The following is a 226,760-nucleotide window of genomic DNA, read 5'->3' as shown; positions in this document are numbered from 1 at the left end:
AGCGGACGGGCCAGCGGCAGCCGGGCCGTCCGCATCCGGCGGTTCAACGGGCCCTGGGCCAGGTTGGCGTGGAACTTCCGCAGCGCTTCGGGAGCCGGCCGGCCCTCCACCCTCCAGAGCAGCTGCACCGGGGGGTCGATCCTCAGCTGTTGCATCAGTACATCGCCTCCGGTGAAGCGCTGCGATCCGGCCATGGTCATGTCGTCGTCCCCGTCTCCGGCGCGAGCCCGACCAGCGGGGCCAGGGTGCGCCCGGCCAGTGCGATGGCGTCCGGATCGTGCGCGTTCACGAGCATGTTGGCCATCAGTCCGTCGATGCCGTGGCACAGCACCCGCTCCTGGAGCTGCTCGGTGACCTCGGCCGGGGTGCCGACGAAGAACCGGTCGCTCGCCGCGGCCCGCTCGGAGTCCGTCAGGGTCGCCACGTCCACGCCCGACCTGGCCAGCGCCTCCTCCAGCAGCTTGCGGGCCCGCTCGCCGTCCTCGTCGATGATCAGCGGCGTGGCGAAGCTGGTCTCCAGCGTCGCCGGATCCCGGCCGGCCTCGGCGCACCGCGCACGCAGCGCGGCCATTTTCCGCGGCAGCTCGGACGTGGTGCAGATGATGTTGAGGTGGTCGGCGTGCCGGGCGGCGAAGGCGAACGTCTTCTTCTCGCCCCCGCCTCCGATCAGCAGCGGCAGGTCCTCCCGGACCCGGGGCTCGTTGATGGCACCCTCGGCGCGGAACCAGCGCCCGTCGACTCGCGGCCGCGCCCCGCGCAGCATCGGGACGACGACGCTGAGCGCCTCCTCGAACCGGCCGAAACGCTCGGCGACGGTACCGAACTCGTAGCCGTACTCGCGGTGTTCCTGCTCATGCCAGCCGGCGCCGACGCCGAGCACGGCGCGCCCCTGGCTGATCACATCGAGCGTGGTGACCATCTTGGCCAGCAGGGCGGGATTGCGGTAGCCGATGCCGGTCACCATGGTCGACAGCTGCACACGGCTGGTGGCCGCCGCCAGCGCCCCGAGCAGGGTGTACGCCTCCAGCATCGGGCCGTCGGGCGGTCCGATCAGGGGCGGCTGGTAGAAGTGGTCCATCGTCGTGACCAGGTCGAACCCGGCGTCCTCCGCGGCCCGGACCTGGGCGAGAAGTGCGGGGAAGAGGCCGGTGACCGTCTCTGTGTGGTGGAAGTACGGGATGTGATAGCCGAGACGTATGCTCACGTGCTGCTCTCCTACCAGGTGACGGGAAGTTCGACGGGGCCGAAGAACTGGCCGAAGTACTTGTAGGGCAGGGCACCGGGTTCCACGGCGAGCCGCAGGTCCGGGACGCGGTGGAAGAGGCGGTCGAGGATCACCTGGAGCTCGGTGCGCACGATGTTCTGGCCGAGGCACTGGTGCGCCCCGTAGCCGAACGCGACATGCCGGGTGCCGGAGGCGCGCCCGATGTCGAAGCGGTCGGGGTCGGGGAAGGCGTCGGCGTCGCGGTTCGCGGGCAGGGTGGGAATGATGACCCCGTCGCCCGCCCGGATGCTGACGCCGCCGACCTCCACGTCCTCCAGGGCCAGCCTGAGCGGCCCGGTGTCGGTGATCGACAGGAAGCGCAGGAGTTCCTCGACCACGGCCGGGGTGCGGGCCGGGTCGGCGGTGAGCTCCTTCAGCTGCTCCGGCTCGGTCAGCAGGGTGAGCACCGACAGCGAGATCATCGCGGCACTGGAGGCATGTCCGGCGATCTGAAGGAGCTGCACCAGGCTGGCGAGTTCGAAACGGTCGGCGGTTCCGCCGTGCTCCCGGCGGGACCGCTCGATCTGACGGCTGAGGAAGTCGTCGCCCGGATCCTCCTCCTTGGCCGCGATGACGCCGTCGAGGTGGGCGTGCAGGGCCTCGGCGGCGGCCCGCTGCTCGGCCTCCGTCCGGGCCTCGCGCAGCATCTTCTCGGTGTTGCGCTCGATGGCGTCGAGGTCATGCGCCGGAACACCCAGGAACGCCTCGAGCACGAGTGTGGGAACGGGGCCCGCGAGGTGCGCGACGAGGTCGACCGGCTGGTCCGGCTGCTCCAGCATCCGGTCGATCGCCGTGTCGACGATGCGCTGGATCCGCGGCTTCATGGCGTTGATCTTGCGTACGGAGAACTCGCCGAGGACCGCGCGTCGGGCCCGGGAGTGCTCGGGTCCGTCCATGTTCACGAGGAACGGCGAGAAATAGGTCAGCGCCTTGAGTCCGCCCGGAGAAAGTTCGGGAAATCCGGGCCGAAGTTTCTCGGAGCTGAAACGGGCATCGGAAAGAACTGCCCGGGCGTCCTCGTTCTTGGTGATGAGCCAGGCGCGGCGCCCGTCGGACATGCGAACCTGGTGCACCCGGCCGCCCGCCTCGTCCAGTTTCCGATACGTCTCCGGAACGCTGAACGGGCAGGTGCGGAGTATGGGAAATTCCGGGGCAGTGTCAGCTGCGATCTCATTCATGTCGATTCCCTTGGTTATGCCGAGGGGGATGGCATGAACGGTAGCGCGGCGAATTTTCTCTCGGGGTCAGACCAGGGTCAGCTCTTTGTTAAATTCTGAACCCGGAAACTGCAGGGAATCGAGGACAGAAAAACCGGTCCCGGGATTGCGGTTCGGAGGCCGGGAAGCGGCGGTCAGTCCGTGACGAACGTCGCCAGCCCGGAGATCAGCATGTCCAGGCCCAGCTCGAACCTGCCGTCGCTGTCGGTGTCCAGCATGACGTCCACGTTGCCGACGATGGACGGGAACCGGTCCGCGGGCAGGGAGGCGAAGTAGTCGCGGACGGGATCGATCCAGTCGTCCAGGTCCTTGTTCGCGAGGCGCCAGCCCTCGTATACGTCGGCCGTCGTGTACAGGGTGAGCCGGTGCAGGGCCCAAGCCGCGATCTTGGGAGGGACGCCCACGTTCAGCAGTACCGACAGCAGCCGCTCGGTGATGGCCACACCGATGGCGGTGGGCGGAAAGGCCGCGAAGTTGTAGAGGGCGATGTCGCCGTGGGCGGACAGCACGCGCTGCATCTTCGTGTAGTGCGCCTTCAGGTCCGCGTCCCACTGCCCGGTGACCTGTGGGACGCCGACCTCCTTCATCACCCGCTCCAGCACCAGGAGCAGCAGCTCCTCACGGTTGCGCACGTGCGCGTAAAGGCTGGAGGCGACCACGCCCAGGTCGCCGGCGATCCGGCGCATGGTGACCGCGGCACTGCCCTCGGTGTCGACGACCGCGAGCGCGGCGTCGACGATCCGCTCCGCCGTGAGGGGAGCGCGCTGGGGGGCCTCGGTTTTCCGGCGCACCTCCCATGGCGGGAGGGGCACCTCGGCGGAGTTCGACTTCTGACGCATCACGGAGACCTTACCGGTGAGGAGGCGCCCAGGGGCGCGGGGTCGGATCGGGGCTGGTTCAGATTTGGGTTGACGCCGAACGCCATTCTATCGTAGAACAGTGTTCGTTTACAGGCTGGTGTTCGGCCAAAGGAAACGTCGTTCCTGCACCGTACGTCGTTCGCCACGCATCCCCGGCGCTGCCGGCGGCACTGTCAGCTGTCCCAACCCCAGGAGGTCAGCATGTCCACCACCGAAATGCCGCAGGCCGTGGCCTTGTCGGAAGACCATTCGTTCTCTGCCGGGCGGGCATGGGCGGCCGTCGGCATCATCCTCGTCGGCGAGGTCATGGACCTGCTCGACTCCCTGGTCACGACCATCGCCGGACCGACGATCACGCGTGACATGGGCGGCTCGCAGGAGTTCATCCAGTGGCTCGCGGCCGGATACACCATCGCCATGGCTGCCGGACTGCTCATCGGCGGGCGGCTCGGTGACAAGTACGGGCGCAAGAACCTCTTCCTGACCGGTCTGGCCGGCTTCACCGTGACCTCACTGGTCTCGGCGCTGGCGACCAACCCGGAAACCCTGATCACCGCCCGTGTCCTGCAGGGTCTGCTGGGCGCGCTGATGGTGCCGCAGGCCCTCGGCATCATCCGGAGCCTCTTCCCGCCGGACAAGGTCGGCATGGCCTTCGGTGTGACCGGGCCCGTGATGGCGTTGTCCGGTGTGGCCGGGCCGATCGCGGCGGGCTGGCTGGTCGACGCGGACTACTTCGGCTGGGGCTGGCGGATGATTTTCGCCGTCAACGTCCCCGTGGGTGTTCTCGCCCTGGTGGCCGGGCTCGTCCTGTTGCCCAGGTCGCAGCGGCAGCGGGAACTCAAGATCGACCTGGTCGGGGCGCTGATCGCCGCGGCCGGGATGGCCGCCGTGATCTTCCCGCTCGTGCAGGGACGTGAGCTGGGGTGGCCCTGGTGGGTGTTCGTGCTGCTGGCCGCGGGCATCGGCACCCTCGCCGGATTCGTCCGCCACCAGTACCACCGGGCGGGCAAGGGCCTGCCGACGCTCGTCCTTCCCTCGCTGTTCGGGAAGAAGGCCTTCGTCTCCGGGCTGTTCATCGGCATCCTCTTCTTCAGCGTGATGATGGGCGGCGCGCTGCTGTTCGGCCTCTTCTTCCAGCTCGGCCTAGGGATGAGCCCGCTCAAGGCGGGCCTCGCCACGATCGCGCAGGCGGCGGGCATGCTGCTCGGGTTCGGGTTCTCCCAGGCGCTCGGGATGGCGCGACGGACCATGTTCATCGGATTCGCCGCCACCGCCGTCGGGCTGCTGGCCGCGCTGGGCACGATCGTCGTGCAGGACGATCCGGTGAACGCCTGGTGGCTCTCGCCGGCGCTCGCGGTGATCGGCATCGGTTCCGGGCTCGCCATCGCGCCGTTCTTCGACATCGCGCTCTCGGGCGTCGACGAGGCGGAGACCGGCTCCGCCTCGGGCACCCTGACCTCCGCCCAGCAGGTGGGCAACGCGCTCGGAGCCTCCGTACTCGGCACGGTCTTCTTCTCCGTCCTGAACGGGCGGCGCGAAGAGGGGGCGCCGGCCTTCACCGCGGCGACCTCGGCGGCGCTCCTCGTGGCCCTCGCACTCGTCGCCGGCGCCGCGCTGTGCACCCGGTGGCTGCCCGAGCGGGCGGTGCGGCCCGCGGAGGGGTGACGGCGTCGTCCTCCACCGCGAGCGCGTCGGCGCTTGCTCGTTACGGTGCGGTAGGGGATGCGTTACATCGCGCCACATCGAATGAATTCGGCCACGGCGCAGGCTTCTCTGTGGTATTCGATACGCCATGATCGACGGTCTTCCGGCCCGGATGCCTGCGTGTTAGCGTGACGGGCGGCATTCCTGGCGGATGCTTTTGCACCATCTGGAAGAAAGCTCATACCAGGACCCCGGAGTACCTGCCTGGTTCGCCGCGGTCGGCAATGAAGCCGCCGTGAGTCCCGACCGGCAAATCCCGATCGACTTCTACGAGAAGAGATCAGGATGTCTCCTGTCGCACATCCATGAGCATGGGGGTAGATGGATGGAACAGCGTACTGAGATATCGGAAAGTCACATACTCACGCTTGCTGCCGGCGGGGTCGATCAGCAGCGGTACCGCGGAGGCGTCGGCGTGCTGCCGACGCGGCCTCTCCCGGTCTCGTTCCCGGCGTTCGACACGTGGCAGGTGCTCCTCGTCGAGAGCGAGCAGCGGCAGCAAGAACTGCTCGGCCAGGCACTGGGCCGGCATGTGCACCAGGTGACCAGCGTCGACACCGGTGCCAAGGCGCTCGAGGTCTACGACCAGGCGGACGTCGTGCTGCTGGATCCCGACCTCCCCGACATCGACGGGCTGGAGGTGTGCCGGGCGATCCGGGCCGCCTGCGACATCCCGATCATCGTGATCACGGACCGCTCGTCCGAGCTGGACTGTGTGCTGGCCCTGCAGGCCGGGGCCGACGACTACGTGGTCCAGCCGTACGGATTCCGGGAACTGATGGCCCGGATAGACGCGGTGATGAGACGGGCGACACCGCGCCGGCAGGGCGAGCACGTCATCGAGCACGGCCCGTTGCGCATCGACACGCTCACCCGCGAAGTGCGGCTGGACAACCGGATGATCCCGATGAGCCGCAAGGAATTCGACCTGCTCCACCTGCTCGCGGTCAATCCCAACAGCGTCGTCTCGCGCGAGCACATCATGCGCCAGGTCTGGGAGAACTCCTGGTCCCGCCGTACGATCGACACGCACGTCAGCAGTATCCGCCACAAACTCGGTGGAAAGTCCTGGATTCTCACCGTGCGGGGCGTCGGCTTCCGCATCGGGCGGGGCATTCCCATGACGTCGTAAAGAGACAGGAAAAAGAAAGAAAAAAATCGCACCGGCCGCCGCCGCAGCCCACTCAGCTGCGGCGGCGGCCTTTTTCATGCCCTGGGCTGCGCGTCTGACCTTTCCCTGACACAAAGCTGAGTTGGGCGTGCGGAAACCTGACTGTTCCCTCCACCGGAAATGTAGAAGTTATGAAGTGGATTGAGTTGAGAGTGCGATGAGTTCTGGTGAATAGTTCACCGTGTAATCCGGTGCGTCGGACAGAACGGGAGGCAGGACATGTTCACTGTGGTGAGCGTGGGCAGACTGGACGGGGATTACAGCAAGGAGATAGCCGAGATCTTCGCCGACTTCGATGCGGTCACCGCACCCTGTATATCCGGGCTCAAGCGTCGGCAGCTGTACACCTACTACGACGTCTTCATCCATATCCAGGACTTCACCGGAGAGAACGCCGGCGCGGCGGCCGAGGAAGCGGTCAAGGAAATTCGGGTGGCCGAACTCCGCGAGCGGCTGGCACCCATGGTCACGGCCTATACCCCGACCATTGCCGACGACCGTGCCGTCGCCTTCTACCACTGGGAGGGCGAACCGCCGGTCGACAAGGAAACCGGCCTCCACAGCACGGTGATCGTGAACCGGGTCGCCGACGACGTCATCCCCGAGGTGGCCCGGCTCTTCGGCGAACTGGACGCCACCGACTTCCCGTACCGGATGGGCACCCGGCGCCGGCAGCTGTTCTCGTACCAGGGCGTGTACTTCCACATCCAGGACTTCCCGAGCGACGACGGCACGGCCGTGATCGACCAGGCGTGGAAGGAGGCCGACCCGCGCTTCGTGAAGGTCTGCGCGGACCTGGACCCGCTGGTGAGGAAGTACGCCCCGGAGCGCTGGCGCTCCACGGCCGACCAGATCGCCAACCGCTTCTACCACTGGGAGGCGGCGCAGTGACCGCGCGACGAGTCGTCATCACCGGCGTCGAGGTCATCGCGCCCGGCGGGGTCGGCGCCCGGAAGTTCTGGGAGCTGCTGACCGAGGGACGCACCGCGACCCGGGGCATCACCTTCTTCGACCCCTCACCGTTCCGCTCCCGAGTGGCCGCCGAGGTCGACTTCGACCCGTACGCGCACGGCCTGACCCCGCAGGAGGTCCGGCGGATGGACCGGGCCGCCCAGTTTGCGGTGGTCGCCGCGCGCGGCGCCGTCGCCGACAGCGGCCTGGCCCTCGAGGCGCTCGACCCCTACCGGACCGGCGTCACTGTCGGTACCGCTGTCGGCTCCACCATGAGCCTCGACGAGGACTACCGGATCGTCAGCGACGACGGCCGCCTCGACCTGGTCGACCACACCTACGCCGACCCGCACTTCTACAACTACTTCGTGCCGAGCTCCTTCGCGGCCGAGGTCGCCCGCGCCGTCGGCGCGCAGGGACCGAGCAGCGTCGTGTCGGCGGGCTGCACCTCCGGGCTCGACTCGGTCGGCTACGCCGCCGAGCTGATCCGCGAAGGCACGGCCGACGTCATGGTCGCCGGTGCCACCGATGCGCCGATCTCGCCGATCACCCTCGCCTGCTTCGACGCCATCAAGGCCACCACGCCACGCAACGACGAGCCGGAGCACGCCTCCCGGCCCTTCGACGGCACCCGCAACGGGTTCGTGCTGGGCGAGGGCGCCGCGGTGTTCGTCCTCGAGGAACTCGAGAGCGCGCAGCGCCGGGGCGCCCGTGTCTACGCGGAGATCGCGGGATACGCCACCCGAAGCAACGCGTACCACATGACGGGCCTGCGCGCCGACGGCGGTGAGATGGCCGAGGCGATCACCGTCGCCCTCGACGAGGCCCGGATGAACCCCACGGACATCGACTACATCAACGCGCACGGCTCGGGGACCAAGCAGAACGACCGCCACGAGACCGCCGCGTTCAAGCGCAGCCTGGGCGACCACGCCTACCGCACACCGGTGAGCTCCATCAAGTCCATGGTGGGGCACTCGCTGGGCGCGATCGGATCCATCGAGATCGCCGCGTCGATCCTCGCGATCCGGAACAACGTCGTACCGCCCACGGCGAACCTGCACACCCCTGATCCGGAGTGCGACCTGGACTACGTGCCGCTCACCGCCCGCGATCAGCTCATCGACGCCGTCCTCACGGTCGGCAGCGGCTTCGGCGGGTTCCAGAGCGCCATGGTGCTGGCCCAGCCTGAAAGGAGTGCGGCGTGACGGCCTCAGTGGTGGTGACCGGACTGGGCGTGGCGGCGCCCAACGGACTCGGCGGCCAGGACTTCTGGAACGCCACCCTCGCCGGCAAGAGCGGCATCGGCCCGCTCACCCATTTCGACGCCTCCGGGTACCCGGCGCGGCTCGCCGGTGAGATCAGCGACTTCGCGGCGGAGGGGCAGCTGCCCAGCCGGCTGATGCCCCAGACCGACCGGGTCACCCGGCTCTCCCTCGTCACGGCGGACTGGGCGCTCGCCGACGCCGGCGTGCGGCCGGCCGAACTGCCCGAATTCAGCATGGGGGTGAGCACCGCGAGTTCGGCGGGCGGGTTCGCGTTCAGCCAGCACGAGCTGAAGAACCTCTGGAGCAGAGGCAGCCAGTACGTCAGCGCGTACCAGTCGTTCGCCTGGTTCTACGCGGTCAACACCGGCCAGATCTCCATCCGCAACGGCATGAAGGGCCCCAGCGGTGTGGTCGTCACGGACCAGGCCGGTGGGCTGGACGCGGTGGCCCAGGCGCGGCGCCAGATCCGCAAGGGCACCTCCCTCGTCGTCGCCGGCGCCGTGGACGCGCTGCTGTGCTCCTGGGGGTGGGTGGGACTGCACACCAGCGGCCGCCTCAGCACGGCCGAGGAGCCGACCCACGCCTACCTGCCCTTCGACGACCGGGCCGCCGGCCATGTGGCCGGTGAGGGCGGCGCCCTGCTCATCATGGAGTCGGGTGACTCGGCGAAGGCCCGCGGCGCCAGGGTGTACGGCGAGATCGCCGGGTACGCCGCCACCTTCGACGGACGCGAACCCGGCCTGCGCAAGGCCGTGGAGCTCGCCCTCGCGGATGCGGCCGTGACCGCCGCCGACGTGGACGTGGTGTTCGCCGACGCGGCGGCCGAGCCGGAGCTCGACCGCGTCGAGGCCGAGGCGATCGTCGAGGTCTTCGGGCCGCACGGCGTACCGGTCACCGCGCCGAAGACGATGACGGGACGGCTGTACGCCGGGGGCGCGGCGCTCGATCTCGCCACGGCCTTCCTCGCCCTGGGCGAGGACACCATCCCGCCGACCGTCCACACCGAGCCGGCCGAACGCCACGGCCTCGACCTGGTCGTCTCCCAGCCCCGCGCCGCCCGCCTGCGCACCGCGCTCGTCCTGGCCCGGGGCCACGGCGGCTTCAACTCGGCCATGGTCGTACGCCGCTGAGCGCGCCGCCTCAAGTCCCCCCACCCCGGATCCAGCCGTATCAGGAACAAGCAGGAACAAGAAGGAAGGCTCCCCATGTCCCACACCTTCACGCTCGACGACCTCAAGCGGATCCTCCTCGAAGGCTCCGGCGCCCCCGACGGCACCGGCCTCGAAGGCGACATCCTCGACGTCGACTTCGCGGACATCGGCTACGACTCGCTCGCCCTGCTGGAGACCGCCAGCCGCGTCGAGCGCGAATACGGCATCGAGCTGGACGAGACCGTCGTGGGGGAGGCGAGCACACCCCGCGCCCTGCTCGACGCCGTCTGCGCCCACCTGCCCGCTCAGGCCGCCTGACCACGCCACCGCACAGCGCCTCCGCGCCGCACCGCGGCTCGACACCACAGTGAACATCGCAGCGAACACCGCAGGGAAAGAGGGGAAATGACAGAGCACAAGAGCCGGGTCGTCCTGGTGACGGGTGCCACCAGCGGCATCGGTCTGGCCGTCACCCGGCTGCTGGCCGGGCAGGGGCACCGGGTGTTCATCGGGTCCCGCACCGAGGACAAGGTCGTCACGACCGTCAAGCAGCTCCAGGAGGAGCAGCTCGACGTGGACGGCGTCGTCCTGGACGTGCGGTCCCTCGACTCGATCCGCGCATTCGTCCAGACGGCCGTCGAGCGCTTCGGCACGATCGACGTGCTCGTCAACAACGCGGGGATCCCCGGCGGCGGAGTCACCGCCGACATCTCCGACGAGCTGTGGGACGACATCATCGACACCAACCTCAACAGTGTGTTCCGCCTGACCCGCGAGGTGCTGACCACCGGTGGGCTGCGGCACAAGGACTGGGGACGCATCATCAACATCGCCTCCACGGCCGGCAAGCAGGGCGTCGTCCTGGGCGCCCCGTACTCCGCCTCCAAGCACGGCGTCGTCGGTTTCACCAAGGCGCTGGGCAACGAACTGGCTCCCACCGGCATCACGGTCAATGCCGTCTGCCCGGGCTATGTCGAGACTCCGATGGCCGAGCACGTACGGCGGAACTACTCGCGTCTGTCCGGTGCCTCGGAGGCGGCGATCCTGGAGAAGTTCCAGGCCAAGATCCCGCTGGGCCGCTACTCCACCGCCGCGGAGGTGGCGGGCCTGGTCGGCTACCTGACGACCGACACGGCGGCGTCCATCACCGCCCAGGCCCTGAACGTCTGCGGCGGCCTCGGCAACTTCTGACCACCCACCGAGCGCGAAGGAGTCCACCATGCCGTCGGAACTGCGCGAGTCCCGTCACGAGATCAAGATCTCGGCCCCGGCCCAAGACGTCTACCGCATGCTCGCGCATGCCGAGGACTGGCCCCGGCTCTTCCCCCCGAACATCTACGTCGACCACGTGGAGCGCGGCGAACGCGAGGAGCGCATCCGCATCTGGGCGACGGCCGGCGGCACCGTCAAGAACTGGACGTCCCGCCGGACCCTCGACCCGGAGAACCTCCGCATCCGGTTCCGGCAGGAGGTCAGCACCCCTCCGGTGACCGCGATGGGCGGCACGTGGCACATCCAGGAACTGCCCTCCGGCGACGCTCTGGTGCGCCTCGACCACGACTACCAGGCGGTCGACGACGAGAGCCTCGCCTGGCTCGACGACGTCGTCGACCGCAACTCCCGCTCCGAGCTGGAGTCGCTGAAGGCGACAGCCGAGTCCGGCGGCACTGCCGACGCGCTGACCTGCTCCTTCGAGGACACGGTCACGATCAGGGGCGCCGCCCGGGACGTGTACGCCTTCATCGACCGGGCGGACCTGTGGACCGATCGCCTGCCGCACGTCCTCGCGGTGCGGCTGGAGGAGCCTGCGCCGGGACTGCAGACGCTGGAGATGGACACCTTGTCCAAGGACGGCACCTCGCACACCACGAAGTCGTACCGCGTGTGCCTGCCGCACCACCGGATCGCCTACAAGCAGGTCACCCTGCCGGCCCTGATCACGCTGCACACCGGCCGCTGGACCATCACGCCGACCGAGGACGGCGTGACGGCCTCCTCGCAGCACACGTTCACGGTCGGCACCGAGAACATCGCGAAGATCCTGGGCGCGGACGCGACCGTGCAGGACGCGATCGACTACGTCCGCACGGCGCTCAGCACCAACAGCATGGCGACCCTCGGCCTTGCCAAGGCGTTCGCCGAGGAGCGCGCCGGGGGCGACCGTCCATGACGGTGGCGCAGCCGGCCGCCACGGCGGGAGCGCGCGGGATCACCCTCGACGCGGACGGCGTCACCCTGTCCGCGTTGCTCGCCCTCCCGTCGCAGGCTCCGTGCAGGGCGATGGTCGTCGCCCTGCACGGAGCCGGGATGAGCTCCTCGTATTTCCACGGACCGTCCCACCCCGACACGTCGTTCCTCGACCTCGCCACGAGCCTCGGGTTCGCGGCGGTCGCCGTGGACCGCCCGGGCTACGGCCTGTCGGCCCGGCAGCTGCCCCAGGGGCAGGGGATCGAGGAACAGGCCGCGACACTCGGCGCGGCCCTGCGCTCGCTGACGGCGCGGTTCGACACGGGCAGCGGCATCTTCCTCCTCGCCCACTCCTTCGGCGGCAAACCGGCGCTGCGGATCGCCGCGGACGGCACGGTTCCGGACCTGCTCGGCCTCGACATCTCCGGCTGCGGCGGCGAGTACGCGGTGCCGTTCGGCGCCGGGGACACGCACGCGCGACGGAGCTGGCGGCTCAACTGGGGGCCGCTACGGCTGTATCCCCCGGGGACGTTCCGGGCCAGCGGCACCGTCGTGGCCTCGGTTCCGCCGCGCGAGCTCGCGGACGCCGTCCGCTGGACGGAGGAGTTCGCCGGGTTCGCCGAGCGGATCCGGGTGCCGGTCCGGTTCACCTTCGCCGAGCACGAGGCCTGGTGGCAGCACGACCGGCAGGCGGTCGCCCGGCTGCGGTCACGGCTGAGCTCGGCGCCCCGCGTGGTGATGGACCATCAGCCCGACGCCGGCCACAACATCAGCCTCGGCTGGACGGCCCGCGCCTACCACCTCAGAGCCCTCGGCTTCATGGAGGAGTGCCTGCGGTGGCGGGAGCCGGAACGGAACGCGCGCTGATGTCCCCCTGCAGCGCTCGGCACCGCCGGTGGGTTCCCGGACCGCCGGGCCTCCGACCGCACGAACGATCCGACCAGACCCCCGCTGAGAAAGCAGGACCGGACATGAATCTGGACATCGTCGGCGTGTGGCACCTGGACGCCTTCCATGACGTGGACGAGGCCGGGCGGCCCGTGGGAGAGGGCCCGCTGGGGCCGTCCCCGTCCGGCCTGCTGATCTACACGCCCGACGGCCACGTCTCGGTGAGCATGATGCCCACTGCACCGGCTTCGGCACACGGCCCTTCGTACATGGGATACGCGGGTGAGTGGAGGGCGCAGGACGGGAAGGTCGTGCACCACATCCGGATCTCGTCGCGCCCCGACTGGATCGGCATCGAGCAGTCACGGGACGCCGAACTCGACGGGAACGTCCTCACCGTCCGCGCCACCCGGGAAGTGGACGCGCGCCCGCAGCGGCGGGTCCTCGTGTGGCGCAGGGCCGAGCGGTCCGGGGGTGCCCGATGAGCGCCCGGGTGGACACGATCGCAGGGATGGCCGAGGACGCCGACCACCCGCTGCTGGTGGCCCTGAGCATCTTCGCTCCCGGAGCGGTGCCCGACGCGGCCGCCGGCCCGCAGGACGAGTCGGCCGAGGTCCGGAGCGCCGCTACGGTGGCCGCGCACCTCGGGCGGCTGGGCCTGGAGGGCGCATGACCCCGGTCGCCGCCCCGCCACCGCGCGTACTGCTCCTCGCGCGGGATCTGCGCTCCCCCGGCACCGAGGAGCTCGCGCGCACGGTGTTCGAGGTGCTGCCGCCGGACGAACGCGAGCGCGTCCTGCGAAAGCGGCTGGCCGCGGACCGGACCCGCTCGCTGATCGGGCGGTGGCTGGCCCGCAGGGCGGCCGCGGGGATCGTCGGCGCGCCGTGGACGACCCTGTGCACCGCGCAGCGCCCGGGCGGCCAGCCGTACGTGGTGGGCAGACCGCAGCTGTCGCTGAGCATCGCGCACAGCGGCCGGTACGCGCTGGCGGCCGTGGCCCTGGGGGCGCGGGTCGGAGTCGACACGGAGCAGGTGGCACGCGTGACCAGGCTGCCCGACGAAGCCTTCCTCGGTCCTGGCGAACGGGTGGCCCTGCATGCCGTGCCGCAGGACGAAGAACGCCGGGCGGCCCTGTGGGTGCTGAAGGAGGCGGCGGCCAAACTGACCGGTCAAGGCCTGCGTGCGGGCTTGCGGAGCATCGGGTTCGCGTGCCCGGGTGCCCGGTTCCCGCTCCTCGCGCGCACCTCCTACGCCGCGGCGGAGTTCAGAGCCTTCCGGCTCCCGGGCGGGTACGTGGGCGCGGTGGGCGTGTCCGCGGGCGAACCGCCGCGGGAACCGGTGTTCGTGCCCCCCGTTCGTGACACAGCTCCGGAGACGGAAAGGACACCGCTTTCATGAATGATCTCGTGCAGCAGAACGGCATCGGCAGGGCCGACGGCCACCTCGCCGCACCCGAGCGGACGCCCCGTGGCGACGAGGGCCGGGACGACTACGACGAGGAGGCGGAGCAGCACATCTGGCGCAGTGTCAACTGACCGTGCGGCGCCCCCCGGGCCCGCCGAAGCACCGGAGGCAGGGGGGCCGGCGGGACGTCCCGCTCGTCCGCCGGCCGTACGGTCGTGAAGGCCCGGGCCGCGGCTGGTCGCCTCACCACCTGCGACACTGGTTCGCCGCGACCGCGCTCACGGATGTGGCGCTGACCTGGCACCGTGCTGACTGAGGCGGGATGATTTAGCCTTTCGCAGGTAGGAGGGGTTCCTAGTATGTGCGGACGGTATGCGGCGAGTCGCAGGCCAGAGGATCTCGCAGGAATCTTCGAGATCGAGAAGTGGGAGCCCGAGGAGACCCTCGAGCCGGACTACAACGTGGCGCCCACCAAAGAGGTCTACGCCGTCCTGGACCGCCCCCTGAAAGACGCGGACGACCCGCGGCCGGTTCGGCAGCTGCGCACGCTCAAGTGGGGACTCGTCCCTTCTTGGTCGAAGACCCCCGAGGGCGGCGCCCGGATGATCAACGCCCGCGCGGAGACCGTCCACGAGAAGCCGTCCTACCGCCGGGCCTTCACCTCCCGGCGCTGCATCCTGCCCGCCGACGGCTACTACGAGTGGGTCACCGGCACCCAGGAGCGCGAGCTGGAGGTCGAGGGCAAGAAGAAGCGCCCCCGCAAGCAGCCGTACTTCGTGACCCCGGCCGACGGGTCGGTCTTCGCCATGGCAGGGCTGTACGAGTTCTGGCGGGACAAGACGCTGCCGGACGACCACCCGCAGGCCTGGTGGGTGACGTGCTCGGTCATCACCACGGAGGCCGAGCAGAGCCCGCTCGCGGTGTCCCCGGCCGACGGGCCCCGGGCGCTGGCCGAGATCCACCCCCGGATGCCGCTGATGCTGACGCCCGACCGCTGGGACGCCTGGCTGGACCCGTCCCGCACGGACGCCGACGGCCTGCGCGAGCTGCTCGCCCCGCCGCCCGCCGGACTGATGCGCGCCTACCCGGTCACGACGGCCGTCAGCAACGTACGCAACAACGGGCCGGAGCTGCTGAAGGAGCTGGAAGGGCCCGAAGAGGGCACACTCTTCTGATGTGACGAACGTGACGAAGGCGGCCGGCGCGACGACCGAGACCGTCGAGACCGACGCCGGAACCGCCCGTATCACCTGGCACCCGGCCAGGAAGGCCCGGCTGGTCCTCGCCGTCAGCCACGGCGCGGGCGGCGGTATCGAGGCCCGTGACCTGAAGGCCCTGGCCGAGGTCCTGCCGGCACACGGTGTGACCGTGGCCCGGGTGGAGCAGCCCTGGCGGGTGGCCGGGAAGAAGCTGGCGCCCGCGCCCAAGACCCTGGACGCCGGATGGCGCGGCATCTGGCCCGCGCTGGCGACGCCCGGACTGCCGGTCGTCGCCGGCGGGCGCAGTGCCGGGGCCCGGGTCGCCTGCCGCACCGCCACCGAGCTGGGCGCCCACGCCGTGCTCGCCCTCAGCTTCCCGCTCCACCCGCCGGGCAAGCCGGAGAAGTCCCGCGCCGACGAGCTGCTGGGCTCCGGGGTGCCCACCCTGGTGGTACAGGGCGGCAACGACCCGTTCGGGAAGCCGGAGGAGTTCCCCGAGGGTGCGTACGAACTCGTGGAGGTCCCGTACGGGGATCACGGCTTCGCCGTGCCCAAGCGTGCGGACATCTCGCAGGACGAGGCCGTGGCGGTCATCACGGACACGGTCGTGGAGTGGACCGGGTCACTCGGGTAAAGCTTCGGGAATGCCGGGGCGCCGGTCACTGTTGTGCGGGACGTACGTGCTGGAGACCAGCGCCGACGTCGTAGGAGAGGGAGTCCGCCGCATGGGTTCGACCGTATGCCCGACCCGCAGCAGCCGCGCCGACCTGGACTGGACGGTGCTGCACGCGGCCAAGACCGCCCCTGTTCGGGCGGCGGGCGGACCGGATCGTCGTCTATCCTCCGATTCGGGTGAGACCGGTCTCGGTCTCACGAGAACACTCGAGGAGGTGGGTCCGGTCACTGGGACCGACGCAGGGACCGAAAACGGCCAGGCGGAGCAGCCCGAGGGCCAGGGCGGCACGGGCGCGGAGACGGCCGCGGAGCGCAGTGCGCGCTTCGAGCGGGACGCGCTCGAGTTCCTCGACCAGATGTACTCGGCCGCGCTGCGCATGACGCGCAACCCGGCCGACGCCGAGGACCTGGTGCAGGAGACGTACGCCAAGGCGTACGCGTCCTTCCACCAGTTCCGCGAGGGCACCAACCTCAAGGCATGGCTGTACCGGATCCTCACCAACACCTTCATCAACTCGTACCGCAAGAAGCAGCGCGAACCTCAGCGCTCCGCGGCCGAGGAGATCGAGGACTGGCAGCTCGCCCGCGCCGAGTCGCACATGTCGACGGGCTTGCGCTCCGCGGAGTCGCAGGCGCTCGACCACCTGCCCGACTCGGACGTGAAGGAGGCGCTCCAGGCCATCCCCGAGGAGTTCCGCATCGCCGTGTATCTCGCGGACGTCGAGGGGTTTGCCTACAAGGAGATCGCCGACATCATGGGCACACCCATCGGTACGGTGATGTCCCGGCTGCACCGGGGCCGCCGTCAGCTGCGCGGCATGCTGGAGGACTACGCCCGTGACCGCGGGATGGTCCCGGCCGGTGCCGGAGAGTCGAACGAAGCGAAAGGCTCGGGGTCATGAGCTGCGGAGAGCCGCACGAGACGGATTGCAGCGAAATCCTCGATCATCTCTACGAGTTCCTCGACCGTGAGATGCCGGACTCGGACTGCGTGAAGTTCGAGCACCACTTCGAGGAGTGCTCGCCCTGCCTCGAGAAGTACGGGCTCGAGCAGGCCGTGAAGAAGCTCGTCAAACGCTGCTGCGGGCATGACGACGTGCCGGGCGACCTGCGGGACAAGGTCATGGGGCGGATCGAGCTGATCCGCTCCGGCCAGGCCGTCCCCGAGCAGGACGTCACGGCCTCGCCCGCCACGCCCCAGGAGTCCTGACACTCCTGCGCTTTTCAACTACCCCACCTCTGAGCCGGGTAGTCCCCTCGAACACGTCACTCGAACGTGCTAATCCGCGGGATACCGATCCGCGGACCCCCTGCCGCCGTCCTAGGCTCCGGGCCTGACGGACATGGCCGGGGGAGGGGCTCATGGAAGCGGTACCGGCACGGGCACGTGTCTACATCGCCTGTGTCGCCATGGCCGCGCTGCTCTGCCTGCTGCCGCTGCCGGGCGTCCGCACGCCCTGGTGGGCGGTCGGGCTGCTCGCCGCGCTGTACGCGGGCTGCGAGCGCGTCGCCCGGTCCCGGTTCGTGGGGATCTCCCATCCGGCCGGGACCTTCTACCCCGTGCTGCTCGCCGGTGCCTTCCTGTTGCCGGCGCCCGCCGCGGCGCTGGTGGCCGTGCCCGGTGCGCTGCTCTCACAGGTCGGGCAGCGGCCCGTGGCGCTGCGGCGGATCTGGCGGGCCGCCCAGCTCGTCCTCGGGGTGGGGGCCGCGGCCAGGACGCACTCGATGCTCGGCGGACGGGACGCGGTCGCCGCGGGCGACGTCCCGTACGCCCTCGGTCCCGCCGGGGCGGCCGTGCTGATGTTCTGCCTGGTCCTCGCGCTGCTCGACGGCGGGATTCTGGCCGTGGCGGAGCGGGTGCCGGTGCGGCGGGCCTGGCGGGGACTGGTGGCGCGCTCCCTCGCGCCGATCGCCGTGCACGGCCTCGCCGGGCTGATGATGGCCGTCCTCTGGCACAGCCCCTACGGACCTGTCGCCGCGCTGCTGGTGCTGCTGCCCATGTGCGTCTCCTGGTGGGCCTTCGCGCAGTACCACCGGGAACGCGCCGCCCATCAGGCGACCATCCGGGCGCTGGTCCAGGCCGTCGACATCAAGGACGGGTACACCCGCGGGCACAGCGAGCGCGTCGGGCAGGCCTCCATGATGATCGCCCGCGAGCTGGGCATGGACGACGAGCGCGTCGAGGTGCTCCGCTTCGCCGGGATCCTGCACGACGTGGGCAAGCTCGGCGTGCCCACCCGGCTGCTCAGGAAGGACGGGCCGCTGACACCCGAGGAGCGGCGGGTGATCGAGCTGCACCCCGAGTACGGGCACGAGATGGTGCGCGGCATCGGCTTCCTCGGCGAGGCCCGCGCCGCCGTGCTGCACCACCACGAGCGGCTGGACGGCAGCGGCTACCCCTACGGCCTGGTGGGCCGTCAGATCCCCGAGTCCGCACGGGTGGTGGCGGTCGCCGACGCCTTCGACGCCATGACCTCCACCCGCAGCTACAGCAGGGCCCGGCCCGTCGCCGTGGCCCTGGCGGAGCTGGAGCGGTGCGCGGGCAGCCAGTTCGACCCGGTGATGGTCGCGGCCCTCGTCGAAGCCGTCGGGCGGACGGGATGGCACCCCGCGGTGACCGCCGACGACGAGGAGACCCGCCCGTCCCGTGTCCCCCCGCCCGGCGCGCCCCTCTCCAGCCGGCCGGGAGCACACCGATGAGCGCCTACCGGCCGCCACCGCTCCTCACCCTCGTCCACGCCTGCGCCGCCCTCCTCGCCGCCGGATCCCTCGCCGTCACCCTCCACCACGGGCTCGAGGAACGCCGGGTCGCCCTCGCCTTCGGCGTCCTCGTCACCGTCGGCGAGCTCACCCGGCGCAACGGCGCCCACGTCCGGGAGCCGGCACCGCTCGGAGCCGCCGCGGCCCTGTCCTACGCGCTGCTCGGAGAGGCCGGCGGGCAGCCCACGCACCACGGCCTCGCCCAGGTCGTCGCCGTCGTGCTGGCCGCGTCGCTGCTCGGCAGCGTGCCGCACGTCGCACGCGGGCAGGGGCCCACCCTCGACCACCTGGCGCGCCGCGTGCTCACCGTCGGGTTCGTCGCCGTGTGCTTCCAGCCCCCGTACAGCCGGGGGATGTTCGACGACTGGGGCGGTCCCGCCTACGCGCTGCTGCTGCTCGCGCTGCTCTCCCTGACCGCGCTGTGCGACGCGGTGCTCGCCGCCGCGCTGGCCCACTGCCGCACCGGCTGGCCCTTCGGGCCGGTGCTGCGGGACGAGCTGCGGGGCGTGTGCGGCATCGGGTCCGCCGTCATCGCCACCGGGGCGGTGATGGCGCTGGCGGTCGCCGTCGTGGGGCTGTGGGCGCTGCCCGTCTTCTCCGTGCCGCTGCTGCTCGCCCAGATGTCGTTCCGGCGGTACGCCGCCGTCCGGGCGACCTACCGGCAGACCATCGCCTCCCTCGCCCGGGCCACCGAGGTCGCCGGCTACACCCCGGCCGGGCACGCCCGGCGCGTCGCCGGGCTCAGTCTGGCGGTGGGGCGGGACCTGGGGCTGACCGAGCCCGAGCTGGCCGTGCTGGAGTACGCCGCGCTCATGCACGACATCGGCCAGTTGAGCCTCGTCGACCCGGTGCCGGCGGGCGCCACCGCCGCGCTGCCGGCCGCGGAGCAGCGGCGGATCGCGCTGCTCGGCGGGGCCGTCGTACGGCACACCGGCGTCGACGAGGCGGTGGCCGTGGTCGTGGAGCGGCAGGCCGACCCCTACGCCGAGCAGCCACTCGCCGCCCGAATCGTCCGGGCCGTGAATGCGTACGAGGAGAAGTCCCGGGAAGGAGGGCCCGGCGGGCCGCTGACGGCGCTGGAGGAACTCCGGCTCGCCACCTCCGGGACGTACGCCCCGGAGGTGGTGGAATCACTGGCCCGCGTACTGGCAAGGAGCAGTCTGACCCTGACCGTGGCTGGGTAACCCATGGGTAATGAGCGCCCTCGAGGCCGTACGTGGTTGGATGCGAAGGAGAAGGTGTCCGGGGGCTCGAAACACAGCTACGGCCAGCCCACCGCACGGAACTGGCAGGCGGGAATCGTGAGGATCTTCGGCAAGGGACGGCACCGGCCCTCCGCCTCCTGGCGGCAGGCCACAGACCGGGCGTTCACCCTCATCGGCGACGGCCGGTACGAGGACGCGGGCGCACTGTTGACACGTGCCGCCGATCTGGAGCCCTGGCTTTCCGAGTCCTGGTTCAACCTCGCGCTGCTGCACAAGTTCCGGCACGACTGGGAGCAGGCGCGGGCGGCCGGACTGAGGGCCGTGGCGCTGCTGGACCGGGACACCGGCGCGCCCGACTGGTGGAACGTCGGCATCGCCGCCACCGCGCTGCAGGACTGGCCGCTGGCCCGGCGTGCCTGGCAGGCCTACGGGCTGCGGGTGCCTGGGGCGGCCAACGACGCCGGTGAGCCCGTCGGCATGGACCTCGGCAGCGCGGCCGTACGGCTGTCCCCGGAGGGGGAGGCCGAGGTCGTGTGGGGACGGCGGCTGGATCCCGCGCGGATCGAGGTGCTGTCCATTCCGCTGCCGTCCTCGGGGCGGCGCTGGGGCGAGGTCGTGCTGCACGACGGTGTGCCGCACGGGGAGCGGACCACGGCCGCCGGGCACACCTACCCGGTGTTCGACGAGATCGAGCTGTGGGCGCCCTCGCCCGTGCCGACGTGGGTGGTGCTGCTGGAGGCGGCGACGGAGACGGACCGGGACGCGCTGGAGCAGCTCGCCGCGGACGCCGGGTTCGCCGCGGAGGACTGGTCTTCCTCGGTGCGGTTGCTGTGCCGGATGTGTTCCGAGTCCCGTATGCCGTCGGACGAGGGTGACGGAGAGCACCTCGACCCGCATGATCACAGTGAGCCGGGGCATCCCGGGCCGCTGGGCCATCGGACCGACGGGCAGCTGTGGGTGCCGGAGCGGGAGTGCGGGTTGGCTGCGCCGGCTTCGCTGGTCCGGGGGTTGCTGGACGGGTGGGTTGCCGACAGTCCGGATTCTCGGGATTGGCGGGATTTGGAAGAGGTGTGCTAGGTCGCCTGACCGGTGCGGCGCCGTGGGGGCTGATCGCGCAGTTCCCGGCGCCCCCAAGATAAGAAGGCGCGTCCGACACCGGCGTAATCTGTATCAGCATCTCGGCCCGGTCAGTTTCAGGAAGGCGTACGCGACGTCATGGCTCAGCAGGACACCGATCAGCAGCACACGGGCGTGCTCCCCGTCGACGACGAGGGGTACGTGATCGACACGCAGGGCTGCGAGGAGCGCGAGGCGGCCTGGCGGGAGCGGGGGACCTCGCGGCCGATCACGGTGGTCGGGAACCCGGTGCTGCACAAGGAGTGCAAGGACGTCACCGACTTCGGCGACGAGTTCCAGCAGCTCGTCGCGGACATGTTCGCCAGCCAGCGCACGGCCGAGGGCGTGGGTCTCGCCGCCAACCAGATCGGCGTCGACGCGAAGGTCTTCGTCTACGACTGCCCGGACGACGAGGGTGTCCGGCACACCGGCGTGGTCTGCAACCCCAAGCTCGTCGAACTGCCCGCCGACAAGCGCCGCCTGGACGACAGCAACGAGGGCTGCCTGTCGGTGCCCACCGCGTACGCGCCGCTGGCCCGGCCCGACTACGCCGAGGTGACCGGGCAGGACGAGAAGGGCAACCCGATCCGGGTGCGCGGCACCGGATACTTCGCACGGTGTTTGCAGCACGAGACGGACCACCTGTACGGCTACCTGTACATCGACCGGCTCTCCAAGCGGGAACGCAAGGACGCGCTGCGGCAGATGGCCGAGAACGAGCCCCGCTACCCCGTGGTGGCCAACGACTGAGACATCAGCCTCACCAGGCGTACGGCGTCTGTTCGGGTTTCCCACCCTGAACAGGCGCCGTTCGTCTGTGCCGTTCGCCTGTCCGTCGCACGTTCGATCGCTTCTGCTCTCCTCGTGATCCGTCGGCAGTCATACAACGGAGGTTCCCGGCACTGTGGGGTAGTGAATGAAGCAAATACGTTCCCAGAACGGTCAGTTGTAGTGCTGAATGGGATGAGCGGGGTATGCAACGGCGCACGCCCGGCACGAAGGGAGGGGCGCCCGCGCCAACTGGCGGCTGAGAGGGGTTAGTTCGTGCATGCTTTGTCACACGGCACCACACCGGCACCGGCCACGATCGCAGTTCCACCGTCGCTGTCTCTCCCGGTGATCGAGGCGGCGTTTCCCCGGCAACTCCACCCGTATTGGCCGAAGTGCCAGGAGAAGACCCGGGCATGGCTGCTCGAAAAGCGGCTCATGCCCGCGGACAAGGTGGAGGAATATGCCGACGGCCTTTGCTACACCGACCTCATGGCCGGGTACTACATCGGCGCCCCCGACGAGGTCATGCAGGCGATCGCCGACTACAGCGCATGGTTCTTCGTCTGGGACGACCGTCACGACCGCGACATCGTGCACGGTCGTCCTGCCGCCTGGCGGCTGCTGCGGACCCGGCTGCACTCGGCCCTCGACTCACCCGGGGAGCACCTGCACCACGAGGACCCACTGGTCGCCGGTTTCGCGGACAGTGTGTTGCGGCTGTACGGGTTCCTGCCCCAGACGTGGAACCTCCGGTTCGCCCGGCACTTCCACGCGGTGATCGACGCGTACGACCAGGAATTCCACAATCGCACCCAGGGAATCGTGCCGACGGTCGAGGAATATCTCCGGTTACGCCGGCTCACCTTCGCGCACTGGATATGGACGGACCTGCTGGAGCCGACCGCCGGCTGCGAACTGCCCGACGCTGTGCGGAAACACCCGGCATATCGGAGGGCGGCGCTGCTGAGCCAGGAATTCGCCGCCTGGTACAACGATCTGTGCTCGCTACCGAAAGAGATTGCGGGCGACGAGGTGCACAATCTCGGAATCAGTCTCATCACCCATGAGGGGCTGACTCTGGAGCAGGCGGTCGCGGACGTAAGAGGCCGTGTCGAGATATGCGTCACCGATTTCATCGACGTCGAGCAGGAAGCCTTACGGTTCGCCGACGAACTTGCCGACGGCTCCGTGCGGGGGAAGGAACTGAGCGCCGCCGTGCGGGCCTGTCTGAGCAATATGCGGAACTGGTTCAGTTCCGTCTACTGGTTCCACCATGAGTCCGGCCGGTACATGGTCGACAGCTGGGACGACCGGTCCACGCCCCCGTACGTCAACAACGAAGCGGCAGGTGAGAAATGACCGTCGAGTCTGTGAAGCCCGAAACCCCGCCCGCCGTGGAGCTGCGGGAGCCGCCCCGGGCAGGCGGTGGCGTCCCCCTCCTCGGGCACGGCTGGAGGCTGGCGCGCGACCCGCTGGCGTTCATGTCCCGGCTGCGCGACCACGGCGACGTCGTGCGACTGAAGCTCGGGCCGAAGACGGTGTACGCCGTCACCACCCCGGCCCTGACCGGCGCCCTGGCGCTGAGCAACGACTTCATCATCGCCGGGCCGCTGTGGGAGTCCCTGGAGGGCCTGCTCGGCAAGGAGGGCGTGGCCACGGCGAACGGGCCGCGGCACCGGCGCCAGCGGCGCACCATCCAGCCCGCCTTCCGGCTCGACGCCATCCCCGCCTACGGCCCGATCATGGAGGAGGAGGCCCACGCGCTCACGGAGCGCTGGAAGCCCGGCGAGACGATCGACTGCACCTCCGAGTCCTTCCGGGTAGCCGTGCGCATCGCGGCCCGCTGCCTGCTGCGCGGCGACTACATGGACGAGCGGGCGGAGCGGCTGTGCGTCGCCCTCGCCACCGTCTTCCGCGGGATGTACCGGCGGATGGTGGTCCCGCTCGGGCCGCTCTACAACCTGCCGCTCCCGGCCAACCGCGAATTCAACCGGGCATTGGCCGATTTGCATCTCCTGGTCGACGAGATCGTCGCCGAGCGCCGGGCATCCGGTCAAAAGCCGGACGATTTGCTGACGGCATTGCTGGAGGCGAAGGACGAGAATGGCGACCCGATCGGGGAACAGGAGATCCACGATCAGGTCGTCGCGATCCTCACCCCCGGCAGCGAAACCATCGCCTCCACGATCATGTGGCTGTTGCATATGCTCGCGGAGCATCCAGAACACGCCGACCGGGTGCGTGACGAAGTGCATGCCGTCACCGGTGGGAGGCCGGTGGCATTCGCAGACGTCCGAGGACTCAGGCACACCAACAATGTCGTCGTCGAGTCCATGCGTTTGAGCCCGGCCGTCTGGATTCTGACGCGTCGGGCGGTGCGGGACACGGAACTCGGTGGATACCGTATTCCGTCCGGGGCGGACATCATCTACAGCCCGTACGCGATCCAGCGCGACCCGAAGTCGTACGAGCGGAACCTGGAGTTCGACCCCGACCGCTGGCTTCCGGACCGGGTCAAGGACGTCCCGAAGCACGCCATGAGCCCCTTCAGCGTGGGCAACCGCAAGTGCCCGAGCGACCACTTCTCCATGGCCCAGCTGACGCTGATCACGGCGGCGCTGGCGACCAGGTTCCGCTTCGAGCAGGTGGCGGGGTCGAGGGACGACACGCGGGTGGGGATCACGCTCCGGCCGCACGACCTGCGGGTGCGGCCGGTGGCGAGGTGAGAGATTGGCTTCAGGCCGCCTCCGGGCCTTTGAACGTCCGCCGGTAGGCGTTCGGGGTGGTCCCGACCACCCGGACGAAGTGGTGGCGCAGTGTGGCCGCGTTGCCGAACCCCGTTCGGCCGGCGATCGCGTCCATGGTCTCGTCCGTCGCCTCCAGCAGCCGCTGGGCCAGCAGCACGCGCTGGCGCAGGATCCAGCGGTAGGGAGTCGTGCCCGTCTCCTGCTGGAAGCGGCGGGCGAAGGTGCGCGGGGACATGTGGGCGCGGTCGGCCAGCTGCTCGACGGTGACTTCCTCGTCCAGGTGCCGCTCCATCCACGCCAGCACCTCGCCGATCGTGTCCCCCTCCGAATGCGGCAGCGGGCGCTCGATGTACTGGGCCTGGCCGCCGTCGCGGTGCGGCGGCACCACCATCCGCCGGGCGATCTTGTTGGCGACCTCGGTGCCCTGCTCCTTGCGCACCAGGTGAAGGCAGGCGTCGATCCCCGCGGCCGTGCCGGCGGAAGTGATCACAGGGTCCTCGTCGACGTAGAGCACGTCCGGCTCCACGACCGCCCGCGGGTACTGCCGGGCGAGGTCCCGCGCGTGCTTCCAGTGCACGGCGCAGCGGCGGTCGTCCAGGAGCCCGGCAGCGCCCAGCACGAAGGCGCCGGAGCAGACGCTGAGCACCCGGGCGCCGCGGTCGACCCCGCGCCGCAGGGCCTCCAGCAGCTCCGGCGGGAACTCGCGGGACGCGTAGCTCTGCCCGGCCGGTACGGCGATCAGGTCGGCCCTCTCCAGCCGCTCCAGACCGTGCTCGACGTGCAGTGAGAAGCCCGCGTTCATGCGCAGGGACGGGCCCTCGGCCGAGGCGACGGCGAAATCGTAGACCGGCAGGCCGTCGTCGCTGCGGTCGGTGCCGAAGACCTCGCACACCACACCGAGTTCGAAAGGATTCACGCCGTCGAGCAGGACGACGGCCACGTTCTGGAGCATGTCTCCAGTGTGCCTCGCCCGTGGCAGTAATTCGAGGGTCTACGGCAGTACTGCCACTGACGGTAAGGAGTCATCAGCGCGACAGTGGTGTCCATGAACACGAACCAGATCGAAGCACTCATCGGAATGACCGCCACCCTCGGGATCCTGGTCCTCCTGGTCCTCCCGTCCGTGATCGGCCTGGTGCGCGAGAGGCGCATCGACCGCCAGATCAGGGAGGCCCAGGAGGCCCGCGCGAGCGAACCGGCTCAGAAGTCCTCGTCCAGGTCGACGGTGCCCTCCACCGCCACCTGGTACGCGGAGGGCCGCCGCTCGAAGAAGTTGGTCAGCTCCTGAACCCCTTGGAGCTCCATGAAGGAGAAGGGGTTCTCGGAGCCGTGGACCGGAGCGAAGCCGAGGCGGGTGAGCCGCTGGTCGGCCACGCACTCCAGGTACTGCCGCATCGACTCGGTGTTCATGCCCGGCAGGCCGTCCCCGCACAGGTCGCGCGCGAACTGCAGCTCGGCCTCGACGGCCTCCCGGAGCATGTCCGTCACCTCCTGCTGGAGCTGGTCGTCGAAGAGCTCCGGCTCCTCCTTGCGGACGGTGTCGACCACGTCGAAGGCGAAGGACATGTGCATCGTCTCGTCGCGGAACACCCAGTTGGTGCCGGTGGCCAGGCCGTGCAGCAGGCCCCGGCTGCGGAACCAGTAGACGTACGCGAAGGCGCCGTAGAAGAACAGGCCCTCGATGCACGCGGCGAAGCAGATCAGGTTGAGCAGGAACCGGCGGCGGTCGGCCTGCGTCTCCAGCCGGTCGAGGTTGTCCACCGAGTCCATCCACTTGAAGCAGAACGAGGCCTTCTCGCGGATGGACGGGATGTTCTCCACGGCCGCGAAGGCCGCCGCGCGGTCCTCCGGGTCGGGCAGATAGGTGTCGAGCAGCGTCAGATAGAACTGGACGTGCACGGCCTCCTCGAAGAGCTGACGGCTCAGATACAGCCGCGCCTCGGGAGAGTTGATGTGCTTGTACAGCGTCAGCACCAGGTTGTTGGCGACGATCGAGTCGCCCGTGGCGAAGAAGGCGACGAGCCGGCCGATCAGGTGCTGCTCCGCCGGTGACAGCTTGGCGAGGTCGGCGACGTCCGAGTGGAGGTCGACCTCCTCCACGGTCCAGGTGTTCTTGATGGCGTCCCGGTACCGCTCGTAGAAGTCCGGGTAGCGCATGGGGCGCAGGGTGAGCTCGAAGCCGGGGTCGAGAAGGTTCTGGGTGCTCATTACTGGCAGGCCTCGCAGGACTCGGGGTTTTCCAGGGAGCAGGCGACCGCGTCGGGATCCGGGGTGGCCTGCACGGGGACGGTGGCCCGGGCGGCGCGGGCGATGCGGGTCGCCGGGCGCGAGCGCAGGTAGTAGGTCGTCTTCAGCCCGGACTTCCAGGCGTAGGCGTACATCGAGGAGAGCTTGCCGATGGTCGGCGTCTCCAGGAACAGGTTCAGGGACTGGGACTGGTCCAGGTACGGGGTCCTGGCCGCCGCCATGTCGATCAGGCCGCGCTGCGGGATCTCCCACGCCGTGCGGTACAGGGCGCGGACGTCCTCGGGGATCCAGGCGAAGTCCTGCACCGAGCCGTTGGCCTCGCGCAGGGCCTCCCGGCTGCGGGCGTCCCACACGCCGAGCCGCTTCAGCTCGTCCACCAGGTAGGAGTTGACCTGGAGGAACTCGCCCGACAGCGTCTCGCGCTTGAACAGGTTGGACACCTGCGGCTCGATGCACTCGTACACGCCCGCGATGGAGGCGATGGTGGCCGTGGGGGCGATGGCGAGGAGCAGCGAGTTGCGCATGCCGGTGGTGGCGATGCGCTCGCGCAGGGCCGCCCAGCGCTCCGGCCAGGCCGGCTCCACGCCGTAGTGGTCGGGGTGCAGCACGCCCCTGGCCGTCCGGGTCTTCTCCCAGGCCGGCAGCGGTCCGTTGCGCTCGGCGAGGTCGGCGGAGGCCTCGTACGCGGCGAGCATGATCCGCTCGGCGATGCGGGTGGAGAGGGCCTTGGCCTCGGGCGAGTCGAAGGGCAGGCGCAGCTGGAAGAAGACGTCCTGGAGGCCCATGGCGCCGAGGCCGACCGGGCGCCAGCGGGCGTTGGAGCGGCCCGCCTGCTCGGTCGGGTAGAAGTTGATGTCCACGACCCGGTCGAGGAACGTCACGGCCGTACGGACGGTTTCGTCCAGTCGCTCCCAGTCGAGGTCCCCGGTCGATGTGTCGACAAAGGAACCCAGGTTGACCGAGCCCAGGTTGCAGACCGCCGTCTCCCCGTCGCTGGTGACCTCCAGGATCTCCGTGCAGAGGTTGGAGGAGTGGACGACGTGACCGGGCTCGGCCGTCTGGTTGGCGGTGCGGTTGGCGGCGTCCTTGAAGGTCATCCAGCCGTTGCCGGTCTGCGCGAGGGTGCGCATCATGCGGCCGTACAGCTCGCGGGCGGGCAGGGTCTTCTTCGCGAGGCCCTTCGCCTCGGCCGCCCGGTACGCGGTGTCGAACTCCTCGCCCCACAGGTCGACGAGTTCGGGCACGTCCGCGGGGGAGAACAGCGACCACTGCGCGTCGGCGTTCACCCGCCGCATGAACTCGTCCGGCACCCAGTGCGCCAGGTTCAGGTTGTGCGTACGCCGGGCGTCCTCGCCGGTGTTGTCGCGCAGCTCCAGGAACTCCTCGATGTCGGAGTGCCAGGTCTCCAGGTAGACCGCGGCGGCGCCCTTGCGGCGGCCGCCCTGGTTCACGGCCGCGACCGAGGCGTCGAGGGTCTTCAGGAACGGGACGATGCCGTTGGAGTGGCCGTTGGTGCCGCGGATCAGGGAACCGCGGGCGCGGATGCGGGAGTACGCGAGTCCGATGCCACCGGCGTGCTTCGACAGCCGGGCCACCTGGTGGTAGCGGTCGTAGATGGAGTCCAGCTCGTCCTTGGGGGAGTCGAGGAGGTAGCAGGACGACATCTGCGGATGCCGGGTGCCCGAGTTGAAGAGGGTGGGGGAGGAGGGGAGGTAGTCGAGGCGGCTCATGAGCCCGTAGAGCGCGGCGACTTCGTCGACGGAGCGGCGGGTGTCGTCCTCGGCGAGACCGGCGGCGACGCGCAGCATGAAGTGCTGGGGCGTCTCGACGACCTTGCGGGTGATCGGGTGCCGGAGCAGGTAGCGGCTGTGCAGTGTGCGCAGGCCGAAGTAGCCGAAGCGGTCGTCGGCGCCGGGGTCGATCAGGGCGTCGAGCCGGGCGGCGTGGAGCCGCACGAACTCGGCGGTGCGGTCGGCGATGAGGCCCTCCCGGTGGCCGACCGCGACGGACTCGGTGAAGGACGTGACGCCCTGTGAGGCGGCCTCTTCGCGGATGGAGATGGTCAGCAGCCGGGCGGCCAGCCGGGAGTAGGCGGGGTCCTCGGAGATCAGACCGGCCGCGGCCTCCGTCGCCAGCTCCCGCAACTCCGCTGTGATCACCGTCTCGGTCCCCTGCGCGGACCGGCCGCGCAGTGCGGCGGCGGCGACCCGGCCGGCCTCGGTGTCGGGGAGGTCGGCGGTCAGCTCGGTCAGGGTCCGCAGCAACGCGGCACCGGGAGCGTCAGGCTCTTCTTCGGCGGCTGAGACCGGTTCGGCTGGCGCGATGGTCACGTGGGGCTCTCCCTCGCTCGGCACGGGGCCTCGTCGAGGGCAGGGGGCAGCACACGAGCGCACGCGGCGTCGCGTCCACCGGCCCATTCCACGAGGCCCGGACGTCAGGCACACCGGCCGGGTGGCCGGGTGCGCTGTCGGCAGGTCCTCGGACTGACGCCCATGCGTATATATGGGCATGGGTACACCGTTGCGGGACAGTTCCGGATTCGCACCGGATTCCCCTGCGGCGACAGCGAGCATGAGCATACATCTTGTGCCGGGTTCCGGTGACACCCCCAGATGTTGTGTCGCACGCGACAGCGGGCCACCGTGAGGGACTCTCACGGTGGCCCGCTGCGGGTTGTCTGTGGTTGATCGCGCAGTTCCCCGCGCCTCTGAAGTCAGTGAGCGGAACCGGCAGTGGCAGGGGGGAGTTCGACCTGGACTCCCGGGTCGCCCGCGTCCGCCGTGTAGTCCTCCGGCTTGGTCTCGTCGATGCCGTCGGGGGCCTTCAGGGCCCTCAGGACGAAGGTCAGGACCACCGTCACCACCACGTTCAGGACGAACGCCGTGAGGCCGATGTAGCCGATCTCCCCGATGCCCGGGATCTCCTTCGCGGAGCCGCCGAAGTGCTTCTGGGTCGGGGAGGCGACGCCGTACGCGGCGACCGTGCCGTAGATCATGCCGACCGCCCAGCCCGCGAGCAGGGCCCAGCGGTGGAACCAGCGGGTGAACAGGCCGCCGACCAGGGCCGGGAACGTCTGGAGGATCCAGATGCCGCCCAGGAGCTGGAAGTTGATGGCGACCGTCTTGTCCATGGTGAGGACGAAGGCCAGGGCGCCCACCTTCACCAGCAGGGAGACCAGCTTGGAGACCTTGGTCTCCTGCGCCGGTGTGGCGTCCGGCTTGATGAAGTCCTTGTAGATGTTGCGGGTGAAGAGGTTCGCGGCCGCGATGGACATGATGGCCGCGGGCACCAGCGCGCCGATGCCGATCGCCGCGAACGCCACACCCGCGAACCAGTCCGGGAACATCGTCTCGAACAGCTGCGGGATCGCCAGCTGCCCGTTCTGCACCTTGATGCCGGCCGCGATCGCCATGAACCCGAGCAGCGCGAGCAGCCCCAGCATCAGGGAGTACAGCGGCAGGATCGTGGTGTTGCGGCGGATCACCTCACGGCTCTTCGAGGACAGCGTCGCGGTGATCGAGTGCGGGTACATGAAGAGGGCCAGGGCGGAGCCCAGCGCCAGGGTGGCGTACGTCCACTGGCCGGCCTCGGCCGGAACCAGCGCACCGCGCGGCGCGCCCGTGGCCGGGTTGGTCTGGCTGTACGCCTCGCCGGCCTTGGCGAAGATGTCGTCGAAGCCGCCCAGCTTGATCGGGATGTAGATGATCGCCACCGCGATGACGATGTAGATCAGCGTGTCCTTCACGAACGCGATGAGGGCGGGGGCCCGCAGACCCGACGAGTACGTGTACGCCGCCAGCACGCCGAACGCGATCAGCAGCGGCAGGTCCTTGATGAACCAGTTGGTGTTCTCGCCGCCGCCGACGCCCATCACGTCCAGCACGGCCTGGATGCCGACCAGTTGGAGCGCGATGTACGGCATCGTCGCCAGGATGCCGGTCACCGCCACCGCGAGCGACAGGCCCTTCGAGCCGAAGCGGCCGCGCACGAAGTCGGACGTCGTGACGTACCCGTGCTTGTGGGACACCGACCACAGGCGGGGGAGGAAGGTGAAGATCAGCGGGTACACCAGGATCGTGTACGGCACGGCGAAGAAGCCGGCCGCCCCCGCCGCGTAGATGGCCGCCGGGACGGCGACGAAGGTGTACGCCGTGTACAGGTCGCCGCCGAGCAGGAACCAGGTGACCCAGGTGCCGAACGAGCGGCCGCCCAGGCCCCATTCGTCGAGGCTGTGCTCGTTCTCGGCCTTGCGCCAGCGCGCGGCGAGGAAGCCCATGACCGTCACGGCCAGGAAGAAGAAGATGAAAACGGCGAGTGCGACGCCGTTCACGCCGTCCTTCACTGCGACGCACCGCCCTTCGCGGCCGAGCGGGCGCGCTGGTCACGCTGCCACAGCTTGTAGGCGATCATCGTCAGGACGGTGGAGATGAGCACCCACGCCATCTGGTACCAGTAGAAGAACGGGATCCCGATGAAGGCCGGGTCGGCCTTGGCGTACGAGCCGACCCACAGCATGGCCACGAACGGCGCTATGAGGCAGACCGCGATGACGACGCGCATGGGCGTCACCACCGGCTCTCTGCTGACTTCCGGGGCTTGCGACATCAGGCGGCTCCGTCCCCTTGGTGATCACCTGTGTAATGCGCAGGCAATCTAGGTCAGGGTGAGCCGCGTGCGGAAGCCCTCGTCCGTAATGCGGTACCCCAAATCGCGTCCTACTCCTGCGGGCGCTTGAGCCGGGCCACGAACTTGTACCGGTCCCCCCGGTACACCGACCGCACCCACTCCACCGGCTGGCCGTCCCGGTCCAGCGAGTGCCGGGAGAGCATCAGCATCGGCAGGCCGACGTCCGTGCCGAGCAGGCCGGCCTCGCGCGGGGTGGCCAATGACGTCTCGATGGTCTCCTCGGCCTCCGCGAGATGGACGTCGTAGACCTCGGCGAGCGCGGTGTACAGGGACGTGTACTTCACCAGCGAGCGGCGCAGGGCGGGGAAGCGCTTCGCGCTCAGGTGGGTGGTCTCGATGGCCATCGGCTCGCCGTTGGCCATGCGCAGCCGCTCGATGCGCAGCACGCGTCCGCCGGGTGTGATGTCGAGCAGCCCGGCGAGGCGGTCGTCGGCGGTGATGTAGCCGATGTCCAGCAGCTGCGAGGTGGGTTCGAGGCCCTGGGCGCGCATGTCCTCGGTGTACGAGGTCAGTTGCAGCGCCTGGGAGACCTTCGGCTTGGCGACGAACGTGCCCTTGCCCTGGATGCGCTCCAGCCGGCCCTCGACGACCAGCTCCTGCAGCGCTTGGCGCACGGTCGTGCGCGAGGTGTCGAACTCCGCCGCCAGTGTGCGCTCGGGCGGCACGGGCGTGCCGGGAGCCTGGGTCTCGGTCATGTCGAGCAGGTGCTTCTTCAGGCGGTAGTACTTGGGCACACGCGCGGTACGGACGGGCACCCCGTTCTCGTTCTCCGCACTGCTGACGTCGGTGCTCATGCTTCGCCTTCCCGGCTCGGTCTGCCGACACGATCCCACTTGTATACCGTCGGCGTCTCTTTTGGTCTAGTCCACCCATTGCTGTGGTCTACCCGCAGTATGCCGTGCCCACCCGGGTTTCGCTGGCTTCTTACTTAAAGGTTCCTGCATATGTAGGTCGCATAACGGCTGGTCAGGGCTGTATCGGGGCCCTTGACAGGCATTCTGGTCTGGTCCAAGCTCCCCGTACTGGTCTACACCATTGGTCCAGGCCCGGCCCCACGTTCACTGCGAGGAGCCAGGGGGGTTGTGGGATCCCTGAGGAGGGTGGCGTGAAGCGCAAGCTGACAGCCGCGATCGGTATCGCGGGCATGATGGTCTCCATCGCGGCGTGCGGCGGCGAGGGTAACGGGGGTTCCGACAAGGGCGCGGACGCCAAGGAACTGACCGTCTGGCTCACCGTCGACGCCCAGAACAACTGGCCGGAGCTGGTGAAGGCCGCCGACGCCGCGGTGAAGAAGAAGCACCCCGGCGTCAAGATCAACCACGAGTACTACGGCTGGCCCGACAAGAACGCCAAGCTCGACGCCGTCCTCGCCACGGACAAGGTCCCCGACGTGGTCGAGATGGGCAACACCGAGATGCTCGGCTACATGGTCAAGGGCGCCTTCGCCCCCGTCGACCAGGGTGCGTTCGACAACTCGGACGCCTGGCTGGACGGTCTCAAGGCCTCGGTGACCTACGAGGGCAAGACCTACGGCGTCCCCTACTACGCCGGCGGCCGGGTCGCCAACTGGCGCAAGGACGTGGCGGCCTCCGTCGGGGTGAAGTCGACGCCGAAGACGTACAAGGAGCTCACCGACGCCCTGGACAAGATCCAGAAGAAGCAGGGCGACACGTTCAACGCCTGGTACCAGCCCACCCGCGACTGGTACGCGGCCATGTCCTTCGTCTACGACGCCGGCGGCGCCATCGCCACCGAGTCGGGCGGCCGCTGGAAGGCCTCCCTCTCCTCGCCCGAGTCCCTCAAGGGCCTGAAGGAGTTCAAGAACGTCGTCGACTCCTACATGCACGGCGACAAGACCAAGGACGAGTCCGACCGCTACATCGTCTACGGTCAGGGCAAGTCCGCCATGATCTTCGCGGCCGCCTGGGAGGGCGCGACCGCCGAGGACCCGAAGAACGACAAGACCGGCAAGCTCAAGGGCAATCTCGAGAACTTCGTGATGCCCGGCCCGTCCGGCAAGAACATGCCCGTCTTCCTGGGCGGCTCCGACCTCGCCGTGCCGGTGAAGTCCGACGCGCAGGCCCTGGCAGCCGAGTGGATCAACGCGTTCACCGGCTCCTCCGGGCAGAAGGGCCTGATGGCCAAGGGCAACCTGCCCAACAACAAGACCGACCTCGCGACGCTCAAGAACGACCCGAAGACGGCGGTCCCCGCCACCGCGGCCGAGTCCAACTGGTTCGTCCCGATGGCCCCCGGCTGGGGCCAGGTCGAGAAGGCCCAGATCCTGCAGACCATGCTGCAGAGCATCGGCACCGGCAAGAAGTCCGTCGAGGCCGCCGCCAAGGACGCGGACGCCGCGATCGACAAGGTCATCAACACCAAGTGACCTTCGGGCGGAGCCCCACCGGGTGGGGCCCCGCCGTCGTCAAGACCTGAGGGACCGCCGAGGAGCGCGCGATGAGTGCCGCAGACACCCACATTCCTGCCAAGGTGCCGCCACCGCGGCAGGCACCCCCGCCGCCCCCCGAGAACCGGCGGCCCCGAGGGCGGCGCACATCGGGCGGGGCCGCGGTCCCCTGGCTGCTGCTCGCGCCCTGCCTGCTGATCCTCGCCCTGGTCATGGGCTATCCGCTGGCCCGGCTGGTCACCCTGTCCTTCCAGAAGTTCGGGCAGTCCCAGTTGTGGGGCTTCCAGCCGGCCGAGACGGTCGGGTTCGACAACTTCGCCAAGGTGCTGGGCGACGGCGAGTTCTGGGCCGTCGTGCTGCGCACGATCGTCTTCGCGGCCGGCGCCGTCGTCTTCACGATGGTGATCGGCATGGCGCTCGCCCTGCTGCTCCAGAGGGTGTCCGGCTGGCTGAAGATGCTCATCAACATCGTGCTGGTGGCCAGCTGGGGCATGCCGGTGATCGTCGCGACCACCGTCTTCAAGTGGCTCTTCGACTCCGACTACGGCGTCTTCAACGCGCTGCTCAGCAAGCTGCCCGGCGTCGAGATGATCGGCCACAACTGGTTCGCCAGCGGGCCCGAGGGCCTCGCCGTGATCATGCTGCTGGTCATCTGGGGAGCCGTGCCGTTCGTGGTCATCACGCTCAGCGCCGGTCTCACCCAGGTCCCGAAGGAACTGGAGGAGGCCGCCCGTCTGGACGGCGCCGGCTCCTGGGGCGTCTTCCGCTACGTCACCCTGCCCGTCCTCAAGCCGATCATCGTGATGCTCACGACCCTGTCGGTCATCTGGGACATGGGCGTCTTCCCCCAGGTGTTCGTCATGCGGGGCGGCCACCCCGAGCCGGAGTTCCAGGTCCTCAACACCTACTCCTACGACCGGGCGTTCGTGGTCAACGACTACGCCCAGGGCTCGGCCATCGCACTGATCACCGTCCTGCTGCTGCTCGGCGTGGTCGCCGTCTACATGCGGCAGATGCTGAAGATCGGAGAGGTCGAATGAGCACGCTCGCCGGAGCCGGCCGCCGCAAGTCGCGGCTGGGCTGGAACCTCCTCGGCCTCCTGGTCTTCGTCACCGCCGGATTCCCGCTCTACTGGATGCTCAACACGGCGTTCAAGCCCGCCGAGGACGCCATCGACCCGGACCCGAGCCTGCTGCCGACCGGCCTCACGCTCGACAACTTCACCCGGGCGCTGGACATCGCCGACTTCTGGGGTCCGGTCGGCCGCAGCATGGTGGTGTCGCTGGCCGTGGTCGTCGTGGGCATGGCCGTGGGGCTGCTGGCCGCGCTCGCCATCTCCCGGTTCGCCTTCCGCGGCCGCAAGATCGTGATCGTGGGCATCCTCGCGGTCCAGATGGTCCCCCTGGTCGCCATGATCATCCCGGTGTTCCTGCTCCTCAACGACCTGGGCCAGTACGACCGGCTCACCGGCCTCATCATCACGTACCTGACCTTCGTCCTCCCGTTCACGGTATGGACGCTGCGGGGCTTCATCGTCAACATTCCGAGGGAACTGGAGGAGGCGGCCATGGTCGACGGCTGCTCCCGCACCGGCGCCTTCCTCCGGGTCGTCTTCCCGCTCCTGGCCCCCGGCATGGTCGCCACCTCGGTCTACGGTTTCATCCAGGCCTGGAACGAGTACCTCTACGCCCTGATGCTGCTCAGTCAGAAGAACCAGACCGCGACCGTCTGGCTCGGCAACTTCACCACCAAACACGGCACCGAATACGCCCCGATGATGGCCGGCGCCACGATGATGGCCGCGCCGATCGTCGCCCTCTTCCTCCTCGTCCAGCGCAAGATGGCCGCGGGCCTGACCGCGGGCGCCGTGAAGGGATGACCTCACCCGATGACGACACTCGCCAGCGGCACCGACACACTCACCCGCGACGCCCTGACGGTCCTCCAGCCCGGCTTCACCGGCACCACCGCCCCCGACTGGCTGCTGCGCCGGCTCGGTGAGGGGCTCGCCTCCGTCGGACTGTTCGGCCGCAACATCGCCTCACCCGGCCAACTGGCCGCCCTCACCGCCCAGCTGCGGGCCGAGCGCGACGACGTCCTCGTCGCCATCGACGAGGAGGGCGGTGACGTGACCCGGCTGGAGGTGCGCAGCGGCTCCTCCTTCCCGGGCAACCACGCGCTCGGCGCGGTCGACGACGTGGAGCTGACCCACCAGGTCGCCCACGAACTGGGCCGCCGCCTCGCCGCCTGCGGCGTCAACCTCAACTGGGCCCCCTCCGCCGACGTCAACTCCGACCCGCGCAACCCGGTCATCGGCGTCCGCTCCTTCGGCGCCGACACCGAACTGGCCGCCCGGCACACCGCCGCCTATGTGACGGGCCTCCAGTCCGCCGGGGTCGCCGCCTGTACCAAGCACTTCCCGGGCCACGGCGACACGGCCGTCGACTCCCACCACGCCCTGCCGCGCATCGACGTCTCCGCCGACGTGCTGGCCGAGCGTGAACTGGCCCCGTTCCGCGCCGCCATCGCCGCCGGCACCCGGGCCGTCATGAGCGCCCACATCCTGGTCCCGGCCCTCGACCCCGACCGCCCGGCCACCCTTTCCCGCCGCATCCTCACCGGCCTGCTCCGCGGCGAGCTCGGCTACGACGGCCTCATCGTCACCGACGGCATGGAGATGCGCGCCATCGCGGGCACCTACGGCATCGAACGCGGCAGCGTCCACGCCGTCGCCGCCGGTGCCGACGCGATCTGCGTGGGCGGAGGCCTGGCCGACGACGCGACCGTACTGCGCCTGCGGGACGCCCTCGTCGGGGCCGTGCGCTCGGGCGAACTCCCGGAGGAACGCCTGGCCGAAGCCGCCGACCGGGTACGCGCACTGGCCCGCTGGGCGGGCACGGCAGGCCGCCCGGCCGAGGACGCCCATGGCACCGAGATCGGCCTGCACGCCGCCCGCCGCGCCCTCACCGTGACCGCCGCGCCGGGCCTCGGCAGCCCCGACACCTTCGAACCCCTCACCGAACCGCCCTACGTCGCCGCCCTCACCCCGGTCGCCAACATCGCGGTCGGCGACGAGACCCCGTGGGGCATCGCGGCGGAACTCGTCCACCTTTTGCCGGGCACGGTGACAGGCAGCTTCTCCGCCGGGGACGGCCCGGAGAACGAGGCCGGGAAGAGCGCCGGACGGGCGGCCCTTCAGGCGGCCGGCCCGCGCCGCATCGTCGCCGTCGTCCGTGACGAACACCGCCACCCCTGGATGGCCTCGGCCCTCGACACCCTGCTGGCGGCCCGCCCCGACACCGTCGTCGTCGAGATGGGCGTCCCCCAGGCCGCCCCGCGCGGCGCCCTGCACATCGCCACCCACGGCGCGGCCCGCGTCTGCGGCCGGGCGGCGGCCGAGGTGATCGCCGGGATCCCGGGGACGTGAGAGCGCGTGGGTGAACCGGTCGGTCCGGCGCGCTCCGGGCAGGCCCGGCCGAGGACGCCCTCGCCCCGGCGATGAGTTCCGGCCGGGTGACGAGTCTCCTCCGGTGACCGCCGCCGCGGCGCCGCAGGACGTCGCCCGGTACGAGACTCCACGGAGGACACCATGACCACCACGCCGGACGAACCGACCACCGCACTGCCCGGCCGCCCGCCCGTCGTGGACCTCGCCACCTGGCAGACCGCCCGTGACGAGCTGCTGGTCCGCGAGAAGGCCCACACCCGCGAGGGGGACGCCATCGCCGCGGCCCGCCGCCGGCTGCCGATGGTGGAGTTCGACGGGAAGGTCGAGGTCGTCGGACCCGACGGGCCGATCCCCTTCCTGGACCTGTTCCAGGGCCGCGACGAGCTCGTGGTCTACCAGCACATGTGGTACGACGGCGCACCGCACCAGGGGCAGTGCGAGGGCTGCACCACCACGGCCTGGCACCTGAAGGACGCCGTCTACCTCAACGCCCGCGGCGTCTCGTTCGCCGTGCTCACCACGGGCCGCTGGGACGAGGTGGCCTCCTACGTCGAGTTCATGGGCTACACCCAGCCCTGGTACTCGGTGCGCGACGTGGCCGCGCCGGTCGGCGGCGACATGGGCTACCTCACCTGCTTCCTGCGCGACGGCGACCGCGTGTTCCTCACCTACCGCACGACGGGCCGCGGCAACGAGCGGGTCAACGGCTCCTTGGGCCTCCTCGACATGACGCCCTACGGCCGCGGCGAGCGTGGGAGGACAACCCCGAGGGCCGGCCCGAGGGGCGCGGCCGGTGCTGGTCCTGGCGCTCGGACGCGGACGGGAACGCCACCTGGGGCCCGACCAGCCGTCCCGTACCGCAGTGGACCCGCCCCGGCGCGACCCCCGTGGAGACCCTCGGCCGACACGGCCACCACCACTGACGTGAGCGAGCAGGTACACAACAGGGTGGACCGTGGCCGTGACGGCGGTGCTGCTGGTGCCCTGGACGGTCGCGACCGGCGTGATCAACGGCGCCACCCGAGGTCTGCTGGAACTGCGCGAACGCGTGCTGGACGAGCGCCAGTCGGCGGAACGCGGCCGCGTCCTGGCCCGGGCCACCGCGTGACGACCCTGCTCCTGGCCGCTGCGGCGGGCACCCTGCTGAGCACGGGCGGGGCCGCCGGTGACGCCCCGAGGGCCTACGCCGCTCCCCTGCTCATCGCCGTCCTCGTCCACTGGGTGATGCCCCTGTGGGTGGCCGGCTGGCGCGCCCAGGACGAACGGCCGACGACGATGTCCTGGCGGCGGAGGCCCTCGGCCGCCAAGTCCTGTCGTCCCGATCAGGCCGCAGGGAGGCGACGGCGCCGTCCGGCTCCGCTGGGAGACCCTGGGGGGTGTCCGCTAGATTCCCTGCCACTCCGGCTTGTTGGCGTAGGTGTGCCGGAAGTAGTCCGCCAGCTTCAGCTTCGACGCGGCGGCTTCGTCGACGACGACGGTCGCATGCGGGTGGAGCTGGAGCGCGGAGGCGGGGCACACCGCGGCGACCGGCCCCTCCACCGTCGCCGCGACGGCGTCCGCCTTGCCCTCGCCGGTGGCCAGCAGCACCAGGTGCCGGGCCTCCAGGATGGTGCCGATGCCTTGCGTGATCACGTGGTGCGGCACCTGGTCGATGTCGCCGTCGAAGAAGCGCGCGTTGTCGATCCGGGTCTGCTCGGTCAGCGTCTTGATCCGCGTCCGCGACGCCAGCGAGGAGCACGGCTCGTTGAACCCTATGTGCCCGTCGGTCCCGATCCCGAGCAGCTGAAGGTCCACACCCCCGGCGTCCGACAGGGCCTTGTCGTACGCCTCGCACGCCGCCTGCACGTCCTTCGCCGTCCCGTCCGGGCCCGTGAACTGGTCCATCCCGATGCCCAGCGACTCCAGCACCTCACGCCGCAGCACCGAGCGGTACGACTCCGGGTGCTCGGCGGGCAGCCCCACGTACTCGTCGAGCTGCGCGATCCGCGCCCGCCCGACGTCCACGGCACCGGAGCGCGCCTTCGCCGCCAGCGCCTCGTACACGGGCAACGGGGTCGAACCGGTGGCGACGCCGAGCAGGGCACCGGGCTTGCGCCGGAGCAGCTGGGCCATGGCCTCGGCGATGAGCTCGCCACCCGCCTTGGCGTCCGGAACGATGACAACTTCCACGCTGGGCCTGCCGATCTGAGAGGAGTGCTCAACTGGGACTGGACCGTGAGGGGTCGTGTGGTTTAGACCAATCTAACAGAGCGGGTCTGTCCCTCCCAGGGTGAAAACCGCCGCTCCCGCACGGGCAACGCCGCCGTGCCGACCAGGTCACCGGGGAGTGAACAGTGCCGCTCCGCCCGGTGCGAGGACGTGCACCGAGCCCCCCGGGCAGGCGCTGCCCGGCCCGGGGGAGTGGAATGGGATCTGCAGCCGCCCCGCCCCCGGAAGGAACCCGCCATGACCGCCGCCACTGCGGCCCCCTTCAGCGACCTCCCGGGCCGGACCATGGCCCGGGAGATGGCGGAACAGCCCGCCGTCCTGCGCCGGATCCTGTCCGAGGGCGCCACCGCCATCCAGGACGTGGCCCGCCAGATCGCCGCCCGCGCGCCCCGCTTCGTCCTGCTGACCGCCCGCGGCACCTCCGACAACGCCGCCCTGTACGCCAAGTACCTCCTGGAGATCCGGCTCGGCCTGCCCTGCGGTCTCACCTCGATGTCCACCACCACGGCCTACGGTGCCCGGCCCGATCTCACCGACGTCCTCGTCGTCACCGTCAGCCAGTCCGGCGGCTCCCCGGACCTGGTGGCCTCGACCCGGGCCGCCCGCGAGGCCGGCGCGATCACGCTGGCCGTCACCAACAACCCGGGCTCACCGCTCGCCGACGTCTCCGAGTACCACATCGACATCACGGCCGGGCCGGAGAAGGCCCTGCCCGCGACCAAGACCTACACCGCCTCCCTCCTCGCGCTCTACCTCTTCGCCGAGGGCCTGCGCGGCGGCGACGGCGCACCGGCGCGGGTGCTGCCGGACCTCGCCGAGCAACTGCTCGCCCGGCAGGACGAGGTGCGCACCCTCGCCGCCCGCTACCGTTTCGCGGAGCGCATGGTGATCACCTCACGCGGCTACGGCTATCCCACGGCCAAGGAGGCCGCCCTCAAGCTGATGGAGACCAGCTACATCCCCGCCCTCTCCTACTCCGGTGCGGACCTGCTGCACGGTCCGCTCGCCATGGTCGACAACGTCTCCCCGGTCATCGCCGTGGTCACCGACGGCAAGGGCGGCGAAGCGCTCCAGCCCGTCCTTGACCGGCTGCGCGGCCGCGGCGCCGACCTCGTCGTCATCGGCCCCAGGCACCAGGTCGAGCAGGCGTCGGCCGGCTTCGTCCTGCCGACGGACGGCGTGGCCGAGGAGGTCCAGCCCGTGCTGGAGATCATCCCCCTCCAGCTCCTGGCCTACGAGGTCACCATCGCCCGGGGCCAGGACCCGGACGCTCCCCGGGCCTTGGCGAAGGTGACGGAGACTCGCTGAGGGCGGGGAGTACTCGAAACGCCCCGCTCCACGGCGGCTACGTGAGCGAACCCCCCGTCACATCCACCCAGCTCCCCGTCACCCAGCGCCCCCCGTCCGACACCAGGAACGCCACCACGTCGGCGACCTCGGCGGGCTCGCCCACTCCGCCCAGTGCCGATATCGCCGCGGCCTTCGCCCAGCCGTCGGGACTGCCGCGCAGCAGTTCCGCCGTGTTGTCCGTGTCGATGATCCCCGGGGCCACCGAGTTCACCGTGATGCCCCGGTGCCCCAGCACCTTGGACAGGTCCCGTGAGAAGACGTCCAGCGCGCCCTTCGTCATCGCGTACGCCATGTTGTCCGGCATCACCGCCGTCCGGGCCAGCCCCGACGAGATGTTGACGACCCGGCCGCCGTCCCGCAGGCGCGTCATGCCGTGCTTGAGGATGAAGAACGGTGCCTTCACGTTCACCGCGAAGACCTCGTCGTACTCCCGCTCCTCCAGCTGCGCGATCGGCCGCGTGTTGCCGATCGCCGCGTTGTTCACCAGGATGTCCAGCCCGTCCGCATGCCGGTCGAACTCCTCCCACAGTGCCTCGGCGTCCCCCGGTACCCCCAGTTCCACGCCCACCGCGAACGCCGAGCCCCCCGCCCTCTCGATCGCCGCGACCGTCTCCTTCGCCGCCGTCTCGTTCCTGCCGTAGTGCACCGCGACCCGCGCGCCGTCACGCCCCAGCCGCTCGGCGATTCCTCGTCCGATGCCCCTGCTCGCCCCCGTGACGAGTGCCGTCCTGCCCCTGAGCACGCCCATGACGGCGCCCCCTTCTCATTTCTCTAGCGGTCGATACAGAAATGACCGTACAGTAGCCCGCCGACATTTCTCTAGTGCCCGCTATAAAATGCATCCCATGGTGAACGACGACGGAACCGCGAAGGGCCCGCAGGGTCCTGACGCCGCGAGCCCGAGGGCCGCTGGGGGCGGCAAGGCCAAGGCCAGACCCCGCGGCCGCCCCCGCTCCTTCGATCGCGAGACGGCGCTGGAGAAGGCCCTCCTGGCCTTCTGGGAGCACGGTTACGAAGCCACGTCCGTCTCCGACCTCACCCGCGTCATGGACATCGGCGCCCCCAGCCTCTACGCGGCCTTCGGCGACAAGCGGTCCCTGTTCGAAGAGGTCGTCCGCGTGTACGGCACGAGGCACGGATCCTTCACCGACCGTGCCCTCGCCGAGGAACCCACCGCACGGGCCGCCGTCGAGCGCATCCTGCGCGAGGCCGCCGTCGCCTACACCGAACCCGGCCACCCGCACGGCTGCCTCGTCGTCCACGCCGCCGCGAACTGCTCGAACCCCGAGGTGGAGCAGTCCCTGCGGGACCGCCGCAACGCCAACATCGCCGCGTTCGAGAGCCGTATACGGGCCGACGTCTCCGCCGGCGTGCTGCCACCGGCCACCGACGCCGCCGCCCTGGCCCGTCACACCGGAGCGATGATCCAGGGCATGTCACAACAGGCCCGCGACGGGGCGAGCCGGGAGGAACTGGAGGCCGTCGCGGAAATTGCCCTGTCCATCTGGCCCCGCACAGGAACCCACACGGGTTAGGCTGCCTGCTGGGCGCCCGTGCGTCCGACGCGTCGCGGAAATGACAACAACGAACAGCCTCCAACGCATGGACACCCGCAAGTGGTCTAGTCCACAATGCGTGACGAGAGCGCGTGTGCAACGCGCATCAGCCTCCGTTTTCCCCGCACAGGAAGACGGACCGAGGAACCGAGGCTCTCTGCCCTGACTGCCCCGGCTCCTCAACCTTCGGCCGACCGGGACCGCACACCCCACGGCCGATGCTGCTCCGGGCTGCGGTGCCGGGAGGGTTGAGGGTCCCTCTCAGGCGCCGCGGCCCGCGGGTGTTTCAGGGCCGTACGAACCCCCGGGTACGCTCGCACACGTGCCCTCCATGAACGAACTCGTACGCCAGCACACCGCCCTCGACGACACCGATCTCGAGTGGCTGCACCTGCTGGTCTCGGAGTGGCAGCTGCTCTCCGACCTCTCCTTCGCCGACCTGGTCCTGTGGGTTCCCACCAGCGACGGCACGCGGTACGTCTCGGTCGCCCAGATGCGGCCCAACACCGGCCCGACCTCGTACCAGGACGACATGGTGGGCCACCTCGTCCCGCGCGGCCGCCGCCCGATGCTGGACGCCGCCCTCGACGAGGGCCGCATCGTGCGCGAGGGCGACCCCGAGTGGCGCGAGGAGGTTCCCGTCCGGGTCGAGTCGATCCCCGTACGGCGGGAGGGGCGCGTCCTCGGTGTCATCGCGCGCAACACCAACCTCCTCACCGTGCGCACCCCGAGCCGCCTCGAACTCACCTACCTGCAGAGCGCCTCCGACCTCGCGCAGATGATCGCGGCCGGTTCCTTCCCGTTCGCGAACCAGCAGCTCGACATGGACGCCTCGCCCCGCGTGGGCGACGGCCTGATCCGGCTCGACGCCGACGCCATCGTCCAGTACGCCTCCCCGAACGCCCTGTCCGCCTACCACCGGCTCGGCCTCGCCTCCGACCTCGTCGGCCAGCACCTGGGCAGGACCACCGCCGAACTCGCCCCGACCCGTGGCCCGGTGGACGAGGCACTCGCCAAGGTCGCCAGTGGCTGGGCGCCGCGCGAGTTCGAGATCGAGGCCAGCGACGGGGTCATCCAGTTCCGCGCGATCCCGCTCAAGCCGAAGGGCACCCGCATCGGCTCCCTCGTCCTGCTGCGGGACGTCACAGAACTGCGTCGCCGTGAACGCGAGTTGATCACCAAGGACGCGACGATCCGCGAGATCCACCACCGCGTCAAGAACAACCTCCAGACGGTGGCGGCGCTGCTCCGCCTCCAGGCCCGGCGCATCGAGTCCGACCGCGGGCGCGAGGCCCTCGAAGAGGCGGTGCGGCGCGTCGGATCGATTGCGATCGTGCACGAGACGCTCTCCCAGAACCTCGACGAGCGGGTGGAGTTCGACGACATCGCCGACCGCGTGCTGGCCATGGTCGCGGAGATCTCCCCGGGCAAGGTCGCCGGCCGGCGCACCGGCCGCTTCGGCATTCTGGACGCCGAGGTCGCGACGCCGCTGTCGATGGTGCTGACCGAGGTGCTGCAGAACGCGCTGGAGCACGGCTTCCGTGAGGGCGACACCGGCACGGTGGAGGTCTCGGCGGTCCGCGGCGGCACGACCAAGGAGGCCCGGCTGCTGGTCACGGTCCAGGACGACGGGGTCGGCCTGCCGGACGGGTTCGATCCGCACACCTCCGGCAATCTCGGTCTCCAGATCGTGCGGACCCTGGTGGAGGGCGAGTTGGGCGGCACCTTCGACATGGTCCCGGCCCCGGAACGCGGCACCCGCGTGATCCTGGACATCCCGGTGCGGTCGCAGAAGTAAAGATCCGGAGCCGCGGACAAGGGGCCGCGAAAAGCAATGAGCCCCGGGCCACCAAGTGGCCCGGGGCTAAAGCTCGTTGCTGCTTAACTAAGCGCATCGGGGGAACTGCGCGCTGCGGCTCGGGGGCGGGAGATGCGTGCTCGCTGCACGCGCCGCCAAGCTCAGGCTGTCAGCAGGGGTGGGTTGTCAGGCGGAGGCCTGACGGGCCCGGTTGCGGGCGGCGCGGCGCTTCATGGCGCGGCGCTCGTCCTCGCTGAGACCACCCCAGACGCCGGAGTCCTGACCGGACTCGAGCGCCCACTGCAGACACTGCTCGATCACCGGGCAGCGACGGCAGACGGCCTTGGCTTCCTCGATCTGCAGCAGCGCAGGACCGGTGTTGCCGATGGGGAAGAAGAGCTCGGGGTCTTCCTCGCGGCAAACGGCGTTGTGACGCCAGTCCATGGCTGCTACCTCTCCTTGGTATTACGTGCAGGGCTTGCTTGTGAATGTGAACGCTTTCACGAATCCCTCAACAAGTGAAGGGCCGACTGCCAGGTTCCCCGGCGAAGGTCCTGTGGATTGAAGAGGGGTTCTGGTGATCAGTGGAGGCCGGTGTTGCGGGCCGTCTCGATCGCCACGTAGAGACTCGCAAACCTCAGCGGCGGATACAACCCCTTCTGGAAAGTTTTTTTTGATTCTTCGGTGTCGACTAGGTCACAGCCGTACTTCCATGGGGTGGATCCTGGCCTAAACGTTCGAGTGAAAGGACTTTAGCCAGTTCTGCTCACACAATCACACGCAGTGCACGGCGTACGCCTGTGAACGTCACGCTTGTTCGCAACCCCAGGTGGTCACCGTCCATCTGGAGGGGGAGCGGGACCTTCGAATGCAAGGTGAACTCTGTCAAGTCATGCAGAGAGGTGGCGTGCTTGCCGTGGGGTCCACGCTCGGGGGACGAAGCGAGCAACTGGGTGCCATACCGGGCAACCGCCGCGGTGGACAGACGGCTGAGACCGAAGAGATCGAGGCCGGTATCGAACGAGGCTTTAGGTGCCGCATAGATCGGGCGATTGCCCAGAAACGTCCACGGGGAGGTGTTCGAGACTATGGACAGCACCAGATCGATGACGGGGTCCTCGCCGGCCCGCTCCAGCGTGATCGTCCCGTTGCGGCGGTTCGGCTCGCCGAGAAGCTGACGCACGACCTGGCGCACGTAAAGAGCGTGTGTGGATTTCCGGCCGCGTTCGCGGTGCTGCTCCACACGGCCCACCACACCGGCGTCGAATCCGAGACCCGCGTTGAAGGTGAACCAGCGGGACGGCACCGCCTCGTCCTCCGTCCCCGGTGTGCCCGAGGTCAGGCCCAGGCCGACGGTTCGTTCGCTGCCGTCGCGCAGGGCGTCCAACAGGGCGCCGGTGGCCTCCACGGCGTCGTTGGGCAGGCCCAGGGCACGGGCGAAGACGTTGGTGGAGCCGCCCGGGACGACGGCGAGGCGGGGCAGATGCCCCGGGGCGGGGCCGGCGTGCAGAAGGCCGTTGACCACTTCGTTGACCGTGCCGTCGCCGCCGAGGGCCACCACCAGGTCGATGTCGTCGCTGTCGGCCGCGTGCCGGCCCAGGTCGCGCGCATGGCCGCGGTACTCGGTGGTGACAGCTTCCAGCTTCATCTCGCTGGCGAGCGCATGGATCAGTACGTCGCGTGTGCGCGCACTTGTGGTGGTTGCCGCCGGATTGACCACGAGGAGTGCACGCATGACTGGCAGCGTACCTACTGGGTGGTACCGGGCCCATACCGAGGTAGGGATCAGGTAAGAGAGCGGGGGTGAACCGCGCCACGGGGGGCGTGTGCGACGGGGGCTACTCTTCAGGGGTGAGCAGTGAGCAGCCCCCCACCACCGAGGAAACCACCGGCCCCCGCCCCCGGCGTCTGACGTACGCCGCGCTGCTGGCCGCACTGGAGGGGCTCGCGCTGGTCGTCGGCGGCGTCTGGATCCTCGTCCTCGGGCTCACGGGCCATCCGGACGACCGGCAGCAGGCCGTGACCGGAGGCATCACGCTGGTCGTGCTCGCGCTGCTGCCGTTGCTCGCGGCCCGCGGACTGCTCGCGCTGCGCAGCTGGAGCCGAGGCCCGGCCGTCATCACCCAGCTCATGGCGCTGCCGGTGGCCTACAACCTGCTGCAGGCCGACAGCATGGCCATTCCGGCCGGGATCGCCCTCGCGGTCGTGGCGGTCGCCTCGCTCGTGCTGCTGGTGAACCCCGAGACGACCCGGGCCCTCGGGATCCGCGGGCCCGGCAACCCGGGCAACCTGGAGAAGTAGCCGTCACTCCTCGACGAGGAGCTTCTCCCGCAGCTGCGCCAGGGTGCGCGCCAGCAGCCGGGAGACGTGCATCTGCGAGATGCCGACCTCCTGCGCGATCTGCGACTGGGTCATGTTGCCGAAGAACCGCAGCAGCAGGATCCGCTTCTCGCGCGGCGGGAGATCCTCCAGCAGGGGCTTGAGGGACTCCCGGTACTCCACGCCCTCCAGCGCCTCGTCCTCCGCGCCGAGGGTGTCCGCGACCGCCGGGGACTCGTCGTCCGTGTCCGGGACGTCCAGGGACAGCGTGGAGTACGCGTTGGCGGACTCCAGGCCCTCCAGGACCTCCTCCTCCGAGATCGCCAGCTTCTCGGCGAGCTCATGGACCGTGGGAGAACGGCCGTGCAGCTGCGAGAGCTCGGCCGTGGCCGTGGTCAGCGCCAGGCGCAGCTCCTGCAGCCGGCGCGGGACGCGCACCGCCCAGCCCTTGTCGCGGAAGTGCCGCTTGATCTCACCGACGACCGTCGGGGTCGCGTACGTCGAGAACTCCACGCCGCGGTCCGGGTCGAAACGGTCCACCGACTTGATCAGGCCGATCGTGGCGACCTGGGTGAGGTCGTCCAGTGGCTCGCCGCGATTGCGGAAGCGGCGCGCGAGATGCTCCACGAGCGGCAGATGCATCCGGACCAGCTGGTTGCGCAGCTCCGCGTACTCGGGGCTGCCGCTGCTCAGGGTGCGCAGTTTGAGGAACATCTCGCGCGCCCCGCTGCGGTCCGGAGAGCCGTGCTGCGCACCCTGTGCGTGGTGCGCGCGCGGCGCCTGCTCCTCGGAGTGTCGCTCGTGCTCGCTCATCGTCCCGCCCGTCGCCCTTCCCCGAGCCCTCGCCTCCTCCGCCACTCTCGACTCCGCGGGAGTGGGGGGACCCCCCTGGGCCGGGGATGCGGAGCTCCCCCCGCCCGGAGGCGCGCTCCGCGCGGCACCGTCCCGGTCCAGCCGCCCGCCGCCCGGGAGGACGGCACCCGCGGAGTCGTCCTCGGGATGCGGGCGGGCCTGCTCGGGGATGCCGTCGATGCCGTCCGCCATGCGCCGGGCACCGCTCGGGCCGCTCGTGCCCGTGCTCGTGCCTTCGGCCGGCAGCTCTCGTGTGCCGCGCTCTTCGTCCCGCACCGGCCCGTCCTCGCTCCTCACGCCGGCCCGGGTCCCGCGCCGCGCTGTTTGTAGAGGCTGATCGAAACGGTTTTGTCCTTGTCCACGGCAGAGGAGACCTTGCCCGCGAGAGCGGACAGGACGGTCCAGGCGAAGGTGTCCCGCGAGGGGGCATGACCATCCGTGGTCGGTGCCGAGACGGTGACCTCGAGTGAGTCGTCGACGAGGCGGAAGACACAACTGAGCACCGAGCCGGGCACGGCCTGCTGAAGCAGGATCGCGCAGGCCTCGTCCACCGCGATGCGCAGGTCCTCGATCTCGTCGAGGGTGAAGTCCAAACGGGCCGCGAGACCGGCCGTGGCCGTACGCAGCACCGACAGGTAGGCACCCGCGGCCGGCAGCCGGACTTCCACGAAGTCCTGCGTCGCGGGCTCGCCTGCGATCTGGGACACCCTCACCTCCATGGTGGTACAAGCGTTTCAGGGCCGAGGGTCGCCCCCCGGGAAACGCGATTCGTGGTTCAGCGGTGACGCTATCGCGCTCTCGACGGTCCTGTCCCCGGGACCCCAACCCCTTGTCGTCACTCACAGTAAACCTGTGGATACGCTCCGTGTCTAGGGGTTGGGCGGGCCCAAATGGGAAGAGCGCGCGCCGGGTTGACGTACCCAGACGTCAGACGGTCGAACCGTCCGGCGCCGGGGACCCGTCGCGTCACACCAGGACATGGTCGACGAAGCACCAACGCCAGGTCTCCCCGGGCTCGTGCGTCCGCATCACGGGGTGACCGGACTCCTTATGATGCTCCGCCGCATGCCGCCCGGGCGAGGAGTCGCAGCAACCGACGTGACCGCAGCTGAGGCACAGCCGGAGTTGCACCGGATCCATGCCCTCTGCCAGGCACTCCGGACACGTCTCGCTGAGCGGGCCGGGCTCGGGGTGCGGCAGCGCGTCGGCGTGCGTGCACTGTTTCATGATTGCCAGGTTACGACGGTCGGGCGGAAGACCGCGTCGAAAAATGAGGGTGGGCGAGAACGATGGACGTGATGCCACTGCTGCTGCTCGTGGCGGGCAGTGCGGCGATCGCCGCGGCAGCGCGGCGCACCCCGGTGCCGGCGCCGCTGCTGCTGGTGGCCGTGGGACTGGCGGTCAGCTACGTCCCCGGGGTGCCCGAGTACACGCTCGACCCGCACATCGTCCTGCCGCTCATCCTGCCCCCGCTGCTGCACACGGCCGCCACCGACAGCTCCTACCTCGACCTGCGGGCGCAGCTGCGGCCGGTCGCGATGCTGTCCGTCGGGTACGTGCTGTTCGCGACCTTCGCCGTCGGCTGGGCCCTCTACGTGATCGTGCCGGACATGCCGCTGACCGCGGCCCTGGTCTTCGGGGCGGTGGTGGCGCCCCCGGACGCGGTCGCGGCGACGGCGGTGGCCCGCCGGGTGGGGCTGCCGTCGCGGATCACCACGATCCTCCAGGGCGAGTCGCTGCTGAACGACGCCACCGCGATCACCGCCTACCGGGTGGCCCTGGCCGCCGCCGTCGGCGAGGGTGCGACCTGGGCCGGGGGCATCGGCGAGTTCCTGCTCGCGGCGGTCGGCGGCGTGGTGATGGGCCTGGTGCTGATGGCGCCGATCCACTGGCTGCGCACGCACGTGAAGGAGGCACTGCCGCAGAACACGCTCTCCCTGCTGACCCCCTTCGTCGCGTACGCCGTCGCCGAGCAGGTGCACGCCTCCGGTGTCCTCGCGGTCGTGGTCGTCGCGCTCTACCTGGGGCACCGCGCGTGGGAGGTCGATTTCGCCACGCGTCTGCAGGAGGAGGCGGTCTGGAAGATGGTCGCCTTCGTCCTGGAGTCGGCGGTGTTCGCGCTGATCGGCCTGCAACTCCCGGTGGTCCTGAGGGGCCTCGGGGAGTACGAGGGGGTCGAAGCGGCCTGGTACGCGGTCGCCGTCTTCCTGGTCGTCGTCGCGGCCCGGTTCGTCTGGGTGTACCCGGCCACCTTCCTGCCGCGGCTGCTGTCGGCCCGGGTGCGGGAACGGGAACAGAACCCGACGTGGAAGGGGCCGTTCGTCATCGCGTGGGCCGGGATGCGGGGCGTGGTGTCGCTGGCCATCGCCTTCTCGATCCCGCTCACCCTGCACGACGGCGAGGAGCCCTTCCCGCAGCGCAACCTCATCCTCTTCCTGACCTTCACGACGGTCATCGGGACCCTGGTCGTGCAGGGCCTGACCCTGCCCCCGCTGATCCGGCTGCTGAAGTTCCCCGGACGGGACGCGCAGACCGAGACACTCGCCGAGGCCAACGCCCAGGCGCAGGCCTCCCGGGCCGCCGAACGGCGCCTGGACGAACTTCTCGCCGACGAGCGCAACACCCTGCCCGCCCCGCTCGCCGACCGGTTGCGCATCGTCCTGGAACGCCGCCGCAACGCCGTCTGGGAGCGGCTCGGGCAGGCCAACCCGATCACCGGGGAGTCCGTCGACGACACGTACAGGCGGCTGTCGAGGGAGATGATCAGCGCCGAGCGCGAGGTGTTCGTCAAGCTACGGGACGGCCGCTACATCGACGACGAGATGCTGCGGACCCTGCTGCGCAGGCTGGACCTGGAGGAGGCGGCGGCCTTCCGGGAGGCGGCGTGACGGCGGAGCGGCGCCTCAGGGGAAGGGACGGCCGGTGACCACGGCCGCCACCGCCGTCCCGCGCGGGAAGGCGCCTTCAGCGGCCAGGGCGACGAGTCCGTACAGGAGCTTGGCGACATACAGACGTTCGACGGGCAGGCCGTGCCGGTCCTCGAAGTCCGCCGCGAAGACGTCGAGCTCGGCGGGCACGCGCGCGTAGCCACCGAAATGGAAACGGTCGTCCAGGCTCCAGGTGCCGCGCCGGGCGCCGAAGGCCTCACGCTGCAGGGCTTCCGTCCCGGCGGACAGGAACCCGCCCTTGAGGACCGGCACGCCCAGGGCCCGCTGGCCGGGAGCGAGGCCGGCGGCCAGCCCCGCGAGCGTGCCGCCGGTGCCGCAGGCCACGGCGACGACCTCGGCCCGGCCGCGCAGCTCGGCGCCGAGGGCACGGCAGCCGCGTACGGCCTCGGCGTTGCTGCCGCCCTCGGGGACGACGTACGCCTCCTCGGCGTCCGCCGCGCGCAGGATGCCGGCCGAGGTCCCTGGCTCGGACTTGCGGCGGTAGGTCGCCCTGTCGACGAAGTGCAGCCGCATGCCGTCGGCCGCACAGCGGGCCAGAGAGGGGTTGAGGGGCCGGCCGGCCAGTTCGTCGCCGCGTACGACACCGACCGTCGCAATGCCGAGAAGGCGGCCGGCCGCGGCCGTGGCGCGCAAGTGGTTGGACCAGGCGCCACCGAAGGTGACGACGGTACGGCCGGCCGCCGCGGTCAGGTTCGGCGCGAGCTTGCGCCACTTGTTGCCGATCAGCTCCGGGTGGATCAGGTCGTCCCGCTTCAGCAGCAGCCGCACGCCCCGGCGCTCGAACCGGCCGTCCACGACCTCCTGCACCGGCGAGGGCAGCCTGGGGCGCAGCGCGGCGAGTCCGGGGCTGTCGGGGCTGGTCACCGGGCCATTGTCACCCGGGAGTGGGGGAGGCGGGGGCGCGGGGCTGACGCCGTTCTCCGCGGCAGGGCACCCCGGCGGCGGAGCACCCGGTCCGAGGCCCGGACACGGGCGCCTTCGAACGCCGAACGGGCCTCCCCTGCCCAGCAGGGCAAAGATCCATTCCCGCTCTTTCGGGTAATAGCACCGCGACGTTGAGTGGGGAAGGCTTGCCCGTGCACATCGATGCCCGAGGCATATGGGCGTCGGTCACAACCGGGAGGGCAGTTCTCTATGTCGGTAGGCGAAGAGGTCCGCACGGAGCAGACCAAGCCGCAGCAGAGTCTCGGCACGGCGGCCGCGCGGAACCTGGCCACCACGACCAAGTCCGTGCCACAGATGCAGGAGATCAGCTCCCGCTGGCTGCTGCGGATGCTGCCGTGGGTCGACATCCAGGGTGGCACGTACCGGGTGAACCGGCGGCTGACGTTCGCCGTGGGCGACGGCAGGCTGACGTTCGTGAAGACCGGCGAACGTGTCGAGATCATCCCCGCTGAGCTGGGCGAACTGCCGGCGCTGCGGTCGTACGAGGACGAGGAGGTGCTCTTCGAGATCGCCCGCCGCTGCGAGCAGCGGGAGATTCCGGCGGGAGAGGTGATCGTCTCGTTCGGCAGCCCGTCCGACGAGGTGTACCTCCTGGCGCACGGCAGGGTGGAGAAGGTCGGCACGGGCCCGTACGGGGACGACGAGTCCCTCGGAGTCCTCGCCGACGGCGCCTACTTCGGCGACGACGCGCTGATGAACGAGGACGCGATCTGGGAGTACTCGGCCCGCGCGCTCACCGCGTGCACCGTGCTCGTGCTGCCCCGCCAGGAGTTCGAGCAGATCGCGGAGCGCTCCGACACGCTGCGCGAGCACCTCCGGCAGCGCCGCTCGATCCCCTCGCAGCGCTCCAACAAGTACGGCGAGAAGGAGATCGACCTCTCCTCCGGCCACTCCGGCGAGCCGGACATCCCGCACACCTTCGTCGACTACGAGGCCCGGCCGCGTGAGTACGAACTGAGCGTCGCCCAGACCGTGCTGCGCATTCACACCCGCGTGGCCGACCTCTACAACCAGCCCATGAACCAGACCGAGCAGCAGATCCGGCTGACGGTCGAAGCCCTGAAGGAGCGCCAGGAGCACGAGCTCATCAACAACCGCGACTTCGGGCTCCTGCACAACTGCGAGTACGACCAGCGCATCCAGCCTCACGACGGCGTGCCCGGCCCGGACGACATGGACGAGCTGCTCAGCAGGCGCCGCGGCACCAAGATGCTCCTCGCGCACCCGCGCGCCATCGCCGCGTTCGGCCGCGAGCTCAACCAGCGCGGGCTGGTTCCCGAGACCATCGACATGGCCGGCAACCGCATCCCCACCTGGCGGGGCGTGCCGATCTTCCCGTGCAACAAGATCCCGGTATCGGACGCCCGTACGACGTCCATCATCGCCCTGCGTACCGGCGAGGCCGACCAGGGTGTCATCGGCCTGCGCGCCTCGGGCATCCCGGACGAGATCGAGCCGAGCCTGTCGGTGCGTTTCATGGGCATCAACGAACAGGCCATCATCAAGTACCTGGTCACGGCCTACTACTCGGCTGCGGTCCTGGTACCGGACGCGCTCGGCGTCCTGGAGAACGTCGAGATCGGCCGCTGGCGGTGACGCTCCCGGTACGCCGGCCGTGTCCCCGCCCGCCGGGGCGGGTACATCCTCGGGGTACGAGCCCAGCGGCAGCGGAAGCGCCACCGTCCGCTCATCCTCCGAGGCGGTCCCATGGGTGAGTCCCTCACGGAGTCCAGGTCGGAGCCGACGCTGTCCGCACCGGGTGGACAGCGCGGCGCCCAACCCCGGCTGTCGGCCGGGGCTCCGGAGAGGCGGGGGGCCATCGGGACAGCGTGCGACGGCGGGCCGGGACCGGCCGAAGGGCACGAGGCGGTCCTGCTGCTGGAGCGGGCCCGGGCGGAGGTCGACCCGGCGCTGCGGGCCGCGCTCGGCTCGCTGCCCGGGCCGATGCGCCGGATCGCGCTCTACCACTTCGGCTGGGAGCAGGCCGACGGCACCCCCGCGGACAGCGGCTCGGGCAAAGCGATCCGGCCCGCGCTGGTCCTCGCGGCGGCGGCCGCCCTCGGGGGGCCCGAGGCGCGGGCGGGGGCGGTCCGGGCGGCCGCGGCGGTGGAGCTGGTCCACAACTTCACACTGCTGCACGACGATGTGATGGACCGGGACACCACCCGCCGTCACCGGCCCACCGTGTGGACCGTGTTCGGCGACGCCGATGCCATCCTCGCCGGGGACACCTTGCAGGCGCTGGCCCTGCGGCTGCTCGCACAGGACCCGCATCCGGCGGCCCCGGGCGCCGCCGCCCGGCTCGCGGACTGCGTCGTCGAACTGTGCGCGGGGCAGCACGCGGACACGGCCATGGAGCGGTGCGCTCCCGAAGAGGTCACGCTCGACGAAGTGCTCGCCATGGCGGAGGCGAAGACGGGCGCCCTGCTCGGAAGCGCCTGTGCGATCGGCGGGCTCTATGCGGGCGCCTCGGACGCGGAGGTGGCAGCGCTGGACGCGTTCGGCCGGGAGGCCGGGCTCGCCTTCCAGCTCATCGACGACGTCATCGGCATATGGGGCGACCCGACTCGCACCGGCAAGCCCGTCGGTGCCGACCTGGCCGCCCGCAAGAAGTCCCTGCCGGTGGTCGCGGCCTTCGCCTCCGGCACGCCGGCGGCGGCCGAACTCGCCGAACTGTACGCACGACCCAGCGAGAAGGAGGACCTGGACCGCATCGCCCTGACCGTGGAGCGTGCCGGAGGCCGAGACTGGGCACAGGGCCAGGCAGCCGACCGGATGGCCCGGGCGATGCAGCAGCTGGCCCGCGCGGTGCCGGACCCGGAGGCGGCGGGCGGTCTGCTGGCACTCGCCGAGTTCGTGACCCGGCGCACCAGTTGACGACCGGCAGCGCTCGTCGGCCGACAGCAGTGGAGGACCGCGGTGGTTGTCAGTCGCCGGTGTTGCGGGGCGCCGGTGCTGTCGGCCGGCAGTTGGTCGGCCGGCGGCAGTCGATGACCTGCGCGACGACCTTCGGGCGACCGAAGGGCAGGACCCCGGAGCGCCAGGGGCCGTGCGGCTCCTGACCCCGCACGGCCACCGGCCTCCGGTCGGCGGGTCCCGCACTGCCCCACGGTGTGCGGGGCCCGCCACCCTTCCCGTATCGATCGACTTTGGGCATACGTTCGACTGAATCCCGCCAAGATCCTGCCCATATCCCCCCGCGAGGGCAGCCGCCCCTACGATCAACGCCCGTCGGGACGAGCGAAGGGGCGGGGCATGGGTGTGGCCATCCGGACGGCGGGCAAAGGGGACAGGGAGCTGATCGTCCGGCTTCTGGACGACGCGTTCCAGGACGACCCCGTGAGCGGCTGGGTCTTCCCCGACGCGGTGGATCGCCGCGCCAAGCACCCCGGGCTCATGGCCGCTTTCACCGACATCGTGCTCGCGGCCGGCCGTGTCGACGTCACCGAGGACGGCTCGGCCTGCGCGCTGTGGCTGTCCATGCCCGCCGGTGACGGCCATGACGGCCATGACGACCACGACGGCGACGCCGAGGACGAAGGCCCGGCCCAGGTGCGGGAGGCCGTCGACCCGGACAACGAACGCATCGAGATGATCGGCCGGCTGACGGCCGCCGTCCATCCCACCGGGCGCGCCCACGAGTACCTGTGGATGATCGGCGTGGCCCCCGGCCGCCAGGGCGAGGGCCTGGGCACCGCGCTCATCGAGGGGGTCCTCGACCGCTGCGACCGCGAAGGCGTGGCCGCGTACCTGGAGGCCAGCAACGCGCGCAGCCGCAAGCTGTACGAGCGCCTCGGCTTCGAGCCCGTCGGCCCGGGCCTCGACCTCCCGGACGGCCCCACGATGTGGCCCATGTGGCGCGAGCCCAGGGTGCACCGGCCCGCCCAGGCCCTGTCGCGGGAGGGCGCGCCCGCCGCGTGATGCCCGGCACGGCCTCTCACTGCCGCTCCTTCGGGTGACGACGCCACCTTCACACCAGGCCGCAGGCCGCCTACGTCCCGTCCCGCCGGTCCTCCTCCGGCAGCACCGCCGCCACGATCCGCTCCACCAGCCCGTCCGGCACGTCCACCCCGGGCAGGACGCCCTCCAGCACGCCCGGAAGGGTCAGATGCTCCAGGAGCAGCCCGAGCATGGCCAGATACAGCACGGCGACGGACTCGTCGCCCCCGGGCAGCCCGGCCGCGCGGTGGAACTCCATGGCCTCCTCCAGGTCCGCGCGCACCGACTCGGTGTAGGAGGCGAGCAGTTCGGGGCGCCGGGTGGCCTCCAGACGTAGCTCCATCAGGGCCAGATAGCCCGTGCGGTCGTGGGTCGCGCGGGCCATGAGGTCGTGCATGAAGGCCGTGACCAGCGAGCGGTCCTTCGGTCGCGTCATCAGCTCGGCGACCACCTCGGGGTCGGGGGCGAGCCGTGCGTGCAGCCGGGTGTCGATCTGGCGCAGCAGGTCGGCGCGTCCGGTGAAGTAGTTGGAGGCGGTGCCCACGGGCACGCCGGCCTCCGCGTCCACCGCGCGGAACGTCAGCCCGCGCGCCCCCTCGCGCGCGAGAACCTCGACACCTGCGTCGACGAGCGCGGCCCGGCGCCCGGGATTGCTGACCATGCGGAGTCCCTTCTCCCACTTTCGATGACTCGCGGTTATCCCCTTGCAACCACTACATCAGGAGTACTACAACTGAAGTCGTTACAGCGGCAGCCTACGAAATGAGACCGGCTTGCGAAAGCTCACGTACTTCATCGCCTGCTCCATCGACGGCTTCATCGGCGACCCGGAGGGCGACGCGACGTCGATGTTCCCCTTCGTCGACGAGGAGTTCTTCGCCTTCCTGAAGGCGGAGTATCCGGAGACCGTGCCCTCCCAGGGCCGCCGGGCCCGGGGCATCGACGACCTGCCGAACAAGCGGTTCGACACGATCATCCAGGGCCGTGGCAGCTACGACCTCGCCCTGAAGGGCGACGACCCCAGCCCGTACGCCCACCTGCGCGAATACGTCGCCTCCAGCACCATGAAGGAGTCACCCGACCCCAACGTCGAGATCATCGCGGACGACCTGGTCGGAAAGGTCCGCGAACTGAAGGCGGAGGAGGGCGAGTTCGGCATCTACCTGTGCGGTGGCTCGCGGATCGCGGGGGAACTGCTCGACGAGATCGACGAGCTCGTCATCAAGACCTACCCGCTCGTGTACGGCTCGGGCATGCCGATGTTCGGCTCCGGCTTCGCGATCTCGGAGTTCACGCTGGAGTCGGTGCGGACGTTCGGCAACGGCGTACTGGTGCGCACGTACGGCAGGAAGCGCTGAGCTTCCGACCGGCCTACCCTGAGGACATGGGCAGCGAACGACACGTCTGTCCGGCCTGCGGACAGCCAGTGGAAACAGTCGTCCGGCGCCACAAGACGCTGGGCACATGGGTCCCGCTCTGGGTGGCGGGCCCGTGCCGCAACCCCGCATGCGGGGCCGACGACACGGAGGGCGCCGGCAGCGGCACCACCGGCGACGGCACCCGGTCGGCGAAAGGCCCCCGGCCCGCCGGGAACGCCCGGGACGCCGACCGAGCCAGGCCCGCCGAGGGCACCACTCCGCCTGCCACGACCCCGCCATCGGCCCCGGGAGACACGACCCCGGGAGAAACCGTCGCGAAGAACTCCTGAGTCCGTGTCGAGATGCGCGGCCCGGCTCCGACGTCCCTTGTGAAGAGCCGCCCGGCGAGGTGGTGAGAGCAGAAGGAGCGGACTGATGAAGTACCTGGTCATGGTGCAGGGCACACAGGCGGACTACGAAGCCATGCGCGGCAAGGCGTCGGCGAACTCCCCGGCTTGGAGCGAGGAGGAGCTGCGGACCATGTTCGCCTACATGGGGGCCATCAACGACGACCTGGCCGAGACGGGCGAGTTCGTCGACGGGCAGGGCCTGGCCGAGCCGGCGCAGACCCGGCACGTCACCCTCGGCGACGACGGCAAGGCCGTGATCACCGACGGCCCGTACAGCGAGACCAAGGAGCTGCTGGCCGGCTACTGGGTCCTGGAGTGCGAGAGTCTGGAGCGGGTCACGGAGATCGCCGACCGTGTCGCCCGGTGCCCGCAGCCGGCCGGCGCCCCCGAATACCCCGTCGTGATCCGCCCGATCATGGACGGTTCCGGGGACATCTGACGCACCGGACGGCAGCGACGGACACGCCGGTGAGGAACACACCCGGGATCGAGGACCTGCTGCGCCGCGACGCGCCGCAGGTCCTCGGCGCGCTGGTCAGGCGGTACGGGCACTTCGACGCCGCCGAGGACGCCGTACAGGAGGCGCTGCTCGCGGCGGCCGGGCAGTGGCCCTCGGCGGGCGTGCCCGGCAACCCGCGTGGCTGGCTGATCAGGGTCGCCTCGCGGCGGCTCACCGACGCTCTGCGCAGCGACGAGGCCCGGCGGCAGCGCGAGGAGCGGGCGGCGGCGCTCACGCCCCGCGACGCCTTCACCGCGCCGCCGCCCGGGGAGCGGGCGCCCCGCGAGGACGACACCCTCTCGCTGCTGTTCCTGTGCTGCCATCCGGACCTGACACCGCCCGCGCAGATCGCGCTCACGCTGCGAGCCGTCGGGGGTCTCACCACGGCGGAGATCGCCCGGGCGTATCTCGTCCCGGAGGCGACCATGGCGCAGCGTGTCAGCCGGGCCAAGCAGAAGGTGCGCGGCGTGCGCTTCGGCCACCCGGACCACTGGGAGCAGCGGCTGCCGTCCGTGCTGCACACCCTCTACCTGATCTTCAACGAGGGCTACACGGCCACCTCCGGCGCCGCGCTCCAGCGCCGCGACCTGGCCGGCGAGGCCGTGCGACTGACCCGCACGGTCCACCGGCTGCTGCCCGACAACTGCGAGGCGGCCGGCCTCCTCGCACTGATGCTGCTCACCGACGCCCGGCGTGAGGCGCGCAGCGGACCGTACGGCGACCTCGTCCCCCTCGACGAACAGGACCGGGACCGCTGGGACAGGGCCGCGATCGAGGAGGGCGTCGCGCTGGTCACCCGGGCCCTGTCCCGGGGCCGGCCCGGGCCGTACCAACTGCGGGCCGCGATCGCCGCCGTCCATGACGAGGCGCCCACCCCCGAGGCGACCGACTGGGCCGAGATCCTGGGCCTGTACGACGTCCTGGTCGGCATGGTCCCCGGCCCTGTCGAACGCCTCAACCGCGCGGTCGCCGTCGCCATGGTCCACGGCCCGCACGCAGGTCTGACCGAACTGGACGCCCTCACCGACGAGTTGAGAGGTCACCGCCTGGACGCCGTACGCGGTCACCTCCTGGAGCGCGCGGGCGAAGCCGAAGCCGCCCGGGCCGCCTACGAGTCGGCGGCCGCCCAGACCCTCAGCCTGCCCGAGCAGCGCTATCTCCGGGCCCGGTCGGCGCGGTTGAGCGACTAGCGTGTGCGGCATGGGCGGACCGGGGGAGCGGCGCGGCGGGATGTGGCGCCGGGTGGTGATCGCGTGGGCACTGGTCGTGGCCGTCGCGGGCGGGCTGACACTGTGGATGCAGGACTCGACGGAACCTCGGGGGCCGTACGTCTGGCAGAACACGAAGCCCGGCGAGACGCCTGACCTGCCGCCCTGCCCGACACCGGACAGGGCCGGAGTGCCCGCGTGCGCGTACGCCGAAGCGCCTTAAGCGCACGATCCGCGGACCCCGCCTGTGACCGGATCCCGGGTCGTCAGGCAGTACGTGCCGCCCGCCGGGTCGCGCATCACGGTCCAGCCGGAGAAGCCGGCCACGAAGACGGCCCCGAGTTCCTCGTGCCGCGCCCGGGTCGCCGCGACGTCCGCGCAGGCGAGGTCCAGGTGGGCGGAGGCCGGGCGTTCCTCGTCGAGGCGTTGCAGGAGCAGACGGACCGGCAGACCGGGCGGCGGCTTGACCACGTGGAACTCGGGGAGGGCGCCCGGCCGTGACTCCCAGTCGGCGAGCAGCGCGCTCCAGAAGGCGACTTCTGTGTCGTAGGCCGAGGGCGGGACGTCCACGCACACCTGGTCGAGCCGGCTGCCCCGCACCACGCCCGGACGCGACGACTGCCCGCGCCACGGATCCGCGCAGAACAGCTGCCCGCCGGGCGAACGCAGCACGACGAGTGACCCGAGGTCGGCCACCACGCCCGCGCCGAGCCGGACCGCCGCGGCGGCGAACCCCGGTACGTCGTCCACGCAGAAGTCGATGTGCGCGCCCCCGGAAGCCGGCCCGACCGCCTGTACCTTCACGCACGCGTCCGCGCCGTCGGGCAGCAGGGTGGCGAACTCGTCGTGATCTCCGCGCAGTTCGGACAGCCGGGTGTCCGTGACCGCCGTCCAGAAGTCGCAGGCGGCACCGAAGGCCTCACGCGGGCGGTCGATGAAGGCGTACGTCCAGCTGATCGTCATGGGCGCGATCGTAGAGGGGGATGCGCCACCGCCACCCGCGTGAACCTTGACGAGCCTTTGCCGCACCGTTCCCCCTCCATTGGCCTGCGCTTGTTTGCATTCAGGAATGGACCACATCACGTTCCTCGTGGCGGTCGTCATCGTCACCGCACTCGCCTTCGACTTCACCAACGGTTTCCACGACACGGCGAACGCGATGGCCACGTCCATCGCCACCGGCGCTCTCGCTCCCCGTACGGCGGTCCTGATCAGCGGTGTCCTCAACGTCGTCGGTGCCTTTCTGTCCACGGAGGTCGCCAAGACCATCTCGGGCGGCATCGTGGACGACACCCTCGTCTCCCCGGGCATGATCTTCGCGGGGCTCGTCGGCGCGATCCTCTGGAATCTGCTGACCTGGCTCGTCGGGCTGCCCTCGAGCTCGTCGCACGCCCTGTTCGGCGGGCTGATCGGGGCAGTGTGGGTCGGGGCGGGCAGCCAGGGCGTCAACTTCGACAAGGTCGTCGAGAAGGTGCTGGTGCCGGCGGTGGCCTCGCCGATCGTGGCCGGTCTCGCCGCGCTGCTCGCCACGTACCTCGCCTACCGGCTCACCGACCGCGCCCGCAAGGACTCCGTCACCAAGGGCTTCCGGATCGGCCAGATCGCCTCCGCCTCGCTGGTCTCCCTCGCCCACGGCACCAACGACGCGCAGAAGACCATGGGCGTCATCACCCTCACCCTGATCTCGGCCGGAGCGCTCGGCCACGACGCCGGCCCGCCCTTGTGGGTCGTCGCGTCCGCGGGCCTCGCGATCGGCCTCGGCACCTACCTCGGCGGCTGGCGGATCATCCGCACCATGGGCAAGGGGCTCACCGAGATCCAGTCACCCCAGGGCTTCGCGGCCGAGACGGCCTCCACGACCGTCATCCTGACCTCCGCCCACCTCGGCTTCGCCCTGTCCACCACCCAGGTGGCCTCGGGCAGCATCCTCGGCGCGGGTCTCGGCCGCAGGCTCGCGGAGGTCCGCTGGGGCGTCGCGGGCCGGATGGCGGTCGCCTGGCTGGTCACCCTGCCCGCCGCCGCACTGGTCGGTGGGCTGGCCGCAGCAGTCGTGCAGAGCGGCGGGGACGTCGGCACGGCGGTCGTCGCGCTCGTCGGCGTGGCCCTCGCCGCGGGCATCGTGGTCATGTCGCGCCGCAATCCGGTGCACGCGCACAACGTCAACGACGCGCACGAGGTCAGCATCAGCACCGAGCCGCCGGCCAAGGTCGGCGCGGCCGCCTGAGCGACAGGGAGTCGGACATGCATCCGGACTGGACCGCACTCGGCCGGGTCGCCGCGGTGAGCGTGGGTGTCACCGTCGCCGTGGTCGTCGTCTTCGCCCTCGGCGTCCTCGGCCTCGCCCGGCTGGAGGGCATCCGCGAAGAAGAGGGCGCCACGTCCGCCCTCGGCCTCACCCAGGCCACCCTGTGCTTCCTCGCCTGCGCGGCCGTGGTGGCGTACGGGATCCACCTGATCGTCCCGAGCTAGGGCGCCCACGGCGAAGGGGCCCGACCGGTTCTCGGTCGGGCCCCTTCGCCGTACGAAGGCGATCAGGCCTTCTTGGTCTCCCAGAAGATCTTGTCGATCTGGGCGATGTAGTCCAGCGCCTTCTGGCCGGTGGCCGGGTCGGTCGAGCCCTTGGCGGCCGAGAGGGCCTTCAGGGTGTCGTTGACCAGCTGGTGCAGCTCCGGGTACTTCTCGAAGTGCGGGGGCTTGAAGTAGTCGCTCCAGAGCACCGAGACGTGGTGCTTGGCGAGCTCGGCGCGCTGCTCCTTGATGAAGGTGGCGCGCGCCTGGAAGTGCGGGTCGTCGTTGGCGGCCATCTTCTCCTGCACGGCCTTCACCGACTCCGCCTCGATGCGGGCCTGGGCGGGGTCGTACACACCGCAGGGAAGGTCGCAGTGTGCACTGACCTTGACCTTGGGGGCAAACAGGCGGGAAAGCATGGAGCATTCCTTCCTCGTGATCGTCTTCTCACAGGGGACATTACTCCGTGAGGGACGGCTTTTGGCGGGTGCCCCCATGGGCTTAGGACAAAAGTCCGGGGTGAGACTGAGACTGGTGGACGAAGAACCGGGGAGGTGCCGGGTGATGCCGGAGCTGTCGCAGGAGTCCGAGCGGGGGAGGCCGGCCCCGCCCTTCGGGGTGGCCGAGGTGACCGGGCCGTCCATGGTGCCCACGCTGTATCACGGGGACCGGCTCCTGGTGCATTACGGGGCCCGGGTCAGGCCCGGGGACGTCGTCGTGCTGCGGCACCCCTTCCAGCAGGACCTGCTGGTCGTCAAGCGGGTCGCCCAGCGGCGCGAGAGCGGCTGGTGGGTGCTCGGGGACAACGCGTACGCCGGCGGCGACAGCACGGACTACGGCGTGGTGCCCGACGAGCTGGTGCTGGGGCGGGTCAGGTTCCGCTACCGGCCCCGCAGGCCGGACCGGCGCTCGCCCTGGGCGCTGCTGGGCTGGGCGCTGTCGGCGGCCAGGCCCGTCCTCTCGGGCAAGCCGGGCCGGGCGGCCTCCAGGCGTTTGCGGGCGCGGTAGGCCGCCACGTTGGCGCGGGTCGCGCAGCGGTCGGAGCAGTAGCGCCGGGAGCGGTTGGTGGAGGTGTCGAGGTAGGCGTTGCGGCAGGGCGCGGCCTCGCACAGGCCGAGGCGGTCCACGCCGTACTCGGTCAGGTGGAACGCCAGGCCCATCGCCGCGATCGCCGCGTAGCCCGCGGTGGCGTTCGACGGGTGGTCCGCCAGGTGCATGTGCCACAGGGGGCGGCCGTCGTCGTCGCGGAAGTCGTGCCCGGAGATCTGCGGGCTCACCGGGAACTCCAGCAGCAGCGAGTTCAGCAGGTGGACGGCGAGCCTCTCGTCGCCCGAGTCGGCCGCCTCGAAGACCGCCCGCAGCCGGGCCCGGACCGAGCGGAAGCGGGTGACGTCCGCGTCGGTGGCGCGTCGGGCCGCCGACTGGCTGGGCCCGAACAGATCGCGGACGGCCTCGACCGACGTCAGGGCGTCCTTGCCCCGGGCCGGTTCCTCGGTGTTGACGAGGCGCACGGCGTAGTCCGAGTAATAGGCCAGTTCCACTTGTAGTCCTTACGGAGGGGCTTTAGGGTCGTGAGCGCGCACTGGTAACAGCTGATGGTGCTTCCAGGGTATTACGATGGAGGGGCTCGATGACGGACGCCGACATGACCACGGCCACCACTGACTGGCACGCCTGGCAGGAGAGCTGGGACCGGCAGCAGGAGTGGTACCTGCCCGACCGCGAGGAGCGGTTCCGGGTCATGCTCGACATGGTCGAGGCCCTCGTGGGAAGCGCGCCGCGCGTCCTCGACCTCGCCTGCGGCACGGGCAGCATCACCGCCCGGCTGCTCGCCCGCTTCCCGGACGCCACCAGCACCGGAGTCGACCTCGACCCTGCGCTCCTCGCCATCGCCGAGGGCACCTTCGCGGGCGACGAGCGGGTCGCTCTCGTCACCGCCGACCTCAAGGACCCCGACTGGCCGGCGAAGCTGCCGTACGACTCGTACGACGCCGTCCTGACCGCGACGGCCCTGCACTGGCTGCACCGGGAACCCCTCGCGGACCTCTACGGCCGGGTCGCGGGACTCGTCCGCGCCGACGGTGTCTTCATGAACGCGGACCACATGATCGACGAGTCGACGCCCCGGATCAACGCGGCGGAGCGGGCGCAGCGGCACGCCCGTATGGATCAGGCCAAGCGGGACGGCGTCCTCGACTGGGCCGAGTGGTGGCAGCTCGCCGCGAAGGACCCGGTCCTCGCGGAGCCCACGGCCCGGCGCTACGAGATCTACGGCGAACACGCGGACGGCGACATGCCGTCGGCGGCGTGGCACGCGCGCGTGCTGCGCGAGAAGGGGTTCGGCGAGGCCAGGCCGGTGTGGTGCTCGCCCTCGGACACCCTGCTGCTGGCCGTGAAGTAGCACAGGAGAAGGGGGCGGTACGGCGACCCCCGTACCGCCCCCTCCCCGTGCGCAGTATCAGAGCACCTTGGACAGGAACGACTTCGTCCGCTCGTGCTGCGGGTTCGTCAGCACCTCGCGCGGGTGGCCGGATTCGACCACCACACCGCCGTCCATGAAGACCAGGCTGTCGCCCACCTCGCGGGCGAAGCCCATCTCGTGGGTGACGACGATCATCGTCATGCCGGACTCGGCCAGGTCGCGCATGACGTCCAGGACGTCGCCGACCAGCTCCGGGTCGAGCGCCGAGGTCGGCTCGTCGAACAGCATCAGCTTCGGGTCCATGGCCAGGGCCCGGGCGATGGCGACGCGCTGCTGCTGGCCGCCGGAGAGCTGCGAGGGGTAGTTGCCCGCCTTGTCGGCCAGGCCCACCCGGTCCAGGAGCTCCTGGGCGCGCGTGCGGGCCTGGCTCCGGCTCACGCCCTTGACCTGGACCGGCGCCTCCATGACGTTCTCCACGGCCGTCATGTGCGGGAACAGGTTGAAGCGCTGGAAGACCATGCCGATGTCCCGGCGCTTGACCGCGACCTCGCTGTCCTTCAGCTCGTAGAGCTTGTCGCCCTTCTGGCGGTAGCCGACCAGCTCACCGTCCACGTACAGGCGGCCGGCGTTGATCTTCTCCAGGTGGTTGATGCACCGGAGGAAGGTCGACTTGCCGGAGCCGGAGGGGCCGATGAGGCAGAACACCTCGCCGGACTTCACCTCCAGGTCGATGCCCTTGAGGACCTCTACGGGACCGAAGGACTTGTGGACGCCCTCGGCCTTGACCATGGCGGTCATGCCTTGCCTCCCGTCGGCTTGGAGCGGCTGGACAGGGAGAGCACGTTCGCCCTGATCTTCTGGAACGGGGTGGCCGGCAGGGACCGGCTCGAACCACGCGCGTAGTACCGCTCCAGGTAGTACTGGCCGACGCTGAAGACCGAGGTCAGCAGCAGGTACCAGGCAGCCGCGAGGAACAGCATCTCGGCGGGGGCGCCGGAGGTCTGGCCGATGTCCTGGGCCGCGCGGAGCAGCTCGGGGTACTGGACGACCGAGACCAGCGAGGTCGTCTTCAGCATGTTGATGACCTCGTTGCCCGTCGGCGGCACGATCACGCGCATCGCCTGCGGGATGACGATCCGGCGCAGCGTCTTGGCGTGGCTCATGCCCAGCGCGTGCGACGCCTCGGTCTGGCCCTCGTCGACCGAGAGCAGACCGGCCCGGCAGATCTCCGCCATGTAGGCGGCCTCGTTCAGGCCGAGGCCCAGCAGCGCCGTCAGGAACGGGGTCATGAAGTCCGACCACTCGTCCTTGTAGAACGGCCCGAGGTTGATGTACTCGAAGACCAGGCCCAGGTTGAACCACACGATCAGCTGCACCAGGACCGGGGTGCCGCGGAAGAACCAGATGTAGAACCACGCGATCGACGAGGTCACCGGGTTCTTCGACAGGCGCATCACGGCGAGCAGGACGCCGCCGATGATGCCGATCGCCATGGACAGGACGGTCAGCAGGAGCGTCTTGCCGACGCCGTCCAGGATGCGGTCGTCGAAGAAGTAGTCCGGGATCGCGTCCCAGTTGATCTTGCCCTGGGAGAACGCGTAGACGACCCCGACCAGCAGGGCGATGGCGACGACGGCGGACACGTACCGCCCGTAGTGCCGGACCGGGATGGCCTTGATGGCCTCCGGTCCGGCCGGGGGCGTGTCGGCCGGCGTCTTGTCGATGTCAACAGTCACGGGTGTTGCCTTTCAGTGCCGCTAGGGCGCGGTCACTTGCCGCCGTTGATGGTGGCTTCCTGCACGGAGCCGTCCGTGACGCCCCACTTCTTCATGATCTTCTCGTACTCGCCGTTCTTGATGACGGCGTCGAGGGCGGCCTTCAGGGCGTCCCGCAGCTGCGTCTGGTTCTTGGCGACCGCGATGCCGTACGGGGCGGCCTCGACCTGCTCGCCGACCAGCTGGAAGTCCTTGCCGCCACCGGAGGTCTTCACCGCGTACGCGGCGACCGGGAAGTCGGACGAGCCGGCGTCGGCGCCGCCCGCGCGCAGACGGGTCTGGGCCTGCTGGTCGTTGTCGAAGGGCTCGATGGCGATCTTCTTGCCGGCCGGGCACTTCTTCGACTCCGCCTTGGCGAGGTCCTCGGAGACCGTGCCGCGCTGCAGCACGATCTTCTTCCCGCACAGGTCGGACCAGGTCTTGATGCCCTGGTCGTCGCCCTTCTTGGTGTAGATCGAGACACCGGCGGTGAAGTAGTCCACGAAGTCGACGCCCTCGCCGACCTTCTTGCCCGTGTCGGAGTCGATGCCCTCCTGGCGGTCCTTGGTGTCGGTCATCGCGGACATGGCGATGTCGTACCGCTTGGAGCGCAGACCCGTGATCAGCGTGTCGAAGGTGCCGTTCTCGAACTGGAAATCGACCCCGAGCTGCTTGCCCATGGCGGCGGCGAGGTCCGGGTCGATGCCGACCACCTTGCCCGAGCTGTCCTTGAACTCGACCGGGGCGTAGGCGATGTCGGAACCGACCTTGATGACACCCTTGTCGCGGATGGCCTGAGGCAGCTTGTCGGCGAGCGGGGCCGAGGCCGCCGTGTCGCTGGAGCCGGTGTCCTTGGTCTGGTCACCGCAGCCGGTGAGCATCAGCGCGCCTGCGACCGCGATCGCACCGACCGCTGCTAGCCGGGAGTGCGCGGCGGTCGTACGACGGGTGGAGCTTGCGGTCATGGTGGGTTCCTCCGGCGGATGGGTGGAGTTGCCGATGGGGCGGGCCGCTGCCGATGGGGTTCGGCAGCGCCGTGGCACGCCGAAGGTTTCGGCAGTGCCGTGGGTCGACGAGAGCACACCTCTTCGAGTGTCGCGACCTCGTGTGATTACGGCATCTTGCCATTCGGACTGCGCCATTCTGGGGGCCAGCCATGTCAAAATCGGATAACGGGCGACCCCCGAACCGCACCACTCCGGTACATCACGGCCGGACCTTCTATGGGAATCAACCCTTCCGGCCGGAAGATCTTCGGTAAATCCCGGGATTTCGACACGGGGCCGAGGGCTTCGCCGACGGTTGAGTGGTTGTCGCTGGTTTGTCCAGGTCTTGTCCCGATTTTGGACGAAGAGTCAGGGCCGCGTCATGTGACCTTCGCGTTATGGACTCGTCGTCGATGCCGTCCGTCCGGTAAGAAGGGTCTTTACACCCCTCATCCGGGGCTCAGGGCGCGTGTGCGGCGCGCCCGTCGCGTACGCGCCCGTACGTATCACGTACACAGCACGACATGGGCCTACGCGGTGCCCGCCCACGCCTCACCAGGAGTGGCCACCCTCAAAACCAATGAAGATTTAAGGGGTAAAACCAAGTGGCAGCGGAGATTGTCAATCCTCGCAGCGAGAGCAAGACCGGCGATACGGATCACGAGGGCGGTGCGGAGCCCCTCGACTCCTTCGACCCGGCGTTCGCGTTGCACCGCGGCGGCAAGATGGCTGTGCAGGCCACCGTGCCGGTCCGTGACAAGGACGACCTGTCCCTGGCGTACACGCCCGGCGTCGCGAAGGTGTGCAGCGCGATCGCGGAGCAGCCGGAGCTCGTGCACGACTACACGTGGAAGTCGTCGGTCGTGGCCGTCGTGACCGACGGTACGGCCGTGCTGGGGCTCGGTGACATCGGGCCCGAGGCCTCCCTCCCGGTGATGGAGGGCAAGGCGATCCTGTTCAAGCAGTTCGGTGGCGTGGACGCCGTTCCGATCGCCCTGAACTGCACGGACGTCGACGAGATCGTCGAGACCGTGGTGCGGCTCGCGCCGTCGTTCGGCGGTGTCAATCTGGAGGACATCTCGGCACCGAGGTGCTTCGAGGTCGAGCGGAAGCTCCAGGAGCGGCTGGACATCCCGGTCTTCCACGACGACCAGCACGGGACGGCCGTGGTGACGCTGGCCGCCCTGCGCAACGCCGCGCGGCTGAGCGGGCGGGCGCTGGGGGAGCTGCGGGCCGTCATCTCCGGCGCCGGCGCTGCCGGTGTCGCCATCGCGAAGATGCTGGTCGAGGCCGGCATCGGGGATGTCGCGGTGGCCGACCGCAAGGGTGTCGTGTCGGCGGACCGGGACGACCTCACGCCGGTGAAGCAGGAGCTGGCCGGGTTCACGAACAAGGCCGGGATCACCGGGTCGCTGGAGGCGGCGCTGGACGGGGCCGATGTCTTCATCGGCGTGTCCGGTGGGACCGTTCCCGAGTCGGCGGTGGCGACGATGGCCGAGGGCGCGTTCGTCTTCGCCATGGCGAACCCGAACCCCGAGGTGCACCCCGAGGTCGCGCACAAGTACGCGGCGGTCGTCGCGACCGGGCGGTCGGACTTCCCGAACCAGATCAACAACGTGCTGGCGTTTCCGGGGATCTTCGCGGGGGCGCTCCAGGTGCGGGCCTCCCGGATCACCGAGGGGATGAAGCTGGCTGCCGCGGAGGCGCTGGCCGCTGTGGTCGGGGACGACCTGGCCGCCGACTACGTCATCCCGTCGCCGTTCGACGAGCGGGTCGCTCCTGCGGTCACGGCCGCGGTGGCGGCGGCGGCTCGGGCCGAGGGTGTGGCCCGGCGCTGACGTCGACGCCGCGCCGGCGTTTGTGCGATGTGGCTCCGTCCGGGATCGGGCGGGGCCACTTCTTTGCTTTCGGGTGGGGCTGTTCGAGTGGTGTGGTGGGTGCGGATGGCTGCGCCTGGCGGTGGGTGGTGGGTCGGGGCCGCGCCGGGGGGAGGGTCCGTCCTCGGAGCGGCGCGGGGGTCTCACGCCGACTCCGTTGACGCGCCGACCGCTGCGGGCGGACACCCCCCGACACGTCCCCTTCTCGCCCTGCGGGCGCGGGCCGCTCGTTCGGCGGCACCGACCCCTGGACGTTGGCAAGAGGGTGTGTCTCACAGACGTCGGTGGTTCCACTCGGCAGGTGGTGGAACCTATCGTCAAGGTCATGTTCGCTGTCTACGCCGCCCGAATCGACCGCGACCAGCCGCTGTCCGGCCTGGAGTTGGGAGAGCGTCCGGCTCCCGAGGCCCGTCCCGGCTGGAGTACCGTCACGGTCAAGGCCGCTTCCCTCAACCACCACGACCTCTGGTCCCTGCGTGGCGTAGGCCTCGCAGAGGACAAGCTGCCGATGATCCTCGGCTGTGACGCCGCCGGCATCGACGAGGACGGCAACGAGGTCGTCCTGCACTCCGTGATCGGACAGAGCGGGCACGGGGTCGGCCCCGAAGAACCCCGTTCCATCCTCACCGAGCGCTACCAGGGCACCTTCGCCGAGCAGGTCGCCGTGCCGACCTGGAACGTCCTGCCCAAGCCCAAGGAGCTCTCCTTCGAGGAGGCCGCCTGTCTGCCCACGGCGTGGCTGACCGCGTACCGGATGCTGTTCACCAACGCGGGTGTCCGCCCCGGCGACTCCGTGCTGGTGCAGGGCGCCGGCGGTGGTGTCGCCACGGCCGCCATCGTGCTGGGCAAGGCCGCCGGGCTCCGGGTCTTCGCCACCAGCCGGGACGAGGCCAAGCGCAAGCGGGCCGTGGAGCTCGGGGCCGTGGAGGCGCTGGAGTCCGGGGCGCGGCTGCCGCAGCGGGTCGACGCCGTGATCGAGACCGTCGGGGCCGCCACCTGGTCGCATTCCGTGAAGTCGCTGAAGCCCGGCGGCACGCTGGTCATCTCCGGCGCCACCAGCGGCGACCGGCCCTCGCACGCCGAGCTGACCCGGATCTTCTTCCTCGAGCTCAAGGTCGTCGGGTCCACGATGGGCACCAAGGACGAACTGGAGGACCTCCTCGCGTTCTGTGCCGCCACCGGTGTGCGGCCCGTCATCGACGAGGTCATGCCCATGGACCGCGCGCGGGAGGGCTTCGAGCGGCTGGCTTCGGGTGAACAGTTCGGGAAGGTCGTGCTGACGAATCCCTGAGCATTGCTGAGGGTGCGTTGACGGTCGGTCCGGGGCGGGCCGGCCGTTTTCGTATGTCAACTGTGGTTGACGCGAGCGCGGCGTCAACGTAGGTTGACATCATGACCGAAGCAACCGATCTGGCCGAGCGCGCCGGTGACCGTGATCCACGGGTCGGCCTGCGGGCCGTTGCCGCGCTGCGCCGGCTGCTGGAGCAGTTGGAAGCCGTGCAGGTGCGCAATGCGCGGATCCAGGGCTGGTCGTGGCAGGAGATCGCCACCGAACTCGGTGTGAGCAGGCAGGCCGTGCACAAGAAGTACGGGAGGCATTGATGTTCGAGCGGTTCACGAAGGACGCCCGGGACGTGGTGAAGAGCGCTTACGAGTATGTCGAGGGGGGTGGTGGGGGAGGGCAGTGTGTGGAGCCGGAGCATCTGCTGCTGGCACTGCTCGACCGTCGGGGCAGCCGTGGCTCCTTCGCGCTCGCGGCACTCGGGCTCGGTGAGCGGCGGGAGTCCGTGCGGGAGGCGCTGAGTGAGGCGCGGCGGCGGGCCGGGCTGACGCAGGCCGAGACCGATGCGCTCGCCGGGCTGGGGATCGATGTGGAGGAGATCGTCGCCCGGGTGGAGGAAGTGCACGGGGCCGGCGCCATGGCCGGCGACCGGAAGGACAAGCGGCGGTGGTCGGGGCGCACCTCCTTCGGCCGGGGGGCCAAGGACGTGCTGGAGCGCTCCCTGCGGGTCGCTCTCGCCCAGCGGGACCGGCACATCGGGGACGAGCACATCCTGCTGGCCCTGACCGTGCGCCCCGGTGTGCCGGCCGAGGTCCTCGCCGACCACGGGGTGACGTACGAGTCCCTGGTGCGGGTGCTGTACGGGAGTGGCGGCGAGGCCAAGGCCGGCTGAAGGGCCGCACCCCGGGCGGCTACTTCCTCTGCGTGCGCAGGAGGGCTCCTATGTGGGCCGCCGCCGTCGACAGGTGGCGGCGGGCGTCCCGCAGCTGGTCGGGGGTGACGCCGTGGTCGCGGGCCGCGTCACGGATGTCGTCCCGGAAGCGGTCGAGCAGGCGGTCCAGATCGCGGGCCGGGTCGCCGGTGGAGTCCGCGGCGTTCTCGTGGGCCCAGGCCGGTTCGTAGGCGGCCGGGAAGTCCTCCGGGGGCTGTGCGTGGGCCGGCTCCGCGGCCGGCTTGCCGGTGCCGGTCCAGTCGAAACCGAGGTCCTTGCCGAAGTCCTTGCCGTAGTCCTTTCCGAACTCGCCGACCTCCTTGACCAGTTCGCTCAAACCCTCGCGCAGGCCCGTCGGCCAGTCACCGCGGGCGAAGTGGTCCTGCACCTGCTCCTGGACGCGGCGGGTGATGCGCTGCACCTGCTCCTGGGCCTGGGCCCGGGCCTGCTCCTGCGCCTCCTTCGCCTGGCGGCGGGCGCGCTGGGCGTCCTCTCGGGCACGGCGGCTCTCGTCCTTGGCGCGCCGGGCCTGCTCCTTCCACTCCTGCCGGGCGCGGCGCATCTCCTCCTTGGCGATGCGCCAGGTCTCCGTGTCGCCGTACTGCGAGAAGTCACCGTAGGGGGTGCCCGCCGGTCCGTCGGTCCTGGTGCCGGTGTCCCGGCGGGCCTCGGTCGCCGCCGCACGCATCTCGCGGCGCAGGTCGCCGGCGGCTCCGCGTACGTCGGCCTGAATCTCCGCGGCCAGTTCCGCGACCGACTCCCGAATCTCCAGCTCCAGGTCGGCCAGTTCGCCGCTGCGGTCGGCCAGTTCGGCGCGGCCCGCGTCCGTGATCGAGTAGACCTTGCGGCCGCCCTCGGTGGTGTGGGTGACCAGGCCCTCGGTCTCCAGCTTGGCCAGGCGCGGATAGACCGTGCCCGCCGACGGGGCGTACAGCCCCTGGAAGCGCTCCTCCAGGAGGCGGATCACCTCGTAGCCGTGGCGCGGGGCCTCGTCGAGCAGCTTCAGCAGGTAGAGGCGGAGGCGGCCGTGGGCGAAGACGGGGGGCATGTCAGAGCACCTTCTTGTCGGTCGTGCCGTCGGCCGGGACGGTGGTGGGGGCATCGCCCGGGCCGGAGACGGAATTGTCTCCCGAGCCGCCCTGGGGGCCCCTCGCCGGGGCTGCCGCCGAGCCGCTGTCGCCGGGCCGGGTGTCCCACGGCTCGTCGCAGTCGTCCTCACGGGCCGGCCTGCGCAGCAGGGCGATCGACCCGGAGACGGTGGTGGCCCGGAGCTTGCCGGTGCCCGCGCCGAGCCGGCCCGTGATCTTGTGGGCGCCCCACTGCCCGTGCACCCGCAGGCCGTCGAAGGCGTTGGAGACGGAGCCGCTCGCCGTGTTCGCCTCGACATCCGCGTCCGCCGGATACGGCAGCCGGATCGCGATCTCGCCCGAGACGCTGGTCAGCCGCACGTCCGTCGGGCCGTCCGGGTCGAGGTCGACGATCATCGAGCCGCTCACCGAATCGGCCCGCACGGAGGGGCCGGAGCCCGCGACCACCGTGAGATCGCCGGAGACGGAGTTGAACCGCAGGTCGCCGGTCACGTCCTGGGCCTCCAGGCTGCCGGAGACCGTGCCGGCGCGGACCGGTCCTGACAGGCCCACGAGCGTCGTGTCGCCGGTGACGCCCTTGACCACCGACGGGCCCTGGATCCCGGAGATCACGGCGGCCGCGCCCACCACACCCACCTCCACACGGGTGCCCGCCGGGACGGCCAGGGAGACCACCGCGCTGCGGCGCCAGCCCTTGCGGTCGAGCCACTTGAGGAAGCCCTTCCAGGGCAGGTCCTCGTAGGCCACCGTGAGGACGCCGTCCTGCTGGGTCACCACCAGGGGCGGCCCCTCGATCTCGGAGATCTCCAGGCGGGCGGAACCTTCGTCCGAGCCCACCACGTTCACCGTTCCGTTGACGAGACGCACGTGCAGAGCGCTCACGGGCTCGTCGAAGGTGAGCTTCCTCGGTTCCGTGACGGACCACTCGGACATGGTGCAGACCTCCCCGACTCGACGCGTCATAACGCGTCGTCTCACATTCACGATATATCTCGGTCAGGGAAAGTCAAGACACCCGTTCCGGGGACGGCCGGGCGGACAAAAGTGCTCAGAGTGCGACGTTTCGCCCTAGCGTGTGACCATGTCGACGCCAGCTGCCCGTACCGGTCCCGCACCTGGGGCGCTGCTGTTGTGCCGGGCGGCGCCCGGGTCCGTCGCCCCCGTCGCCCATCTGCTGCGCGAACCGATGCAGCTCACGCGCGCGGGCGACGCGTGGAGCGTCCTCGTCCCCGAGGGCCGGCCCTGGCGGGACGGCGCCGAACCCGTCGACCGCGTGGTCACCGGCTGGGCCACGGCCCTCGCCGTCGGCGCGCCCTGGCCCGTCCTCGCCCTGTGGTGGGACACCGACCACGCGGGATTCACGCTCGCGTCCGGCTTCCGCCGACCGGTCGGCTTCGTCTGGCTCGCGAGCGGCGTCCCGGTGGGGGAGGACGAGGCGATGCGCACCTTCGCCGCACGCATGGGCCTCGACCCCGTCCTGGACGTCCAGGCCCTCGACCAGCTGACCAGATCCGGCTCCGCGGCCGACGCCCGCACCCGGCTGCGCGGCCTGCTCGCGGTCCTCACGCGCGCGGGCGTCCTGCTGCCCGCCGAACTCGCCCCCGGCGAACCCGCCGACCGTCTCCGGGAGGCAGCCGCCCGGCAGCCCGACACCGTGCCCGTCGAGTGGCCGGGCTGGCGCGAGGCGGTAGGGGAGCGCGACGCCGTCGACCACAGCCGCCTCGGCCCCTGGATGCCCTGGACCGGCGGCCCCAGGGCCGGCGCCCTGGCCCTCGCCCAGATGGCGGCGGGCATCCCGCTCATCGCCCGGGGCCTGCGACGGCGCAGCGGCGGCTGGGCCACGGCAGGTGCGCTGCTCCTCGCGCACGGCGCACTGGGCCTGGCGTACGCCCTCACACACCCACGCGACTGACGACCCGACGGCGACGCGACGCGTCTGCTACTCGTCGTCCTCGTCGTCCAGCCGCGCCAGCCACGTCGCCAGCCGCTCCACCGGAACCTCGAAGTCGGGATTGAGATCGACGAACGTCCGCAGCTGCTCGGCGAGCCACTCGAAGGTGACTTCCTCCTCGCCGCGCCGCTTCTCCAGTTCCTCGATGCCACGGTCCGTGAAGTACATGCCCCCAAGGATATGGGCGCGCAAACGGCCGGGCCGCACCCCCGAAGCGGGGATGCGGCCCGGTCACAAGGACGCGCGAGGGCGATTACGCCTCGAACACCTCACGCACCAGCTGCTCCTGCTCGGCCTGGTGCCGCTTCGCGGAACCCACCGCCGGGGACGAGCCGTGCGGGCGCGAGATGCGCCGCAGCCGCTCGCCGTGCGGGACGTCCGCGCCGACCGCCAGGTCCAGGTGGTCGATCAGGTTGAGCGCGATGAACGGCCAGGCACCCTGGTTCGCCGGCTCCTCCTGGGCCCACAGGTACTTCTCGGCGTTCGGGTACTTCTTGATCTCCGCCTGGAGCTCGGCACCCGGCAGCGGGTACAGGCGCTCGATGCGGATGATCGCCGTGTCCGTCACACCGCGCTTCTGACGCTCGGCCTCGAGGTCGTAGTAGACCTTGCCCGCGCAGAAGACGACCTTCCTGACCGCGGCCGCATCCACCGACGCGTCGCCGATGACCGGCTGGAACTGGCCCGTCGTGAACTCCTCCGCCTTGGCCGCCGCCGCCTTCAGGCGCAGCATCGACTTCGGCGTGAAGACCACCAGCGGCTTGTGGTGCGGGTTGTGCACCTGCCACCGCAGGAGGTGGAAGTAGTTCGACGGGGACGTCGGCATCGCGACCGTCATGTTGTTCTGCGCGCACATCTGGAGGAAGCGCTCCGGGCGGGCGGACGAGTGGTCCGGGCCCTGGCCCTCGTAACCGTGCGGCAGGAGCAGGACGACGCCGGAGGTCTGGGCCCACTTCTGCTCGGCCGACGAGATGAACTCGTCCACGACCGTCTGCGCGCCGTTGACGAAGTCGCCGAACTGCGCCTCCCACATCACGAGCGCCTCGGGACGGGCCAGCGAGTAGCCGTACTCGAAGCCCATCGCCGCGTACTCGGAGAGGAGGGAGTTGTAGACGTTGAGCCGCGCCTGGTCCTCGGAGAGGTACTGCAGCGGCGTGTACTCCTCGCCCGTGCTGCGGTCGATGATCACCGCGTGGCGCTGGCCGAACGTACCGCGCTGCGAGTCCTGGCCCGCCAGGCGGACCGGGACGCCCTCCAGCAGGAGGGAGCCGATCGCGAGGGTCTCGCCCATACCCCAGTCGATGGTGCCGTCCTCGACCATCGCCGCCCTGCGCTGCAGCTGCGGCAGCAGACGCGGGTGGACGGTGATGTGGTCGGGGATGTTGACCTGCGACTCGGCGATCCGCTTGACGACCTCCGTGGTCACCGCGGTGTTCACGGCGACCGGGAACTCGGCCTGCGGGTCGGACGTCTCCACGATGTTCGGCTGCGAGGTGGCCTCGCGGACCTCCGTGAAGACCTTCTCCAGCTGGCCCTGGTAGTCCTGCAGCGCCTGCTCGGCCTCTTCCAGGGTGATGTCGCCGCGACCGATGAGGGACTCGGTGTAGAGCTTGCGCACCGAGCGCTTCTTGTCGATCAGGTCGTACATCAGCGGCTGGGTGAAGGCCGGGTTGTCCGACTCGTTGTGACCGCGGCGGCGGTAGCAGATGAGGTCGATCACCACGTCCTTGTTGAACGCCTGGCGGAACTCGAAGGCGAGCCGCGCGACGCGGACCACGGCCTCCGGGTCGTCGCCGTTCACGTGGAAGATCGGGGCCTCGATCATGCGGGCCACGTCCGTGGCGTACATGGAGGAACGCGAGGACTCGGGGGCCGCCGTGAAGCCGACCTGGTTGTTGATGACGATGTGGACCGTGCCGCCGGTGCGGTAGCCGCGCAGCTGCGACATGTTCAGGGTCTCGGCCACCACGCCCTGGCCCGCGAAGGCCGCGTCGCCGTGGATCGCCACCGGCAGCACCGTGAAGTCCGTGCCGCCCTTGTTGATGATGTCCTGCTTGGCGCGCGAGACGCCTTCCAGGACGGGGTCGACGGCTTCGAGGTGCGACGGGTTCGCGACCAGGGAGACCTTGATCTGCTCGCCGTCGAGACCGGTGAAGGTGCCCTCGGCGCCCAGGTGGTACTTCACGTCACCGGAGCCGTGCATCGACTTCGGGTCGAGGTTGCCCTCGAACTCGCGGAAGATCTGGGCGTACGACTTGCCGACGATGTTGGCGAGGACGTTCAGCCGGCCGCGGTGGGCCATACCGATGACGACCTCGTCCAGGCGGGACTCGGCGGCCGAGTCCAGCACGGCGTCGAGCAGCGGGATGACGGACTCGCCGCCCTCCAGGGAGAAGCGCTTCTGGCCGACGTACTTCGTCTGCAGGAAGGTCTCGAAGGCCTCGGCCGCGTTCAGCCGGCGCAGGATGCGCAGCTGCTCCTCACGCTCCGGCTTGGAGTGCGGGCGCTCCACGCGGTCCTGGATCCACTTGCGCTGCTTCGGGTCCTGGATGTGCATGAACTCGATGCCGGTGGTGCGGCAGTACGAGTCGCGCAGGACACCGAGGATGTCGCGCAGCTTCATCATCGACTTGCCGGAGAAGCCGCCGACGGCGAACTCGCGCTCCAGGTCCCACAGGGTGAGCCCGTGCTCGGTGATGTCCAGGTCGGGGTGCTTGCGCTGCTGGTACTCCAGCGGGTCGGTGTCGGCCATGACGTGGCCGCGGACCCGGTAGGAGTGGATCAGCTCGAAGACGCGGGCGGCCTTCGTGACGTCGTCGTCGTGGGACGCGTCGATGTCCTTGAGCCAGCGGACCGGCTCGTAGGGGATGCGCAGCGCCTCGAAGACGTCGTCGTAGAAGCCGTTCTCACCGAGGAGGAGGTTCGCGACGATCCGCAGGAACTCGCCGGAGGCGGCGCCCTGGATCACCCGGTGGTCGTAGGTCGACGTGAGCGTCATGACCTTCGAGATGCCGAGCTTGTTCAGGGTGTCCTGGGACGTGCCCTGGAACTCCGCCGGGTAGTCCATGGAGCCGACACCCATGATCACCGACTGGCCGGGCATCAGGCGCGGCACGGAGTGGACGGTGCCGAGGCCGCCGGGGTTGGTCAGGGAGACCGTGACACCGGTGAAGTCGTCCATGCCCAGCTTGCCGTCGCGGGCGCGGCGGACGATGTCCTCGTAGGCCTGCCAGAACTCGAAGAAGTTCAGCGTCTCGGCCTTCTTGATGCCCGCGACCACGAGCTGGCGGTCGCCGTTGGGCTTGACCAGGTCGATGGCGAGGCCGAAGTTGACGTGCTCCGGCTTGACCAAGGTCGGCTTGCCGTCCTTCTCCGCGAAGGAGTAGTTCATCGACGGCATGGCCTTGATGGCCTGCACCATCGCGTAGCCGATCAGGTGCGTGAAGGAGATCTTCCCGCCCCGGGCGCGCTTCAGGTGGTTGTTGATGACGATGCGGTTGTCGAAGAGCAGCTTCACCGGGACCGCGCGCACGGACGTGGCCGTGGGCACCTCCAGGGAGGCGTTCATGTTCTTCGCGACCGCGGCGGCCGGACCGCGCAGCACGACCTGCTCGGGGCCCGAGGGAGCCTCAGCCGCGGGCTCGGCCTTCTTCGCGGCGGCGGGCTTGGCGGCCGGCTTCGCGGCCGGGGCGGCCTGCGCCGGGGCGGGGGCCTGCGCCGGAGCGGGGGCCTGCGCCGGAGCGGGAGCCTGGGCCTGCGCGGCTGGCTTCGCCTGGGCCGGAGCCGGGGCGGCGGCGGGCTTCTCGGCCGCCGGGGCGGGGGCCTGGGCGTCAGCGGCCGGAGCGGCCGCCGGAGCGGTGGTCCCCGCGGCCCCCGCGGCCGCGGTACCCGCCGGAGCCGAGGCGGCAGCCGCCCCTGGCTTGTAGTCGGCGAAGAAGTCCCACCAGGCTCGGTCTACCGAATTCGGGTCCTGGAGGTACTGCTGATAGATCTCGTCGACGAGCCACTCGTTGGCACCGAACGACGCGGCAGGGTTCTTCCCCGCTTGGTCGGTGTCGGTCGAGATGCTCGAGTTACTGGGGGACTGTGGCGACACGGCGGCAACCGCCCTCTTCCGCTTCACAAGATGATGGACAGCGGGAATCAAGGCTACGCCCCCTGGACGGGGAAGGTCAGGCCGGGCCCGTTCAACGTCGTGCAAGTCACATCTGAAAGCGTGTTTCGGGGCTTGAAATGGCGGGAAACAAGCGTGGTTCCGCTTCACGAGGGAAGGGCGAGGCCGGGCCCCGGGCGCCGATGGCGCGGGCCTGTGCCTGATCACACGTGTCCGTCAGCGCGGACGCCCGTGGATCTTGTGGCTCCGCTTCGAACTTTACGTCAACTTGGCACAGATGACAGTCCCGGAAGAGTGACAAGAATCCGGCAACCTCGCTCGGATTCGGCCACTCCGATCCGGCCCCCGTGCAGGTCCACCGCCCAGCGGGCGATCGCCAGGCCGAGCCCCGTGCCGCCGTCGCTGCCGGGCCCCTGCGGCCGCTTGGCGCTGCCGCGGTTGAACCGCTCGAAGACGCGGTGCCACTCGGACTTCGGAATGCCGGGGCCCTCGTCCAGGACCTCCAGCTCCAGCGACTCCGGCAGGGCGCCGCGCCGCGCCTTGACCGTCACCCGGCCGTGCGGCGGGCTGTGCTTGACCGCGTTGTCGATGAGGTTCGCGACGACCTGGTGGATGCGCTCCGGGTCCGCGTGCGCCGTCAACTCCGGCGGGTGGACGTCGAGGTGCAGATGGACGTCCGTACGGGTGTGGCTGCCCGAGCCGGTGGCGATGCCCGCGCGCACGGAGGCGACCATGTTGGCCTCCTTCAGCACGCCGGACAGATACGGCCACACCTCGAACCGCCGCTGTTTCAGCGGGACGACGCCGTTGTCCAGGCGGGACAGGTCCAGCAGCGTCTCCACCAGCCGGCCGAGCCGCTCGGTCTGCTTCAGCGCCGTGCGCATCGTCTCCGGGTCGGCCTGTGTGACGCCGTCGACGATGTTCTCCAGCACCGCGCGCAGCCCCGCGATGGGGGTGCGCAGCTCGTGCGAGACATTCGCCACGAGTTCCTTGCGCTGGCTGTCCTGTGCCTCCAGCTCGTCGGCCATGGCGTTGATCGTCACGGCCAGGTCGCCCAGCTCGTCACGGCGGTTCTCCCGCGTCCGGCGGGTGTAGTCGCCCTGCGAGATGGAACGGGCCACCGCGGTCATCTCGTCCAGCGGTGCGGTGAGCGAATGGGCCACGAACTGCGTAATGAGCAGTGTGGCGATCATCGAGAAGACCGTGATGAAGCGCAGCTCCGTCTTCGTGTGCACCGCGATCACCGACAGACCTGTGGTGATCAGCACGGAGATGACGACCAGTGCGCCCAGCTTGGTCTTGATCGAGAACGGGCTCACCCCGCCCCAGGGTTCCGGCTCCCCGGGGTTTCTGCGTGCGGCCGGCCCGCCGCTCATGGCGTCGGGGTCTCCAGGGCGTAGCCCACGCCGTGGACGGTACGGATCCGCTCGGCGCCGATCTTCCGGCGCAGCGCCTTGATGTGGCTGTCGACCGTGCGGGTGCCGGAGGCGTCCGCCCAGTCCCAGACCTCGGCGAGCAGCTGCTCACGGGAGAGCACCGCACGCGGGGTGTTCGCCAGGCAGACCAGCAGGTCGAACTCGGTGGGCGTGAGGTGGACGTCCTCGCTGCGCACCCGGACCCGGCGCTGCGCGTGGTCGATCTCCAGCTCACCGAGGCGCAGGATGCCGGAGCGGGGGGTGGCCGCCGCGATGGCGGCCCGCTCCACCCGGCGCAGCAGTACGTGCACGCGCGCCGCCAGCTCCCGCATGGAGAAGGGCTTGGTCATGTAGTCGTCGGCGCCGACGCCGAGTCCGACGAGCATGTCGGTCTCGTCGTCGCGCGCGGTGAGCATCAGCACCGGTACCGGGCGGGCGGCCTGCACGCGCCGGCAGACCTCCAGGCCGTCGAAGCCGGGCAGCATGATGTCGAGGATCAGCAGGTCGGGCTGCCATGCCTCGGCGGTGTCGACCGCGGCGGGACCGTCACCCGCAGTTTGCACGAGGAATCCCTCGGCCCGCAGGCGGGTCGCGATGGCGTCCACGATCGTCGCGTCGTCCTCGACCACCAGGACCCGGCGCTGTGCGCCCGGAGTAGCCGTCGCTGAACCGTTGTGGGAGGTCTGTGTCTGCTCCATCGCCCGCCCCTGGGGTGTGCTTTCCGGAATCAGTGGGGTGATTCCTTCTGACTGGCTATGCCTGCGCATGGTTGCGATTGACGCTTGAATGATCGGCGTCAGGGGAGCAGCGTACGGGGAGTCAGTACGCCTTTGCTATCCAGGGCTGATGGCGAGGTGCACGACGTCCGGAACGCCCCGGGCAACCGGGATCTCTTCGGTACGCACCTGTTGGAACCCGGCATTCCGCAAGGTTTCTTCGAATTCCGGAGACGGCTGGGCGGACCAGACGGCCAGAACCCCGCCGGGTCTCAACACCCTTGCGCAGCTTGCCAGTCCGGCCTCTCGGTAGAGATTTCCGTTGCCCTCCGTGACAGTCCAGCCGGGTCCGTTGTCGATGTCGAGGCACAGGGCGTCGTACGTGTCGGATGTCTCATTGACGTGTGCGACCAGATCGGCCTCGACGATTTTCGTGCGGGGGTCCGCCAGGGCCCGGGCGGAGAGCGCGGAGAGCGGGCCGTCCCGATGCCATTCGACGATCGCGTGCTCGCGCTCCACCACCGTGATCCCTCCCCAGCGCGGGTCCGCCGCGGCGTGCGCCAGGGAGAAGCCGACGCCGAGTCCGCCGATCAGGACGTCGGGGCGGTCCCGGCCGGCCAGGGCGTCCAGTGCCGCGTCGACCAGCCGCCGCTCCGAGCGGCCGTCGGAGGTGTCCATCAGGAAACAGCCGTTGGCGATGATCTCCAGCCGGTCACCGTGCCGTCGCAGCACCACCTCACCGTGCGGGCCCTCGCGACGGTCCAGCACATCGGGAATGTCGTACGGGGTAGGCATGGGGGCATCCTCGCAGGGGAGGGGGGTGTGGCGCCTCGCATTTCGCCGTGCCCCGCGGGGGACGCGGGGTGAGGCTTTCGGGTTGCTGTGAATCGGCACTCGCGTGGCGCGGGTCACAGACAGCGGAGTGTCCGGGGCGAAGGCTGGGACATGACGGAAAGGAGCGCCCGTTGACGCAACGCACCGCGCCGCCCCGGGAGACGGCCGAACCGTCGCCGCAAGGCGCGCCCGGCGGCGACGGTTCGGGGCTGCTGGACGGCGTGCCGCGGCAGCGGGGCCCGCGCGAGGCGGTCGGCACGCGCGTACCGGAGCCCGCTCTTGCGGCAGGGTCCCGGCTGTGCACACCGCGCCCCTGGCGGCTGCTGCCCACCCCCACGGGAACGCCGTTCACCTTCGGCTACGCGATCGTCCTCTGCGTCACCTCGCTGATCACCGCGTACGCGGACCCGGCCCTGGTGCACGCCCTGCTTCAGGGCTCCAGTACGGATGTGACGCACCTGGTGCGCATGCCGGAGCTGGTGCTGATCGGCAGTGCGCTGTGGGTCGCGGGCGGGGTGACCTCACCCTTCGCCATCGCCTTCGTGCTGGTGCTGACCGCGTTGGAACGACGCCTCGGGGGCCTGCGCACGGCCGGTGTCTTCCTGCTCGGGCACGTGCTGGCCACCCTCGCGACCGAGGTGCCGGTCGGCCTCGCGGTCCTGGCCGGGCACCTCCCGGACAGCTCCCTGCACCGCCTCGACTACGGCGTCAGCTTCGGTGTCGCCGCAGGCATCGGCGCCCTGGCCGGCCTCCTGCCGCTGTGGCTGCGCCTGCCGCTGCTCGCCGGCTTCGGCTGGATGCTGCTCCAGGACCTGCTCGCCTTCACCGACCCGATGACGAACTGGGGGCACCTCATCGCCCTGGGCATCGGGATCGCGACCTGGCCGGTGGTCCGGCGGTGGTACGCGACGCGCCTCGGCACGGGCGGGGGCTGAGCGCGAGGCCCTTCAGGTTCGGGCGGAGGCCGGCGGGCCGTGCTTGGCGCTGGTCAGCGGGGCCACCACCTCCCAGCCCAATGCCTCGTAGAGACCTCGCCCGGCGGGTGTCCCGGCCAGGACGCCGGTCCGTGCCCCCTGCCGGACGGCGACGTGCTGCAACGTCCGCATGACGAGACTGCCCAGACCCCTGCGGCGGTGCTCGGCGGCCGTCTCGACCTGGTCGACGACGGCGGTCTCGCCCGTCGGCGCGATCTGGCCGCGCGCCGCCAGGGACCCGTCCGGCGCGGCCACCATCACACGGGTCACTCCTGCGCGCGACCACTCGCGCAGCCGGTAGCCGTCGGGGGCGGCGGGAGCGCCGTCCGCCGCCAGCGGGATCGTCATCAAATAGCCGGGCTCCGGGTCGATCCACCAGGTGTCGTCCAGCCAGCCGGAGACCACCGAGGGGTCCCGGAACGCCTTCAGCCACACGCCGTCCCCGGTCACCGCCCCGGCCACCTTGCGGACGGTCGTCTCGTCGAGGCCCTCGCCCGTCGCGCCGAACACGTGCCGCGTGACATGCCCGTACATCCCCATGTCGATCGTCCAGCCCCACGGCTCGGGCAGCGGCGGAGCGGCCCCGCGCGACACGACCCAGCCGTTCACCCATGCCTGCACGGTTCCGTCCAATGCCATCCCCTGTAATGAGCGTGAGGCCTGATCATCTATTACGCACAGGACCTTACGCGCCCTCCCGCTCCCGATGTCACGGGTGATCGCTGACAGCGAACAGCGGGTAGGGAACATCCGGCCCCGCTCGAGCATTGAGTCGGCATAGCTCAACTTGACTGCCGAAGGGGAGATCATGGCTTCGACGTCCACACCGCTCACCCTGCCCGTGCTGCCGCTCGACGGCGAGGTCGTGCTGCCCGGCATGGTGGTCCCGCTGGACCTGAGCGATTCCGAGGTCCGTGCCGCTGTGGAGGCTGCTCAGGCCGCTGCCCGGTCAACGCCCGGAAAGCCCCGGGTACTCCTGGTGCCACGCATCGACGGGACCTACGCGAACACCGGTGTGCTCGGCACCGTCGAGCAGGTCGGCCGGCTGGCCGACGGCGACCCGGGCGCGCTGATCCGCGGCCGGGGGCGGGTGAGGATCGGTGCGGGGACGACCGGACCCGGCGCCGCCCTGTGGGTCGAGGGCACCAGCGTCGGCGAGACCGTGCCGGAGCCGTTGCCCGGGCAGGTTGCCGAACTGGTCAAGGAGTACAAGGCCCTCGCCACCGCCTGGCTGCGCAAGCGCGGTGCCTGGCAGGTCGTCGACCGGGTCCAGGCCATCGACGACGTCTCGGCGCTCGCCGACAACTCCGGCTACTCGCCGTTCCTGACCACCGACCAGAAGGTCGAGCTGCTGGAGACCGCCGACCCGGTGGCCCGGCTCAAGCTCGCCACCCAGCAGCTGCGCGACCACCTCGCCGAGCAGGACGTGGCCGAGTCCATCGCCAAGGACGTCCAGGAGGGCGTCGACAAGCAGCAGCGCGAGTTCCTGCTGCGGCGTCAGCTGGAAGCCGTCCGCAAGGAGTTGCGCGAGCTCAACGGCGAGCAGGAGGGCGAGGAGTCCGACGACTACCGCACCCGCGTGGAGGCCGCCGACCTGCCCGAGAAGGTCCGCGAGGCCGCGCTCAAGGAGGTCGACAAGCTGGAGCGGTCCTCCGACCAGTCGCCCGAGGGTTCCTGGATCCGCACCTGGCTCGACACGGTCCTGGAGATGCCGTGGAACGAGCGCACCGAGGACGCCTACGACATCCGGGGCGCCAAGGCGGTCCTGGACGCCGAGCACTCCGGGCTGGAGGACGTGAAGGAACGCATCACCGAGTACCTGGCGGTGCGCAAGCGCCGTGACGACCGGGGTCTCGGCGTGGTCGGCGGGCGGCGCGGCGGTGCCGTGCTCGCGCTCGTCGGGCCGCCCGGCGTCGGCAAGACCAGCCTCGGCGAGTCCGTCGCCCACGCGATGGGCCGGAAGTTCGTCCGCGTCGCCCTCGGCGGCGTCCGCGACGAGGCCGAGATCCGCGGACACCGGCGTACGTACGTCGGCGCGCTGCCGGGCCGGGTCGTCCGGGCCGTCAAGGAGGCCGGGTCGATGAACCCGGTCGTGCTCCTCGACGAGATCGACAAGGTCGGCTCGGACTTCCGGGGCGACCCGGCCGCCGCCCTGCTGGAGGTGCTCGACCCGGCACAGAACCACACCTTCCGGGACCACTACCTGGAGGTCGAGCTGGACCTGTCGGACGTCGTTTTCCTGGCCACCGCCAACGTCCTGGAGGCGATCCCGGAAGCCCTGGCCGACCGGATGGAGATCGTCCGCCTGGACGGCTACACCGAGGACGAGAAGGTCGTCATCGCCCGTGACCACCTGCTCCCGCGCCAGCTGGAGCGGGCCGGCCTCGACAAGGACGAGGTGACCATCGACGAGGGGGCGCTGCGCAAGCTCGCCGGCGAGTACACCCGCGAGGCCGGCGTGCGCACCCTGGAGCGGTCCGTCGCGCGCCTGCTGCGCAAGATCGCCGCCCAGCACGAACTGGGCGAGCGCGAGCTGCCGTTCACCGTCCGCGACGAGGACCTGCGCGACCTGATCGGCCGGCCGCACCACGTGCCCGAGTCCGCCCAGGACCCGGCCGAGCGGCGGACGTCCGTGCCGGGCGTGGCCACCGGGCTCGCGGTGACCGGAGCGGGCGGTGACGTGCTGTTCGTCGAGGCGTCGCTGGCCGACCCGGAGACGGGCGCGGCCGGGCTGACCCTGACCGGACAGCTGGGTGACGTGATGAAGGAGTCCGCGCAGATCGCGCTGAGCTTCCTGCGTTCCCACGGCGCCGAACTCGAACTGCCGGTGGCCGATCTGAAGGACCGGGGCGTGCACATCCACTTCCCGGCGGGCGCGGTCCCCAAGGACGGCCCGAGCGCGGGCATCACGATGACGACGGCCCTGGCGTCCCTGCTGTCCGGCCGGCTGGTCCGCACGGACGTGGCGATGACCGGTGAGGTCTCGCTGACCGGGCGGGTCCTGCCGATCGGCGGCGTGAAGCAGAAGCTGCTCGCGGCGCACCGGGCCGGTGTCACCACGGTGATCATCCCCAAGCGCAACGAGCCCGACCTGGACGACGTCCCGGCGGAGGTGCTGGACAAGCTCGACGTCCACGCCGTCACCGATGTCCGCCAGGTCCTGGAACTGGCGCTCGCGCCCGCGACCAGCGGGGCGGCGCCGGAGGTCCCGGTCGCGGCGTGACGGACGCGATCGGACCGGTGAAGGCCCGGGTTCTCGTGAGGGAGCCCGGGCCTTCGCCGTGTGGTGGCGACCCGGCCCTTCACCATGGGGCGGCCCCGTGGACACGGACGCCCTGACCTGCGGAATACTTGCCGAACTGCGGTGATGGCGGCAGGTGGCGGAAAATTCCAGTACCGGATTCTCACGACCGGGCGACGACCGAGGCAGGGACTGACGTGCGCGACGGCGGCAACGACGACGGACACCGCGACGCCGGTGTGGCCGGAAGCGGTGTGGATCAGCCCGCCTTCCTGGCGCTGGAGCGCGAGCTGACCGTGCTGCTGCGGCGCGCCCGGGCCAGCCAGGGCGAGATGGCCCGTGAGGTCCACCCCGACCTCGAGTCGTCCGCGTACGGCCTGCTCGTCCGGCTGGACGAGTGCGGACAGCAGCGGGCGACCGAGCTCGCCGCCTACATCGGGGTCGGCAAGGCGACGATGTCCCGCCAGCTGCGGGCCCTGGAGGAACTCGGGCTGGTCGCGCGCGAGCCCGACCCCGCCGACGGACGGGCCTGGCTGGTCGCCCTCACCCAGGAGGGCCACGGCCGCGTCCGCCGGGTCCGGGAGGCCCGCCGCGCCCGCTACGCCGGCCGCCTGGCCGACTGGGACTCCCGCGAGGTCACGGAACTGGCCCGGCTGCTGAACCAGCTCAACCGCGGCATGGAGAAGTAGGGCCGGACCCCCTCAGAACTCGACGAACACCACCGTCGCGTCGTCGTGCCTCTTGCTCCTGCCCAGGAACGTCGCGGCGGCGTCCGACCGCTCCAGTGCCCGGACGCGGTCCACCAGTGCCTGTGGGCCCTCCTTGCGGACGAGGTGGAAGCAGTCCGTCCAGTCGCCCTCCTCGAACCGCTCCACCCAGCGCGTGGCACCGTCCGTCAGCGCGGCCAGGGCGCACACCTCTCCGCGGGGCAGGGTGCCGGTCACCGCTCGCCGGGCCACCGAGGGATCCGCGGCGGCCGTGAAGAAGCCGCCCTCCAGGTTGCGGAGCGTGGAGTCCACCAGCGCGTCCGTCGCCAGCGCCGAGCGGGGGAGCAGGGACAGCCGGTCGTCGAGGACGGGGGTCACCACGCCGTCCGGGGACTCCAGGAGAAGAGCCGAGTCCGACAGGACCAGATACTCCACCGTGGCCGGATTCCAGCGGGTCGCGACCACCGTGGCCTGAGGTGTCCGGGGGTGAGAAAGGTCACAGGTTGCGGCGTGTGCGTCGGAGGTACGCGCGATGGCGCGGGACAAGGCGTCGACGAGGGGAACATCCGGGAGTGAAACGGTCAGTTCGGTCAGTGCGCCGCCGAGGCGTGCGGTGAACCAGGGGACGGAATGCAGACAGCCCGTCCCTGCCTTCGGTGGGGTGACCCCGTCGAGGACGACGACCGAACCGCCCTGCCCCGAGGCCGGTAGTCCGACACTGGCGAAGTCCTCGTTGGGGCGGTCGGCGTCTCCCGGCTCCGAGGCGAGTTCAGTTCGCATCCAGCAAGTCTGCACGAGCCCTTCACAAGGGCCGCAAAGGGTCGGCCATGGGTGCCGGACCGGCGCAGCCACGCAGGTCAGGTGCCAGGTTTGGGGTGGAATGATTTGTTCCGGGAAGGCGTGGTGGCGAATACTGCCACCGGCCGTTCCCGTCGTCCAACCGGCGTGCCGCACAAGGCCCCTGCACAGGCCTGCGGAACTTGCCCCTCAACTCCCGTCCGGGGTTCACTCCTTCGGGTGGCGGGTCAGGTGATGCGCGTGCGCCGCCCACCGGCGCTGGGAGGGTCGGGAAGTGTACCGGGAGTACGCGTCAGTTGACGGAGCGTCACCCGGGCCCAAGGGTTCACGAGTCAGGAATGCGAGCACCGGTGCAGAAGACGCGGCCTCGTCGCACAGGCAAGCAGACGGCCCCAGTTCAGGGCGCTGAGCCGACGCCCCCCACCGGCAAGGGCCGCCCCACGCACGTACGCAACCGGCTGATCGTGGCCGTGGCCGTGGTCGCCGCGGCCATCGCCGGTGCCGGCGCCCCGTCCGTCCTCGCCGCCTCCGGGGAACTCCACGACTCCCAGAAGCTGGTGACGCTCGCGGAGCAGACCCAGGACGCGCTCGCCCTCGCGCACTCACTCGCCGACGAGCGGGACGACGTCACCTCCTACATCGCGGCCGGGCGACCCAAGTCCAAGGCCCCCTCCGAGCAGCGCAGCGCCCGGGTGGACCGGCAGGTCGAGGAGCTGCGGTCCGACACCGACACGCCCGCCTCGCTCCGTTCCGACCTCGACGGCATAGCGGCCGTGCGCCGGGCGGCGCTCACCGGCAAGAGCAGCGCCCTCGAAGCGCACCAGGCGTACTCCACCACCATCACCGAACTCCACCGGCTCGCCGAGCAGCTGGCGCAGCAGACGCCGCCGCGCGCGGGTGCCGGCGGTTACGCGCTGGCCGAGCTGGACTCCGCCGTCCAGCAGGCCGCCGCGGCCCGCGGCCTGCTGCTCGCCGCGCTCAGCGTGCCGCGCAGCACCGAGACGGTCATCGACCCCGTCACCGGCCTGCCGACCGAGACCAGCACCTCCTCGGACGCCGAGACCCGGCAGCGCGACGCCCTGAGCGCCGCCGCCCAGCAGGCCCGGTTGCGCTCCGACGCGGCCCTGGCCGACTTCCGCGGCACCGCGCCCAAGCCGGCCCGCGCCTCCTTCGACTCCACGGTCACCGGAACCGAGGTCAACTCCGCCGACAAGTACCTCGCCACGCTGACCGACCAGCCGACGCTCTCCCGCAGCGATCTCGCCACCGGGACCAAGAGGCTGGACGCGGCCCTGTCCGCGCGCGTCGACCTGATGCGGGGCGTGGAGTCGGCCCTCTACGACCGGCGCACCAAGGACCTCGAGGCGCTGCGCGACGACGACGTCACCGCGCTGGAGATCCGCATCGCCGTCCTCGGCGCCCTCATGCTGCTCGCCGTCGGCGTCGCCACGGGCATGGCCCGCAGCCTCACCCGCCCGCTCGCGGTCCTGCGGCTGGGGTCGAAGCGCCTCGCCGAGGCCGACGACCCGGCGGCCGAGGAGCCGGTGAAGTTCACCGGCCGCAACGACGAGTTCGCCCAGGTCGTCCGCTCCGTCAACGCCCTGCACGCGCACGCGGCCGCCCTCACCGAGCGGATCACCACGCTGGAGTCCGACCGCAAGCACCTCGTCGGGCAGCGCCAGAAGATGGCCGACGCCCGCGAGGAACTGCGCGGCGAACTCGCCGAGTCCGCCGCCCAGCTGGAGCGGTTGCGCTCGGCCATCGGCGGGACGTTCGTCAACCTCGCCCTGCGCACCCTCGGTCTGGTCGAGCGGCAACTGGCCGTCATCGAGAACCTGGAGGAGCGCGAACAGGACCCGGACCGGCTCGCCACGCTGTTCAAGCTCGACCACTTCGCGACGGTCATGCGCCGGCACAGCGAGAACCTGCTGGTCCTCGCCGGTACCGAGCATGTTCAGCACGCCGCCGGGCCCGTTTCGCTGGTGGACGTCGTCCGTGCCGCGGTGAGCGAGATCGAGCGGTACGAGCGGGTCCGGATCGCCGCGCTGCCGCCCCACGCGCACATCGCCGGGTTCGCCGCCGACGACCTCTCTCACCTGCTGGCCGAACTCATGGAGAACGCCACCTCGTTCTCCCCGCCCGACCTGCCCGTCGAGATCTCCGGCTGGCTGCTGGAGAACGGCGAGGTCATGCTCTCCGTCCAGGACGAGGGCATCGGGATGGCCGAGGAGCGGCTGGACCGCCTCAACTCCCGCCTCGCCGACTTCGACCCCGAGGCGCCCTACGACCAGGAGGGCGACGACGGTCTGGGCCTCGGCCTGTACGTCGTGGCCCGGCTCGCCCACCGTCACGGCGTGCGCGTCCAGCTGCGCGAGCAGAAGCAGGGCGGTGTGGCGGCGGTCGTCGTCCTGCCCCGCACGCTCCTCGCCGCCGCCCCGCCCGTGACCGTCCCGGCCTCCGGCCCCCTGGCCGGTACGACCCCCTCGTTCTCCTTCCCGGGCGCCGACGCCGAGGCCAACTCCAACGTCCTGCCCGGCCGCATGGCCGGTGACGACCCGCTGGTGGCCCTGGCGGAGCAGGCGGTACGGCAGGACGAAGCAGAGGAGAGCACCGCCGCCAAACAGCACCCGGAACCGGCCGGGGGGCCGGAACCGGTGGTGGAGCCGGAACCGGCCATGGAGCCGGAACCGGCCATGGAGCCGGAACCGGCCGAGGCGACAACCCCGCCCGCACCCACCGAACCGGCGGCACCCTTCGACCCGGCCGAGACCGCCGCACCCGTGGAGTCCCCCGCGGAAACCACGATGGAGCTGCTGATCCCGGCGCAGCAGGGGGCGCCGGACCCGACCGGGCGCGAAACCGCGGCCGCCGGTGGCGAGACCGGCTCCCAGCGGCCGCTCGCACCCGAGGACGCACCCCGCACGGGCGATGCGGACGGGGACGAGAGCACGGAGCACGAGCGCGCGTCCGACGAGGAGGAGGACCGCGTCACCGACAAGGGCCTCCCCAAGCGCACCCCGAAGATCACCGCACCGACCACCGCCCCGCGCCAGCGCAGCGGCTCCGTCGACGCCGAAGCCCTGCGCCGCCGCCTCGGCGGATTCCGCCAGGGGGCGCAGGCCGGCTACCGCGACGTGGAGGCGGAGATCGCCGAGGGGACGGCCTCGCACCAGCGGCCGGCCACCGGCGCAGCACGACCAGCTGAATCCGAAGAAGCCACGGGGGGCACAGTCGAGGAGGCAAGCAGTTGACCGCTCCCAGTACCTTCGGACTGATCGGACTGAGCAGTGAGGCCCGCAACCTGCACTGGCTGCTGACCAACCTGGTCGAGGAGGTACCCGGCATCCTCTCGGTCGCGGTCGTCTCGTCCGACGGACTGCTCCTGCTCTCCTCCGACGACACCCGCAACAAGGAGGCGAGGGAGGCCCTGCAAGCCGGCGGGACCCGGCGCACCGGCCCGCGCGGCTCCGCCGCCGACCTGGCCACCATCGTCTCCGGCATCGGCAGCCTCACCGTCGGCGCCGCCAGGCTGATGGACTTCGGCGGGGTCCGGCACACGATGGTCGCCATGGACGAGGGCAGCCTGTTCGTGATGTCGATCAGCGACGGCTCGCTGCTCGGCGTCCACGGCTCCGCGGACTGCGACATGAGCGTGGTGGCGTACCACATGGCCCTGTTCGTAGGCCGGGCCGGCCATGTGCTGACGCCCGAACTCCGCAGCGAGCTCCGTAAATCCCTGGAGGATTCCCAGACGACGGGGAGTGCCCGATGAGCAGTACGCCCAAGCACCACCTCCCGGTCCGCGGCGGTGACCGCAAACCCGCCCGGGTCCGCCCCTACTCGCTCACCGGCGGCCGCACCCGCTTCGGCCACGTCCTCCTCGTGGAGACCTTCGTGGCGAGCACGGCCGCGCTGGACGCCCCGGAGGAGCGCAAGGAACTGACGAACGGCCACCTCTCCACCCGCGTGATGCCGGAGCTGCGGGCCATCGTCGAACTGTGCCGCCGGATGCGTACGGTGGCCGAGATCGCCGCGCTGCTGAAGATGCCGCTCGGCGTGGTCCGCGTGCTCCTGAGCGACCTCGCGGACCAGGGAAAGATCCGTGTGTACGGAACGGGCACCGGCCATGGCACGGGCCGCCCGGACCGGGCTCTGCTGGAAAGGGTGCTGAGTGGACTCCGTCGTCTCTGACGCCGCTCACGGCGTCTCTGGTTCATCCCCGTTCGGTCGGCCGGACGACAGCATGCACGCCTGGGAGACGGACCGTACCCGTGCCCCCATAGCCACGAAGATCGTGGTGGCGGGCGGCTTCGGCGTGGGCAAGACCACGCTGGTCACCGCCGTCTCGGAGATCACGCCCCTCCAGACCGAGGCGCTGATGACCGAGGCGAGCGAGGCGACCGACGACCTCACCGCCACCCCGGGCAAGACCACCACCACCGTCGCCATGGACTTCGGGCGCATCACGCTCGACGACGACCTGGTGCTCTACCTGTTCGGCACGCCCGGCCAGCAGCGGTTCTGGTTCATGTGGGACGACATCGTGCGCGGCGCGATCGGCGCCGTGGTCCTGGCCGACACCCGCCGGCTGAAGGACTGCTTCCCGGTCCTGGACTACTTCGAGAGCTCCGGACTGCCGTACGTGGTCGCGGTCAACCACTTCGACGGCAGCGACCTGTTCGAGCCGGAGGATGTGCGGGAGGCCCTGACCATCCCGCGACACATACCTGTCATGATCATGGACGCGCGTCGCCGGATCTCCGTGATCGAGACCCTCCTGGCCCTCGTGGGCCACGCGCTCGACGAAACCCCCGAGTAGAGGACAGCCCGCATGCGGAAGATACTCGTCGTCGGAGCCGGTCAGTCCGGGCTCCAGATCGCTCTCGGCCTCCAGTCACAGGGGTACGAGGTCACCCTCATGTCCAACCGGACGGCGGACGAGATCCGCACCGGCCGGGTCATGTCCACGCAGTGCATGTTCCACACGGCCCTGCAGCACGAGCGCGATCTCCAGCTGAACTTCTGGGAGTCCCAGGCCCCGAAGATCGAAGGACTCGGCGTCTCGGTCGCCGCCCCCGGTTCCTGGGCCGAAGGCCCCTCCGCCCGCGCCATCGACTGGCTGGGCACGCTCGACGGATACGCGCAGTCCGTCGACCAGCGCGTGAAGATGGCCGGCTGGATGGAGACGTTCGCCCAGCGCGGCGGCCAGCTCGTCATCCACGGCGCGGCCGTCGGCGACCTCGACTACTTCTCCCGCACCTACGACCTGGTGCTCGTCGCGGCCGGCAAGGGCGAGCTGGTCCAGATGTTCGGCCGCGACGCGGAACGCTCCCCCTACAGCGAGCCGCAGCGCGCGCTGGCCGTGGCGTACGTCCACGGCCTCGGCCCGCGCCCCGAGCACCCCGGCACCGAAGCGGTCCGCTGCAACCTCGTGCCGGGTGTCGGCGAACTGTTCGTCATGCCGACCCTGACCACCTCCGGCCGTGCCGACATCCTGTTCTGGGAGGGCATACCCGGCGGCCCGCTCGACGCCTTCAACGGCGTCAAGGACCCCGCGGAGCACCTCTCCCTGACCCTGGAACTCATGGAGCGGTACGTCCCCTGGGAGTACGCGCGGGCCACCAAGGTCGAACTGACCGACGCAGGCGGCACGCTGGCCGGGCGCTACGCCCCCACCGTCCGCAACCCCGTCGGCCGCCTCCCCGGCGGCGGACTCGTGCTGGGTGTGGCGGACGTCGTCGTGGCCAACGACCCGATCACCGGACAGGGCTCCAACTCGGCGTCCAAGTGCGCCGCCGCGTACCTCTCCTCGATCGTCGAGCACGGTGACAAGCCGTTCGACGAGGACTGGATGCGGGCCACCTTCGACCGCTACTGGAACACCGCCCAGCACGTCACCAAGTGGACCAACGCGATGCTCGCGCCGCCGCCGGAGCACATCCTGAACCTGATCGGCGCCGCCGGTGAGATCCAGCCGGTCGCCGACCGCTTCGCCAACGGCTTCAACGACCCGGCCGACTTCGAGAACTTCTTCTACGACCCGGCCAAGACGCAGGCCTACCTGGCCGACGTGTCCGGCGCGGGCGCCGCGTAACCCTCGAAGCCCTCGTCCGGCCCGTCCGTGGCGCCCTCGGGGAGCTCCGGCGGCTCGTAGCGCCGCAGGGGCTTCCCCGTCGGGTCCGGGCGCACGGCGCCCAGGACCGGGTTGGCCGCGATCGGTGACACCTTCACCTTCGCGCCCGGACGGGGTGCCTGGACGACCATGCCGTCCCCGAGGTACAGCGCCACGTGCGTGGCCTCGGGGAAGTACACGACCAGGTCGCCCGGGCGCAGCTGGTCCAGCGGGATCCGCTCCAGCTGCTCCCACTGCTCCTGGCTGGTCCGGGGAATGGGCATCCCGGCCTCGGCCCAGGCCTGCGACGTCAGCCCCGAGCAGTCGTACGTCCCCGGGCCCTCCGCGCCCCACTCGTACGGCTTGCCGAGCTGCCGCACGGCGTAGCGCACGGCCCGGTCGCCCTCGGCCGACGGGGTGCGGACGCTGCTGCTCCCGCCGTGACCGAGCGCGCCGGACGCCATGAACTCCTCCTGCGCCTTCGTGACGCCGTTCCGCTCGAACGCGGCGAGCGCGGTGAGCTGCTCGCGGCTGAGGGAGGCGAGCACTTCCTCGACGTCGTGGAGGCGGGCGCGGACCTCGTCCCGTTCCTTCTTGCGCCGCTCGGTGAGGGCGAGCTGCTCGTCGAGGGCCTTGCGGGCCTTGCGGGCCAGCTCGTGGGCCTTGTGCTCGTTGCCGGTCAGCCGGCCGACGGTGTCCGCCCGCTCCTGTGCGAGCCGGCCGATCACATGCCCCTGCTCGATCGCGTGCTGCGGGTCGCGGGCCAGGAGCAGGCGTACGTAGGGGGAGATGTCGGTGCTGCTCTGGTACTGCTGCCGGGCCAGCCGGCCGGCCGCGCCCCGGCTGTCGTGCAGGGAGAGCCGGGCGCGGGCGAGGGCCCGGTCCAGGCGGTCGGTCTCGGCACGCTGCTCCTTCAGCTTCTCCTCGGTGGCGTTGTAGGCCTCGGTGGCCTTCTCGGCCTTCCTGTACAGCGTCTGAAGATCTGTCAGAAGCTCGGCGACGTGGCGCTGTTCCGTGTCCGGCTCGGGGACGGCCGTGGCCGGGACGGGCACCAGAACGGTTCCGGCCGCCGTCGCCGCGACGCAGACCAGACGCAGAAGCTTTCCTGACATGCCGTCACCTCCGTTGTGCGGGCGGCGTGGTGCCGCCGGACATCGTGAGGATCAGGCGTGGGCGTGCGGTGCGCGCGGTGGGTGTGCGCGGTTCGGCGCAACGGGGTCACCCGTCGGCGTCGTCCGGCTTGCCGGGCGGCGTGGCGTCTGGATCGACGGGGGGTGTGGGGTCCGGCTTCGACCAGGGCCAGTTCAGGCGGCGGGGCGGGACGCCCTCCGGGGCGTACTCGTACTTCCAGCGGTTGGTCAGGCCGACCTTGCCCGGTCCCCGGGGGACGCGGCGGTAGACGAGCACGGTGTCCGGCCCGCCGTCGGGGTCCGGGACGGGGATGCGGTACGTCTTGGGCGGGTGGCCGGTGATGCCGAGGAGGACGGGCAGGACCCTTCCGTCCATGGGGCCGCCCTCGAAGGGGGTCTCTTCGCTCTTCACGGGATCAGTGTCGGACATCCCCGGCGAGGGCCTGGACCAGGGCGTCGGTCTGCGGGTCGCGGCGGGCGGTCACCGTCAGCATCGCCACGAACTGCTCGACGAGCCAGTCGCGGAGTTCCCCGGCGGGCGGTTGCTTGTCCTCGTCGAGCCAGATGAGCGACGACGCCTCCACGGCCGTGATCCACATGCGGACGGTCATGCGCAGGCTCGGACCGGGGCCGGTGACGCCCAGGTGGCTGAGGATGTGCTCGGCGGCGACGCGGCGGACGCCGTCGACGATGGCGGTGGTGCGTGAGGTCTCCACGACGCTGCCGCCCTGGAGGAGGGCGCTGAAGCCGGTGTCGTGCTCGTCGACGAAGGTGAGGTAGCGGTCGAGGGCGCGGGAGAGGCGGCGCAGGAGGGGGCCCTCGCGGGGTTCGTCGAAGCAGTGCTGGAGCTCGTCGGCGGCGGAGCGCAGGGCGGCCTCGTAGAGCTGCTGCTTGCCGCCCGGGAAGTACCGGTACACCAGGGGCCGCGAGACCCCGGCCGCCTCCGCCACGTCGTCGAGGGACACCTCCTCCGGGGCGCGGTGGGCGAACAGGTCCAGCGCGGAGGTGAGCAGCTGGCTGCGGCGTTCCTCGACGCTGAGTCGCCGGTAGGCGGGGGTGGGGGCGGCTGGTGTCATGCCTCGCAGCGTAATCGGGGTGCCGGGGGCTGCGTAGCGGTGGTGCGTGCGCCTCCGCCTGCGGGTGCCCGCGCCTGAGGCCGGGTGGTGGGTCGGGGCCGCGCCGAGGGGCGTCCTGAGACGGCGCGAAGGGATCGCGTACCGGTTCACTCCCCGTCGACGCGCCCACCGCCGCGGGCGGACACCCTCGACCCTCACACCCCCTACGCCAGCAGCCCCGACGACTTCCACAGCCGGCGCCCGACGCCCCGCAGCACCCCGATGTCGTCGAGGAAGTCGGTCAGCCGCTTGGAGCCGTTCTGCATGACCTCCCGGCGGTGGCCGCTCGCCCGTACCTGGGCGAGGGCCTCGCGCCTGTCGAGGCCCACGTTCGTGTAGACGTCGGGATTCACGAAGGCCACCGAGAAGACCCGGGCGAACTCGCCGGAGGTGATGCGGGTGAACTCCTGGGACCACTTGGGGGCCGTCACCATCTGGCGGCGGAGTTCCTCGCGGGCGTAGCGGACGTGGCGGGCCTCCTCCACGACGTGGATGCGGGTGACGCCGCGGACCAGGGTCTGGACGCGCTCGTCGGGGAACGTCAGCCGCTGCATCCAGTCGAGGACCTCCTCGCCCAGCAGGGTCGCCGTGAAAGAACCCGGCGTGGTCGAGATGGTCTTGAACAGACGGCCCAGGTGCTGGTGCGCGCGGCTGACCGGGTACCAGGGCGTGTCGCCCTGGGTTATCAGCCGGGCGAACATCTTGGAGTGCCGGCACTCGTCCTCGATCTCGGTGAGCGCGTAGCGGACGTGCGCGCTCGTCGCCGCCTTGTCGTAGATGTGCCGGACCAGCAGCTGCATCAGGATGATCTCGAACCAGATGCCCAGGGAGGCCAGCGCCGCCGCCTCGTGCTGGGAGAGCAGGATCCGCTGCTCCTCGCCCATCCGCTTCCACAGCGGGGTGTCGTAGAGCGACACCAGCTCCGGCGGCCAGAAGTACTTGCCCTCCTCGAAGGGCGCGTCCCAGTCCAGTTCCTCGTCCGGGTCGAAGGAATGCTTGGCGGAGGAGTCGAGCAGCCGCTGGGCCACCTGCTCCCGGTCCTTCAGCAGGCCGAGGGCATCGCGCAGGCCGTCGAGCGCGTCGGCTTCCGTCAGGGTCGTCATGGCTGCCCACCTCGTTGTGCACACGTCACTGTCGCTCTTATGAGACTGCCTGTCAGCAAGCGCGTCAATCCCCCGCGCGCTACTTGTTGACCCGATGTCTACCTCGTGTGAGCCTGCGGGCATGCCGACCTTCGACCTGTACGCCAAGGAACCGGAAGAGCCCGTCCGACAGGTGCCGGCGAGCGGCGCGGCCCGTTTCAACTGGGAGTACGACGACGGCCGCGAGCGCCTCCTGGCCCTCTACCAGAAGGGCAAGGACAAGCAGTGGGACGGCCAGCAGCGGATCGACTGGGAGCTGGAGGTCGACCCGTACGATCCGCTCGGGACCCCGGACGAGGCGATGTCCCTCCACGGGACGAGGCACTGGGCCAAGCTGACCGAGAAGGACAAGGGTGACCTGCGCCGGCACTACGCCTCCTGGCAGTTCAGCCAGTTCCTGCACGGCGAGCAGGGCGCGATGATCTGCGCCGCCCGCATCGTGGAGTCGGTCCCCGACCTGGACGCCAAGTTCTACTCCGCGACCCAGACCATGGACGAGGCCCGGCACGCCGAGATCTACGGCCGGTTCCTGCACGACAAGATCGGGCTGCTGTACCCGATCAACGACAACCTCCAGTCCCTGCTGGACGACACGCTGCGCGACGCCCGCTGGGACATGCCGTACCTGGGCATGCAGGTGCTGATCGAGGGCCTCGCGCTGGCCGCCTTCGGCATGATCAGGGACACGACGGACAAGCCACTGCCGAAGCAGATCCTCGCCTACGTCATGCAGGACGAGGCCCGGCACGTGGCCTTCGGGCGGATGGCCCTGCGCGACTACTACCGGCAGCTCACGGACGCCGAGTTGAGGGAGCGCGAGGAGTTCGTCATCGAGGGCTGTCACCTCATGCGCGACCGGCTGCGAGGCGTGGAGGTGCTGGAGAACTTCGGCATCCCGAAGGCCGAGGCGGAGGAGTACAGCGAACAGTCCGAGTTCCTCACCCTGTTCCGCAAGCTCCTGTTCAGCCGCATCGTCCCCTGCGTCAAGGACATCGGCCTGTGGGGCCAACGCCTCCAGCAGGCCTACGTCGACATGGGCGTCCTGGAGATGGGCGACTCCAGCCTGGACCTGCTGATGTCCCAGGACGAGGAGATCGCCGAGAAACTCGACGCCGAGCGCTTCGCGGCGGAGGAGAAGGAGCGGGTCGCGGAGGTGCGGGGGGCGATCGACGCGGGGCGGCGAGCCGACGGGTGAGTGCGCTAGAGCGCGCAGCCCAGCCCCTCCGGCACCTCGCCGGTCAGCGGCGTCGCCCCCTGGGGCGGGAACGACGTCCGCAGGGTGAAGGCGTACGGGGTCGGGCCGTGGGTGCGGATGTGGAGGAGGCGGGATTCCGCCTCGGCGACCGTGGGCCGGTGGCCGGCGGGGACCCACCACAGGGTGACCATGGCCTCCTGGACGCGCTCGAACCACTCGCGGCGGCGGGCGAGCATCTCACGGTGCCTGCCCTGGTACATGTACGCGGTCAGGGTGTCGATGTCGCGCCACACCGACATGTTGAGGATCAGCCAGGAGTCGCCGAAGACGGACACGTCCGTGGCGTTGCCGGTGTCGCTCTGAAGACGCCAGACGAAACCGTCGGCCGCGTCGGCGTCGGCGTTCACCGGATCGAGGGCGTCGACGAAGTCCTTCAACTGCGGGGAGTCCAGCGGTGCCTTGAGACGGGCGATGTTGACCTCGGCGAGTTCGTGAGCGGTGGCAGGCTGAGTCATGAACCGAACGTTAGGTCGGGAGCTCCCCGCTGCGGTAGACCCGTCTCACCAATCGGGCGCCCCTCAGCGGGACTTCAGCACCGCCTCCATGACCGCCCGTGCGATCGGCGCCGCGTCACCGCCCCCGCTGAGGTCCCCGCCCTCCGCCTCCGCGTCCTCCACGACGACCGCGACCGCCACCCGCGGCGTCAGTTCGCGGTTCCCCTGCGCCCAGGAGATGAACCAGGCGTACGGCGTACCGCTGTTGCCCAGGCCGTGCTCGGCGGTGCCGGTCTTGCCGCCGACCGTGGCGCCGCGGATCGCGGCCCTGTGTCCGGTGCCGTTCTCGACCACGTCCCGCATCATCGCCCGCAGCCGGACCGCTGTGGACGGGTACATCGCCCGGCGGCTCGCCCGCGAGCCTGCCGTCGCGAGGGTGCTGCCGCCCGGCCGGATCGTGCGCTCCACCAGGTAGGGGTCCCGCACCTGGCCGCCGTTCGCCACGGCCGCCGCGACCATCGCCATCTGGAGCGGTGTGGCCCGGGTGTTGTACTGGCCGATCGACGACAGGGCCAGCTGGGCCTTGTCGAGGGTGGTGTCGAAGGTGGACCGGGCCACCGGGAAGGGGATCCTCAGCTCCGCGTTGTCGAAGCCGAAGGCGTGCGCGGTGGCCGTCATCTCCGTCACGCCCACTTTCACACCGAGCCTGGCGAACACCGTGTTGCAGGACAAGACGAAGGCCTCCCGCACGGAGGCGTCCAGGCAGCCCTCCGACGCGTTCGTCAGCCGCGTCCGCGTCCCGGGCAGCCGGTAGGGGTCGGGGGAGTCGGTCGGCGCTGCGAGGTCGGTGACCACACCGGCGTCCAGCGCTGCGGCCGCCGTGACGACCTTGAAGGTGGAGCCCGGCGGATAGGTCTGCCGCACCGCCCGGTTGAGCATCGGCCGGTCCTTGTCCGCGTGGAGCCGCCTCCAGGCCTCGGCCGCCGCCACGCCGTTGCCGGACAGCGGCTGGGGGTCGTAGGACGGGGCGGACACCAGGGCGAGGATCCGGCCGGTCGACGGCTCCAGCGCCGCCACGGCGCCCTTGCGGCCCGCGAGTCCCCGGTACGCCGCCTGCTGTGCGGCCGGGAGGAGTGTCGTGACGACGTCCCCGCCGGCGTTGCGGGCGCGCGTGAAGTCGTTCCACAGGGGGAACGGCGCGAGCATCGGGTCCGCGCCGGACAGCACGCCGTCCTCGGCGCTCTCCAGGAACGTCGTCCCGTACAGCTGGGAGGCGAAGCCGGTGATCGGCGCGTACAACGGGCCGTCGCTGTAGGTCCGTTCGTAGCGGAGGTGCTCGCGGGTGTCCCTGGAACCGGTGACGGGCCGGCCGCCGACCAGGATGTCGCCGCGGGGCAGCTCGTAGCGGGTGATGTCGGGGCGCCGGTTGGCGGGGTTGCGGTCGTACGACGGGGCCTGGAAGACCTGGACGCGGGCCGCGTTCAGCAGCAGCGCCACCAGCAGCAGGGCGCAGAAGTATCCGGCGTGCCGGATGTGCCGGGTCACCGGGCGTCCTGCCCGTCGTAACTCCGCCGGGCCGAGTCGCTCACCCGGACCAGCAGCGCCACGATCGACCAGTTGGTGACCACCGACGACCCTCCCTGGGCGAGGAACGGCATCGCCATGCCGGTCAGCGGGATCAGCCCGGTCACGCCGCCCGCGATGACGAACACCTGGAGTGCCACCAGTGAGGCGAGGCCGACCGCGAGCAGCCGGCCGAAGGGCTCGCGCTGCGCGAGACCCGCGCGGAAGCCGCGCTCCACCAGCAGGGCGTAGAGGAGGTAGACGGCGCAGAGGCCGGCCAGGCCGAGTTCCTCGCCCGCGGTGGCCAGGATGAAGTCCGACTTCACGGCGAAGCCGATGAGGAAGGAGTGGCCGAGTCCGAGGCCCGTGCCGAGCATGCCGCCCTCCGCGAAGGCGAACAGCGACTGGGCGAGCTGGTTCGCGCCCTCGCCCGCCTCGATGGAGGCGAAGGGGTGCAGCCAGGTCTCGATCCTGCTGTGCACGTGCGGCTCCAGCCGGCCGACGGCGACCGCACCCAGCGAGGCCAGCACCAGGCCGACCGCGATCCAGCCGGTGCGGCCGGTGGCGACGTAGAGGAGGACCACGAACAGGCCGAAGAACAGCAGCGACGTGCCGAGGTCGCGTTCCAGGATCAGCACGCCGACGCTCACCAGCCAGACGGCGACGATCGGGCCGAGGACGCGGCCGGTGGGAAGCTGGAGCTTCCAGATGCGGCGGCCGGTGTAGGCGAGGGCGTTGCGGTTCGCCGCCAGGTACGCGGCGAAGAACACCGCCAGCAGCACCTTCGCGAACTCGCCCGGCTGGATGGAGAACCCGGCGATCCGGATCCACAGGCGGGCCCCGTTCACCGCCGGGAACAGGATCGGCAGCGTGAGCAGCACCAGGGCCGCGACCACGCAGACGTACGTGTAGCGCTGGAGCACCCGGTGGTCGCGCAGCAGCAGGACGACCAGGATGAACAGCGCCACGCCCAGCGTCGACCACACCAGCTGGGCCGGTGCCGCCCGGTCGCCCGGGGTCTCCAGGTCGAGCCGGTAGATCAGCACCAGGCCGAGCCCGTTGAGCAGCACCCCGATCGGCAGGAGCAGGGGGTCGGCGTACGGGGCTCGCAGGCGTACCGCCAGATGGGCCAGCAGCGCCAGCACTCCGAGCCCCGCGCCGTAGCCGGCGGCGCCGGGCGGAAGCGCTCCGTGCCGGGCCAGGCCCACGGCGCAGTAGCCGTACACCGACAGCAGGACGGCCAGCACGATGAGGGCGAGTTCGATGCCCCGGCGCCGGGGGAGGGGGCGGACGGCGGGCGCGGGCGGGTCCGCCGTCGCCACGGTGATTCCGGCCTTGCTCATGTCCGGAACTTACCCAAACAGTGCATCTTGTGTGCCTTCGGGTGACCGAGTGTCAGCACCAGCGTGGCGCGGGGCCGATGTTGTCGATGTACCGGGCCGCACCCCAGGCCCAGGTGCCGTCGGTCAGGAGGTACCAGAGCGGATTGCCCCGCACGGTCTCGCCGCCCGTCTTGCAGAAGATCTTGACGACGTCGCCCCGGTGGACGTACCGGATGATCCGCGAACCGCGGTTCGGGGCGCTGCGCAGCGCCAGCCTGTCCGCTGTGACGACGCCCTTGTAGAGGCGCGGGTCGTGGTGGCCGTTGGGGTCGTGGTGGCCGTTCCCACCGCTCGGGTCGTGGTGACCGTTGCCGCCGTTCGGGTCGTGGTGGCCGTTGCCGCCGTTGGGGTCGTGGTGGCCGTTTCCACCGCTCGGGTCGTGCTGGTGGTTCCCGTTGCCGCCCATCGGGTCCCAGTCGTCCTGCGCATCGGCGGCGGCAGGCGTGACGGCGGCCGCGGCGGCGAGGAGTCCGGCGGCGGTGGCTATGCAGAGGCGGAAGCGCAGGGACATGGGGCTTACCTCCATGTGGGGGCGAAAGTGCTGAAGCTGACTAATCGCCACATTAGGAGCGCCTCTGGAGCGCCGCCCCTCACGCTGGGCCATAGGAGGACGTGCCCCGAGCCCTCACTCCGCCGCCAGTCTCAAGGTGGCCATCGCCCCGCCCTCCGGCGCGTTCGCGAACTCCAGCCGCGCGCCCAGCACCTCGGCCTGCCCCGACGCGATGGTCAGTCCCAGCCCGTGCCCCCGCGTACCGCCCTCCGTGCGGAACCGCTGCGGCCCGTGCGCGACCAGGTACTCCGGAAACCCGTCACCGTGGTCGCGAACGGTCACCACGGGCCCGTCCACGGTCAGCACCACCGGCCCCCGTCCGTGCTTGTGCGCGTTCTCCACGAGATTGCCCAGCACGCGCTCCAGCCGCCGCCGGTCCGTCTCCACGGACACATCCCGTACGACCCTGACCTCCGTGCCGTTCCCCGCCGCCCGCACCGCCCGCTCGGCCAGCGGCCCCAACTGCTCGGTGTCCAGCTCCACCCGCTCCCGCCCGGTGTCCAGCCGCGAGATCTCCAGCAGGTCCTCGGTGAGGGTGCGCAGCGCCGCCACCCGGTCCCGGACCAGCTCCGTCGGACGGCCCGGCGGCAGCAGTTCGGCCGCCGCGTGCAGCCCGGTCAGCGGCGTGCGCAGTTCATGCGCCACATCCGCCGTGAAGCGCTGCTCGGCGAGCAGCTTGCCCTGGAGCGACGCCGCCATGGAGTCCAGCGCGGCGGCGACCGCGGTCACCTCGTCCGGCGGTCCGGCCTTCGTGCGCGGGCCCGTACGGGGGTCGTTCACCCGCGCGTCCAGGTCGCCCGCGCTGATCCGCCGGGCCACCAGCGCCGTGGTGTGCAACCGCCGCGTCACCCGCGTCACCGCGAACGCCCCGACCAGCAGCGTCGCCCCGATCGCCAGGCCCGACGACCACACGATCGCCCGGTCGAGGCCGTCGATCGTGCGGGCCTGCTGCGAGTAGTCGACCGCCACGGCCAGCGCCCGGCCGCCGTCGACGGGGCCCGCCGCCCACATCGTGGGGCGTCCCGCGCGCTCGGCGACCATCGTGCCGCGGTCCCCCGCCACCGCCAGGTCTCGCAGCTCCCGGGGCAGCTCCGGCGGATCCACCCCGGCGCCCGGCCGGAGCGTGTCCCCGGCCTCGTACCGCTCCGTCGCCTGCGTCAGCCGCTGCAACGCCTGGACCCGGGCCTGGCCGACCGTCTGGTTCGTCACCTGCACATGCACCAGGACGCCGAGCAGCGCCGCCAGCGCGCAGCACATCACCGTGATGAAGGCGGCGGCCTTCGCGGCGAGCGTCCCGGACCACTGGGGGAGCACGGGTCTCATCCGCCGCTCGCCGAGGGAGAGACGGACGGGGAGTCGGACGGGGAGTCGGACGGGGCGTCGGACGGGGCGTCGGACGCGGAGACGGACGGGGAGTCGTTCGCGGAGACGGCAGGCGAGGCCGACGGGTGCCGGGAGTGCTTGCGCGGACCGGTGCGCAGCATCTCGTCATGGGTGAGCAGCATGGCCCGCTGGTCCCGGTCCCAGGTCCACTGGAGGCGGTACTCGTACCCGGCGACCTCCGACGGCGAGCGGATGACCAGGGAGCGCCCGGCCAGCTCCACACCGCTGAGCGCGTCCTCCCACGCCATCACCTGCACCAGCCGGTGCTTCTCGACGGTGTAGACGCGGACCGCGGTCGTCTTGCCGGGCAGCAGCGGGAAGCCCAGCGTCAGATCGTCGCGCCCGTCGCCGGTCAGGTCCCGGTAGTACGGCCTGAGCACCGGGCACTTCCCGTGCCCCGTGCCCTTCGCGCAGTCGGCCATCTCACGCCTCGTGTCGCGGTAGGGCGCCTTGGCGCCGTCGTAGTCGCCCGGGTTCCCGGCGATCTCGGCCCGGACGATCTCGACCGGGTCGACCCGTCGGATGTCGTCGCCGGGGACCTTCACCCCCTTGACCACCTCGGTGTTCACCTCGCCGATCTCGAAGGCCGGACTCGACGCCGGTGTCAGCTCCGGCCAGAGCCGGGCCGGCCCCTGCGCCGTCGGGGTCGACCCCGCGCCCTCCAGGCCACCGGCGTCCCCGCAGCCCACGGCGGTGGCCAGCACGAGGGCGACGACGGCGAGGCGACGGGCGGCCTTTCCGGGGCGGCTGAGGGGCACTGCACTCCTGGCGTTTCGTGGGTGATCGCACGGGCGGACGCGACCGTCGGCCGCGTACACCTTATTCGTAGGGAAGTCCCATTTGCGCGAGAGGGCAGCCGTATGCGCGCAGCCGTACGCACGCAGGCGCCTGTCTGTCGTGCTACTCGGTGAGCTCCTCCAGCAGCCGGGCCGTGGCCAGCCCGGCCCGCAGGTACTCGACGAACAGGTCGTTGTGCAGGGCCCAGGGCGAGCGGCGGGCCCGGATCAGCCGGATCGCCGCCTCGGCGGAGCTGCCCTGGCGCATCAGCGCGTGCGCGACGACGAGACCGGAGCGGTTGTACCCGTGGTAACAGCGGACCAGGACCCTGCGCCCCTCGCCGATCGCCTCGCACGCCGCCTCGGCCAGCCGGATCACCCCGGCCAGCTGCGTCCCGTCCAGCGGCCCGTCGGGGATGGGCCACACATGGTGCCGGACGCCCGGATCGGGCCCGTGCCCCGGCAGCCGCAGCAGCGTCTGCACGAGATCGAACTCGTTCCGTACGACGGCGAACTCCAGATGCCCCAAGGCCCCCGTGTACTCGTGGCCGCCCATCCAGAGGCCGGGGACGACCTCGCTCCACGGGCTCTGGGGAGCGGGTACGTCGGGTTTACTGCGGGTACGCAACGGCGCCTCCCCACCATCACCGCCCGAGGGTCCGCGGGCAGGCCCAACTCCTCACAAAGGTAACCGGGTTCTTGCCCCCGCAGCACCCCGCCTGTTCCCATGGACTGGGGTGATGGTGCATGAACGGACTGCGCGTCATACCGACCTGGCGGCACGGCCGTGAGCGGCTGTACGTCTGCCTCCCGGACGGCCGGAACATCGCCTGGTACGACCGTGAGGCGGCCCGGGTGAACCTGCTCGGCGAGGACCGCGAGGACGACGTCCTGCGGGCCCTCGGGCCCTTCATCACCGGTGAGGTGACGGTGGGGCCGCCCCCGGTGCCGACCCCCGCCGAACTGGCCCGCCTCGCTCTCCACCCCGACGACGACCTGGCCCCCAACCGCCCCGGCGAGGCCCTCATCGTCGCCCTCGATCGCGACCCCGGCCCGACTCGCCGGCTGCGCCCCGATCCCCGCCGCAGGGCCCTGGCCGCCGAGCAGGCAGTGGGAGACGCCCTGGACCGCCTGGACGGCGCCGGCTGGCACGCCCTGCACTCCGTGCCACTCCCCGGCGGCGACCGCATCCACCACCTGCTGATAGGCCCCGGCGGCCTCTACGCCGTCCACACCCTCCACGCCCGCAAGCAGCGCGTCACCATCACCGACCCCATGATCACGCTGGGCCGCCGCGACCCCCACCCCCTCCTGCGCCGCCTCCGCACCGACGCCGACCGCGCCTCCCACGCCCTGACGGCAGAGGTCCGCCCGGTACTCGTCCTGGTCGACCCGGCGGGGGTGTCCGTCCCGACCGCCCCACGGGAGGTCCACGTCCTGACGGCCACGGAGATGGAGGGACTGGCCCACCGGGGCGGAGTCCTGAAACCGGCGGACGTGGAGGCCCTGCACGCGATGGCCCGTGACCGGAACACGTGGGCTCGGGTGTGAGCGTGAGGTGTACCGGAGTCGGCCGGGCGGGTCGAGGGTGCTCCGGGGGCCGGGAGCGGGCCTGCCGCTGCCGAGCGGGTGCCGGCTGATCGCGTCCTGGCGCCGGGCGAACGGCGTGAGCGCCTGCCCGGGCAGTCCGGCCGCGTGCTCTCCGACCGGTTCTCCAGCACGAGCATCCGCCGACTGACGGCCCGGGCCGCGTGCCCCGGGCCGGACGGGACACCTGACCACGGCGGCGGCCCGGCGTCGTCGAGAACCGGAGCCGGCAGGGCCGTCGTGGCGCTGTCCGTGCGCAGGCGATGTACCGCGCCCGGTGCACGGAGGCCACGGCGGGCCTCGCCACCGAGGATCCGGCTGCTGCCGCGCCGCGATCCGCCGGCTGTCCGGCTACGGCAGCGTCCCCGCCGCGTCCGCGTCCAGCAGCGGAGCGAGCAGGTCCCCGTAGTCCTGGACCCGCGGGGCGATGTCCCCGGCACGGAAGTCCAGCCGGCCGGGCCCACGGCACTCCTCGATCTCCTGCCAGGTCACCGGCGCCGAGACGGTCGGTTCCGCGCGGGCCCGGAGGGTGTAGGGGGTCGCCGTCGTCTTGCGCGCGGCGTTCTGGCTCCAGTCGACGAAGACCTTCCCCGGGCGCAGACTCCTGGTCATCCGGTGGAGCGCGAGCCGGGGCATGGCCTTCTCGGCCTCGACGGCGAGCGCCTTGGCGTACTCGGACACCCGCTCGGAGGAGGCCCCGCGCACGGCGGCGAGCAGATGCAGCCCCTTCGAGCCGGAGGTCTTGGCGTAGGTCTCGATGCCGTCCCGCGCGAGCCGTTCCCGCAGCCACAGCGCGACCTCGCAGCACTGCACGATGCTCGCCGGCGCCCCCGGATCGAGGTCGAAGACGATCCGGTCGGCCTCGTTCGGCGTGTCGACGAGCCACTGGTGGGTGTGGAACTCGGTGACGAGGTTCGCCGACCACATCAGGCTCGGCAGATCCTGCACGAGGACCATTCGCGAAGGCCCCTCGACCCGGGGCACTTCTGCGGTGGTGACCCACTCGGGCGTACCCGGCGGCACGTTCTTCGTGAAGAACACCTGCCCGTCCGGCCCGTCCGGATACCGCAGGAAGGACACCGCCCGACCGCGCAGATGGGGCAGCAGGACCTCGGCGACGGTGGCGTAGTAGTGCAGCACCTCGCCCTTGGTGAAGCCGGTGGCGGGATACAGCACCTTCTCCAGATTGCTGAGAGGGAGCCGTCGCCCCTCCACCTCCGTGATAGGCGCCATACGATAAGAATCCCACGCAAACCATGACGAACACTCCCGAGCGTGACCGGAAGGGTGCTGCACGTGAGATCCATCTGGAACGGCGCCATCTCGTTCGGCCTGGTCAGCATTCCGATCAAGCTGGTGAACGCCACCGAGAGCCACTCGATCTCCTTCCGTCAGATCCACACCGAGGACGGCGGCCGCATCCGCTACCGCAAGTTCTGCGAGCTGGAGGACCGCGAGGTCACGCAGGGAGAGATCGGCAAGGGCTACGAGGACGCGGACGGCTCGATCATCCCGATCACCGACGAGGACCTGTCCAGCCTGCCGATCCCCACGGCCAAGACGATCGAGATCGTCGCCTTCGTCCCGGCCGACCGGATCGACCCGCTCCAGATGGACGCCGCGTACTACCTTCAGGCCAGCGGCGCCCCGGCGGCGAAGCCCTACACCCTGCTGCGCGAGGCGCTGAAGCGCAGCAACAAGGTGGCGATCGCGAAGTTCGCCCTGCGGGGACGGGAGCGCCTGGGCATGCTCAGGGTCGTCGGCGAGGCCATCGCCATGCACGGCCTGCTGTGGCCGGACGAGGTCCGCGCCCCCGAGGGCCTGGCCCCCGACACCAACGTCACCGTCCGTGACCAGGAACTGGATCTGGCGGACGCGCTGATGGACACCCTGGGCGAGGTCGACCTGGAGGACCTGCACGACGAGTACCGCGAGGCCGTGGAGGAGGTCATCGCCGCGAAGGCCGCGGGCGAGGCCCTGCCCCAGGCCCCGGAACCGGCCTCGGGCGGCAAGGTCCTGGACCTGATGGCGGCCCTGGAGAGCAGCGTCCGCGCGGCCCGCGAGTCCCGGGGCGAGGAGGCCGAGCACGCCGAGGTCAAGTCGCTCCCGCAGCGCAAGACGACCCGTGCGGCCCCCAAGCAGACCGGCGGCAAGAAGTCGACCTCCACCGCGAAGAAGACGGCGGCCAAGAAGACCGCGGCGGCGAAGAAGTCGACGGCCAAGTCGGGCCAGGACACGGCGAAGAAGTCGGCGTCGAAGAGCACCGCGAAGAAGACGACGGCGAAGAAGTCGGCGTCCCGCAAGCGCTCGGCCTGACGGTACGGCCGGCTCCCGCCCGGGTACTCCAGCTCAGGGGCGAGGCACGGGTACTCCACCTCAGGGGGAGGGCACGGGTACCCCACCACCTCAGGGGGAGGCGCGAGCACTCCACCTCAGGGGGAGGCGCGAGCACTCCACCTCAGGGGGGAGGCGCGAGCACTCCATTTCAGGGGGGAGACCGGAGGGCACCATGCCGCAGCCCACGGACCACCACACCGACGACGCGATCGACATCCACTTCATCGGCAACGCGACGGTACTGCTGTCCTACGGCCCGCTCACCCTGCTCACCGACCCGAACTTCCTGCACCGGGGTCAGTACGCCTACCTCGGCTACGGTCTGCTGAGCCGCCGTCTGACCGAACCGGCCGTCGACGTCCACGAGCTGCCCCGCCTCGACGCCATCGTGCTGTCACACCTGCACGGCGACCACTGGGACCGCCGCGCCCGTCGCCACCTGGACCACACGGTGCCGATCCTGACCACACCGCACGCCGCCCGCCGCCTCAGGGCCGTGCACGGATTCCACCGCACGGCGGGGCTGCGCACCTGGAAGGCGCTCACCCTCCAGCGCGACGGCGCCCAGGTCACGGTCACCGCACTGCCGGGCCGGCACGCCGGCCACGCGATGCTGCGCAGGATGCTGCCGCCGGTGATGGGAAGCATGCTGGAGTTCGGCCCCGCCGGGGGACCGCCCCGGATGCGGCTCTGTCTCTCGGGCGACACCCTCGTGTACGACGGCCTCGACGAGATCACCGAACGCTTCCCGGCCGCCGATCTCGCCGTCCTCCACCTGGGCGGCACCCGCCTCCCCGGCGGCTTCGTGGTCACCATGGACGGCTCCCAGGGCGCCGAACTGGCCCGCCGCCTCGATCCCCGGCTCGTGCTGCCCGTGCACTACGGGGACTACACGGTGATGCGCTCGCCCCTGTCCGACTTCCTGGCCGAGGCCGACCGGATCGGCCTCGGCGAACGGGTCATCCACTGCGGCCACGGCGAACACGCCCGCGTGCCGTGCGCTCCCGGGGCGGCCCCGAAGGTCTACTGACCGGGACCCTCGGCCGACGAGCGGCAGCAGCCCTCAGGCCACCCGCCTGCCCTCCTGCTCGGACTCGTCCTCCTCTTCCTCATCCGGCAGATGGACGTCGCCGACGGCGATGTTGACCTCCACGACCTCGAGTCCGGTCATCCGCTCCACCGCGTTGATGACGTTGGTCCGGACGTCCGCGGCGGTGTCGGCGATGGCGGCGCCGTACTCGACGACCACATCGAGATCAACGGCGGCCTGGCGCTCGCCGACCTCCACCTTCACCCCCTGGGCGACCCCACTGCCCCCGCCCCCGCCCGGCACCCGCTGACGCACAGCCCCGAAGGCCCTGGTCATCCCGCCACCGAGGTGGTGCACCTCCGGAATCTCCCGGGCCGCCATGCCCGCGATCTTCGCGACGACCGGGTCCGCGATGGCGGTGCTTCCGCGGGTGCCGGGAGCACCCTTGCCGTCCTGCGATGTGTTCCTGCGCTGAGTGGTCTCCGTCATGACCGTCACCTCGATGATCGGTGAGGGGATGAGCAGCATCGTTCCTCTCCACGGTAGAACAATGGTGCATATGGGGCGAAAGTACCCTTCTGTTCCCCACCCTTCCCGGGTGTGGCCGCCCGCGTCCTGCCGCGCGCACGCTGGGAAGGGCACGACCTCGGCGACATGGAAACGAGGTAGCGGGCATGACCACCACGCACCCGGGAAGCGCCCCTGCGTCCCTGGGTCCCTGCGGGAATGGGCCACCGGCCTGACCGCTTTCGCGGCATCGTGCCCATGATCAGCGGCATCTCGACATCATGCCGGGCATCGCGGAGATCGCCGAGGACGACATCTTCGCCTCGACACGGAACTACGTCTTCGCGTTCGACCTCAGCGCCTGGGGCTGGATCCACCTCGCCCTCGGCATGCTCGCCTTCGTCGTCAGCTTCGGCCTGTTCATGGCATCGACCTGGGCTCGCGTCCTGGGCGTGGGCATCACCGGCCTCGTCATCATCGCCCTCTCGGGGTTCATCATCCGGGCCCTGTGCGTGATGAGAGGCGTGATGAGAAAGGACGACGCGTCCGTCCCGTTCGAGAGGGCACCGAACACCTGAAAACGGGGTCTTGCCGTGTTCCTGCCCGAATCCGCAGCGGAAAGGGCATCCGCCGGGGACTAGCTTCCGCTGCGCATCATCGACATCAGCAGTCCGTGGGTCTCGTCGTCGGCGGCAACCACAAGCCCACCCCCTGCCTCATCCACCGGGGCGCCGTCGATCCCGGTGACAACGCAGCCGGCGGCCCGGCACAAAGCGATGCCGGCCGCGAAATGCACGCTCCCGGAGAAGTCGTTGCCATCGGTGACGTACGCGGCGCGCTTGCCGGCAGCGACCCAGGCCAACGCCAGTGTCGTGGAGACGACGCGCGGCCGGAAACGTGCGCCGAACTCAGGGTGGGCCAGCAGATCCACGGCCCGGAATCCGGGCGCACCGGGGAACGGCGGATCCAGGTTCACGTCCACCAATCGGGTAGCGGGCGTGGGCGTCAGCAGTGCGTCGTCCGCCCTGTCATGCCGCACCCAGGCGGTCTCCCCGTCGGTGAAGAACACCTCGCCGCTGAACGGGTCGGCCACCGCCGCCGCCCCCTCGCGCAGCGCCACGTTGACGGCAACCAACATGTTGCCGACGGCGTAGTTCAGCGTGCCGCACAGGGGATCCACCAGCCACTGACGCGCACCGTCCGCGGCACCCTGGTGCCCGCCTTCCTCCCCGAGCACCGCGTCATCGGGCCGTGCGGCACGGATGACGCCGAGGATCGTCTTCTCGGCCTCCACATCGGCGGCGGTGGCAAAGTCCCCGGCACCCTTGTCGATGCGGTGGAGCCGCTGGCCGTACATCTCGCGCACCACGCCCGCGCCCCGGCTATCGCGACCGCAACATCGTCGGAACTCGCGTATGAGTCGATCACGCCGTGCACACTACCGAGGCGAAGCTACGGCCCCCGCGAACCTCCCCGGTCAGAGCACCAGCAGTGCGGCGCCGGAGGCGAAGTGCCATCGGTTGTATCGGGAGCAGCTCGATCGCAGGTTCGTGGCGATCAGCGCGCAACAACGACAAAGAGCGGGACCCAGTAAGACTGACTCCCGCTCTCTCACGTCGGCATCCGCCCAGGTCACATACCAAATTTGGTAGGTGGTTTGGCGAGTGCCCCCGGCAGGATTCGAACCTGCGCACACGGCTCCGGAGGCCGCTTGATGGTTGCGTGTCTCTGCTGGTCAGAGGTATGGAGGGTGCTCGGCAAGTGTGCCCCCGTCCACGTATAGGCCGCGCTTCACATACCCGACGTTGAGCGAGTTCTCACCGGCTGACGGCGAGAGCTAGTGCCTTGCGGGGTCCGTGTGGCGCGGCGCGCAGACTGGTGCAAGCGGATCAACCCGTACCGGTGCCCGCCGGCGCCGCTGAGTGGATGCGGAGAGCGTGATGACCTCGGACAACGTCGCAGGGTGGTCACGTCAACGACGCCACCAGCATGGAGTTGTGGGGTGACCCGATCCTTTCGTGGTCCCGGACCGACGACCTACGAGGATGTAGTCCTCGACGAGCAACGATCGCTTCTCCCAGCATCTGGCGATCTTGCTGTACCCGTGACTGGTCGAATCTTGATCGCCTACGCTGCACAACAAGACGCATGTAGAGCAGTGGTGGGGGACAGCTATGCCCGACGAGGTCGCATTAGAAGCGGTAGTGGCACCACGCGCCTCAGCACTGATGGACTCGCTTCGCGCTTTCGGCTACGACATGGCTACTGCGCTCGCCGATCTTGTCGACAACAGCCTGGCAGCCTCGGCTGGGGAAGTACGTGTGGAGTTCAGCACCGATGAGGGTGCTGCCTGGGTCGCAGTCGTCGACGACGGCGATGGCATGACCGAGCAAGAGCTTCATGAAGCTGTCCGCTTCGGTGGAAGCGGCCCCACGAAGGAGCGGAAGACAGGCGATCTGGGGCGTTTCGGCCTTGGACTGAAGACGGCATCTCTGTCGCAGTGTCGCGTGCTCACTGTACTGTCCCGCACGCCCCATGGCCTCGCATGTCGAACGTGGGACATAGACCTGGTCCGTGCTGCTGACGACTGGCGAGTCCGTGTCGTGGCCGATGAAGAAGCCGCCGACATCGCGACGAGAATCGGCTTCACCGGGGCGGGCACCATGGTTCTGTGGAGGCGGCTCGATCACGCTGGCGAAGGGCCGGTACTCGCCCGGAAACTGGGACAAAGTCGCAGCCGACTGCGTATGTGGTTCCACCGTTACATCGCGCGTGGCCGGCTGCGACTCATCGTCGGTGGCCACGTACTGACCCCGTGGGATCCATTTTGCCGCCAGCACGTGGCGACGCAGGACTTGGGGACCGAGCGGTTGGAGGCCGGAGGGCAGGTTCAAGTCATTCCGTACGTCCTGCCCCATCCATCCCGGCTGAGTGAGGCCGAGATCAAAGACGGTGCGGGACCTCGTGGCTGGAACGCGCAACAAGGCTTCTACGTCTACCGCGGGGACAGGATGGTTTCTGCTGGTGGTTGGCTCGGCCTGCCCGAGATGGTCATAGCGCCGCAGACTCGCCTGGCGAGAATAGAGATCTCCATGGACCCCGCTTCGGACCATGTCTGGCAGGTGGATGTACGCAAGTCCCGGGTACACCCGCCTGCTGGTCTCGAGGAAGATCTCACGAGACTCGCCGTCGCTGCCCGCGAGGCGTCGGTCGCTGTGTTCCGCCGGAGGGTCACCCAGGCGGCGGGACGGCAGGGACGGGACCGTGAGCTCACCTTCGGGTGGATCCAAGAACGCAGACACGGCACGTCTCGGTATCTGGTCAACCGTCAGCATCCGGTTGTGCAAGCCGCGCTGGCCGCGGATGGAGGAGCACATGTCGAAGCCGTGCTCCGCATGGTGGAGCGAACCCTGCCTGTTGGTGTGATCGCCATCGAGGCTGAGAACGACTTGGGGCGCACACCCCAAGCGGCGCTGGAAGGGGTGGAGGAGGCCGAAGCCAGGGCAGACCTTGCAGTGATGCTTGCGGCTCTACCCGATGATGCGCAGGCCCGGGCAACTGCCGTTCGTGCTCTGGCGTCTGTTGAGCCGTTTAACCGATTCCCCGACATGGTCGCAGAGATCGTCGGTCAGATGAGCCCGGGAGTGTGACGTTGAGTAGCGATCCTATGACCCTCGCTCTGCGTATGGCTGAGGCGATGCTGCTGGAAACGGAGAAGTCGAACCGTACGCCGGAAACACTCAGGAGTATCGCGGAGACAGTCCGGACCATGTTGGCCGCGACGGGGAAGGACGTCTCCGCAGAGCAGATCGCTCGGGAGTTGGAGGCCCGATTTGACGTGTGGGTGCCCCCTGCGGTCCATATCGAAGACCCGTACGATCACCAGCCCTGGCTGTCGGACCGTCAAGAAAAGATCGAGTGGGCATACTGGGATCGGTACAGGACATGGCTGACGCATCGTTCGGGATGGAAGCCACCCACGGTGGAGGCGCTCAGCGATTCCACGAATACAGTGCTCTCTTTGCTTGAGAGTCCTGAGCGTCCGGGTGAATGGTCGGTGAAGGGCCTGACCTACGGACAGGTGCAGTCGGGCAAGACGGCGAACTACACCGGCCTCATCTGTAAGGCTGTCGATGCTGGCTACCAGGTTGTCGTCGTTCTCACCGGCGCACACGAGAGCCTCCGTCACCAGACACAGGCCAGGTTGGACCTGGAGTTCCTCGGTTTCAACAGCCGCTTCACACGCCAACAGACTGACGATTCGACCTACATTGGGGTCGGGAACCTGAGCATGAAAAACCCGCCGTTGTGTCTGTCGATCACGACTCGGGACAAGGACTTCAGCGCGAGTGTCTTTGAGAGCACGCCCGTAGATCCGCGTCGTGTTCGCCTGCTGGCCGTTGTAAAGAAGAACGCCCGAATCCTGGAAAACCTGAGAGACTGGCTGGGGAACTTCACAGCCACGCAGGAAGATGGCCGCCGGCTCATTAGGGACCTGCCGCTTCTCTTGATCGACGACGAGGCTGACTATGCGTCGGTGGACACCCGAAAGCCCCGGCGCGGAAAGAGCGCCAGCGACTCGGAGCACGATCCGACGCGGATAAACCAGTGTATCCGCGACCTGTTGAACCTATTCGAGAAGCGCGCGTACGTAGGGTACACAGCCACGCCCTTTGCGAACATCTTCATAGACGACCGGACCGATCACCCCGACTATCGGGATGATCTATTTCCCCGCAATTTCATGGTGGCGCTACGTCCGCCGACCAATTACTGCGGTCCTGAAATAGTATTCGGCTTGGACGACGCGTCGGCAGACGTCATCCGCGAGCCGCTGCCCGTCATCCGGGCGGTGGCGGACGAGGCGCTGTGGGTACCTGACGGCCACGGCAAGGAGCATCAGCCCCACCGGTTGCTGCCCAACTCCCTGCGACAGGCGCTGGATTCTTTTGTGTTGGCGACAGCGGTACGCAAAGCCCGGACCGAGTATCTGGGCAGTCGGTCCGGCCACAACACGATGCTCGTGCATGTCACCCGGTACAAAGCGGTTCAGTTCGCGGTAGCCCGGCAGCTGACGGACCATTTCACCGGTATGGACAACCTTTGGGGGGACCGGGGGGCTGCTGGATCCGCACTCCGGTTGCGTCTGAGGGAGTTGTGGGAGAACGACTTTGTTCCCACGTACACGGAGCTCTCCGAGCGCAGCGACCTTCCCGGGCTGATAGGTGAGTCGGTCACCTGGGAGCAGGTTGAGTCGTTGATCGCTGGTGTCCTCTCCGAGTGCGCCGCTGGAGTGAAGACCATCAACGGTGATGCCGCCGACGTCTTGGAATACGAGGCGAGCACGCCGGCGACCGTGGTTGCGGTCGGCGGTGACAAGCTCTCCAGGGGCCTGACCCTGGAGGGACTCACGGTTTCCTACTACTTGAGGACGTCCAAGACCTACGACACGCTCATGCAGATGGGGCGCTGGTTCGGTTACCGGCCCGGCTATCTGGACGTCACCCGGCTCTACACCACCAAGGAGCTAGTGGATTCCTATGTCCACGTGACTCGCGCCAGCCGCGAATTGATGGACCTTGTGTCCTACCTGGCTGAGACCGGCCGTACGCCGGAGGACGTGGGAATGCGTGTGCAAGACGGCTACGAGCACCTGCAAGTCACCGCAGCGGCCAAGATGCGCAACTCCACCTCAGTGTCTCTGTGCTCCTCCGGACAACGGCCGGAGACCCTCTACATGCGCACCAATGAGAAGGCTCTGCGGGACAACCATGCGCGCTTGGAGCGGCTGGTGGCCGCGGTGGAAGGCTGCGACGAAGTACCTCAACCATTGCGGCGCGGTGCGCAAGGCTTCTTCCGCCAAGGCGTGCCTGCTTCGGCCGTGGTGCAGTTTCTTGATGGGTTCGCTGCCTCTCCCCGCACCCTGCAGGCCAACCCGCAGACTCTCGTCGACTACATCTCTCAACAGAACAGCCGCGGTGAGTTGATCAGGTGGACCGTCGCGGTGACGACCGGCAATGCGCCTCGCACTTTCACGCTCGACGGCCGGGAACTGCGCATGGTCAAGCGCAAGCTGGCAGGCCTTCAGGAGACCATCGCTGCGGGCACGGACTACCAGGTGGGTGTGCTGGTGAGTCCGGTCCATGAAGCTATCGGTCTGCCGGTTGAGGCCTACCGGCAGCTGGCCAGCGGAGCGGAGAGTAAGGAAGGGGCGACCGGTAGGGCGGCCTCGCGGGCCAGTGGCCATGCGATCCGCAGCCGCAGGGACCCGGCTGAGGGTCTTCTCCTCGTCTATCCGGTGGACCCAGGCGACCAGGTCGACGGCGTCCGGCCCAAGGGACTTCCCCTAGTGGGCTATGCACTGTCCCTGCCGGTCTCCACCACTGCACGACCAAAGCGCTACCGGGTCAACGACATCTATCTGCGGGAGCTGCAGAAAATGCTTTCCGGAGCGGGCGACGATCCCGAGGAGGGCGACGAGTGACGCGGGTAACTCCCCAGAATGTAGCCGAGTCCTTCACCGCTATCGAGCAAGCCCGGGCCGCGTCCCACGGCAGTTCAAGGCGTCGGCTCCTACCTGACCACCCCCTCGACGTCTTCCTCGAAGTGCGGTTTCCCGGGCGAGAGCGCGCCCTGGTGATCGCGAGCGGCGAGCGGCTAGGGGACAGACAGCTCGTCATGGCCAATGGTTTGACCTGCTCGTTTCGGGAGGGGTACGTAGAAGTCGTGGCGCAGCCGACCACGGACGCGCACATCTTCTGCACCCTGCTTGCCGATCTCGTCGATCACCTTGAGCGCACGTCAGTCGCCCCTGCTGCGGCAGTGGTGCGCAGGATCGCCTCCTGGCAGCGGGTGCTGGGCCGGGGATTGGGAGGGGTGCTGAGGCCCGAGGCCAGGATCGGTCTCTTTGGTGAGCTACTGGTCCTGCGGGACGTCGTTCTCCCTGCCTGTGGTCGGGACGCCGTTTCGAGATGGTTGGGGCCGGCGGGCGGAGTGCGGGACTTTGCCTGGGGGGCGTGGGGCCTGGAAGTCAAGACGGTGTCTGGTGGCCGCCGCAACAACCCCCTGCGGTGCCGCATCCATGGAGAGGAGCAGCTGGATGAGGGCCCGCTCGACTACCTGGCGCTCGTGCACCAGCAACTGCGCAGCGATCAGGCGGGGTCGAGTTTGTGTGATCTCGTCGACGAGCTGCGGGCCCACCCCAGCGTTGAAGGGCAAGAGGCGGTACTAGAGAACTGCCTTGTCGAGGCCGGGTGGTTTGACGTGCATCGCAGTCACTATGAGGGCGAGCGCTGGCAGTTGGATGCGCGCCGGTGTTACCGGGTCACCGAAACTTTCCCGAGGCTGGTGCCACACCTGCTACCTGAGGGCATATCCAGCTTGTCGTACGATCTGGACCTTGGTGCCTGCGGGCAGGCCTTGGTCGAGGAGGCTCAGGTTCTGGCCGTGCTGGGCACCGGTGTGCACCACCCTGGGGAGGGGGACGGTTGAGCGAGAACGAGCTCACGGAGTTCGCGGAGTATCTCTATGAGGACGCGCGAGCGCGCACGGATTCTCCCGTGGGCACGAGGTTCAACGGTGCTTTCGTCGATGTCTTCCGCGAGTATCTCGTCGAGGACGGAGTCTTGGAGGACATCGAGCCCTGCTACTGCCGGAAGCAGCTCGGCCGCAGTACGGCTGAGGTTTATGGATATGCGCTTAACGATAGCGGATCGGTTCTGGACATCGTCACGGCGGAGCATGGATGGAAGGCCCAGACGATTCATAAAGCCGATGTCCAGCGTGCCCTGCGCCGGGCTCAGATCTTCGTGGAGAGGTGCCGTAAGGGCTTCCATCTGGAAATGGATGAGACTGACCCCGTTTATTCGATGGCGCAGAGAATTCACGAGGCTTGGTCAGACATCAACCGTGTTCGCATATTCCTCTTCACAGACGCCCGGCTTACCGTCGAGTCGATGCCTCCGGGGGAGACGGAAGGGCTGCGGTGTACCTATGAGTTGTGGGACATCGTCCGGCTGCACCGGCTCGCTTCTTCTGGGCGTCGTGAGGAAGAGACCGTGATCGAGCTCGCCGAGCCTCTCCCATGCCTGAATGCGCCAGGTGACGCAGACTTCGACTGCCTCCTGACGGTCTTGCCGGGCCAACTGCTGGCTGACCTCTACAAGGAGCACGGTGGCCGTCTGCTCCAACGCAACGTTCGCGCGTATCTACAGGCCCGTGGCAAGGTCAACAAAGGCATCAGTGAAACAGTGCGCCAGGAGCCCGGACGCTTCCTCGCGTACAACAACGGTGTGTCCGCTACTGTGACCACTGCGGACACAGCGGCGGTGCCGGGCGGCGGGTTGCTATTGACCCGACTGGTCGACCTCCAGATCGTCAACGGAGGACAGACCACAGCTTCTCTTCATCACATGATGCAGAAGGGTGTCGACCTTTCTCAGGTCAGAGTGCCGGCGAAAATCACCGTCGTTCGGCAGGAGATGCTGGACGAGCTCGTCCCGAACATCTCGCGCTTCGCCAACTCTCAAAATGCAATCAAAGAAGCTGATCTCCAAGCCAACAGCCCATACCATCGCAGGCTGCAGGCACTGTCACGGTCGATCTGGGCGCCAGCCCCCGAGGGCAGCACACGTCAATCTCGCTGGTACTACGAACGTGTCCGCGGACAGTACCAGGTGGACCTGAGCGCCCTAGAGAAGCAGGCAGAGAAGACGAGGTTCACGCGCGAGTACCCGCTGGCTAAGAAGTTCGGCAAGACAGATCTGGCCAAGTACGAGCTCACCTACCTGGGGCGCCCACACGACGTGTGTTTGGGAGCGGAGAAGTGCTTCCGAGTTTGGACGACGGATGTCGTCGACTGCTTCGAGGGCTCGCCTGACGCTGGCCATTTCAAGCACTTGGTGGCCAAGCGCATTCTCTTTGAGCACACCCGCAAGGCGATCCAGAAGATGAGACTGGGCGGCTACTTGGGACCGACCACCGCCTACGCAGTGGCGCTCTTGATCGACCGGTATCGCAACCAGGTTGATCTGGACGATATCTGGCGTGCACAGGCCCTTCCTCAATGGGTCGATGACCTCGTGCCTGAACTGGCGGTAGACATCGTACGACCGCTGCTGGTGGCTGCCCCGGGCTCGGGAAACGTCACCGAGTGGTGCAAGAAGTCCAAATGTTGGGACACGGTCCGCGCAGTGGACTGGGGCCCGCGCCCCTAACGGGCCGTCTGAAGAGGACCCGAGTGGGGTGGCACGTCCGTTCTGCCACGGACGGAAGGAAGCCCAGGTCAGGGAGCTAGGAGACCTTGCCTGTCTGGGTGGATGTATGGTCTCCTGGTGCTCGTTGTTGTCGTCAAATGGAGGTTGGACAGTGGGGGGTCACTACGGTGTGCCTCTCGAGCGGAGCGACTACCTCAAGCTCGATCCGCACGAGAACAGCTGTACACCTGAGACCTTCACGAACTGGCTTGCGGAGCACGGCGACCACCGTCCCCTGGCCGTTGACCTTTTCTCCGGTGCAGGTGGCCTGAGTCTCGGCCTCAAGCAGGCTGGCTGGCAGGTGGCGGCAGCGGTCGATGCTGACGCACGAGCCCTAGAGACTCATGCTGCCAATTTCCCTGGCTTGAGCCTCCACTTGGACCTGGGTAACCCCGAGCACCGGGAGCGGCTGGTCAAGCTGCTTCAGCCGGCCAGCATCGACCTTGTAGCTGGCGGTCCTCCGTGCCAGCCGTTCAGTAGAGCCGGACGCAGCAAGATCCGCAGTCTGGTGCAGAAGCACGGCAGGGATCCTTACGACCGGCGCAAGGAACTGTGGGTTGCTTACCTCGACATCGTTCTGGCGCTCAGGCCCCGGGCCGTTCTGATGGAGAACGTCCCAGATATGGGACTCGGGGATGACTTCTTCGTTACGCGCACGATTGAGGACAAGCTGCAGCAGGAGGGTTACGTCACCCAGGTTCGCCTCGTCGACGCCTGGGCATACGGAGTACCCCAACACCGCAAACGTCTCATCCTCTTGGCGCGCAACGATACCGATCGGCTTGAGTGGCCGGAATCGGTGAAGAAGCGGACTTCGCTGCGGGACGCAATAGGCGATCTGCCGACCATCGGTGAGGGCGAAACCGGCGGTCGTGCTCTTACTTATACTTACAGCGAGTCGGGCAGCCTGCCACTCTTCGCGCAACAAATGCGAGAGCAGGCACCTCCGGGAATCGTGTACGACCACATGACGCGGCACGTGCGGCCTGACGACCGGGAAATTTTCGAAGGCATGACCTCCCGTACTCTGTACAGGGATATCCCTGCACATCTGCGGCGATACGGCACCGAACATTTCAAGGATAAATACAAGAGGCTCGACTGGAACGACCTTAGTCGAACTATCACCGCACATATCGCCAAGGATGGATACGGATACATCCACCCGGAGCAGCACCGGACTCTCTCAGTGCGAGAAGCTGCGCGTATCCAGACCTTTCCCGATTGGTTCCGCTTCGCGGGAGTCCGCAGCGATGCCTTCCGACAGATCGGTAATGCTGTGCCGCCCATGCTCGGGCAGGCTGCGGCAGAAGCCCTGCGCCCTCTGCCAGCGGATGTTGTGTCAATGGCTCCATTGAGGGCCCATTGGTTGGATGTCCGCGATGATTTGACGGTGTGGGCAGAAAAGCAGCGTGACGCTGACGCTTGGTTCCATTTTCCCGGAGATGAGATGGGGCCTGTCCAAGCCGCAGTCGCAGCTGCCCTTTCTTCCTCGAAAATTGATGGCGCTGCACTGGTCCGCGCAATGAATCTAGTCAAGGGCGAGAAAACACTGAGGAGGTCAACTTTCGCGAAAATCCTGAACTTTGCCCCCACGGACCGGATGGTCATTTCTCTTGAGCGGCTGAGGCCACTCGTGGGTAGGTCAGTCGTCTGGAGAGAACCTCTGGAGATACCCGAAAGAGTTGGCTTCAAGGGGGCCGAAACTTCCTTGTACCGACTCCTTCTAGGGGAGGATCTTCTCCTCGTCGGGCAAGGACAGCTCCGCGTAGCTGCTCGCGTCAACGGCAGCAAGGCGGACCGGTCCAACCGGCTCAGTGATGGCCGCGTGGATTTGGCGCGGCTGATAGGAGCAGGTGAGGACGCACCCTTGCGAATGGCTGGAGTACGGCGTATCGGCATGACAGTCTGTCGTGAGAGTGAGCCCTACTGCACCGACTGCCCGCTCCGACCTCATTGTGTCCAGAGGGCCAACACGTTCTAGATGTATTGATCACGAGCGTTTGTTGGCACAGGCCGCCGCCAGTGGATAGAGCACGTCGTCCTGAGCGGTGTAGAGAGTGAGCACCGCTTTAGGAGTTCGATCGCTGCTCGGTGCTGTCGGGAAACTACCTGTCCACACTGGCCGTGTCGGACCGCTCAGGTGTGCTGGCGTCCGGCGCCGTTGATGTCACTCGTGGATGTGAGAACCGGAGCAACCTGCGCAGGCTCGCTGGCACGATGGTGCAGAGATGGCCAGCTTCGCCGCACGTGGCTGACCGCCGCCACCATCGATGCGGAGCCGCCTGAACCTTCGCCGGCAGTCAGCCACGACGGCGAAGCTCTCTGACCGATTACGCACGCGCTGCCTCGCGCTACACCTGAGCTGCGCTTCGGCGGCCAAGGACGCGGGCGGCTACTCGACCGCGGGGGCCCTTGTGACCCCGACTGATCCCTGCACCTGGCACAGTTGCGGCAAATCTCAGCCTAAAACCATGTGCCGAATATAGACCCTTGCGCAACGCTATTTCCGGTGATGCGCTCATACAGATTGATCGCCTGGTCTTCAGTGAGTGCACAGATATAGTCACACACCGCTCTTGCGCGACGCTCTTCATCGCTTCGATGGAAGCCACTTATTCGCTCATGCTTTTCCATGCGATCATAGATGTCGTCAAGTAGCTCTGGTACCGGGTGATCTGGATTCCGGCTACCCTTTCGATGACTTCCCAGCATCTCTATCAAGTCGTCAAATAGCGTACTGACAATCTTCTTTTGGCCTCGCTGAACCATAGCCAGGCTGGGGCGCCTTATTACGTAGAAGAAAGTCAATTCCTTGATCACCTCGACCCGGTACTCGGCGATTTCATCTATGGCAAGTTCCGGGCGGCCTGCCGAGTTGTTGATAGTAACCGCCTCAAAAAAGAGACCGAGTAGCTCGTGCTGAAATTGGTCCAGCATTTTGCGATCATCGCGCGTATCCCGCCACTTGCGGTCCGGCATTAGACGCTTAAGTTCCCGGTATTGCCGCACGAATACATCTTCGTCAAATTCTTCATAACCGGCGCCTCTTCGCGCCCTTGCAAAACCCATGAGTTCGTCAGATGATTCGTTATGCAGGGCGTGAAGGGGGATGAGGCCACCCCGGAAGTAGTCGTAGAGATCATGAGTTACATACGAGACGTCGTCAGCCCAGTCCATCAGGACAGCGGCTACGGAACGCTTCCCCGTACAAGTCTCGCCATCTCGCGCGAAGTTGAAATCCTGTTCCTCGCTCCGATAGGCGCCCCACTTATTCCCCCTGATCCTGTAGGGCCATTTTCGATCTGCGAATTCTGAACCCTCTTCTCCTTGGTACCTGGGGTATTTAAGGACTGCATTGAGAGATGCCCTGGTGAGGTTCAACCCATGGTCGACATGGGCGTGAACTGCTAGCTTGGTGAGTACTCTGAAGGTTTGCGCATTGCCTTCAAATCCCCCGTAGTGAGACATCTTTTGTTGCAGTACTTTATCGGCTGTGTGGCCGAAAGGTGGATGCCCGATGTCATGTGCAAGTCCTGCAGATTCCACGATGTCGGGGAAAGATGCTTCCTTTCCCGGAACTTGCTCAGCGAAAGCTGGATCCTTGCACAGGCGCTGAGCCAGGCGGCGACCTATTTGGGCAACCTTCAGGCTGTGGGTGAGGCGATTGTGTAGAAGGTGATGCTCTCTGACGGCCGCAACTTGCGTTATGCCTGCCAATCTCCGGAACGCCGAAGAGTAAAGTATGCGGTCACGATCGCGCTCAAACGACGTGCGAGGATCGGTGTCCAAAGGCGGGCCATGCCTGCGTTGAGCATGGAATTTCTCGTTCTCTTGCGAAGGCATTTTCGTCTCCTCGGTCATAATTGCCCGCATGCTCGCTGACGGATCGGCTCTGAGAAGGCGTTGAGCAGCAATGAATAAGGAGAATGGAAGAGGGTGCGACCTCTGTACTTAAGCTAGCATCGTCTTCTTGAGGTCGCGCGTTGATCAGCGGCTTTACCGTACAAGAACTCACAAGAAGGGGTCCCCGGTGAGGGCGGCGGAGCGGCTTTGGGGTGGCGCTGCTTTGGCGCGAGTGATCATGGCCCCGTAAGCTTCCGGCGCGTCGGGCAGTCTGTGGACCTGCCCGGTAAAGCACGACGTTGGGGCCATGATCTTCGAGGCTCGCGCCAAAGTGGCTCCGTAAAGCCGTGGAGCCGACCGCCCCCAGCCACGACGCACCCCTTCTACGGCAAGCGGCTGATTGCTGTGCGCGCGGCACGGGCGCCGGCCGGGCTGGAGCAGGGCGGAGACAGGAGCGCAGGCCCGGCCGGGGGCCGTGCCGCGCGCGGGGAGCGGAGCGAGCCGCCTTGAACCCGTGAAGAAGGTTGTTACTCAGTAGCGGCTGTGATGCGCCACAAGGGAGCGTCGTACTGCTCCGGACGGCTGCTGATGAGCAGCTGGCGCAGGTCCTCGCGCAAAGAGCCATTGAGTTCATCGCCCCGTACAACCCGGCCTGCTCCGTCGACGACTGATCACCGCCGGACTCCGTGGCGGCAAGGGCACCGCCGAACAGGTCGGCACACACCCGCGCGTCTTCGCCACCCTCACCGCACCGAGCTTCGGCCCGGTCCACAACCGCCCCTCCAGCGGGCGGCCCTGCCGCTGCGGTGCCCGGCACGACGACACAGACCCGGCCCTCGGTACGCCCCTCGACCCGGACGCATACAACTACGAAGCGGCCGTGCTCTGGAATGCCCACGCCGGAGCCCTCTGGCGGCGTTTCTCGATCTACCTGCGCCGTGAGATCGCCAAGCGCGCCGGACTCACCCAGCGCACATTTCGGGATCACGCACGTGTCTCCTTCGCTAAGGTCGCCGAGTACCAGAAGCGGGGCGCCGTCCACTTCCACGCGGTCATCCGCCTCGACGGCCCGGAGGGCGGCGACACGGCCCCTCCGGCCTGGGCATCCCCCGAGCTGCTGACCGACGCAATCCAGGCCGCCGTCACCGCCACACGCGTCAACGGACCGCACGTCGACGGCCGCGTCCACACCTTCGCCTTCGGCCGTCAGCTCGACGTGCGAACCATCCGCTCCGCCGACTTCGACGGCGGCCAGGAGCTGACCGAACGGGCCGTAGCGGCGTACATCGCCAAGTACGCCACCAAAGGCGCCGAGACAGCGACCGGCACCCTGGACCGGCCGATCCGCTTCCTCGCCGAACTGGCACAGACCCGGATCACCGACCACGCCCGACGCATGATCCGGACGGCCTGGACCCTCGGCGCACGCAAAGACCTCGAACACCTCCGCCTGCGCGCCTGGGCCCACATGCTCGGCTTCCGCGGTCACTTCTCCACCAAGTCCCGCCGCTACTCCACCACCCTCGGCGCCCTCCGCGACGCCCGCGCCGAATGGCGCCGCGCACAAGCCGCCACGGCCTCTCCCCAGGACGGCGAAACCACGCTCGTCCTCACTCACTGGGTCTTCGCCGGAACCGGCCTCAGCACCGGTGAAGCCTGGCTGGCCGCCTCCCTCGAACCCGCCCCTGGAACGGAAGGAGAACCGACATGGACGCCCGTCACGACGAGCTGATGACTGTTCGCCAAGTCCTGGACGAGCTCGGCGGTGTCTCCCGTCGGACGTTCTACCGCTGGCGAGAACTGGGGTACGGGCCGGCCGCATTCAAGCTTCCCAACGGAGAGTTGCGGGTTTGGCGGAGTGACTTCAACACATGGCTGCGACAGCTGGAGGAAGCAGCGTGAAGTCTCTCGATGTGAAGGTCTGGGGAGTCCGCAAGCGGGACACCAAAACGCCCTCGTACGGTGTTCGCTGGTCCGTCGCAGGCAATGTGTTCTCCGAGTCCTTCCGCACCAAGGCGCTTGCCGACCACTACCGCACGAAGCTCATGCGTGCCATGCGCGACGGCGAGGAGTTCGACACCGAGTCGGGGCTCCCGGCCTCGATGGAAGAGAAGAAGTCGGCCGTGTCGTGGTACGCCTTCGCCCTCCGATACCTCGCCATGAAATGGCCTCATGCCGCCCCCAACACGCGGGACGGCATCAACGAAGCCCTCACCAGCGTGACGCTGGAACTCCTCGACGAGCGCGCCGGACGACCGTCCGATGAGGAGATCCGCAGAGCACTGCGCAACTGGGCCTTCGTGCTGCCGGGGCCCGATGACCGGGAAGTCCCGGACGACGTGCGGAACGTTCTCCACTGGGTGTCCAAGGCATCCCGGCCGCTCGCCGATCTCGCTGAAGCGGCCACGGCTCGCACGGTCCTCGACTCGCTGAAGCTCAAGCTCGACGGCACGGCGGCAGCGGCGGAGACCGTGCGGCGCAAGCGTCGGACGCTCGTCAATGCCGCGAACTACGCCGTCGACCTGGGGGAGTTGCGTGAGAACCCCATCACGGCTGTCCGCTGGCAGAAACCGAAGGTGTCCACCCAGGTCGATCCGCGGGTTGTCGCCAACCCGGAGCAGGCACGGAACCTCCTGGCGGCGGTTTCTTACGTGGGCGGGTACCGGCGTGCCCGTGGTCGCCGCCTCGTAGGTCTGTTCGCCGCCATGTACTTCGGCGGTCTCCGGCCGGCGGAAGCGGTCGGCCTTGCCGAAACGGATCTGAACCTTCCTGAGCAAGGCTGGGGCTCGGCGCTGCTCCACCGGACCCGTCCGTCCGTCGGCAAGCAGTGGACCGACTCGGGGGAGACTCATGACGACCGCGGGCTGAAGAACCGGCCGACCGAGGACGTGAGGCGGGTGCCGATCCCGCCTCACCTCGTAGCCGTGCTCCGCGAGCACCTGGCCACCTTCGGCACGGCGGACGACGGGCGGCTGTTCTTCAGCGAGAAGGGCTCGGTCGTCCCGTCCTCGACCTACTACCGCGTGTGGCAGGAAGCTCGGCTCATCGCGCTTCCGCCGGCCGTCGCGGCCTCGCCGCTCGCGAGTCGGCCGTACGACCTCCGGCACTCGGCGCTGTCGACGTGGCTCAACGCCGGTGTCGACCCCACCGAGGTGGCCGAGCGCGCCGGCAACAGCGTGGAGGTCCTGCTGACCCGCTACGCCAAGTGCCTCGACGGGCGGCAGGACGTCGCCAACCGGCGTATTGAGGATCTGTTGCGCGAGTACGAGTGATCGCAGACGACGGTAGCTCCGATGCCCCCGGACTTGTTCCGGGGGCATCGGCATGCCTTGGCCGAGAGGGGCGTTCCTGTCGTCAGGAATTCCGCGCCGGTGGCTCCGGGGTGTATGTCGGGCCGGCCCATGAAGTCAGGCCGGCTTCCATCACTCGTTCAGAGGCGCCTCTCATGCGCATTACGCGCATGATGCCCAGAGTTGACCACGACTAGTTGCGTCTACTTGCACAGGGGTAAAGGATCATGCCGACGTTTGTTGCGTTGCTGAACTGGACCGACCAGGGAGTCCGCGGCTACAAGGACACCCCGCAACGCGCCGAAGCCTTCACGGCAGCGGCTCAGAAGCTCGGGGTGAAGGTCCTGAACCTCTTCTGGACCGTCGGCCCGTACGACATCGTGGCTGTCGTGGAGGCGCCCGACGACGAGACTGCCACCGCAGTGCTCCTACAGGTCGGCGCGTTGGGCAACGTCCGTAGCACGACCCTGCGAGCCTTCGGCCGGGAGGAGATGGGCCGCATCATCGCCAAAGCCACCGGCTGAGGGACTTCCCCGTCGAGGTTCTGTTGGTACGAGTGACACGCTCAAGGCGGTACCCCCCAAGGCCCCTGGACCTGTCCGGAGCCTGGGGGGGGGGGGACACGGCACGACCTGCGCTTACGTCCCAAGATCCCGTCCACGCCTCGTCCACAGCCCTCGACATACAGCCGCTCCAAGCGGCACACGCCTGCACAGACGCGAAGACCCCGTCCCAGCGAAAGCGCTGATGGCGGGGTCTTTGGGCACCTCATACAAGGTGCCCCCGGCAGGATTCGAACCTGCGCACACGGCTCCGGAGGCCGTTGCTCTATCCCCTGAGCTACGGGGGCGTGTCCGTCGCGTTGCTCGCGGCGACGGGTAGAACACTACCAGCTCCCTCGGTGTGGTCATGAACGGGTTTCCGCTGCCGGGGGCGGGGATGCGGGTCGTCCGTGCGGGGTGGAAGTGGGGAAAACCCGGACGCGATGGCCGGGGCCCACCTACTCTCGAGTTGTGCCAGGCGCGTCAGGCCGGGTGCTTGTTGTGGACGACAACAAGGTCATCCGGCAGTTGATCAGGGTCAACCTCGAGCTTGAGGGGCTGGAGGTCGTGACCGCGGCCGATGGTGCCGAGTGTCTTGATGTCGTTCATCAGGTGCGGCCAGATGTGGTGACCCTCGACGTCGTCATGCCCCGGCTGGACGGGCTCCGGACCGCCGCTCGGCTCCGGGCCGATCCGCGGACCCGGGACGTGCCCCTCGCCATCGTCAGCGCCTGCGGGCACCACGAGATCGAGGCCGGGCTCGAAGTCGGCGTCGACGCCTTCCTCGCCAAGCCCTTCGAGCCCGCCGAACTGGTCAGCATGGTGCGGCAGTTGATCGAGCGGGCCAGGGGCGGGGGCCGGCAGCGCGGTGGGGGTCCCGGCGGCGGTGGCGGAGACGGTGGCCCCCAAGCCAAGCAACAGGCGAAGGAAGTGGATCTACCCGCCGTGCCGTGAGCGGGCGGCACCTGCGCAAGCCCGGAACAGAGGACCCCGTCCACATCCCGGACCGTACCGAAACCGGCTCGCATACCCACCCCCTTCCTCCCATACGCTTGTCCCGTGACCCCCGTCGAGCTCTCCCGCACCGTGCTGCACGCCGTGCGTCGCGCTGTCGACGAGGGTGAGCTCAGCGTGACCGTGCCGGAGCGGGCCGTGGTCACTGCGCCGGGGCCCGGGGGCTGCGGCGACTACGCCACCAACATCGCCCTCCAGCTGGCCCGTGCCGCGGGGGAGCCGCCGCAGCGCGTGGCCGAGATCCTGCGGGCGCGGCTCGTGGGTGAGCAGCGCATCGACGACGTCGTCGTCACCGGGCCCGGGTTCCTCAACTTCAGCCTCGCGCGCACCGCCTCCGCCGACCTCGTCGAGGAGATCCTGCGGCGCGGACGGCGGTACGGGCACGCGACGACCGGGTTCAGCGGGACCGCCGTCCGGCTCCACTGCACGGCAGAGGTGCGTGCCGTCGTGGTCACGGACGCCCTGTCCCGCGTGCTGCGCAGCCAGGGGGACTTCGTCCGTGTCGAGTGCGACGGCCGGCCCGCCCCGGAGTGGGGCTCCGTCCTCGGGGCGGACGTCACCACCCGAGGGCCGCGCATCGCCGACAGGTACGTCACCATCCGCCCCGTCCCCGCCCCCGCCGACCCGCTGCCCCTCGGCAGGGACGCCGCCCGCTGGGCGCTGCTGCACCCCGCCCCCCACGACCGGCCCCGGATCCCCGGCGACCACCTCGTCCAGCGGGAGAGCAACCCCCTCTTCCGTGTCCGGTACGCCCATGCCCGCACCCGGGCCCTCCTGCGCAACGCCGCCGACCTCGGCTTCCACCCCGAGCCCGGCCCCGTGAGCGCAGCGGAAGCGCTGCTCGCCGCACTCGGCGACCACCCCCGCGTCCTCGCCGCCACCGCCACGCATCACACCCCCGACCGCCTGGCCCGGCACCTCCTCGTCGTCGCCGATGCCGCGATGCCCCTGCTCCCCGCCGTGCTGCCCCTCGGTGAGGAGAAACCCTCGGCCGCCCACCGCGCCCGGCTCGCGCTCGCCGAAGCCGCCGGGACGGTGCTGGCCGGCGGCCTGTCCCTGCTCGGCATCGACGCTCCCGACCATCTCTGAGAGACACGTACAGATCATGAGCCGTTCCGCACACCCCGCCGGGCCCCGTCACGCCGATGTCCTTCCCGAGGGCCACTACTCCGCGCCGCCCGCCGACCTCAACGCCCTGGACCCCAAGGTGTGGGCCCAGACCGTGACGCGTGACGAGGACGGCGTCGTGACCGTCGGCGGCATCCCCGTCACCCGGCTCGCCGAGGAGTTCGGCACCCCCGCCTACATCCTCGACGAGGCCGACTTCCGGGCCCGCGCGCGTGCCTGGCGCACCGCCTTCGGGGCCGACGCCGACGTCTTCTACGCCGGCAAGGCGTTCCTGTCCCGCGCTGTCGTGCGCTGGCTCGACGAGGAGGGGCTGAACGTCGACGTCTGCTCCGGCGGTGAGCTGGCCACCGCCCTGTCCGCCGGCATGCCCGCCGACCGCATCGCCTTCCACGGCAACAACAAGTCTGTCGACGAGATCACCCGGGCCGTCGAGGCCGGCGTCGGGCACATCGTCCTCGACTCCTTCCAGGAGATCGTCCGCGTCGCCCACATCGCGCAGGGCCTCGGCAAGCGGCAGAAGGTCCTGATCCGCATCACCGTCGGCGTCGAGGCCCACACCCACGAGTTCATCGCCACGGCCCACGAGGACCAGAAGTTCGGCATCCCGCTGGCCGGGGGCCAGGCCGCCGAGGCCGTACGGCGGGCGCTCCAGCTCGACGGGCTGGAGCTCGTGGGCATCCACAGCCACATCGGGTCGCAGATCTTCGACATGTCCGGGTTCGAGGTCGCCGCCCACCGGGTCGTCTCGCTTCTGAAGGCCGTCCGCGACGAGCACGGCGTCGAGCTGCCCGAGATCGACCTCGGCGGCGGCCTCGGCATCGCGTACACCAGCGACGACGATCCCCGCGAGCCGCACGAGATCGCCAAGGCGCTCACCGAGATCGTCACCCGGGAGTGCGAGGCCGCCAAGCTGCGCACGCCGCGCATCTCCGTCGAGCCGGGCCGTGCCATCGTCGGCCCGACCGCCTTCACCCTCTACGAGGTCGGCACCATCAAGCCCCTCGACGGGCTGCGGACCTACGTCTCCGTCGACGGCGGCATGTCGGACAACATCCGCACCGCGCTGTACGACGCCGAGTACAGCGTCGCGCTGGTCTCCCGCACCTCCGACGCCGAGCCGATGCTGGCCCGCGTCGTCGGCAAGCACTGCGAGAGCGGGGACATCGTGGTCAAGGACGCGTTCCTGCCGTCCGACCTGGCACCGGGTGACCTCGTCGCCGTACCGGCCACCGGCGCGTACTGCCGGTCCATGGCCAGCAACTACAACCACGTGCTCCGCCCGCCGGTCGTCGCCGTCGACGGCGGTGAGGCCCGGGTGATCGTCCGCCGGGAGACGGAGGAGGACCTGCTGCGTCTCGACGTCGGCTGAACACGGCACCGCAGGGCCGGGGCGGCGGAAGATCTCCTGTCTGCCGCCCCCGCGGAAATGAAATAGACATCTCACGATCCGGACCGGGGGCAGAAACTCCCGTCCGGTGAGTGAGACTGGTTCCACCGTAGACGGTAATGAGGAAACGAGGTCGGATGATGCGTACGCGTCCGCTGAAGGTGGCGCTGCTGGGCTGTGGAGTGGTCGGCTCAGAGGTGGCGCGCATCATGACGACGCACGCCGACGACCTCACCGCCCGGATCGGGGCCCCGGTGGAACTCGCGGGCGTGGCCGTGCGGCGGCCCGACCGGGTGCGCGAGGGCATCGCCCCCGAGCTCGTCACCACCGACGCCACCGCCCTCGTCAAACGCGGCGACATCGACGTCGTGGTCGAGGTCATCGGCGGCATCGAGCCCGCGCGCAGCCTCATCACCACCGCCTTCGAGCACGGCGCCTCCGTCGTCTCCGCCAACAAGGCGCTGCTCGCCCAGGACGGGGCCGCCCTGCACGCCGTCGCCGAGGAGCACGGCAAGGACCTCTACTACGAGGCCGCCGTCGCCGGTGCCATCCCGCTGATCCGGCCGCTGCGCGAGTCCCTCGCCGGCGACAAGATCAACCGGGTGATGGGCATCGTCAACGGCACGACGAACTTCATCCTCGACAAGATGGACTCGACCGGCGCCGGCTATCAGGAGGCCCTCGACGAAGCCACGGCCCTGGGGTACGCGGAGGCCGACCCGACCGCCGACGTCGAGGGCTTCGACGCCGCCGCCAAGGCCGCGATCCTCGCCGGCATCGCCTTCCACACGCGGGTGCGCCTCGACGACGTCTACCGCGAGGGCATGGCCGAGGTGACCGCGGCCGACTTCGCCTCCGCCAAGGAGATGGGCTGCACCATCAAGCTGCTCGCGATCTGCGAGCGGTCCGAGGACGGAGCCTCCGTCACCGCGCGCGTGCACCCGGCCATGATCCCGCTGAGCCACCCGCTGGCCTCCGTCCGCGGCGCCTACAACGCCGTGTTCGTCGAGTCCGACGCCGCCGGGCAGCTCATGTTCTACGGTCCCGGAGCGGGCGGTTCCCCCACCGCCTCCGCCGTGCTCGGCGACCTCGTCGCCGTCTGCCGCAACCGGCTCAGCGCCGCGACCGGACCCGGCGAGTCCGCCTACGCCGCGCTGCGGGTGTCGCCGATGGGCGACGTGGTCACGCGGTACCACATCAGTCTGGACGTGGCCGACAAACCGGGTGTTCTCGCCCAGGTCGCGACCGTCTTCGCCGAGCACGGAGTCTCGATCGATACGGTTCGCCAATCGGGGAAGGACGGCGAGGCCTCCCTCGTCGTCGTCACGCACCGTGCGTCCGACGCCGCCCTCACCGGGACCGTCGAGGCGTTGCGCAAGCTCGACACCGTGCGTGGTGTCGCCAGCATCATGCGGGTTGAAGGAGAGTAACCAGCAATGACTCACCAGTGGCGCGGAATCATCGAGGAGTACCGGGACCGGCTGCCGGTATCCGACACCACGCCGGTCGTGACGCTCCGCGAGGGCGGCACGCCCCTCGTGCCCGCGCAGGTGCTCTCCGAGCGCACGGGCTGCGAGGTCCACCTCAAGGTGGAGGGCGCGAACCCGACCGGTTCCTTCAAGGACCGGGGCATGACCATGGCCATCACCCGGGCCAAGGAGGAGGGCGCGCAGGCCGTCATCTGCGCCTCCACCGGCAACACGTCGGCCTCCGCCGCCGCGTACGCCGTGCGGGCCGGGATGGTCTGCGCCGTGCTCGTGCCGCAGGGCAAGATCGCGCTCGGCAAGATGGGCCAGGCCCTCGTGCACGGCGCGAAGATCCTCCAGGTCGACGGCAACTTCGACGACTGCCTCACGCTCGCGCGCGGCCTCAGCGACAACTACCCCGTGGCTCTGGTCAATTCGGTCAACCCGGTACGTATCGAGGGCCAGAAGACGGCCTCGTTCGAGATCGTGGACATGCTCGGCGACGCGCCCGACATCCACGTCCTGCCGGTGGGCAACGCGGGCAACATCACGGCCTATTGGAAGGGCTACACGGAGTACGCCGCCGACGGTGTGTCCACCCGGACCCCGCGGATGTGGGGCTTCCAGGCCTCCGGCAGTGCCCCGATCGTGCGCGGCGAGGTCGTCAAGGACCCCTCGACCATCGCCACGGCCATCCGCATCGGCAACCCGGCCTCCTGGCAGTACGCCCTCGCCGCGCGGGACGAGTCGGGCGGTTTCATCGACGAGGTGACGGACCGTGAGATCCTGCGCGCCTACCGGCTGTTGGCCTCGCAGGAGGGCGTCTTCGTCGAGCCGGCGTCCGCCGCGTCCGTCGCCGGTCTGCTGAAGGCGGCCGAGCAGGGCAAGGTCGACCCGGGGCAGCGGATCGTGTGCACCGTCACCGGCAACGGGCTGAAGGACCCCGACTGGGCCGTCGCCGGTGCCCCGCAGCCGGTCACCGTACCCGTCGACGCGGCGGCAGCGGCGGAGCGCCTGGGTCTCGCCTGAGGGCGCCCGGATCCGGCCTGACGTGCACCGACGCCCCGAGCGCCGGTGCACCGCCCGGCACGGTCCGGCGTAAGACGGCGCTTGCCCGGGGAGGTTCCCTACGGGGGGTGCACAGGGGGCTTACGACACGCATCGTGCGCCTCCTGTGCGCCCTATGTCGCCACAGAACCTTCCTTCGATAGGCTGTACTGAACCCGCCCGCCGCATATGCCTCCGCAAGGAGCACGGTGCCGCGCCGTCTCCGCGGCCGGGACAGCGGCCGGCCAACGCGGCCGGCAGCGGCCCGCAGGGTTCTCGTACGCCATCGAATGTCCACTGAACGTCATTCGACAATCACCGCAGCTCAAGGAGAGTCATCGAGCGATGGCCGGTCCAGCGTTCCGCGCCGCCGCCGTCCGGGTGCGCGTCCCCGCCACCAGCGCCAACCTCGGCCCGGGCTTCGACGCCCTCGGCCTCGCGCTGGGCTTGTACGACGACGTGGTCGTCCGGGTGGCCGACTCCGGGCTGCACATCGACATCGCGGGTGAGGGAAGCGAGACGCTCCCGCGCGACGAGAAGCACCTTCTCGTACGTTCCCTGCGCACCGCCTTCGACCTGCTGGGCGGGCAGCCGCGCGGCCTGGAGATCGTCTGCGCCAACCGCATTCCGCACGGCCGGGGCCTCGGCTCCTCCTCGGCCGCCATCTGCGCCGGGATCGTCGCCGCCCGCGCCGTGACCATAGGCGCCGAGGCCAAGCTCGACGACACCGCGCTGCTGGAGCTCGCCACGGAGATCGAGGGCCACCCCGACAACGTCGCGGCGTGCCTGCTCGGCGGCTTCACGCTGTCCTGGATGGAGGGCGGCGCGGCTCGCGCGATCAGGATGGAGCCCTCGGATTCCATCGTTCCGGTGGTTTTCGTCCCTGGAAAGCCGGTTCTCACGGAAACCGCGCGCGGCCTGCTCCCGCGCACCGTGCCGCACGTCGACGCGGCCACCAACGCCGGCCGGGCCGCCCTGCTCGTCGAGGCCCTGACGCGGCGCCCGGAACTGCTGCTGCCCGCCACCGAGGACCGCCTGCACCAGGAGTACCGCGCCCCCGCCATGCCCGAGAGCGCGGCACTGGTGGAGCGGCTGCGGGGCGACGGCATCCCCGCGGTGATCTCCGGGGCCGGACCGACGGTCATGGCGCTGGCGGACGCGGACACCGCCGACAAGGTCGAAGCCCTGGCGGGCCCGGAGTGGGCCGCGAACCGGCTGCGCCTCGACCAGCAGGGCGCGAGCGTGCTGCCGCTCGCGGCCCCCGGTGACATCTGAAAGCGCGCGATTGCCGGATTTCGAGAGGGGGAATGTTTGTTGGATCCGGTAGTGTTAACCTCAAGTCTGCACCCGACCCCACCATGGCGAGGTGCCTCGTGTCCCCGTCCGGGACAGACATTCTTCCGGGAGCCCCCCAAGCCGCACTGTGTTCCGTACGTCGGACCGTACGCCGTACAAGGACACTGAGCGGGGCGCAGGGCATGCTCCGGAACCGGTGCGACCACGCCGCGTGACACTGACACTGGGTGCCACGGCTCAAGGAAGCGCCATCACCAGATTCCTCCGCCGCTTAGGCGGACCACCGCCCCGGCACGGTTCACACCACACGGACCGAAGCCGGACAGCACAACCGGTCGCCGAGCCAGACAGGCCGACGTCCGCTCCAGGGAAGGACCCTTCGTGAGCGACACCACCGATCTGATGGGCGCACGTGTCGAGGAGACCGCTGCCGCGCCCGCCACGGACGCCTCCGCGCCTGCCACCGGTGCCGGCTCCCGGCGGCGCCGCGGTACCGGCCTCGAGGGCATGGTGCTGGCCGAGCTGCAGCAGGTCGCATCCGGCCTCGGCATCAGGGGCACCGCGCGTATGCGCAAGAGCCAGCTGATCGAGGTCATCAAGGAGGCGCAGGCGTCCGGCGGCGCCGCTCCGGCCGCGAAGGCCGACGCCCCCGCCGAGACCAAGCCCAAGCGCCGCGCCACCTCGCGGACCCGTACGGGCGACAACGCCGAGAAGGCGGACAAGAAGGCGGACGCCAAGGAGGCCTCCCAGGCCCCTGCGGACCAGGCCGACAAGGCCGTGGCCCAGCAGCAGATCGAGATCCCCGGCCAGCCCGCCGGGGGCGCCTCCCGGTCGAGCGAGAACGAGCGCGGCGGAGACGAGACGCCCGAGCGCCGCCGTCGCCGGGCCACCGCCGAGGCCGGAGCCCCGGCCTCCGCCACGGAGACCATCGTCGCCGAGGCGAAGAGCGACTCCAAGGCCGAGACGCCGGCCCAGTCGCAGCAGCAGTCGCAGAACAACGAGGCCAAGTCCGACGCCGGTGACGGCGAGGGCCGTCGCCGTGACCGCCGTGACCGCGGCCGGGACCGTGACCGCGGTGACCGTGGTGACCGCGGTGACCGCGACCGTCGCGGTGGCAAGGGCGACGACCAGCAGGGCGGCCAGCGCGGCCAGCAGCAGAACCAGGGCGGCGGCGGCCGTCAGGACCGCGGCCAGCAGCGGGCAGACGAGGACGACGACTTCGAGGGCGGCCGTCGTGGGCGTCGCGGGCGCTACCGCGACCGCCGGGGCCGTCGCGGCCGCGACGACATCGCCTCCGAGCCGCAGATCAACGAGGACGACGTCCTGATCCCCGTCGCGGGCATCCTGGACATCCTCGACAACTACGCCTTCATCCGCACGTCCGGCTACCTGCCCGGCCCGAACGACGTGTACGTCTCCCTCGCCCAGGTCCGCAAGAACGGCCTGCGCAAGGGCGACCACATCACCGGTGCCGTGCGTCAGCCCAAGGAAGGCGAGCGGCGCGAGAAGTTCAACGCGCTGGTGCGCCTGGACTCCGTCAACGGCATGGCGCCCGAATCCGGGCGTGGCCGCCCGGAGTTCAACAAGCTGACGCCGCTGTACCCGCAGGACCGCCTCCGTCTGGAGACGGACCCGGGCGTCCTCACCACCCGCATCATCGACCTGGTCTCGCCCATCGGTAAGGGCCAGCGTGGTCTGATCGTGGCCCCGCCGAAGACCGGCAAGACCATGATCATGCAGGCGATCGCCAACGCGATCACCCACAACAACCCCGAGTGCCACCTGATGGTCGTCCTCGTCGACGAGCGTCCGGAAGAGGTCACCGACATGCAGCGGTCGGTGAAGGGCGAGGTCATCTCCTCGACCTTCGACCGCCCGGCCGAGGACCACACCACCGTCGCCGAGCTGGCCATCGAGCGCGCCAAGCGCCTGGTGGAGCTGGGCCACGACGTGGTCGTGCTGCTCGACTCGATCACCCGTCTGGGCCGTGCGTACAACCTCGCCGCCCCGGCATCCGGCCGCATCCTGTCCGGTGGTGTCGACTCGACGGCGCTGTACCCGCCGAAGCGCTTCTTCGGTGCGGCCCGCAACATCGAGGACGGCGGCTCGCTGACGATCCTCGCCACCGCGCTGGTGGACACCGGGTCCCGCATGGACGAGGTCATCTTCGAGGAGTTCAAGGGCACCGGCAACGCCGAGCTCAAGCTCGACCGGAAGCTCGCCGACAAGCGCATCTTCCCGGCGGTGGACGTCGACGCGTCCGGCACCCGTAAGGAAGAGATCCTGCTCGCCAGCGACGAGCTCGCCATCGTCTGGAAGCTGCGCCGGGTGCTGCACGCCCTCGACCAGCAGCAGGCGGTCGAGCTGCTGCTCGACAAGATGAAGCAGACGAAGTCGAACGCCGAGTTCCTGATGCAGATCCAGAAGACCACCCCGACGCCGGGCAACGGCGACTGAGGCAGGTCGGCTGAGGTAAGGACTGCACAAGAGGGCCGCTCCCCGCACGGGGGCGGCCCTCTGTGCTGTGCGGGTGCGGGTAGGATCACGCTCTCTTCGAACTTGTGATCCCGAGGGGGGACATTCGTGGGTACACCCATGCCCGGGGGCGGTCGGCACAGACGCCGGATACGCATCGCACTGCCCGTCGCCGCGGCCGGTGTCGCCGCCGCCGTGGCCGGCGCGCTGCTGACGACGTCCGCCGGTGCGGCCACCCCGCTGCCGCAGCCGACGGTCAAGCCCGCTGTCAGCTCGCCGTCGCTCGCCGAGCTGGAGAAGCGCGTCGCGGGCGCCATGGCCGGTGACGACGTCGCCGGCAAGACGAGCAAGGCCTCGCTCAGCGCGAGCACCGGCACCAGCAGCATCGACCCCAAGGTCATCGGTGGCAACGAGACCACCATCAGCACGGCCCCGTGGATGGCGCAGCTCCACTACTACGACGACCGGGGCACCTCCAGCACCGGCGACGACATCGGCTTCTTCTGCGGCGGCGCCGTCGTCGCGCCGACGAAGATCCTGACCGCCGCGCACTGCGTCAAGGGCTACAACTGGAACGCCAACGGCGCCGTCGTCACCGGCACCTCCCAGCTGCCCTCGGCCGACGGCACCGACCTGCACGGCGGCACCGTCACCGGCGTCTGGCGGCAGTGGAACCACCCGTCGTACAACGCGACGACCATCGACAACGACATCGCGGTGCTGACCCTGCCCGTCCCGGTCAAGGCCACCCCGATCCGTATGACGACCTCCGGCGACACCACGTCGTACAAGGCCGGCACCAGTGCCAAGGTCTACGGCTGGGGCCGCACCAGCTCCACCAGCGACGACATCTCCGAGACGCTGAAGACGGCCACGCTGCCCATGCAGTCCGACACGACGTGCTCCGGCGCCTACGGCGCGGACTTCGTCAAGGGCCACATGGTCTGCGCGGGCAAGCCCGCCACCGGCAGCGACGCCGGCACCGTCTCCGCCTGCAACGGCGACTCCGGCGGCCCCCTGGTCGTGAACAACCGGATCGTCGGTGTCGTGTCCTGGGGCGTGACGGACTGCGTCGCGAAGGGCGCCTACAGCGTCTTCGCCAAGGTCAGCTCCTACGTCGGCGCCGCCTACCCGCGCCTCGACGACACCAACATCAGCGGCGACCACAAGGCCGACCTCTGGGTGCGCAACGCCTCCACCAAGACCGGCTACTCCAAGGACTCCAACGGCACGTCGTTCGCCGCCCGCCAGTCCTGGGGCAGCTGGGACGGTGTCAACGTGGTCCTGCAGACCGACCTCGACCGCGACGGCTACCAGGACCTGGTCTACCGGCGCAGCAGCGACGGCGACCTCTTCTGGACGCACTACGTCATCTCCAGCGGCACCTGGTCCACCAAGCAGATCGCCGACAACTGGAAGACCCGCACCCGCATCATCATCCCCGGTGACGTCACCGGCGACTACCTGCCCGACCTGCTCTCGGTCGACTCCGCGGGCGTCCTGTGGATCTACCCGGGCAAGGGCAACGGCACGTTCGCGCCCCGCGTGAAGGTCGGCTCCGGCTGGAACCAGTACAACTCCGTGCGCGGCAAGGGTGACTTCAACGGCGACGGCAAGACCGACCTGATCGCCCGCAGCAAGTCCGGCAGCGCCGTCTACCTCTACAAGGGCACCGGCACGGCCGGCTCGGGCGCTTTCTCGGCCCGGGTCAAGGTGCGCACCTGGGCCGACTACAACGCCTTCGACGCGCCCGGCGACGTCACGGGCGACGGCAAGGCCGACTTCCTGGCCCGCACCCCCGGCGGCACGCTCTACCTGTACGCGGGCACCGGCAAGGGGACCAGCGAGATCTTCGCCACAAGGAAGTCCGTGGGCACCGATTTCGAGCAGTACGACATCTTCGGCTGAAACCGCAGGTGAGCGGGGTTCACCCCGCTGTGACGAACACGGACTGTGCCCACCGTTCCACACGGTGGGCACAGTCCGTTGTGCAACCCTTTCCCGAGTTTCTCCGTCTGACCAGGCGGAGCGACGATGGTGCGAGGAAGGGTCTTTTCCGGCCACGCCTGGCACTGACCGCAGGGGGTAACCGACCGTAGAAGAGCTGAGGAGTACATGTCTGCCGAGAGCACGCCGGATCCGGGTATACCGGGTGAGGCCGGCACCAGCGGAGCGCGTCATCGCGGCAAGGGCCGACGCCGCAAGCCCCAGAAGCGTCGCAAGGGCTTGATGATCACGGCCTGGACCGCCGCGGGCATCGTCGTGCTGGGCGGCGCCGGGGCCGGATACATGTACTTCAAGCTCAACGGCAACCTCAAGAGCGTCGACATCGACCAGGCCCTCGGCACGGACCGGCCCGAGAAGGCCGACAACGGCTCCGAGAACATCCTCGTCCTCGGCTCCGACACCCGCGCCGGCGGCAACAAGAAGCTCGGCGGCGGCACCGACGACGGCAGCGCCCGCTCCGACACGGCGATGATCGTGCACGTCTACAAGGGTCACAAGAAGGCCAGCGTGGTCTCCATCCCGCGCGACACCCTCATCGACCGCCCCTCGTGCACGGACACCAAGGGCACCGAGCACCCCGCCGCCCACAGCGTGATGTTCAACTCCGCCTACTCCACCGGCGGGGCGGCCTGCGCCGTGAAGACCGTCGAGTCGATCACCGACCTGCGCATGGACCACTACCTGGAGGTCGACTTCGCCGGCTTCCAGAAGCTCATCGACGACCTCGGCGGCGTCGAGATCACCACGACCAAGAGCATCGACGACCCCGACAGCCATCTGAAGCTGAAGGCCGGGACCCACACGCTCGACGGCAAGCAGGCCCTCGGCCTGGTCCGCACCAGACACGGCGTCGGCGACGGCTCCGACCTGGGCCGTATCCAGCTCCAGCAGGCCTTCATCAAGGCGCTGGTCAACCAGATCAAGGACGTCGGCGTCTTCTCGAACCCGAAGAGGCTGCTCGACCTCGCCGAAACCGCGACCAAGGCGGTGACGACCGACTCCGACCTCGGCTCGGTCAGCAAGCTCGCATCCTTCGCGGGCGGCCTCAAGGGCATCAGCCCGTCCAACATGCACATGGTCACGATGCCGGTGGCCTACGACCCGGCCGACCCCAACCGCGTCCTCCTCCAGAAGAAGAAGGCCGACCAGATCTGGAAGGCCCTGGAGAACGACAGGCCGATCCCGAAGAGTGCGACGGAGGGCAACGCCTCAGGCGAGGCCAAGGGTGTCGTGAGCGGGCCCTAGGGGACACGTCCCCAGGCGCGCGGGAAACCGCGCGACAAGCCCCCACCGGCCCGCAGGGAACAAACAACGGCAACCCCCGGTTTTGGGAGTAGGCCCCAGTCCTGGCAGACTGGTACGTCGGCTCCGGTTCACGCTCCCGCACCCCGCGGCAGCGACCCGGCGCCCTCCCGAACCTAGGAGACACCTTGAAGCGCGACATCCACCCCGAGTACGTCGAGACGCAGGTCAGCTGCACCTGTGGCGCGTCGTTCACCACCCGCAGCACCATCGAGTCCGGCACCATCCGCGCCGATGTCTGCTCCGAGTGCCACCCGTTCTACACGGGCAAGCAGAAGATCCTCGACACCGGTGGCCGTGTGGCCCGCTTCGAGGCCCGCTTCGGCAAGGCCGCCGGCTCCAAGAAGTAGCGAGCCTCAATTCGCCGGTCCACGGAAGCGCCCCCACACCGGGCGCTCCGGGACCGGCGTTTTTGGTCGCCCGCCCTTCACCGCCGTCCGTCCACAGGAGCCCAAGATGTTCGAGGCCGTCCAGGAACTCGTCACCGAGCACGCCGACCTGGAGAAGAAGCTCGCCGACCCGTCGGTCCACTCCGACCAGGCCAACGCGCGCAAGCTGAACAAGCGTTACGCCGAGCTCACCCCGATCGTCGCCACGTACCGTTCCTGGACGCGGACGGGCGACGACATCGAGACCGCGCGGGAACTGGCCGCCGACGACCCCGACTTCGCGGCCGAGGTCAAGGAGCTGGACCAGCAGCGCGAGGAGCTCACGGAGAAGCTGCGCCTCCTCCTCGTCCCGCGCGACCCCAGCGACGACAAGGACGTCATCCTCGAGATCAAGGCGGGCGCGGGTGGCGACGAGTCGGCGCTGTTCGCCGGCGACCTGCTGCGCATGTACCTGCGGTACGCCGAGCGCGTCGGCTGGAAGACCGAGATCATCGACGCCACCGAGTCCGAGCTGGGCGGCTACAAGGACGTCCAGGTCGCCGTGAAGACCAAGGGCGGCCAGGGCGCCACCGAGCCCGGCCAGGGCGTGTGGGCACGGATGAAGTACGAGGGTGGCGTGCACCGCGTGCAGCGCGTGCCCGCCACGGAGTCCCAGGGCCGTATCCACACCTCCGCGGCCGGTGTGCTCGTCACGCCCGAGGCCGAGGAGGTCGACGTCGAGATCAACCCGAACGACCTCCGCATCGACGTCTACCGGTCCTCCGGGCCCGGCGGACAGTCCGTCAACACCACCGACTCCGCCGTGCGCATCACGCACATCCCGACCGGAGTCGTCGCCTCCTGCCAGAACGAGAAGAGCCAGCTGCAGAACAAGGAGCAGGCACTGCGTATTCTGCGCTCCAGGCTGCTCGCGGCGGCGCAGGAGGAGGCCGAGAGGGAGGCTGCCGACGCCCGACGCAGCCAGGTCCGCACCGTCGACCGCTCCGAGAAGATCCGCACGTACAACTTCCCGGAGAACCGCATCTCGGACCACCGCGTCGGCTTCAAGGCGTACAACCTGGACCAGGTCCTGGACGGTGACCTCGACGCGGTGATCCAGGCCTGCGTCGACGCCGACTCGGCGGCGAAACTGGCGGCTGCGTAAGGCAGGCACGAACACGAGCACGTACGAGCAATACGGAGGACTTGCGTGAACCTGCTGCTCGCGGAGGTGGCCCAGGCCACCCAGCGGCTCGCCGACGCCGGCGTGCCCTCGCCGCGTACCGACGCGGAGGAGCTCGCCGCGTTCGTGCACGGCGTCAAGCGCGGCGAGCTGCACTCCGTCAAGGACTCCGACTTCGACGCCCGCTACTGGGAGGTCATCGCCCGCCGTGAGGCCCGCGAGCCGCTCCAGCACATCACCGGGCGTGCCTACTTCCGCTACCTGGAACTCCAGGTCGGACCCGGGGTGTTCGTGCCGCGGCCCGAGACGGAGTCCGTGGTCGGCTGGGCCATAGACGCCGTACGGGCCATGGACGTCGTCGAGCCGTGCATCGTCGACCTGTGCACCGGCTCCGGCGCCATCGCGCTCGCCCTCGCGCAGGAGGTGCCGCGCTCACGCGTGCACGCCGTGGAGCTGTCCGAGGACGCGCTGAAGTGGACCCGCAAGAACGTCGAGGGGTCCCGGGTCGACCTGCGGCAGGGCAACGCCCTCACGGCCTTCCCGGACCTCGACGGCCAGGTCGACCTGGTCATCACCAACCCGCCGTACATCCCGCTCACCGAGTGGGAGTACGTCGCCCCCGAGGCCCGGGACTACGACCCCGACATGGCCCTGTTCTCCGGCGAGGACGGCCTCGACCTGATCCGCGGCCTGGAGCGCACCGCGCACCGGCTGCTGCGCCCCGGCGGCGTCGTGGTCGTGGAGCACGCCGACACCCAGGGCGGCCAGGTGCCGTGGATCTTCGCCGAGGACCGCGGCTGGACCGACGCCGCGGACCATCCGGACCTGAACAACCGCCCGCGTTTCGCCACGGCCCGCAAGGCGCTGCCGTGAACACACCGGGCACCCCGCGGTCTTCGCGGACCTCGCAGACTTCGCGGACTTCATCCCAGCAGCACGTGTACGAGGAGGCCAGCTAAAGATGGCACGGCGATACGACACCAACGACGCGACCGACCGTGTGACCGGTCTGCGCGAGGCAGCGTCCGCCGTCCGCCGTGGCGAGCTCGTGGTGCTGCCGACGGACACGGTGTACGGCATCGGCGCCGACGCGTTCTCCTCGGAGGCGGTCGCCGACCTGCTGGACGCGAAGGGCCGGGGCCGCAACATGCCCACCCCCGTCCTCATCGGGTCCCCGAACACGCTGCACGGCCTCGTCACGGACTTCTCCGAGCTGGCCTGGGAGCTGGTCGACGCCTTCTGGCCGGGCGCGCTGACGCTCGTCGCCCGGCACCAGCCGTCCCTCCAGTGGGACCTCGGGGACACCCGTGGCACGGTCGCCGTGCGCATGCCGCTGCACCCGGTCGCCATCGAGCTGCTGACCGAGGTCGGCCCCATGGCCGTCTCCTCCGCCAACCTGACCGGCCACCCGGCGCCGGAGAACTGCGACGCCGCGCAGGAGATGCTCGGCGACTCCGTCTCCGTCTACCTCGACGGCGGCCCGACCCCCGGCAACGTGCCGTCGTCGATCGTCGACGTGACCCGTGAGGTGCCGCTGCTGCTGCGCGCGGGTGCCCTCTCGGCGGACGAGCTGCGAAAGGTCGTACCCGACCTCGAGGTGGCGAATTGACGGCCCCTGGATCGGGGCGTGGCATAGGCAACGGGGAAAGCGCGGCGGAGATCACGACGACCTTCGTGGGACTTCCGCGCGACAGCTTCCGCATCCTCCACGTCAGCACCGGCAACGTGTGCCGCTCGCCCATCACCGAGCGGCTGACCCGCCATTTCGTCAAGGAGCGTCTCGGCATCCTCGGCGGCGGGCTCATCGTGGAGAGCGCGGGCACCTGGGGCCACGAGGGCGCGCCCATGGAGTCGCACGCGGAGACCGTCCTGGCCGACTTCGGCGCGGACGCCTCCGGGTTCACCGGGCGCGAGCTCCTCGACGAGCACGTGATCCGCGCCGACCTGGTGCTGACCGCCACCCGGGACCACCGGGCGCAGGTCATCTCCATGGGGCACTCGGCGGGCCTGCGGACCTTCACGCTCAAGGAGTTCACCCGCCTGGTGAAGGCCATCGACCCGGCCACCCTGCCGCCCCTGGAGGAGGGCGTGGTCGTCCGCGCGCGTGCGCTGGTCCGTGCCGCGGCCGCTCTACGCGGGTGGCTCCTGGCGCCGACCGCCGAGGCCGACGAGGTCTACGACCCGTACGGCGCGCCCCTGACGTTCTTCCGGTCCATCGGGGACGAGATACACCAGGCACTCGATCCGGTCGTCACGGCCCTCACGGGCGTTCCCGCACGGACGTAACGACCGAGCGCTCCGACGGCCCCGGGCCTACATTGGTCGTACGTCACCGTCGACGCCCGGAGCCCACCATGACGGTCACCCCTGCCATCGAGGCCGACGTCCTGCGCCGCCAGGACCCCGAGCTCGCCGACATCCTGCTCGCGGAGCGGGAGCGCCAGTCGACGACGCTCCAGCTGATCGCCGCCGAGAACTTCAGCTCGCCGGCCGTGCTGGCCGCCCTCGGCTCACCGCTCGCCAACAAGTACGCCGAGGGCTACCCGGGCGCGCGGCACCACGGCGGCTGCGAGATCGTCGACGTCGCCGAACACGTCGCCGTCGAGCGGGCCAAGGCCCTGTTCGGCGCCGACCACGCCAACGTCCAGGCGCACTCGGGCTCTTCGGCGGTGCTCGCCGCCTACGCCGCCCTGCTCCGCCCCGGTGACACCGTCCTCGCGCTCGGCCTGCCCTACGGCGGGCACCTCACCCACGGCTCGCCCGCCAACTTCTCCGGCCGCTGGTTCGACTTCGTCGGATACGGCGTGGACGCGGAGTCCGGGCTCATCGACCACGAGCAGGTGCGCACCCTGGCCCGTACACGCCGGCCCAAGGCGATCGTGTGCGGCTCGATCGCCTACCCCCGGCACATGGACCACGCGTTCTTCCGTGAGGTCGCCGACGAGGTGGGCGCGTACCTCATCGCGGACGCCGCGCACCCTCTCGGGCTCGTCGCCGGGGGAGCGGCCCCGAATCCGGTGCCGTACGCGGACATCGTCTGCGGGACCACCCACAAGGTGCTGCGGGGTCCGCGCGGCGGCCTGATCCTGTGCCGTGCGGAGCTGGCCGAGCGGGTCGACCGGGCCGTGTTCCCTTTCACACAGGGCGGCGCACAAATGCACACCATCGCCGCCAAGGCGGTCGCGTTCGGGGAGGCGGCAACACCGGCGTTCGCCGCGTACGCCCATCAGGTGGTGGCGAACGCACGGGTTCTGGCGGCCCGGCTGGCCGCCGAGGGGCTGGTCGTCACCACCGGCGGCACGGACACCCACCTGATCACCGCCGACCCGGCGCCGCTCGGTGTCGACGGACGCACCGCCCGGGGCCGTCTCGCCGCGGCCGGCCTGGTCATGGACTGCTGCGCCCTGCCGCACGGCGACGCCCGGGGACTCAGGCTCGGCACGGCGGCGATCACCACACAGGGCATGGGGGAGGCGGAGATGGCGCGGATCGCCAAGCTGCTCGCAGGGGTGCTCCGAGGCGTGACGGAGACCTCGAGAGCCCGTGAAGAAGTACGGGAGCTGGCCGGTGGATTCCCGCCGTATCCCGCGTGAGCCGGGGTAAGCGCACCAGGGTGCACAGCCACTCGTGCAACCATCATCGCTACCCGGAAGTCCCCACTCATATGCGCGCATCGCTAGGGTGTGGGGCTGAGATGGCCAGCGAGACCTGTGGGGAAGCCCGTGCGTGAATACCTCCTGACGCTCTGCATCACGGCCGCGGTGACGTATCTGCTGACAGGGCCGGTACGGAAGTTCGCGATCGTGGCCGGAGCGATGCCGGAGATCCGGGCACGTGACGTGCACCGGGAGCCCACTCCGCGCCTCGGCGGTATCGCGATGTTCTTCGGCCTGTGCGCGGGTCTGCTGGTCGCCGACCACCTGACCAACCTCAACCAGGTCTTCGAGACGTCGAACGAACCCCGGGCGCTGCTGTCCGGGGCGGCCCTGATCTGGCTGATCGGTGTGCTGGACGACAAGTTCGAGATCGACGCCCTGATCAAGCTGGGCGGCCAGATGATCGCCGCGGGCGTGATGGTCGTGCAGGGTCTGACGATCCTGTGGCTGCCGATCCCGGGCGTCGGCTCGGTCGCGCTCACCCAGTGGCAGGGCACCCTGCTGACGGTCGCGCTGGTCGTCATCACCATCAACGCGGTCAACTTCGTCGACGGGCTGGACGGCCTCGCGGCCGGCATGGTCTGCATCGCGGCCGCGGCGTTCTTCCTGTACGCCTACCGCATCTGGTACTCGTACGGCATCGAGGCCGCCGCCCCGGCCACCCTCTTCTCGGCGATCCTGATGGGCATGTGCCTGGGCTTCCTGCCGCACAACATGCATCCGGCCCGGATCTTCATGGGCGACTCGGGTTCGATGCTGATCGGCCTGGTCCTGGCAGCGGGCGCGATCTCGATCACGGGGCAGGTCGACCCGGACGCGCTCAACCTGTACGCGGGCTCCGAGAAGGAGGCCGTGCACCAGACGGTCCCCGTGTACATCCCGCTGCTGCTGCCGCTGACGATCATCGCGGTGCCGGCCGCCGACCTGATCCTGGCGATCGTGCGCCGCACCTGGCGCGGCCAGTCGCCGTTCGCCGCCGACCGCGGCCACCTGCACCACCGGCTGCTGGAGATCGGCCACTCGCACAGCCGCGCGGTGCTGATCATGTACTTCTGGTCGGCGCTGATCGCCTTCGGCGCGCTCGCCTACTCGGTCAACTCGGCGTCCATGTGGATCGTGCTCGGTGTGGTGTTCCTGAGCGCGATCGGTCTCCTCCTGCTGCTGCTGCCGCGCTTCACGCCGCGTGCCCCGCGCTGGATGGAGCGCTTCGTTCCGCCGCGCTACCGGCGTCGCGGCTCGGCCGCGGCCCTCTCACCCGAGGCGTCGATGCCGGCCTCCGCGGCGGACCAGTACGCGGAGGCCGGGTCCGAGAACCGCACCCCTGTGGTGTCCGGAGTCTCCGGTGTCAACGGTGCGACGGCCATCGGCCCCCGTTCCCGTCTGGCCGACCGGCGCAAGGCGGGGACCAGGTAAGAATCTGACTAGAGCATTGCCAAGTCGTGGGGTTGCGATGGGGGTGCGAAGCGCCCCAATACCAGACATCTTGGCGCCGTTCTCGCTCAGACGCGCAGGTTCACTCTCATGTGTGACAGTCCGCACACCTTCAGGTAAAGACTGCATCAAATAGTTTGTGATACGGTTCACGAGAACCCCCGGATAGAGCCGAAGGACCGCAGTGCGACGGTCCATTGGCGTGAGGTCTCCACTCAGCCCGGGACTACGCTCGTCCATGACGACACCCCTGCCCCCTGCGAAAGCGGAGTTGCCGCCATGCCGTCCAATGACGCCCGGAACCTCTTGCAGTGCGCTGTGCCCACAGCCGCTGCCGGTGCGGTCGTGGTCGCCGTCAGTGGCGTGGTGGCCGGAGGCAAGGGAGCCATCGGAGCGGCCGTCGGCACCGTACTGGCCATCCTCTTCATGGGGGTCGGTCTCTACGTTCTCCAGTGGACGGCAAAAACGCTCCCGCAGTTGTTCCAGGCCATGGGGCTGATGCTCTATGTCGCCCAGCTGCTGCTTCTCCTGATCTTCGTCGCCCTCTTCAAGGACACCTCTCTCTTCAACGCGAAGACGTTCGCCCTCGGGCTCGTCATCGCCACCGTCGTGTGGATGGCCGCGCAAGCTCGTGCGCACATGAAGGCCAAGATCTTCTACATCGACCCGGACTCCGAGAAGAGCGAGAAGCCCGAGAAGACCGGACCGTCGTCGTGACGAGTAGGGGCGCGATAAAGGGCAGTAGGAACTCCTGCTATCGTCCGGTGCCAACTGCGGCATCGCGGGCGCGGGCATCTGAGCTGACGCCTGCTCGAACGCGAGGCTCGATGCCCCCCAGCCGCCCTCACATCCGTAACACCTGTCCGGTGCCGATCCGCGGCTGCGCGCCGCGCCGACACAACGAGGTTGCCGTACCTATGCGTCACGCCGAAGGAGCCCGCGGTGAGTGCTGACCAGACCCAGCTCGCCTTTGACTGGAGCTGTCGGATCATGTCCGACGGGTGTGGTTTTCCGGCACCGGGCCTGCACTCGTTCCTCTTCAAGCCGATTGCCACGGTTGGAGGGTTCGAGTTCAACAAGGTGATGCTGCTCGCCATCATCACCACCATCCTCGTCATCGGCTTCTTCTACGCGGCCTTCGGCAAGGCGAAGGTGGTGCCGGGCAAGCTGCAGATGGTCGGTGAAGCCGGTTACGACTTCGTCCGCCGCGGCATCGTCTACGAGACCCTCGGAAAGAAGGAGGGCGAGAAGTACGTCCCCTTGATGGTCTCGCTCTTCTTCTTCATCTGGATCATGAACATCTGGTCCGTGATCCCGCTGGCACAGTTCCCGGTGTCGTCGATCATCGCGTTCCCGGCGGTCCTCGCCGTGATCGTCTACGTGACCTGGGTCTCGCTGACCTTCAAGCGGCACGGCTTCGTCGGGTTCTTCAAGAACATCACCGGCTACGACAAGTCGCTCGGCCCGGTGCTGCCGCTCGTGATGGTCATCGAGTTCTTCTCGAACCTGCTCGTCCGGCCGTTCACGCACGCGGTACGACTGTTCGCGAACATGTTCGCCGGCCACCTGATGCTGGTCATGTTCACCGTCGCCTCCTGGTACCTGCTGAACAGCTGGATGATCCCGGCGGCCGGCGTCTCCTTCGTCATGACCATCGCGATGATCGGCTTCGAACTCTTCGTGCAGGCTGTCCAGGCGTACGTCTTCGTGCTCCTCGCCTGCACGTACATCCAGGGCGCTCTGGCCGAGCACCACTGAGCCCCTCACCCCCGCAAGTCCCAAGAACGTCCGGTGGCCAACCCCCGCCGGTCCGTGAAAGAGAAGGAAGAAACAGCATGGCTGCCACTGAGACCCTCGCCGCTGTCTCCGGTTCGCTCGGCTCCATCGGCTACGGCCTCTCCGCCATCGGCCCCGGCATCGGCGTCGGCATCATCTTCGGCAACGGCACCCAGGCCCTGGCCCGTCAGCCCGAGGCCGCCGGCCTGATCCGTGCCAACCAGATCCTGGGCTTCGCCTTCTGTGAGGCGCTCGCCCTCATCGGCATCGTTATGCCGTTCGTGTTCGGTCAGTAATTTCCTGCTCACCGACACGTTTCGACGAAAGGCACTGATGTGATCGCCAACCTGGTGCAGCTGGCGGCCGAGGAAGAGCAGAACCCGCTCATGCCTCCCGGCCCCGAGCTGCTCGTCGGCACCATCGCCTTCGCCATCGTGTTCTTCTTCTTCTGGAAGAAGCTGCTTCCGAACATCAACAAGGTTCTGGAGGAGCGCCGCGCGGCGATCGAAGGCGGTATCGAAGAGGCCGAGACCATGAAGGTCGAGGCCCAGAGCGTCCTTGAGCAGTACAAGGCACAGCTCGCCGAGGCCCGGCACGAGGCCGCGCGTCTGCGCCAGGAGGCGCAGGAGCAGGGTGCCACGCTCATCGCCGAGATGCGGGCCGAGGGCCAGCGGCAGCGCGAGGAGATCGTCGCCGCCGGTCACGCCCAGATCGAGGCCGACCGCAAGGCCGCCGCGTCCGCGCTGCGCCAGGACGTCGGCAAGCTCGCCACCGACCTGGCCGGCAAGCTCGTCGGCGAGTCCCTCGAGGACCACGCCCGCCAGAGCCGCGTGATCGACCGGTTCCTCGACGAGCTCGAGGAGAAGGCCGAGGCCGGACGATGAACGGAGCGAGCCGCGAGGCCCTGGCAGCCGCACGTGAGCGTCTCGACGCGCTGACGGACTCGACGTCCGTGGACGCGGGCTCGCTCGCCGACGAGCTGGCCGCCGTCACCGCGCTGCTCGACCGCGAGGTGTCGCTGCGTCGGGTCCTCACCGACCCGGCGCAGGCCGGGGAGGCCAAGGCCGAACTGGCCCAGCGTCTGCTCGGCACCCAGGTCAGCGGCCCGGCCGCCGACCTGGTGGCCGGCATGGTGCGCTCCCGCTGGTCGCAGTCGCGCGACCTGGTGGACGCGCTGGAGCAGCTGGCGAACACCGCCGACCTCACCGCCGCGCAGCAGGCCGGCAAGCTCGACGACGTCGAGGACGAGCTGTTCCGGTTCGGCCGGATCGTCTCCGGCAGCACCGAGCTGCGCGCCGCGCTGACCGACCGCAAGGCCACCACCTCGGCCAAGGGCGAGCTGCTGCGCAGCCTGCTCGGCGGCCGGGCGCAGTCGGCCACCGAGCGTCTGGTCACGCGCCTTGTGACCGCGCCGCGAGGACGTAGCCTGGAGTCGGGACTCGAGTCCCTGTCCAAGCTCGCGGCCGACCGCCGGGACCGCATGGTGGCCATCGTCACCTCGGCGGTACCGCTGAGCGACCCGCAGAAGCAGCGCCTGGGCGCCGCCCTCGCGAAGCTCTACGGCCGCAAGATGCACCTCAACCTGGACGTGGACCCCGAGGTCCTCGGCGGAATCCGGGTGCAGGTCGGCGACGAGGTCATCAACGGCTCCCTGGCGGACCGCATCGAGGACGCCAGCCGCCGGCTCGCCGGCTGAGCAGCAACTCAATAGGCAGTACGTACTTACGACGGCCCTGGTTGGGCCGTGCAGAAGAATCCTGGGGGTCGCCCCCAGACCCCCAAAGTGAAACTTCGGGCCCAACAAGGAGAGCAGGGAACCCAGATGGCGGAGCTCACGATCCGGCCGGAGGAGATCCGGGACGCGCTGGAGAACTTCGTCCAGGCGTACAAGCCGGACGCGGCCTCGCGCGAGGAGGTCGGTACGGTCACCTTCGCCGGCGACGGCATCGCGAAGGTCGAGGGTCTGCCCTCGGTCATGGCCAACGAGCTGCTGAAGTTCGAGGACGGCAGCCTCGGCCTCGCCCTCAACCTCGAGGAGCGCGAGATCGGCTGCGTCGTCCTCGGCGAGTTCAGCGGCATCGAGGAGGGTCAGCCGGTCTCCCGTACCGGTGAGGTTCTCTCCGTTGCGGTGGGCGAGGGCTACCTCGGCCGCGTGGTGGACCCCCTCGGCAACCCGATCGACGGCCTCGGCGAGATCGAGACCGAAGGCCGTCGCGCCCTGGAGCTGCAGGCCCCGGGCGTCATGGTCCGTAAGTCGGTGCACGAGCCGATGGAGACGGGCTACAAGGCCGTCGACGCGATGACCCCCGTCGGCCGTGGCCAGCGTCAGCTGATCATCGGTGACCGCCAGACCGGCAAGACCGCCCTGGCCGTCGACACCATCATCAACCAGCGCGACAACTGGCGTACCGGCGACCCGAACAAGCAGGTCCGCTGCATCTACGTCGCCATCGGCCAGAAGGGCTCCACCATCGCCGGCGTGCGCGGCGCTCTGGAGGAGGCCGGCGCGCTGGAGTACACGACCATCGTCGCCGCCCCGGCGTCCGACCCGGCCGGCTTCAAGTACCTGGCGCCGTACACCGGTTCGGCCATCGGTCAGCACTGGATGTACCAGGGCAAGCACGTCCTGATCATCTTCGACGACCTGTCGAAGCAGGCCGACGCCTACCGTGCCGTGTCGCTGCTGCTGCGCCGCCCGCCGGGCCGTGAGGCCTACCCGGGTGACGTCTTCTACCTGCACTCCCGTCTGCTGGAGCGCTGCGCCAAGCTCTCCGACGAGATGGGTGCCGGCTCGATGACCGGTCTGCCGATCGTCGAGACCAAGGCCAACGACGTCTCGGCGTTCATCCCGACCAACGTCATCTCCATCACCGACGGCCAGTGCTTCCTGGAGTCGGACCTCTTCAACGCCGGTCAGCGTCCCGCGCTGAACGTCGGTATCTCCGTCTCCCGCGTCGGTGGTTCCGCCCAGCACAAGGCGATGAAGCAGGTCTCCGGCCGTCTGCGCGTGGACCTCGCCCAGTTCCGTGAGCTGGAGGCGTTCGCCGCCTTCGGTTCCGACCTGGACGCCGCGTCCAAGGCACAGCTGGAGCGTGGCCAGCGCATGGTCGAGCTGCTGAAGCAGCCGCAGTACCAGCCGATGGCCACCGAGGACCAGGTCGTCTCCGTCTGGGCCGGCACCACCGGCAAGATGGACGACGTCCCCGTCGCCGACATCCGCCGCTTCGAGAAGGAGCTGCTGGACTACCTGCACCGCAAGGAGCAGGGCCTGATGACCTCCATCCGCGAGGGCGGCAAGATGTCCGACGACACCCTCCAGGCTGTCGCCGAGGCCATCGCGGAGTTCAAGAAGCAGTTCGAGACCTCCGACGGCAAGCTGCTCGGCGAGGACACCCCGGCTGCCGGTAAGTGACGACGGAAGGGACCTGACTCATGGGAGCCCAGCTCCGGGTCTACAAGCGTCGCATCCGATCCGTCACCGCGACCAAGAAGATCACCAAGGCGATGGAGATGATCGCCGCCTCGCGCGTCGTCAAGGCGCAGCGCAAGGTGGCGGCCTCCACCCCGTACGCGACCGAGCTCACCCGGGCGGTCACGGCGGTCGCCGGCGGATCCAACACCAAGCACCCGCTCACGACCGAGCCGGAGAACCCGACCCGCGCCGCGGTCCTGCTCCTCACGAGCGACCGCGGTCTGGCCGGCGCCTTCAACTCCAACGCCATCAAGGCCGCGGAGAAGCTCACGGCGAAGCTCGAGGCCGAGGGCAAGGAGGTCGTCAACTACATCGTCGGCCGCCGCGGTGTCGCCCACTACAACTTCCGCGAGCGCAAGATCGCGGAGTCGTTCACGGGCTTCACCGATGAGCCGTCGTACGCGGATGCCAAGAAGGTCGCGGCCCCGCTGATCGAAGCGATCGAGACGGAGACGGCCGAGGGCGGCGTGGACGAGCTCCACATCGTCTACACCGAGTTCGTGTCGATGATGACGCAGACGGCGATCGAGGCGCGGCTGCTGCCGCTCAGCCTCGACGAGGTGGCGGCGGAGGCCAAGCCCAAGGGCGAGATCCTCCCGCTGTTCGACTTCGAGCCCTCGGCGGAGGACGTCCTGGACGCCCTGCTGCCGCGCTACGTCGAAAGCCGCATCTACAACGCGCTGCTCCAGTCGGCCGCCTCCAAGCACGCCGCCACGCGGCGCGCGATGAAGTCGGCCACCGACAACGCCGGAGAGCTCATCGAGACGCTCACCCGGCTTGCCAACCAGGCCCGCCAGGCCGAAATCACCCAGGAAATCAGCGAGATCGTCGGTGGCGCGAGTGCCCTGGCCGACGCGACCGCGGGGAGTGACCGATAAATGACCACCACTGTTGAGACGGCCACGGCGACGGGCCGCGTCGCGCGGGTCATCGGCCCGGTCGTCGACGTGGAGTTCCCCGTCGACGCGATGCCGGAGATCTACAACGCCCTTCGCGTCGAGGTCGCAGACCCGGCGCTTGCGGGCGAGAAGAAGACGCTGACCCTGGAGGTCGCCCAGCACCTGGGTGACGGCCTGGTCCGCGCCATCTCCATGCAGCCCACCGACGGTCTGGTCCGCCAGGCCCCGGTGACCGACACCGGTGCGGGCATCACCGTCCCGGTCGGCGACTTCACCAAGGGCAAGGTGTTCAACACCCTCGGTGAGGTGCTGAACAGCGACGAGGTCCACGAGGGCGAGCGCTGGTCCATCCACCGCAAGGCACCCGCGTTCGACCAGCTCGAGTCGAAGACCGAGATGTTCGAGACGGGCCTGAAGGTCGTCGACCTGCTCACCCCGTACGTCAAGGGCGGCAAGATCGGTCTGTTCGGTGGTGCCGGTGTCGGCAAGACCGTGCTGATCCAGGAAATGATCATGCGTGTCGCCAACCTCCACGAGGGCGTCTCCGTCTTCGCGGGCGTCGGCGAGCGCACCCGTGAGGGCAACGACCTCATCGCGGAGATGGAAGAGTCCGGCGTTCTGGACAAGACCGCCCTGGTCTTCGGCCAGATGGACGAGCCCCCGGGCACCCGTCTGCGCGTGGCCCTGGCCGGCCTGACGATGGCGGAGTACTTCCGTGACGTCCAGAAGCAGGACGTGCTGTTCTTCATCGACAACATCTTCCGCTTCACCCAGGCCGGTTCCGAGGTGTCGACCCTGCTCGGCCGTATGCCCTCCGCGGTGGGCTACCAGCCGAACCTGGCCGACGAGATGGGCACCCTCCAGGAGCGCATCACCTCGACCCGTGGTCACTCGATCACCTCGATGCAGGCGATCTACGTCCCCGCGGACGACCTGACCGACCCGGCCCCGGCCACCACCTTCGCCCACCTCGACGCGACGACGGTGCTGTCCCGTCCGATCTCCGAGAAGGGCATCTACCCGGCCGTGGACCCGCTGGACTCGACGTCCCGCATCCTCGACCCGCGGTACATCTCGGCGGACCACTACAACGCCGCGATGCGCGTGAAGAACATCCTGCAGAAGTACAAGGACCTTCAGGACATCATCGCGATCCTCGGTATCGACGAGCTCGGCGAGGAGGACAAGCTCGTCGTCCACCGTGCCCGTCGCGTGGAGCGCTTCCTGTCCCAGAACACCCACGCCGCCAAGCAGTTCACCGGCGTGGACGGTTCGGACGTGCCGCTGGACGAGTCGATCGCCGCGTTCAACGCGATCTGCGACGGCGAGTACGACCACTTCCCGGAGCAGGCGTTCTTCATGTGCGGTGGTCTCGAGGACCTGAAGAAGAACGCGAAGGAGCTGGGCGTCTCCTGACCCGGGCCACGCTCGAGTCATGAGGGGGCGGGGTTCGTCCCGCCCCCTCTTTCACGCCTACTAGACTTGTAACCAACACCCGGCACTCCCGCCGGGTGGTGACCCGAGGAGCCACCCTTGGCTGCTGAGCTGCACGTCGCGCTGGTCGCGGCCGACCGTGAGGTCTGGTCCGGCCAGGCCACCCTGGTCGTCGCGCGCACCACGTCCGGCGACATCGGCGTCATGCCCGGTCACCAGCCGCTGCTCGGTGTGCTGGAGTCGGGCCCGGTGACCATCCGTACGAGTGAGGGCGGGACGGTCGTCGCCGCGGTTCACGGCGGATTCATCTCGTTCGCGGACGACAAGCTCTCGCTGCTGGCGGAAGTCGCCGAGCTGTCGGACGAGATCGATGTCCAGCGCGCAGAGCAGGAGCTTGAGCGCGCGAAGGCGGAGGACGACGCGGAGGCCCAGCGCCGCGCGGACGTCCGTCTGCGAGCTGCGACGGCGGCACGCTGACCCTGTCCGCCGCGTGATGATGTCACTCAGCCGCGGCTGGGTACCGGAGAGATCCGGACCCAGCCGCGGCTGAGGCGGATGTGGGTGATTTTTACGTTCCGTTACCTAGGAGACGAGGAGGTCGGTGTCGATGGTCCTCGCTCTGACTGTGTGCGGAATCGTGGTGGCCCTCGTGGTGGTGGGCCTGTTCGTCTTCGGCCTGCGCCGCCGGCTGATCCAGCGGTCGGGCGGCACCTTCGACGCCAGCATGCGCTGGGACGCCCCGGCCGAGGGCGACACCAACGGCAAGGGCTGGGCGTACGGCGTGGCCCGCTACAACGGTGACCGCGTCGAGTGGTACCGCGTCTTCTCGTACTCGCCGCGTCCGCGCCGCGTCCTGGAGCGTTCCGCGATCGAGGTGGCGGGCCGCCGCGTCCCGGAGGGCGAGGAGGAGCTGGCGCTGCTCTCCGACCATGTGATCCTGGCCTGCCTGCACCGGGGCACGCGTCTCGAGCTCGCGATGAGCGAAGACGCGCTGACCGGTTTCCTCGCGTGGCTCGAGGCAGCCCCGCCCGGACAGCGGGTGAACGTGGCGTAGCCATGTTCACCCGCTGGGTGGGGGTCCCCCCGGACGAAGTCTGGGGGAGCGTCAATGTCGCCTAGGGTCTATGACCCTTCGAACTTCGCTTTGATCCCGGCCTACTTCAGGCCGCTGTCGATGGCGTTCGCCAGCTCTCCGTTCGCGGTGTCACCGCTGAACTCCCAGAAGAACGCGCCGCCGAGGCCCTGGTTCTTGGCCCAGCTCATCTTCCCGGCGATCGTCGACGGAGTGTCGTACGACCACCAGTTGCTGCCGCAGTGCGCGTACGCCGTGCCGGCGATGGTGCCGGTGGCCGGGCAGGAGTTCTTCAGCACCTTGTAGTCCTCGATGCCCGCCTCGTACGTGCCCGGAGCCGCGCCGGTGGCCGATCCGCCCGGGGCGGACTGGGTGACACCGGTCCAGCCGCGGCCGTAGAAGCCGATGCCGAGCAGGAGCTTCTTGGACGGGACGCCCTTCGCCTTCAGCTTGGCGATCGCGTCGGCCGAGTTGAAGCCCGCCTGCGGGATCCCCGGGTAGGACGTGAGCGGGGAGTGCGGGGCGGTCGGGCCGTCCTTGTCGAAGGCGCCGAAGTAGTCGTAGGTCATCACGTTGTACCAGTCGAGGTACTGGGCGGCGCCGCCGTAGTCGGCCGCGTCGATCTTGCCGCCGGAGGAACCGTCGGCGGTGATGGCCGCGGTGACCAGGTAGTTCGGGCCGAACTCGGCACGCAGTGCCTGGGAGAGGGTTCTGAAGGCCGCCGGACCGGAGGTGTCGCAGGTCAGGCCGCAGGCGTTCGGGTACTCCCAGTCGATGTCGATGCCGTCGAAGACGTCGGCCCAGCGCGGGTCCTCCACGACGGCCTTGCAGGACTTGGCGAACGCGGCGGCATTGGCCGCGGCCTGGCCGAAGCCGCCCGAGTAGGTCCAGCCGCCGAAGGAGTACAGCACCTTGATGTGCGGGTACTTGGCCTTCAGCTGGCGCAACTGGTTGAAGTTGCCGCGCAGCGGCTGGTCCCAGGTGTCGGCGGTGCCGCTGACGGACTGGTCGGCGGTGTAGGCCTTGTCGTAGGCGGCGTAGGTGTCGTCGACGGTGCACTGGCCGTTCTTGACGTTGCCGAAGGCGTAGTTGATGTGCGTGATCTTCGACGCCGAGCCCGAGGTCACCAGGTTCTTGACGTGGTAGTTGCGACCGTAGACGCCCCACTCGGTGAAGTAGCCGAGCTTGACCTTGTCGCCGGTGGGCGGGGGCTCGGTGGTGCCGCCGGTGGTGCGGACGCGGACGGCGCCGCTGACCGGGCCGGTCTGGTCGGCGGTGTCCCGGGCCTGGACGGAGTAGGAGTAGTCGGTGCCGGCGGTGAGGCCGGTGCTGGTGTACGACGTGCCCGTCACGGTGGCGACCTTGGTGCCGTCGCGCAGGACGTCGTAGTTCTTGACGCCCTTGTCGTCGGTGGCGGCGGACCAGGACAGCTTCACCGAGGTGTTGGTGATGTCCGAGGCGGTGGGGGTGCCGGGGGCGCTGGGAGCGCTGTCGCCTGGCTCCGTGGTCCCGCCGTCGCAGCTTCCGCCGTTGAGCCTGCAGTGGGTGGGGGAGCCGGTGCCGCTGCCGTTGAAGCCGAAGGAGACGGAGGCGCCGGGGGCGAGGGTGCCGTTCCAGGACTTGTTCTTGGCGGTCCAGTGGGTGCCGGAGGAGGTGACGTCGGCGTCCCAGGACGAGGTGACGGACGTGCCGGTGGGGAAGTCCCACTCGACGGTCCAGGAGCTGAGGGTCGTGGTGCCGGTGTTCTTCACCGTCCACTTGCCCTCGAAGCCGGAGCCCCAGTCCTGGGTCTTGGCGTAGGAAGCGGTGGCGGACGTCGCGGCCTGGGCCGGGCTCGCCAGGCCGACGAGGCCGGCCAGCGGGAGCAACAGGGTCGCGAACCCTGCCGCGGCTCTGTGTCTGAAGCGCATGCTGCGCCTCCTTGATGGAGTTGTGGGGGCGTGACTGAGCCTCACGCCCACTCATGGTGCGGTGAGAATAGAAAGGTCTGGACCACCGGTCAATAGGTCTGGACCACCACGCACCGAACTCGGATCAGATACCCAACTCCTGGGCCAGCACAGCGGCTTGCACCCGGCTCCGCAGCCCCAGCTTCCCCAGCAGCCTGCTGACATGGGTCTTCACGGTCGCCTCGGCCATGTCGAGCCGCTCGGCGATGCCCGCGTTGGACAGGCCCTCGCCCAGACAGGACAGCACCTCGCGCTCGCGCCGGGTCAGCTCGTCGAGCACCGCCGGATCGGCCGCTGGCTCCCGCGCCGGCTTCGCGGCGAACTCCGCGATCAGCCGCCGCGTCACCGCCGGGGCGATCAGCCCCTCCCCGCGCGCGACCGTCCGTACCGCCTCCAGCAGGTCCCTGGCCTCGGTGTTCTTGAGCAGGAAGCCGGACGCACCCGCCCGCAGCGCCCCGAAGACGTACTCGTCGAGATCGAAGGTGGTCAGTACGAGCACGTCGGCGAGCCGTTCCATGACGACCTGCCGGGTCGCCGACACTCCGTCCAGGCGTGGCATCTGAACGTCCATCAGCACCAGGTCCGGCCGCAGCTCCCGGGCCAGCGCCACCGCCTGCTCACCGTCCGCGGCCTCGCCGACCACCTCGATGTCGGGCGCGCTGCGCAGGATGAGGACCAGTCCGGCGCGGACGGCGGACTGGTCCTCGGCGACCAGGACGCGGATCATGCGGTGACTCCTTCGACGCTGTCGTGGACGGGGAGGGTGGCGCGTACGGCCCAGATCTTGCCCTCGGGCGAGTCCTCGGGGGCGGCTTCGAAGGTGCCGTCCAGCAGGGCCACGCGTTCTCTCATGCCGACCAGACCGGCGCCGGAGCCGGGGGCGCGCGGGGCGTCCCGGTCTCCGTACGGGCTGGTCACGCCGATGACGAGGGAGCCGTCCCGCCGGGCGAGGGACACGGTGACCCGGCCGGGGGCGGCGTGCTTGAGCGCGTTGGTCAGCGACTCCTGCACGATGCGGTAGGCGGCGAGCTCGACGGGCGCGGGCACCTCGCCCTGTGTGGAGTCCAGCGTGACGTCGAGACCGTTGGTGCGGGCGTTCTCCACCAGCGAGCCGAGGCCGTCGAGCGTCGGGGCGGCGGACGGTTCCACATCGCCGCTGCTGTCGCGCAGGATGCCGATCAGCCGCCGCATCTCGGCGAGCCCCTCCACGCTGTTCTCCCGGATGACCACGAGCGCCTCCTGAGAGGTTTTCGGATCGTCGAGGGAGAGCGCGGCGGTGGAGTGGATGGCGATCGCGGACAGGTGGTTGGCGACCATGTCGTGCAGTTCGCGTGCCATCCGGGCGCGTTCGGCGGTGACCGCCTGCGTGCGGTCCATCTCGGCGAGCAACGCGGTCTGTTCGGCGCGCAGCCGGGCCGCCTCGGCGGCGTCGCGGTGGTTGCGGACGATCAGGCCGGTGGCGGCGGGGCCGAAGGACACGAGGCCGGTGACCACGCCGATCAGCAGAGCCTCGGGCTCGCGCCAGATCGCGAACGGCACCACCGCCCCGGCCACCGAGAGCAGCCCGGTGATCCGCGGGATGCGGTGGGCCGAGGCGGGCGGGCCGTACAGAACGGCTGCGTACATCAGGTCGGTGTACATCAGGATCGTGACCAGGTTGCCCTGGGTGACGGTGTCCAGGACGATCGCGGGCGTGCCGATCAGCAGGGCCGTGCGGGGGGCGTCCCGGCGCAGCAGCTCGCAGCCCGCCATGACGACGAGCGGCAGCAGAAGCGGCCAGCGTCCCGGCAGGAGCACGTACGGCTCGGTGTGCGGACGGGTGGCCAGGCCGACGCCCCACAGCAGCAGCCCGCCGAGCAGGCTGCCCACTGCGACGTAGATGTCGAAACGGCGCGGGCGGGGGAGTCGTACGGCCATGACACCATCCAACACGGCCGTCGTGGCCTGCGCGTGAGCCGCGCGAAGGGTCCCGGGCTGCATCTTTCGATGTAGCGCGGGTTCGTCAGTCGCGACGACGATTCCGGCCGAACCGCCCGGGAGCCTGGAAGGGTGACCGAGAGGAGCGAACCGTGATCGTCGCCTTGATCGCCGCCTGTGAGATCGGCTTCTGGGTGCTGCTGGCGGCCGGGCTGAGCGCCCGCTACCTGATGCGCATGCCACGTCTGGGGCTGGGCCTGCTGCTGTGCGAGCCGCTGCTGGAGGTCGTGCTGCTGGTCGCCACCGCACTGGACCTGAAGAACGGTGCCGAGCCGAACTGGACGCACGGGCTGGCCGCGCTGTACATCGGCTACACCGTCGGGCACGGCCACCGCACGGTGAAGTGGCTCGACGGCCACGCCGCCCACCGGCTGGGCGGGGCCCCGAAGCCGATCGGCCCACCGCGCTACGGCACGCCCCGGGCGCGCCACGAGGGCAAGGTCTGGCTGGGCACGCTGGTGGGCGCCGTCGTCGCGACCGTGCTCCTCCAGCTCGCGATCTGGTACGTGGACGACCCGAGCCGCGTGACCTCCCTGGAGAGCTGGCGCTATACGGCCTGGCGTACGGCCGGGATCCACGGACTGGTCGCGCTGAGTTACTGGATCTGGCCACGGAAGGCCCCTGTGGGGGAGCCTGAGGGGCTGCTCGAGAAGGAGCGGCTGCGTCGCTGATGCCCGTGCGTCGTGGCTGGTCGCGCAGTTCCCCGCGCCCCTGTCAGCAGCGCTTCAGCGCTCCCCGCCCGGGACCCACAGCACGTCTCCGACCTCCTTGTTCGCCGTCCTCGCGAGGATGAACAGCAGGTCGGAGAGGCGGTTGAGGTAGGTCGCCGTCAGCGGGTTCATCACCTCGCCGTGCACCTCCAGAGCCGCCCAGGTCGAGCGCTCCGCCCGGCGTACGACCGTGCAGGCCTGGTGGAGCAGGGCCGCGCCCGGGGTACCGCCGGGGAGGATGAAGGAGCGGAGCTTCTCGAGCTGCTCGTTGAAGCGGTCGCAGTCCGCCTCCAGCTTGTCGATGTAGAACTGCTCGACCCGCAGGGGCGGGAACTCCGGGTTCCCCACCACCGGCGTCGACAGGTCCGCACCCACGTCGAACAGGTCGTTCTGCACGCGGGTGAGGACCGTGACGATCTCCTCGTCCAGACCGCCCAGTGCGATCGCCGTGCCGATCACCGCGTTCGCCTCGTTGGCGTCGGCGTACGCGGAGATCCGCAGGTCGGTCTTGGCGACCCGGCTCATGTCGCCGAGGGCGGTGCTGCCCTGGTCGCCGGTCCTGGTGTAGATGCGCGTCAGATTGACCATGGGGCCAGCGTAGTTAGGCTCAGGCGGTTCGGAACACGCGTGTGCCCACTGTCACGGACAGCGCCGTGAGGGCGACGGCCACCAGCGCGCCGTAGAGCATGTGGGGTGTCGCGTAACTGCCGACGTACGCGTCCCGCACCGCGTCCACCAGATAGCGGAACGGCATGAGGTGCGACAGGACGTCCAGCCAGGCCGGGCCCAGCGTCATCGGCAGCATCAGGCCGGAGAGCAGCATCGACGGCATGGTCAGCGCGTTGATCGCCGGGCCGAAGCTCTGCGGGGTGTCCATTCTCATCGCCAGCGCGTACGACAGGGCGGCCAGCGAGACCGTGAGCAGCGCGACGAAGACGAAGCCGACCAGGACGCCGGCGAGGGGTGCCCGCAGGCCCATCACCACCGCCGCCAGCACCAGCAGCACGGCCTGGAAGACGAACACCGTGGCGTCCCGCAGCACCCGGCCGAGCAGCAGGGCCAGCCGGCTGACAGGGGTGACGCGCATGCGCTCGACCACGCCGTGCCCCTTTTCGATGATGATCGAGAAGCCCGCGAACGACGCCCCGAACAGGCCGAGTTGGAGCAGCAGCCCGGGGACGAGCACCTGCCAGGAGCTGCCTTGCCCGCCGAGCGGGAGATCCGTGAGCAGGGGGCCGAAGAACAGCAGGTACAGCAGCGGCATGAGCACCCCGAAGAGCAGCGCGAAGCGCGAGCGGAGGGATTGCCGGAGGTAGCGCCCGTAGACGAGGGCGGTGTCGTGCAGCAGCATCGTGGGTCCTGGTCCTGTTCCTGGTCCTGTGAGTCCGTGGGGCCTATACGGCGACGGGGGCCTGGCCGGCCGGTGCGGCGTTGCGGCCGGTGATGGCGAGGAACGTGTCCTGGAGCGAGGCGTCGAGCGAGCCGCCGTACCGCAGCTTCAGGGCGGCCGGAGTGCCCTCGGCGACGACCATGCCGTGGTCGACGACGACGAGCCGGTCGGAGAGCGCGTCGGCCTCGTCGAGGTAGTGCGTGGTCAGGAACACCGTCGTGCCGTGCTCGTCGCGCAGCCGGCGCACCAGGTCCCACAGATCGGCGCGGCTGCCCGGGTCGAGGCCGGTCGTCGGCTCGTCCAGGAAGAGCACCTTCGGGCGGTGGGTGAGCGCCATCGCGATGTCCAGCCGGCGGCGCTGCCCGCCGGAGAGCGCGCCGCACGTGCGGTCGAGGAGCCCGGTGAGGGCCATGTCGCGTGCCAGTTCCTCGGCGCGCCCGGCCGCCTGTGCCCTGGTCAGCCGGTACAGGCGGCCCTGGGTGATCAGCTCCTCCCGCACGCTGATCTGCGGATCGACCCCGCCGGACTGCGCGACGTAACCGCAGGCCCGCCGCACCCCGGCCGCGTCGGTCGCCAGGTCGCACCCCGCGACGGTGGCGGCACCGCCGGTCGGCTTCAGCAGAGTCGTCAGCATCCGGAGGGTCGTCGTCTTGCCCGCGCCGTTCGGGCCGAGGAAGCCGAGGATCTCGCCCTCGCGGACGGTCAGGTCGATGGAGCGCACGGCCTCCACGGGGCCGCCCTTGGTCAGGAAGGTACGGGCCAGTCCGGCCGTGCTGATGATTGCCATGCCCCCAGAAAAACAGAGTCTCTTAAAGTTTGCAATGACTCCAAGTTTTGGGGGCCTCCAGGGAAGTTAGGATTCGGACATGGCTGAGGGGCTCAGGGAACGGAAGAAGCGCGAGACGAGGCAGCGCATCTCGGACATCGCCACCGGGCTGTTCCTGGAGCGCGGGTTCGTGACGGTGACGATCGCGGACGTGGCGGAGGCGGCCGACGTCTCCGTGAACACCGTCTACAACTACTTCCCGGCCAAAGAGGACCTCTTCTTCGACCGCTCCCAGGGCGTCGTCGACCGGCTCTCCCGCTGGGTGCGCGGCCGGGACGCGGGGGAGTCGGCCACCCGGGCGGTGCTGCGCGAGCTGCGCGCCGAGATCGAGGCCGTCTCGCCCCGCATCGGACTCATCGAGGGCTACGACCGCTTCATGCGCTGCATCGAAGAGGCGCCGCCGCTGCGCTCCCGGCTGTGGAGCATGCAGCAGGAGCTCCAGGGCAACCTGGAGGCGACCCTGCGCGAGGAGACCGGCGCCCCTGCCGGCGACCCGCTGCCCGCGCTGATCGCCGGTCAGATCTGCTGGGTCCACGGCACCGTCTTCGTCGCGATCGGCCGCGAGATGGTCAAGGGGCGCAACCCGGACGAAGTGTCACGGGAGATGCTCGTCGTTCTCGACGACATCGAGGAGCTGTTGAGCGAGAAGGTGCTCAACTACGCCGTACGAGGCGCCGCATGACCCACGTCGGTGTGATGTCCGTCATGTGAGACGTGACGCGCATTACTTACTGGTCACACAGCCCCTCACGAGCGCTAGTGTCCGCCCGAGAGGCAGACATAAGCAGCGCGTCAGGGGAGTCGCACAGTGGCACGGAAGCTCGCCGTCATCGGAGCCGGCCTCATGGGAGCCGGCATCGCCCAGGTCTCCGCTCAGGCGGGCTGGGAGGTGGTCCTGCGTGACGTCACCGACGAGGCACTGACGCGCGGCACCGACGGCATCAAGGCGTCGTACGACAAGTTCGTCGCCAAGGGCAAGCTGGAGGCGCACGACGCCGACGCCGCCCTGGCCCGTATCACCGCGACCACCGACCTGGACGCCGCGGCCGACGCGGACGTGGTCGTCGAGGCCGTGTTCGAGAAGCTAGAGGTCAAGCACGAGATCTTCCGCGCGCTCGACAAGATCGTGAAGGACGAGGCGATCCTCGCCTCCAACACCTCCGCCATCCCGATCACCAAGATCGCGGCGGCGACGGAGCGCCCGGAGCGGGTCGTCGGCACGCACTTCTTCTCGCCGGTGCCGATGATGCAGCTGTGCGAACTGGTCCGCGGCTACAAGACCAGCGACGAAACCCTCGCCACCGCCCGGGAGTTCGCCGAGTCGGTCGGCAAGACCTGCATCGTCGTCAACCGCGACGTCGCCGGCTTCGTGACGACCCGTCTCATCTGCGCCCTGGTCGTCGAGGCCGCGAAGCTTCAGGAGTCGGGCGTGGCCAGCGCCGAGGACATCGACCTGGCCTGCAAGCTGGGCTTCGGTCACGCCATGGGCCCGCTGGCGACGGCGGACCTGACGGGCGTGGACATCCTGCTGCACGCCACCAACAACATCTACACCGAGTCCCAGGACGAGAAGTTCGCGGCTCCCGAGTCGATGCGCCGGATGGTTGACGCCGGTGACATCGGACGCAAGAGCGGGCAGGGCTTCTACAAGCACTGAAACCGCACATGCCCCGGGGCCCATCACACGCCGGGGTGAATTCGGTATCGGTTCGCTTACAAGAAGCAACCTCTGAGTCCTCCACACAGTCAGAGGTTGCATCACCCACATCAGAACGCGGAGCACGATTCGCACGCACGGGGAGCGCATATGCACATCAGGGGCGACCATGCCGAGCTGGTCGTCGGGGGCCGCCTCGACGTCCGGAGCGCGGCGGACGCCCGTACGGTCCTGCACTCGGCCGTCGACGACGGAGTCGGCGACCTGGTGCTGGACCTGTCCGAACTGGACTCCTGGGACGCCACCGGACTGGGCGTGATCATGGGGGCCCACCGGCGGGCCGGCCGCTGCGGCCGGCGCCTGGTGCTGCGCGGTGTACCGCCGCAGATGCAGCGCCTGCTGGTGGCCACCCGCCTGCACCGGATCCTGGCGATCGAGGGGGGCATCGGGGTGGAGTCACTTCCCCGCGTGTGACGCCTCGTACGGGTGTGAGCCGGGCGACCGGGGAGACCCGGACGCACGTCGTCGAATCGTGCGACGCGCACAATCCTCACGAGACCGTGACGTTACGGACGGCGCGGTACCCCGGACTGTCGTAGATACTGTGCGAAGGTTTAGGGTTCGGCTGCCCGCTGCCTTGACACCCTTCGAGCGGGACCGGACCAGAAGCGACAGCGCGGTGTGCAGCAAGGCCGGGAGGGGCTTTTCCAAGCACACAGACGCTTTTGGGGGGCTTGACCTATGGATCCTGACAACCAGGGACCCGAGGAGTACGGCCATGACGGTGACGGCCCCGCGCCGCGCCAGCGCCCTCCCAGGGAATCCCTCACACCCGACTTCGCGCAGCACGCGCCGGCCCTCGCCCGCACGGTGCAGCTCGTCTCCGGTGACTTCCTGCTGACCGTCAACCCCGTCGACGGCAGCGAGATAGAGGTCTGCCCGCCCGCCGAACGGCCCGCCCGGCCCGTGAAGCTCACCGCGGCCGAGCGCGCCGAGGCCGACCGCGCGGCCCGCCCGCCCGTTCCGCCCGGCCCCGCGCGGCCCGCCCTGCCGTTGCTGGCCCGGCAGGACGAACGCGAGCGCCTGGTGCGCCTGCTCGCCCGCGGCCGCTCCACCCGCCTCACCGGCCCGGCCGGCTCCGGCCGCACCCGCCTGCTCGACCTCGTCGCCGAGGACTGCTCCGACCTCGCCCCCGACGGCGTCGTCCGTCTGAACGGCTTCGGGCGCACCTCCGGCGACCTGCTGTACGACCTGTTCCACGCGGTGTACAACGCCCCCCTGCACCGCCCGGACCGGGACGAAGTGCTCACGTACGTCCGTGACATCGGCGCGGTCGTCGTCCTCGACGACCTGGAGTTCGGCGGTGCGGCGCTCGACGAGCTGCTGGAGGCGACCCCCGAGTGCGCCTTCCTGCTCGGCGCCACGCCGGACGTGCCGGCGCCCTCCCCGGGCGCCGGCGTCGAGGAGGTCCTCCTCGGCGGGCTGGAGCGCGCGGCCGGGCTCGACCTGCTGGAGCACGCCGTCGGCCGGACCCTCACCGAGGACGAGTCCAACTGGGCGGGCGACCTCTGGTTCGAGTCCGAAGGTCTGCCGCTGCGCTTCGTGCAGGCCGGCGCCCTGCTGCGGCAGCGCGACCGGCTGCGCGCCGGCACCGGTGCCGTCGACGAGTTCGGCGTCTTCGAGGACGCGCCCCCGGCCGGCACCGCCGAGGCCTACGACCTCGGTGACGATGTGCCACTGCCCGCGCTCGGCGAGGCCGCCGCACCCGCGCCGCTGCTCGCCTCCCGGCTGAGCGCCTCCGCCCGCGCCACCCTGCGGTTCGCCCTCGCCCTCGGCGGCGAGATCCCCCACCAGGCGCATCTGCCCGCCCTGGTCGGCGACACCCACGCGGACGCGGCGCTCGGCGAACTGGCCGCCTGCGGCCTGGTCTCCCCGGTCGGCTCCCGCTACCGCCTCGCGGCCGGCGTGCCCGCCCAGCTGGAGGCCGCCGGGTACGCCGACGAGGCCGAGGCCGGCGCCCGCAGCGCCGCCCAGCACTACTCCTGGTGGGCCGGGCACCCCTCGGTCACCCCGGAGCGCGTGTGCGCGGAGGCCGACGCGGTCCTCGCCGCCCTGACCGTCCTCGGACCGGCCACCCGCCCGCCCGCCGAGGGCGAGGAGAGCGCGGCCGTGCACCTGGCCCGCACCGCCGCCCCCGCGCTCGCCGCCGGACTGCACTGGAGCGCCTGGGAGCGGGCCCTCCGGGCCGGCGCCGAGGCCGCCCGGCTCGCCGGGGACGTCGCCGAAGAGGCCTACTTCCATCACGAGCTCGGTGTCCTCGCCCTGTGCGGTGGGCAGCTCGACCGGGCCCGCGCCGAACTGGAGGCCTCCATCGGCCTGCGCGGCGCCCTCGCCGACAAGCGCGGCACGGTCGCCGGCCGCCGCGCGCTCGCCCTGGTCGCCGACCGCTCGGGCACACCGATCGGGCTCGGACCGACCGCGGGGGAGGAGGTGCCCGACGCCCGTGGCGAGGAGTCGGCGTCCCCGCCCGGTGGTGTTCCGGCGGCCTTCCCGACGCTCCAGCAGCCGCCCTCCCCGGCCCTGGTCACCCACCGCAGCTCGCCCGCGCCCTCGCGAGCCGCCCGTGGCGGTCTCAAGGGCCTGGCCCGGCGCAACCTCGTGGCCGCCGGTTCGGGTGCCCTGCTCGTCGCCGTCCTGGGCACGGTCGTGACGCTGGGCGCCACCTCCGACAACAAGCAGAACCCGCCGTCCGACCAGGTCGGCGTCAACCCGTCCGCCAGCCAGGGCGTCAACGACGGCAGCCTGGGTGCCGACCGGCCGGCGAACGACGGCGGCGACGACACCGGCGCGGTGACCAGCCGCCCGACGGACCCGGGCCCGGACGGCACCCTCGGCACGTCGGACGACCCGACGCCGACGGGCTCCCCGAGCGGTTCGCAGGACCCGAGCGATTCCGCGTCGCCGTCGAAGCCGCCGTCGTCCTCGAAGCCGCCGGCCACGTCCAAGCCGCCCGCGACGTCCAAGCCGCCCGCGACGTCCAAGCCCCCCGCGACGTCCAAGCCGCCGACGTCCGAGCCGCCGACCTCGCAACCGCCCACCTCCGAGCCGCCCACCTCCGCGCCGCCGACGACCAGTCCGTCCACCTCCGACTCGGCCAGCGGCCCGGCGCCGAGCGCTCCCACCAGCACCACGGCGAGCGCCTCGCAGAGCACCACGGGCACGCCGAGCGGTTCGGAGACGGTGATCTGACACCCGGCACATGACAGGGCCGGGTCCGTTCCGCGGACCCGGCCCTGTTCGTCGTCGTACGGGCTGTCAGAACAGCCGCAGCTTGTCGTCCTCGATGCCCCGCAGCGCGTCGTAGTCGAGGACCTGGCAGCCGATGCCGCGGTCCGTGGCGAGGACGCGGGCCTGCGGCTTGATCTCCTGGGCGGCGAAGACGCCGCGTACCGGGGCGAGACGGGGATCGCGGTTCAGCAGTTCCAGATAGCGCGTCAGCTGCTCCACGCCGTCGATCTCACCGCGCCGCTTGATCTCCACCGCGACCGTCTTGCCGTCGGCGTCCCGGCACAGGATGTCGACCGGCCCGATGGCCGTCGGGTACTCGCGGCGGATCAGTGTGTAGCCCTCGCCGAGTGTCTCGATGCGGTCGGCGAGCAGCTCCTGGAGGTGTGCTTCCACGCCGTCCTTGATCAGGCCCGGGTCGACGCCCAGTTCGTGCGAGGAGTCGTGGAGGACTTCCTCCATCGTGATGATGAGCTTCTCGCCCGCCTTGTTGACGACGGTCCAGACGCCTTCTTCCTCGCCGGTGCCCTCCTTCAGCGTGCAGGGCGGCGACATCCAGTTCAGGGGCTTGTAGGCCCGGTCGTCGGCGTGGATCGAGACGCTGCCGTCCGCCTTCACCAGGATCAGGCGCGGGGCCGAGGGAAGGTGGGCGGTGAGCCGCCCGGCGTAGTCCACGGAGCAGCGGGCAATGACGAGACGCATGGTCGGCAACGCTACTCGACGGGCACCTGTCCACGCGATTCGCCCTGGAAAACACGTGTTCGGTAATGGCCGATTGTGTGCATGGTGTGTCCAGCGGGAGTGCCTCATCTGCGCATTTTCCTGGTGCCGTCACCGTCCGTTGCTTACCGTATGAACGGGAGGTCGCGATGCGTGTACGCAGCGTGTCCGGTGTCGCGAACTCCCTTATCTGTCAGGCAACCCCTGCTCGTTGGGGGTGCGAGAGGAGAACTCATGTCGCTCGACGTCTCACCGGCCCTACTCGAACAGGCCGAGCGAGGCGAGGTCGACGAAGCGGAATTCGTCGACTGCGTCCGGACCTCCCTGCCGTATGCGTGGGAGATGATCAGCTCCCTGGTGGCCCAGCTGAAGGTGGACGGCGGTGCGTTCGCCGACAACCAGACGCCCCCGCCGGACGAGCAGGCACGCGGCCAGCTGCTGCGTGCGCTTGCGAGTGACGCGATACGCGGCGCGCTGCAACGGCACTTCGGTGTGCGCCTGGCTTTCCAGAACTGCCACCGGGTGGCCGTGTTCCCGCTTGACTCCTCGGTCGACGAGAAGCTGGGCCGCTTCACCTCGGTCCGCAGTCAGGTGCTGAACCAGTCGCCCGAGTTCCGGGACTGCTGACGCGGCGCCGCTTGCTTGCCGCTCCGTACGCGGGAGGTGCAGTTCTGTACCGGAGCGGCAAGCCCCCAGGAATGCACTCCGCTCTCAGACGAGTTGGGGGAGCACCTCGGCGCCCAGCCGCCGCACGTTCTCCTCGGTCGCCGCGAAGTCCCCGGAGCCCTCGACGAGCAGCGCGAAGCGAGAGATGCCCGTCCGCTCGCTGGTCGCCGCGAGCCGGTCGGCGCACAGCCGCGGGGTGCCCACCGGGTGCAGCCCGCAGAGCAGTTCGGTGTACGCCAGCGGGTCGCGCATCCGGCGTGTGCGCCCGTCGACCGTGACATGCGCCTCCAGGCCCTGCTTCAGCCAGCCCGGCATCGCCTTCATCAGCGTCTCCGCCGCGTCGACCCGCCGGTCCGCGATCTGGCAGACACCGGCCGACACATGGGACGCGCCATGGATCTCCTCCGCGGAGCGACCGCACGCCCGCGCGTGCTGCCGCCACAACGCGACCATCTCGGCCTTCTCCTCGTCCCCCACATGCATCCCGAGGAGCATCGACAGACCCCGCTCGGCGGCCAGCCGCACGCTCGCCGGCGAGGTGCAGGCGACGACGATCTCGGGCCCCGGGACCTCCGTCAGGGCCTCCGACGGCCGCGGCACCACCGGGACTTCACGGAAGCGGAAGCGCTCCCCGTCGGCCGCCACGGACGACTCGCGCAGCCACCGCACCAGAAGCTCCAGTGACTCCGGGAACCCCTTCTCGTACGCCTCCAGGCCCGCGCCGAACACCTCCAGATCCACCCACGGGCCGCCGCGCCCGACGCCGAGCGTGAAACGGCCGCCGCTCGTGTGGTGCAGCAGCGCCGCCTGTTCGCCGAGGGCCACGGGGTGGACGGTGGGGAGCACACTGACCGCCGTACCCACCCGGATCCGACGGGTGCGACCCAGCAGCAAGGCGGCCAGGGTGATGGCCGACGGGCACGTGCCGTACGGCACGAAGTGGTGCTCGGCCAGCCATACCGTGTCGAGCCCGGACTCCTCGGCCACCTCGGCCGAGCGAACCGCGCGGTGCAGCGCCTCTCCCTCGCCCTGACCGGGGAACTGGGCCGCCAACACGAAACTTCCAACGCGCATTGCTTTCCTGCTTCCTTGGCTCCGACAGGGAGCTCCCCCACAGGGCATAACCGTCTGACACGTGCCGAGGACACGGCCGGCCGGAGTATTTTGCGGATTGTCTGCAGAATGGGGCGTTCCGCCGGGAGCCCTGGGGAAGGGCACCCGGGGTGAGCCCACCGCGCCCGCGAGGGACTTATGGCGATTGGTGCCGTACGCCTACCCTCGTGCGCGCCGCGTAGGCTGGACGCGGCCCCAGCTTCCTGTATAGCCCCGAGAGGTGTCCCGTGTCCCCGCGTCGCAACCGACCCAAGGGCGCTGCTTCGTTCGGCCGGAGCGTCGAGGACGACCGCCCCGGCCGCTACGGCGGCTGGCAGTCCTCGGCGAACTGGCAGGGCGAGAACTGGAGCGTTCGGCATGTGGCCGGCGCGAGCGCGCAGGGCAAGTCGTACCGCTGCCCCGGCTGCGACCAGATGATCCCGGACGGGGTGCCGCACGTGGTGGCCTGGGCGGAGCACACGGGCGTCGACGACCGCCGGCACTGGCACAAGGCCTGCTGGAACGCGCGGGACCGCCGCACCCCGGGGGTGCAGCGGTCCCGTAACGCGCCGAAGTTCTGAGCGGACTCAGACGTCCCGCTTCTCCAGCAGCGCGAAGGCGCCGGCGAACGCGGCCGCCGTGACGCCGAGGATGATCCACAGCGGGTCCCAGCCGGACGGGCCGGACTGGCTGAGGGAGGCGGAGTAGAAGACGCCGAGCTGGCTGGGAATCGAGTACTCGAACAGGGCGTCACGCACGGCCTCCAGCGAAGCCGAGAACATGAACAGCGCGATCACGAGCGGGGCGAGCACGGCACCGACCATGAGGGTGATGGCACCCGCCGAGTGCCGGATGATCGAGCCGACCGCCAGCGAGAGCAGGCCCAGCAGGGCGACGTACAACGCGACGCCGACCGTGCCCTTCAGCCACTCGCCGCCGGAGGGGGACGTGGCGCCGTCGCTCTCCAGCATGGCCACGTGCAGGAAGGCCACGAGGGACACGGACACGAGCGTCACCACGAAGGCCACCAGGAAGAACACCATGGCCTTCGCCGCCAGGACCCGGCCACGGCTCGGGCACGCGACCATCGTGGTGCGGATCATGCCGGTGCCGTACTCCGAGGCCGTGGTCAGCACGCCCAGAGTGATGATGCACATGCTGCCCAGCAGCAGGCCGAAGAAGCCCAAGCCGAGCGGACTCTCCCCGTCCAGGGCCGGATCGGAGTTCGCCACGACGATGCCGGTCAGCAGACCGATGCCGACGACGAGCAGGACGAACACGCCGAGGGTCCACATCGTGGAGCGCACCGACCTGATCTTCGTCCACTCGGAGGCGATGGCGTTGCCGAGGTGCGTGCGTACGACCGGGATCGGCGAGGTGTAGCCGGGGCCGCCGGCGTACGGGGCGGAACCGGGCGCCGCCTGCCAGGCGGGCGCGGCCTGCGGCGTCTGGGGCTGGGGGCTGCTCATCGGGCGTCCTCGGGCTTGGTCAGGTCGGAGGTCGGGGCGGCGGCGGGCGCCGACTGCGCCGGGGCGGGCTGCGCGGGGGCCGAGGCGACCGGCTGGGCGGCGGGGGCCGCGGGGGCCTGCGGTGCGGGCTGCGCGGTGCCCTGAGGCGCCTGGGGCGCGGGCTGGGCGTACGGGTTGGGCGTTCCCGCGTCGGGAGCGCCAGGGGCGCTCGGAGCGACGCTGGGAGCCCCCGGGGCGCCGTACGGGCCCGCCGGAGCCTGGCCCGGTGCGCCCTGCGGCGGGGCCGGGAACGGCCGGCCGCCCTGCTGGGGCGGCGGCGGGGCGTACCAGCCCGGCTGGCCCTGCCCGGGCACCGGCATCGGCGGCTGCGCGCCGGGCGGCAGCGGCTGCTGGAGCCCTTCCTTCTGGTCGATCGTCGAGCGGTAGTCGACGGCGCCCTGCGTCATCCGCATGTACGCCTCCTCCAGGGAGGCCTGGTGCGGTGACAGCTCCCACAGCCGTACGCCGTGGTCGTGCGCGATGTCGCTGATGCGCGGCAGGGGCAGCCCCGTCACGCGCAGACCGCCGTCCTGCTCGGGCAGCACGTGCCCGCCCGACTCGGTCAGCGCGGCCGACAGCTTCTCGCGCTGCTGCGGCTCGGTGTCGGGCGTGCGCACCCGCGCGAAGTCCGCGGAGTTCGCGGAGATGAAGGCGGTCACGCTCATGTCGGCGAGCAGCTGACCGCGCCCGATCACGATGAGGTGGTCGGCGGTCAGGGCCATCTCGCTCATCAGGTGGGAGGAGACGAAGACCGTACGGCCCTCCGCCGCCAGCGCCTTCATCAGGTTGCGCACCCAGAGGATGCCCTCGGGGTCGAGGCCGTTGACCGGCTCGTCGAACAGCAGCACCTGCGGGTCGCCGAGCAGTGCCGCGGCGATGCCGAGCCGCTGTCCCATACCGAGGGAGAAGCCCTTGGACCGCTTCTTGGCCACGTCCTGCAGACCGACGACCCCGAGCACCTCGTCCACCCGCCGGGCCGGGATGCCCGACAGCTGGGCCAGGGACAGCAGATGGTTGCGGGCGGAGCGGCCGCCGTGCACCGCCTTGGCGTCCAGCAGCGCGCCGACCTGACGGGCGGCGTTGGGCAGCCTGCGGTACGGAAAGCCGCCGATCGTCACATGCCCGGCCGTCGGGTTGTCCAGGCCGAGGATCATCCGCATCGTCGTCGACTTGCCCGAGCCGTTCGGCCCGAGGAAGCCGGTGACGGCTCCGGGCCGCACCTGGAAGGAAAGGTTGTACACAGCGGTCTTGTCGCCGTAGCGCTTCGTCAGGCCGACTGCTTCGATCATGCTCCGCACCCATCGCAAGGTTCAGGACAGCGGGGCACACGCCCCCGTAAGGGTTAGGAGGATATCGAGGCGCTGACGGTTCCGCCCAAGAGGAGGTAAAAGGTCAGGCCGAGCCTGCTCTTCTAGGCGTCGCGCTTCTTCAGCAGCACATAGCCGCCGATCAGTGCCCCGAGCACCCACAGCCCCATGATCCCCAGGCCGCCCCACGGCCCGTACGGAGTGTCGTCGCCGATCGGCGTGACCACCTGCATGATCTTGCTGCCGGCCTGGTCGGGAAGGAACCGGCCGACCTTCTTCGTCGCGTCGACGTTGCCCAGGATGTTGGAGATCAGGAAGAAGAACGGCATCAGGATGCCCAGCGACAGCATCGGCGAGCGCAGCATCGCGGCGACGCCCATGGAGAACATCGCGATCAGCGCCATGTAGAGGCCGCCGCCGAACACCGCCCGCAGCACCCCCGGGTCGCCGATCTCCGCCCGGTGCGAGCCCAGCATCGCCTGCCCCAGGAAGAAGGCGGCGAAGCTGGTGACGAGCCCGACCAGCAGAGCCAGCGCCGAGGCGACCGCGATCTTGCTGAACAGGAAGGAGCCGCGCTGCGGCACCGCGGCCAGCGAGGTGCGGATCATGCCGGTGCTGTACTCGTTCGACACGACCAGCACACCGAAGACGATCATCGCGAGCTGACCGAGACTCATCCCCGCGAAGCTGATGAACGTCGGGTCGAACTCCGCCCGGTCCCGCGCGTTCATGGAGTCGAACTCGCTCTTCGACAGGGCCGAGATCAGCATGCCGAGGGCGACCGTCACGACCACCACCAGCGAGAGTGTCCACACCGTGGACGCCACCGACCGGATCTTGGTCCACTCCGACCGTACGACCTGTGTCGTCGCCATGCTCAGCCCCTCTTCCAGCCGTCGCCCCACTGCTGCCGCGCCGGCTCGGGGCCCGTCGCGCCCGTCTCGCTGTGTGCGTGGTACTCCACCGACTCCGCCGTCAGCTGCATGAACGCCTCCTCCAGCGAGGCCTGTTGCGGGCTCAGCTCGTGCAGCGTGATCCGGTGCTGCGCCGCCAGCTCACCGATGTGCTCGGCCTTGCCGCCGTCCACCTCCAGCACCCCCTCACCGCTCTCCACGGCCACGATCCCGGCCTGGTGCAGCACGTCGAGCAGCCGCTCCCGCTGCGGGCTGCGGACCCGGACGTACGAGCGTGAGTTGCGGTCGATGAAGTCCGCCATGGAGGTGTCCGCGAGCAGCCGCCCCTGCCCGATGACGACGAGGTGCTCGGCCGTCAGGGCCATCTCGCTCATCAGGTGGGAGGAGACGAACACGGTCCGCCCCTGCGCGGCGAGCGACTTCATCAGGGTGCGGATCCAGTGGATGCCCTCGGGGTCGAGGCCGTTGACCGGCTCGTCGAACATCAGGATCCGCGGGTCGCCGAGCAGCGCGGCCGCGATGCCGAGCCGCTGCCCCATGCCCATCGAGAAGCCCTTGGTCTTCTTCTTCGCGACCGCCGTCAGCCCGACCGTCTCCAGCACCTCCCGCACCCGGCTGCGCGGAATGCCGTTGCTGTGCGCGAGGCACAGCAGGTGGTTGTAGGCGGTGCGTCCGCCGTGCCAGGCCTTGGCCTCCAGCAGGGCGCCGATGTACGTCAGCGGGTCCTTGAGCTGCTGGTAGTGCTTGCCGTCGATACGGACGTCGCCGGCGGTCGGGTGGTCGAGACCCAGGATCATCCGCATGGTCGTGGACTTGCCGGCGCCGTTGGGCCCGAGGAAGCCGGTGACGATGCCCGGTCTGACGGTGAAGGACAGGTTGTTGACCGCCACCTTCTCGCCGTACCGCTTCGTCAGCCCCTCGAGCTCAATCATGCCGCCACGCTAGAGCGTGGCAAAGCCCTCTGCCACCCGAGCGGCAGAGGGCTTTGCGGAGGTTCAGACTCCGTATACCCCGGTGTTACCGGGACTGCTGGGCCGGGACCCCACGGGAGATCGGCTCGTCCTCGGCCGGCGTGCCGGCGGCGGCCACCGCGGCGCCCGTGAGCGTCGCGAGCATCTCGCGGACGTTCGTCAGCTGGGCGTTGATGCTGTCGCGGCGGTTGGTGAGGGCGGCCAGCTCGCGCTCGGATTCCGAACGGATGCGGTCGGCCTTGGCGTTGGCGTCGGCCACGATGTCCTCGGCCTGACGCTGGGCCGTCTCCACCGTCTGGCGGGCGCGGCGCTCGGCGTCCGTGCGCAGCTTCTCGGCCTCCAGGCGCAGCTGCTCGGCGCGGTGCTCGATCTCGGCGAGGCGCTTCTCGGCCTTGGCCTGACGGGATGCCAGGTCACGCTCGGACTGCTCGCGGCGCTTGGCGAGGTTCGTCTCGAAGTCGGCGGCGGCCTGCGCGGCCTTGGCGCGGGTCTCCTCGAAGAGGGCGTCCGCCTCCTCACGCTTGGACTGCGCGTCCTTCTGCGCCTCGGAACGCAGCTGGGCGGCGTCACTCTTGGCCTTCTCGACGATCCGCAGGCCCTCGTCCTCGGCCTTCGCCTTGCGCTCCGCGGAGTACGACTCGGCGTCGTTGCGCACCTGCTGGGCGGCCGACTCGGCGAGCTCGCGGTGCTGCTCCGCGGCGCGCCGGGCCTCCTCGCGCAGGTCCTTCGCCTCTTCCTCGGCGAGGCGGAGGATCTTCTCCACGCGCGCACCGAGACCCGCGTACGACGGCTCGGCGTCGGTGATCTGGGCCTGGGCGTTCTGCGTCTCGAGGTGGAGCTCTTCGATGCGCTTTTCCAGAGCGGTGATGCGGGCGAGAGCGCTGTCACGGTCGGAGACGAGCTTGGAGATACGTTCGTCCACCTGAGCGCGGTCGTACCCACGCCGCACAAGCTCGAAGCCGTAGGGGGAAGTGTCGCTCATGGGGTTCCTGTCGAATGAGACCGGTGAGGTGATAGGTGGAATCCTAGGGGCCGAAACGGTGTGTCATCGAGCGGATGCGCGTTTGATCTGGAAAATGACACCCCTTTTGGGTGGCTAACCCCCGGACCGCTTGCCAAAGACTTGGTCAAAGACCCCAGCACACACCGGATTCGCCCCGTTTGGCTAGCTATCCGAGGACTTGCCACCCGAACGGGGTGCGCCGACCGTCGCACCCGCCTTGACTCCGTTGTCCTTGCCCGTGGAGGGGGCCTCGAAGGATTCCAACGCCTCCAGGACGTCCTGGACACGGGAGATCTCGGCGTTGATGTCCTCGCGGCGGCGGACCAGGACCTCCAGCTCGCGCTTGCCCTCCTCGACGGTGCGCTTGGCCTCGCGGATCGCCTCGGCCTTGAGCTCCTCGGCCTCCCGGACCAGCGTGGACTTCTTCTGCTCGGCCTCCTTGAGCAGACCCTCCGCCTTCTTCACCGCGGCGATACGGACCTTGCCCGCCTCGGAGTTGGCCTCCGAGACGATCTCCTTGGCCTTCGCCTGCGCCTTCGCCAGCTGCTCCTCGGCCGCCTTGACGAGCGCGTCGCAGCGGTCGCCCGCCGACTTCATCGTCTCGGCCGACTCGCGACGGGCCCGCTCGTGCAGCTCCTCGATCTCGGAGGTGATGCGGTCGCGCAGCTCCTCGGCCCGCTCCCTGATCTGCGTGGCGTCCCGGCGCGCGCCGACCAGCAGCTCGTCGGCGTCCGTACGGGCCTTCTCCACCAGCAGGTTGCCCTCGACCGTCGCCTCGGACACCAGCCGGTCGGCCTCCGTGCGGGCCGCGCCCACCATCGTGTCGGCCTGCGACTCGGCCTCCGCGGTGGTCTTGTGCGCCTGCTGCTGCGCCTCGGTCAGCAGCTTGTCCGCCTCGGCCGTGGTCTCCGTGATGAGCTTGTCGACCTGCTCGGCCGCCTCGGAACGCCGCTTGTTGGCGTCCTTGCGAGCCGCGTCCAGCGTACGGTCGGCCTCCTCGCGCGCGGAGCTGACCAGCCGCTCCGCCTCCGCCTCCGCCTCCGACTTGACGCGCTGGGCCTCGTTGCGGATCCGCTCCGCGTGCTGCTGCGCCGAACCGACCGTCTCGGCGGCCTCGGCCCGCAGCCGCTCCGCCTCGCCGGTGGCGTCCCCGACCAGCTGCTCGGCCTTCGCGACCGACTCCGCCCGGACCCGCTCGGCCTCCGTGGCCGCCTCGGCCCGGACCCGCTCGGCCTCGGAGATCGCCTCCGTGCGGACCCGCTCGGCCTCGGTGACCGTGTCCATCCGCAGCCGGTCGGTCTCCTGGACCGTCTCCGTCGTGAGCCGCTCCGCCTCGTTGCGGGCCTCGGTGATGAGGGTGTCCGCCTGCGTCGCCGCGTCCGACCGGATGCGGTTGGCGTCCTCCCGGGCGTCCGCCCGGGTGCGCGAGGCACTCTGCTCGGCCTCGGCGATCGTGTCCGACGCCTCCGTGCGCACCCGCTGGGCGTGCTCGGCGACATCGGCGCGGATCCGCTCCGCCTCCGCGATCGCCTCGGACATCGTCCGCTCGGCGAGCGCCTTGGCGGCCTCGGACTCCTCGTGCGCCTCGCGCCGCAGCCGGCCCGCGTCCTCGCCGGCCCGCTCCCGCTCGGCGTAGGCGTCGGAGCGGACCCGGTCAGCCTCCTCCTGGGCCTCCCGGCGCGTACGGTCCGCCGCGTGCTCGGCGGCGGAGCGCAGCCCCGTGATCTCGTCCTGGGCCTGCTCGTGCAGCCCCGCGACGGAGTCCCGGACCTGCTGGGCGTGCTGCTCGGCCGCCGACACCATCTCCGTGGCACGGCGGTCGGCCTCCTCGACCAGCCGTACGGCCTCGGTCTGCGCCTCCTCCACACGCTTGCGCGCCGACGCCAGCAGCTCCTCGCTCTGCTCGCGGGCCCGCTCACGCTCCTGGTCGGCCTCCTGCCGGGCGCTGCCGAGGAGTTCCTCGGCCTCGCGGCGGCGCCGGTTGGCCTCCTCCTGGGCGGCGGCCAGCGTCTCGGACGCCTCCGCGGCGAGCCGCTCGGCGGCGGCCTGCGCCTCCGCGCGCATCCGGTCGGCGCTCTCCTGCGCCTCCGACTTCAGCCGCTCGGCCTCGTTCGCCGCCTCCGAGCGCAGCCGTACGGCGACGGCCTCGCCCTCGGCACGCGCAGCGGACGCGTCCGACGCGGCCTCGTCGCGCAGCCGTTCGGCCTCCGCCTCGGCCTGCTGCTGGAGCGTACGGATCCGCTCGGCGGCCTCGGCACGCAGCCGCTCGTTCTCCTCGGCGGCCTCGCGGCGGATCCGCGCGGCCTCCTCACGGGCGTCCGACAGCGCCTGCTCGGCGGCCGTCAGCCGCTCCTCCGCCTCCGTCTGGAGCCGCGTCAGCTCCTCGGCGGCCTCGGCGCGACGGGCCGCCATGGCCCGCTCGGTCTCCTCGTGCAGCTCCCGCGCCGCGCGCTCGGCGTCCTCCTTGAGCGCCTCGGCCTGCTCGACGACCTCCTCGCGGTGCCGTTCGGCCTCCTGCCGGGTGCGCTGGAGGGTTTCCTCGGCCTGCCGGCGCAGGGTCGTCGCCCGCTCGATGGCCTCGGTGCGGACCTTCTCGCTGTCCGCCTGGGCCGTCGTGCGCAGCTCGTCCGCGTCCGCCTTGGCCTTGGCGAGCAGCTCCTCGGCGGACTTCGCCGCCTCCTCGATCTGCGCCACGGCCTCCTTGCGGGCCTCGGCGCGGATCTTCTCGCCCTCGTCGACCGCGTCCGCCCGCAGCTGCTCGGCCTCGCCGCGCAGCCGGCGGGCCTCCTCCTGCAGCTCGACCGTCTTGGCGCGGTACTCCTTGGTGTCGTCCTTCGCCGCGCCCTTGAGCTGCTCGGCGATGTCGTGCGCCTCGGCCCGCAGCCGGTCCGCCTCGGCCTCGGCCTCCGAGCGGATCCGCTCGGCCTCCTCGGCCGCGGCCTTCGTGGTCTTCTTGGCGTCCTCCGACGCTTTGTTGAGGACCTCCTCGGCGGTCCTGGCCGCCTTGGACAGCTGGGTCGCGGTCTCCTCGGCGGTGAGCGTGCGGGCCTTCTCGGAGGCCTCCGCGACGATCTTCTCGGCCTCGGCACGGGCGTCGGCGACCAGCTGCTCGGCCTCGGACTTGGTGTTCTCGGCCTCCTTCGTGGCCTCCTCGACCAGCCGGGCGACCTGCTCCTTGGCGGTGCGCGTGCGCGTCTCGTTCGCGGACTCGGCGCTCGCCAGGGCCTTGGCGGCGGCCTCCTTGGCCTCCGTGACCAGCTTCTCCGACTCGGTCTGCGCCTTGCGCAGGGCCTCTTCGGCCTCGGCCATCCGCTGCTCGGCGGCCCTGCTCAGCTCCTGGGCCTCGCGGCGCGCGGACTCCGACTCCGTCACGGTGGACGTGCGCAGCTGCTCGGCGTGGTCGGTGGCCTCCTGGGCCTGCGTGGAGGCGGCGTTGAGCAGGCGCTCGGCGTCCGTGCGGGCGCGGCGCAGGATCTGCTCGGCCTCGGCCCGGGCCTCCTCGGCCGCGCCCGTCAGCCGCTGCCGGGCCTCCGTCGTCAGCCGCTCGGCCTCCGCGCGGGCGGTGGCCAGGGCCTGCTCGGCCTCGGCGCGGGACTCCTCCAGCAGCCGGCGGGCCTGCTGCTCGGTGCGGGCCCGCAGCTGCTCGGCCCACGCCACGTTCTCGTTGACGTGCGACTCGACCGTCTGGCGGCGCTCGGCCAGCTCCTGGTCCAGCTGCTGGCGGCGCGTCACCGCCTCCTGGTGCAGCTCGGCCTGGAGCCGGGCCGCCTGCTCGGCGTGCTCCTGGAGGATCCGCTGGGTCTGCGCCCGGGCCTCGCTCAGCTCGCGGTCGGCGTCCGCGCGGATCTGGTCGGCCTGCATCTGCGCGTTGCGCAGCAACTGCTCGGCCTGCCAGCCGATGTCGCCCCCCTCGAAGGAGGGCCGGGACATGATGGTGCGCCGCGCCTCGTGCAGCTTGGCGCGCAGCACCTCGACCTGGTAGCCGAGGTCCTCGGCGTGCTGGATCGCCTTTTCCCGTTCGGTCTTCAGCCGCTTCATCTCGGCTTCGAACCGAGAGAGGTGGTCGACGTCAGCCGCCGGCTCTCGCTCCTGGCTCTCGTAGCCCCGCACTGCGCGGTCCCATCCGTCCCCTGGTCGCAACTCTTTCCGAACGAGCTCCGTCCATCCGCCGAACGGGGCCCCCGGGGAATGGTGTCAGATCATCGGCGGAGCAGAGGCTGCTGCCCCGACGCTCGTCCCCCGAAACCCGGACCCCGGTGGTCCTGCCGTCGCACGGCGGGACCGCGGTCACCCTGGACTGAGCGGCGACCGCCCCCAACCCTACCGGCCCCTATGTACGAGGGTCAGTGCTCAGGTGACTCAACAGGCGCCGAAGTGACCAGTTCTGTCAGTACGCCATGGCAGTCCTTGGGGTGCAGGAAGGTGATCCGTGACCCCATGGAACCGCGTCGCGGCTCTTCGTACAGCACGCGTACGCCCTTGCCCTTGATCTCCTCGGCGTCCCCGTCGACATCCGCCGTACCGAATGCGATGTGGTGGACGCCCTCCCCGTTCTTCGCGAGCCATTTCGCGACGGTGGAGTCCTCGCGGGTCGGCTCCAGGAGCTGGAGGTACGAGGCGCCGCCGTCGGACGTATCGTTGATCTTGAGCATGGCCTCGCGCACGCCCTGCTCCTCGTTGACCTCGGAGTGGAACACCTCGAAGCCATAGGTGGCACGGTAGAACTCGACGGTCTTGTCGAGGTCGAAACAGGCGATCCCGATGTGGTCGATTCGCGTCAGCATGAGTTCAGTGCAGCGCCCCGGAGGTGGTTACGCAACGTGCGCGCGATCACACCGACAGCCCGATGACGGCACGGAGTGCCACTCAGTACATTCGAAGTAAACCCTCGTTCACTCCTCGGCTGTGCAGCCGGTAAGGGGATCGCAGCTCATGTCATCTGCAACGACCAGCTCGGTGATCGTCTCGGGCGCGCGTACGCCCATGGGACGGCTGCTCGGCTCCCTGAAGTCCTTCTCCGGAGCCGACCTCGGCGGCTTCGCGATCAAGGCCGCCCTCGACCGTGCGGGGATCGGCGGCGACCAGGTGCAGTACGTGATCATGGGGCAGGTGCTCCAGGCCGGGGCGGGGCAGATCCCGGCCCGCCAGGCCGCGGTCAAGGCCGGCATCCCGATGAACGTCCCGGCGCTGACCATCAACAAGGTGTGTCTGTCGGGCCTCGACGCCATCGCGCTCGCCGACCAGCTCATCCGTGCGGGTGAGTTCGACGTGGTCGTCGCCGGCGGTCAGGAGTCCATGACCAACGCCCCGCACCTGCTGCCGAAGTCCCGCGAGGGCTTCAAGTACGGCGCCGTCCAGATGCTCGACGCCATGGCCCACGACGGTCTGACCGACTCCTTCGACGGCGTCGCCATGGGCGAGTCCACCGAGAAGCACAACACCCGCCTCGGCATCGCGCGGCCCGAGCAGGACGAGATCGCCGCGCTGTCGCACCAGCGGGCCGCCGCCGCGCAGAAGAACGGCCTGTTCGAGGCCGAGATCACGCCCGTCGAGATCCCGCAGCGCAAGGGCGACCCGGTGCTGTTCAGCAAGGACGAGGGCATTCGCGGCGACACGACCGTGGAGTCGCTCGGGAAGCTGCGTCCCGCGTTCTCCAAGGACGGCACGATCACGGCCGGTTCCGCCTCGCAGATCTCCGACGGTGCCGCCGCCGTCGTGGTGATGAGCAAGGCCAAGGCGCAGGAGCTCGGCCTGGAGTGGATCGCCGAGATCGGGGCGCACGGCAACGTGGCCGGGCCGGACAACTCGCTCCAGTCGCAGCCGTCCAACGCGATCCTGCACGCGCTGAAGAAGGAGGGCCTGGAGGTCTCGGACCTCGACCTCATCGAGATCAACGAGGCCTTCGCGGCCGTGGCCGTGCAGTCCATGAAGGACCTCGGGGTGTCCACCGAAAAGGTGAATGTCAACGGCGGCGCCATTGCCCTGGGTCACCCGATCGGGATGTCCGGTGCGCGGCTCGTGCTGCATCTCGCGCTGGAGCTGAAGCGGCGCGGCGGTGGCGTGGGCGCGGCCGCGCTGTGCGGTGGCGGTGGGCAGGGTGACGCGCTGATCGTGCGCGTGCCCAAGGCCTGAGTTTCGGTACGTCCCTTATCTGAACGGAGCTGTGATGCAGGACGTCTCCACCCTGGTGGCCCAGGCCAGGGAAGGCCGGCCGCGGGCCGTGGCCCGGCTGATCTCCCTGGTGGAGGGGGCGTCCCCGCAGTTGCGGGAGGTCATGGCGGCGCTCGCGCCGCTGACGGGTGGGGCGTACGTGGTGGGGCTGACCGGGTCGCCCGGGGTCGGCAAGTCCACGTCGACCTCGGCGCTGGTCTCCGCGTACCGCAAGCAGGGGAAGCGGGTCGGCGTGCTCGCCGTCGACCCGTCGTCCCCGTTCTCGGGCGGTGCGCTGCTCGGGGACCGGGTGCGGATGTCGGAGCACGCGTCCGACCCGGGCGTGTACATCAGGTCGATGGCGACGCGCGGGCATCTGGGCGGGCTGGCCTGGGCGGCCCCGCAGGCGATCCGGGTCCTGGACGCCGCCGGCTGTGACGTGATCCTGGTCGAGACGGTGGGGGTCGGGCAGTCGGAGGTGGAGATCGCCTCGCAGGCGGACACGTCCGTCGTGCTGCTGGCGCCGGGGATGGGCGACGGGATCCAGGCGGCCAAGGCCGGGATCCTGGAGATCGGTGACGTGTACGTCGTGAACAAGGCCGACCGGGACGGGGCGGACGCGACGGCTCGCGAGCTGAACCACATGCTGGGGCTGGGGGAGTCCCGGGGGCCGGGCGACTGGCGTCCGCCGATCGTGAAGACGGTCGCCGCCCGGGGTGAGGGCGTCGACGAGGTCGTCGAGGCGCTGGAGAAGCACCGGGCCTGGATGGAGGAGCGGGGAGTGCTCGCGGAGCGGCGGGCGGCCCGGGCTTCGCGCGAGGTCGAGACGATCGCCGTGACGGCACTGCGGGAGCGGATCGGAGACCTGCACGGGGACCGGCGCCTCGGGGCTCTGGCGGAGCGGATCATCGCGGGCGAACTTGATCCCTACCGGGCGGCTGACGAGCTGGTGGCGGGGTTGACGGAGGGCTGAGCGGGCGGGCTTCGTCCTACGCCGGGGGTGCGCGTCTTCGCCTTCCGCCGGGTGGTGGGTCGGGGCCGCGCCGGGGGGTGTCCGTCCTCGGAACGGCGCGATGGGCCTCCACACCGACTGACTGGCGTTGACGCGCCAACCGCTGCGGGCGGACACCCCCCGACACGTCCCCTTGCGTACGACGGCGGGTGCCGGTCCGCTTAGCTGCGGGCATGCGTGCCGCTAAGGGCGGCACGGGTGGGCGCAGCGGCACCCCGCCACGCCGGGCTGCGGACCCACCCGGCCTCGGCACCGACGCAGCGGCACCCAGTTCCGCCGAGTTGCGGACCCACCGGCCCCAGCCAACCCGCTGCGCGGCGACGCCCCGGCGTCCGTGTGGACGCCGGGGCCGTGAAGAGGGGCGGCTGCTGGTCAGTCCTGGTCGTCGGCGTCGTCCGCGTCGTCGTCCTGCGCGTCGGCGCGGTCCGCCGTGACCTTGCCCGACGTGAGGTCGACCTTCCAGTCCTGCTCGGCGCCGCCGGACTTGCGCGTCTCGGCCTCCCAGGACGTGTTCTTGCCGTCCTCGTCGAGGCCGACGGACGTCACCACGCCCTTGGCGGCGGCAGCCTTCGCGGCGTCCTCGGCCGTCACCGACGAGCCCTTCAGCGCCGCCCGCACCTGCGCCGTGTCGTCCTCGTCGTCCGTGTGCGCACCGAGGACCTTGCCGTTGGCCGGGTCGACGCTCACGCTGTGCCAGGTGTCGTCGCCCGACAGGACGTCGACCTTCCAGACCACCTTGTCGCTGTCGTCCTCGTCGTCCAGCTCGGCGGAGACGGCCGTACCCGACGTGTGCTTCAGCGCGGAGGCGATGGCCTCGGGCGCGGTGACCTTCGATGAAGCCGCCTGGGCGTCGTCGCCGTCGTCCTGCCCGTCGGCGCCGTCCTGGTCGTCCCGGACGTCGTCGTTCGACAGCTGGGTGTCGGCCGCCTGCCGCGCCGAGCCCCCGTCGTCACCGGTGGTCGCGAGAGCCGTGGCCGTACCGCCTCCGATCAGAGCGGCGGCGGTCACAGCGGCGATGACGATGTTGCGCTTCATGCGGATTCCTCCCGAGTCGTTTCGTTTTCGACGTCTTCGACTCTGGCTGATCCAGGCTGAGAGGAACCTGAAGGCCCCTGAAGGGATCTTCAGGTTGCTTTTGCCACTCTTTACGCATGCGCCTGTTGATCGTGGAGGACGAGAAGCGGCTGGCCCTGTCGCTCGCCAGGGGCCTGACGGCCGAGGGGTACGCCGTGGACGTGGTCCACGACGGACGGGAGGGGCTCCACCAGGCCTCGGAGGGGACGTACGACCTCGTCGTCCTCGACATCATGCTGCCCGGCCTCAACGGCTACCGGGTCTGCGCCGCCCTGCGCGCCGCCGGGCACGACGTGCCGATCCTGATGCTGACCGCCAAGGACGGCGAGTACGACGAGGCCGAGGGGCTCGACACGGGTGCGGACGACTATCTGACCAAGCCGTTCTCGTACGTCGTGCTCGTGGCCCGGATCAAGGCGCTGCTGCGGCGGCGCGGGCAGGGCGCGGGGGCCTCGCCGGTGCATGTGCACGGGGATCTGAAGGTGGACACCGCGGCCCGGCGGGTGTTTCTGGGTGAGGACGAGATCGCCCTCACCGCCAAGGAGTTCTCCGTGCTGGAGCAGCTCGTGCTGCGGGCCGGCGAGGTGGTGTCCAAGTCGGAGATCCTGGAGCACGTCTGGGACTTCGCGTACGAGGGTGATCCGAACATCGTCGAGGTGTACGTCAGTACGCTGCGGCGGAAGCTGCGGGCGGGGCTGATCCGGACCGTGCGCGGGGCCGGGTACCGGCTGGAGACGTCACCGTGAGGCGGCTGTTCGGGTCCGTCCGGGCGCGGGCCACGCTGGGAGCGACACTCGTGGTCGCGGTGGCGCTGGTCGCGGCCGGGACCGCCGTCCTGCTGTCCCTGCGCTCGAACCTGATCGGCGAGGCCGGTACGCAGGCGGAGCGCTCCGCGCGGGCGGTCGCCTCCGAGCTCGCGGCCGGCACGCCGTACGACAAGCTGTCCGGACTGGACGGCGACGACGGGCCGGTGCAGATCCTGGACGAGCACCGGCGGCTGGTCGCGGCCAGTGAGGACCTGGAGCGGATCAGCGGGACGGACACCGACCAGGTGAAGCCGCAGCCGGCGGCGACGCCTTCCGGGGACGACGATGACGACGCCGAGGACCCGGGCGAGGCCCTCGAACCCGGCGAGATCTCCGGGGAGAGCGTCTTCAGCAACGGGTCCGCGACGATCGACGGCGAGGCGGAGGACTACCGGTTCGCCGCCGTCGAGGTCGAGACCCAGGACCGGGGGCACCTCAAGGTCTACGCCGGTTCCCCGCTGGCCGCCGAGCACGGCGCCGTGCGGACCGCGCTGACGGTGATGCTGATCGGGTTCCCACTGCTGCTCGGTGTCGTCGCGGGTGTGACCTGGCTGGTCACCCGGCGGGCCCTGCGGCCCGTGGAGGGGATCCGGCGCGAGATGGCGGCGATCACCCACTCCGAGGACCTCGCGCGGCGCGTCCCACAACCGGACACGCACGACGAGATCGCCCGGCTCGCCAGCACCACCAACGAGACGCTCGCGGCGCTGGAGACGTCCGTGGAGCGGCAGCGGCGCTTCGTCGCCGACGCCTCCCACGAGCTGCGCAGCCCGATCGCCTCGCTGCGGACGCAGCTGGAGGTGGCCGCCGCGCACCCCGAGCTGCTGGATCTCGACGGGGCCGTGGAGGACACCGTCAGGCTCCAGCGGCTGGCGGCCGACCTGCTGCTGCTCGCCCGGCTGGACGCGGGGGAGCGGCCCCATGACGCGAAGGTCGACCTCGCCGGGCTCGCCCGGGACGCGGCCGAGGGACGGACGGGTGTCACCGTGGACGCGGAGCCGGTGGAGGTGGCCGGATCGCGCGGGCAGCTGGGACGGGTGCTCGCCAATCTGCTCGACAACGCCCAGCGGCATGCCCGGTCGGCCGTCACGGTGAGCGTGCGGCGCGAGGGTGACCGGGCCGTGGTCGGGGTGGCGGACGACGGCGACGGGGTGCCCGAGGACGACCGGGAGCGGATCTTCGAACGGTTCGTCCGTCTGGACGCCGCCCGCAGCCGCGACGACGGCGGGGCCGGGCTGGGCCTCGCCATCGCCCGGGACGTCGCCGTCCGGCACGGCGGCACGCTCACCGCCGGACGGGGGCCGGCAGGCGGAGCCCTGTTCGAACTCCGCCTGCCGCTCGCCTAGCCGCGGTTACGGGCGTCCCCGCTGGCCGCGCAGGTGCTCCGCGATGGGCTTGAGGGCCTTGTCGAGCTCGGTCAGGGCCTCGGGGGACAGCAGGTCGATGAAGTGCCTGCGCACGGACGCCACGTGGTGGGGCGCCACCTTCTGCATCGTCGCCATGCCGTGGTCGGTCAGGACCGCGTAGAGCCCCCGGCGGTCCGACTCGCAGTTCTCCCGCCGGACCAGATGCGCGTTCTCCATCCGCGTGATCTGGTGCGAGAGGCGGCTCTTGGACTGGAGGGTGGCGGAGGCGAGGTCGCTCATCCGCATCCTCTGGCCCTCGGACTCGGAGAGATTCACCAGGATCTCGTAGTCGTTCATTGTCAGGCCGAACGGCTGCAGGTCCTTCTCGAGCTGGTACGTCAACAGCCTGTTGACCTCCAGGTGGGTGCGCCAGGCGCACTGCTCCGCATCGGTCAGCCAGCGGGTGGCCGTCTCGGTCTCCATGAATGAAGTCTACCTAAAAGGTTGAAAGGCGAACTAGTGAGGGTTTTCGTGTGACGGAGGACACCTGCCGAACAAGCATGTGCAGGCGTTCGATGTCACACTCCGCAGACTACCGCTCACAGCCCGAAGCGACGCTGGAGGTCCCCCAGCTGTCCGGGAAGGCGCGGTACGCCGGACTGCCCTGCCTGGGGGCTGTGCGCCCCGCCTCCGGGTACGCCGGCCTGGTGCGGAACGGCCCCCGTGGACTGCTCGGCCATCAGTGTCTCGGACGACTGGAGCAGCACCGTCCCGGCGCCGACGAACTCGAACTGGTGCTCCTCGCCGGAAGCTCCGCCGAGGCCCGTCAGTGCACGTAGACCGCCCATGACGCCGGTCATGTACCCGTGGTCGTAGTGGTGGCACGGGGAGGGGCAATCGGCCCAGCCGACCAGGGCCTGGGGGTCGACCCGGATCGGGGGTTCCATGAACACCACCGGGCCGCTGGACGCGGCCACGAACTTTCCGGTTCCGATGAGGGTCAGAAAACCCGGCACGATTGATTGCTTCAGTGCCAGAGTTGGCTGAAAAGCGAGGAGGTTGCCCGAGCGAATGGTCAGGTTGCCGTCCTCGAGGTCGTATGAATTCACGTCGAAGGCCCGGTCGGCGAGGAGCATCTTGCCCGAGCCCTCCGCCACGACCCAGTCGCTCGCGTGCAGTGGCGAATGGAAGGACGTGCGCACGAGACGGTCCAGCCGGCCGTGTCCGACGCCGTTGAAGTCGATCGAGCCGTAGTAGGCGATCATCTTCCCCTTCTGGAGGAACCACTGGCTCCCCTTGAGCTCCACGCAGAAGGTGTACGCGTTGACGTTGTCGTCGGGCGGCAGCGTCGCCGGGTCGAAGACCACGGGGCCGGCGCCCGGGGTTCCGTAGGTGCTCACAGCTTCTCCTCCGACGCCTGGACGTACACCGCACCGCTGCCGCTGAGCTCCAGCTGGAACGCCTCGCCCGAGCCGCGGCCCACCATGTCCCGCCAGCCCAGGGCCGTGGACAGCTTGTTGCGGACCTCGCCGTGGTGGGCGACGTAGGCCTGCGGGTCCACATGGACCGGCCGCTGGGGGGTGATCGGGATCTCGATGACACCGCCGTGCGCCATGACCGCGACCGCCCCGTGCCCCTTCAGTGTGGTCGTGAAGAGCCCCTGGCCGCTGACCTGGCCGCGCACCATGCCCATGACGCCGCCCTGGGAGCCCAGGAACATCGTGCCCTGCTGGAGCGAGCCCTCGAAGGCCAGGAGGCGGTCCGCCTCGACGTACAGCGTGTCGCCGGTGAGCCGGATCACCTGGATGTGGTGCCCGCCGTGCCCGAAGAGGACGGTGCCGTTGCCCTCGACGGTCATCAGGGGCGTGTCCTCGTCGGCGACGCGGCGGCCGATCATCGACATGATCCCGCCCTGGCCGCCCGCCGTGTTGGGTGTGAAGGACACCTCGCCCCGGTATGCGAGCATGGCGCCGCGCTGGCTGAACAGCCGCTGACCCGGCGCGACCGTGGCCTCGATCATCTTCGCGTTGATCTCCCGGAAGGCCATCACACGTCTCCCGCGATCGTGTTCCGCTCGCTCGGCTGCACGTACACCAGCCCGTCCCCCTCGAACCGCATCTGGAAGGCCTCGCCGCCGCCCTCCCCGAGCAGCGTGCGGAACGTCACCCCGGACTGGAAGGACTGCCGCAGGTTGCCCTGGTGCGCCACGTACGCCCCCGGGTCGACGGTCAGCGGGTACTGCGCGCTCACCCGCAGCACCACCGCCGGGCCGTCCGACATGATCGCCGCCTGGCCGTGGCCCTCGACGGTCGTCGTGAACAGCCCGTTGCCCTGCGAGGCGCCCCGCAGGCCGGTGAACTCCGTGCCCGTGCGCAGCCCGCCGTCGGTCGCGAGCAGGTTGCTCGACTCGACGTAGAGCTTGTCGCCCTGGATGCTGACCAGGTTGATCTCGGAGGCGCGGTCCGCGAACCAGCAGGTCCCGCGCCCCTTCACCTCCATCAACGTCATCTGCTCACCGGTCAGCCGCCGGGTCACCATCCCCCGGATGCCCTCGCCGCCGCCGCTGAGCTTCTTGAAGGCCATCTCCCCGTCGTACGCGACCATCGAGCCGTTCTTCGCCTTCACGGCATCCCCGGTCATGTCGACGGCGAGCACCTTGCTGCTCTGAAGTCGGAACATCGCCACGACTGGAAGGTATCCGCAGGCCGGGCCCCGCGGACAGGGCCCGTGGGGGGAGAACGACCCTGACCGCACCCCTAGGGGCCTGGCGTCCCAGTGGTTTGCCACAATGGGCGAGACGCTTGTGCGTGCGTTCACAAACCGTTCTCTCCCACCGAAGGTGACCCGTGGACCTCAAGACCGCCACCGCCATCCGCCGCCTCCGCCTGGTCTCGGCGCCCGAGGCGATCTCCTTCCTCCTCCTGCTGGTCTGCTCGGTGCTGAAGCGGACCACGGACTTCAACGCCGTGCCGGTGATGGGCATGGTGCACGGGGTGCTGTTCGTCCTGTACGTGATCTTCTGGGCCGACGCGTGGAACCGTGCGAAGTGGCCGCTGAAGACCGCCGCGCTGTACTTCGTCCTCTCGGTGCTGCCCGCGGGCGGGTTCTTCGCCGAGCGCATGCTGAGGCGTGAGGCGGAGGACGCGGTCATCGCGTCCCGCGCCCGCAAGGAAGGCGTGGTGGGCGCGTGATCGTCGCCTTTTCCGTGACGCCGCTCGGGGTCGGCGAGGACGTGGGGGAGTACGTCGCCGACGCCGTGCGGGTGGTGCGCGAGTCGGGGTTGCCGAACCGTACCGATGCGATGTTCACGTCCGTCGAAGGAGAGTGGGACGAGGTCATGGACGTCGTCCGGCGCGCGGTCGCCGCCGTCGAGCGGCGTGCGCCCCGGGTCTCCCTCGTTCTCAAGGCGGACATCCGCCCCGGCGTGACGGACGGCCTCACGTCCAAGGTGGAGACGGTGGAGCGGCACCTCGCCGAGTAGGTGCCGAGAACGGCGGGGATGCGGTGGCCCCGCGACGGCCCGCCCGAAGGGCGAGACGGGGCTGACCACCATGTGACCGGCCGGTAAGGTCGGGTTCGTGCCGAAGCCGCTCAGTCTCTCCTTCGATCCGATCGCGCGCGCCGACGAACGCTGGAAGCAGCGCTGGGGAAACGTGCCGTCCATGGCCGCGATCACCTCGATCATGCGCGCCCAGCAGATCCTCCTCGCCGAGGTCGACGCGGTGGTCAGGCCGTACGGGCTGACGTTCGCGCGCTACGAGGCGCTGGTGCTGCTCACCTTCTCCAAGTCCGGCGAGCTGCCGATGTCCAAGATCGGCGAGCGGCTCATGGTGCACCCCACCTCGGTGACGAACACCGTGGACCGGCTGGTGAAGTCGGGTCTGGTCGCCAAGCGGCCCAACCCGAACGACGGCCGCGGCACCCTCGCCAGCATCACCGACAAGGGCCGCGAGGTGGTCGAGTCGGCCACCCGCGACCTGATGGCCATGGACTTCGGGCTCGGGGTGTACGACGCCGAGGAGTGCGCGGAGATCTTCGCGATGCTGCGGCCGCTGCGCGTGGCGGCGGGCGACTTCGAAGAGGAGTGACCCGGGGCAAGATCTCCCGGAACGGGTCGTTACGCTCGACCGCATGAAAAAGAGCGTGCTGACTCGCTACCGCGTGATGGCCTACGTCACCGGCGTGCTGCTGGTTCTGCTGACCTTCGGCATGATCGGCAAGTATGTGCTCGACCTGAACGGCGCGGCCGACTTCACGCGCGTCGTCAGCATCGCGCACGGCTGGCTGTACGTCGTGTACCTGATCTTCGCCTTCGACCTGGGCTCCAAGGCGAAGTGGCCGGTGGGCAAGCAGCTGTGGGTGCTGCTCGCCGGAACCATCCCGACGGCCGCGTTCTTCGTGGAGCGCAGGATCAGCCACGAGCTGGAGGCCCGGATCGCCGAGGACGCGCCCGCGCCCGCCAAGGCGTAACCGCACGCAGGCGCCACCGCCGCACGCGCGCGTGCGGCGGTCGTTCTCACCCGTTCGCCAGGTCACTCCCGTCAGCCATCGACATTTACTAGGACGTCCAAGTAAATTCGAAGGTATGGACGCTGACGCCATCGAGGAGGGCCGCCGCCGCTGGCAGGCCCGGTACGACGCCGCGCGCAAGCGCGAGGCCGACTTCACCACGCTCTCCGGCGACCCCGTGGAGCCGGTCTACGGGCCGCGGCCCGGTGACAACTACGACGGGTTCGAGCGGATCGGCTGGCCGGGTGAGTACCCCTTCACCCGTGGCCTGTACGCGACCGGCTACCGGGGGCGGACGTGGACCATCCGGCAGTTCGCCGGGTTCGGCAACGCCGAGCAGACCAACGAGCGCTACAAGATGATCCTCCGCAACGGCGGAGGCGGGCTCTCGGTCGCCTTCGACATGCCGACCCTCATGGGCCGTGACTCCGACGACCCGCGCTCGCTGGGCGAGGTCGGCCACTGCGGGGTCGCCATCGACTCGGCGGCCGACATGGAGGTCCTGTTCAAGGACATCCCGCTGGGCGACGTCACGACGTCGATGACCATCAGCGGCCCGGCCGTCCCCGTCTTCTGCATGTACCTGGTCGCCGCCGAGCGGCAGGGCGTCGACCCGTCCGTCCTGAACGGCACGCTCCAGACGGACATCTTCAAGGAGTACATCGCCCAGAAGGAGTGGCTCTTCCAGCCCGAGCCGCATCTGCGGCTCATCGGCGACCTGATGGAGTACTGCGCGGCCGGCATCCCCGCCTACAAGCCGCTGTCCGTCTCCGGCTACCACATCCGCGAGGCCGGGTCGACGGCCGCGCAGGAGCTGGCGTACACGCTGGCGGACGGCTTCGGGTACGTGGAGCTGGGCCTGTCGCGCGGGCTGGACGTGGACGTCTTCGCCCCCGGTCTGTCCTTCTTCTTCGACGCCCACGTCGACTTCTTCGAGGAGATCGCCAAGTTCCGCGCCGCGCGGCGGATCTGGGCCCGCTGGATGCGTGACGTCTACGGCGCGAAGTCCGAGAAGGCGCAGTGGCTGCGCTTCCACACGCAGACCGCGGGGGTCTCCCTCACCGCGCAGCAGCCGTACAACAACGTCGTACGGACGGCCGTGGAGGCCCTGGCGGCCGTGCTCGGCGGGACGAACTCGCTGCACACCAACGCGCTCGACGAGACCCTCGCCCTGCCGAGCGAGCAGGCGGCGGAGATCGCGCTGCGCACGCAGCAGGTGCTGATGGAGGAGACCGGCGTCGCCAACGTGGCCGACCCGCTGGGCGGTTCCTGGTACGTCGAGCAGCTGACCGACCGCATCGAGGCGGACGCGGAGAAGATCTTCGAGCAGATCAAGGAGCGCGGACTGCGGGCCCACCCCGACGGGAAGCACCCCATCGGCCCGATCACCTCCGGCATCCTGCGCGGGATCGAGGACGGCTGGTTCACCGGGGAGATCGCCGAGTCGGCGTTCCAGTACCAGCGGGCGCTGGAGAAGGGCGACAAGCGGGTCGTCGGCGTGAACTGTCACGACGGGTCGGTCACCGGGGACCTGGAGATCCTGCGGGTCAGCCACGAGGTGGAGCGCGAGCAGGTCCGGGCGCTGGGCGGGCGCAGGACGGCCCGTGACGACGCCGCGGTGCGTAGCGCACTGGACGCCATGCTGGCCGCAGCCCGCGGCGGCGCCAACATGATCGAGCCGATGCTGGACGCGGTGCGGGCGGAGGCCACGCTCGGGGAGATCTGCGGGGTGCTGCGGGACGAGTGGGGGGTGTACACCGAACCCGCCGGGTTCTGAGCTAGCTGTTCAGCCCGTGCAGCAGGACCCTGGTGAAGCTGCGGACCCATTCCTCGTCCGCCGGTTCCGCGCTCACCAGGGTGCGGTGCACCACCGCCCCCGCCACCATGTCGAAGATCAGGTCCACCGTGCGGGCCGCCGAGGCGGTGTCCGGTTCGGGGGGGAGTTCGCCCCGGGCCTGCGCCCGCGCGCGGCCCTCCAGGACCAGGCGCTTCTGACGGTCGACGACCGAGGCCCGGATGCGTTCCCGCAGTGCCTCGTCGCGGGTGGCTTCCGCCACCACCGCCATCAGGCCGCTCCTCGCCTCCGGAAGGGCCAGGATCGCGGCGAACTGGAGGACCACGCCCTCGATGTCGGCGGCCAGGGAGCCGCGGTCGGGCAGCTCCAGCGCGTCGAAGAGTTCCGCGACCGCGTCGACGACCAGTTCGTTCTTGCCCGCCCAGCGGCGGTAGAGCGTGGTTTTCGCAACCCCGGCGCGCGTCGCGACGTCTCCCAGGGTGAGCTTGGACCAGCCCAGTTCCACGAGAGCCTCGCGGGTCGCGGCCAGGATCGCGGCGTCCGCCGTGGTGCTGCGCGGACGCCCGGTGCGGCTGGCTGGGCTGCGGCTCTGCATCTTCTGACCATAAACCGGCGGTTCCCGTGGGGGGCCGTGAGGGAGATCACCGGGGGGTGGTGTCCCCGGCGTGCGGCGTGGCATTACGCTACGACTCGTAGCGAAAGCTCGTGAGGGACGTACACGGGCTTCGGCACACCGGCGTGGGGTGGGGACCCGGCGCCGAAAGGCACCGGACCGGCCTGGCTTTCACACCGTTTTTCACACGCGCGCGCAGTACGGGGGAGGATAGACGCATGCAGCCACGGAACATGTCCATGAGCGGAGTCGTCGACCTCGCCGCGGTGAAGGCGGCCCAGGAGGCCAAGGCGAAGGCGGAGCAGGCGCGCGCGCAAGCAGCCCGGGAGGGCGGGGCGGGGGCGATCTCCCCGGCCGATCTCGTCATCGACGTCGATGAGGCGGGGTTCGAGAGGGGCGTCCTGCAGCGTTCCGCCGAGGTGCCCGTCGTCATCGACTTCTGGGCCGAGTGGTGTGAGCCCTGCAAGCAGCTCAGCCCGGTGCTGGAGCGGCTGGCCGTCGAGTACAACGGCCGCTTCCTGCTCGCCAAGGTCGACGTCGACGCCAACCAGATGCTGATGCAGCAGTTCGGCATCCAGGGAATCCCCGCGGTGTTCGCGGTCGTCGCGGGGCAGGCGCTGCCGCTTTTCCAGGGAGCGGCGGGCGAGGCGCAGATCCGGCAGACGCTGGACCAGCTGGTGCAGGTCGGCGAGCAGCGCTTCGGTCTGACCGGTCTCACCGTCGACCCCGAGGCCGAGCCGGGCGGCGCCGCGGCGGCTCCCGAGCGTCCGGCCGGTCCGCACGACGGGCTCCTCGAGGCCGCCGTGCAGGCGCTGGACTCGGGTGACCTGGCCGGTGCCGTCCAGGCGTACAAGAACGTACTGAACGAGGACCCGGGCAACGAGGAGGCCAAACTGGGTCTCGCCCAGGCCGAGTTGCTCCAGCGGGTGCAGGGCGTCGACCCGCAGCAGGTGCGCCGGGACGCGGCCGACAAGCCGGCCGATGTGCAGGCGCAGATCGCCGCCGCCGACCTGGATCTGGTGGGCGGCCATGTGGAGGACGCGTTCGGCCGGCTGATCGAGACCGTGCAGCGCACGGTGGGTGACGACCGGGACACCGTACGGATGCGGCTGCTGGAGCTGTTCGAGGTCGTCGGGCCCGACGATCCCCGCGTGATCGCGGCGCGCAGGGCCCTGGCGCGCGCCCTGTTCTGACCAGTCGTTAAACACGCGGGCATGTGGTGCCCGCGTGAAAAGTTTGCCGTGAGAGGCTCACTGCGGCCGCGCTTTACCAAATCTTGGTAATCGCGGCCGCTGTTACTACGAGTAAGTCCTGGGCGTTGATCTGTCGGATTCTGTCCATCGATCAACAGCTTTGTGCCGCCGTTCGGCACCACCCTGTGTCGCCGACCGAGACCGATGGGTCGTTGTTCGGTTATCCGGCCGTTACTAGCGAGTAACGAACCCCCTTGTGCGGGCGGCGAGAATGCACCACGATCGGCCACGCTCGGTCCAATCCCGTACCCCGGCAGCCGGTTGGGTCGCGGGACGTCCTGGGTCCCCACCGAGCAGAGCCGGCGGCAGTGGCGCCGGCTCTTGGACAGGGGGGTCTTCGCCCTTCCGGTGAAGCCTGTCCAGCAGGGTTGTGCGTGATGCGTGTCAGGCGCGACCAGTGGTTGTCGCTCGGGGGTGATCGCCGGTGATTCGGGCGCAGTTGCGCCGCCGAGTGCAGGCGCTCTCCTTCCCGAGGACGTAGCACTTCTCCCATCCCTGCCCGGCTGAGCCTCGCATCGAGGCTGGTCAGGACAGGAGATGTACGTCCGAGAAGGAGGAAATATGGAGTCCCAGGTGCGTGGCGGGACCAGATGGAAGCGGTTCGCTGTGGTCATGGTGCCCAGCGTCGCCGCCACGGCTGCGATAGGTGTCGCCCTCGCGCAGGGCGCTCTCGCCGCGTCGTTCAGTGTCTCCGGGCAGTCGTTCAAGGTCACGACCGACCAGCTCGTCGGTGAGGGCTTCTCGCAGTACGGCGCCCTCGACGAGGGATACACGCTCGACGGCAAGAAGTCGGTGCACCCGGTCGCGGTCTCGTCGTTCAAGACGGCGACGATCAAGAACCTGTGCCAGTCGGTCGTCACCCCGAACATTCCGGTGCTCGGGAACGTCAGCCTGATCCTGCGTGCGGGACAGGGGGCGAAGCCGGTAGAGGCGCAGAACCTCTACATCGACGTCGCCGACCTCAGCGCCGACGCGACGTTCGAGAACATCGACATCGGTGTGGCCGCCAAGGACGCCACCAAGGGTCCGGCCATGAGGAAGGGCGAGACGGCGAACCCGTACGGCTTCGCCCAGCAGGCGGACAGGGCGACCCTGACCGACGTGAAGCAGACGGCGTGGGCGACCACCGCCGGAACCTTCAAGCTCAGCGGCCTGAAGATGTCGCTGTCGACGGGTGTCAAGGAGTGCTACTAAGCACTCGATGACGGGCGGGGGAGCCGGTGGCGCCCCCGCCCGTCCACCTTCCGGCCGCGCCTTCACGCGGGGCCCACATCACCACCACAGCAACGCTGTACCAGGGAGCTGTTTTTCCATGAGCGCCGAGACTCCTGCCGCCACCGGCCAGTTCACCCTCCGGAGGCAGCAGTTCCGCGCCTGGCGGGGTGAGCGGCCGTTCTGGGCCGGGCTGTTCGTCCTCCTCAGTGGACTGCCCATCGCCTACTTCCCGTACGCGAACCTCCAGATCGGTCACCTGACGCTGGCGATGGCAACCACCGCGGGTGCCGGGTCCCTGATCATCGGCGTGCTGCTCGTCGTACTGGGCGTCAGCCTCTGGTTCCAGAAGCACGTCCGCGTCTTCGCGGGAGTCGCGGCGATCCTGCTGGCGCTGGTGTCCATCCCCGTGTCGAACATCGGCGGCTTCCTCGTCGGCTTCCTCCTCGCCCTCGTGGGCGGGGCGATGGCCGTGGCCTGGGCGCCGGGCGCACGTCCCGCGGGACAGCCCGCCGCCATGGCCAGCACCGGCACGGGCGGGACTCCCGAGGCCACCGACCACGACACCACGGTGCTGAAGCCCGTGGACGGGGTGGACGAGCCGAACGATCTGTCAGGAACGAACCCGGCCAACGGGGCGAACGGGAGGCACAGTGCCGGCTGACGAGGTGACCCACGGGGCTGATGTGGAGGCGTTCCGTGTGAGAACCGGGCCGCGCCACGCGGCACCCAAGAAGCCGCTGTTCACCAGGTTCAACAGGCCGACCGGCAAGGCGATAGCCATGGCGGCGATGCCGACGGCGGTGCTCATGGGTATGGGCTTCACGTCGACGCTCGCCATCGCCGACAGCGACACCCCGGCGGCGCCGACGTCGAAGAGCCTGACGGCCGACGAGTACAAGGACTGTGTGGCGGCCCTGGAGGACTCCGGCAAGGACTCCGGCAAGGACGCCGAGGGCGACGCCTCCGCCTCGCCCACGCCGTCCCCCTCGGCGAGCGACGGCGCGACGGACGAGAAGGACGACCAGGGCGACACCGCCCCGAAGCCGTCCCCCTCGGGTGGCACGGATGCGGACAACGGCGGTTCCCCTTCGTCGGATTCAGGTTCCGACGACGAGGCCGAGCCGAAGCCGACCCCGTCCACGAGCGCGCCCGCCACGGGCGGCGACGACGCGGCCGCCACTGCGTCCCCGTCGCCGTCCGAGAGCGGTGGCAACGTGCTGGAGGACATCGGCGACGCGATCGGCGGCATCTTCGACGGCGGGGACAAGGACGGGGCGAGCCCCGGCCCGACCCCGTCCGCCTCGGCCTCGGAGAGCACTGAGAAGCCGGCCGAGGACGCCCCCGGCGCCGAGCAGGACCCGGCCGAGAAGGCCACCGGCACGGTCGAGGACACCGTCAAGGACACCACCGGCAAGGCGTCCGAGACGGTGAAGGACACCGGCAAGACGGTGGAGGACACCACCAAGGCCGTCGAGAAGGCGGCCGAGGACGCGGCGGAGAAGGCGAAGGAGGCCACCGCCTCGCCCAGCCCCTCCCCGAGCGCCACCACGGACCCCGACGACTGCCCGGCCGCGACCGACGCCGAAGGCGGCGTCGACAACAAGGTGCCGCTGCCCGACGACCCGTGGTTCCTCAACGCCAGCTCGCTGACGCTGAAGGGCGCCGACTACAAGGGCGTCGTCGAGGTGCGCACCGCCAACGGCTCGGTCAAGAAGGTGCTGAAGTACGTCATCTCCGGCGGCACCGACATCGGCGACCTGCACCAGACGGTCCAGGACAAGCAGTCCGGCAAGACCTACCACGTGCAGGCGGCCAAGGGCTCGACGTCCACGATCACCGGTGGCGACACGGTGATGTACACGGAGAGCATCTCCGGCAACCTGCTCGGACTGATCCCGATCACGTTCGACCCGGAGCACCCGCCGCCGCTCAACATCCCGCTGATCTACTTCACCAACGTGAAGGTCCAGCAGGCCGGCCAGTTCGGCGGGACCCTGCATGTGCCGGGGCTGCACAACTTCATCACCGACTGAGCGCCCCTCAGAGCCCGTTCGGGAGCCGCACACACCGAGGGCGCCCCCTGGAATCCCAGGGGGCGCCCTCGGCGCGTACACGGGCCCTCAGGGCCCTTTCCGGATCAGCCCTTGGCCTCGCCCAGGTGGTGGACCCGCACCATGTTGGTGGTGCCGGGCACGCCGGGGGGCGAACCGGCGGTGATGACCACGATGTCGCCCTCGTTGAAGCGGTTCAGCTTCACCAGCTCCTGCTCCACCAGGTCGACCATCTCGTCGGTGCTGTTCACGAACGGCACCACGTACGGCTCCACGCCCCAGCTCAGCGCCATCTGGTTGCGGGTGCCCTCGTCGGTGGTGAAGGCGATGATCGGCTGCTGCGCGCGGTAGCGCGACAGGCGGCGGGCCGTGTCACCGGACTGGGTGAAGGCCACCAGGCCCCGGCCGCCGAGGAAGTCGGCGATCTCGCAGGCCGCACGGGCCACCGAACCGCCCTGCGTGCGCGGCTTCTTGCCCGGGACGAGCGGCTGGAGGCCCTTGGACATCAGCTCCTGCTCGGCCGCGGTGACGATCTTCGACATCGTCTTCACGGTCTCGATCGGGTACGCGCCCACGCTCGACTCGGCGGACAGCATGACCGCGTCGGCACCGTCCAGGATCGCGTTGGCCACGTCGGAGGCCTCGGCGCGGGTCGGACGGGAGTTGGTGATCATCGACTCCATCATCTGGGTCGCCACGATCACCGGCTTGGCGTTGCGCCGGCACAGCTCGATCAGGCGCTTCTGCACCATGGGGACCTTCTCGAGCGGGTACTCGACGGCCAGGTCACCGCGGGCGACCATCACACCGTCGAACGCCATCACGACGTCCTCCATGTTCTGCACCGCCTGCGGCTTCTCCACCTTGGCGATGACCGGGACGCGGCGGCCCTCCTCGTCCATGACGCGGTGCACGTCCTGGACGTCCTTGGCATCGCGGACGAAGGACAGCGCGACCAGGTCGCAGCCCATGCGGAGGGCGAAGCGGAGGTCCTCGACGTCCTTCTCGGACAGAGCGGGCACGTTGACGGCCGCGCCGGGCAGGTTGATGCCCTTGTGGTCGGAGATGACGCCGCCCTCGATGACGATCGTCTTCACCCGGTGGCCCTCGACCTCGGTGACCTTCAGTTCGACGTTGCCGTCGTTGATGAGCACCTGGTCGCCCTTGGTGACATCGCCGGGCAGGCCCTTGTAGGTCGTCCCGCAGATCGTCTTGTCGCCCGGGACGTCCTCGGTGGTGATGGTGAACTCGTCACCGCGCACCAGCTCCACGGGACCCTCGGCGAAGGTCTCCAGACGGATCTTCGGGCCCTGGAGGTCGGCGAGGACACCGATGGCCCGGCCGGTCTCCTTGGCGGCGGCACGGAGCCGGTCGTACCGGCCCTGGTGCTCGGCGTGGCTGCCGTGGCTGAAGTTGAAGCGGGCCACGTTCATGCCGGCTTCGATCAACGCGACAAGCTGATCGTGGGAGTCGACCGCGGGGCCGAGAGTACAGACGATTTTCGAACGGCGCATGGGCGCGATCCTATCGGTTTGTTTCCCAGCGGAATATTCCGTCTGGCGGAAAATACAAAAGGGCGGGATGCCGCTCAGGTGTGATTCCCCGAACCAATTACCAGCGCGTAGGTCTGTGTCGCGATCTCCAATTCCTCGTCAGTAGGGACCACCGCCACGGCGACCCGGGCACCCTCGGGCGAGATCAGCCGTGCCTCGTCGCCGCGCACGGCGTTGCGCTCGCCGTCCACCGCCAGGCCCAGCTCCTCAAGGCCCGCCAGGGCGGCCGCCCGCACGGGAGCCGCGTTCTCGCCGACACCGGCGGTGAAGGCGACCGCGTCCACCCGCCCGAGTACGGCGTAATAGGCGCCGATGTACTTCTTCAGCCGGTGAATGTAGATGTCGAACGCCAGCTCCGCCTGCTCGTCGCCCTCGTCGACGCGGCGGCGGATCTCCCTCATGTCGTTGTCACCGCACAGACCGATCAGACCGCTCTTCTTGTTGAGAAGAGTGTCGATCTCGTCGGCGGACATTCCACCAACACGCATCAAATGGAAGATGACGGCCGGGTCCATGTCTCCCGAGCGCGTACCCATCACGAGCCCCTCCAAAGGCGTCAGCCCCATGGAGGTGTCCACACAGCGACCGCCCCGCACGGCCGAGGCAGACGCCCCGTTGCCCAGGTGCAGCACGATCACGTTCGTCTCGGCGGGGTCCTTGCCCAGGAGCTCCGCCGTGGCCCGGGAGACGTAGGCGTGCGAGGTGCCGTGGAAGCCGTAGCGCCGCACGCGGTGCTCGTCGGCGGTCTTCACGTCGATCGCGTAGCGGGCGGCCGACTCCGGCATGGTCGTGTGGAACGCGGTGTCGAAGACGGCGACCTGCGGCAGGTCGGGCCGCAGCACCTGGGCCGTGCGGATCCCGGTGAGGTTGGCCGGGTTGTGCAGCGGGGCCACCGGGATGAGCCGCTCGATCTCGGCGAGCACCGCCTCGTCGATGACGGTCGGCTCGGTGAAGGTCTTGCCGCCGTGCACCACGCGGTGCCCGATCGCGGCCAGTTCGGGCGAGTCGAGACCGAGGCCGTCCTTGGCGAGCTCCTCGGCGACGGCCTTGAGGGCGGCGTCGTGGTCGGCGATCGCGCCGCCGCGCTCCCGGCTCTCGCCGCCGGCCGGGGTGTGCTTCAGCCGGGAGGTCTGCTCGCCGATGCGCTCGACCAGGCCCACCGCCAGCCGGCTGCTGTCGCGCATGTCGAGCAACTGGTACTTGACCGACGAGGAACCGGAGTTGAGGACGAGGACACGGGTGGGACTCACTGGGCGGTCGCCTTCTCGCTCGGGGACGGGGCGGGGGTCTGGGCCTGGATCGCCGTGATGGCGACGGTGTTGACGATGTCCTGGACGAGGGCGCCCCGGGACAGGTCGTTGACCGGCTTGCGCAGACCCTGGAGCACCGGGCCGACCGCGATCGCGCCGGCCGAGCGCTGCACGGCCTTGTACGTGTTGTTGCCGGTGTTCAGATCGGGGAAGATCAGCACGCTCGCCTGCCCGGCGACCTCCGAGCCGGGCAGCTTGGTCGCCGCGACCGACGGCTCCACGGCGGCGTCGTACTGGATCGGGCCCTCGATCTTCAGGTCGGGCCGGCGCGCGCGCACGAGCTCGGTGGCCTCGCGCACCTTGTCCACGTCGGCGCCGGAGCCGGAGGTGCCCGTGGAGTACGACAGCATGGCGATGCGGGGCTCCACGCCGAACTGCTCGGCCGTGGTCGCCGACTGGATGGCGATGTCCGCGAGCTGCTGGGCGTTCGGGTCCGGGTTGACCGCGCAGTCGCCGTAGACGAGGACCTTGTCGGCCAGGCACATGAAGAACACCGACGAGACGATGTCGGCGTCCGGCCTGGTCTTGATGATCTCGAAGGCCGGCCTGATCGTCGCGGCCGTGGAGTGCACCGAGCCCGACACCATGCCGTCGGCGAGGCCCTCCTGGACCATCAGCGTGCCGAAGTAGTTCACGTCGGAGACCACGTCGTAGGCCAGCTCCACGGTGACGCCCCGGTGCGCGCGCAGGGCCGCGTACTTCTCGGCGAAGGCGTCGCGCAGGTCGGAGGCGGCCGGGTCGATCAGCTGGGACTCGCCGAGGTCGATGCCGAGATCGGCGGCCTTCTTGCGGATCTGGTCGACCGGGCCGAGCAGGGTCAGCTCGCACACACCCCGGCGCAGCAGCACCTCGGCGGCGTGCAGCACACGCTCCTCGGTGCCCTCGGGCAGGACGACCCGGCGCAGGTCGGAGCGGGCCTGCTCCAGCAGTTTGTGCTCGAACATCATCGGCGTCACGCGGTCGCTGCTCGGCGCGGAGACGCGGCGGGCGAGGTCGCCGGTGTCGGCGTACCGCTCGAACAGGCCGAGTGCCCGCTCCGCCTTGCGCGGGGTGGCCGCGTTCAGCTTGCCCTCCAGGGAGAACAGCTGCTCGGCGGTGGGGAAGCTGGTGCCGGCCACCGACAGCACCGGGGTGCCGGGGGCGAGGCGGTCGGCGAGGGTGAGGATGTCGTCTCCGGGCACCTCGTCCAGGGTGAGCAGCACGCCCGCTATCGGCGGGGTGCCGGCGCTGTGCGCGGCGAGCGCGCCGACGACCAGGTCGGCGCGGTCGCCCGGGGTGACGACGAGGCAGCCCGGGGTCAGCGCGCCCAGGAAGTTCGGCAGCATCGCGCCGCCGAAGACGAAGCCGAGCACGTCCCGGGCGAGCCCCGAGTCGTCGCCGAGCACCACCTTGGCGCCGAGGGCGTGGCCGATCTGCGACACGGTCGGCGCGGACAGCGCGGGCTCGTCGGGCAGGACGTAACAGGGCACGGGCAGCCGGGAGTCGAGCTGGCCGGCGATCTCCTCGCGGTCCTCGCGGGCCACCCGGTTGGCGACCATGGCCAGGACGTCGCAGCCCAGGGTGGCGTAGGCGCGGTAGGCGTTGCGGGTCTCCGCGAGTACGGACTCGACGGTCTGCTTGCGTCCGCCGACGACCGGGATCACCGACGCGCCGAACTCGTTCGCCAGCCGGGCGTTGAGTGACAGCTCGTCCGGGAGCTGGGTGTCGGCGTAGTCGGTGCCGAGGACCAGGACGACGTCGTAGTCCCGGGCGACCAGGTGGAAGCGGTCGACGAGCGTGGACACCAGCTCGTCCGTGCCGGCCTCGGCCTGGAGGGCGGACGCCTCGTGGTAGTCCATGCCGTAGACGGTCGCCGGGTCCTGGGTGAGCCGGTAGCGGGCGCGCAGCAGCTCGAAGAGGCGGTCGGGCCCGTCGTGGACCAGGGGACGGAACACACCGACCCGGTCGACCTGCCGGGTGAGGAGTTCCATGACCCCCAGTTCGACGACCTGGCGTCCGTCGCCGCGGTCGATGCCGGTCACGTACACGCTGCGGGTCACGCGCGCTCTCCGTTTCGTCTCGGATGGGGGGGCAGGCCTCACACCCACGGCTTTCCAGCCTGGGGCACAAAAATCGCCCACCTAGGTGAGCAGAACCCTCTTGACAATACCTCTGCCGCTAGATAAGGCGCCCGTCAGGCCGGGGTGCCGCACCGGGCTGTGGGGCGTGAAACAATCGGCAGTGGCTCACCGGTGTCAACAGCGAGCAGGAGACACAGCACGATGCGTATCGGAGTTCTCACCGCAGGCGGCGACTGTCCCGGCCTGAACGCCGTGATCCGGTCGGTCGTGCACCGGGCGGTCGACAACTACGGCGACGAGGTCATCGGCTTCGAGGACGGCTACGCGGGCCTGCTCGACGGCCGCTTCCGCAGTCTCGACCTGGAGTCCGTCAGTGGCATCCTGGCCCGCGGCGGCACCATCCTCGGGTCGTCCCGGCTGGAGCGCGACCGGCTCCGGGAGGCCTGCGAGAACGCCTCCGACATGATCCACGAGTTCGGCATCGACGCGCTGATCCCGATCGGCGGCGAGGGCACGCTGACGGCCGCGCGCATGCTGAGCGACGCGGGTCTGCCCGTCGTGGGCGTCCCGAAGACGATCGACAACGACATCTCCTCCACGGACCGCACCTTCGGCTTCGACACCGCGGTGGGTGTCGCCACCGAGGCGATGGACCGGCTCAAGACCACCGCCGAATCCCACCAGCGGGTGATGGTGGTGGAGGTCATGGGCCGGCACGCCGGCTGGATCGCCCTGGAGTCCGGCATGGCGGCCGGTGCACACGGGATCTGCCTGCCGGAGCGGCCGTTCGACCCGGCCGATCTCGTGAAGATGGTCGAGGAGCGGTTCGCCCGCGGCAAGAAGTTCGCGGTGGTCTGCGTCGCCGAGGGCGCCCATCCCGCCGAGGGCTCCATGGACTACAACAAGGGCGCCATAGACAAGTTCGGCCACGAGCGCTTCCAGGGCATCGGCACCGCCCTCGCCCACGAGCTGGAGCGGCGCCTCGGCAAGGAGGCCAAGCCGGTCATCCTCGGCCACGTCCAGCGCGGTGGAGTGCCGACCGCCTACGACCGCGTCCTCGCCACCCGGTTCGGCTGGCACGCGGTGGAGGCGGCGCACCAGGGCCGGTTCGGCCGGATGACCGCCCTGCGCGGGACGGACATCGTGATGGTCCCGCTCGCGGAGGCCGTGACCGAGCTGAAGACGGTGCCGAAGGACCGGATGGACGAGGCCGAGTCGGTCTTCTAGCCGGCCTCCAGGTCGGTGTCGTCCTGGAGCTTCGTCCAGAAGTGCTCCACGATCCGGTCCAGGAAGTCCTGGCCGGCGCCCCCCGCGTCACCGCTGCCGCCGCCCCAGCTCAGGGTGGCGGCCATGTGCCCCTGGTAGTCCTCGTGCAGGCCCTGAAGGGCAGATTCCAGGAACCGCCGGTCCAGGGGCACCAGTTTGGCCACCGGGCGGACATAGGCCTGCCAGCGGGTGGTGGCGGCGCTGCGCAGCAGGTCGCCCAGTTTGCCGTCCCGGCCGGTGACGGTGACGAAGTCCGGCAGTGCGAGCCCGAGCAGATCGGCCAGGGCGGCGGACTGCCGGTCCGTGCCGCGCCAGGTGTCGGTCTCCTCCATGCGCAGATACGCGTGCACGTCGTGCCCCACGGCCCGGGCCACGTCCTCCGGGGCGAGGCAGCGGGCGATGCGGTGTTCGCGCAGGGTGCGCGGTCTGCCGATGAGTTCGGCGGGCGAGCACCACAGCACGCCCGCGAGAGCGGTGAGTTCGGAGTTGGTCGGGGCGGCCGCCCCGCGTTCCCAGGCCATCACGTGGTCCGGGGTGATGTGGGGATGCCCGTACGAGACGCGCATGCCGTAGGCGACGTGCTCGGGGGCCATGCCGAGGGCCGCGCGCAGCCGGCGGGCGGCGGGGGCGTTGAAGGGCGGGACCGCGGGGGCGGACTGCGGCGGGGGAGAGGGCGGGGACTGGCTCGGTCGGGCTGAAGGTCGGCGCACGGCCCACAAGCTAGGGCGGCGGGGGTGGACTGACTACGGTCTGTTCGGCCAGGATCACGGATTGTAGGAAGCTACGGCTACCCGCGGGTTCGACCGGGGCTGAAGATCGTCTGTCGGCCGGGGCGGAGGCGGGGCGAGGATGGCGCCGGGTCCCGTGATCGCGGGCCCGGAAAGGTAGTGACTCACGTGAACGGCAAGCTCAACGGGCATATTCGCGAGCGTCTTCTCGCGCCGAACTTCTGGCATCTCGCGACGGTGGGGGCGGACGGGGCACCTCAGGTGTCGCCCATGTGGGCGGACATCGAAGGGGAGTACGTCATGGTCAACACCTCGGTGGGGCGGGTGAAGGAGGAGAACCTGCGGCGCAATCCGTACGTTTCGCTGTCGCACCACGACCCCGGGAACCCGTACGACCGGGCGGAGATCCGCGGGAAGGTCGTGCGGTTCGTGGAGGGGGAGGCCGCGGAGCGGGCCATGGACCGGCTGGCGCGCAAGTACCTCGGCGAGGACCGGTACCCGTGGCTGCTGCCGGGTGAGCGCCGGGTGATGCTGCTCATCGAGCCGACGCGGGTGCGGAGGCTGGAGGGGGTCGAGCCGTTCCGGGCGGGCGTGCTGCCGGAGGGGGCGGCCGGCTGACCCAGGGCAGGGCCCGGGCGGGCGCCGCACCGTGGATCGCCCTGCCGGCGCACGGCTCCCGGTGCCCGTCGGGCGCAGGTCGGCGAGCTGCGCCCTGCCGAGCGCTGCTGCTGCGCGGCACGCCGAGGTCGTTCGACGTGGAGCGGCCGGGTCCGGTGCGTGACAGCGGCCGTGCCCGACAACTTCCCCACCCGCTTCAGCCCTTGACCGCCCCACCCAGTGCGAAGCCCCCTCCCAGGCGCCGTGCGATCAGGACGTACAGGAGGATCACCGGCGTCGAGTAGACGATGGAGAACGCCGCCAGCTGGCCGTACGCCACCATGCCGCGGTTGCCGAAGAAGTCGTTGATGCTGACCGACGCGGGCATCTGGTCGGGGGTGAGCAGGAGCATGAAGGGGACGAAGAAGTTGCCCCACATCATGACGAAGGAGAAGACCGTCACCACCGCCACGCCCGGGCCCATCAGAGGCAGCACGATGCGGAGCAGGGACTGGAGCGACGACGCCCCGTCGGTCCAGGCGGCCTCCTCCAGTTCCTTCGGTACGCCGTCCATGAAGTTCTTCATCAGCCAGATGGCGAAAGGGAGTTGGGACGCGGTGAAGAAGAAGATCGTGCCCTGCACGGTGTCGATCAGGTCCACTTGGACGAAGAGCGCGTAGACCGGAACCATGATCGCGGTGATGGGCAGGCTCGTGGCGAAGAGGATCGTCAGCAGGAACGGGCGGTTGAAGCGGGAGCGGAAGCGGGAGAGCGGGTAGGCGGCCAGGGCCGCGCAGACCACCGTCAGCAGGGTCGCACCGCCGCACAGGATCAGACTGTTGAGGAGGGGGGTGAAGGTGATCTCGGGGGTGAGGATCGCGTCGAAGTTGTCGAGAGTGAGGCCGTCGGGGGTTTTCACCCTCAGGTTCGCGTGGGGGTCCAGGGCCGAGAGGACCACCCAGGCCAGGGGGAGCACGAACGCGGCCGCGACCACCAGGAGGCCCGCGTCCGCGGCCAGACGGCGGGTCGTGCGGCGGGATCCCGGCGTGAGGGCCATGCGCGTCAGACCTCCGTCCGCAACAGGCGCAGGTAGATGAGGGAGAAGAGCGAGCCGACCAGGAGAAGCAGCAGGGCGACGGCCGTGCCGTAGCCGATCAGGCTGTTCTGGAAGGCCTGTTCGTACATGAAGAGCGGGAGCGTCTGGCTCCTGCCGCCGGGGCCGCCTCTCGTCATCACCCAGATCAGGCCGAAGACCGACAGCGTCTGCAGGGTGTTGAGCATGAGGTTCGTGCCGATGGAGCGGCGGATCATGGGCAGGGTGATGTGCCACATGCGCTGCCGGCCGCCGGCTCCGTCGACCTCGGCCGCCTCGGTGATCTCCTTGGGGATCTCGTTCAGCGCGGCCGAGTAGACCAGCATCGAGAAGGCCGTGCCGCGCCAGACGTTGGCGAAGGACACCGCCAGGATCGGGAGGGTGAACAGCCAGTTCTGGGAGGGCAGGTGGAGCCAGTCCAGGACGGCGTTCAGTGTGCCCTCACGGCGGAAGAAGGCGTAGAGGAGGAAACCGGCGACGACCTCCGGCAGGACCCACGCCGTGACGACGATGCCGCCGGTGAGGGTGCGGACCGGCTTCGACGCGCGCTGCATCAGCGCGGCGAGGGCCAGGCCGAGGGTGTTCTGCCCGATCAGGGACGACACGACCGTGAACACCAGGGTCAGCCACACGGCGTTGAGGAACGCCTCGTCCCCGAAGGCCCGGGTGAAGTTGTCGAAGCCGACGAACGACTCCTGGGCCTGGCCGGTGAGCTGGAGGTCCGTGAAGGCGATGGAGACGCAGTAGGCGATCGGACCGGCGAGGAAGAGGAGCAGCAGGACGACCGCGGGGGCCAGGGGCAGGAGCCGCACCGGCAGGCGGGGGCCGCGTGCCGGGTGCGTGTCCTCGGTGGTCTTGGTGAGTCGCGGGTGGGGTGCGGTGGCGGTCATGTCCCGAGGCCCTCGCTCACCGCTCGACCACCTGGTTGTCCGTCGCGTCCTTCAGCGCGTCCGTGTAGGAGCTGGTCGCTTCCTTCACCGAGGTGTCGCCCGTGGTCACGCCCTCCATCGCCTCCTGGACAGCCGTGGAGACCTTGGGGTAGGCCGGGTAGGCGGGGCGGTAGTGCGTGGTCGCCACCAGGTCGGTGAAGAACTTGATGCCGGGCTGGGCGTCGACGTACGCGGGGTCCTCGGCGACGTCCTCGCGGACCGCGATGCCCGAGTTGGCCACGTACCACTTCTGCGCGTTCGCCTTGGTCTGCATCGTCTTGATGAACTCGAAGGCCAGATCCGGGTTTCCGGCCTTGGCCGGGATGGACCAGGTCCAGCCGCCGGACATGCTCACCTTGCCGGGTGCCTGGCCGTTCTGGGTGGGCATGGCCGCCAGGCCCAGCGTCCTGGACCACTCGGGCCACTCGTGGCCGCTGCCGGGCAGCCAGTCCTGCGGGAGCCAGGAGCCGTCGAGGGCGATGGCCAGCTTGCCCTGCGGCAGCCACTCGCCGCGGACCCGGGTCATGACGTTCGGGTCCAGGGCGTCCGAGACGTCAGGCCCGAGCTTCTCCCGGTAGACCGTCTCGACGAAGGAGAGGGCGTCCTCGAAGCCCTTGCCGCCGGCGATCCACTTCTTGGAGCTCTTGTCGTAGAGCGGGTCCGTGCTGCCGTCGCCCGTGCCGTAGAGCAGCATCTCGAAGGTCTGCATGGTGGCCGCCTCGCCGACCGGCTTGCCGGTGTAGGCGTTGAGCGGGATGACGCCGGGGACCTTCTTCTTGATGGTGCGGGCCGCGCTGAGGACGTCGTTCCAGGTCTTCGGCTGCCAGTCGGCGGGGAGGCCGGCCCTGGCGAAGATGTCCTTGTTGAACCACAGGCCGCGGGTGTCGGTGCCGTCGGGGACGCCGTACGTCTTGCCGTCCTCGCCCTTGGCGGCGGCCTTCGCCGTGTCGATGAACCGGTCCCAGTCCCGCCACTTGGCCAGGTACGGGTCGAGGGGTTTCAGATAGCCGCTGGTGATGTCCGAGTTGATGAGGAACGTGTCCTCGTAGACCAGGTCGGGGGCGGTCTTGGGGGAGCGGAGCATCTGCTGGAGCTTGGTGTAGTACTCCGAGTCCGGGGCCTTGATCGGGACGAGCTCGACCTTCTTGCCGGGGTGGGCCTTCTCGAACTGCCTCTTGATGTCGGCGAGATAGGTGTCCATCACCTTGATGGAGTTGTCCGTGGACTGTTTGAAGGAGACCTTCACGGTGTCCGGGTCGCTGCCCGAACCCCCGCCGCAGGCGGTGAGGGCGGTCGAGGCGAGGACCAGGGCGACGAGGGGAGTGGCGGCGGCGGTGGGGCGCACGGGCACGACCTCCTACGGGCGCACTTCGTTGTGGCCGGGACGGCTGCGTCGTGAACCTAAGTTGGGTGGTCTAGTCGGGTCAATGCGTGTGCGTCGGTTCGATCGGCGGCTGATGGCCCGTCACTGGCCGGTGACCCAGCGGTACTGCAACTCCGGGCGCCCCACCGTGCCGTACTGCGGGCGGCGCGCCGCGCGGCCCGCGTCGACCAGATGCTCCAGGTAACGGCGGGCCGTGATGCGGGAGATGCCCACGGTCTCCGCGACTCCGGCGGCCGTGAGGCCCTCCGCGCTGTCGCGCAGGGCCACCGTCACCCGCTCCAGCGTCGGCGCGCTCAGACCCTTGGGCAGGGCGGCCGGGCCCGGCGCGCGCAGGGCCGCGAGCGCCCGGTCCACCTCGTCCTGGCCGCTCGCCTCACCGACCGCCGCGTGGAACTCGGCGTAGCGCACGAGACGGTCGCGCAGGGTCGCGAAGGTGAACGGCTTCAGGACGTACTGCACCACTCCGAGCGAGACGCCCTCGCGTACGACGGCCAGATCGCGCGCCGACGTCACCGCTATCACGTCCGCGTGATGGCCGGCCGTCCTGAGGGAGCGGGCCAGTTGCAGCCCGTGCACGTCCGGCAGGTGCAGATCGAGCAGGAGGAGGTCCACCGGGGTGCGGTCCAGGGCCCGGCGGGCCTCCGCGCCCGAGTGCGCCTTGCCCACGGCCACGAACCCGGGCACCCGGCCGACGTACAGGACGTGGGCGTCGGCGGCGACCGGGTCGTCCTCCACCACCAGGACGCGGATGTCCTTCTCGCTGCTCGTCATGCGTCGCCTCCAGCGCCTCTGGCCATCGAGGCCCCGGATGTCACACCCATGTCCGCCGTCCCGGGCTCCCGCAGCGGCAGCCGCACCTCGAACGCCGCCCCGCCCCCGTCGGCCTCCGTCACCGTCAGGGAGCCGTCATGCCGCTGGGCGGCCTGCCGTACGAGCGCCAGCCCGAGGCCCCGGCCGCCCGGCCCCGCCGGCTTCGTCGAGAAGCCGCGCTGGAAGACCGCCTCGGCGTGCTCGGGGTCCACGCCCGGGCCGGTGTCGGAGACCCGCAGCACCAGCTCCGGGGCGTCGCCGTGGTTCCGGGTGTACGCCGCCACCGTCACGCGGGCCCGCACGCTGCCCTGCGCCGCGTCCACGGCGTTGTCGATCAGGTTGCCGAGGATGGTCACCAGATCCCGCGCGGGCAGGGTCTCGGGCAGCAGGCCGTCGTCCAGGCTGCTGTCCTCCGACACCATCAGCTCCACGCCCCGCTCGTTCGCCTGGGCCGTCTTGCCCAGCAGCAGGGCCGCCAGCACCGGCTCGCTCACCGCCGCCACGACCTGGTCTGTGAGGGCCTGCGCCAGCTCCAGCTCGGCCGTCGCGAACTCCACCGCTTCCTCCGCCCGGCCCAGCTCGATCAGCGAGACGACCGTGTGCAGCCGGTTCGCCGCCTCGTGCGCCTGTGAGCGCAGCGCCTGGGTGAAGCCCCGCTCGGAGTCCAACTCGCCCATCAGTGACTGCAGTTCGGTGACATCGCGCAGAGTGACGACCGTACCGCGGCGCTCACCGCCCGACACCGGCGAGGTGTTGATCACCAGGACCCGGGAGGCCGTCAGATGCACCTCGTCCACCCGCGGCTCCGATGCCAGCAGGGCACCCGTCAGCGGGGCCGGCAGCCCCAGCTCCGCCACCGACCTGCCCACCACGTCCCCGGGCACGCCGAGCAACTCCCGACCTCCGTCGTTGATCAGCGCCACACGGTATTGCCCGTCCAGCATCAGCAGCCCCTCGCGCACGGCGTGCAGGGCGGCCTGATGGTAGTCGTGCATCCGGCTGAGCTCGGTCGCGTTCATGCCGTGGGTGTGACGGCGCAGCCGGGCGTTGATGACGTACGTGCCCACCGCGCCCAGCACCAGCGCGCCGGCCGCGACGCCGAGCAGGGCCGTCAGCTGGTCCTGCACCCGCTGGGTGATCTGCTCGACCCGGATCCCCGCGCTGACCAGGCCGACCACCCTGCGGCCGTCCTTGATCGGGGTGACCGCGCGGACCGACGGGCCGAGCGTGCCGGTGTAGGTCTCGGTGAAGGTCTGGCCCTTCAGGGCCTGCTCGGTGTGCCCCTGGAAGGTCTGGCCGATCTGCCGGGGGTCGGGGTGTGTCCAGCGGGTGCCCCGCGGATCCATGATCGTGATGAAGTCGACCTCGGTGTCCCGCATCACCTTCAGCGCGTACGGCTGGAGCTCGGCCGTCGGGTCGGGCGTGCGGGTCGCCGCGAGCACGGACGGGGAGTCCGCGACGGACCGTGCCACCGCCCTGGCCTGGCGCGTCGCGGCCTCCTCGGCCTGGCTGCGGTCGCTGACGTAGGAGAACAGCGCGTATCCGGCCACGACGACCGCTATCAGCACGGCCTGCATGGCGAAGAGCTGGCCCGCAAGACTGCGGGGACCGGGGACGGTGAGGCGCATGTCGTCAGTCTGCCTCGTGGCTGATTGTGAACTAAATGAACGGAAGGGTGACCGCGCTCACAGAGCAGGACATAGTCACGGCATTCCCCATAACGCATCTCCGGGAGCCCCCCGCTCCCTTTCCCCCGGACGTGAGCCGCACGCCGGTGATGCCGACGACGTCGTCAAGGAGGGCCGCCGTGACCAGCGCAGCCGATACGGCACCTGCCGCACGCAAACCCAAGCGGGACCGCACGCACTATCTCTACATCGCGGTGATCATCGCGGTCGCCGCCGGTATCGCGGTGGGTCTGGCCGCGCCGGACTTCGCGCAAGAGCTGAAGCCGATCGGCACGGGGTTCGTGGCCCTGATCAAGATGATGATCTCGCCGATCATCTTCTGCACGATCGTGCTGGGTATCGGCTCGGTGCGGAAGGCCGCCAAGGTCGGTGCCGTCGGCGGTATCGCCCTGGTCTACTTCACGATCATGTCGCTGGTCGCGCTGGGCATCGGCCTGGTCGTCGGCAACATCCTGGAGCCGGGCACCGGCCTCGCGGTCACGGACGCGATCAAGGACGCCGGTCACGCCCAGGTCGACGCCGAGGCCAAGGGCACCACCGAGTTCCTGCTCGGCATCATCCCGACCACGATCGTCTCGGCGTTCACCAACGAGTCGGTCCTGCAGACCCTGCTGATCGCTCTGCTCGCCGGCTTCGCGCTGCAGGGCATGGGCTCGGCCGGCCAGCCGATCCTGCGCGGTATCGAGCACATCCAGCGGCTCGTCTTCCGCATCCTCGCCATGGTGATGTGGGCCGCCCCGATCGGTGCCTTCGGCGCCATCGCCGCCGTCACCGGCTCGGCGGGCGTGGACGCGCTCAAGAGCCTCGCCGTGCTGATGCTCGGCTTCTACGTCACCTGTTTCCTGTTCGTCTTCATCGTGCTCGGCGCCCTGCTGCGCGTCGTCTCCGGCCTGAACATCTTCACGCTGTTCAAGTACCTCGGCCGGGAGTTCCTGCTGATCCTGTCCACGTCCTCCTCCGAGTCCGCGCTGCCGCGGCTCATCGCGAAGATGGAGCACCTGGGCGTCAGCAAGCCGGTGGTCGGCATCACCGTCCCGACGGGCTACTCCTTCAACCTCGACGGCACCATGATCTACATGACCATGGCCTCGCTGTTCATCGCCGACGCCATGGGCACGCCGATGTCGATCGGCGAGCAGATCCCGCTGCTGCTCTTCCTGCTGGTCGCCTCCAAGGGCGCCGCCGGTGTCACCGGCGCCGGCCTCGCGACCCTGGCCGGCGGTCTCCAGTCGCACAAGCCGGCCCTGGTGGACGGCATCGGCCTCATCGTCGGCATCGACCGCTTCATGAGCGAGGCCCGCGCCCTGACCAACTTCGCGGGCAACGCCGTGGCCACGGTGCTGATCGGCACCTGGACCAAGGAGATCGACAAGGAGCGGGTGGGCCAGGTGCTCGCCGGTCAGCTGCCCTTCGACGAGAAGACGCTGCTGGACGACGGCCACGGCGGCCCGGCCGGGGACCACGTCGAGGCCGAGGTGCCCGAGCCGGGCGGCGAGAAGGAGCTGGCGAAGGCCTGACGGCCGCGCCGCTCCCCGGAGACTCCGGGCGGCTGGGTGTCCCCCCGTCGCTCAGCCGCCCGGTCCTTTCCCGCAGAGATTCAATCGTTCAGCTTCGCCACCATCTCGGTGGCTTCAGAGGCGGGCACGCCCGCCGCGGTCAAGATCGTGACCGTGGCGCAGCGGCCCGCCTCTTGCGCTGCCACGAGCCCGTCGTTCACCGCCTCCATCAGCGCGACCAGCATCTGCTCCTGCACATACGCCAGGGCGGGCGCGGGCAGCGGTGAACTGAAGACGCCTCGGTCGAGGCCACGCTGGAGCATCCCGGCGGCGGCCTCCCGGACGGGGGCGAGCCGCTCCCGGATGCCCTGCATGGTGACCGTGCGCTGGGCGAGCGCGATCAGCAGCCGATAGCGGTCGGCGAGCTCCCACACCGCCAGCACCGAGCGCGCCACCGCCTCCGCCGGGTCCCGCACGCCCTCACGACCCGCGGCGTGCGCGCTCGACAGGGCCTCCACCGCCTCGTCGACGAGGGTGCTGATCAGCGCCTCGCGGCTCGGGAAATGCCCGTACACCGTGCGCCGTACGACGCCCGCGGCCCGTGCGATCTGGTCCATGGACGCGTCGGGGTCGCGCAGCAACTCGGCGAGGGCGACGTCGAGGATGCGGCGGCGGTTGGCGTCGGCGCGGCTGGTGTTACCCGTGGTCATGGACGTCATTGTGCCCCTTCCCTCATCGATTTGCACAGTGCTGTGCAGCGATGTAGATTGCACAGCGTTGTGTAAATGCACACCCATGTGCAAATCCGTGAGGAAGGCAACCCCTGCCATGCGACTCGTCACGACCGAACCGGCCGAGAGGATGGACCGCCCCTACGCACGCCGCTGGTGGGCGCTCCTCGTGCTCTGCCTGAGCCTGCTGATCATCGTGATGGCGAACACCGCCCTCACCGTCGCCGCGCCCGACATGACCGAGGACCTCGGGCTGTCCAGCGCCGACCTCCAGTGGGTGATCGACGGCTACACCGTCCCCTACGCCGCGCTGATGCTGCTGCTCGGTGCGATAGGCGACAAGTACAGCCGCCGGGGCGCACTCGTCCTCGGGCTGGTCGTGTTCGCGGGCGGCTCCGTCTTCGGCTACCTCGCCGACAGCTCCACGACGGTCATCGCCGCACGGGCCGTGATGGGCGCCGGCGCCGCGATGATCATGCCCGCCACGCTGTCCCTGCTCGCCGCGACCTTCCCGCGCGCCGAACGGGCCAAGGCCATCACCCTGTGGACCGCCACGGCCGGGCTCGCCATCGCGGCCGGACCGCTGGTGGCCGGGGCGCTGCTGGAGGACCACGGCTGGTCCTCGTCGTTCCTCATCAACGTGCCCATCGCGATCCTCGCCCTCGTCGGCGCCCTCGTCCTCGTACCGCCGTCCAAGGCCGCGGACCGCGGGCGCATCGACTACGGCGGCGGGCTGCTGTCGGTGGTGTGGATCGCCGCACTGGTCTACATGATCATCGAAGGGCCGCACTTCGGCTGGGGCGTCAAGGCCGTCACGGCGGCGGTCGTCGCCGGTGCCGCTCTCGTCGCCTTCGTCCTGTGGGAGCTGCGCCACCCGCGCCCGCTCCTCGACGTCCGCCGCTTCACGGACCGCGGCTTCGCCGGATCCAACCTCGCCGTCGCCCTGTTCTTCCTGGCGGTCTTCGGCGCCTTCTACTACCTGACGCAGCACCTCCAGTTCGTCCTCGGCTACGACGCCCTGGACACGGGGCTGCGCATGCTGCCGCTGGCGGGCGCCGTGTTCGTGGGAGCGGCCCTCACCGGCTTCCTCACGCCCCGGGTCGGCATGAAGTGGACCGTCACGGCGGGCATGGTCGGCGGCACGGCGGCCCTGGCGCTGCTCACCCAGGTCGACGCCGGTTCGTCGTACGGCGACTTCGTCGCGCCCCTGGTCGTCCTCGGCCTCTCGATCGGGCTCGCGCTCTCGCCCTGCACGGACGCGATCATGGGGGCGTTCCCGGAGTCCGAGCTGGGCGTCGGCGGCGCGGTGAACGACACGTCGCTGGAGCTCGGCGGTTCGCTGGGCATCGCCATCCTGGGCTCGCTGCTGGCGACGTCGTACTCCGGCCACCTCTCGGACGCCACGGCCGGCAGCAAGCTCCCCGCCTCCTCCCTGGCCACGGCCCAGGACTCCGTCGGGGCCGGGTACGCCGTCGCCCGGGGCATCGGCGACAAGGCCCGCCGGCTCGCCGAGCAGGCCGCACACACCAGCGACCCCCAGCAGGCGGAGCGACTCCGGGCGCAGGCCGAGCAACTCGGCGGCGGCGCCCGCCGGATGGCCGATGCGGTCGGCTCCGCGTTCTCCGACGCGGTCGCGCACACCAGCCTGATCGGGGCCGTGATCCTGGGCGTCGGCACGGTGCTGGTGGCGCTGCTGCTGCCCGGCAAGGAGAAGACGGTGGGCGAGCCCGCCGAGAAGGACGAGGAACCGGAGTCCGCCGGGGTCCGCTAGTGCCGGGCCCCGCCGGGGCAGGCGGGACTCTCCGAACAGCACACGTGGGACCGGTCGCGACTGTGGCGCCACCGCCGAAGGGCGGCAGGCGCCACACTCGCGACCGGAGTCAGGCGCGAACCGGCCCGGCCGCCTCGTCCAGCCGGTTCCTTTCCTCCGCGGTGAGCAGCAGGTCCGCCGCGGCCGCCGAGTCCCTGATCGTCTCCGGACGGCTCGCCCCCGGGATCGGGACGACCGCCGGGGACCGGGCCAGCAGCCAGGCCAGGCCGACCCGTTGGGGACTGACACCGCGCTCCGCCGCCACCGCGTGGAAGGCACCGAAGCGCTCGGCCCCCTCCGTGCGCGACGGCCCGTCCAGGGAGCTGCGGGACAGCCCGCCCAGCGGGCTCCACGGCAGGAACGCCAGCCCCAGTTCCGTGCACAACCGCAGCTCCGGCTCGCTGTCCCGGACGGCGGGGGAGTACCGGTTCTGCACCGACACCAGCCGGTCGCCGAGGATGTCGCGTGCCCGGCGGATCTGGTCCGCGTCCGTGTTGGACACGCCGGCCAGCCGGATCGTGCCCGCGTCGAGCAGCTCGCGCAGCGCGCCCACCGACTCCTCGAAGGGCACCGCGGGGTCGGGCCTGTGCAGTTGGTAGAGGCCGATCGCCTCCACGCCCAGCCGCTTGCGCGAGGCCTCGGCGGCGGCCTTGAGGTGGCGGGGGGAGCCGTTCACCGTCCAGTCGCCGCCCGCCGGGCGGCCGCGGCCGCCCTTCGTCGCCACCAGGACGCCGGAGGTGTCACCGCCCCGGGCGGCCAGCGCGCGGGCCACCAGACGTTCGTTGTGGCCGGGCTCCGCGCCCGGCAGATGGTACGAGTCGGCCGTGTCCAGCAGGGTCACGCCCGCGTCGAGCGCGGCGTGCACGGTGGCCACGGCGCGCTCCTCGTCCGGCCGGCCCTCGATGGACAGCGGCATCGCGCCGAGCCCGACCGCGCTCACCCGCAGCCCGCCAAGCGTCCTGTACCGCATGTCAGCCGCCCTTCCCGAGCGTCTCGGCGACGGCACGCGGCAGCCACTGCCGGGTGCCGGTGAAGGTGAAGCCCAGCCGGACGGCCCGGGTGTTGTCCATGCCGTAGGAGCGGCGGAAGGAGAACGGCGAGACCTCGCCGACCTCCACGGGCCGGAACACGGTCCGGCCGCCCGGGAGATGAGCGGCCACCGCCTCGCACAGCTCCTCGGTGGTCAGCGCCCCCGGCGCGGCGGCGTTCACCGGCCCGGTGAAGTCCTCGCCCGCCGCCCAGGCCAGGAAGCGGGCGATCTCCTCGACGTACACATAGGTGGCCGGCCGGTTCACCGTCGGCACGGCGATCGGCTCGCCGCTGCGGATCCGCTCGGCGTAGTGGGCCAGCCTGCCCGTGAAGTCGTCGTCCCCGCCCAGCACATGGGCCACCCGCACCGCCGTGGACGGGAACGCCGCGCCGCCCGCGGCGAGAACCGCCTCCGCCTGCCGCTTGCCCTCCCCGTAGTGGGCCTCGAGGAACGCGGGATCGTCCCAGGGCAGATCGAGGTCGACGGTGACGGTGGACGGGTCGACGGCCTCCTCGCGCACGAGGGCGGGGGAGTCCTCGTACGCGTACACCTCGACCGTCGAGGTCATCACATAGCGGCGGGTCCGTCCGGTGAAGACGCGGCGGGCGATCGCGGCCTGGCGCGGGGTGTAGCAGACCTGGTCGACGACGACGTCGAAGACCCGGGAGCCGAGCGCACCGGTCAGCGACCGTTCGTCGTCCCGGTCGGCGCGCAGGTGCTCCACCCCGGCGGGCGGCGGGGAGGACCCCCGGTTCAGCACGGTGACGCGGTGGCCTTCGGCGAGCAGCCGGGCGATCAGACGCTTTCCGACGTAACGGTTTCCGCCGATGACCAGGACGTCCAGAACCTTTTCCATGGCCATAATTCTCCCGGCGTACATCCACGTCCTGAAGGGGGAAGCATGGGAGTTCAGGCTGCCGCGCCGAAAGAACCACGGCATCTGCGCACCGCCGCCGACGAAACATCGGTGGCCTTCGACGCACTGGACCGGCAGATCCTCCAACTGCTCCAGACCGACGGCCGGATCAAGCTCAGCGAGCTGGGCCGGCGGGTCAGGCTCAGCCCCGCGGCCGTCACCGAGCGGGTGCGGCGGCTGGAGGCGGCGGGTGTGATCAGCGGCTACGGCGCCCACGTCGTGCCGGCCCGGCTCGGCTACGGCATCCAGGCGTTCATCCGGGTCGACCCGCACGGCGGCTACACCCTCAAGCACCCCAGGACCCTGGAGCTGATCGAGCGTCCCGAGATCACCGAGGTGCACCACGTGGTCGGGGAGGACTGCTGGATCCTCAAAGTCGCCGTCCGGCACACCGTCCACCTGGAAGAGGTCCTGGAGGCGGTCTCCGCACTCGGCCGCACCACGACGTCGATCGTGCTGACCTCCCCGGTGGAGCGGAAACCGCTGTTGCCTTGACGCCGGGGTCAAGGATTACGGTCGAGCGCATGCGAATCGGCGAGCTGGCCGCACGGGCCGGGACCACGACGCGGACGCTGCGGTACTACGAGTCGCGGGGGCTGCTGCCCGCGCGGCGCATGGATGGGGGTCCCCCCTGCTCGAGCGAAGCCGAGAGCTTGGGGGAGGATACCGGACGTACGACGAGAGCGACCTGCGGCTGCTCCGGCAGATCAGGACGCTCCAGGACTTCGGGTTCGGCCTGGAGGAGACGCGGCCCTTCGTGGAGTGTCTGCGCGCCGGGCACCCCGAGGGCGACTCGTGCCCGGCGTCGCTCGCGGTCTACCGGCGCAAGCTGGACGAACTCGACTCGCTCATCGGCCAGCTGAGCACGGTGCGGGAGACGGTCGCGCGGCAGCTGGCCCGGGCCGAGCTGGCCGCCGAGGCGGAGGTTCCGGGTGGTCCGGAACCTGCTTGCGAGCTGGGAGGGGACCCATGGTGACCGACGTGACCGATGTGACGGACGGGGACTTCGAGGCGGAGGTGATCGGCGCGGAGCTGCCGGTGCTGGTGGAGTTCACCGCCGACTGGTGCCCGCCGTGCCGGCAGATGGGGCCGGTGCTGAAGGCCCTCGCCGCCGAGGAGGGCGACCGGCTGAAGGTCGTGCAGCTGGACGTCGACGCCAACCCGGAGACGACCAACGCCTACAAGGTGCTGTCCATGCCGACGTTCATGGTGTTCCGCGGCGGCGAGCCCGTGAAGTCGATGGTCGGCGCGCGGGCCAAGCGGCGGCTGCTCCAGGAACTCGCCGACGTGCTCTAGGCATGCGCCCCGAGAACAACAAATCCCCCGAGCAATTGCGCTCGGGGGATTTCCTTGCGTATATTTGTCTGTTCGTGACTTCAATCGATTGATGTCACGGAGAAGTTCAGTGAGCACAGTATATCCGGGCGGGAGTGGAATTGTCAAACACCGAATTTCCGGACGATGAATTGCGCCAGGAACAGGAATTCATCGACGGGTTGTACGCGCGCGTGGACGCGCTGCGCGGCGACGCCGAGACCTCCGTCACGGACGCCCTCGCGCAGGGCAACACGCCCATGCAGGCCAGACTGGAGCGGGACATCCTCGTGGCCGAGCGCTCCGGGCTGCTCGCCGCGCTGAACGCGGTGGACGGCTCCCTGTGCTTCGGCCGGATCGACCTCACCTCGGGCATCACGCACCACATCGGCCGGATCGGCCTGCGCACCGACGACGCCGAGCGCACCCCCGTCCTGATCGACTGGCGCGCCGATGTCGCCCGCCCCTTCTACCTGGCCACCGGCCACACCCCGATGGGTCTCAGGCGCCGGCGGCACATCGCCACCGACGGCCGCCGGGTCAGCCATCTGCACGACGAGATCCTCGACCTCGGCGACGAGACCCGCACCGGCCACGAGGACCCGACGGGCGACGCCGTCCTGCTCGCCGCCCTCAACTCCGCGCGCACCGGCCGCATGAGCGACATCGTGCAGACCATCCAGGCCGACCAGGACCGCATCATCCGCGCCCCGCACCGGGGCGTCATGGTGGTGGAGGGCGGCCCGGGCACCGGCAAGACGGCCGTCGCCCTGCACCGCGCCGCCTACCTGCTCTACGAGCACCGGGAACTGCTCGCCAAGCGGGCCGTGCTGATCGTCGGGCCCAACCCGGCGTTCCTCGGCTACATCGGCGAGGTGCTGCCTTCCCTCGGCGAGACCGGCGTGCTCCTCGCGACGGTGGGCGAGCTGTTCCCCGGCGTGAAGGCGACCGCGGCCGACACGCCCGAGGCGGCCGCCGTGAAGGGCCGTGCCGACATGGCCGATGTCCTCGCCGAGGTCGTGCGCGGCCGGCAGGCGCTGCCGGACCCGGTGATCACCATCGAGCACGACCGCGAGGTCCTCATGCTCGACGACGGCCTGGTCAACGTCGCCCGCGAACGCGCCCGCGCCGCCAAGCTGCCGCACAACGCCGCCCGCGAGCACTTCGAGGGCCACATCCTCAACGCCCTCACCGACCTGTACGCCGAGCGGATCGGCACCGACCCCTTCGACGGATCCAGCCTGCTCGACCCCAGCGACGTCACCCAGATCCGCGACGACCTCGCCGAGAATCCCGAAGTCTGGTCCGCCATCGACCAGTTGTGGCCGGTGCTCACTCCGCAACGGCTCGTGGCCGACTTCCTCGCCGCCCCGGAGGAGTTCCTGCCCGCCCCGGACGCCGACGCCGTACGACGCCCCGTGACCCGGCGCTGGACGGTCGCGGACGTGCCGCTGCTCGACGAGGCCGCCGAACTCCTCGGCGACGACGACCGGCTCGCCCGCGAGCGTGCCCGGCGCGAGCGGGAGCAGCAGATCGCCTACGCGCAGGGCGTGCTGGAGGTGTCGTACGCGTCCCGGACCTACGAGTTCGAGGACAAGGAGGACAGCGACCCCGAAGGCAGCGAGGTGCTGTCCGCGCACGACATCATCGACGCCGAGCGGTTCGCCGAGCGGCACGAGGAGGACGACCACCGCAGCGCCGCCGAGCGGGCCGCCGCCGACCGCACCTGGGCGTTCGGGCACATCATCGTCGACGAGGCGCAGGAACTGTCGCCGATGGCGTGGCGGCTGCTGATGCGGCGCAGCCCGACCCGCTCGATGACCCTGGTCGGCGACCCGGCGCAGACCGCGGAGGCGGCCGGGGTGGGCTCCTGGTCGGGCATCCTCTCGCCGTACGTGGAGGATCGTTGGGAGCACACGCGCCTGGGCGTCAACTACCGGACCCCGGCCGAGATCATGGACGTCGCGGCGGCCGTGGTGCGCGCCGAGCACCCGGAGTTCGAGCCGCCCAGCTCGGTCCGTTCCACGGGCGTACGCCCCTGGGCCCGCGCCACCGACGACCTTCCGGGCGCCGTCGCCAAGGCGGTCGGTGAGCTGACTCCGGCCGAGGGCAGGCTCGCGGTGATCGCGCCGCGCGACCTGCACCGCGGCATCGCGGCCCGGCTGGACGGCGTCACGGCGGGCGTGGAACCCGACCTCACCCGGAGCGTCGTCCTGCTCGACCCGCGCCAGGCCAAGGGCCTGGAGTTCGACTCCGTCCTCGTGGTCGAGCCCGGCCGGTACGGCACCAGCGATCTGTACGTGGCCCTCACCCGGGCCACCCAGCGGCTGGGCGTGCTGTACACCGGGAACCTGCCGGAGGCTCTGGCGGAGGCCTTCGTGTGACGGAGCGGCCCCGCACCCGCCGGGGTGCGGGGCCGGCCTACCGCAAAAGCGACTTCGGATCCCGCAGGGCGTGCCACAGTCCCGCGGCGAGCGGTACGACCGTCATGGCGAAGAACACCCAGAACAGGAACTCGGCCCCGGGCGCGAGGTCGTAGACCGTGCCGTCCTCCCACGCGCAGTAGGCCCGTGGCGGAAACGGGACGGAGATCCCCGACACCTTTCCGCTCCCGATGACGCCTTCCTGGTACGGCTCCCTGGGGCAGGGGGCGGTCTCCGGGAACAGGAAGGGATCGTCCGCCGCCATGATGAACACCCAGGTGACGGCGGTGAGCGGCACCGCCCAGAAGACCGACATCTTCACCCACAGCGGCAGCAGCGGATGCGCCAGCAGCCCGCACAGCGCGACCCAGCCGACCACGAGCCCGGCGAAGACGGGAAGCAGCGTCATGACGTCAGGGCCGCTTTCCGGGCACGCAGTTCGCTCGCGTAGCCGGCGCCGATGACGAGCAGGGCGGCGGACAGGGCGAGGGACGCGCTCGCCGCGTTCATCCAGCCGTAGTCCGGATCACCGGAGTAGACGGAGCCGTCCTCGCGGACGCAGTCGAAGCGCAGCGGCAGGTACGAGGACCGGTGGTGGCTCAGGCCCTCGATCGTGGCCGGGTCGAAGCCGTCGCGGCAGGCCGGGGCCGGGACCGAGTTCGCCCCGTCGTCGAAGCCCCACTCCGATGCCAGGACGGTGCAGAACCCGAGCGCGTACACGGCCGCGGCCGCCCACGCGGCCATCGCCGCCGCACGGCGCATCAGATGCTCCGGCCACGGCTCGGGCCGCCCGGGAAGCGCCATCGCGACGACCCCCACCCCGGCGACGAGCGCACCGACGGCACAGGCCATGGAGACACCGAAACCCATCAGCACGGCAGGACCTGCGAAGTGAACGGTGGGGCATCCATGCGGCCACCCCACCAGCACCGGACCCGGCGGGCTGTGACGGAGGCCACTCCTCCGGTCACAGCCCTGTCACAGGGGACCGCCCTCGCCCGCCCCGCCGCCACGTGAATCGCCGGCCTCGCGCCGCGCGTCACACCTCCGCTGGTCGTGGAAGCGGCCAGGACGTCATCCCCGGCGTGACGAACGGCGAGCCGCACGGCCTGACGGGAGCGGCCGCGTGAGCCGCTCCCGTGCCACCCTGGCGCTGACCCTGCCCCCCTACGCCGGACGCAGCCACACCGTCGCCAGCGGCGGCAGGGTCAGGCGGATGCTGGCCGGGCGGCCGTGCCAGGGCTGGGCTTCCGGTTTGACCGGGTCGGGGTTGGTCACGTCGCTGCCGCCGTAGCGGGCCGCGTCGGTGTTGACGGCCTCGTGCCAGGCGGGGACGTCGTCGGGGACGCCCAGGCGGTAGTCCTGGCGGACGACCGGCGCGAAGTTGGACACCGCCAGCACCGGGACGCCGTCCGGGTCCAGCCGCAGGAACGCGAGGACGTTGTCGTCGGCGGCGTCCCCGACGATCCACTCGAAACCGGCCGGGTCCGTGTCGAGGCGCCACAGCGCCGGGGTCGCCCGGTAGACGGTGTTCAGATCGCGGACCAGGTCGCGCACGCCCCGGTGGTCGGGTTCGGCCCCGTAGCCCGGGTCCAGCAGCCACCAGTCGGGGCCGTGCGCCTCGGACCACTCGGCGCCCTGCGCGAACTCCTGACCCATGAAGAGCAGTTGCTTGCCCGGGTGGGCCCACATGTAGCCGAGGTAGGACCGGACCCCGGCCCGCTGCTGCCACCAGTCGCCGGGCATCTTCGACACCAGGGAGCCCTTGCCGTGCACGACCTCGTCGTGGGAGATCGGCAGGACGTAGTTCTCGCTGTAGGCGTACACCATCGAGAAGGTCATCTCCCCGTGGTGGTACTTGCGGTGCACCGGCTCGTGGCTCATGTACTGGAGCGAGTCGTGCATCCAGCCCATGTTCCACTTCAGCCCGAACCCGAGCCCGCCGAAGCCGCTCGGGCCCTTGTGGTGGGTGGCCCGGGTGACGCCGTCCCAGGCGGTGGACTCCTCGGCGATCGTGACCACGCCGGGCACCCTGCGGTACAGCGTCGCGTTCATCTCCTGGAGGAACGCCACCGCGTCCAGGTTCTCCCGGCCGCCGTGCTCGTTGGGCGTCCACTGGCCCGGCTCGCGCGAGTAGTCCAGGTAGAGCATGGACGCCACCGCGTCCACACGCAGCCCGTCGATGTGGAACTCCTCGCACCAGTACACGGCGTTCGCCACGAGGAAGTTGCGCACCTCGTTGCGCCCGAAGTCGAACTCCAGCGTGCCCCAGTCGGGGTGCGCGGCCCGCAGCGGATCCTCGTGTTCGTACAGCGGCCGGCCGTCGAACTCGGCCAGCGCCCAGTCGTCCCGCGGGAAATGCGCGGGCACCCAGTCCATGAGCACGCCGATACCGGCCTGGTGCAGCTTGTCGACCAGGAACCGGAAGTCGTCCGGCGTGCCCAGCCGGGCCGTCGGCGCGTAGAAGCCGGTGACCTGGTAGCCCCAGGAGCCGCCGAAGGGATGCTCCGCGACCGGCATCAGCTCGACGTGTGTGAAGCCCAGGTTCTTCACGTACCCGGGCAGCTGATCGGCCAGCTGCCGGTACGTCAGGCCCGGTCGCCAGGACGGCAGATGGATCTCGTACACCGAGAACGGCGCCTCGTGGGCCGGGGCCTCGGCGCGCCGGGAGAGCCACTCGGCGTCGCCCCACTCGTACTGCGAGGACGTGATGACCGACGAGGTCGCGGGCGGCACCTCCGTGCGGCGGGCCAGCGGATCGGCGCGCATCGTCCTGGAACCGTCGGGCCGGGTGATCTCGAACTTGTACAGCTCGCCCTCGCCGACGTCCGGCAGGAACAGCTCCCACACCCCGGACGAGCCCAGCGACCGCATGACGTGCCCGGTACCGTCCCAGAAGTTGAAGGTGCCGGCCACCCGCACCCCGCGCGCGTTCGGCGCCCACACCGCGAACCGGGTGCCGGTCACGCCCTCGTGGGTCATCGGGTGCGCACCGAGCGCCGTCCACAGCTCCTCGTGCCGGCCCTCGCCGATCAGGTGCAGGTCGAGTTCGCCGAGCGTGGGCAGGAAGCGGTACGCGTCCTCGGTCTCCAGGACCGCCCCTTCGTACTGCACGACCAGCCGGTACGCGGGGACCTCGCGCAACGGCAGCAGCCCGGAGAAGAACCCTTCCCCGTCGGCGTGCAGCTCGGCTCGCAGCTCCCCGGCGACGACCGTCACCGACAGCGCGTACGGCCGGAACGCCCGGAAGGCGATGCCGCCGGGCACCGGGTGCGCGCCGAGCACGGAGTGCGGGTCGTGGTGCGTACCGCCGAGCAGCCGCTCCCGGTCCACCGCGTCGACGGCGGGCGAGACGGCGACCTCCATCTCCGGAGGCAGGACCTGGGCGGCGGACGCGCCCTTCTCGGCGGGAGCCTTGCGCGCAGGGGACTTCCTGGCGGGGGCCTTGGCGGCGGTGACCGCTTCGACCGTGGTCCTCTTGGCGGCCGTCTTCTTGACGGCCGTCTTCTTGGCGGTCGCCTTCTTCGTTGCCGTCTTCTTGGCCGTCGCCGTCGCCGGGGCCGCCTCGGCGGCCGACGCCTGTGCGGCCGTGGACTTCGCGGCAGCGGACTTCGCAGCCGTGGCCTTCGCGGTGGCGGCCTTCTTCGTGACCTTCTTGGCCGCGGCCTTCGTCGCGGCAACCTTCGCGGGCACCGCCTTCTCGGCCGGGGCCTTCTCGGGCGTGGCCTTCTTCGCGACGGCCTTCGCGGGTGCCGTCTTCTTCGCCGCCGTCTTCGCGGGCGCCGTCTTCTCGGCTGCCGCCTTCTTGGCGACCGCCTTCTTCGCGCTCGTCTTCGCCGGCGTCGCCTTCTTGGCCGCGGCCTTGGCCGCCGGTGACTGCGCGGCGGCCGTCTTGGTGACAGCGGCCTTCTTGGCGGCGGCCGTCTTCTTCGCCGCTGCCTGTTTCGGCACCGCCGTCTTCTTCGCGGCGCTCTTCTGCTGGGCGGCCGTGGGCTGCTCGGGGATCTTCTCCCCGGCGGTCCCCTTGGGACGCGAACCGCTGGACTCAGGGCGGGGGGTCACGGGCGGAGCCTCCAGGGCGAGGGGTCGGTCAGGTCAGGTGGCCGGACGAGGCGAGCCGGTCTATGGCGGCCAGGGGCACCGGCAGCCAGTCGGGGCGGTGCCGGGCCTCGTACACCACCTCGTAGATCGCCTTGTCCGTCTCGTAGGCGCGCAACAGCACCGGGTCGGTGCGCGGGTCGCGGCCGGAGGCCTCCGCGTAGCCGGAGCAGTACGCGGAACGGCAGGTCTCGGCCCAGTCCGGCTGGACAGGATCGGCCGAGCGTGCCGCGTAGTCGAAGGACCGCAGCATCCCGGCGATGTCCCGCACCGCCGGCTGCGGCATGCGCCGTTCGGCGAGCGGCCGGGCCGGCTCGCCCTCGAAGTCGATCAGGCACCACTCGCCGGACGGCGAGCGCAGGCACTGCCCCAGGTGCAGATCGCCGTGCACCCGCTGCGCGGTCCAGGCGCTGCCCTCGGCAGCCAGATCGCCCAGCGCCGTGAAGGCCGACCGCAGCCCGCCGGCGTACGGCCGCAGCGCGGCCACCGCCTGCACGGCGGCGTCCAGGCGCTCGATCATGCCGTCGACCATGAGCCGCACCTGCATGTGACCGAGCGTGACGGTCGGCAACGCCCGGGCCAGCGCGGTGTGCACCTCTGCGGTGGCCCGCCCCAGCGCTCGCGCCTCGGCGGCGAAGTCCTCGCCCTTGGCCAGTTCGCGCAGCGCCAGCTCCCAGCCGTCGGTGGCGCCTTGCAGGAACGGCTGGAGCACTCCCAGGACGTACGGCTGGCCGGCCGCGTCCGTGGGGCCCGCCGAGACGACCGGGTCCGCCGCGGGGGCGATGTCGGCGACCATCCAGGCCGTCGGGGCGGGAACCCGGGGGCAGCCCTCGCGGGCCAGCGCGAGCGGCAGCTCCAGATCGGGGTTGACCCCGGGCACGATCCGCCGCAGCAGCTTCAGGATGAACGTATCTCCGTAGACGATCGACGAGTTGGACTGCTCGGCGGTCACCACGCGCGGCACCAGCCCGGAGCGGATGTCCTGCCCGGGGTCCCGGTCGAAGCGGAGCCTGCCGACCCGGGCCCGGGTGCGCAGCGCCTCCAGGAGCAGCTCGGCCGGCCTGGTGTCGTGCAGGGCGTCGTAGACCGTCCGGCCCGCCAGTGGCCCCGTCGGCACATGTCCGATCAGCGCGGGCGCCAGCCGAGGCGGCAGCGCCTCGCGCACGCCTATCAGCAGCTGGTAGCAGTCACCGGGGTGACCGGGCGCCCCGTGGGACGGCACGACGGGCTGATGGGCGCGGACGAGCAGGTGGTACAGGCCCAGCTTGGACGTGGCCGGGAGCAGCTCGGTGGCCTCGACCAGCGTGAACCCGGTGACCGGCCGCCCCTTGCCCGCGAACCAGCGCTGCCGCGGCAGCCATTCCCGCAGCAGCGGATCCAGGGAGGCAAGAAGGCCGGGCGGGGTGGTGACGGTGCGTGTGACGGCTTCCGACATGGCGTCGCGTCCTTTCACCCATTTGTGGTGCGCCTCCGGCGCCTGCGGCCGGCCCCGGACGGCGCCCCTCCGGCTCACGCGGGTGGGCGGGGTGTTACTGATGCGTGCCCCGGGCGGGGCGGAGGAAACGCCCCGCCGCGGGGGTTTGCCGCCCGCCCCGCTCATCAGGCCTCAACAGGCCTTTTCAGGCCTCACATGGTCTCCTTGCGGAGCCTGAACCAGTAGAACCCGTGGCCCCCGAGCGTCAGCAGGTACGGCAGCTCGCCGATCGCCGGGAAGCGGACCCCGCCGAACAGCTCCACCGGGTGCCGCCCCTCGAAGGCGCTCAGGTCCAGTTCCGTGGGCTGTGCGAAACGGGAGAAGTTGTTCACGCAGAGCACCAGGTCGTCCTCGTACTCCCGCAGGAAAGCCAGCACCGCCGGGTTCGTCGACGGCAGCTCGGTGTACGAGCCGAGTCCGAAGGCCGGGTTCTGCTTGCGGATCTCGATCATGCGGCGGGTCCAGTGCAGCAGCGACGACGGCGAGGCCATGGACGCCTCGACGCTCGTGACCTGGTAGCCGTAGACCGGGTCCATGATCGTGGGCAGGAACAGCCGCCCCGGATCGCACGAGGAGAATCCGGCGTTGCGGTCCGGCGTCCACTGCATCGGCGTGCGGACCGCGTCGCGGTCGCCGAGCCAGATGTTGTCGCCCATGCCGATCTCGTCGCCGTAGTACAGGATCGGCGAGCCCGGCAGGGACAGCAGCAGGGCCGTGAACAGTTCGATCTGGTTGCGGTCGTTGTCCAGCAGGGGTGCCAGCCGCCTGCGGATGCCGATGTTGGCGCGCATGCGGGGGTCCTTGGCGTATTCGGCCCACATGTAGTCGCGCTCTTCGTCGGTGACCATCTCGAGCGTGAGCTCGTCGTGGTTGCGCAGGAAGATGCCCCACTGGCAGTTCGACGGGATGGCCGGGGTCTTGGCCAGGATCTCGGAGACCGGGTAGCGGGATTCCCGCCGTACGGCCATGAAGATGCGCGGCATGACCGGGAAGTGGAACGCCATGTGGCACTCGTCGCCGCCGCTCGGGTAGTCGCCGAAGTAGTCGACGACGTCCTCCGGCCACTGGTTGGCCTCCGCCAGCAGCACGGTGTCCGGGTACTGCGCGTCGATCTCCTTGCGCACCCGCTTCAGGAAGTCGTGCGTCTCCGGGAGGTTCTCGCAGTTGGTGCCCTCCTGCTGGTACAGGTACGGCACCGCGTCCAGCCGGAACCCGTCGATGCCCAGGTCCAGCCAGAACTTCAGCGCCGAGATCATCTCCTCCTGCACGGCCGGGTTCTCGTAGTTGAGGTCCGGCTGGTGGGAGAAGAAACGATGCCAGTAGTACTGCTTGCGGACCGGGTCGTAGGTCCAGTTGGAGGCCTCGGTGTCGACGAAGATGATCCGTGCGTCCTGGAACTGCTTGTCGTCGTCGGCCCACACGTAGTAGTCGCCGTAGGGCCCGTCGGGGTCCTTCCTCGACTCCTGGAACCAGGGGTGCTGGTCGCTGGTGTGGTTCATGACGAAGTCGATGATCACGCGCATGCCGCGCTGGTGGGCGGCGTCGACGAACTCCACGAAGTCGGCCAGGTCGCCGAACTCCGGCAGCACGGCCGTGTAGTCGGAGACGTCGTAGCCGCCGTCGCGCAGCGGGGACTTGAAGAACGGCGGCAGCCACAGACAGTCGACGCCGAGCCACTGGAGGTAGTCGAGCTTGGCGGTCAGGCCCTTGAGGTCGCCGACGCCGTCGCCGTTGCTGTCCTGGAACGAGCGGACGAGCACCTCGTAGAAGACGGCGCGCTTGAACCACTCCGGGTCACGGTCCCTGGCAGGAGTGTCCTCGAAGGTGTCCGGAACGGGTTCGTTGACGATCATGTTGTGGGTGACCCTCCGATCTCCGGGGTGGACGGTCGCAGGACCGTGAAGACGTGCGCGGGCCTGTGGCCCGGTTCGAGGCGCACATAGTTGGCCCTGCCCCAGTGGTAGGTCTCGCCGGTGAGCTCGTCGCGCACCGGCACCGACTCGTGCCAGTCCAGGCCGAGTTGCGGCATGTCCAACGAGACCGTGGCCTCCTGGGTGTGGTGGGGGTCGAGGTTGGCGACCACCAGAACCGTGTTCGAACCCTTCCGCTTCGAGTAGGCGATCACCGCTTCCTGGTCCGCGTGGTGGAAGTGCAGGTCGCGCAGCTGCTGGAGGGCCGGGTTCTCCCGCCGGACGGTGTTGAGCCTGGTCAGCAGCGGGGTGATGGTGCGGCCCTCGCGTTCGGCGGTCTCCCAGTCGCGGTGCCTGAGCTGGTACTTCTCCGAGTTCA

211 protein-coding genes, 1 tRNA gene, 4 pseudogenes and 1 riboswitch (1 of these 217 running past the window's edge) are annotated in these 226,760 nt (G+C 70.1%); of the genes and pseudogenes, 127 read left to right on the top strand and 89 right to left on the bottom strand.

Annotated features, from left to right (window positions below):
- The 4 genes from ACIRDU_RS24220 to ACIRDU_RS24205 form a co-directional block, all read right to left on the bottom strand.
- A protein-coding gene (locus ACIRDU_RS24220; protein ID WP_403582523.1) for a hypothetical protein crosses the window boundary here: on the bottom strand, window positions 1–200 show its 5' end (the start). 1,009 nt of this gene lie to the left of the window's left edge; the window shows 200 of its 1,209 coding nt (coding positions 1–200); its start codon is at window positions 198–200; the stop codon falls past the left edge of the window.
- Window positions 197–1,204 (bottom strand): LLM class F420-dependent oxidoreductase, encoded by a 1,008-nt coding sequence (locus ACIRDU_RS24215; RefSeq protein ID WP_403582522.1) that lies wholly within the window; start codon window positions 1,202–1,204, stop codon window positions 197–199. Before ACIRDU_RS24215 ends, ACIRDU_RS24220 begins: the two co-directional genes overlap by 4 nt.
- 11 nt (window positions 1,205–1,215) lie before the next feature.
- Entirely contained in the window at window positions 1,216–2,322 is a 1,107-nt protein-coding gene (locus tag ACIRDU_RS24210; RefSeq protein WP_403582521.1) for a cytochrome P450, read from the bottom strand.
- Window positions 2,323–2,615: 293 nt separating this feature from the next.
- On the bottom strand, window positions 2,616–3,320 hold the full coding sequence (locus ACIRDU_RS24205; RefSeq protein ID WP_403582519.1) for a TetR/AcrR family transcriptional regulator: 705 nt from the start codon (window positions 3,318–3,320) through the stop codon (window positions 2,616–2,618).
- 222 nt (window positions 3,321–3,542) lie between these two features.
- On the opposite strand from ACIRDU_RS24205, the gene ACIRDU_RS24200 reads away from it, so the two are divergent.
- From ACIRDU_RS24200 to ACIRDU_RS24090, 23 genes are all read left to right on the top strand, one after another.
- Entirely contained in the window at window positions 3,543–5,006 is a 1,464-nt protein-coding gene (locus tag ACIRDU_RS24200; protein WP_403582518.1) for an MFS transporter, read from the top strand.
- Between the two features lie 364 nt (window positions 5,007–5,370).
- Window positions 5,371–6,177, top strand: a complete 807-nt coding sequence (locus tag ACIRDU_RS24195) for a response regulator transcription factor (protein WP_403582516.1) — start codon at window positions 5,371–5,373, stop codon at window positions 6,175–6,177.
- Window positions 6,178–6,435: 258 nt separating this feature from the next.
- Window positions 6,436–7,107: a TcmI family type II polyketide cyclase gene (locus ACIRDU_RS24190; RefSeq protein ID WP_403582515.1), complete on the top strand. Its 672-nt coding sequence runs from the start codon at window positions 6,436–6,438 to the stop codon at window positions 7,105–7,107.
- The gene (locus ACIRDU_RS24185) at window positions 7,104–8,375 is read left to right on the top strand and encodes a beta-ketoacyl-[acyl-carrier-protein] synthase family protein (protein ID WP_403582513.1); all 1,272 of its coding nucleotides are present in this window, start codon (window positions 7,104–7,106) and stop codon (window positions 8,373–8,375) included. Before ACIRDU_RS24190 ends, ACIRDU_RS24185 begins: the two co-directional genes overlap by 4 nt.
- Window positions 8,372–9,565 (top strand): ketosynthase chain-length factor, encoded by a 1,194-nt coding sequence (locus ACIRDU_RS24180; protein ID WP_403582512.1) that lies wholly within the window; start codon window positions 8,372–8,374, stop codon window positions 9,563–9,565. The genes ACIRDU_RS24185 and ACIRDU_RS24180 overlap by 4 nt, the downstream gene beginning before the upstream one ends.
- A gap of 75 nt (window positions 9,566–9,640) precedes the next feature.
- The gene (locus ACIRDU_RS24175) at window positions 9,641–9,904 is read left to right on the top strand and encodes an acyl carrier protein (RefSeq protein ID WP_403582511.1); all 264 of its coding nucleotides are present in this window, start codon (window positions 9,641–9,643) and stop codon (window positions 9,902–9,904) included.
- Window positions 9,905–9,991: 87 nt separating this feature from the next.
- Window positions 9,992–10,777 (top strand): 3-oxoacyl-ACP reductase FabG, encoded by a 786-nt coding sequence (fabG, locus tag ACIRDU_RS24170; protein ID WP_403582509.1) that lies wholly within the window; start codon window positions 9,992–9,994, stop codon window positions 10,775–10,777.
- A gap of 28 nt (window positions 10,778–10,805) precedes the next feature.
- Complete coding sequence (locus tag ACIRDU_RS24165) at window positions 10,806–11,756, top strand: aromatase/cyclase (RefSeq protein ID WP_403582508.1); 951 nt, start codon at window positions 10,806–10,808, stop codon at window positions 11,754–11,756.
- Window positions 11,753–12,640: an alpha/beta hydrolase gene (locus ACIRDU_RS24160; RefSeq protein ID WP_403582507.1), complete on the top strand. Its 888-nt coding sequence runs from the start codon at window positions 11,753–11,755 to the stop codon at window positions 12,638–12,640. Before ACIRDU_RS24165 ends, ACIRDU_RS24160 begins: the two co-directional genes overlap by 4 nt.
- Window positions 12,641–12,744: 104 nt before the next feature.
- The gene (locus tag ACIRDU_RS24155; RefSeq protein ID WP_403582505.1) at window positions 12,745–13,146 is read left to right on the top strand and encodes a lipocalin-like domain-containing protein; all 402 of its coding nucleotides are present in this window, start codon (window positions 12,745–12,747) and stop codon (window positions 13,144–13,146) included.
- A gap of 8 nt (window positions 13,147–13,154) precedes the next feature.
- The gene (locus ACIRDU_RS24150; protein WP_403582504.1) at window positions 13,155–13,334 is read left to right on the top strand and encodes a hypothetical protein; all 180 of its coding nucleotides are present in this window, start codon (window positions 13,155–13,157) and stop codon (window positions 13,332–13,334) included.
- Window positions 13,331–14,059 carry a 4'-phosphopantetheinyl transferase family protein gene (locus ACIRDU_RS24145; protein ID WP_403582502.1) on the top strand — a complete coding sequence of 243 codons (729 nt, stop codon included), beginning with the start codon at window positions 13,331–13,333 and terminating at the stop codon, window positions 14,057–14,059. Before ACIRDU_RS24150 ends, ACIRDU_RS24145 begins: the two co-directional genes overlap by 4 nt.
- A complete protein-coding gene (locus tag ACIRDU_RS24140; RefSeq protein ID WP_403582501.1) occupies window positions 14,056–14,196 on the top strand; it encodes a hypothetical protein in 141 nt (46 codons plus the stop codon). Before ACIRDU_RS24145 ends, ACIRDU_RS24140 begins: the two co-directional genes overlap by 4 nt.
- A gap of 228 nt (window positions 14,197–14,424) precedes the next feature.
- The gene (locus ACIRDU_RS24135; protein ID WP_403582500.1) at window positions 14,425–15,240 is read left to right on the top strand and encodes an SOS response-associated peptidase; all 816 of its coding nucleotides are present in this window, start codon (window positions 14,425–14,427) and stop codon (window positions 15,238–15,240) included.
- Between the two features lies 1 nt (window position 15,241).
- Window positions 15,242–15,898: an alpha/beta family hydrolase gene (locus tag ACIRDU_RS24130; RefSeq protein ID WP_403582498.1), complete on the top strand. Its 657-nt coding sequence runs from the start codon at window positions 15,242–15,244 to the stop codon at window positions 15,896–15,898.
- Window positions 15,899–16,154: 256 nt separating this feature from the next.
- On the top strand, window positions 16,155–16,841 hold the full coding sequence (gene sigR, locus ACIRDU_RS24125; RefSeq protein ID WP_191846466.1) for an RNA polymerase sigma factor SigR: 687 nt from the start codon (window positions 16,155–16,157) through the stop codon (window positions 16,839–16,841).
- On the top strand, window positions 16,838–17,149 hold the full coding sequence (gene rsrA, locus ACIRDU_RS24120) for a mycothiol system anti-sigma-R factor (RefSeq protein ID WP_033314427.1): 312 nt from the start codon (window positions 16,838–16,840) through the stop codon (window positions 17,147–17,149). The genes sigR and rsrA overlap by 4 nt, the downstream gene beginning before the upstream one ends.
- Before the next feature lie 152 nt (window positions 17,150–17,301).
- The gene (locus ACIRDU_RS24115; RefSeq protein WP_403582496.1) at window positions 17,302–18,639 is read left to right on the top strand and encodes an HD-GYP domain-containing protein; all 1,338 of its coding nucleotides are present in this window, start codon (window positions 17,302–17,304) and stop codon (window positions 18,637–18,639) included.
- Entirely contained in the window at window positions 18,636–19,883 is a 1,248-nt protein-coding gene (locus tag ACIRDU_RS24110; protein ID WP_403582494.1) for an HD domain-containing protein, read from the top strand. Before ACIRDU_RS24115 ends, ACIRDU_RS24110 begins: the two co-directional genes overlap by 4 nt.
- A gap of 117 nt (window positions 19,884–20,000) precedes the next feature.
- Complete coding sequence (locus tag ACIRDU_RS24105) at window positions 20,001–20,981, top strand: tetratricopeptide repeat protein (protein ID WP_403582638.1); 981 nt, start codon at window positions 20,001–20,003, stop codon at window positions 20,979–20,981.
- Window positions 20,982–21,119: 138 nt separating this feature from the next.
- A complete protein-coding gene (gene def / locus ACIRDU_RS24100) occupies window positions 21,120–21,770 on the top strand; it encodes a peptide deformylase (RefSeq protein ID WP_403582492.1) in 651 nt (216 codons plus the stop codon).
- A 294-nt stretch (window positions 21,771–22,064) separates the two neighbouring features.
- Entirely contained in the window at window positions 22,065–23,150 is a 1,086-nt protein-coding gene (cyc1, locus tag ACIRDU_RS24095; RefSeq protein ID WP_403582490.1) for an epi-isozizaene synthase, read from the top strand.
- Entirely contained in the window at window positions 23,147–24,517 is a 1,371-nt protein-coding gene (locus tag ACIRDU_RS24090; protein ID WP_403582488.1) for a cytochrome P450, read from the top strand. Before cyc1 ends, ACIRDU_RS24090 begins: the two co-directional genes overlap by 4 nt.
- A gap of 10 nt (window positions 24,518–24,527) precedes the next feature.
- On the opposite strand, the gene ACIRDU_RS24085 is transcribed toward ACIRDU_RS24090, so the two are convergent.
- The gene (locus ACIRDU_RS24085; RefSeq protein ID WP_403582486.1) at window positions 24,528–25,490 is read right to left on the bottom strand and encodes a GlxA family transcriptional regulator; all 963 of its coding nucleotides are present in this window, start codon (window positions 25,488–25,490) and stop codon (window positions 24,528–24,530) included.
- Between the two features lie 93 nt (window positions 25,491–25,583).
- On the opposite strand from ACIRDU_RS24085, the gene ACIRDU_RS24080 reads away from it, so the two are divergent.
- Window positions 25,584–25,826, top strand: coding sequence for a hypothetical protein (locus ACIRDU_RS24080; protein ID WP_403582485.1), 243 nt, complete (start codon window positions 25,584–25,586; stop codon window positions 25,824–25,826).
- On the opposite strand, the gene ACIRDU_RS24075 is transcribed toward ACIRDU_RS24080, so the two are convergent.
- From ACIRDU_RS24075 to ACIRDU_RS24055, 5 genes are all read right to left on the bottom strand, one after another.
- On the bottom strand, window positions 25,739–26,746 hold the full coding sequence (locus ACIRDU_RS24075; RefSeq protein ID WP_403582483.1) for a ribonucleotide-diphosphate reductase subunit beta: 1,008 nt from the start codon (window positions 26,744–26,746) through the stop codon (window positions 25,739–25,741). The genes ACIRDU_RS24080 and ACIRDU_RS24075 overlap by 88 nt on opposite strands.
- Window positions 26,746–29,115, bottom strand: a complete 2,370-nt coding sequence (locus ACIRDU_RS24070) for a ribonucleoside-diphosphate reductase subunit alpha (protein WP_403582482.1) — start codon at window positions 29,113–29,115, stop codon at window positions 26,746–26,748. Before ACIRDU_RS24070 ends, ACIRDU_RS24075 begins: the two co-directional genes overlap by 1 nt.
- Window positions 29,116–29,236: 121 nt before the next feature.
- Window positions 29,237–29,394: riboswitch (cobalamin riboswitch) on the bottom strand.
- Window positions 29,395–29,498: 104 nt separating this feature from the next.
- Entirely contained in the window at window positions 29,499–31,127 is a 1,629-nt protein-coding gene (mctP, locus tag ACIRDU_RS24065; RefSeq protein ID WP_403582480.1) for a monocarboxylate uptake permease MctP, read from the bottom strand.
- Window positions 31,124–31,390, bottom strand: a complete 267-nt coding sequence (locus ACIRDU_RS24060) for a DUF3311 domain-containing protein (RefSeq protein ID WP_403582478.1) — start codon at window positions 31,388–31,390, stop codon at window positions 31,124–31,126. The genes mctP and ACIRDU_RS24060 overlap by 4 nt, the downstream gene beginning before the upstream one ends.
- A gap of 110 nt (window positions 31,391–31,500) precedes the next feature.
- Entirely contained in the window at window positions 31,501–32,265 is a 765-nt protein-coding gene (locus ACIRDU_RS24055) for a GntR family transcriptional regulator (RefSeq protein ID WP_309097218.1), read from the bottom strand.
- Between the two features lie 311 nt (window positions 32,266–32,576).
- On the opposite strand from ACIRDU_RS24055, the gene ACIRDU_RS24050 reads away from it, so the two are divergent.
- The 6 genes and pseudogenes from ACIRDU_RS24050 (at window position 32,577) to ACIRDU_RS24025 (ending at window position 38,434) form a co-directional block, all read left to right on the top strand.
- The gene (locus ACIRDU_RS24050; RefSeq protein WP_403582476.1) at window positions 32,577–33,857 is read left to right on the top strand and encodes an extracellular solute-binding protein; all 1,281 of its coding nucleotides are present in this window, start codon (window positions 32,577–32,579) and stop codon (window positions 33,855–33,857) included.
- 71 nt (window positions 33,858–33,928) lie between these two features.
- Complete coding sequence (locus tag ACIRDU_RS24045) at window positions 33,929–34,918, top strand: carbohydrate ABC transporter permease (protein ID WP_403582474.1); 990 nt, start codon at window positions 33,929–33,931, stop codon at window positions 34,916–34,918.
- Entirely contained in the window at window positions 34,915–35,757 is an 843-nt protein-coding gene (locus tag ACIRDU_RS24040; RefSeq protein ID WP_403582472.1) for a carbohydrate ABC transporter permease, read from the top strand. Before ACIRDU_RS24045 ends, ACIRDU_RS24040 begins: the two co-directional genes overlap by 4 nt.
- Window positions 35,758–35,766: 9 nt before the next feature.
- Window positions 35,767–37,305: a glycoside hydrolase family 3 protein gene (locus ACIRDU_RS24035; RefSeq protein WP_403582471.1), complete on the top strand. Its 1,539-nt coding sequence runs from the start codon at window positions 35,767–35,769 to the stop codon at window positions 37,303–37,305.
- A gap of 162 nt (window positions 37,306–37,467) precedes the next feature.
- Window positions 37,468–38,249: pseudogene (locus tag ACIRDU_RS24030) on the top strand (DUF899 family protein).
- Between the two features lie 32 nt (window positions 38,250–38,281).
- Window positions 38,282–38,434, top strand: a complete 153-nt coding sequence (locus ACIRDU_RS24025; RefSeq protein WP_403582470.1) for a hypothetical protein — start codon at window positions 38,282–38,284, stop codon at window positions 38,432–38,434.
- A 275-nt stretch (window positions 38,435–38,709) separates the two neighbouring features.
- Here the strand turns inward: ACIRDU_RS24025 and nagB are convergent, their stop codons facing one another.
- Window positions 38,710–39,495, bottom strand: coding sequence for a glucosamine-6-phosphate deaminase (gene nagB, locus ACIRDU_RS24020; protein ID WP_403582469.1), 786 nt, complete (start codon window positions 39,493–39,495; stop codon window positions 38,710–38,712).
- A 276-nt stretch (window positions 39,496–39,771) separates the two neighbouring features.
- Here nagB and ACIRDU_RS24015 point away from each other — a divergent pair, with 276 nt between their 5' ends.
- A complete protein-coding gene (locus ACIRDU_RS24015; protein ID WP_403582468.1) occupies window positions 39,772–40,842 on the top strand; it encodes an SIS domain-containing protein in 1,071 nt (356 codons plus the stop codon).
- 37 nt (window positions 40,843–40,879) lie between these two features.
- On the opposite strand, the gene ACIRDU_RS24010 is transcribed toward ACIRDU_RS24015, so the two are convergent.
- The gene (locus ACIRDU_RS24010; protein ID WP_403582467.1) at window positions 40,880–41,632 is read right to left on the bottom strand and encodes an SDR family oxidoreductase; all 753 of its coding nucleotides are present in this window, start codon (window positions 41,630–41,632) and stop codon (window positions 40,880–40,882) included.
- 88 nt (window positions 41,633–41,720) lie between these two features.
- Here ACIRDU_RS24010 and ACIRDU_RS24005 point away from each other — a divergent pair, with 88 nt between their 5' ends.
- Together ACIRDU_RS24005 and ACIRDU_RS24000 are read left to right on the top strand one after the other, a co-directional pair.
- A complete protein-coding gene (locus ACIRDU_RS24005) occupies window positions 41,721–42,419 on the top strand; it encodes a TetR/AcrR family transcriptional regulator (protein WP_403582465.1) in 699 nt (232 codons plus the stop codon).
- A 352-nt stretch (window positions 42,420–42,771) separates the two neighbouring features.
- A complete protein-coding gene (locus ACIRDU_RS24000) occupies window positions 42,772–44,238 on the top strand; it encodes a sensor histidine kinase (protein ID WP_403582635.1) in 1,467 nt (488 codons plus the stop codon).
- A gap of 186 nt (window positions 44,239–44,424) precedes the next feature.
- Here ACIRDU_RS24000 and ACIRDU_RS23995 read toward each other — a convergent pair whose 3' ends face one another.
- Both ACIRDU_RS23995 and ACIRDU_RS23990 read right to left on the bottom strand, forming a co-directional pair.
- Window positions 44,425–44,682: a WhiB family transcriptional regulator gene (locus tag ACIRDU_RS23995; RefSeq protein ID WP_003992873.1), complete on the bottom strand. Its 258-nt coding sequence runs from the start codon at window positions 44,680–44,682 to the stop codon at window positions 44,425–44,427.
- A gap of 322 nt (window positions 44,683–45,004) precedes the next feature.
- Entirely contained in the window at window positions 45,005–45,973 is a 969-nt protein-coding gene (locus ACIRDU_RS23990) for a diacylglycerol/lipid kinase family protein (protein WP_403582464.1), read from the bottom strand.
- Between the two features lie 116 nt (window positions 45,974–46,089).
- Here ACIRDU_RS23990 and ACIRDU_RS23985 point away from each other — a divergent pair, with 116 nt between their 5' ends.
- The gene (locus ACIRDU_RS23985) at window positions 46,090–46,539 is read left to right on the top strand and encodes a hypothetical protein (protein WP_403582462.1); all 450 of its coding nucleotides are present in this window, start codon (window positions 46,090–46,092) and stop codon (window positions 46,537–46,539) included.
- Between the two features lie 3 nt (window positions 46,540–46,542).
- Here ACIRDU_RS23985 and ACIRDU_RS23980 read toward each other — a convergent pair whose 3' ends face one another.
- The 3 genes from ACIRDU_RS23980 to ACIRDU_RS23970 form a co-directional block, all read right to left on the bottom strand.
- Window positions 46,543–47,685 carry an RNA polymerase sigma factor SigF gene (locus tag ACIRDU_RS23980; RefSeq protein ID WP_403582460.1) on the bottom strand — a complete coding sequence of 381 codons (1,143 nt, stop codon included), beginning with the start codon at window positions 47,683–47,685 and terminating at the stop codon, window positions 46,543–46,545.
- Window positions 47,686–47,702: 17 nt separating this feature from the next.
- Window positions 47,703–48,116: a hypothetical protein gene (locus ACIRDU_RS23975; RefSeq protein WP_003992877.1), complete on the bottom strand. Its 414-nt coding sequence runs from the start codon at window positions 48,114–48,116 to the stop codon at window positions 47,703–47,705.
- Between the two features lie 259 nt (window positions 48,117–48,375).
- Entirely contained in the window at window positions 48,376–48,636 is a 261-nt protein-coding gene (locus tag ACIRDU_RS23970; RefSeq protein ID WP_053672413.1) for a UBP-type zinc finger domain-containing protein, read from the bottom strand.
- Window positions 48,637–48,698: 62 nt separating this feature from the next.
- On the opposite strand from ACIRDU_RS23970, the gene ACIRDU_RS23965 reads away from it, so the two are divergent.
- The gene (locus ACIRDU_RS23965; protein WP_403582458.1) at window positions 48,699–50,297 is read left to right on the top strand and encodes a Na+/H+ antiporter; all 1,599 of its coding nucleotides are present in this window, start codon (window positions 48,699–48,701) and stop codon (window positions 50,295–50,297) included.
- A 15-nt stretch (window positions 50,298–50,312) separates the two neighbouring features.
- Here ACIRDU_RS23965 and ACIRDU_RS23960 read toward each other — a convergent pair whose 3' ends face one another.
- Complete coding sequence (locus ACIRDU_RS23960) at window positions 50,313–51,221, bottom strand: 1-aminocyclopropane-1-carboxylate deaminase/D-cysteine desulfhydrase (protein WP_403582455.1); 909 nt, start codon at window positions 51,219–51,221, stop codon at window positions 50,313–50,315.
- Window positions 51,222–51,491: 270 nt separating this feature from the next.
- Here ACIRDU_RS23960 and ACIRDU_RS23955 point away from each other — a divergent pair, with 270 nt between their 5' ends.
- From ACIRDU_RS23955 to ACIRDU_RS23945, 3 genes are all read left to right on the top strand, one after another.
- Window positions 51,492–52,898: a family 2B encapsulin nanocompartment shell protein gene (locus ACIRDU_RS23955; protein WP_403582454.1), complete on the top strand. Its 1,407-nt coding sequence runs from the start codon at window positions 51,492–51,494 to the stop codon at window positions 52,896–52,898.
- 111 nt (window positions 52,899–53,009) lie between these two features.
- Window positions 53,010–54,179, top strand: a complete 1,170-nt coding sequence (locus ACIRDU_RS23950) for a family 2 encapsulin nanocompartment cargo protein polyprenyl transferase (RefSeq protein WP_403582453.1) — start codon at window positions 53,010–53,012, stop codon at window positions 54,177–54,179.
- Window positions 54,180–54,557: 378 nt separating this feature from the next.
- Window positions 54,558–55,223 (top strand): GNAT family N-acetyltransferase, encoded by a 666-nt coding sequence (locus ACIRDU_RS23945; RefSeq protein ID WP_403582452.1) that lies wholly within the window; start codon window positions 54,558–54,560, stop codon window positions 55,221–55,223.
- Between the two features lie 70 nt (window positions 55,224–55,293).
- Here ACIRDU_RS23945 and ACIRDU_RS23940 read toward each other — a convergent pair whose 3' ends face one another.
- Window positions 55,294–55,902, bottom strand: coding sequence for a TetR/AcrR family transcriptional regulator (locus ACIRDU_RS23940; RefSeq protein WP_403582450.1), 609 nt, complete (start codon window positions 55,900–55,902; stop codon window positions 55,294–55,296).
- 112 nt (window positions 55,903–56,014) lie between these two features.
- On the opposite strand from ACIRDU_RS23940, the gene ACIRDU_RS23935 reads away from it, so the two are divergent.
- The 4 genes from ACIRDU_RS23935 (at window position 56,015) to ACIRDU_RS23920 (ending at window position 58,939) form a co-directional block, all read left to right on the top strand.
- A complete protein-coding gene (locus tag ACIRDU_RS23935) occupies window positions 56,015–56,599 on the top strand; it encodes a dihydrofolate reductase family protein (RefSeq protein WP_403582448.1) in 585 nt (194 codons plus the stop codon).
- A 435-nt stretch (window positions 56,600–57,034) separates the two neighbouring features.
- Entirely contained in the window at window positions 57,035–57,448 is a 414-nt protein-coding gene (locus tag ACIRDU_RS23930) for a YciI family protein (protein ID WP_403582446.1), read from the top strand.
- A 29-nt stretch (window positions 57,449–57,477) separates the two neighbouring features.
- Window positions 57,478–58,698, top strand: a complete 1,221-nt coding sequence (locus ACIRDU_RS23925; protein ID WP_403582444.1) for an RNA polymerase sigma factor — start codon at window positions 57,478–57,480, stop codon at window positions 58,696–58,698.
- Between the two features lie 10 nt (window positions 58,699–58,708).
- Window positions 58,709–58,939, top strand: coding sequence for a hypothetical protein (locus tag ACIRDU_RS23920; RefSeq protein ID WP_403582442.1), 231 nt, complete (start codon window positions 58,709–58,711; stop codon window positions 58,937–58,939).
- On the opposite strand, the gene ACIRDU_RS23915 is transcribed toward ACIRDU_RS23920, so the two are convergent.
- Window positions 58,936–59,679, bottom strand: coding sequence for a VOC family protein (locus ACIRDU_RS23915; protein WP_403582441.1), 744 nt, complete (start codon window positions 59,677–59,679; stop codon window positions 58,936–58,938). The genes ACIRDU_RS23920 and ACIRDU_RS23915 overlap by 4 nt on opposite strands.
- Window positions 59,680–59,785: 106 nt before the next feature.
- Here ACIRDU_RS23915 and ACIRDU_RS23910 point away from each other — a divergent pair, with 106 nt between their 5' ends.
- Both ACIRDU_RS23910 and ACIRDU_RS23905 read left to right on the top strand, forming a co-directional pair.
- On the top strand, window positions 59,786–60,940 hold the full coding sequence (locus ACIRDU_RS23910; protein ID WP_403582439.1) for an anion permease: 1,155 nt from the start codon (window positions 59,786–59,788) through the stop codon (window positions 60,938–60,940).
- 17 nt (window positions 60,941–60,957) lie between these two features.
- Entirely contained in the window at window positions 60,958–61,185 is a 228-nt protein-coding gene (locus ACIRDU_RS23905) for a hypothetical protein (RefSeq protein ID WP_403582438.1), read from the top strand.
- 62 nt (window positions 61,186–61,247) lie between these two features.
- Here the strand turns inward: ACIRDU_RS23905 and sodN are convergent, their stop codons facing one another.
- Window positions 61,248–61,643: a superoxide dismutase, Ni gene (gene sodN / locus ACIRDU_RS23900; protein WP_403582436.1), complete on the bottom strand. Its 396-nt coding sequence runs from the start codon at window positions 61,641–61,643 to the stop codon at window positions 61,248–61,250.
- Here sodN and sodX point away from each other — a divergent pair.
- Window positions 61,555–62,040, top strand: a pseudogene (gene sodX, locus ACIRDU_RS23895) (nickel-type superoxide dismutase maturation protease); the annotation flags it as partial. The gene sodN and the pseudogene sodX sit on opposite strands and share 89 nt — an antisense overlap.
- A gap of 65 nt (window positions 62,041–62,105) precedes the next feature.
- Here the strand turns inward: sodX and ACIRDU_RS23890 are convergent.
- Window positions 62,106–62,765 (bottom strand): CGNR zinc finger domain-containing protein, encoded by a 660-nt coding sequence (locus ACIRDU_RS23890; protein WP_403582435.1) that lies wholly within the window; start codon window positions 62,763–62,765, stop codon window positions 62,106–62,108.
- An 89-nt stretch (window positions 62,766–62,854) separates the two neighbouring features.
- On the opposite strand from ACIRDU_RS23890, the gene ACIRDU_RS23885 reads away from it, so the two are divergent.
- On the top strand, window positions 62,855–63,625 hold the full coding sequence (locus tag ACIRDU_RS23885) for a class I SAM-dependent methyltransferase (RefSeq protein WP_403582433.1): 771 nt from the start codon (window positions 62,855–62,857) through the stop codon (window positions 63,623–63,625).
- A gap of 57 nt (window positions 63,626–63,682) precedes the next feature.
- Here ACIRDU_RS23885 and ACIRDU_RS23880 read toward each other — a convergent pair whose 3' ends face one another.
- Genes ACIRDU_RS23880 through ACIRDU_RS23870 form a run of 3 tightly spaced genes read right to left on the bottom strand, consistent with a single transcriptional unit; the run spans window position 63,683 to window position 66,365 of the window.
- A complete protein-coding gene (locus tag ACIRDU_RS23880) occupies window positions 63,683–64,444 on the bottom strand; it encodes an amino acid ABC transporter ATP-binding protein (RefSeq protein ID WP_033313541.1) in 762 nt (253 codons plus the stop codon).
- Window positions 64,441–65,382 (bottom strand): amino acid ABC transporter permease, encoded by a 942-nt coding sequence (locus ACIRDU_RS23875; RefSeq protein WP_403582431.1) that lies wholly within the window; start codon window positions 65,380–65,382, stop codon window positions 64,441–64,443. Before ACIRDU_RS23875 ends, ACIRDU_RS23880 begins: the two co-directional genes overlap by 4 nt.
- 32 nt (window positions 65,383–65,414) lie before the next feature.
- Window positions 65,415–66,365 carry an ABC transporter substrate-binding protein gene (locus tag ACIRDU_RS23870; protein ID WP_388247071.1) on the bottom strand — a complete coding sequence of 317 codons (951 nt, stop codon included), beginning with the start codon at window positions 66,363–66,365 and terminating at the stop codon, window positions 65,415–65,417.
- 626 nt (window positions 66,366–66,991) lie between these two features.
- On the opposite strand from ACIRDU_RS23870, the gene ACIRDU_RS23865 reads away from it, so the two are divergent.
- From ACIRDU_RS23865 to ACIRDU_RS23850, 4 genes are all read left to right on the top strand, one after another.
- Complete coding sequence (locus ACIRDU_RS23865; protein WP_403582429.1) at window positions 66,992–68,224, top strand: NADP-dependent malic enzyme; 1,233 nt, start codon at window positions 66,992–66,994, stop codon at window positions 68,222–68,224.
- A 364-nt stretch (window positions 68,225–68,588) separates the two neighbouring features.
- A complete protein-coding gene (locus ACIRDU_RS23860; RefSeq protein WP_403582428.1) occupies window positions 68,589–69,554 on the top strand; it encodes a zinc-binding dehydrogenase in 966 nt (321 codons plus the stop codon).
- A 101-nt stretch (window positions 69,555–69,655) separates the two neighbouring features.
- The gene (locus ACIRDU_RS23855; protein WP_403582427.1) at window positions 69,656–69,865 is read left to right on the top strand and encodes a helix-turn-helix domain-containing protein; all 210 of its coding nucleotides are present in this window, start codon (window positions 69,656–69,658) and stop codon (window positions 69,863–69,865) included.
- Complete coding sequence (locus tag ACIRDU_RS23850) at window positions 69,865–70,437, top strand: Clp protease N-terminal domain-containing protein (protein WP_403582425.1); 573 nt, start codon at window positions 69,865–69,867, stop codon at window positions 70,435–70,437. The genes ACIRDU_RS23855 and ACIRDU_RS23850 overlap by 1 nt, the downstream gene beginning before the upstream one ends.
- 19 nt (window positions 70,438–70,456) lie before the next feature.
- Here ACIRDU_RS23850 and ACIRDU_RS23845 read toward each other — a convergent pair whose 3' ends face one another.
- Window positions 70,457–71,524, bottom strand: coding sequence for a PadR family transcriptional regulator (locus ACIRDU_RS23845; protein ID WP_403582424.1), 1,068 nt, complete (start codon window positions 71,522–71,524; stop codon window positions 70,457–70,459).
- Window position 71,525: 1 nt separating this feature from the next.
- Window positions 71,526–72,497, bottom strand: a complete 972-nt coding sequence (locus tag ACIRDU_RS23840) for a DUF4097 family beta strand repeat-containing protein (protein WP_403582423.1) — start codon at window positions 72,495–72,497, stop codon at window positions 71,526–71,528.
- A gap of 148 nt (window positions 72,498–72,645) precedes the next feature.
- On the opposite strand from ACIRDU_RS23840, the gene ACIRDU_RS23835 reads away from it, so the two are divergent.
- Window positions 72,646–73,476 carry a hypothetical protein gene (locus tag ACIRDU_RS23835; RefSeq protein ID WP_403582422.1) on the top strand — a complete coding sequence of 277 codons (831 nt, stop codon included), beginning with the start codon at window positions 72,646–72,648 and terminating at the stop codon, window positions 73,474–73,476.
- Window positions 73,477–73,503: 27 nt separating this feature from the next.
- Here ACIRDU_RS23835 and ACIRDU_RS23830 read toward each other — a convergent pair whose 3' ends face one another.
- From ACIRDU_RS23830 to ACIRDU_RS23810, 5 genes are all read right to left on the bottom strand, one after another.
- The gene (locus ACIRDU_RS23830) at window positions 73,504–73,683 is read right to left on the bottom strand and encodes a DUF6104 family protein (protein ID WP_003992906.1); all 180 of its coding nucleotides are present in this window, start codon (window positions 73,681–73,683) and stop codon (window positions 73,504–73,506) included.
- 85 nt (window positions 73,684–73,768) lie between these two features.
- Complete coding sequence (locus ACIRDU_RS23825) at window positions 73,769–77,611, bottom strand: multifunctional oxoglutarate decarboxylase/oxoglutarate dehydrogenase thiamine pyrophosphate-binding subunit/dihydrolipoyllysine-residue succinyltransferase subunit (protein ID WP_403582420.1); 3,843 nt, start codon at window positions 77,609–77,611, stop codon at window positions 73,769–73,771.
- Between the two features lie 281 nt (window positions 77,612–77,892).
- On the bottom strand, window positions 77,893–79,005 hold the full coding sequence (locus tag ACIRDU_RS23820; RefSeq protein ID WP_403582419.1) for an ATP-binding protein: 1,113 nt from the start codon (window positions 79,003–79,005) through the stop codon (window positions 77,893–77,895).
- On the bottom strand, window positions 79,002–79,742 hold the full coding sequence (locus ACIRDU_RS23815) for a response regulator transcription factor (protein WP_356436261.1): 741 nt from the start codon (window positions 79,740–79,742) through the stop codon (window positions 79,002–79,004). Before ACIRDU_RS23815 ends, ACIRDU_RS23820 begins: the two co-directional genes overlap by 4 nt.
- Before the next feature lie 135 nt (window positions 79,743–79,877).
- Window positions 79,878–80,555 carry a spermidine synthase gene (locus tag ACIRDU_RS23810; RefSeq protein ID WP_403582417.1) on the bottom strand — a complete coding sequence of 226 codons (678 nt, stop codon included), beginning with the start codon at window positions 80,553–80,555 and terminating at the stop codon, window positions 79,878–79,880.
- A 170-nt stretch (window positions 80,556–80,725) separates the two neighbouring features.
- On the opposite strand from ACIRDU_RS23810, the gene ACIRDU_RS23805 reads away from it, so the two are divergent.
- On the top strand, window positions 80,726–81,529 hold the full coding sequence (locus ACIRDU_RS23805; protein WP_403582415.1) for a rhomboid-like protein: 804 nt from the start codon (window positions 80,726–80,728) through the stop codon (window positions 81,527–81,529).
- Between the two features lie 12 nt (window positions 81,530–81,541).
- Here ACIRDU_RS23805 and ACIRDU_RS23800 read toward each other — a convergent pair whose 3' ends face one another.
- Window positions 81,542–82,201, bottom strand: coding sequence for a GNAT family N-acetyltransferase (locus ACIRDU_RS23800; RefSeq protein ID WP_403582633.1), 660 nt, complete (start codon window positions 82,199–82,201; stop codon window positions 81,542–81,544).
- 175 nt (window positions 82,202–82,376) lie between these two features.
- Between ACIRDU_RS23800 and lon the strand changes: the two genes are divergently transcribed.
- Together lon and ACIRDU_RS23790 are read left to right on the top strand one after the other, a co-directional pair.
- Entirely contained in the window at window positions 82,377–84,791 is a 2,415-nt protein-coding gene (lon, locus tag ACIRDU_RS23795) for an endopeptidase La (RefSeq protein ID WP_403582414.1), read from the top strand.
- Between the two features lie 215 nt (window positions 84,792–85,006).
- On the top strand, window positions 85,007–85,498 hold the full coding sequence (locus tag ACIRDU_RS23790; protein WP_403582413.1) for a MarR family winged helix-turn-helix transcriptional regulator: 492 nt from the start codon (window positions 85,007–85,009) through the stop codon (window positions 85,496–85,498).
- A 12-nt stretch (window positions 85,499–85,510) separates the two neighbouring features.
- On the opposite strand, the gene ACIRDU_RS23785 is transcribed toward ACIRDU_RS23790, so the two are convergent.
- A complete protein-coding gene (locus ACIRDU_RS23785) occupies window positions 85,511–86,296 on the bottom strand; it encodes a protein phosphatase 2C domain-containing protein (protein WP_403582411.1) in 786 nt (261 codons plus the stop codon).
- 368 nt (window positions 86,297–86,664) lie between these two features.
- Between ACIRDU_RS23785 and ACIRDU_RS23780 the strand changes: the two genes are divergently transcribed.
- The 5 genes from ACIRDU_RS23780 to ACIRDU_RS23760 are packed head-to-tail and all read left to right on the top strand — an operon-like array spanning window position 86,665 to window position 92,408.
- Window positions 86,665–89,565, top strand: a complete 2,901-nt coding sequence (locus tag ACIRDU_RS23780; RefSeq protein WP_403582409.1) for a nitrate- and nitrite sensing domain-containing protein — start codon at window positions 86,665–86,667, stop codon at window positions 89,563–89,565.
- Window positions 89,562–90,086 carry a roadblock/LC7 domain-containing protein gene (locus tag ACIRDU_RS23775; RefSeq protein WP_403582408.1) on the top strand — a complete coding sequence of 175 codons (525 nt, stop codon included), beginning with the start codon at window positions 89,562–89,564 and terminating at the stop codon, window positions 90,084–90,086. The genes ACIRDU_RS23780 and ACIRDU_RS23775 overlap by 4 nt, the downstream gene beginning before the upstream one ends.
- Entirely contained in the window at window positions 90,083–90,505 is a 423-nt protein-coding gene (locus ACIRDU_RS23770) for a DUF742 domain-containing protein (RefSeq protein WP_031110388.1), read from the top strand. The genes ACIRDU_RS23775 and ACIRDU_RS23770 overlap by 4 nt, the downstream gene beginning before the upstream one ends.
- Window positions 90,486–91,133 carry a GTP-binding protein gene (locus ACIRDU_RS23765; protein WP_403582407.1) on the top strand — a complete coding sequence of 216 codons (648 nt, stop codon included), beginning with the start codon at window positions 90,486–90,488 and terminating at the stop codon, window positions 91,131–91,133. Before ACIRDU_RS23770 ends, ACIRDU_RS23765 begins: the two co-directional genes overlap by 20 nt.
- A 12-nt stretch (window positions 91,134–91,145) precedes the next feature.
- On the top strand, window positions 91,146–92,408 hold the full coding sequence (locus ACIRDU_RS23760) for a styrene monooxygenase/indole monooxygenase family protein (RefSeq protein ID WP_403582406.1): 1,263 nt from the start codon (window positions 91,146–91,148) through the stop codon (window positions 92,406–92,408).
- On the opposite strand, the gene ACIRDU_RS23755 is transcribed toward ACIRDU_RS23760, so the two are convergent.
- The 4 genes from ACIRDU_RS23755 to ACIRDU_RS23740 all read right to left on the bottom strand — a co-directional run bounded on the left by ACIRDU_RS23755 (window position 92,372) and on the right by ACIRDU_RS23740 (window position 95,774).
- Window positions 92,372–93,538 carry an NlpC/P60 family protein gene (locus ACIRDU_RS23755; RefSeq protein WP_403582405.1) on the bottom strand — a complete coding sequence of 389 codons (1,167 nt, stop codon included), beginning with the start codon at window positions 93,536–93,538 and terminating at the stop codon, window positions 92,372–92,374. The genes ACIRDU_RS23760 and ACIRDU_RS23755 overlap by 37 nt on opposite strands.
- Window positions 93,539–93,644: 106 nt before the next feature.
- The gene (locus ACIRDU_RS23750) at window positions 93,645–93,968 is read right to left on the bottom strand and encodes a hypothetical protein (RefSeq protein WP_403582403.1); all 324 of its coding nucleotides are present in this window, start codon (window positions 93,966–93,968) and stop codon (window positions 93,645–93,647) included.
- 4 nt (window positions 93,969–93,972) lie between these two features.
- Complete coding sequence (locus tag ACIRDU_RS23745) at window positions 93,973–94,632, bottom strand: TetR/AcrR family transcriptional regulator (protein ID WP_403582401.1); 660 nt, start codon at window positions 94,630–94,632, stop codon at window positions 93,973–93,975.
- A 203-nt stretch (window positions 94,633–94,835) separates the two neighbouring features.
- Window positions 94,836–95,774, bottom strand: coding sequence for a diiron oxygenase (locus ACIRDU_RS23740; protein WP_403582400.1), 939 nt, complete (start codon window positions 95,772–95,774; stop codon window positions 94,836–94,838).
- A gap of 121 nt (window positions 95,775–95,895) precedes the next feature.
- Here ACIRDU_RS23740 and ACIRDU_RS23735 point away from each other — a divergent pair, with 121 nt between their 5' ends.
- Window positions 95,896–97,008 carry a ferritin-like domain-containing protein gene (locus ACIRDU_RS23735; protein ID WP_403582399.1) on the top strand — a complete coding sequence of 371 codons (1,113 nt, stop codon included), beginning with the start codon at window positions 95,896–95,898 and terminating at the stop codon, window positions 97,006–97,008.
- Window positions 97,009–97,013: 5 nt separating this feature from the next.
- Here the strand turns inward: ACIRDU_RS23735 and ACIRDU_RS23730 are convergent, their stop codons facing one another.
- The 7 genes from ACIRDU_RS23730 to ACIRDU_RS23700 form a co-directional block, all read right to left on the bottom strand.
- A complete protein-coding gene (locus ACIRDU_RS23730) occupies window positions 97,014–97,523 on the bottom strand; it encodes a DUF3291 domain-containing protein (protein ID WP_403582397.1) in 510 nt (169 codons plus the stop codon).
- A gap of 63 nt (window positions 97,524–97,586) precedes the next feature.
- Entirely contained in the window at window positions 97,587–99,047 is a 1,461-nt protein-coding gene (locus ACIRDU_RS23725) for a penicillin-binding transpeptidase domain-containing protein (RefSeq protein ID WP_403582395.1), read from the bottom strand.
- Window positions 99,044–100,408, bottom strand: a complete 1,365-nt coding sequence (locus ACIRDU_RS23720; protein ID WP_403582393.1) for an FtsW/RodA/SpoVE family cell cycle protein — start codon at window positions 100,406–100,408, stop codon at window positions 99,044–99,046. Before ACIRDU_RS23720 ends, ACIRDU_RS23725 begins: the two co-directional genes overlap by 4 nt.
- 52 nt (window positions 100,409–100,460) lie before the next feature.
- Window positions 100,461–100,958 carry an SH3 domain-containing protein gene (locus ACIRDU_RS23715; protein ID WP_403582391.1) on the bottom strand — a complete coding sequence of 166 codons (498 nt, stop codon included), beginning with the start codon at window positions 100,956–100,958 and terminating at the stop codon, window positions 100,461–100,463.
- Window positions 100,959–101,072: 114 nt separating this feature from the next.
- Window positions 101,073–102,320 carry an ATP-binding protein gene (locus ACIRDU_RS23710; RefSeq protein WP_403582389.1) on the bottom strand — a complete coding sequence of 416 codons (1,248 nt, stop codon included), beginning with the start codon at window positions 102,318–102,320 and terminating at the stop codon, window positions 101,073–101,075.
- On the bottom strand, window positions 102,317–103,138 hold the full coding sequence (locus ACIRDU_RS23705; RefSeq protein WP_403582388.1) for a hypothetical protein: 822 nt from the start codon (window positions 103,136–103,138) through the stop codon (window positions 102,317–102,319). The genes ACIRDU_RS23710 and ACIRDU_RS23705 overlap by 4 nt, the downstream gene beginning before the upstream one ends.
- Window positions 103,139–103,280: 142 nt before the next feature.
- Window positions 103,281–103,784, bottom strand: coding sequence for a dual specificity protein phosphatase family protein (locus tag ACIRDU_RS23700; protein ID WP_403582387.1), 504 nt, complete (start codon window positions 103,782–103,784; stop codon window positions 103,281–103,283).
- A 119-nt stretch (window positions 103,785–103,903) separates the two neighbouring features.
- Between ACIRDU_RS23700 and ACIRDU_RS23695 the strand changes: the two genes are divergently transcribed.
- Entirely contained in the window at window positions 103,904–104,707 is an 804-nt protein-coding gene (locus ACIRDU_RS23695; RefSeq protein ID WP_403582385.1) for a nuclease-related domain-containing protein, read from the top strand.
- 387 nt (window positions 104,708–105,094) lie between these two features.
- Here the strand turns inward: ACIRDU_RS23695 and ligD are convergent, their stop codons facing one another.
- Window positions 105,095–105,976: a non-homologous end-joining DNA ligase gene (ligD, locus tag ACIRDU_RS23690; protein ID WP_403582383.1), complete on the bottom strand. Its 882-nt coding sequence runs from the start codon at window positions 105,974–105,976 to the stop codon at window positions 105,095–105,097.
- Window positions 105,977–106,030: 54 nt separating this feature from the next.
- Here ligD and ACIRDU_RS23685 point away from each other — a divergent pair, with 54 nt between their 5' ends.
- Both ACIRDU_RS23685 and ACIRDU_RS23680 read left to right on the top strand, forming a co-directional pair.
- Window positions 106,031–107,059 carry a Ku protein gene (locus ACIRDU_RS23685; protein ID WP_403582630.1) on the top strand — a complete coding sequence of 343 codons (1,029 nt, stop codon included), beginning with the start codon at window positions 106,031–106,033 and terminating at the stop codon, window positions 107,057–107,059.
- Between the two features lie 193 nt (window positions 107,060–107,252).
- Window positions 107,253–108,110, top strand: coding sequence for an MBL fold metallo-hydrolase (locus tag ACIRDU_RS23680; RefSeq protein WP_403582382.1), 858 nt, complete (start codon window positions 107,253–107,255; stop codon window positions 108,108–108,110).
- Window positions 108,111–108,143: 33 nt separating this feature from the next.
- On the opposite strand, the gene ACIRDU_RS23675 is transcribed toward ACIRDU_RS23680, so the two are convergent.
- Window positions 108,144–108,599 carry an Asp23/Gls24 family envelope stress response protein gene (locus tag ACIRDU_RS23675; protein ID WP_403582627.1) on the bottom strand — a complete coding sequence of 152 codons (456 nt, stop codon included), beginning with the start codon at window positions 108,597–108,599 and terminating at the stop codon, window positions 108,144–108,146.
- 299 nt (window positions 108,600–108,898) lie between these two features.
- Between ACIRDU_RS23675 and ACIRDU_RS23670 the strand changes: the two genes are divergently transcribed.
- Window positions 108,899–109,195 carry a hypothetical protein gene (locus ACIRDU_RS23670; RefSeq protein ID WP_403582380.1) on the top strand — a complete coding sequence of 99 codons (297 nt, stop codon included), beginning with the start codon at window positions 108,899–108,901 and terminating at the stop codon, window positions 109,193–109,195.
- Between the two features lie 59 nt (window positions 109,196–109,254).
- Here the strand turns inward: ACIRDU_RS23670 and ACIRDU_RS23665 are convergent, their stop codons facing one another.
- Window positions 109,255–109,986 (bottom strand): inositol monophosphatase family protein, encoded by a 732-nt coding sequence (locus tag ACIRDU_RS23665; protein ID WP_403582378.1) that lies wholly within the window; start codon window positions 109,984–109,986, stop codon window positions 109,255–109,257.
- Window positions 109,987–110,791: 805 nt separating this feature from the next.
- On the opposite strand from ACIRDU_RS23665, the gene ACIRDU_RS23660 reads away from it, so the two are divergent.
- The 5 genes from ACIRDU_RS23660 (at window position 110,792) to ACIRDU_RS23640 (ending at window position 119,855) form a co-directional block, all read left to right on the top strand.
- A complete protein-coding gene (locus ACIRDU_RS23660) occupies window positions 110,792–112,267 on the top strand; it encodes an ATP-binding protein (protein WP_403582376.1) in 1,476 nt (491 codons plus the stop codon).
- A gap of 35 nt (window positions 112,268–112,302) precedes the next feature.
- Window positions 112,303–115,101: a Z1 domain-containing protein gene (locus ACIRDU_RS23655; RefSeq protein WP_403582374.1), complete on the top strand. Its 2,799-nt coding sequence runs from the start codon at window positions 112,303–112,305 to the stop codon at window positions 115,099–115,101.
- A complete protein-coding gene (locus ACIRDU_RS23650; protein WP_403582372.1) occupies window positions 115,098–116,108 on the top strand; it encodes a PD-(D/E)XK motif protein in 1,011 nt (336 codons plus the stop codon). Before ACIRDU_RS23655 ends, ACIRDU_RS23650 begins: the two co-directional genes overlap by 4 nt.
- Window positions 116,105–117,832: an AIPR family protein gene (locus ACIRDU_RS23645; RefSeq protein WP_403582371.1), complete on the top strand. Its 1,728-nt coding sequence runs from the start codon at window positions 116,105–116,107 to the stop codon at window positions 117,830–117,832. The genes ACIRDU_RS23650 and ACIRDU_RS23645 overlap by 4 nt, the downstream gene beginning before the upstream one ends.
- 169 nt (window positions 117,833–118,001) lie before the next feature.
- A complete protein-coding gene (locus tag ACIRDU_RS23640; protein ID WP_403582369.1) occupies window positions 118,002–119,855 on the top strand; it encodes a DNA cytosine methyltransferase in 1,854 nt (617 codons plus the stop codon).
- A gap of 482 nt (window positions 119,856–120,337) precedes the next feature.
- Here ACIRDU_RS23640 and ACIRDU_RS23635 read toward each other — a convergent pair whose 3' ends face one another.
- The gene (locus tag ACIRDU_RS23635; protein ID WP_403582368.1) at window positions 120,338–121,735 is read right to left on the bottom strand and encodes a deoxyguanosinetriphosphate triphosphohydrolase family protein; all 1,398 of its coding nucleotides are present in this window, start codon (window positions 121,733–121,735) and stop codon (window positions 120,338–120,340) included.
- Between the two features lie 649 nt (window positions 121,736–122,384).
- Between ACIRDU_RS23635 and ACIRDU_RS23630 the strand changes: the two are divergent.
- The 4 genes and pseudogenes from ACIRDU_RS23630 to ACIRDU_RS23615 form a co-directional block, all read left to right on the top strand.
- Window positions 122,385–123,449, top strand: a pseudogene (locus ACIRDU_RS23630) (replication initiator); the annotation flags it as partial.
- On the top strand, window positions 123,425–123,619 hold the full coding sequence (locus ACIRDU_RS23625; RefSeq protein ID WP_361118168.1) for a helix-turn-helix domain-containing protein: 195 nt from the start codon (window positions 123,425–123,427) through the stop codon (window positions 123,617–123,619). The pseudogene ACIRDU_RS23630 and the gene ACIRDU_RS23625, both read left to right, overlap by 25 nt.
- Entirely contained in the window at window positions 123,616–124,989 is a 1,374-nt protein-coding gene (locus ACIRDU_RS23620; RefSeq protein WP_403582366.1) for a tyrosine-type recombinase/integrase, read from the top strand. The genes ACIRDU_RS23625 and ACIRDU_RS23620 overlap by 4 nt, the downstream gene beginning before the upstream one ends.
- Before the next feature lie 245 nt (window positions 124,990–125,234).
- Window positions 125,235–125,531: a GYD domain-containing protein gene (locus ACIRDU_RS23615; protein WP_403582364.1), complete on the top strand. Its 297-nt coding sequence runs from the start codon at window positions 125,235–125,237 to the stop codon at window positions 125,529–125,531.
- A 254-nt stretch (window positions 125,532–125,785) separates the two neighbouring features.
- On the opposite strand, the gene ACIRDU_RS23610 is transcribed toward ACIRDU_RS23615, so the two are convergent.
- Window positions 125,786–125,857 (bottom strand) — tRNA-Arg (locus ACIRDU_RS23610).
- A gap of 115 nt (window positions 125,858–125,972) precedes the next feature.
- Here ACIRDU_RS23610 and ACIRDU_RS23605 point away from each other — a divergent pair.
- The 26 genes from ACIRDU_RS23605 to ACIRDU_RS23480 all read left to right on the top strand — a co-directional run bounded on the left by ACIRDU_RS23605 (window position 125,973) and on the right by ACIRDU_RS23480 (window position 153,944).
- Window positions 125,973–126,503: a response regulator gene (locus ACIRDU_RS23605; RefSeq protein ID WP_403582362.1), complete on the top strand. Its 531-nt coding sequence runs from the start codon at window positions 125,973–125,975 to the stop codon at window positions 126,501–126,503.
- Window positions 126,504–126,608: 105 nt separating this feature from the next.
- Window positions 126,609–127,652 (top strand): ArgS-related anticodon-binding protein NrtL, encoded by a 1,044-nt coding sequence (gene nrtL, locus ACIRDU_RS23600; RefSeq protein WP_403582361.1) that lies wholly within the window; start codon window positions 126,609–126,611, stop codon window positions 127,650–127,652.
- A 16-nt stretch (window positions 127,653–127,668) separates the two neighbouring features.
- Window positions 127,669–129,060, top strand: coding sequence for a diaminopimelate decarboxylase (lysA, locus tag ACIRDU_RS23595; RefSeq protein ID WP_403582359.1), 1,392 nt, complete (start codon window positions 127,669–127,671; stop codon window positions 129,058–129,060).
- Between the two features lie 155 nt (window positions 129,061–129,215).
- Window positions 129,216–130,508 (top strand): homoserine dehydrogenase, encoded by a 1,293-nt coding sequence (locus ACIRDU_RS23590; protein ID WP_403582358.1) that lies wholly within the window; start codon window positions 129,216–129,218, stop codon window positions 130,506–130,508.
- 6 nt (window positions 130,509–130,514) lie between these two features.
- Window positions 130,515–131,573: a threonine synthase gene (gene thrC, locus ACIRDU_RS23585; protein WP_403582357.1), complete on the top strand. Its 1,059-nt coding sequence runs from the start codon at window positions 130,515–130,517 to the stop codon at window positions 131,571–131,573.
- Between the two features lie 363 nt (window positions 131,574–131,936).
- Complete coding sequence (gene thrB / locus ACIRDU_RS23580) at window positions 131,937–132,866, top strand: homoserine kinase (protein ID WP_403582355.1); 930 nt, start codon at window positions 131,937–131,939, stop codon at window positions 132,864–132,866.
- 402 nt (window positions 132,867–133,268) lie between these two features.
- Entirely contained in the window at window positions 133,269–135,344 is a 2,076-nt protein-coding gene (gene rho, locus ACIRDU_RS23575) for a transcription termination factor Rho (protein ID WP_403582353.1), read from the top strand.
- A 138-nt stretch (window positions 135,345–135,482) separates the two neighbouring features.
- On the top strand, window positions 135,483–137,270 hold the full coding sequence (locus ACIRDU_RS23570) for a trypsin-like serine protease (protein WP_403582624.1): 1,788 nt from the start codon (window positions 135,483–135,485) through the stop codon (window positions 137,268–137,270).
- Between the two features lie 207 nt (window positions 137,271–137,477).
- Window positions 137,478–138,614 carry an LCP family protein gene (locus tag ACIRDU_RS23565; RefSeq protein WP_403582351.1) on the top strand — a complete coding sequence of 379 codons (1,137 nt, stop codon included), beginning with the start codon at window positions 137,478–137,480 and terminating at the stop codon, window positions 138,612–138,614.
- A 185-nt stretch (window positions 138,615–138,799) separates the two neighbouring features.
- A complete protein-coding gene (rpmE, locus tag ACIRDU_RS23560) occupies window positions 138,800–139,021 on the top strand; it encodes a 50S ribosomal protein L31 (RefSeq protein WP_003992975.1) in 222 nt (73 codons plus the stop codon).
- Window positions 139,022–139,127: 106 nt separating this feature from the next.
- On the top strand, window positions 139,128–140,204 hold the full coding sequence (gene prfA / locus ACIRDU_RS23555; RefSeq protein WP_403582349.1) for a peptide chain release factor 1: 1,077 nt from the start codon (window positions 139,128–139,130) through the stop codon (window positions 140,202–140,204).
- A gap of 45 nt (window positions 140,205–140,249) precedes the next feature.
- Window positions 140,250–141,095, top strand: coding sequence for a peptide chain release factor N(5)-glutamine methyltransferase (gene prmC, locus ACIRDU_RS23550; RefSeq protein WP_234848501.1), 846 nt, complete (start codon window positions 140,250–140,252; stop codon window positions 141,093–141,095).
- Between the two features lie 88 nt (window positions 141,096–141,183).
- On the top strand, window positions 141,184–141,831 hold the full coding sequence (locus ACIRDU_RS23545; RefSeq protein WP_356436139.1) for an L-threonylcarbamoyladenylate synthase: 648 nt from the start codon (window positions 141,184–141,186) through the stop codon (window positions 141,829–141,831).
- The gene (locus ACIRDU_RS23540; protein ID WP_403582347.1) at window positions 141,828–142,508 is read left to right on the top strand and encodes a protein-tyrosine-phosphatase; all 681 of its coding nucleotides are present in this window, start codon (window positions 141,828–141,830) and stop codon (window positions 142,506–142,508) included. Before ACIRDU_RS23545 ends, ACIRDU_RS23540 begins: the two co-directional genes overlap by 4 nt.
- Window positions 142,509–142,576: 68 nt before the next feature.
- Complete coding sequence (glyA, locus tag ACIRDU_RS23535; RefSeq protein WP_403582345.1) at window positions 142,577–143,815, top strand: serine hydroxymethyltransferase; 1,239 nt, start codon at window positions 142,577–142,579, stop codon at window positions 143,813–143,815.
- Window positions 143,816–143,944: 129 nt separating this feature from the next.
- On the top strand, window positions 143,945–145,291 hold the full coding sequence (locus ACIRDU_RS23530) for an MraY family glycosyltransferase (RefSeq protein WP_403582344.1): 1,347 nt from the start codon (window positions 143,945–143,947) through the stop codon (window positions 145,289–145,291).
- Window positions 145,292–145,588: 297 nt separating this feature from the next.
- On the top strand, window positions 145,589–146,026 hold the full coding sequence (locus tag ACIRDU_RS23525) for a hypothetical protein (protein WP_391213389.1): 438 nt from the start codon (window positions 145,589–145,591) through the stop codon (window positions 146,024–146,026).
- Window positions 146,027–146,299: 273 nt separating this feature from the next.
- Window positions 146,300–147,067, top strand: coding sequence for a F0F1 ATP synthase subunit A (atpB, locus tag ACIRDU_RS23520; protein WP_403582622.1), 768 nt, complete (start codon window positions 146,300–146,302; stop codon window positions 147,065–147,067).
- Window positions 147,068–147,144: 77 nt separating this feature from the next.
- Window positions 147,145–147,381 (top strand): ATP synthase subunit C, encoded by a 237-nt coding sequence (locus ACIRDU_RS23515; protein ID WP_010040161.1) that lies wholly within the window; start codon window positions 147,145–147,147, stop codon window positions 147,379–147,381.
- 39 nt (window positions 147,382–147,420) lie between these two features.
- Window positions 147,421–147,969 carry a F0F1 ATP synthase subunit B gene (locus tag ACIRDU_RS23510; RefSeq protein WP_381037400.1) on the top strand — a complete coding sequence of 183 codons (549 nt, stop codon included), beginning with the start codon at window positions 147,421–147,423 and terminating at the stop codon, window positions 147,967–147,969.
- A complete protein-coding gene (locus ACIRDU_RS23505; protein ID WP_403582341.1) occupies window positions 147,966–148,781 on the top strand; it encodes a F0F1 ATP synthase subunit delta in 816 nt (271 codons plus the stop codon). The genes ACIRDU_RS23510 and ACIRDU_RS23505 overlap by 4 nt, the downstream gene beginning before the upstream one ends.
- Window positions 148,782–148,907: 126 nt before the next feature.
- Complete coding sequence (gene atpA / locus ACIRDU_RS23500; protein WP_403582339.1) at window positions 148,908–150,497, top strand: F0F1 ATP synthase subunit alpha; 1,590 nt, start codon at window positions 148,908–148,910, stop codon at window positions 150,495–150,497.
- A 20-nt stretch (window positions 150,498–150,517) separates the two neighbouring features.
- Entirely contained in the window at window positions 150,518–151,435 is a 918-nt protein-coding gene (locus ACIRDU_RS23495; protein ID WP_391901083.1) for a F0F1 ATP synthase subunit gamma, read from the top strand.
- On the top strand, window positions 151,436–152,872 hold the full coding sequence (gene atpD, locus ACIRDU_RS23490; RefSeq protein WP_403582337.1) for a F0F1 ATP synthase subunit beta: 1,437 nt from the start codon (window positions 151,436–151,438) through the stop codon (window positions 152,870–152,872).
- A 117-nt stretch (window positions 152,873–152,989) separates the two neighbouring features.
- Window positions 152,990–153,367, top strand: coding sequence for a F0F1 ATP synthase subunit epsilon (locus ACIRDU_RS23485; RefSeq protein WP_033312984.1), 378 nt, complete (start codon window positions 152,990–152,992; stop codon window positions 153,365–153,367).
- Between the two features lie 130 nt (window positions 153,368–153,497).
- The gene (locus ACIRDU_RS23480; RefSeq protein ID WP_351629901.1) at window positions 153,498–153,944 is read left to right on the top strand and encodes a DUF2550 domain-containing protein; all 447 of its coding nucleotides are present in this window, start codon (window positions 153,498–153,500) and stop codon (window positions 153,942–153,944) included.
- A 101-nt stretch (window positions 153,945–154,045) separates the two neighbouring features.
- Here ACIRDU_RS23480 and ACIRDU_RS23475 read toward each other — a convergent pair whose 3' ends face one another.
- From ACIRDU_RS23475 to ACIRDU_RS23465, 3 genes are all read right to left on the bottom strand, one after another.
- Window positions 154,046–155,872 (bottom strand): glycosyl hydrolase family 18 protein, encoded by a 1,827-nt coding sequence (locus tag ACIRDU_RS23475; protein ID WP_403582336.1) that lies wholly within the window; start codon window positions 155,870–155,872, stop codon window positions 154,046–154,048.
- Window positions 155,873–155,996: 124 nt separating this feature from the next.
- Window positions 155,997–156,638 (bottom strand): response regulator, encoded by a 642-nt coding sequence (locus ACIRDU_RS23470; protein WP_403582334.1) that lies wholly within the window; start codon window positions 156,636–156,638, stop codon window positions 155,997–155,999.
- On the bottom strand, window positions 156,635–157,828 hold the full coding sequence (locus ACIRDU_RS23465; RefSeq protein WP_403582333.1) for a sensor histidine kinase: 1,194 nt from the start codon (window positions 157,826–157,828) through the stop codon (window positions 156,635–156,637). Before ACIRDU_RS23465 ends, ACIRDU_RS23470 begins: the two co-directional genes overlap by 4 nt.
- A 152-nt stretch (window positions 157,829–157,980) precedes the next feature.
- On the opposite strand from ACIRDU_RS23465, the gene ACIRDU_RS23460 reads away from it, so the two are divergent.
- On the top strand, window positions 157,981–158,559 hold the full coding sequence (locus ACIRDU_RS23460; RefSeq protein ID WP_403582332.1) for a hypothetical protein: 579 nt from the start codon (window positions 157,981–157,983) through the stop codon (window positions 158,557–158,559).
- 54 nt (window positions 158,560–158,613) lie between these two features.
- Here the strand turns inward: ACIRDU_RS23460 and ACIRDU_RS23455 are convergent, their stop codons facing one another.
- From ACIRDU_RS23455 to ACIRDU_RS23445, 3 genes are read right to left on the bottom strand one after another with little or no spacing between them, the layout of a single operon-like run.
- A complete protein-coding gene (locus ACIRDU_RS23455) occupies window positions 158,614–159,186 on the bottom strand; it encodes a cob(I)yrinic acid a,c-diamide adenosyltransferase (protein WP_403582331.1) in 573 nt (190 codons plus the stop codon).
- Between the two features lie 19 nt (window positions 159,187–159,205).
- Entirely contained in the window at window positions 159,206–159,949 is a 744-nt protein-coding gene (locus ACIRDU_RS23450) for an ABC transporter permease (protein WP_403582329.1), read from the bottom strand.
- 43 nt (window positions 159,950–159,992) lie between these two features.
- A complete protein-coding gene (locus tag ACIRDU_RS23445; protein ID WP_403582327.1) occupies window positions 159,993–160,775 on the bottom strand; it encodes an ABC transporter ATP-binding protein in 783 nt (260 codons plus the stop codon).
- A gap of 79 nt (window positions 160,776–160,854) precedes the next feature.
- Here ACIRDU_RS23445 and ACIRDU_RS23440 point away from each other — a divergent pair, with 79 nt between their 5' ends.
- The 4 genes from ACIRDU_RS23440 (at window position 160,855) to ACIRDU_RS23425 (ending at window position 165,720) form a co-directional block, all read left to right on the top strand.
- Window positions 160,855–161,496, top strand: coding sequence for a TetR/AcrR family transcriptional regulator (locus ACIRDU_RS23440; RefSeq protein WP_403582325.1), 642 nt, complete (start codon window positions 160,855–160,857; stop codon window positions 161,494–161,496).
- Between the two features lie 126 nt (window positions 161,497–161,622).
- Window positions 161,623–162,471, top strand: coding sequence for a 3-hydroxyacyl-CoA dehydrogenase family protein (locus ACIRDU_RS23435; RefSeq protein ID WP_298563117.1), 849 nt, complete (start codon window positions 161,623–161,625; stop codon window positions 162,469–162,471).
- Window positions 162,472–162,621: 150 nt separating this feature from the next.
- Window positions 162,622–162,945 carry an STAS domain-containing protein gene (locus ACIRDU_RS23430; protein ID WP_186284954.1) on the top strand — a complete coding sequence of 108 codons (324 nt, stop codon included), beginning with the start codon at window positions 162,622–162,624 and terminating at the stop codon, window positions 162,943–162,945.
- A gap of 267 nt (window positions 162,946–163,212) precedes the next feature.
- Window positions 163,213–165,720, top strand: coding sequence for an ATP-binding protein (locus tag ACIRDU_RS23425; protein WP_403582323.1), 2,508 nt, complete (start codon window positions 163,213–163,215; stop codon window positions 165,718–165,720).
- A 66-nt stretch (window positions 165,721–165,786) separates the two neighbouring features.
- Here the strand turns inward: ACIRDU_RS23425 and nucS are convergent, their stop codons facing one another.
- Window positions 165,787–166,458, bottom strand: a complete 672-nt coding sequence (gene nucS / locus ACIRDU_RS23420) for an endonuclease NucS (RefSeq protein ID WP_361929733.1) — start codon at window positions 166,456–166,458, stop codon at window positions 165,787–165,789.
- Window positions 166,459–166,710: 252 nt separating this feature from the next.
- Here nucS and ACIRDU_RS23415 point away from each other — a divergent pair, with 252 nt between their 5' ends.
- The gene (locus tag ACIRDU_RS23415) at window positions 166,711–167,103 is read left to right on the top strand and encodes an SCO5389 family protein (protein WP_030246492.1); all 393 of its coding nucleotides are present in this window, start codon (window positions 166,711–166,713) and stop codon (window positions 167,101–167,103) included.
- Between the two features lie 84 nt (window positions 167,104–167,187).
- Here ACIRDU_RS23415 and ACIRDU_RS23410 read toward each other — a convergent pair whose 3' ends face one another.
- Window positions 167,188–168,216: an LLM class flavin-dependent oxidoreductase gene (locus ACIRDU_RS23410; protein WP_403582321.1), complete on the bottom strand. Its 1,029-nt coding sequence runs from the start codon at window positions 168,214–168,216 to the stop codon at window positions 167,188–167,190.
- 266 nt (window positions 168,217–168,482) lie between these two features.
- Between ACIRDU_RS23410 and ACIRDU_RS23405 the strand changes: the two genes are divergently transcribed.
- Window positions 168,483–168,815 carry an ATP/GTP-binding protein gene (locus ACIRDU_RS23405; RefSeq protein WP_403582319.1) on the top strand — a complete coding sequence of 111 codons (333 nt, stop codon included), beginning with the start codon at window positions 168,483–168,485 and terminating at the stop codon, window positions 168,813–168,815.
- 6 nt (window positions 168,816–168,821) lie between these two features.
- Here ACIRDU_RS23405 and ACIRDU_RS23400 read toward each other — a convergent pair whose 3' ends face one another.
- From ACIRDU_RS23400 to mce, 7 genes are all read right to left on the bottom strand, one after another.
- A complete protein-coding gene (locus ACIRDU_RS23400) occupies window positions 168,822–169,703 on the bottom strand; it encodes an ABC transporter permease (protein WP_403582317.1) in 882 nt (293 codons plus the stop codon).
- Window positions 169,700–171,031, bottom strand: coding sequence for an ATP-binding cassette domain-containing protein (locus ACIRDU_RS23395; protein WP_403582315.1), 1,332 nt, complete (start codon window positions 171,029–171,031; stop codon window positions 169,700–169,702). The genes ACIRDU_RS23400 and ACIRDU_RS23395 overlap by 4 nt, the downstream gene beginning before the upstream one ends.
- A 122-nt stretch (window positions 171,032–171,153) precedes the next feature.
- Complete coding sequence (locus ACIRDU_RS23390) at window positions 171,154–171,924, bottom strand: ABC transporter permease (RefSeq protein ID WP_403582313.1); 771 nt, start codon at window positions 171,922–171,924, stop codon at window positions 171,154–171,156.
- Window positions 171,925–171,926: 2 nt separating this feature from the next.
- Entirely contained in the window at window positions 171,927–172,895 is a 969-nt protein-coding gene (locus tag ACIRDU_RS23385; RefSeq protein WP_403582311.1) for an ABC transporter ATP-binding protein, read from the bottom strand.
- Window positions 172,896–172,980: 85 nt separating this feature from the next.
- A complete protein-coding gene (locus ACIRDU_RS23380) occupies window positions 172,981–173,916 on the bottom strand; it encodes a cellulose-binding protein (RefSeq protein ID WP_184850054.1) in 936 nt (311 codons plus the stop codon).
- A 183-nt stretch (window positions 173,917–174,099) separates the two neighbouring features.
- Entirely contained in the window at window positions 174,100–178,047 is a 3,948-nt protein-coding gene (scy, locus tag ACIRDU_RS23375) for a polarized growth protein Scy (protein ID WP_403582308.1), read from the bottom strand.
- Between the two features lie 233 nt (window positions 178,048–178,280).
- Window positions 178,281–178,721 carry a methylmalonyl-CoA epimerase gene (mce, locus tag ACIRDU_RS23370; RefSeq protein WP_142159402.1) on the bottom strand — a complete coding sequence of 147 codons (441 nt, stop codon included), beginning with the start codon at window positions 178,719–178,721 and terminating at the stop codon, window positions 178,281–178,283.
- Between the two features lie 148 nt (window positions 178,722–178,869).
- On the opposite strand from mce, the gene ACIRDU_RS23365 reads away from it, so the two are divergent.
- Both ACIRDU_RS23365 and meaB read left to right on the top strand, forming a co-directional pair.
- Window positions 178,870–180,069, top strand: a complete 1,200-nt coding sequence (locus tag ACIRDU_RS23365) for an acetyl-CoA C-acetyltransferase (protein WP_403582305.1) — start codon at window positions 178,870–178,872, stop codon at window positions 180,067–180,069.
- Between the two features lie 34 nt (window positions 180,070–180,103).
- Complete coding sequence (meaB, locus tag ACIRDU_RS23360) at window positions 180,104–181,060, top strand: methylmalonyl Co-A mutase-associated GTPase MeaB (RefSeq protein ID WP_403582303.1); 957 nt, start codon at window positions 180,104–180,106, stop codon at window positions 181,058–181,060.
- A gap of 411 nt (window positions 181,061–181,471) precedes the next feature.
- Here the strand turns inward: meaB and ACIRDU_RS23355 are convergent, their stop codons facing one another.
- On the bottom strand, window positions 181,472–182,134 hold the full coding sequence (locus tag ACIRDU_RS23355) for a PepSY domain-containing protein (protein ID WP_403582301.1): 663 nt from the start codon (window positions 182,132–182,134) through the stop codon (window positions 181,472–181,474).
- Window positions 182,135–182,250: 116 nt separating this feature from the next.
- Here ACIRDU_RS23355 and ACIRDU_RS23350 point away from each other — a divergent pair, with 116 nt between their 5' ends.
- Window positions 182,251–182,919 carry a response regulator transcription factor gene (locus tag ACIRDU_RS23350; RefSeq protein WP_403582299.1) on the top strand — a complete coding sequence of 223 codons (669 nt, stop codon included), beginning with the start codon at window positions 182,251–182,253 and terminating at the stop codon, window positions 182,917–182,919.
- Window positions 182,916–184,325, top strand: coding sequence for a sensor histidine kinase (locus tag ACIRDU_RS23345; RefSeq protein WP_403582297.1), 1,410 nt, complete (start codon window positions 182,916–182,918; stop codon window positions 184,323–184,325). Before ACIRDU_RS23350 ends, ACIRDU_RS23345 begins: the two co-directional genes overlap by 4 nt.
- Window positions 184,326–184,331: 6 nt before the next feature.
- Here the strand turns inward: ACIRDU_RS23345 and ACIRDU_RS23340 are convergent, their stop codons facing one another.
- The 4 genes from ACIRDU_RS23340 to ACIRDU_RS23325 form a co-directional block, all read right to left on the bottom strand.
- Entirely contained in the window at window positions 184,332–184,808 is a 477-nt protein-coding gene (locus tag ACIRDU_RS23340) for a MarR family winged helix-turn-helix transcriptional regulator (protein ID WP_403582295.1), read from the bottom strand.
- Between the two features lie 116 nt (window positions 184,809–184,924).
- Window positions 184,925–185,725 carry an AIM24 family protein gene (locus ACIRDU_RS23335; protein WP_403582293.1) on the bottom strand — a complete coding sequence of 267 codons (801 nt, stop codon included), beginning with the start codon at window positions 185,723–185,725 and terminating at the stop codon, window positions 184,925–184,927.
- Window positions 185,722–186,372: an AIM24 family protein gene (locus ACIRDU_RS23330; protein ID WP_403582291.1), complete on the bottom strand. Its 651-nt coding sequence runs from the start codon at window positions 186,370–186,372 to the stop codon at window positions 185,722–185,724. Before ACIRDU_RS23330 ends, ACIRDU_RS23335 begins: the two co-directional genes overlap by 4 nt.
- Window positions 186,372–187,004 (bottom strand): AIM24 family protein, encoded by a 633-nt coding sequence (locus ACIRDU_RS23325; protein ID WP_031105041.1) that lies wholly within the window; start codon window positions 187,002–187,004, stop codon window positions 186,372–186,374. Before ACIRDU_RS23325 ends, ACIRDU_RS23330 begins: the two co-directional genes overlap by 1 nt.
- A gap of 167 nt (window positions 187,005–187,171) precedes the next feature.
- On the opposite strand from ACIRDU_RS23325, the gene ACIRDU_RS23320 reads away from it, so the two are divergent.
- From ACIRDU_RS23320 to ACIRDU_RS23300, 5 genes are all read left to right on the top strand, one after another.
- A complete protein-coding gene (locus tag ACIRDU_RS23320; RefSeq protein WP_403582289.1) occupies window positions 187,172–187,516 on the top strand; it encodes a DUF3817 domain-containing protein in 345 nt (114 codons plus the stop codon).
- On the top strand, window positions 187,513–187,806 hold the full coding sequence (locus ACIRDU_RS23315) for an MTH1187 family thiamine-binding protein (protein ID WP_030854324.1): 294 nt from the start codon (window positions 187,513–187,515) through the stop codon (window positions 187,804–187,806). Before ACIRDU_RS23320 ends, ACIRDU_RS23315 begins: the two co-directional genes overlap by 4 nt.
- Before the next feature lie 97 nt (window positions 187,807–187,903).
- The gene (locus ACIRDU_RS23310) at window positions 187,904–188,413 is read left to right on the top strand and encodes a MarR family winged helix-turn-helix transcriptional regulator (RefSeq protein ID WP_403582287.1); all 510 of its coding nucleotides are present in this window, start codon (window positions 187,904–187,906) and stop codon (window positions 188,411–188,413) included.
- A gap of 43 nt (window positions 188,414–188,456) precedes the next feature.
- The gene (locus tag ACIRDU_RS23305; RefSeq protein WP_403582285.1) at window positions 188,457–188,795 is read left to right on the top strand and encodes a DUF3817 domain-containing protein; all 339 of its coding nucleotides are present in this window, start codon (window positions 188,457–188,459) and stop codon (window positions 188,793–188,795) included.
- A 115-nt stretch (window positions 188,796–188,910) separates the two neighbouring features.
- The gene (locus tag ACIRDU_RS23300; RefSeq protein ID WP_403582283.1) at window positions 188,911–190,611 is read left to right on the top strand and encodes a methylmalonyl-CoA mutase; all 1,701 of its coding nucleotides are present in this window, start codon (window positions 188,911–188,913) and stop codon (window positions 190,609–190,611) included.
- Between the two features lies 1 nt (window position 190,612).
- Here ACIRDU_RS23300 and ACIRDU_RS23295 read toward each other — a convergent pair whose 3' ends face one another.
- Window positions 190,613–191,224 (bottom strand): TetR/AcrR family transcriptional regulator, encoded by a 612-nt coding sequence (locus ACIRDU_RS23295; RefSeq protein WP_403582282.1) that lies wholly within the window; start codon window positions 191,222–191,224, stop codon window positions 190,613–190,615.
- Window positions 191,225–191,460: 236 nt separating this feature from the next.
- Between ACIRDU_RS23295 and ACIRDU_RS23290 the strand changes: the two genes are divergently transcribed.
- The 4 genes from ACIRDU_RS23290 to ACIRDU_RS23275 all read left to right on the top strand — a co-directional run bounded on the left by ACIRDU_RS23290 (window position 191,461) and on the right by ACIRDU_RS23275 (window position 195,743).
- Entirely contained in the window at window positions 191,461–192,435 is a 975-nt protein-coding gene (locus tag ACIRDU_RS23290) for a tetratricopeptide repeat protein (RefSeq protein ID WP_403582281.1), read from the top strand.
- A 621-nt stretch (window positions 192,436–193,056) separates the two neighbouring features.
- The gene (locus ACIRDU_RS23285) at window positions 193,057–193,689 is read left to right on the top strand and encodes a DUF6230 family protein (protein ID WP_403582279.1); all 633 of its coding nucleotides are present in this window, start codon (window positions 193,057–193,059) and stop codon (window positions 193,687–193,689) included.
- Between the two features lie 118 nt (window positions 193,690–193,807).
- A complete protein-coding gene (locus ACIRDU_RS23280) occupies window positions 193,808–194,371 on the top strand; it encodes a DUF6114 domain-containing protein (RefSeq protein ID WP_403582278.1) in 564 nt (187 codons plus the stop codon).
- Window positions 194,361–195,743 (top strand): hypothetical protein, encoded by a 1,383-nt coding sequence (locus ACIRDU_RS23275; protein WP_403582277.1) that lies wholly within the window; start codon window positions 194,361–194,363, stop codon window positions 195,741–195,743. The genes ACIRDU_RS23280 and ACIRDU_RS23275 overlap by 11 nt, the downstream gene beginning before the upstream one ends.
- 104 nt (window positions 195,744–195,847) lie before the next feature.
- On the opposite strand, the gene pyk is transcribed toward ACIRDU_RS23275, so the two are convergent.
- From pyk to pta, 3 genes are all read right to left on the bottom strand, one after another.
- Window positions 195,848–197,275, bottom strand: a complete 1,428-nt coding sequence (pyk, locus tag ACIRDU_RS23270; RefSeq protein ID WP_403582275.1) for a pyruvate kinase — start codon at window positions 197,273–197,275, stop codon at window positions 195,848–195,850.
- Window positions 197,276–197,349: 74 nt separating this feature from the next.
- Entirely contained in the window at window positions 197,350–198,564 is a 1,215-nt protein-coding gene (locus tag ACIRDU_RS23265) for an acetate kinase (RefSeq protein WP_403582274.1), read from the bottom strand.
- Window positions 198,561–200,663, bottom strand: coding sequence for a phosphate acetyltransferase (gene pta / locus ACIRDU_RS23260; protein WP_403582272.1), 2,103 nt, complete (start codon window positions 200,661–200,663; stop codon window positions 198,561–198,563). Before pta ends, ACIRDU_RS23265 begins: the two co-directional genes overlap by 4 nt.
- A 222-nt stretch (window positions 200,664–200,885) precedes the next feature.
- Between pta and ACIRDU_RS23255 the strand changes: the two genes are divergently transcribed.
- Window positions 200,886–201,911, top strand: a complete 1,026-nt coding sequence (locus ACIRDU_RS23255; RefSeq protein ID WP_403582271.1) for an ATP-dependent 6-phosphofructokinase — start codon at window positions 200,886–200,888, stop codon at window positions 201,909–201,911.
- Here the strand turns inward: ACIRDU_RS23255 and ACIRDU_RS23250 are convergent.
- Window positions 201,908–202,669, bottom strand: a complete 762-nt coding sequence (locus tag ACIRDU_RS23250; protein WP_403582269.1) for an XRE family transcriptional regulator — start codon at window positions 202,667–202,669, stop codon at window positions 201,908–201,910. The two genes, ACIRDU_RS23255 and ACIRDU_RS23250, sit on opposite strands and share 4 nt — an antisense overlap.
- Window positions 202,670–202,846: 177 nt before the next feature.
- On the opposite strand from ACIRDU_RS23250, the gene ACIRDU_RS23245 reads away from it, so the two are divergent.
- The gene (locus tag ACIRDU_RS23245; protein WP_403582268.1) at window positions 202,847–203,296 is read left to right on the top strand and encodes a PPOX class F420-dependent oxidoreductase; all 450 of its coding nucleotides are present in this window, start codon (window positions 202,847–202,849) and stop codon (window positions 203,294–203,296) included.
- A 196-nt stretch (window positions 203,297–203,492) separates the two neighbouring features.
- Here the strand turns inward: ACIRDU_RS23245 and ACIRDU_RS23240 are convergent, their stop codons facing one another.
- The 5 genes from ACIRDU_RS23240 to ACIRDU_RS23220 all read right to left on the bottom strand — a co-directional run bounded on the left by ACIRDU_RS23240 (window position 203,493) and on the right by ACIRDU_RS23220 (window position 209,119).
- Entirely contained in the window at window positions 203,493–204,332 is an 840-nt protein-coding gene (locus tag ACIRDU_RS23240) for a carbohydrate ABC transporter permease (RefSeq protein ID WP_403582266.1), read from the bottom strand.
- Window positions 204,333–204,337: 5 nt separating this feature from the next.
- Window positions 204,338–205,258 (bottom strand): carbohydrate ABC transporter permease, encoded by a 921-nt coding sequence (locus tag ACIRDU_RS23235; RefSeq protein WP_403582264.1) that lies wholly within the window; start codon window positions 205,256–205,258, stop codon window positions 204,338–204,340.
- Window positions 205,259–205,274: 16 nt separating this feature from the next.
- Window positions 205,275–206,642 carry an extracellular solute-binding protein gene (locus tag ACIRDU_RS23230; RefSeq protein WP_403582262.1) on the bottom strand — a complete coding sequence of 456 codons (1,368 nt, stop codon included), beginning with the start codon at window positions 206,640–206,642 and terminating at the stop codon, window positions 205,275–205,277.
- 120 nt (window positions 206,643–206,762) lie between these two features.
- Window positions 206,763–207,452 carry a response regulator gene (locus ACIRDU_RS23225; RefSeq protein WP_403582261.1) on the bottom strand — a complete coding sequence of 230 codons (690 nt, stop codon included), beginning with the start codon at window positions 207,450–207,452 and terminating at the stop codon, window positions 206,763–206,765.
- Window positions 207,449–209,119 carry an ATP-binding protein gene (locus ACIRDU_RS23220; RefSeq protein ID WP_403582259.1) on the bottom strand — a complete coding sequence of 557 codons (1,671 nt, stop codon included), beginning with the start codon at window positions 209,117–209,119 and terminating at the stop codon, window positions 207,449–207,451. Before ACIRDU_RS23220 ends, ACIRDU_RS23225 begins: the two co-directional genes overlap by 4 nt.
- 179 nt (window positions 209,120–209,298) lie before the next feature.
- Between ACIRDU_RS23220 and ACIRDU_RS23215 the strand changes: the two genes are divergently transcribed.
- The gene (locus ACIRDU_RS23215; RefSeq protein WP_403582257.1) at window positions 209,299–210,696 is read left to right on the top strand and encodes a cation:dicarboxylate symporter family transporter; all 1,398 of its coding nucleotides are present in this window, start codon (window positions 209,299–209,301) and stop codon (window positions 210,694–210,696) included.
- An 80-nt stretch (window positions 210,697–210,776) separates the two neighbouring features.
- Here ACIRDU_RS23215 and ACIRDU_RS23210 read toward each other — a convergent pair whose 3' ends face one another.
- Window positions 210,777–211,394, bottom strand: a complete 618-nt coding sequence (locus ACIRDU_RS23210; RefSeq protein ID WP_403582256.1) for a TetR/AcrR family transcriptional regulator — start codon at window positions 211,392–211,394, stop codon at window positions 210,777–210,779.
- Between the two features lie 109 nt (window positions 211,395–211,503).
- On the opposite strand from ACIRDU_RS23210, the gene ACIRDU_RS23205 reads away from it, so the two are divergent.
- Window positions 211,504–213,177 carry a DHA2 family efflux MFS transporter permease subunit gene (locus tag ACIRDU_RS23205; RefSeq protein WP_403582255.1) on the top strand — a complete coding sequence of 558 codons (1,674 nt, stop codon included), beginning with the start codon at window positions 211,504–211,506 and terminating at the stop codon, window positions 213,175–213,177.
- A gap of 109 nt (window positions 213,178–213,286) precedes the next feature.
- Here the strand turns inward: ACIRDU_RS23205 and ACIRDU_RS23200 are convergent, their stop codons facing one another.
- Window positions 213,287–214,186 carry an aldo/keto reductase gene (locus ACIRDU_RS23200; RefSeq protein ID WP_403582253.1) on the bottom strand — a complete coding sequence of 300 codons (900 nt, stop codon included), beginning with the start codon at window positions 214,184–214,186 and terminating at the stop codon, window positions 213,287–213,289.
- 1 nt (window position 214,187) lies between these two features.
- Window positions 214,188–215,102, bottom strand: coding sequence for an NAD-dependent epimerase/dehydratase family protein (locus ACIRDU_RS23195; protein WP_403582251.1), 915 nt, complete (start codon window positions 215,100–215,102; stop codon window positions 214,188–214,190).
- A 45-nt stretch (window positions 215,103–215,147) separates the two neighbouring features.
- On the opposite strand from ACIRDU_RS23195, the gene ACIRDU_RS23190 reads away from it, so the two are divergent.
- The 4 genes and pseudogenes from ACIRDU_RS23190 (at window position 215,148) to ACIRDU_RS23175 (ending at window position 218,860) form a co-directional block, all read left to right on the top strand.
- A complete protein-coding gene (locus tag ACIRDU_RS23190; protein ID WP_403582250.1) occupies window positions 215,148–215,657 on the top strand; it encodes an Lrp/AsnC family transcriptional regulator in 510 nt (169 codons plus the stop codon).
- Window positions 215,658–215,686: 29 nt separating this feature from the next.
- A pseudogene (locus ACIRDU_RS23185) lies at window positions 215,687–216,138 on the top strand (MerR family transcriptional regulator).
- The gene (locus ACIRDU_RS23180) at window positions 216,132–216,458 is read left to right on the top strand and encodes a thioredoxin family protein (protein WP_403582248.1); all 327 of its coding nucleotides are present in this window, start codon (window positions 216,132–216,134) and stop codon (window positions 216,456–216,458) included. The pseudogene ACIRDU_RS23185 and the gene ACIRDU_RS23180 overlap by 7 nt, the downstream one beginning before the upstream one ends.
- Window positions 216,459–216,598: 140 nt before the next feature.
- The gene (locus tag ACIRDU_RS23175) at window positions 216,599–218,860 is read left to right on the top strand and encodes a HelD family protein (RefSeq protein WP_403582246.1); all 2,262 of its coding nucleotides are present in this window, start codon (window positions 216,599–216,601) and stop codon (window positions 218,858–218,860) included.
- A gap of 37 nt (window positions 218,861–218,897) precedes the next feature.
- Here ACIRDU_RS23175 and ACIRDU_RS23170 read toward each other — a convergent pair whose 3' ends face one another.
- From ACIRDU_RS23170 to ACIRDU_RS23145, 6 genes are all read right to left on the bottom strand, one after another.
- Complete coding sequence (locus ACIRDU_RS23170; RefSeq protein WP_403582244.1) at window positions 218,898–219,308, bottom strand: hypothetical protein; 411 nt, start codon at window positions 219,306–219,308, stop codon at window positions 218,898–218,900.
- The gene (locus ACIRDU_RS23165; RefSeq protein WP_403582243.1) at window positions 219,305–219,751 is read right to left on the bottom strand and encodes a hypothetical protein; all 447 of its coding nucleotides are present in this window, start codon (window positions 219,749–219,751) and stop codon (window positions 219,305–219,307) included. The genes ACIRDU_RS23170 and ACIRDU_RS23165 overlap by 4 nt, the downstream gene beginning before the upstream one ends.
- 315 nt (window positions 219,752–220,066) lie before the next feature.
- Entirely contained in the window at window positions 220,067–222,961 is a 2,895-nt protein-coding gene (glgB, locus tag ACIRDU_RS23160) for a 1,4-alpha-glucan branching enzyme (protein WP_403582241.1), read from the bottom strand.
- A 28-nt stretch (window positions 222,962–222,989) separates the two neighbouring features.
- Window positions 222,990–224,432, bottom strand: coding sequence for a maltokinase (locus ACIRDU_RS23155; protein ID WP_403582240.1), 1,443 nt, complete (start codon window positions 224,430–224,432; stop codon window positions 222,990–222,992).
- Window positions 224,433–224,623: 191 nt separating this feature from the next.
- Entirely contained in the window at window positions 224,624–226,324 is a 1,701-nt protein-coding gene (gene treS / locus ACIRDU_RS23150) for a maltose alpha-D-glucosyltransferase (protein ID WP_107455377.1), read from the bottom strand.
- Window positions 226,321–226,760, bottom strand: a 440-nt coding sequence (locus ACIRDU_RS23145) for a DUF3459 domain-containing protein (RefSeq protein WP_403582238.1), incomplete at its 5' end; no start/stop codon positions are given. The genes ACIRDU_RS23145 and treS, both read right to left, overlap by 4 nt.

Source organism: Streptomyces sp. NPDC093598 (genome assembly GCF_044764825.1).
Taxonomy (GTDB): domain Bacteria; phylum Actinomycetota; class Actinomycetes; order Streptomycetales; family Streptomycetaceae; genus Streptomyces.
This window is presented reverse-complemented; position numbering and strand designations above follow the sequence as displayed.

Bases quoted from the DNA above. Each gene is read 5' to 3' on its own strand.
- ACIRDU_RS24210 (WP_403582521.1), bottom strand. From the start codon at position 2,322: ATGTCCGACGGGCGCCGCGCCTGGCTCATCACCAAGAACGAGGACGCC.
- ACIRDU_RS24205 (WP_403582519.1), bottom strand. From the start codon at position 3,320: ATGCGTCAGAAGTCGAACTCCGCCGAGGTGCCCCTCCCGCCATGGGAG.
- ACIRDU_RS24200 (WP_403582518.1), top strand. From the start codon at position 3,543: ATGTCCACCACCGAAATGCCGCAGGCCGTGGCCTTGTCGGAAGACCAT.
- ACIRDU_RS24195 (WP_403582516.1), top strand. From the start codon at position 5,371: ATGGAACAGCGTACTGAGATATCGGAAAGTCACATACTCACGCTTGCT.
- ACIRDU_RS24190 (WP_403582515.1), top strand. From the start codon at position 6,436: ATGTTCACTGTGGTGAGCGTGGGCAGACTGGACGGGGATTACAGCAAG.
- ACIRDU_RS24175 (WP_403582511.1), top strand. From the start codon at position 9,641: ATGTCCCACACCTTCACGCTCGACGACCTCAAGCGGATCCTCCTCGAA.
- fabG (WP_403582509.1), top strand. From the start codon at position 9,992: ATGACAGAGCACAAGAGCCGGGTCGTCCTGGTGACGGGTGCCACCAGC.
- ACIRDU_RS24165 (WP_403582508.1), top strand. From the start codon at position 10,806: ATGCCGTCGGAACTGCGCGAGTCCCGTCACGAGATCAAGATCTCGGCC.
- ACIRDU_RS24160 (WP_403582507.1), top strand. From the start codon at position 11,753: ATGACGGTGGCGCAGCCGGCCGCCACGGCGGGAGCGCGCGGGATCACC.
- ACIRDU_RS24155 (WP_403582505.1), top strand. From the start codon at position 12,745: ATGAATCTGGACATCGTCGGCGTGTGGCACCTGGACGCCTTCCATGAC.
- ACIRDU_RS24145 (WP_403582502.1), top strand. From the start codon at position 13,331: ATGACCCCGGTCGCCGCCCCGCCACCGCGCGTACTGCTCCTCGCGCGG.
- ACIRDU_RS24140 (WP_403582501.1), top strand. From the start codon at position 14,056: ATGAATGATCTCGTGCAGCAGAACGGCATCGGCAGGGCCGACGGCCAC.
- ACIRDU_RS24135 (WP_403582500.1), top strand. From the start codon at position 14,425: ATGTGCGGACGGTATGCGGCGAGTCGCAGGCCAGAGGATCTCGCAGGA.
- rsrA (WP_033314427.1), top strand. From the start codon at position 16,838: ATGAGCTGCGGAGAGCCGCACGAGACGGATTGCAGCGAAATCCTCGAT.
- ACIRDU_RS24115 (WP_403582496.1), top strand. From the start codon at position 17,302: ATGGAAGCGGTACCGGCACGGGCACGTGTCTACATCGCCTGTGTCGCC.
- ACIRDU_RS24110 (WP_403582494.1), top strand. From the start codon at position 18,636: ATGAGCGCCTACCGGCCGCCACCGCTCCTCACCCTCGTCCACGCCTGC.
- def (WP_403582492.1), top strand. From the start codon at position 21,120: ATGGCTCAGCAGGACACCGATCAGCAGCACACGGGCGTGCTCCCCGTC.
- ACIRDU_RS24090 (WP_403582488.1), top strand. From the start codon at position 23,147: ATGACCGTCGAGTCTGTGAAGCCCGAAACCCCGCCCGCCGTGGAGCTG.
- ACIRDU_RS24085 (WP_403582486.1), bottom strand. From the start codon at position 25,490: ATGCTCCAGAACGTGGCCGTCGTCCTGCTCGACGGCGTGAATCCTTTC.
- ACIRDU_RS24080 (WP_403582485.1), top strand. From the start codon at position 25,584: ATGAACACGAACCAGATCGAAGCACTCATCGGAATGACCGCCACCCTC.
- ACIRDU_RS24075 (WP_403582483.1), bottom strand. From the start codon at position 26,746: ATGAGCACCCAGAACCTTCTCGACCCCGGCTTCGAGCTCACCCTGCGC.
- ACIRDU_RS24060 (WP_403582478.1), bottom strand. From the start codon at position 31,390: ATGTCGCAAGCCCCGGAAGTCAGCAGAGAGCCGGTGGTGACGCCCATG.
- ACIRDU_RS24055 (WP_309097218.1), bottom strand. From the start codon at position 32,265: ATGAGCACCGACGTCAGCAGTGCGGAGAACGAGAACGGGGTGCCCGTC.
- ACIRDU_RS24045 (WP_403582474.1), top strand. From the start codon at position 33,929: ATGAGTGCCGCAGACACCCACATTCCTGCCAAGGTGCCGCCACCGCGG.
- ACIRDU_RS24040 (WP_403582472.1), top strand. From the start codon at position 34,915: ATGAGCACGCTCGCCGGAGCCGGCCGCCGCAAGTCGCGGCTGGGCTGG.
- ACIRDU_RS24035 (WP_403582471.1), top strand. From the start codon at position 35,767: ATGACGACACTCGCCAGCGGCACCGACACACTCACCCGCGACGCCCTG.
- ACIRDU_RS24015 (WP_403582468.1), top strand. From the start codon at position 39,772: ATGACCGCCGCCACTGCGGCCCCCTTCAGCGACCTCCCGGGCCGGACC.
- ACIRDU_RS24010 (WP_403582467.1), bottom strand. From the start codon at position 41,632: ATGGGCGTGCTCAGGGGCAGGACGGCACTCGTCACGGGGGCGAGCAGG.
- ACIRDU_RS24005 (WP_403582465.1), top strand. From the start codon at position 41,721: ATGCATCCCATGGTGAACGACGACGGAACCGCGAAGGGCCCGCAGGGT.
- ACIRDU_RS24000 (WP_403582635.1), top strand. From the start codon at position 42,772: ATGAACGAACTCGTACGCCAGCACACCGCCCTCGACGACACCGATCTC.
- ACIRDU_RS23995 (WP_003992873.1), bottom strand. From the start codon at position 44,682: ATGGACTGGCGTCACAACGCCGTTTGCCGCGAGGAAGACCCCGAGCTC.
- ACIRDU_RS23990 (WP_403582464.1), bottom strand. From the start codon at position 45,973: ATGCGTGCACTCCTCGTGGTCAATCCGGCGGCAACCACCACAAGTGCG.
- ACIRDU_RS23970 (WP_053672413.1), bottom strand. From the start codon at position 48,636: ATGAAACAGTGCACGCACGCCGACGCGCTGCCGCACCCCGAGCCCGGC.
- ACIRDU_RS23965 (WP_403582458.1), top strand. From the start codon at position 48,699: ATGGACGTGATGCCACTGCTGCTGCTCGTGGCGGGCAGTGCGGCGATC.
- ACIRDU_RS23955 (WP_403582454.1), top strand. From the start codon at position 51,492: ATGTCGGTAGGCGAAGAGGTCCGCACGGAGCAGACCAAGCCGCAGCAG.
- ACIRDU_RS23950 (WP_403582453.1), top strand. From the start codon at position 53,010: ATGGGTGAGTCCCTCACGGAGTCCAGGTCGGAGCCGACGCTGTCCGCA.
- ACIRDU_RS23945 (WP_403582452.1), top strand. From the start codon at position 54,558: ATGGGTGTGGCCATCCGGACGGCGGGCAAAGGGGACAGGGAGCTGATC.
- ACIRDU_RS23940 (WP_403582450.1), bottom strand. From the start codon at position 55,902: ATGGTCAGCAATCCCGGGCGCCGGGCCGCGCTCGTCGACGCAGGTGTC.
- ACIRDU_RS23930 (WP_403582446.1), top strand. From the start codon at position 57,035: ATGAAGTACCTGGTCATGGTGCAGGGCACACAGGCGGACTACGAAGCC.
- ACIRDU_RS23920 (WP_403582442.1), top strand. From the start codon at position 58,709: ATGGGCGGACCGGGGGAGCGGCGCGGCGGGATGTGGCGCCGGGTGGTG.
- ACIRDU_RS23915 (WP_403582441.1), bottom strand. From the start codon at position 59,679: ATGACGATCAGCTGGACGTACGCCTTCATCGACCGCCCGCGTGAGGCC.
- ACIRDU_RS23910 (WP_403582439.1), top strand. From the start codon at position 59,786: ATGGACCACATCACGTTCCTCGTGGCGGTCGTCATCGTCACCGCACTC.
- ACIRDU_RS23905 (WP_403582438.1), top strand. From the start codon at position 60,958: ATGCATCCGGACTGGACCGCACTCGGCCGGGTCGCCGCGGTGAGCGTG.
- sodN (WP_403582436.1), bottom strand. From the start codon at position 61,643: ATGCTTTCCCGCCTGTTTGCCCCCAAGGTCAAGGTCAGTGCACACTGC.
- ACIRDU_RS23885 (WP_403582433.1), top strand. From the start codon at position 62,855: ATGACGGACGCCGACATGACCACGGCCACCACTGACTGGCACGCCTGG.
- ACIRDU_RS23880 (WP_033313541.1), bottom strand. From the start codon at position 64,444: ATGACCGCCATGGTCAAGGCCGAGGGCGTCCACAAGTCCTTCGGTCCC.
- ACIRDU_RS23870 (WP_388247071.1), bottom strand. From the start codon at position 66,365: ATGACCGCAAGCTCCACCCGTCGTACGACCGCCGCGCACTCCCGGCTA.
- ACIRDU_RS23860 (WP_403582428.1), top strand. From the start codon at position 68,589: ATGTTCGCTGTCTACGCCGCCCGAATCGACCGCGACCAGCCGCTGTCC.
- ACIRDU_RS23855 (WP_403582427.1), top strand. From the start codon at position 69,656: ATGACCGAAGCAACCGATCTGGCCGAGCGCGCCGGTGACCGTGATCCA.
- ACIRDU_RS23850 (WP_403582425.1), top strand. From the start codon at position 69,865: ATGTTCGAGCGGTTCACGAAGGACGCCCGGGACGTGGTGAAGAGCGCT.
- ACIRDU_RS23845 (WP_403582424.1), bottom strand. From the start codon at position 71,524: ATGCCCCCCGTCTTCGCCCACGGCCGCCTCCGCCTCTACCTGCTGAAG.
- ACIRDU_RS23840 (WP_403582423.1), bottom strand. From the start codon at position 72,497: ATGTCCGAGTGGTCCGTCACGGAACCGAGGAAGCTCACCTTCGACGAG.
- ACIRDU_RS23835 (WP_403582422.1), top strand. From the start codon at position 72,646: ATGTCGACGCCAGCTGCCCGTACCGGTCCCGCACCTGGGGCGCTGCTG.
- ACIRDU_RS23830 (WP_003992906.1), bottom strand. From the start codon at position 73,683: ATGTACTTCACGGACCGTGGCATCGAGGAACTGGAGAAGCGGCGCGGC.
- ACIRDU_RS23820 (WP_403582419.1), bottom strand. From the start codon at position 79,005: ATGAGCGGCGGGCCGGCCGCACGCAGAAACCCCGGGGAGCCGGAACCC.
- ACIRDU_RS23815 (WP_356436261.1), bottom strand. From the start codon at position 79,742: ATGGAGCAGACACAGACCTCCCACAACGGTTCAGCGACGGCTACTCCG.
- ACIRDU_RS23810 (WP_403582417.1), bottom strand. From the start codon at position 80,555: ATGCCTACCCCGTACGACATTCCCGATGTGCTGGACCGTCGCGAGGGC.
- lon (WP_403582414.1), top strand. From the start codon at position 82,377: ATGGCTTCGACGTCCACACCGCTCACCCTGCCCGTGCTGCCGCTCGAC.
- ACIRDU_RS23785 (WP_403582411.1), bottom strand. From the start codon at position 86,296: ATGCGAACTGAACTCGCCTCGGAGCCGGGAGACGCCGACCGCCCCAAC.
- ACIRDU_RS23770 (WP_031110388.1), top strand. From the start codon at position 90,083: ATGAGCAGTACGCCCAAGCACCACCTCCCGGTCCGCGGCGGTGACCGC.
- ACIRDU_RS23760 (WP_403582406.1), top strand. From the start codon at position 91,146: ATGCGGAAGATACTCGTCGTCGGAGCCGGTCAGTCCGGGCTCCAGATC.
- ACIRDU_RS23755 (WP_403582405.1), bottom strand. From the start codon at position 93,538: ATGTCAGGAAAGCTTCTGCGTCTGGTCTGCGTCGCGGCGACGGCGGCC.
- ACIRDU_RS23745 (WP_403582401.1), bottom strand. From the start codon at position 94,632: ATGACACCAGCCGCCCCCACCCCCGCCTACCGGCGACTCAGCGTCGAG.
- ACIRDU_RS23740 (WP_403582400.1), bottom strand. From the start codon at position 95,774: ATGACGACCCTGACGGAAGCCGACGCGCTCGACGGCCTGCGCGATGCC.
- ACIRDU_RS23735 (WP_403582399.1), top strand. From the start codon at position 95,896: ATGCCGACCTTCGACCTGTACGCCAAGGAACCGGAAGAGCCCGTCCGA.
- ACIRDU_RS23730 (WP_403582397.1), bottom strand. From the start codon at position 97,523: ATGACTCAGCCTGCCACCGCTCACGAACTCGCCGAGGTCAACATCGCC.
- ACIRDU_RS23720 (WP_403582393.1), bottom strand. From the start codon at position 100,408: ATGAGCAAGGCCGGAATCACCGTGGCGACGGCGGACCCGCCCGCGCCC.
- ACIRDU_RS23715 (WP_403582391.1), bottom strand. From the start codon at position 100,958: ATGTCCCTGCGCTTCCGCCTCTGCATAGCCACCGCCGCCGGACTCCTC.
- ACIRDU_RS23710 (WP_403582389.1), bottom strand. From the start codon at position 102,320: ATGAGACCCGTGCTCCCCCAGTGGTCCGGGACGCTCGCCGCGAAGGCC.
- ACIRDU_RS23695 (WP_403582385.1), top strand. From the start codon at position 103,904: ATGAACGGACTGCGCGTCATACCGACCTGGCGGCACGGCCGTGAGCGG.
- ligD (WP_403582383.1), bottom strand. From the start codon at position 105,976: ATGGCGCCTATCACGGAGGTGGAGGGGCGACGGCTCCCTCTCAGCAAT.
- ACIRDU_RS23680 (WP_403582382.1), top strand. From the start codon at position 107,253: ATGCCGCAGCCCACGGACCACCACACCGACGACGCGATCGACATCCAC.
- ACIRDU_RS23675 (WP_403582627.1), bottom strand. From the start codon at position 108,599: ATGACGGAGACCACTCAGCGCAGGAACACATCGCAGGACGGCAAGGGT.
- ACIRDU_RS23670 (WP_403582380.1), top strand. From the start codon at position 108,899: ATGCCGGGCATCGCGGAGATCGCCGAGGACGACATCTTCGCCTCGACA.
- ACIRDU_RS23660 (WP_403582376.1), top strand. From the start codon at position 110,792: ATGCCCGACGAGGTCGCATTAGAAGCGGTAGTGGCACCACGCGCCTCA.
- ACIRDU_RS23655 (WP_403582374.1), top strand. From the start codon at position 112,303: ATGGCTGAGGCGATGCTGCTGGAAACGGAGAAGTCGAACCGTACGCCG.
- ACIRDU_RS23635 (WP_403582368.1), bottom strand. From the start codon at position 121,735: ATGACCGAGGAGACGAAAATGCCTTCGCAAGAGAACGAGAAATTCCAT.
- ACIRDU_RS23625 (WP_361118168.1), top strand. From the start codon at position 123,425: ATGGACGCCCGTCACGACGAGCTGATGACTGTTCGCCAAGTCCTGGAC.
- ACIRDU_RS23615 (WP_403582364.1), top strand. From the start codon at position 125,235: ATGCCGACGTTTGTTGCGTTGCTGAACTGGACCGACCAGGGAGTCCGC.
- lysA (WP_403582359.1), top strand. From the start codon at position 127,669: ATGAGCCGTTCCGCACACCCCGCCGGGCCCCGTCACGCCGATGTCCTT.
- ACIRDU_RS23590 (WP_403582358.1), top strand. From the start codon at position 129,216: ATGATGCGTACGCGTCCGCTGAAGGTGGCGCTGCTGGGCTGTGGAGTG.
- thrC (WP_403582357.1), top strand. From the start codon at position 130,515: ATGACTCACCAGTGGCGCGGAATCATCGAGGAGTACCGGGACCGGCTG.
- thrB (WP_403582355.1), top strand. From the start codon at position 131,937: ATGGCCGGTCCAGCGTTCCGCGCCGCCGCCGTCCGGGTGCGCGTCCCC.
- ACIRDU_RS23570 (WP_403582624.1), top strand. From the start codon at position 135,483: ATGCCCGGGGGCGGTCGGCACAGACGCCGGATACGCATCGCACTGCCC.
- ACIRDU_RS23565 (WP_403582351.1), top strand. From the start codon at position 137,478: ATGTCTGCCGAGAGCACGCCGGATCCGGGTATACCGGGTGAGGCCGGC.
- prfA (WP_403582349.1), top strand. From the start codon at position 139,128: ATGTTCGAGGCCGTCCAGGAACTCGTCACCGAGCACGCCGACCTGGAG.
- ACIRDU_RS23545 (WP_356436139.1), top strand. From the start codon at position 141,184: ATGGCACGGCGATACGACACCAACGACGCGACCGACCGTGTGACCGGT.
- glyA (WP_403582345.1), top strand. From the start codon at position 142,577: ATGACGGTCACCCCTGCCATCGAGGCCGACGTCCTGCGCCGCCAGGAC.
- ACIRDU_RS23525 (WP_391213389.1), top strand. From the start codon at position 145,589: ATGCCGTCCAATGACGCCCGGAACCTCTTGCAGTGCGCTGTGCCCACA.
- atpB (WP_403582622.1), top strand. From the start codon at position 146,300: ATGTCCGACGGGTGTGGTTTTCCGGCACCGGGCCTGCACTCGTTCCTC.
- ACIRDU_RS23515 (WP_010040161.1), top strand. From the start codon at position 147,145: ATGGCTGCCACTGAGACCCTCGCCGCTGTCTCCGGTTCGCTCGGCTCC.
- ACIRDU_RS23505 (WP_403582341.1), top strand. From the start codon at position 147,966: ATGAACGGAGCGAGCCGCGAGGCCCTGGCAGCCGCACGTGAGCGTCTC.
- atpA (WP_403582339.1), top strand. From the start codon at position 148,908: ATGGCGGAGCTCACGATCCGGCCGGAGGAGATCCGGGACGCGCTGGAG.
- ACIRDU_RS23495 (WP_391901083.1), top strand. From the start codon at position 150,518: ATGGGAGCCCAGCTCCGGGTCTACAAGCGTCGCATCCGATCCGTCACC.
- atpD (WP_403582337.1), top strand. From the start codon at position 151,436: ATGACCACCACTGTTGAGACGGCCACGGCGACGGGCCGCGTCGCGCGG.
- ACIRDU_RS23480 (WP_351629901.1), top strand. From the start codon at position 153,498: ATGGTCCTCGCTCTGACTGTGTGCGGAATCGTGGTGGCCCTCGTGGTG.
- ACIRDU_RS23475 (WP_403582336.1), bottom strand. From the start codon at position 155,872: ATGCGCTTCAGACACAGAGCCGCGGCAGGGTTCGCGACCCTGTTGCTC.
- ACIRDU_RS23470 (WP_403582334.1), bottom strand. From the start codon at position 156,638: ATGATCCGCGTCCTGGTCGCCGAGGACCAGTCCGCCGTCCGCGCCGGA.
- ACIRDU_RS23465 (WP_403582333.1), bottom strand. From the start codon at position 157,828: ATGGCCGTACGACTCCCCCGCCCGCGCCGTTTCGACATCTACGTCGCA.
- ACIRDU_RS23455 (WP_403582331.1), bottom strand. From the start codon at position 159,186: ATGGTCAATCTGACGCGCATCTACACCAGGACCGGCGACCAGGGCAGC.
- ACIRDU_RS23450 (WP_403582329.1), bottom strand. From the start codon at position 159,949: ATGCTGCTGCACGACACCGCCCTCGTCTACGGGCGCTACCTCCGGCAA.
- ACIRDU_RS23445 (WP_403582327.1), bottom strand. From the start codon at position 160,775: ATGGCAATCATCAGCACGGCCGGACTGGCCCGTACCTTCCTGACCAAG.
- ACIRDU_RS23440 (WP_403582325.1), top strand. From the start codon at position 160,855: ATGGCTGAGGGGCTCAGGGAACGGAAGAAGCGCGAGACGAGGCAGCGC.
- ACIRDU_RS23430 (WP_186284954.1), top strand. From the start codon at position 162,622: ATGCACATCAGGGGCGACCATGCCGAGCTGGTCGTCGGGGGCCGCCTC.
- ACIRDU_RS23425 (WP_403582323.1), top strand. From the start codon at position 163,213: ATGGATCCTGACAACCAGGGACCCGAGGAGTACGGCCATGACGGTGAC.
- nucS (WP_361929733.1), bottom strand. From the start codon at position 166,458: ATGCGTCTCGTCATTGCCCGCTGCTCCGTGGACTACGCCGGGCGGCTC.
- ACIRDU_RS23415 (WP_030246492.1), top strand. From the start codon at position 166,711: ATGTCGCTCGACGTCTCACCGGCCCTACTCGAACAGGCCGAGCGAGGC.
- ACIRDU_RS23410 (WP_403582321.1), bottom strand. From the start codon at position 168,216: ATGCGCGTTGGAAGTTTCGTGTTGGCGGCCCAGTTCCCCGGTCAGGGC.
- ACIRDU_RS23400 (WP_403582317.1), bottom strand. From the start codon at position 169,703: ATGAGCAGCCCCCAGCCCCAGACGCCGCAGGCCGCGCCCGCCTGGCAG.
- ACIRDU_RS23395 (WP_403582315.1), bottom strand. From the start codon at position 171,031: ATGATCGAAGCAGTCGGCCTGACGAAGCGCTACGGCGACAAGACCGCT.
- ACIRDU_RS23390 (WP_403582313.1), bottom strand. From the start codon at position 171,924: ATGGCGACGACACAGGTCGTACGGTCGGAGTGGACCAAGATCCGGTCG.
- ACIRDU_RS23385 (WP_403582311.1), bottom strand. From the start codon at position 172,895: ATGATTGAGCTCGAGGGGCTGACGAAGCGGTACGGCGAGAAGGTGGCG.
- ACIRDU_RS23380 (WP_184850054.1), bottom strand. From the start codon at position 173,916: ATGAGCGACACTTCCCCCTACGGCTTCGAGCTTGTGCGGCGTGGGTAC.
- mce (WP_142159402.1), bottom strand. From the start codon at position 178,721: ATGCTGACGCGAATCGACCACATCGGGATCGCCTGTTTCGACCTCGAC.
- ACIRDU_RS23365 (WP_403582305.1), top strand. From the start codon at position 178,870: ATGTCATCTGCAACGACCAGCTCGGTGATCGTCTCGGGCGCGCGTACG.
- meaB (WP_403582303.1), top strand. From the start codon at position 180,104: ATGCAGGACGTCTCCACCCTGGTGGCCCAGGCCAGGGAAGGCCGGCCG.
- ACIRDU_RS23355 (WP_403582301.1), bottom strand. From the start codon at position 182,134: ATGAAGCGCAACATCGTCATCGCCGCTGTGACCGCCGCCGCTCTGATC.
- ACIRDU_RS23350 (WP_403582299.1), top strand. From the start codon at position 182,251: ATGCGCCTGTTGATCGTGGAGGACGAGAAGCGGCTGGCCCTGTCGCTC.
- ACIRDU_RS23340 (WP_403582295.1), bottom strand. From the start codon at position 184,808: ATGGAGACCGAGACGGCCACCCGCTGGCTGACCGATGCGGAGCAGTGC.
- ACIRDU_RS23330 (WP_403582291.1), bottom strand. From the start codon at position 186,372: ATGGCCTTCCGGGAGATCAACGCGAAGATGATCGAGGCCACGGTCGCG.
- ACIRDU_RS23325 (WP_031105041.1), bottom strand. From the start codon at position 187,004: ATGTTCCGACTTCAGAGCAGCAAGGTGCTCGCCGTCGACATGACCGGG.
- ACIRDU_RS23305 (WP_403582285.1), top strand. From the start codon at position 188,457: ATGAAAAAGAGCGTGCTGACTCGCTACCGCGTGATGGCCTACGTCACC.
- ACIRDU_RS23300 (WP_403582283.1), top strand. From the start codon at position 188,911: ATGGACGCTGACGCCATCGAGGAGGGCCGCCGCCGCTGGCAGGCCCGG.
- ACIRDU_RS23295 (WP_403582282.1), bottom strand. From the start codon at position 191,224: ATGCAGAGCCGCAGCCCAGCCAGCCGCACCGGGCGTCCGCGCAGCACC.
- ACIRDU_RS23290 (WP_403582281.1), top strand. From the start codon at position 191,461: ATGCAGCCACGGAACATGTCCATGAGCGGAGTCGTCGACCTCGCCGCG.
- ACIRDU_RS23285 (WP_403582279.1), top strand. From the start codon at position 193,057: ATGGAGTCCCAGGTGCGTGGCGGGACCAGATGGAAGCGGTTCGCTGTG.
- ACIRDU_RS23280 (WP_403582278.1), top strand. From the start codon at position 193,808: ATGAGCGCCGAGACTCCTGCCGCCACCGGCCAGTTCACCCTCCGGAGG.
- pyk (WP_403582275.1), bottom strand. From the start codon at position 197,275: ATGCGCCGTTCGAAAATCGTCTGTACTCTCGGCCCCGCGGTCGACTCC.
- ACIRDU_RS23255 (WP_403582271.1), top strand. From the start codon at position 200,886: ATGCGTATCGGAGTTCTCACCGCAGGCGGCGACTGTCCCGGCCTGAAC.
- ACIRDU_RS23240 (WP_403582266.1), bottom strand. From the start codon at position 204,332: ATGGCCCTCACGCCGGGATCCCGCCGCACGACCCGCCGTCTGGCCGCG.
- ACIRDU_RS23235 (WP_403582264.1), bottom strand. From the start codon at position 205,258: ATGACCGCCACCGCACCCCACCCGCGACTCACCAAGACCACCGAGGAC.
- ACIRDU_RS23225 (WP_403582261.1), bottom strand. From the start codon at position 207,452: ATGACGAGCAGCGAGAAGGACATCCGCGTCCTGGTGGTGGAGGACGAC.
- ACIRDU_RS23220 (WP_403582259.1), bottom strand. From the start codon at position 209,119: ATGCGCCTCACCGTCCCCGGTCCCCGCAGTCTTGCGGGCCAGCTCTTC.
- ACIRDU_RS23210 (WP_403582256.1), bottom strand. From the start codon at position 211,394: ATGACGTCCATGACCACGGGTAACACCAGCCGCGCCGACGCCAACCGC.
- ACIRDU_RS23205 (WP_403582255.1), top strand. From the start codon at position 211,504: ATGCGACTCGTCACGACCGAACCGGCCGAGAGGATGGACCGCCCCTAC.
- ACIRDU_RS23200 (WP_403582253.1), bottom strand. From the start codon at position 214,186: ATGCGGTACAGGACGCTTGGCGGGCTGCGGGTGAGCGCGGTCGGGCTC.
- ACIRDU_RS23195 (WP_403582251.1), bottom strand. From the start codon at position 215,102: ATGGAAAAGGTTCTGGACGTCCTGGTCATCGGCGGAAACCGTTACGTC.
- ACIRDU_RS23190 (WP_403582250.1), top strand. From the start codon at position 215,148: ATGGGAGTTCAGGCTGCCGCGCCGAAAGAACCACGGCATCTGCGCACC.
- ACIRDU_RS23180 (WP_403582248.1), top strand. From the start codon at position 216,132: ATGGTGACCGACGTGACCGATGTGACGGACGGGGACTTCGAGGCGGAG.
- ACIRDU_RS23170 (WP_403582244.1), bottom strand. From the start codon at position 219,308: ATGACGCTGCTTCCCGTCTTCGCCGGGCTCGTGGTCGGCTGGGTCGCG.
- ACIRDU_RS23165 (WP_403582243.1), bottom strand. From the start codon at position 219,751: ATGGCCTGTGCCGTCGGTGCGCTCGTCGCCGGGGTGGGGGTCGTCGCG.
- ACIRDU_RS23155 (WP_403582240.1), bottom strand. From the start codon at position 224,432: ATGTCGGAAGCCGTCACACGCACCGTCACCACCCCGCCCGGCCTTCTT.
- treS (WP_107455377.1), bottom strand. From the start codon at position 226,324: ATGATCGTCAACGAACCCGTTCCGGACACCTTCGAGGACACTCCTGCC.